General features: G+C 66.1%; 199 protein-coding genes, 3 tRNA genes, 1 other RNA gene and 2 pseudogenes (1 of these 205 only partly in view). 58 read left to right on the top strand and 147 right to left on the bottom strand.

Annotated elements, in window-relative coordinates; all coding sequences use genetic code 11:
- Positions 1–49 precede the first annotated feature (49 nt).
- The 4 genes from QFZ41_RS18180 to QFZ41_RS18165 form a co-directional block, all read right to left on the bottom strand.
- Positions 50–2356, bottom strand: a complete 2307-nt coding sequence (locus QFZ41_RS18180; RefSeq protein ID WP_429200016.1) for a DNA internalization-related competence protein ComEC/Rec2 — start codon at positions 2354–2356, stop codon at positions 50–52.
- 184 nt (positions 2357–2540) lie between these two features.
- The gene (locus tag QFZ41_RS18175; protein WP_429200015.1) at positions 2541–3200 is read right to left on the bottom strand and encodes a hypothetical protein; all 660 of its coding nucleotides are present in this window, start codon (positions 3198–3200) and stop codon (positions 2541–2543) included.
- A gap of 106 nt (positions 3201–3306) precedes the next feature.
- Entirely contained in the window at positions 3307–4254 is a 948-nt protein-coding gene (locus tag QFZ41_RS18170; RefSeq protein ID WP_429200014.1) for a histone H1-like repetitive region-containing protein, read from the bottom strand.
- Positions 4255–4360: 106 nt separating this feature from the next.
- Positions 4361–4963: a rhomboid family intramembrane serine protease gene (locus tag QFZ41_RS18165; RefSeq protein WP_429200013.1), complete on the bottom strand. Its 603-nt coding sequence runs from the start codon at positions 4961–4963 to the stop codon at positions 4361–4363.
- 140 nt (positions 4964–5103) lie between these two features.
- Here QFZ41_RS18165 and QFZ41_RS18160 point away from each other — a divergent pair, with 140 nt between their 5' ends.
- Together QFZ41_RS18160 and QFZ41_RS18155 are read left to right on the top strand one after the other, a co-directional pair.
- Positions 5104–5979 carry a PhzF family phenazine biosynthesis protein gene (locus tag QFZ41_RS18160; protein ID WP_429200012.1) on the top strand — a complete coding sequence of 292 codons (876 nt, stop codon included), beginning with the start codon at positions 5104–5106 and terminating at the stop codon, positions 5977–5979.
- A gap of 2 nt (positions 5980–5981) precedes the next feature.
- A complete protein-coding gene (locus QFZ41_RS18155) occupies positions 5982–6440 on the top strand; it encodes a YaiI/YqxD family protein (RefSeq protein WP_306847217.1) in 459 nt (152 codons plus the stop codon).
- A gap of 269 nt (positions 6441–6709) precedes the next feature.
- On the opposite strand, the gene QFZ41_RS18150 is transcribed toward QFZ41_RS18155, so the two are convergent.
- From QFZ41_RS18150 to QFZ41_RS18135, 4 genes are all read right to left on the bottom strand, one after another.
- Positions 6710–7540 carry a dimethylarginine dimethylaminohydrolase family protein gene (locus QFZ41_RS18150; RefSeq protein WP_429200011.1) on the bottom strand — a complete coding sequence of 277 codons (831 nt, stop codon included), beginning with the start codon at positions 7538–7540 and terminating at the stop codon, positions 6710–6712.
- 62 nt (positions 7541–7602) lie between these two features.
- Complete coding sequence (locus QFZ41_RS18145; RefSeq protein ID WP_429200010.1) at positions 7603–7884, bottom strand: hypothetical protein; 282 nt, start codon at positions 7882–7884, stop codon at positions 7603–7605.
- A 99-nt stretch (positions 7885–7983) separates the two neighbouring features.
- Positions 7984–8865: an NAD(P)-dependent oxidoreductase gene (locus QFZ41_RS18140; protein ID WP_429200009.1), complete on the bottom strand. Its 882-nt coding sequence runs from the start codon at positions 8863–8865 to the stop codon at positions 7984–7986.
- Between the two features lie 14 nt (positions 8866–8879).
- Complete coding sequence (locus QFZ41_RS18135; protein WP_429200008.1) at positions 8880–10058, bottom strand: NAD(P)/FAD-dependent oxidoreductase; 1179 nt, start codon at positions 10056–10058, stop codon at positions 8880–8882.
- An 81-nt stretch (positions 10059–10139) separates the two neighbouring features.
- Between QFZ41_RS18135 and QFZ41_RS18130 the strand changes: the two genes are divergently transcribed.
- The gene (locus QFZ41_RS18130) at positions 10140–10622 is read left to right on the top strand and encodes a YajQ family cyclic di-GMP-binding protein (protein WP_429200007.1); all 483 of its coding nucleotides are present in this window, start codon (positions 10140–10142) and stop codon (positions 10620–10622) included.
- A gap of 157 nt (positions 10623–10779) precedes the next feature.
- Here QFZ41_RS18130 and QFZ41_RS18125 read toward each other — a convergent pair whose 3' ends face one another.
- From QFZ41_RS18125 to QFZ41_RS18110, 4 genes are all read right to left on the bottom strand, one after another.
- Positions 10780–13785, bottom strand: a complete 3006-nt coding sequence (locus tag QFZ41_RS18125; protein WP_429200006.1) for a ligand-binding sensor domain-containing protein — start codon at positions 13783–13785, stop codon at positions 10780–10782.
- A 76-nt stretch (positions 13786–13861) separates the two neighbouring features.
- A complete protein-coding gene (locus tag QFZ41_RS18120) occupies positions 13862–15412 on the bottom strand; it encodes a putative bifunctional diguanylate cyclase/phosphodiesterase (protein ID WP_429200005.1) in 1551 nt (516 codons plus the stop codon).
- Positions 15413–15553: 141 nt separating this feature from the next.
- The gene (locus QFZ41_RS18115) at positions 15554–17608 is read right to left on the bottom strand and encodes a S9 family peptidase (RefSeq protein WP_429200004.1); all 2055 of its coding nucleotides are present in this window, start codon (positions 17606–17608) and stop codon (positions 15554–15556) included.
- Between the two features lie 167 nt (positions 17609–17775).
- The gene (locus QFZ41_RS18110) at positions 17776–18066 is read right to left on the bottom strand and encodes a GNAT family N-acetyltransferase (protein WP_429200003.1); all 291 of its coding nucleotides are present in this window, start codon (positions 18064–18066) and stop codon (positions 17776–17778) included.
- Positions 18067–18182: 116 nt separating this feature from the next.
- Here QFZ41_RS18110 and QFZ41_RS18105 point away from each other — a divergent pair, with 116 nt between their 5' ends.
- From QFZ41_RS18105 to QFZ41_RS18095, 3 genes are all read left to right on the top strand, one after another.
- On the top strand, positions 18183–19145 hold the full coding sequence (locus QFZ41_RS18105; protein WP_429200002.1) for a CorA family divalent cation transporter: 963 nt from the start codon (positions 18183–18185) through the stop codon (positions 19143–19145).
- A gap of 248 nt (positions 19146–19393) precedes the next feature.
- Positions 19394–20464 carry a GGDEF domain-containing protein gene (locus QFZ41_RS18100; protein WP_429200001.1) on the top strand — a complete coding sequence of 357 codons (1071 nt, stop codon included), beginning with the start codon at positions 19394–19396 and terminating at the stop codon, positions 20462–20464.
- 240 nt (positions 20465–20704) lie between these two features.
- Entirely contained in the window at positions 20705–21883 is a 1179-nt protein-coding gene (locus QFZ41_RS18095; protein ID WP_429197367.1) for an IS30 family transposase, read from the top strand.
- Positions 21884–22585: 702 nt separating this feature from the next.
- Here QFZ41_RS18095 and QFZ41_RS18090 read toward each other — a convergent pair.
- The 5 genes from QFZ41_RS18090 to QFZ41_RS18070 all read right to left on the bottom strand — a co-directional run bounded on the left by QFZ41_RS18090 (position 22586) and on the right by QFZ41_RS18070 (position 27203).
- Positions 22586–23209: an alpha-ketoglutarate-dependent dioxygenase AlkB family protein gene (locus QFZ41_RS18090; RefSeq protein ID WP_429200000.1), complete on the bottom strand. Its 624-nt coding sequence runs from the start codon at positions 23207–23209 to the stop codon at positions 22586–22588.
- A 7-nt stretch (positions 23210–23216) separates the two neighbouring features.
- Entirely contained in the window at positions 23217–23747 is a 531-nt protein-coding gene (sodC, locus tag QFZ41_RS18085; RefSeq protein WP_429199999.1) for a superoxide dismutase [Cu-Zn] SodC, read from the bottom strand.
- Between the two features lie 95 nt (positions 23748–23842).
- Positions 23843–24541 (bottom strand): pseudouridine synthase, encoded by a 699-nt coding sequence (locus tag QFZ41_RS18080; RefSeq protein WP_429199998.1) that lies wholly within the window; start codon positions 24539–24541, stop codon positions 23843–23845.
- The gene (locus tag QFZ41_RS18075; RefSeq protein WP_429199997.1) at positions 24538–25596 is read right to left on the bottom strand and encodes a class I SAM-dependent methyltransferase; all 1059 of its coding nucleotides are present in this window, start codon (positions 25594–25596) and stop codon (positions 24538–24540) included. The genes QFZ41_RS18080 and QFZ41_RS18075 overlap by 4 nt, the downstream gene beginning before the upstream one ends.
- Positions 25597–25649: 53 nt before the next feature.
- Positions 25650–27203: a protein adenylyltransferase SelO gene (locus tag QFZ41_RS18070; RefSeq protein WP_429199996.1), complete on the bottom strand. Its 1554-nt coding sequence runs from the start codon at positions 27201–27203 to the stop codon at positions 25650–25652.
- 111 nt (positions 27204–27314) lie between these two features.
- Here QFZ41_RS18070 and QFZ41_RS18065 point away from each other — a divergent pair, with 111 nt between their 5' ends.
- On the top strand, positions 27315–27947 hold the full coding sequence (locus tag QFZ41_RS18065) for a hypothetical protein (RefSeq protein WP_429199995.1): 633 nt from the start codon (positions 27315–27317) through the stop codon (positions 27945–27947).
- Here QFZ41_RS18065 and QFZ41_RS18060 read toward each other — a convergent pair.
- The 19 genes from QFZ41_RS18060 to QFZ41_RS17970 all read right to left on the bottom strand — a co-directional run bounded on the left by QFZ41_RS18060 (position 27932) and on the right by QFZ41_RS17970 (position 58571).
- Positions 27932–29608, bottom strand: coding sequence for a putative bifunctional diguanylate cyclase/phosphodiesterase (locus QFZ41_RS18060; RefSeq protein ID WP_429199994.1), 1677 nt, complete (start codon positions 29606–29608; stop codon positions 27932–27934). The two genes, QFZ41_RS18065 and QFZ41_RS18060, sit on opposite strands and share 16 nt — an antisense overlap.
- Positions 29609–29690: 82 nt before the next feature.
- Positions 29691–31964 (bottom strand): type II secretion system secretin GspD, encoded by a 2274-nt coding sequence (gspD, locus tag QFZ41_RS18055; protein ID WP_429199993.1) that lies wholly within the window; start codon positions 31962–31964, stop codon positions 29691–29693.
- 90 nt (positions 31965–32054) lie between these two features.
- Positions 32055–32924: a general secretion pathway protein GspK gene (locus QFZ41_RS18050; protein ID WP_429199992.1), complete on the bottom strand. Its 870-nt coding sequence runs from the start codon at positions 32922–32924 to the stop codon at positions 32055–32057.
- Positions 32921–33583, bottom strand: a complete 663-nt coding sequence (locus QFZ41_RS18045; RefSeq protein ID WP_429199991.1) for a prepilin-type N-terminal cleavage/methylation domain-containing protein — start codon at positions 33581–33583, stop codon at positions 32921–32923. The genes QFZ41_RS18050 and QFZ41_RS18045 overlap by 4 nt, the downstream gene beginning before the upstream one ends.
- Positions 33580–34014, bottom strand: coding sequence for a prepilin-type cleavage/methylation domain-containing protein (locus tag QFZ41_RS18040; RefSeq protein WP_429199990.1), 435 nt, complete (start codon positions 34012–34014; stop codon positions 33580–33582). The genes QFZ41_RS18045 and QFZ41_RS18040 overlap by 4 nt, the downstream gene beginning before the upstream one ends.
- A gap of 92 nt (positions 34015–34106) precedes the next feature.
- The gene (locus tag QFZ41_RS18035) at positions 34107–35114 is read right to left on the bottom strand and encodes a beta-propeller fold lactonase family protein (RefSeq protein ID WP_429199989.1); all 1008 of its coding nucleotides are present in this window, start codon (positions 35112–35114) and stop codon (positions 34107–34109) included.
- A 91-nt stretch (positions 35115–35205) separates the two neighbouring features.
- Positions 35206–36543 (bottom strand): substrate-binding domain-containing protein, encoded by a 1338-nt coding sequence (locus QFZ41_RS18030; protein WP_429199988.1) that lies wholly within the window; start codon positions 36541–36543, stop codon positions 35206–35208.
- A 210-nt stretch (positions 36544–36753) separates the two neighbouring features.
- Positions 36754–37710: a filamentous hemagglutinin family protein gene (locus QFZ41_RS18025; protein ID WP_429199987.1), complete on the bottom strand. Its 957-nt coding sequence runs from the start codon at positions 37708–37710 to the stop codon at positions 36754–36756.
- Positions 37595–48814, bottom strand: a complete 11220-nt coding sequence (locus QFZ41_RS18020) for a filamentous hemagglutinin N-terminal domain-containing protein (RefSeq protein ID WP_429199986.1) — start codon at positions 48812–48814, stop codon at positions 37595–37597. The genes QFZ41_RS18025 and QFZ41_RS18020 overlap by 116 nt, the downstream gene beginning before the upstream one ends.
- Positions 48811–49179: a hypothetical protein gene (locus QFZ41_RS18015; protein ID WP_429199985.1), complete on the bottom strand. Its 369-nt coding sequence runs from the start codon at positions 49177–49179 to the stop codon at positions 48811–48813. Before QFZ41_RS18015 ends, QFZ41_RS18020 begins: the two co-directional genes overlap by 4 nt.
- Before the next feature lie 129 nt (positions 49180–49308).
- Entirely contained in the window at positions 49309–49932 is a 624-nt protein-coding gene (locus QFZ41_RS18010; RefSeq protein ID WP_429199984.1) for a hypothetical protein, read from the bottom strand.
- Positions 49933–49941: 9 nt separating this feature from the next.
- Complete coding sequence (locus tag QFZ41_RS18005; protein ID WP_429199983.1) at positions 49942–51648, bottom strand: putative porin; 1707 nt, start codon at positions 51646–51648, stop codon at positions 49942–49944.
- Between the two features lie 29 nt (positions 51649–51677).
- Entirely contained in the window at positions 51678–52361 is a 684-nt protein-coding gene (locus QFZ41_RS18000) for a ferric siderophore transporter TonB (RefSeq protein ID WP_429199982.1), read from the bottom strand.
- A gap of 4 nt (positions 52362–52365) precedes the next feature.
- Complete coding sequence (locus tag QFZ41_RS17995; protein ID WP_371022915.1) at positions 52366–52773, bottom strand: ExbD/TolR family protein; 408 nt, start codon at positions 52771–52773, stop codon at positions 52366–52368.
- 10 nt (positions 52774–52783) lie between these two features.
- Positions 52784–54559 (bottom strand): DUF2341 domain-containing protein, encoded by a 1776-nt coding sequence (locus tag QFZ41_RS17990; RefSeq protein WP_429199981.1) that lies wholly within the window; start codon positions 54557–54559, stop codon positions 52784–52786.
- 37 nt (positions 54560–54596) lie between these two features.
- Entirely contained in the window at positions 54597–56207 is a 1611-nt protein-coding gene (locus QFZ41_RS17985; RefSeq protein WP_429199980.1) for a ShlB/FhaC/HecB family hemolysin secretion/activation protein, read from the bottom strand.
- Between the two features lie 140 nt (positions 56208–56347).
- Positions 56348–57316: a FecR family protein gene (locus QFZ41_RS17980; protein WP_429200291.1), complete on the bottom strand. Its 969-nt coding sequence runs from the start codon at positions 57314–57316 to the stop codon at positions 56348–56350.
- A gap of 5 nt (positions 57317–57321) precedes the next feature.
- Complete coding sequence (locus tag QFZ41_RS17975; protein ID WP_429199979.1) at positions 57322–57858, bottom strand: RNA polymerase sigma factor; 537 nt, start codon at positions 57856–57858, stop codon at positions 57322–57324.
- A gap of 2 nt (positions 57859–57860) precedes the next feature.
- A complete protein-coding gene (locus QFZ41_RS17970) occupies positions 57861–58571 on the bottom strand; it encodes an STN domain-containing protein (protein ID WP_429199978.1) in 711 nt (236 codons plus the stop codon).
- A gap of 66 nt (positions 58572–58637) precedes the next feature.
- On the opposite strand from QFZ41_RS17970, the gene QFZ41_RS17965 reads away from it, so the two are divergent.
- Positions 58638–59120: a hypothetical protein gene (locus QFZ41_RS17965; protein ID WP_429199977.1), complete on the top strand. Its 483-nt coding sequence runs from the start codon at positions 58638–58640 to the stop codon at positions 59118–59120.
- Between the two features lie 18 nt (positions 59121–59138).
- Here QFZ41_RS17965 and gspD (QFZ41_RS17960) read toward each other — a convergent pair whose 3' ends face one another.
- Positions 59139–61466 carry a type II secretion system secretin GspD gene (gene gspD, locus QFZ41_RS17960; protein ID WP_429199976.1) on the bottom strand — a complete coding sequence of 776 codons (2328 nt, stop codon included), beginning with the start codon at positions 61464–61466 and terminating at the stop codon, positions 59139–59141.
- Positions 61467–61660: 194 nt separating this feature from the next.
- Positions 61661–63073 (bottom strand): NADP-dependent phosphogluconate dehydrogenase, encoded by a 1413-nt coding sequence (gndA, locus tag QFZ41_RS17955; protein ID WP_429199975.1) that lies wholly within the window; start codon positions 63071–63073, stop codon positions 61661–61663.
- A 222-nt stretch (positions 63074–63295) separates the two neighbouring features.
- Between gndA and QFZ41_RS17950 the strand changes: the two genes are divergently transcribed.
- From QFZ41_RS17950 to ykgO, 4 genes are all read left to right on the top strand, one after another.
- The gene (locus QFZ41_RS17950; protein WP_429199974.1) at positions 63296–64015 is read left to right on the top strand and encodes a CoA transferase subunit A; all 720 of its coding nucleotides are present in this window, start codon (positions 63296–63298) and stop codon (positions 64013–64015) included.
- Between the two features lie 11 nt (positions 64016–64026).
- On the top strand, positions 64027–64662 hold the full coding sequence (locus QFZ41_RS17945; RefSeq protein ID WP_429199973.1) for a 3-oxoacid CoA-transferase subunit B: 636 nt from the start codon (positions 64027–64029) through the stop codon (positions 64660–64662).
- Between the two features lie 411 nt (positions 64663–65073).
- Entirely contained in the window at positions 65074–65988 is a 915-nt protein-coding gene (locus QFZ41_RS17940) for a LysR substrate-binding domain-containing protein (RefSeq protein ID WP_429199972.1), read from the top strand.
- An 88-nt stretch (positions 65989–66076) separates the two neighbouring features.
- Positions 66077–66202: a type B 50S ribosomal protein L36 gene (gene ykgO / locus QFZ41_RS17935; protein ID WP_029213509.1), complete on the top strand. Its 126-nt coding sequence runs from the start codon at positions 66077–66079 to the stop codon at positions 66200–66202.
- A gap of 323 nt (positions 66203–66525) precedes the next feature.
- Here ykgO and QFZ41_RS17930 read toward each other — a convergent pair whose 3' ends face one another.
- Positions 66526–68325: a GGDEF domain-containing protein gene (locus QFZ41_RS17930; RefSeq protein ID WP_429199971.1), complete on the bottom strand. Its 1800-nt coding sequence runs from the start codon at positions 68323–68325 to the stop codon at positions 66526–66528.
- Positions 68326–68335: 10 nt separating this feature from the next.
- On the opposite strand from QFZ41_RS17930, the gene QFZ41_RS17925 reads away from it, so the two are divergent.
- Positions 68336–68578 carry a hypothetical protein gene (locus QFZ41_RS17925; protein ID WP_429199970.1) on the top strand — a complete coding sequence of 81 codons (243 nt, stop codon included), beginning with the start codon at positions 68336–68338 and terminating at the stop codon, positions 68576–68578.
- Positions 68579–68819: 241 nt separating this feature from the next.
- Here the strand turns inward: QFZ41_RS17925 and QFZ41_RS17920 are convergent, their stop codons facing one another.
- From QFZ41_RS17920 to QFZ41_RS17905, 4 genes are all read right to left on the bottom strand, one after another.
- Positions 68820–69317, bottom strand: a complete 498-nt coding sequence (locus QFZ41_RS17920) for an Ohr family peroxiredoxin (RefSeq protein ID WP_429199969.1) — start codon at positions 69315–69317, stop codon at positions 68820–68822.
- A 12-nt stretch (positions 69318–69329) separates the two neighbouring features.
- Positions 69330–70106, bottom strand: coding sequence for an SDR family oxidoreductase (locus tag QFZ41_RS17915; RefSeq protein ID WP_429199968.1), 777 nt, complete (start codon positions 70104–70106; stop codon positions 69330–69332).
- A 79-nt stretch (positions 70107–70185) separates the two neighbouring features.
- Positions 70186–71187, bottom strand: coding sequence for a LysR family transcriptional regulator (locus tag QFZ41_RS17910; protein ID WP_429199967.1), 1002 nt, complete (start codon positions 71185–71187; stop codon positions 70186–70188).
- A 10-nt stretch (positions 71188–71197) separates the two neighbouring features.
- On the bottom strand, positions 71198–71464 hold the full coding sequence (locus QFZ41_RS17905) for a sigma factor-like helix-turn-helix DNA-binding protein (RefSeq protein ID WP_429199966.1): 267 nt from the start codon (positions 71462–71464) through the stop codon (positions 71198–71200).
- A gap of 145 nt (positions 71465–71609) precedes the next feature.
- Between QFZ41_RS17905 and QFZ41_RS17900 the strand changes: the two genes are divergently transcribed.
- From QFZ41_RS17900 to QFZ41_RS17890, 3 genes are all read left to right on the top strand, one after another.
- Positions 71610–72110: a carboxymuconolactone decarboxylase family protein gene (locus QFZ41_RS17900; RefSeq protein ID WP_429199965.1), complete on the top strand. Its 501-nt coding sequence runs from the start codon at positions 71610–71612 to the stop codon at positions 72108–72110.
- A 10-nt stretch (positions 72111–72120) separates the two neighbouring features.
- Positions 72121–72525: a cupin domain-containing protein gene (locus QFZ41_RS17895; protein WP_429199964.1), complete on the top strand. Its 405-nt coding sequence runs from the start codon at positions 72121–72123 to the stop codon at positions 72523–72525.
- Positions 72526–72594: 69 nt separating this feature from the next.
- The gene (locus tag QFZ41_RS17890) at positions 72595–73488 is read left to right on the top strand and encodes an RNA polymerase sigma-70 factor (RefSeq protein WP_429199963.1); all 894 of its coding nucleotides are present in this window, start codon (positions 72595–72597) and stop codon (positions 73486–73488) included.
- Between the two features lie 11 nt (positions 73489–73499).
- On the opposite strand, the gene QFZ41_RS17885 is transcribed toward QFZ41_RS17890, so the two are convergent.
- A complete protein-coding gene (locus QFZ41_RS17885) occupies positions 73500–74897 on the bottom strand; it encodes a class II fumarate hydratase (RefSeq protein ID WP_429199962.1) in 1398 nt (465 codons plus the stop codon).
- Positions 74898–75022: 125 nt separating this feature from the next.
- Between QFZ41_RS17885 and purB the strand changes: the two genes are divergently transcribed.
- The 9 genes from purB (at position 75023) to pilH (ending at position 86325) form a co-directional block, all read left to right on the top strand.
- Positions 75023–76390 carry an adenylosuccinate lyase gene (purB, locus tag QFZ41_RS17880; RefSeq protein WP_429199961.1) on the top strand — a complete coding sequence of 456 codons (1368 nt, stop codon included), beginning with the start codon at positions 75023–75025 and terminating at the stop codon, positions 76388–76390.
- 254 nt (positions 76391–76644) lie between these two features.
- Positions 76645–77847, top strand: coding sequence for a JmjC domain-containing protein (locus tag QFZ41_RS17875; protein ID WP_429199960.1), 1203 nt, complete (start codon positions 76645–76647; stop codon positions 77845–77847).
- Complete coding sequence (locus QFZ41_RS17870; protein ID WP_429199959.1) at positions 77844–78338, top strand: hypothetical protein; 495 nt, start codon at positions 77844–77846, stop codon at positions 78336–78338. Before QFZ41_RS17875 ends, QFZ41_RS17870 begins: the two co-directional genes overlap by 4 nt.
- Before the next feature lie 132 nt (positions 78339–78470).
- Positions 78471–81323, top strand: coding sequence for a 2-oxoglutarate dehydrogenase E1 component (locus QFZ41_RS17865; RefSeq protein ID WP_429199958.1), 2853 nt, complete (start codon positions 78471–78473; stop codon positions 81321–81323).
- A gap of 7 nt (positions 81324–81330) precedes the next feature.
- The gene (gene odhB / locus QFZ41_RS17860) at positions 81331–82539 is read left to right on the top strand and encodes a 2-oxoglutarate dehydrogenase complex dihydrolipoyllysine-residue succinyltransferase (RefSeq protein WP_429199957.1); all 1209 of its coding nucleotides are present in this window, start codon (positions 81331–81333) and stop codon (positions 82537–82539) included.
- A 108-nt stretch (positions 82540–82647) separates the two neighbouring features.
- Entirely contained in the window at positions 82648–84075 is a 1428-nt protein-coding gene (lpdA, locus tag QFZ41_RS17855; RefSeq protein ID WP_429199956.1) for a dihydrolipoyl dehydrogenase, read from the top strand.
- Between the two features lie 82 nt (positions 84076–84157).
- Positions 84158–84760: a TIGR00730 family Rossman fold protein gene (locus QFZ41_RS17850; RefSeq protein WP_429199955.1), complete on the top strand. Its 603-nt coding sequence runs from the start codon at positions 84158–84160 to the stop codon at positions 84758–84760.
- A 24-nt stretch (positions 84761–84784) separates the two neighbouring features.
- Positions 84785–85777, top strand: a complete 993-nt coding sequence (locus QFZ41_RS17845) for an acryloyl-CoA reductase (protein WP_429199954.1) — start codon at positions 84785–84787, stop codon at positions 85775–85777.
- A 182-nt stretch (positions 85778–85959) separates the two neighbouring features.
- Positions 85960–86325, top strand: a complete 366-nt coding sequence (pilH, locus tag QFZ41_RS17840) for a twitching motility response regulator PilH (protein WP_072321285.1) — start codon at positions 85960–85962, stop codon at positions 86323–86325.
- A 140-nt stretch (positions 86326–86465) separates the two neighbouring features.
- On the opposite strand, the gene QFZ41_RS17835 is transcribed toward pilH, so the two are convergent.
- Together QFZ41_RS17835 and QFZ41_RS17830 are read right to left on the bottom strand one after the other, a co-directional pair.
- Entirely contained in the window at positions 86466–87380 is a 915-nt protein-coding gene (locus tag QFZ41_RS17835; protein WP_429199953.1) for a DnaJ C-terminal domain-containing protein, read from the bottom strand.
- Positions 87381–87471: 91 nt separating this feature from the next.
- On the bottom strand, positions 87472–87924 hold the full coding sequence (locus QFZ41_RS17830) for an Hsp20/alpha crystallin family protein (RefSeq protein WP_429199952.1): 453 nt from the start codon (positions 87922–87924) through the stop codon (positions 87472–87474).
- A gap of 157 nt (positions 87925–88081) precedes the next feature.
- Here QFZ41_RS17830 and QFZ41_RS17825 point away from each other — a divergent pair, with 157 nt between their 5' ends.
- Entirely contained in the window at positions 88082–88564 is a 483-nt protein-coding gene (locus QFZ41_RS17825) for a peroxiredoxin (RefSeq protein WP_429199951.1), read from the top strand.
- Positions 88565–88609: 45 nt separating this feature from the next.
- Here the strand turns inward: QFZ41_RS17825 and gyrA are convergent, their stop codons facing one another.
- From gyrA to rimP, 15 genes and pseudogenes are all read right to left on the bottom strand, one after another.
- Positions 88610–91252 carry a DNA gyrase subunit A gene (gene gyrA, locus QFZ41_RS17820; RefSeq protein WP_429199950.1) on the bottom strand — a complete coding sequence of 881 codons (2643 nt, stop codon included), beginning with the start codon at positions 91250–91252 and terminating at the stop codon, positions 88610–88612.
- 139 nt (positions 91253–91391) lie between these two features.
- Positions 91392–91805 (bottom strand): GtrA family protein, encoded by a 414-nt coding sequence (locus QFZ41_RS17815; protein WP_429199949.1) that lies wholly within the window; start codon positions 91803–91805, stop codon positions 91392–91394.
- Positions 91802–92815, bottom strand: coding sequence for an S-methyl-5-thioribose-1-phosphate isomerase (mtnA, locus tag QFZ41_RS17810; protein ID WP_429199948.1), 1014 nt, complete (start codon positions 92813–92815; stop codon positions 91802–91804). The genes QFZ41_RS17815 and mtnA overlap by 4 nt, the downstream gene beginning before the upstream one ends.
- A 94-nt stretch (positions 92816–92909) precedes the next feature.
- Positions 92910–93431 carry a DUF2165 family protein gene (locus tag QFZ41_RS17805; protein ID WP_429199947.1) on the bottom strand — a complete coding sequence of 174 codons (522 nt, stop codon included), beginning with the start codon at positions 93429–93431 and terminating at the stop codon, positions 92910–92912.
- Positions 93413–94480, bottom strand: coding sequence for a class III poly(R)-hydroxyalkanoic acid synthase subunit PhaC (locus QFZ41_RS17800; RefSeq protein ID WP_429199946.1), 1068 nt, complete (start codon positions 94478–94480; stop codon positions 93413–93415). The genes QFZ41_RS17805 and QFZ41_RS17800 overlap by 19 nt, the downstream gene beginning before the upstream one ends.
- Positions 94477–95415 (bottom strand): poly(R)-hydroxyalkanoic acid synthase subunit PhaE, encoded by a 939-nt coding sequence (locus QFZ41_RS17795; RefSeq protein ID WP_429199945.1) that lies wholly within the window; start codon positions 95413–95415, stop codon positions 94477–94479. Before QFZ41_RS17795 ends, QFZ41_RS17800 begins: the two co-directional genes overlap by 4 nt.
- A gap of 17 nt (positions 95416–95432) precedes the next feature.
- A complete protein-coding gene (bglX, locus tag QFZ41_RS17790) occupies positions 95433–97802 on the bottom strand; it encodes a beta-glucosidase BglX (protein WP_429199944.1) in 2370 nt (789 codons plus the stop codon).
- Between the two features lie 421 nt (positions 97803–98223).
- Positions 98224–100329, bottom strand: a complete 2106-nt coding sequence (gene pnp / locus QFZ41_RS17785; RefSeq protein WP_429199943.1) for a polyribonucleotide nucleotidyltransferase — start codon at positions 100327–100329, stop codon at positions 98224–98226.
- Between the two features lie 30 nt (positions 100330–100359).
- Complete coding sequence (gene rpsO, locus QFZ41_RS17780) at positions 100360–100629, bottom strand: 30S ribosomal protein S15 (RefSeq protein ID WP_426287683.1); 270 nt, start codon at positions 100627–100629, stop codon at positions 100360–100362.
- A gap of 142 nt (positions 100630–100771) precedes the next feature.
- Positions 100772–101689: a tRNA pseudouridine(55) synthase TruB gene (gene truB / locus QFZ41_RS17775; protein WP_429199942.1), complete on the bottom strand. Its 918-nt coding sequence runs from the start codon at positions 101687–101689 to the stop codon at positions 100772–100774.
- Between the two features lie 299 nt (positions 101690–101988).
- The gene (rbfA, locus tag QFZ41_RS17770) at positions 101989–102369 is read right to left on the bottom strand and encodes a 30S ribosome-binding factor RbfA (RefSeq protein WP_429199941.1); all 381 of its coding nucleotides are present in this window, start codon (positions 102367–102369) and stop codon (positions 101989–101991) included.
- 77 nt (positions 102370–102446) lie between these two features.
- A pseudogene (gene infB, locus QFZ41_RS17765) lies at positions 102447–104246 on the bottom strand (translation initiation factor IF-2); the annotation flags it as partial.
- 816 nt (positions 104247–105062) lie between these two features.
- Positions 105063–105338 (bottom strand): annotated as a pseudogene (locus tag QFZ41_RS17760) (translation initiation factor IF-2 N-terminal domain-containing protein); the annotation flags it as partial.
- Positions 105339–105471: 133 nt separating this feature from the next.
- Positions 105472–106986: a transcription termination factor NusA gene (nusA, locus tag QFZ41_RS17755; protein ID WP_429199940.1), complete on the bottom strand. Its 1515-nt coding sequence runs from the start codon at positions 106984–106986 to the stop codon at positions 105472–105474.
- A 45-nt stretch (positions 106987–107031) separates the two neighbouring features.
- Complete coding sequence (gene rimP, locus QFZ41_RS17750) at positions 107032–107547, bottom strand: ribosome maturation factor RimP (protein ID WP_429200290.1); 516 nt, start codon at positions 107545–107547, stop codon at positions 107032–107034.
- Between the two features lie 329 nt (positions 107548–107876).
- Here rimP and QFZ41_RS17745 point away from each other — a divergent pair, with 329 nt between their 5' ends.
- Positions 107877–108518, top strand: coding sequence for a GIY-YIG nuclease family protein (locus QFZ41_RS17745; RefSeq protein ID WP_429199939.1), 642 nt, complete (start codon positions 107877–107879; stop codon positions 108516–108518).
- Here the strand turns inward: QFZ41_RS17745 and QFZ41_RS17740 are convergent.
- The 4 genes from QFZ41_RS17740 to QFZ41_RS17725 all read right to left on the bottom strand — a co-directional run bounded on the left by QFZ41_RS17740 (position 108515) and on the right by QFZ41_RS17725 (position 113120).
- A complete protein-coding gene (locus QFZ41_RS17740) occupies positions 108515–109039 on the bottom strand; it encodes a 2'-5' RNA ligase family protein (RefSeq protein ID WP_429199938.1) in 525 nt (174 codons plus the stop codon). The genes QFZ41_RS17745 and QFZ41_RS17740 overlap by 4 nt on opposite strands.
- Positions 109040–109048: 9 nt before the next feature.
- Positions 109049–110047: a GlxA family transcriptional regulator gene (locus QFZ41_RS17735; RefSeq protein ID WP_429199937.1), complete on the bottom strand. Its 999-nt coding sequence runs from the start codon at positions 110045–110047 to the stop codon at positions 109049–109051.
- Positions 110047–110610 (bottom strand): isochorismatase family protein, encoded by a 564-nt coding sequence (locus tag QFZ41_RS17730; RefSeq protein WP_429199936.1) that lies wholly within the window; start codon positions 110608–110610, stop codon positions 110047–110049. The genes QFZ41_RS17735 and QFZ41_RS17730 overlap by 1 nt, the downstream gene beginning before the upstream one ends.
- 293 nt (positions 110611–110903) lie before the next feature.
- Positions 110904–113120, bottom strand: a complete 2217-nt coding sequence (locus tag QFZ41_RS17725; protein ID WP_429199935.1) for a protease pro-enzyme activation domain-containing protein — start codon at positions 113118–113120, stop codon at positions 110904–110906.
- A 492-nt stretch (positions 113121–113612) separates the two neighbouring features.
- Between QFZ41_RS17725 and QFZ41_RS17720 the strand changes: the two genes are divergently transcribed.
- Together QFZ41_RS17720 and QFZ41_RS17715 are read left to right on the top strand one after the other, a co-directional pair.
- A complete protein-coding gene (locus tag QFZ41_RS17720) occupies positions 113613–115091 on the top strand; it encodes a serine hydrolase (RefSeq protein WP_429199934.1) in 1479 nt (492 codons plus the stop codon).
- Positions 115092–115177: 86 nt separating this feature from the next.
- Positions 115178–117025: a glycoside hydrolase family 35 protein gene (locus tag QFZ41_RS17715; protein WP_429199933.1), complete on the top strand. Its 1848-nt coding sequence runs from the start codon at positions 115178–115180 to the stop codon at positions 117023–117025.
- A 23-nt stretch (positions 117026–117048) separates the two neighbouring features.
- On the opposite strand, the gene QFZ41_RS17710 is transcribed toward QFZ41_RS17715, so the two are convergent.
- From QFZ41_RS17710 to QFZ41_RS17565, 30 genes are all read right to left on the bottom strand, one after another.
- Positions 117049–117510 carry a YccF domain-containing protein gene (locus tag QFZ41_RS17710; RefSeq protein WP_429199932.1) on the bottom strand — a complete coding sequence of 154 codons (462 nt, stop codon included), beginning with the start codon at positions 117508–117510 and terminating at the stop codon, positions 117049–117051.
- Positions 117511–117636: 126 nt separating this feature from the next.
- Positions 117637–117713 (bottom strand) — tRNA-Met (locus QFZ41_RS17705).
- A gap of 247 nt (positions 117714–117960) precedes the next feature.
- Positions 117961–119421 (bottom strand): NADH-quinone oxidoreductase subunit NuoN, encoded by a 1461-nt coding sequence (gene nuoN / locus QFZ41_RS17700; protein ID WP_429199931.1) that lies wholly within the window; start codon positions 119419–119421, stop codon positions 117961–117963.
- A gap of 13 nt (positions 119422–119434) precedes the next feature.
- Complete coding sequence (locus tag QFZ41_RS17695; protein ID WP_371022985.1) at positions 119435–120946, bottom strand: NADH-quinone oxidoreductase subunit M; 1512 nt, start codon at positions 120944–120946, stop codon at positions 119435–119437.
- Between the two features lie 14 nt (positions 120947–120960).
- On the bottom strand, positions 120961–123018 hold the full coding sequence (gene nuoL / locus QFZ41_RS17690; protein WP_429199930.1) for an NADH-quinone oxidoreductase subunit L: 2058 nt from the start codon (positions 123016–123018) through the stop codon (positions 120961–120963).
- A 4-nt stretch (positions 123019–123022) separates the two neighbouring features.
- Positions 123023–123328 carry an NADH-quinone oxidoreductase subunit NuoK gene (gene nuoK / locus QFZ41_RS17685; RefSeq protein WP_036112219.1) on the bottom strand — a complete coding sequence of 102 codons (306 nt, stop codon included), beginning with the start codon at positions 123326–123328 and terminating at the stop codon, positions 123023–123025.
- The gene (locus QFZ41_RS17680) at positions 123325–123978 is read right to left on the bottom strand and encodes an NADH-quinone oxidoreductase subunit J (protein WP_429199929.1); all 654 of its coding nucleotides are present in this window, start codon (positions 123976–123978) and stop codon (positions 123325–123327) included. The genes nuoK and QFZ41_RS17680 overlap by 4 nt, the downstream gene beginning before the upstream one ends.
- Before the next feature lie 20 nt (positions 123979–123998).
- Positions 123999–124490, bottom strand: a complete 492-nt coding sequence (gene nuoI, locus QFZ41_RS17675) for an NADH-quinone oxidoreductase subunit NuoI (RefSeq protein WP_306847390.1) — start codon at positions 124488–124490, stop codon at positions 123999–124001.
- Positions 124491–124495: 5 nt separating this feature from the next.
- Positions 124496–125518, bottom strand: coding sequence for an NADH-quinone oxidoreductase subunit NuoH (gene nuoH / locus QFZ41_RS17670; RefSeq protein WP_371022988.1), 1023 nt, complete (start codon positions 125516–125518; stop codon positions 124496–124498).
- A 3-nt stretch (positions 125519–125521) separates the two neighbouring features.
- The gene (gene nuoG / locus QFZ41_RS17665; protein ID WP_429199928.1) at positions 125522–127834 is read right to left on the bottom strand and encodes an NADH-quinone oxidoreductase subunit NuoG; all 2313 of its coding nucleotides are present in this window, start codon (positions 127832–127834) and stop codon (positions 125522–125524) included.
- Entirely contained in the window at positions 127831–129174 is a 1344-nt protein-coding gene (nuoF, locus tag QFZ41_RS17660) for an NADH-quinone oxidoreductase subunit NuoF (RefSeq protein ID WP_426287664.1), read from the bottom strand. The genes nuoG and nuoF overlap by 4 nt, the downstream gene beginning before the upstream one ends.
- Before the next feature lie 10 nt (positions 129175–129184).
- Positions 129185–129712: an NADH-quinone oxidoreductase subunit NuoE gene (gene nuoE / locus QFZ41_RS17655; RefSeq protein WP_371022991.1), complete on the bottom strand. Its 528-nt coding sequence runs from the start codon at positions 129710–129712 to the stop codon at positions 129185–129187.
- A 21-nt stretch (positions 129713–129733) separates the two neighbouring features.
- Positions 129734–130963, bottom strand: coding sequence for an NADH-quinone oxidoreductase subunit D (locus QFZ41_RS17650; RefSeq protein WP_371023071.1), 1230 nt, complete (start codon positions 130961–130963; stop codon positions 129734–129736).
- 27 nt (positions 130964–130990) lie between these two features.
- The gene (locus QFZ41_RS17645; protein WP_371022992.1) at positions 130991–131719 is read right to left on the bottom strand and encodes an NADH-quinone oxidoreductase subunit C; all 729 of its coding nucleotides are present in this window, start codon (positions 131717–131719) and stop codon (positions 130991–130993) included.
- A 13-nt stretch (positions 131720–131732) separates the two neighbouring features.
- Positions 131733–132287 (bottom strand): NuoB/complex I 20 kDa subunit family protein, encoded by a 555-nt coding sequence (locus QFZ41_RS17640; protein WP_072321341.1) that lies wholly within the window; start codon positions 132285–132287, stop codon positions 131733–131735.
- The gene (locus QFZ41_RS17635) at positions 132278–132634 is read right to left on the bottom strand and encodes an NADH-quinone oxidoreductase subunit A (RefSeq protein ID WP_306847396.1); all 357 of its coding nucleotides are present in this window, start codon (positions 132632–132634) and stop codon (positions 132278–132280) included. Before QFZ41_RS17635 ends, QFZ41_RS17640 begins: the two co-directional genes overlap by 10 nt.
- A 253-nt stretch (positions 132635–132887) precedes the next feature.
- Positions 132888–133247, bottom strand: coding sequence for a PilZ domain-containing protein (locus tag QFZ41_RS17630; RefSeq protein WP_306847397.1), 360 nt, complete (start codon positions 133245–133247; stop codon positions 132888–132890).
- Positions 133248–133281: 34 nt separating this feature from the next.
- A complete protein-coding gene (locus tag QFZ41_RS17625; protein WP_429199927.1) occupies positions 133282–134244 on the bottom strand; it encodes a PIG-L deacetylase family protein in 963 nt (320 codons plus the stop codon).
- Positions 134245–134307: 63 nt separating this feature from the next.
- Positions 134308–135243 (bottom strand): DNA polymerase III subunit delta', encoded by a 936-nt coding sequence (gene holB, locus QFZ41_RS17620; RefSeq protein ID WP_429199926.1) that lies wholly within the window; start codon positions 135241–135243, stop codon positions 134308–134310.
- Positions 135240–135890 carry a dTMP kinase gene (gene tmk / locus QFZ41_RS17615; protein ID WP_429199925.1) on the bottom strand — a complete coding sequence of 217 codons (651 nt, stop codon included), beginning with the start codon at positions 135888–135890 and terminating at the stop codon, positions 135240–135242. The genes holB and tmk overlap by 4 nt, the downstream gene beginning before the upstream one ends.
- Positions 135881–136909: an endolytic transglycosylase MltG gene (gene mltG / locus QFZ41_RS17610; RefSeq protein WP_429199924.1), complete on the bottom strand. Its 1029-nt coding sequence runs from the start codon at positions 136907–136909 to the stop codon at positions 135881–135883. Before mltG ends, tmk begins: the two co-directional genes overlap by 10 nt.
- Positions 136906–137742: an aminodeoxychorismate lyase gene (gene pabC, locus QFZ41_RS17605; protein WP_429199923.1), complete on the bottom strand. Its 837-nt coding sequence runs from the start codon at positions 137740–137742 to the stop codon at positions 136906–136908. Before pabC ends, mltG begins: the two co-directional genes overlap by 4 nt.
- Positions 137739–139085, bottom strand: coding sequence for an aminodeoxychorismate synthase component I (locus QFZ41_RS17600; protein WP_429199922.1), 1347 nt, complete (start codon positions 139083–139085; stop codon positions 137739–137741). The genes pabC and QFZ41_RS17600 overlap by 4 nt, the downstream gene beginning before the upstream one ends.
- Before the next feature lie 4 nt (positions 139086–139089).
- Entirely contained in the window at positions 139090–140379 is a 1290-nt protein-coding gene (fabF, locus tag QFZ41_RS17595) for a beta-ketoacyl-ACP synthase II (protein ID WP_429199921.1), read from the bottom strand.
- 149 nt (positions 140380–140528) lie between these two features.
- Entirely contained in the window at positions 140529–140768 is a 240-nt protein-coding gene (acpP, locus tag QFZ41_RS17590; protein WP_429199920.1) for an acyl carrier protein, read from the bottom strand.
- A 170-nt stretch (positions 140769–140938) separates the two neighbouring features.
- The gene (gene fabG / locus QFZ41_RS17585) at positions 140939–141682 is read right to left on the bottom strand and encodes a 3-oxoacyl-ACP reductase FabG (RefSeq protein WP_429199919.1); all 744 of its coding nucleotides are present in this window, start codon (positions 141680–141682) and stop codon (positions 140939–140941) included.
- Between the two features lie 30 nt (positions 141683–141712).
- Entirely contained in the window at positions 141713–142663 is a 951-nt protein-coding gene (gene fabD / locus QFZ41_RS17580) for an ACP S-malonyltransferase (protein ID WP_429199918.1), read from the bottom strand.
- 264 nt (positions 142664–142927) lie between these two features.
- Entirely contained in the window at positions 142928–143896 is a 969-nt protein-coding gene (locus QFZ41_RS17575) for a beta-ketoacyl-ACP synthase III (protein WP_429200288.1), read from the bottom strand.
- A 132-nt stretch (positions 143897–144028) separates the two neighbouring features.
- Positions 144029–144223 (bottom strand): 50S ribosomal protein L32, encoded by a 195-nt coding sequence (gene rpmF / locus QFZ41_RS17570; RefSeq protein ID WP_072321355.1) that lies wholly within the window; start codon positions 144221–144223, stop codon positions 144029–144031.
- Between the two features lie 18 nt (positions 144224–144241).
- Positions 144242–144679, bottom strand: a complete 438-nt coding sequence (locus tag QFZ41_RS17565) for a YceD family protein (RefSeq protein WP_429199917.1) — start codon at positions 144677–144679, stop codon at positions 144242–144244.
- A 235-nt stretch (positions 144680–144914) separates the two neighbouring features.
- On the opposite strand from QFZ41_RS17565, the gene QFZ41_RS17560 reads away from it, so the two are divergent.
- Positions 144915–145361 carry a hypothetical protein gene (locus tag QFZ41_RS17560; RefSeq protein WP_429199916.1) on the top strand — a complete coding sequence of 149 codons (447 nt, stop codon included), beginning with the start codon at positions 144915–144917 and terminating at the stop codon, positions 145359–145361.
- A gap of 2 nt (positions 145362–145363) precedes the next feature.
- Positions 145364–145948, top strand: coding sequence for a Maf family protein (locus QFZ41_RS17555; protein WP_429199915.1), 585 nt, complete (start codon positions 145364–145366; stop codon positions 145946–145948).
- A 12-nt stretch (positions 145949–145960) separates the two neighbouring features.
- Here QFZ41_RS17555 and QFZ41_RS17550 read toward each other — a convergent pair whose 3' ends face one another.
- Positions 145961–147580 (bottom strand): ArnT family glycosyltransferase, encoded by a 1620-nt coding sequence (locus tag QFZ41_RS17550; protein ID WP_429199914.1) that lies wholly within the window; start codon positions 147578–147580, stop codon positions 145961–145963.
- Positions 147581–147585: 5 nt separating this feature from the next.
- On the opposite strand from QFZ41_RS17550, the gene QFZ41_RS17545 reads away from it, so the two are divergent.
- The 4 genes from QFZ41_RS17545 to QFZ41_RS17530 are packed head-to-tail and all read left to right on the top strand — an operon-like array spanning position 147586 to position 152121.
- Entirely contained in the window at positions 147586–148527 is a 942-nt protein-coding gene (locus tag QFZ41_RS17545; protein WP_429199913.1) for an AAA family ATPase, read from the top strand.
- On the top strand, positions 148527–149483 hold the full coding sequence (locus tag QFZ41_RS17540) for a DUF58 domain-containing protein (protein ID WP_429199912.1): 957 nt from the start codon (positions 148527–148529) through the stop codon (positions 149481–149483). Before QFZ41_RS17545 ends, QFZ41_RS17540 begins: the two co-directional genes overlap by 1 nt.
- Positions 149480–151474, top strand: coding sequence for a transglutaminase TgpA family protein (locus QFZ41_RS17535; RefSeq protein WP_429199911.1), 1995 nt, complete (start codon positions 149480–149482; stop codon positions 151472–151474). The genes QFZ41_RS17540 and QFZ41_RS17535 overlap by 4 nt, the downstream gene beginning before the upstream one ends.
- A 44-nt stretch (positions 151475–151518) precedes the next feature.
- The gene (locus QFZ41_RS17530) at positions 151519–152121 is read left to right on the top strand and encodes a Slp family lipoprotein (RefSeq protein ID WP_429199910.1); all 603 of its coding nucleotides are present in this window, start codon (positions 151519–151521) and stop codon (positions 152119–152121) included.
- A 270-nt stretch (positions 152122–152391) separates the two neighbouring features.
- Here the strand turns inward: QFZ41_RS17530 and QFZ41_RS17525 are convergent, their stop codons facing one another.
- The 8 genes from QFZ41_RS17525 to QFZ41_RS17490 all read right to left on the bottom strand — a co-directional run bounded on the left by QFZ41_RS17525 (position 152392) and on the right by QFZ41_RS17490 (position 157453).
- Positions 152392–152736 (bottom strand): histidine triad nucleotide-binding protein, encoded by a 345-nt coding sequence (locus tag QFZ41_RS17525; RefSeq protein ID WP_429199909.1) that lies wholly within the window; start codon positions 152734–152736, stop codon positions 152392–152394.
- A gap of 19 nt (positions 152737–152755) precedes the next feature.
- Positions 152756–153358, bottom strand: a complete 603-nt coding sequence (recR, locus tag QFZ41_RS17520; RefSeq protein ID WP_306847416.1) for a recombination mediator RecR — start codon at positions 153356–153358, stop codon at positions 152756–152758.
- Between the two features lie 18 nt (positions 153359–153376).
- The gene (locus tag QFZ41_RS17515) at positions 153377–153700 is read right to left on the bottom strand and encodes a YbaB/EbfC family nucleoid-associated protein (RefSeq protein ID WP_306847417.1); all 324 of its coding nucleotides are present in this window, start codon (positions 153698–153700) and stop codon (positions 153377–153379) included.
- The gene (gene dnaX, locus QFZ41_RS17510; RefSeq protein ID WP_429199908.1) at positions 153697–155397 is read right to left on the bottom strand and encodes a DNA polymerase III subunit gamma/tau; all 1701 of its coding nucleotides are present in this window, start codon (positions 155395–155397) and stop codon (positions 153697–153699) included. The genes QFZ41_RS17515 and dnaX overlap by 4 nt, the downstream gene beginning before the upstream one ends.
- A 77-nt stretch (positions 155398–155474) precedes the next feature.
- Positions 155475–155571, bottom strand: an RNA gene (ffs, locus tag QFZ41_RS17505) — signal recognition particle sRNA small type.
- A 26-nt stretch (positions 155572–155597) separates the two neighbouring features.
- Positions 155598–155688: transfer RNA gene (locus tag QFZ41_RS17500), tRNA-Ser, on the bottom strand.
- Between the two features lie 281 nt (positions 155689–155969).
- Positions 155970–156728, bottom strand: coding sequence for an MBL fold metallo-hydrolase (locus QFZ41_RS17495; RefSeq protein ID WP_429199907.1), 759 nt, complete (start codon positions 156726–156728; stop codon positions 155970–155972).
- Positions 156725–157453, bottom strand: a complete 729-nt coding sequence (locus QFZ41_RS17490) for a 3-deoxy-D-manno-octulosonic acid kinase (protein ID WP_429199906.1) — start codon at positions 157451–157453, stop codon at positions 156725–156727. Before QFZ41_RS17490 ends, QFZ41_RS17495 begins: the two co-directional genes overlap by 4 nt.
- Positions 157454–157495: 42 nt before the next feature.
- Here QFZ41_RS17490 and QFZ41_RS17485 point away from each other — a divergent pair, with 42 nt between their 5' ends.
- Positions 157496–158575 carry a glycosyltransferase family 9 protein gene (locus tag QFZ41_RS17485; RefSeq protein WP_429199905.1) on the top strand — a complete coding sequence of 360 codons (1080 nt, stop codon included), beginning with the start codon at positions 157496–157498 and terminating at the stop codon, positions 158573–158575.
- A 15-nt stretch (positions 158576–158590) separates the two neighbouring features.
- On the opposite strand, the gene QFZ41_RS17480 is transcribed toward QFZ41_RS17485, so the two are convergent.
- From QFZ41_RS17480 to QFZ41_RS17455, 6 genes are all read right to left on the bottom strand, one after another.
- The gene (locus tag QFZ41_RS17480; protein ID WP_429199904.1) at positions 158591–158995 is read right to left on the bottom strand and encodes a DUF6165 family protein; all 405 of its coding nucleotides are present in this window, start codon (positions 158993–158995) and stop codon (positions 158591–158593) included.
- 45 nt (positions 158996–159040) lie between these two features.
- Positions 159041–160327, bottom strand: coding sequence for an Nramp family divalent metal transporter (locus QFZ41_RS17475; RefSeq protein WP_429199903.1), 1287 nt, complete (start codon positions 160325–160327; stop codon positions 159041–159043).
- 48 nt (positions 160328–160375) lie between these two features.
- Positions 160376–161287 (bottom strand): YihY/virulence factor BrkB family protein, encoded by a 912-nt coding sequence (locus QFZ41_RS17470; protein ID WP_429199902.1) that lies wholly within the window; start codon positions 161285–161287, stop codon positions 160376–160378.
- A gap of 15 nt (positions 161288–161302) precedes the next feature.
- Entirely contained in the window at positions 161303–161464 is a 162-nt protein-coding gene (locus tag QFZ41_RS17465) for a hypothetical protein (RefSeq protein WP_429199901.1), read from the bottom strand.
- 112 nt (positions 161465–161576) lie between these two features.
- Positions 161577–162062 carry a hypothetical protein gene (locus QFZ41_RS17460; protein ID WP_429199900.1) on the bottom strand — a complete coding sequence of 162 codons (486 nt, stop codon included), beginning with the start codon at positions 162060–162062 and terminating at the stop codon, positions 161577–161579.
- 92 nt (positions 162063–162154) lie between these two features.
- Complete coding sequence (locus QFZ41_RS17455) at positions 162155–162460, bottom strand: addiction module antidote protein (RefSeq protein ID WP_429199899.1); 306 nt, start codon at positions 162458–162460, stop codon at positions 162155–162157.
- A 197-nt stretch (positions 162461–162657) separates the two neighbouring features.
- On the opposite strand from QFZ41_RS17455, the gene QFZ41_RS17450 reads away from it, so the two are divergent.
- Positions 162658–164196, top strand: coding sequence for an FAD-dependent monooxygenase (locus QFZ41_RS17450; RefSeq protein WP_429199898.1), 1539 nt, complete (start codon positions 162658–162660; stop codon positions 164194–164196).
- Positions 164189–164809: a TetR/AcrR family transcriptional regulator gene (locus tag QFZ41_RS17445; RefSeq protein WP_429199897.1), complete on the top strand. Its 621-nt coding sequence runs from the start codon at positions 164189–164191 to the stop codon at positions 164807–164809. Before QFZ41_RS17450 ends, QFZ41_RS17445 begins: the two co-directional genes overlap by 8 nt.
- Positions 164810–164832: 23 nt before the next feature.
- Here the strand turns inward: QFZ41_RS17445 and QFZ41_RS17440 are convergent, their stop codons facing one another.
- Complete coding sequence (locus QFZ41_RS17440) at positions 164833–165294, bottom strand: MarR family winged helix-turn-helix transcriptional regulator (protein WP_429199896.1); 462 nt, start codon at positions 165292–165294, stop codon at positions 164833–164835.
- Between the two features lie 119 nt (positions 165295–165413).
- Between QFZ41_RS17440 and QFZ41_RS17435 the strand changes: the two genes are divergently transcribed.
- Positions 165414–165803: a nuclear transport factor 2 family protein gene (locus tag QFZ41_RS17435; RefSeq protein WP_429199895.1), complete on the top strand. Its 390-nt coding sequence runs from the start codon at positions 165414–165416 to the stop codon at positions 165801–165803.
- Positions 165804–165855: 52 nt separating this feature from the next.
- Here the strand turns inward: QFZ41_RS17435 and QFZ41_RS17430 are convergent, their stop codons facing one another.
- Both QFZ41_RS17430 and QFZ41_RS17425 read right to left on the bottom strand, forming a co-directional pair.
- A complete protein-coding gene (locus tag QFZ41_RS17430) occupies positions 165856–166284 on the bottom strand; it encodes a GFA family protein (RefSeq protein WP_429199894.1) in 429 nt (142 codons plus the stop codon).
- Positions 166285–166524: 240 nt separating this feature from the next.
- Positions 166525–166614 (bottom strand) — tRNA-Ser (locus tag QFZ41_RS17425).
- A gap of 144 nt (positions 166615–166758) precedes the next feature.
- On the opposite strand from QFZ41_RS17425, the gene QFZ41_RS17420 reads away from it, so the two are divergent.
- Entirely contained in the window at positions 166759–167463 is a 705-nt protein-coding gene (locus QFZ41_RS17420; protein WP_429199893.1) for a PP2C family protein-serine/threonine phosphatase, read from the top strand.
- A gap of 686 nt (positions 167464–168149) precedes the next feature.
- Here QFZ41_RS17420 and QFZ41_RS17415 read toward each other — a convergent pair.
- The 3 genes from QFZ41_RS17415 to gltX are packed head-to-tail and all read right to left on the bottom strand — an operon-like array spanning position 168150 to position 170370.
- Positions 168150–168623, bottom strand: a complete 474-nt coding sequence (locus tag QFZ41_RS17415; protein ID WP_429199892.1) for a transcriptional repressor — start codon at positions 168621–168623, stop codon at positions 168150–168152.
- A gap of 40 nt (positions 168624–168663) precedes the next feature.
- The gene (locus tag QFZ41_RS17410; RefSeq protein WP_371023030.1) at positions 168664–168939 is read right to left on the bottom strand and encodes a hypothetical protein; all 276 of its coding nucleotides are present in this window, start codon (positions 168937–168939) and stop codon (positions 168664–168666) included.
- Positions 168940–168966: 27 nt separating this feature from the next.
- Positions 168967–170370, bottom strand: a complete 1404-nt coding sequence (gene gltX, locus QFZ41_RS17405; RefSeq protein WP_429199891.1) for a glutamate--tRNA ligase — start codon at positions 170368–170370, stop codon at positions 168967–168969.
- Positions 170371–170520: 150 nt separating this feature from the next.
- On the opposite strand from gltX, the gene QFZ41_RS17400 reads away from it, so the two are divergent.
- Both QFZ41_RS17400 and QFZ41_RS17395 read left to right on the top strand, forming a co-directional pair.
- The gene (locus QFZ41_RS17400) at positions 170521–171681 is read left to right on the top strand and encodes a glycosyltransferase family 4 protein (RefSeq protein WP_429199890.1); all 1161 of its coding nucleotides are present in this window, start codon (positions 170521–170523) and stop codon (positions 171679–171681) included.
- Complete coding sequence (locus tag QFZ41_RS17395; RefSeq protein ID WP_429199889.1) at positions 171653–172195, top strand: phosphatase PAP2 family protein; 543 nt, start codon at positions 171653–171655, stop codon at positions 172193–172195. Before QFZ41_RS17400 ends, QFZ41_RS17395 begins: the two co-directional genes overlap by 29 nt.
- Before the next feature lie 11 nt (positions 172196–172206).
- Here QFZ41_RS17395 and accD read toward each other — a convergent pair whose 3' ends face one another.
- The 11 genes from accD to prmB all read right to left on the bottom strand — a co-directional run bounded on the left by accD (position 172207) and on the right by prmB (position 183914).
- A complete protein-coding gene (accD, locus tag QFZ41_RS17390) occupies positions 172207–173079 on the bottom strand; it encodes an acetyl-CoA carboxylase, carboxyltransferase subunit beta (protein WP_429199888.1) in 873 nt (290 codons plus the stop codon).
- Positions 173080–173116: 37 nt separating this feature from the next.
- Entirely contained in the window at positions 173117–173917 is an 801-nt protein-coding gene (gene trpA, locus QFZ41_RS17385) for a tryptophan synthase subunit alpha (RefSeq protein ID WP_429199887.1), read from the bottom strand.
- Positions 173917–175128 (bottom strand): tryptophan synthase subunit beta, encoded by a 1212-nt coding sequence (gene trpB, locus QFZ41_RS17380; RefSeq protein WP_429199886.1) that lies wholly within the window; start codon positions 175126–175128, stop codon positions 173917–173919. Before trpB ends, trpA begins: the two co-directional genes overlap by 1 nt.
- A gap of 29 nt (positions 175129–175157) precedes the next feature.
- The gene (locus tag QFZ41_RS17375) at positions 175158–175781 is read right to left on the bottom strand and encodes a phosphoribosylanthranilate isomerase (RefSeq protein ID WP_429199885.1); all 624 of its coding nucleotides are present in this window, start codon (positions 175779–175781) and stop codon (positions 175158–175160) included.
- Complete coding sequence (gene truA, locus QFZ41_RS17370) at positions 175778–176545, bottom strand: tRNA pseudouridine(38-40) synthase TruA (protein WP_429199884.1); 768 nt, start codon at positions 176543–176545, stop codon at positions 175778–175780. Before truA ends, QFZ41_RS17375 begins: the two co-directional genes overlap by 4 nt.
- 324 nt (positions 176546–176869) lie before the next feature.
- Positions 176870–179338, bottom strand: a complete 2469-nt coding sequence (locus tag QFZ41_RS17365) for a FimV/HubP family polar landmark protein (protein WP_429199883.1) — start codon at positions 179336–179338, stop codon at positions 176870–176872.
- Between the two features lie 180 nt (positions 179339–179518).
- On the bottom strand, positions 179519–179809 hold the full coding sequence (locus QFZ41_RS17360) for a hypothetical protein (RefSeq protein ID WP_429199882.1): 291 nt from the start codon (positions 179807–179809) through the stop codon (positions 179519–179521).
- The gene (locus QFZ41_RS17355; protein ID WP_429199881.1) at positions 179809–180837 is read right to left on the bottom strand and encodes an aspartate-semialdehyde dehydrogenase; all 1029 of its coding nucleotides are present in this window, start codon (positions 180835–180837) and stop codon (positions 179809–179811) included. The genes QFZ41_RS17360 and QFZ41_RS17355 overlap by 1 nt, the downstream gene beginning before the upstream one ends.
- A 33-nt stretch (positions 180838–180870) precedes the next feature.
- Positions 180871–181872, bottom strand: coding sequence for a 2-hydroxyacid dehydrogenase (locus QFZ41_RS17350; RefSeq protein WP_429199880.1), 1002 nt, complete (start codon positions 181870–181872; stop codon positions 180871–180873).
- Positions 181873–182976, bottom strand: coding sequence for a chorismate synthase (gene aroC, locus QFZ41_RS17345; RefSeq protein WP_429199879.1), 1104 nt, complete (start codon positions 182974–182976; stop codon positions 181873–181875). It lies immediately after the preceding gene.
- Between the two features lie 17 nt (positions 182977–182993).
- A complete protein-coding gene (prmB, locus tag QFZ41_RS17340; protein ID WP_429199878.1) occupies positions 182994–183914 on the bottom strand; it encodes a 50S ribosomal protein L3 N(5)-glutamine methyltransferase in 921 nt (306 codons plus the stop codon).
- Between the two features lie 158 nt (positions 183915–184072).
- On the opposite strand from prmB, the gene QFZ41_RS17335 reads away from it, so the two are divergent.
- Positions 184073–185557 (top strand): hypothetical protein, encoded by a 1485-nt coding sequence (locus QFZ41_RS17335; protein WP_429199877.1) that lies wholly within the window; start codon positions 184073–184075, stop codon positions 185555–185557.
- On the opposite strand, the gene QFZ41_RS17330 is transcribed toward QFZ41_RS17335, so the two are convergent.
- Complete coding sequence (locus QFZ41_RS17330) at positions 185554–187698, bottom strand: phosphocholine-specific phospholipase C (protein WP_429199876.1); 2145 nt, start codon at positions 187696–187698, stop codon at positions 185554–185556. The two genes, QFZ41_RS17335 and QFZ41_RS17330, sit on opposite strands and share 4 nt — an antisense overlap.
- 6 nt (positions 187699–187704) lie before the next feature.
- Entirely contained in the window at positions 187705–188496 is a 792-nt protein-coding gene (hisN, locus tag QFZ41_RS17325) for a histidinol-phosphatase (RefSeq protein ID WP_429199875.1), read from the bottom strand.
- Between the two features lie 195 nt (positions 188497–188691).
- Between hisN and QFZ41_RS17320 the strand changes: the two genes are divergently transcribed.
- The 6 genes from QFZ41_RS17320 to QFZ41_RS17295 all read left to right on the top strand — a co-directional run bounded on the left by QFZ41_RS17320 (position 188692) and on the right by QFZ41_RS17295 (position 198155).
- Positions 188692–189696, top strand: a complete 1005-nt coding sequence (locus tag QFZ41_RS17320; protein WP_429199874.1) for an ABC transporter substrate-binding protein — start codon at positions 188692–188694, stop codon at positions 189694–189696.
- Positions 189697–189720: 24 nt separating this feature from the next.
- A complete protein-coding gene (locus QFZ41_RS17315; RefSeq protein ID WP_429199873.1) occupies positions 189721–190722 on the top strand; it encodes an ABC transporter ATP-binding protein in 1002 nt (333 codons plus the stop codon).
- The gene (locus QFZ41_RS17310) at positions 190719–192350 is read left to right on the top strand and encodes an ABC transporter permease subunit (RefSeq protein WP_429199872.1); all 1632 of its coding nucleotides are present in this window, start codon (positions 190719–190721) and stop codon (positions 192348–192350) included. Before QFZ41_RS17315 ends, QFZ41_RS17310 begins: the two co-directional genes overlap by 4 nt.
- Positions 192340–193095 (top strand): DeoR/GlpR family DNA-binding transcription regulator, encoded by a 756-nt coding sequence (locus tag QFZ41_RS17305; protein WP_429199871.1) that lies wholly within the window; start codon positions 192340–192342, stop codon positions 193093–193095. Before QFZ41_RS17310 ends, QFZ41_RS17305 begins: the two co-directional genes overlap by 11 nt.
- 88 nt (positions 193096–193183) lie before the next feature.
- Positions 193184–196192, top strand: a complete 3009-nt coding sequence (locus QFZ41_RS17300; RefSeq protein ID WP_429199870.1) for a TonB-dependent receptor — start codon at positions 193184–193186, stop codon at positions 196190–196192.
- Positions 196193–196202: 10 nt separating this feature from the next.
- Positions 196203–198155, top strand: a complete 1953-nt coding sequence (locus QFZ41_RS17295; protein WP_429199869.1) for a CocE/NonD family hydrolase — start codon at positions 196203–196205, stop codon at positions 198153–198155.
- An 18-nt stretch (positions 198156–198173) separates the two neighbouring features.
- Here the strand turns inward: QFZ41_RS17295 and QFZ41_RS17290 are convergent, their stop codons facing one another.
- The 3 genes from QFZ41_RS17290 to QFZ41_RS17280 all read right to left on the bottom strand — a co-directional run bounded on the left by QFZ41_RS17290 (position 198174) and on the right by QFZ41_RS17280 (position 200681).
- Entirely contained in the window at positions 198174–199640 is a 1467-nt protein-coding gene (locus QFZ41_RS17290; RefSeq protein WP_429199868.1) for a catalase, read from the bottom strand.
- Positions 199641–199730: 90 nt separating this feature from the next.
- On the bottom strand, positions 199731–199940 hold the full coding sequence (locus QFZ41_RS17285; protein WP_429199867.1) for a tautomerase family protein: 210 nt from the start codon (positions 199938–199940) through the stop codon (positions 199731–199733).
- A gap of 6 nt (positions 199941–199946) precedes the next feature.
- A complete protein-coding gene (locus QFZ41_RS17280; RefSeq protein WP_429199866.1) occupies positions 199947–200681 on the bottom strand; it encodes an SDR family NAD(P)-dependent oxidoreductase in 735 nt (244 codons plus the stop codon).
- A gap of 124 nt (positions 200682–200805) precedes the next feature.
- Here QFZ41_RS17280 and QFZ41_RS17275 point away from each other — a divergent pair, with 124 nt between their 5' ends.
- The gene (locus tag QFZ41_RS17275) at positions 200806–201723 is read left to right on the top strand and encodes a LysR substrate-binding domain-containing protein (protein ID WP_429199865.1); all 918 of its coding nucleotides are present in this window, start codon (positions 200806–200808) and stop codon (positions 201721–201723) included.
- Between the two features lie 109 nt (positions 201724–201832).
- Here the strand turns inward: QFZ41_RS17275 and QFZ41_RS17270 are convergent, their stop codons facing one another.
- Entirely contained in the window at positions 201833–207262 is a 5430-nt protein-coding gene (locus QFZ41_RS17270) for an autotransporter outer membrane beta-barrel domain-containing protein (protein ID WP_429199864.1), read from the bottom strand.
- A gap of 153 nt (positions 207263–207415) precedes the next feature.
- Here QFZ41_RS17270 and asd point away from each other — a divergent pair, with 153 nt between their 5' ends.
- Both asd and QFZ41_RS17260 read left to right on the top strand, forming a co-directional pair.
- Positions 207416–208270 (top strand): archaetidylserine decarboxylase, encoded by an 855-nt coding sequence (asd, locus tag QFZ41_RS17265; RefSeq protein ID WP_429199863.1) that lies wholly within the window; start codon positions 207416–207418, stop codon positions 208268–208270.
- Positions 208271–208399: 129 nt separating this feature from the next.
- Positions 208400–208846: a hypothetical protein gene (locus QFZ41_RS17260; protein WP_429199862.1), complete on the top strand. Its 447-nt coding sequence runs from the start codon at positions 208400–208402 to the stop codon at positions 208844–208846.
- Between the two features lie 9 nt (positions 208847–208855).
- Here the strand turns inward: QFZ41_RS17260 and QFZ41_RS17255 are convergent, their stop codons facing one another.
- Positions 208856–210382 carry a transglycosylase SLT domain-containing protein gene (locus QFZ41_RS17255; protein WP_429199861.1) on the bottom strand — a complete coding sequence of 509 codons (1527 nt, stop codon included), beginning with the start codon at positions 210380–210382 and terminating at the stop codon, positions 208856–208858.
- Positions 210383–210517: 135 nt separating this feature from the next.
- Between QFZ41_RS17255 and QFZ41_RS17250 the strand changes: the two genes are divergently transcribed.
- From QFZ41_RS17250 to greB, 3 genes are read left to right on the top strand one after another with little or no spacing between them, the layout of a single operon-like run.
- Positions 210518–212026 (top strand): helicase HerA-like domain-containing protein, encoded by a 1509-nt coding sequence (locus tag QFZ41_RS17250; RefSeq protein ID WP_429199860.1) that lies wholly within the window; start codon positions 210518–210520, stop codon positions 212024–212026.
- A gap of 2 nt (positions 212027–212028) precedes the next feature.
- Positions 212029–213291, top strand: coding sequence for a hypothetical protein (locus QFZ41_RS17245; RefSeq protein WP_429199859.1), 1263 nt, complete (start codon positions 212029–212031; stop codon positions 213289–213291).
- Positions 213288–213788, top strand: coding sequence for a transcription elongation factor GreB (greB, locus tag QFZ41_RS17240; RefSeq protein WP_429199858.1), 501 nt, complete (start codon positions 213288–213290; stop codon positions 213786–213788). The genes QFZ41_RS17245 and greB overlap by 4 nt, the downstream gene beginning before the upstream one ends.
- On the opposite strand, the gene QFZ41_RS17235 is transcribed toward greB, so the two are convergent.
- Positions 213779–217327, bottom strand: coding sequence for an ATP-binding protein (locus QFZ41_RS17235; protein WP_429199857.1), 3549 nt, complete (start codon positions 217325–217327; stop codon positions 213779–213781). The two genes, greB and QFZ41_RS17235, sit on opposite strands and share 10 nt — an antisense overlap.
- Before the next feature lie 84 nt (positions 217328–217411).
- Here QFZ41_RS17235 and QFZ41_RS17230 point away from each other — a divergent pair, with 84 nt between their 5' ends.
- On the top strand, positions 217412–218047 hold the full coding sequence (locus tag QFZ41_RS17230; protein ID WP_429199856.1) for a response regulator: 636 nt from the start codon (positions 217412–217414) through the stop codon (positions 218045–218047).
- A gap of 145 nt (positions 218048–218192) precedes the next feature.
- Here the strand turns inward: QFZ41_RS17230 and QFZ41_RS17225 are convergent, their stop codons facing one another.
- Together QFZ41_RS17225 and rimO are read right to left on the bottom strand one after the other, a co-directional pair.
- Entirely contained in the window at positions 218193–218990 is a 798-nt protein-coding gene (locus QFZ41_RS17225; RefSeq protein ID WP_429199855.1) for a DUF3025 domain-containing protein, read from the bottom strand.
- Positions 218991–218996: 6 nt separating this feature from the next.
- Positions 218997–220313: a 30S ribosomal protein S12 methylthiotransferase RimO gene (rimO, locus tag QFZ41_RS17220; protein ID WP_429200287.1), complete on the bottom strand. Its 1317-nt coding sequence runs from the start codon at positions 220311–220313 to the stop codon at positions 218997–218999.
- A gap of 330 nt (positions 220314–220643) precedes the next feature.
- Between rimO and QFZ41_RS17215 the strand changes: the two genes are divergently transcribed.
- Positions 220644–221315: a dienelactone hydrolase family protein gene (locus QFZ41_RS17215; RefSeq protein WP_429199854.1), complete on the top strand. Its 672-nt coding sequence runs from the start codon at positions 220644–220646 to the stop codon at positions 221313–221315.
- Positions 221316–221326: 11 nt separating this feature from the next.
- Positions 221327–221728 (top strand): HIT domain-containing protein, encoded by a 402-nt coding sequence (locus QFZ41_RS17210; RefSeq protein WP_429200286.1) that lies wholly within the window; start codon positions 221327–221329, stop codon positions 221726–221728.
- A 7-nt stretch (positions 221729–221735) separates the two neighbouring features.
- Here the strand turns inward: QFZ41_RS17210 and recO are convergent, their stop codons facing one another.
- From recO to QFZ41_RS17160, 10 genes are all read right to left on the bottom strand, one after another.
- Positions 221736–222428 (bottom strand): DNA repair protein RecO, encoded by a 693-nt coding sequence (recO, locus tag QFZ41_RS17205; RefSeq protein ID WP_429199853.1) that lies wholly within the window; start codon positions 222426–222428, stop codon positions 221736–221738.
- Positions 222429–222449: 21 nt separating this feature from the next.
- Positions 222450–223382: a GTPase Era gene (gene era, locus QFZ41_RS17200; protein ID WP_429199852.1), complete on the bottom strand. Its 933-nt coding sequence runs from the start codon at positions 223380–223382 to the stop codon at positions 222450–222452.
- Complete coding sequence (gene rnc / locus QFZ41_RS17195) at positions 223379–224035, bottom strand: ribonuclease III (RefSeq protein WP_371025054.1); 657 nt, start codon at positions 224033–224035, stop codon at positions 223379–223381. The genes era and rnc overlap by 4 nt, the downstream gene beginning before the upstream one ends.
- 6 nt (positions 224036–224041) lie before the next feature.
- Positions 224042–224416 (bottom strand): DUF4845 domain-containing protein, encoded by a 375-nt coding sequence (locus tag QFZ41_RS17190; RefSeq protein WP_306846329.1) that lies wholly within the window; start codon positions 224414–224416, stop codon positions 224042–224044.
- Positions 224417–224555: 139 nt separating this feature from the next.
- The gene (gene lepB / locus QFZ41_RS17185) at positions 224556–225458 is read right to left on the bottom strand and encodes a signal peptidase I (protein ID WP_429199851.1); all 903 of its coding nucleotides are present in this window, start codon (positions 225456–225458) and stop codon (positions 224556–224558) included.
- 98 nt (positions 225459–225556) lie between these two features.
- The gene (gene lepA / locus QFZ41_RS17180; protein ID WP_429199850.1) at positions 225557–227347 is read right to left on the bottom strand and encodes a translation elongation factor 4; all 1791 of its coding nucleotides are present in this window, start codon (positions 227345–227347) and stop codon (positions 225557–225559) included.
- Between the two features lie 128 nt (positions 227348–227475).
- Positions 227476–228897: a DegQ family serine endoprotease gene (locus tag QFZ41_RS17175; RefSeq protein WP_429199849.1), complete on the bottom strand. Its 1422-nt coding sequence runs from the start codon at positions 228895–228897 to the stop codon at positions 227476–227478.
- 127 nt (positions 228898–229024) lie between these two features.
- Complete coding sequence (locus tag QFZ41_RS17170) at positions 229025–229675, bottom strand: sigma-E factor negative regulatory protein (protein WP_429199848.1); 651 nt, start codon at positions 229673–229675, stop codon at positions 229025–229027.
- The gene (gene rpoE, locus QFZ41_RS17165) at positions 229672–230268 is read right to left on the bottom strand and encodes an RNA polymerase sigma factor RpoE (RefSeq protein ID WP_306846319.1); all 597 of its coding nucleotides are present in this window, start codon (positions 230266–230268) and stop codon (positions 229672–229674) included. The genes QFZ41_RS17170 and rpoE overlap by 4 nt, the downstream gene beginning before the upstream one ends.
- A 90-nt stretch (positions 230269–230358) precedes the next feature.
- On the bottom strand, positions 230359–230686 hold the final stretch of the coding sequence (locus tag QFZ41_RS17160) for a putative bifunctional diguanylate cyclase/phosphodiesterase (protein ID WP_429199847.1). It continues 2192 nt past the right edge of the window; 328 of the gene's 2520 nt are visible here — the last part of the coding sequence; the start codon falls outside the window, past its right edge; the stop codon is at positions 230359–230361.

The following is a 230686-nucleotide window of genomic DNA, read 5'->3' as shown; positions in this document are numbered from 1 at the left end:
GGCCATCGCTTCGTGCAAGCCCACATGGGGGACGTGTCAGATCATCCGCTCAGTCGTGCCAGTAGCGATTCACGGGTCGTCGCCACTCCCTTTCCACGTGGGGAGGCGCATTCGCGGGAAAATCGATGCGAACCGCACCGCTGCGGTTCGTCACGTAGACATCGATGCCCATGGCGGCATGCCGGTCGACGATCGACGGGTGGGGATGCCCGAACCGGTTGCGCCAGCCCGCCGAAGCGATGGCGAACGTGGGCCGCACCGCGCGCAACCAGACGGTGTCGGATGAGTGGCGGCTTCCGTGATGGGCCATGGTGGTCACCGTCGGTAATGGCGACGCCAGCGATGCCGCCGTCATGAGGCGTTCGGCCTTGTTACCCAGGTCGCCGGTGAGAAGGAGACGTCCCGATTCGCCTTCCACGGCGAGCACGCATGAGCGGTCGTTTCCGCTCGTCTTGCGGGTCTTCTGCGCCGGTACCTCGATGAAGCGAAACGTCACGCCGTCCCACGACCATGCCGTACCGGGCAGGCAACGCATCGCTTCGAAGCGGAGCCGCCCGGGCTCCCCCGATAGGCGCGCCGCCTGCGGATAGCGTTCCACCACGGATGCGGCACCACCCGCATGGTCGCTATCGCCATGGCTTATCACGAGAGAGTCGACGGGGCCGATGCCGAGCGCGGTGACGGAAGGCAGGACGATGCCCGCTCCGGCGTCCTGGCCGCTGGCATACGCCGGCCCCGCGTCATAAACGAGCGTATGCGACCGCGTTCTTACCAACACCGAGAGCCCTTGCCCCACATCCAGCACCCATGCGCGAAACGCGCCATGTGCCGGCAGGTCACGTGGCGGCAGGGCCAGGGGCAGGAACAGCAATGCGCCGTAGCTTCGTAATGGCAGGCCGCGCGGCGCGAAAAACCATGCCGCGCCACAGGTCGCCAGGATCATCGGCAACGCTCCGCTTTCGGCGACGCTTACGCGCGCACCCGGCCAATCGGCCATCGTGGCGAGCAGACGCCATAGCCACGAAAGCAGCCACGCCGCCGGCACAAGGAGCACCCCGGAAAGCCCGGACCATGCGAGCACGACGCAACCGCAAAGAACCAGCGGAACGACGAGGAAACTGACCAGGGGGGCGGCGATGAGATTCGCCGCGAAACCGACCAGCGACGCGCTTCCGAACCACCATAGCGACATCGGCAGCAAGGCGATGCTCATGGCCGCCTGCGCCTGCAACAAGGCGCCGAGCCAGCCACGCCATCCCGTCGCACGAGGCGTCACGCACAGCATGAGAAAACCCACCCCACCGAAAGACAGCCAGAAACCCGGTGCAAGCACAGCGAGGGGGTCGACGACCAGGACGGCGAGCAACGCGAGGGCGAGGAGCGAGGCTCCGCCTGCACGCCGTCGCCCGAGTCCAGCCAGTACGACGATGGCGATCATCAGCAGGGTCCTGACTGTCGGCAGGCCAAGTCCGGCAAGGACGCCATACGCACCCGCGACGAAGAGGCCCGCGAACGCTTGAGCCAACTGCCGCGGCAGTGTCAGCGCGAGCCACGGCAAACAGGAATACAGCAGGCGCGCCAACAATACGCCACCGCCTGCCGCGACACCGACGTGGAACCCTGAAATCGCGATGAGGTGCGATACACCCGTCGCTCGCGCGATGTCCCAATCCGCGGCGTCGAGGCCACGCGTATCGCTGATGGCCAAGGCCTTGAGGATGCGGGCATCGTGGACACCGACACGTGCATCGAGGGCCTCGCCGATGCGGTCTCGCCAGCCATCGAGGCAGGCCGGGGAGGAAAGCCTCGCGTTGTCCGGCCCCGCACGGACATAACCCGTGGCGGCGATGCGCCGCTGCAATGCGCCTCGCTCCGTGTCGCCGCCACTCGGGTTGAGCGTGCCTCGCGGCCGGCGCAGGCGTACCGTCAGGCGCCAGCGTTCGCACGTCTTCGGCGGCGCCGCCGCGCGGTACCACGTGAGGCGGACGCGGCCTCGAGGTGCGCCGGTCTGCCCGCCGCGCGCGTCCGGCGCGAAGACGAACGAGGTGTCGGCGCCGATGCGGCGCGGCAAGCCGACCACGTGACCGGTGATGACGACATCCTCACCGTCGCGAGATGCCGGCCAGCGCGCGTCCATGGCGATGGCGCCATGGATAGCGGCCCAGGCGGCGAACATCGCCACTACGGCGGGAAGACGAATCCAGGTCTTGCTCGCACGCATGGCGATGGCGAGCGCGAGCACACTCATGACAGCGGATAGTTTCCACGGCGGGAGCCAAGCCAGCCCTTGCACGGCGGTGCAGCCGATGGCGGCGGCCACGGCGATCGTGACGATGGAAACGGGGAAGCGGAGCACGGCCGGTCGCCTGCGCGGGGTCGGCCTTCAGGCTAGGGGGTTATGGGTTCGTGCGGGTCGGGAATGCGTGTGGGTGTGGGATGGCGTGTGGGGCGAGGTTTTATCGCCGACAGGGTCGGCCCCCACCGAGCCTGCCAGCGGACTCACCGTATCGCTCTCGCCGAGCCCGCGAGACGATTCGCACTCAGTCGGTGTCGCTGCGGAAGCGGCTGCGGTCGCGGCCGGTGCCTGCCTGGCGGACCGGCGGAGCACTACGCGGACCAGACGACGAAGGTGGACGATGGTCACCACGGTTCCCGCCGCCTTGCCAGCCGCCGGGGCGGTTGCCCATCTGGCCATCACCGCGTGACGGACGGTTACCGGTCTGACCGTCACCTCTCGGGGGACGGTTGCCGCCTTGCCAACCACCACCGCGCGGACCACGGTCACCGTCGTTGTCGCGAGGATGATCGTTGCCACGCCAGCCGCCCGGCGGCCGGTTGTTGCCTTGCCAACCGCCCGGCGGACGGTGATCACCACCGGGGCGTCCGTTCCAGTCACCGCGCGGCGGTGGGCGGCCATGCCAGTCGCGGTCGCGCCGGTAGTAGCGACGGTCGTAGTCGCGGTCGTACCAGACCGTGCCCACCGTGACACCGGAATAGCAGCAACCCGGGCCATAGCCCCCGCCGTAATAGCCGTAGCCCGGGTCGTAGACGCCCGGCGATACCACGGTCGTCGTCTCTTCGCCGTAATACGCGTCGGCGCCCGAACCATTGCGGACATAGCCGTAGTCGGGATCGTAGTAACAACCCGCAAGAGGCAGGCAGGCCGCCAGCGCGAGGAGGAACGAATGCGCACGACGCATGGAGGTTCTCCGAAGGACGACCCGACACTGCGCTCGCGCGATTGAACGGCCGCTAAAAAGAAAAGGCCGCGCGAGGCGGCCCTTTCCTTTCATTCAGCTTTCACGCTCAGCCTTTGTTCTTCTGCTGATCGCCGCGTTCGTGGGAAGCGTTCGCGTGGCTCGCCTCGGGCGACGGCGCCTTCGGCGCGGGGTTCGGATCGTCGCCCGGCTGGATACTCGGCGCCCCCGCCGCGTGCTGCTCGCCCGTGGGCCAGCTCGGCGGCTGGCGGTCGCGTTCACGCTTGGCGTCGAGCAAGGCCTGGATGTGCGCCACCGCCTCTTCCTGGCTGATGTGCTGGACCGGCGCGTCGGTCGCTTCGGGTGCCTGCGCCGCGGGAGCGGGCTTCGAACGTGGCTTGGCTGCCGGTTTCGGCTTCGCCTTTACCGGCACGGCCGAGGACGTGGGCGCCTTGGTAGTGGCGGGGATGCCGCGCGGCGTCTTGCGACTGGCCGCTTTGGTTGCGGCGGACTTGGGCACGGACTTGCTCGCGGTGGTCTTCCGGGTGGCGGTCTTCGTCGCGCCGCTGCGCGCCGGTGACTTTCGTGCCGTTGTCTTCGCGCCAGCTTTCCTTGCCGTCTTGCCGGTCGCCGACTTGCGCGCAGGTGCCTTCACGGCGGCCTTCTTCACGGCGGTCTTGCGCGCGGGCGACTTCCGCGTGGCGGCCTTGCGGGCGGAGGTTTTCTTCGCAGCCTTCCTGGCGGCGACCTTGCGGGCCGGTGCCTTCTTCGCCGCCGACTTGCGTGCCGATGTCTTCTTCGCCGGCGCCTTCCTGGCGGAGGCCCGCTTCGCGGTGGCCTTCTTCGCTGCCGGGCGGGTCGACTTGCGGGCGGTCTTCTTCGCGGCGGCGCGGACGCCTGCCTTCTTGGCGGCGGTCTTACGGGTCGCCGTCTTCTTCGTAGCCGTCTTCTTGGCCGTGGACTTCTTCGCGGCGGACTTTCGGGTCGTAGCCATGCGTTCATTCCTCCTGCGGTAGTAGCCGACGCGAACCACCCCACCGGGGAAACCCGCGTGCATGCCGGACGACGTCGTTACGATCAGGTTTTCGTTCCGGTCGGTCGCATGATGTAACAGCCGTCGTCCGAAGTCACATGAATCTATCGGAAGAGTTCAGGTTCGCGCATCACAACCTCGGTTGCGTCAGCGATGCGATGAAGGTGAGCAGCACCGCCGGCTTCAATGCCACGGTGAAGATCACGCCGTACAAGGCTCCCCAGAGGTGCGCGCTGTGGTTCACGTTGTCGCCGCCACGCTTGTCCATGTAGATCGAATACGCGACGAACAACACGCCATACAGGATCGCCGGCATCGGCACGATGATGAGGTAGATCCGCGACCACGGGGCCAGCAGGATGAAGGCGAACAGGATCGCCGAGACGGCACCCGAGGCACCCAGGCTGCGATACGCCGCGTTCCGCCGGTTCGCCATGTACGAAGGCAGGATCGAGAAGACCAGCGCACCGATATAGAACGTGAGGAAGCCCAGCGGGCCCATCACGGCGGTGAAGAACTGTTCCATGATCCGTCCCGCGAAATACAGCGAGATCATGTTGAAGAACAGGTGGCCGCCGTCCGCGTGCACCAGGCCATAGGTGACGAGCCGGTAGTACTCGCGGCTGCGGCTGAGGGCCGGAGGCCAGAGGATCAGGTCGTCCAGCAGGCGCTGATTGCGGAAAGCGACGATCGAGACCACACAGGTCGCGAGGATGATGAGCAGCGTGATCATGCCTTGAAACAGCGTCCTTACGCGTCGAGCCAGCGCGCATCTTGGCGGTATCCCGTGCGGATGTCGAATGCCCCCGCACCTCCCGTTCGGGCTTTGGACGGCTATCATGAGGGTTCCCCCCTGTTTCCCCGGCCCACCGCATGCCTTCCATCCGTTACAAGCAACTCGACGTCTTCGCCGCCCGTCATGGCGGTGGCAACCCGCTCGGCGTCGTTGTCGACGCGGAAGACTGGTCGGACCGGCGCATGCAACGCTTCGCCCACTGGACGAACCTGGTCGAGACCACCTTCCTGATGCCGGCGCGCGCTGAGGGTGCCGGCTACCGCGCCCGGATCTTCACGCCGACCAAGGAGATACCGTTCGCGGGCCATCCCACCATCGGCAGCGCGCATGCCGCACTCGATGCGGGCCTGGTCGTGCCGGATGCCGCGGGCATCATCTGGCAGGAATGCGGCGCGGGGGTGCTGCCCATCCGCGTCGAAGGCCGCGGCGAGCAACGGGAACTGTTCGTGCAATCGCCGAAGGCACGCATCGTCGGCGACGCGTCGTGTGGCGGCGAGACCTTGTCGGCCGTGCTCTATGGCGTGAAGCCGGGCGCCCTGCCCCCGGCCTGCGTCGAAGGCGGCCGCCGCTGGTGGGTCGCCGAGTTCGCCGACGAGGCCGAACTTCGCGGCTGGCGTCCCGACCACGCCGCGATCCGGGCGCTGGCCTTGGCCACGGACACGCTGGGGCTCTGCGTCTTCGCACGCTCCGTGGAGGGGCTGGCCGTGCGCGCCTTCCCGGCGGGCGTGGGTATCGTCGAGGATCCGGCATCCGGTGCGGCGAACGGCCTGATCGCCGCCTACGTGGCCGCGCGTGACACGACCGGCTCCCTCGCCAGAGGCTATGTCGTCAGCCAGGGCCGCGAGGTGGGGCACGATGCGCGCATCATCATCCGCATCGACGGCGACGCCGTGTGGGTCGGCGGCCGCACCAACACCATCATCGACGGCCACGTGGACTGGCAGGATCTCTGACGATGCGGATCTGGGTCGACGCCGACGCTTGCCCGAACGTCATCAAGGACATCCTCTTCCGTGCCGCCGAACGCGAACAGGTCGAGGTGACACTGGTGGCGAACCAGTGGATCCGGACGCCGGCCTCGCGCTTCGTCCGCTCGATCCAGGTGCCGGGCGGGTTCGATGTCGCCGACGACGAGATCGTGCGCCGCGTCGAGCCGGGTGACCTCGTGGTCACCCAGGATATTCCGCTGGCATCCTTCGCCATCGAGAAAGGCGCGCTGGCGTTGCACCCGCGCGGGGAGATGTTCACGCGGGACACCATCGCCGCGCGCCTGTCGATGCGCAATTTCATGGAGGAACTGCGCGGCGCCGGCGTGGATACCGGCGGCCCCGCCGTGATGCACCAGCGCGACCGCCAGGCCTTCGCCAACGAACTGGATAAATGGCTGGCGCGCCGCCGCTCGGCGCTTCGCTAGAACACCAGGTGGTAGAACACCAGGTGGGAGCCGACCCTGTCGGCGAAGGGTGCTTGCCGCAACCTGGCCCGCTGCCGCGGGATCGCCGACAAGGTCGGCTCCCACCAGGTCTCTTCCTAAACTGATCTACTCGATGCCGTAACTGATCTACTCGATGCCGTGGTGGGAAGCCGCTTAAGCGGCGATGGGTGCTTGCCGCAACCTGGCCCGCTGCCGCGGGATCGCCGACAAGGTCGGCTCCCACCAGGCCGCCGCGAGCGGATGGGACATCAGGCGCTTGCCGCCTCGTCCAGCTTCAAGGTCAGGCATTTCGCAGCGCCGCCGGACTTCATGAACTCGTCGAGGGCTACCTCGATCACCATGAAGCCCGCGCCCTCCAGCCGGGAGCGCAAGTCGGCGCTCGCGCGGTTGAGGATCACCACCCGGCCCAGGTTCACCGCGTTGCATGCGAAATCGAGCGCGTCGTGCTCGTTCACCACGATGCGCTGGCCGGGCGGTATGTGTCGCTCGATCGAGGCCAGCGCCGCCGCGTCGAACGCGGCCGGGAAATACAGCGTGTAACCATCCGCCAGGGGGCAAAAGCAGGTATCGAGGTGATAGAAGCGCGGGTCGGCCAGCGTCAGCGGCAACACCTCGACGTCGAGCAGGCGTGCCAGCGCGGGTGCGGCGGCGGCGTCGGAACGGTGGCCATGGCCGAGCCAGAGGCGGCGGGCGACGCCGCGGTCGAACAAGGCGTCGCCCGCCCCCTCGAAATACACATCCGCCGGCAGGTCGACGATGTCGAAACCGTGGCGCTCGAACCATGCGCGGTCGTGCGGCTCCTCGCCCTGGCGTTCGGCATAACGGAAGCGGCTGGGGACGAAGGTGTTACCGAAGACCAGGCCAGCGTTCGCGGTGAAGGTCATGTCCGGCCATCCCTGCACCGGCGGTTGCTGGACCACGTCGGCATGCCGGGAGACGGTGTCGCGGAGGGCGTCCCACTGACGCTGGGAACGTTCCCGGGTGGTGTCGTGCACGTGGCCGGTCATCCATGGATTGATGACGTAGCTGACCTCGAAGAACGTGGGTGCGCACATCAGTATCCGCATCGTTTCTGCCATGGACGGTGCACGCCTGTATGGGGGAACGAGCCCCCATCATGGCAGAAACGGGCGCCCGCCCGTCAGTGCAGCTTCGAGCAGATACGGGTGACCGCGTCCGCGGAAAAATGTAGTTCCTTCAAGGCCTCTTCGAGCGATTCGAGCGAATTCGCCTCGCTTTCCACCTGCTCGCCGACGCTGCTCGGAGAGACGTGGACGAAGGTCTTGCCATCCTGGTAGGCGATTCCTTCGTCGTGGACGTTCTGCTTGGTAAGCACCTTGTAGGTTCCGTCGCCGGATTCTCTCACCGTGATCGAGCGGCCTTCGTGCTGGCCCTCGTACACCGTCTTCCAGGTTGCCGACATGACATCCATCCGTAAGCCGCACAACAGCGTGCGGGTCCGATTGTCGCGGACCCGCCGGGCTAGCGATTGTGAAGACGTGCGTAAAAGCGGTCTAACGCTTCAATCCTTCAGGTGCGCCCGCGCCGCCGCGATGCGCGCCATGCCCGCCCAGTCGAGATCACCGTCGCCGGCGCCCAGGGCTTCGAGCAACGCATCGTGCATGACGCTGGCGAAAGGCATCGGCACGCGCTCCGCTTCCGCGGCCGCGCGGGCCAGACCGATGTCCTTGAAACCCAGGCTCATCTTGAAGCCGGCGGGCGTGTATTTCTCCTCCGCGATCATGCCGCCGTAGATCTTGTAGATCGGCGCGGCGAACAAGGTGCTGGACATCACCTCGAGGAAATCCTTGGCGGATACGCCATGGGCGCGGGTGAGCGTGGTGGCTTCTGCCATGCTCTCGATCGCCGCGCCGATCAGGAAATTGCCGCCGATCTTCACGATGGTGGCACGCACCGGATCGTCGCCCATCGGCCAGACCTTCTGGCCCAGCAGGTCGAGCAGGGCCGCGACCTTCGCCATCGCCTCGGGCTTGCCCGAGGCCACGATATTCAATTCACCGGCCGCGGCGACCGCGGGCCGGCCGAACACGGGTGCGGCCACATAGCCGAGCCCATGCGCTTCATGCGCATCGACCAGTTCACGCGCAAGGGCCACGGAAAGGGTGGCGTGGTTCACGTGGACGGCACCCTTCGGCAGCGCGTCGAGCACGCCCCCATGCAGGATCACCTCGCGCACCGCGGCGTCGTTCGCCAGCATGCTGTGCAGTACCTCGACGCCCGCGGCGGCCTCGGCCGGCGTGGCGGCCACCTTCGCGCCCTGCTCCGCCAGCGGCGCGGCCGCTTCCGGCGAGCGGTTCCACACCGTCACCTCGTGCCCCGCCTTGACCAGGTTGCCGGCCATGCCCGCGCCCATGCTGCCCAGACCGATGAAACCGATACGCATGTTCTTGCTCCGTGTCAGACGGCCAGGCCGGCGGCGTGGCCGGAGGCCCAGGCCCATTGGAAGTTGTAGCCACCGAGGTGGCCGGTAACGTCGAGTACCTCGCCCACGAAATAGAGGCCGGCGTGGCGCCGGGACATCATCGTGCTGGAGGAAACCTCGTCCGTGTCGACGCCGCCGAGGGTCACCTCGGCGGTACGGTAGCCTTCGGTGCCGCTCGCCACGAGCGGCCAGTCGGCCAACTGTGCGCCTATCTCGTTCAATTCGGCGTCACGGAACTGGCGCATCGGCCTGTTGGGTAGCCATACCTCGCAAAGCCGCTCGGCCAGGCGGCGTGGCAGCAGGCCGGAGAGCACCGTCTTCAGTTCCGCGGCGGGGCGTTCGGCGCGCCCTTCGCGCAGGGCCTGCCCCGCGTCGAGGCCGGGCATGAGGTCGAGGCGCAGGTCCGTGCCGGGTTCCCAATACGACGATACCTGCAGGATGGCCGGACCGCTGATGCCCCGGTGCGTGAAGAGCATGGCATCGCGGAAGGCGGCGCCGTTCGCACGAGCCTCCACCGGCAAGGCCACGCCCGCCAATCCCTCGAAGCGCTCCTGGTGCTTGCCGCTCAGCGTGAGGGGTACCAGGCCGGCGCGCAGCGGCAGCACGGCATGGCCGAACTGCTTCGCCACGTCGTAGCCGAATCCCGTGGCGCCCAGGCTGGGAATTGACAGGCCGCCAGTGGCGATCACCAGCGATTCCGCACGAACGTGCCCCAACGGCGTCTCGCAGGCGAATCCGCCGGCGGTGGCGGCGCGAAGGCGGGACACGGCGCAGCCCGTCTCCACGCGGACGCCCACCGCGGCGCATTCGTCGAGCAGCATGCGCACGATCTGTTTGGACGATTCGTCACAGAACAGCTGGCCCGGCGATTTCTCATGCCACGCGATACGGTGCCGGTCCACCATCGCGATGAAGTCCCACGGGGTGTAGCGCGCCAGCGCCGACTTGCAGAAATGTGGGTTCGCCGAGAGGAAATTGGCGGGCGTGGTGGCGGTATTGGTGAAGTTGCAGCGGCCGCCGCCGGACATCAGGATCTTCTTGCCTGCCCGGTTGGCATGGTCGAGCACGAGCACGCGCCGCCCACGGGAGCCCGCGACGATGGCCGTCATCAGGCCCGCCGCACCCGCCCCGACGACGAGAACGTCGTATTCCATGCTTCGCATCCACCACGCAAACGCACATGGTAGCGCCCTCGCGTAAACTTGGTCATCGCTCCCCTCGACAAGGACCCACCCATGCCCTCCTTCGACATCGTCTCGGAAGTCGACACCCACGAGCTCACCAATGCCGTCGACCAGGCCAACCGCGAAGTCTCCACGCGCTTCGACCTGCGCGGCACATCCGCCAAGTTCGAGCTCGACGAGAACGTGATCACGCTGAAGGCCGACAACGAATTCCAGCTGGGCCAGCTCACCGATATCCTCCGCGCCCGCCTCTCGGCCCGGGGCATCGACGTGCGCGCGATGGATTCGGGGAAGGTCGAGACGAACCTGGCGGAGGCGCGGCAGAAGGTGACGATCAAGCAGGGCATCGAACAGCCCGTGGCGAAGAAGATCGTCGCGAAGATCAAGGAGGCGAAGCTGAAGGTGGAGGCCCAGATCAACGGCGAGAAGATCCGGGTTACCGGGAAGAAGCGTGACGATCTGCAGAACGCGATGGCGATGTTGCGGAAGGCGGATGTGGAAGTGCCGTTGCAGTTCGAGAATTTCAGGGACTGAGGGGTTGGGATTGAGGGGCCGGGCCGCGCTGCCGCGCGGATCGCCGCTGAAGCGGCTTCCCACCCGGACCTTGCCGAGAGGGTTGGCCCCTATCTGAGGCCTGGGTGGGAGCCGACCCTGTCGGCGATGCTCTGGTGGGAAGCCGCTTCAGCGGCGATTACAACCCCGCGATACAGCTACGGTTGCGCCCCTCGTTCTTCGCCTCGTACAGCGCCTCGTCCGCCCGCCCCAGCAGCGAATTCAGCGACTCCGGCGCGCGCCACATGGCCACGCCGGCGCTCACGGTGATGCGGATGCGGTAGTCGCCGTGGACGATGACCATCGCGCCGAGCGCATGGCGAACGCGCTCGGTGATATCCAGCGCATGCTCCGCCAGCGCGCCGGGCAGGCACAGGATGAACTCCTCTCCGCCGAAGCGGCCCGCGAGATCGTCCGCGCGGCACATCGACGAGATCACGCGCATCGTCTCGCGGATGACCGTGTCGCCCGCCAGGTGCCCATAGGTGTCGTTCACCGCCTTGAACTCGTCGATGTCGATGAGCACGAGGCTGAAGGGAATGCCGTCGTTGGCCGCTCCCTGGCGCACACGCTCCGCCTGTTCGAGGAAGCGGCGCCGGTTGAGCGAACCGGTGAGTTCGTCGGTGCCGGCGAGATGATCGAGCCGCTCGTTGGCCGCCTTCAGGTCGCGCGTGCGCGCATCCACCTGCGCCTGCAACAGCTGCGCGCGCCGGCGCAGATACAGCGTGCGCAGGTAGACCAGCCCGAAGAAGGCCAGCACGCCCAGCGCGATACCGGCCAGGAGGGTCCACGGGCTCTCGTACCAGCGTGGGGTCACCATCACGCGGATCGAGGTTTCGACCGTGCGCGCGTCGAGGCCGCGCATGGTGGCGCGCAGGCGGAGGGTGTACGTGCCGCTGGCGAGGTTGGTGTAGATCGCGCTGGGCGGAATGCCGCGCGGTACCTCGTTCCAAGCCCCGTCCGCCTCGTCCATGCGATACGCGTAATGGGTTTCCAGCGGCGCACGGAAATCGAGCAAGGCGAAGTCCACGCGCATGTTGCGACCGTCGCCATCGAGAACCACCCGGCCACCCTCGCCCGGCACCTTTTCCAGTGGCAAGGGCTTCTCGTTGACGGAGACCTGGGTGATGGCGAGGCGCGGCGGTGCCACGGAGGGTGCCACCCAGTACGGCCGCACGACCGTCAGGCCGCCCAGGCCGCCGAACATCAATTCGCCGCCAGGCGCTTCCGCGGCCGCGCGATGGATATAGCTGGGAATGCGCAAGCCATCGCGGATACCGAGATCGGCCACGCGATGGCTGGCGGAATCAATCATCGCCACGCCATTGGCCATGGAAGCCCAAACGCGGTCGTCGTGGTCGATCAGCAAGGCGTTGATCTTGGTGTTGGACAAGCCCTCGCGCGCACCGATCAGGCCGAAACGGAAAGGCCCGCGCGGCTTGAACGCATCCAGATAGGCGATACCGCCGAAGGTGCCCAGCCAGAGTCGGCCGTGCGAATCGAATGCCATCGAGCCGGTGTAATCCTGCGGCAGGCTCGCGGGATCGGCGGGGTCGTGGCGCAGGTTCACGAAGCCCTTCTCACCGTCGTAGGCGATGCTGATGCCGCTGATCGTCGCGAACCACCATGCGTCGGGCATGCGCACGATGAAGCGCACCTGGTCGCCGACGAGGCTCTTCGGATCGGCCTCGTCGTGACGCATCTGCGTGAGCGTGCCGTGCACCGTGTCGTAGCGGAAGAGACCGTCGTAGCCGCCGATCAGGATGTCGTCGCCGTCGCGCTGCATCGACAGGATCAGACGGCCATCGAGGTTCGGGATCATCGAACTCTTCAGTTCGAACGTGTCCGGGTCGATGCGCGAGATGCCTTGCGCGCCCGCCCAGATGGAACCGTCCGGCGCCACCACGAACGCCTGCACGTCGCGCTCGGCCTGCTCGCCGCCGAGTTGCAGGTGGTGCATCGTGCCCTTGCCGAGATCGAGCACGTCGATACGGCCCATGCCGAGGCCGAGCCACACGCGACCGCGCGGATCGACGAACACCGAATGCACGTTGGCATTGGACAGCGTGTGCGTCTCCAGTGGCGAGGGCAGTACCGAGAACACCTTGCGCCCGTTGGGATCGTAATGCGCCGCACCGAGCTCGGTGGCCACCCATATGTTGCCCGAGGTGTCCTGGAAGATGTCGCGCGTGATGTCACCCGGCAGCGACGAAGGCATCGCCGCGTCATGGCTGAGCGTGCGCAGCCGCCCGGTGTTGAAATCGTAGGTGACCACGCCCGCACCGTCGGTGGCGGCCCAGAGCACGCCCTGCGGCGTCTCGTGCAGGGCGCGCACGGTGCGGCGGCGGGCCAGCCCGCCCTTGCCGGAGAAGCCCGGCACGAGGTGGCCCTGCCCTTTCGCGTCGATGTAGATCGCACCCGACTGACCCGTGCCCACCCAAAGCCGGCCACGGCTGTCCTGCAACAAGGCCCAGACCTGATCGTGGAGGATCTCCTCCACCGCCGGATCGGCGGAGCGCACCCGCTCGAAGTGACCGCCCGGGTGGCGCACGAACAGGCCGTTGTCCGCGCCCGCCCAGAGGTTGCCGGCCTTGTCCTCGGCGACGACGAAGGTGCGTGGCAGCATGTCTTTGGCGTCACCCGCCGTCACCGATTCATGGGTGATCCTGCCGCTGGCGAGGTCCAGGCGATCGACACCGCCTTCCGTCGCGATCAGGAACTCGCCGCGCTCGCGCGCACGCGCGATGGCGAAGATCTTACCGCTCGACGTGCCGCCCGGTCCCACCGGATAGACGTGGAAGCGCATCGTCGACGGGTCGAAACGGACCAGCCCGCCGGCATTGGTGCCGATGAGCAGGCCACCGTCCTCGAGCGGTATGAGCGCGCGTACATACGAATCGGGCAGCACGGCGCCCGCATACGAATCCGGCTCCTGGCCGAACACCTGCATGCGATAGCCGTCGTAGCGGACGAGGCCGCCGAAGGTGCCGATCCAGATGAGGCCGCGGGTGTCCTGCACGATCGCCGTGGTGGTCGAGTGCGGCAAGCCGTCGGCGACACTCACCGTGTCGAACCAGACCGATTCGTAGACCGCCCACGGGTCCACGCCCACGCTGGGGGCGACCTGTGCGGACGCCGCCGTCACGACACAGCACAGCCACGCCGCGAGGACGATCAGACAGGCTCGAACGCGCGGAGGACGAGCGGGCCGCGTCGGGCGGTCAGCCTGCATAGGCCACGGTCGGATCGAGGTAACGGCCGAAGGCGGCGGCGGTCATCGGCCGGGCGAAAAAGTAGCCCTGCCCGATGTCGCAACCGAGGTCGCGCAACCAATGCGCCTGTGCCTCGGTTTCCACGCCTTCGGCGATCGTACGCATGTTCAGTTTCTTCGCGAGGCCGACGATGGCCTCGGTGATCTCGCGATCGGCCAGGTTCAACGTGCTTCCGCGCACGAAGGACTGGTCGATCTTGATCGTTCCCACCGGCAGTTCGCGCAGGTGGCTCAGGTTCCAGTAACCCGCGCCAAAGTCGTCGATGAGCAGGTCGAAGCCGTGCGAGCGCAGCTTCACCAGCTGGCGCATGGTCTCTTCCGGCTGACGCATCGCCGTGGACTCGGTGAGCTCGAAGCGGATCCGCGTGGGGTCGACGCCGTAGGAGCGCACCGCGCGGTGCAAGGTGTCGACGAACGCGGGCCGCGTGAGTTCCTGCATGGACAAGTTGATCGCCACGTAATCGACCTGGATGCCCGCGGCATCCCAGGTCTTCAGCTGTCCGAGCACTTCGCGCAACACGTATTCGCCCAGGGCATGGATGAGGCCCGAGCGCTCGGCGATGGGCACGAAGACGGTCGGTGGCACGTCGCCGCGCGACGGATGGTGCCATCGTGCGAGCGCTTCGACGCCCGCCAGCGTGCCGTCGCGCAGATTGCGCTTGGGCTGGTACTCGACCGCCAGTTCGCCCGCCTGCAAGGCCTCGCGCAACTCCACGGTAAGGGCGAGACGCTCGCGTGCCTGCTCGAGCATGCCCTCCTCGTAGAAACGAAAGTCGGCCTTGCCGGTTTCCTTCACGGCGTACATCGCGGCATCGGCGTTGCGGATCAGCGCCTCGGCTTCCTCGCCGTCCTGGGGGGACACGGCCACGCCGATGCTCGGGCTCACGGCCACGAGCTGGCCGGACACGTTGACCGGCTTCGACACCAGGTCGAGCACCTTGCGGCAGACCCGGATCAGGTTCTCCATGCCGCCGTACGCCTGCACCACCACCACGAACTCGTCGCCACCGAAACGGGAAACCGTGTCGCGTTCGCGCACGCTGCTGCGCAGGGAGGTGGCGACGGCGCGCAGGAACGTGTCGCCGGCTTCATGCCCCAGGGTGTCGTTGATGGCCTTGAAGCCGTCGAGGTCGATGAACATCACCGCCAGCGAGCCCGCCTGTGGTGCCGCCAGGGCCTGCTCGAGCTCGCGCATGAGGTAGGCGCGGTTGGGCAATCCCGTGAGGGTGTCGTGATACGCATGGAAAGCCAGTGCCCGGCTGGCCTGCTCGCGGGGATCCTTGAGTTTCGCGTGGAGGTGCCGCCGCTGGCCCACCAGCCAGGCGATGGCCACCGCGGCCAGGGCGCAGACCACCACGAGCGCCACCATCCATCCGAGGCCGGCGCCCACCGTGCCGAACGTGTCGCAGCGTGAGACCTCGCCGGGTCCGAAGACGGACCAGCGGGCACAGTTCGATACGGCAAGATGGATGCCGCCCTCGACGCTACGATGTGTCAGCACACCACGCTCCGGCCTTTATCCCCTGGATTAACGGCCACCACCGCCCCCGACTTTAACGTCATATGCATCGCATGATGCTGGGTCGGCGAAAAAACGCAAATCCGCCGAAAGGCACTCGCGGGAACCATCCGTTCCCCGTGTCTACTTGTCTCCCGCCGACAGGTACCGGTCGAACCAGGCCAGCGCGCGGGCCAGCACGTCACGGCGGCTGGCGTCGCGCGCGAAGCCGTGGCCTTCGCCCGGATAGACGACCAGGGAGGTCGGTACGCCCTGGGCGCGCAAGGCGTGCCAGAACTCGAACGACTGCGGTGCCGGGGTTTCCGCGTCCCGCTCTCCTACCACCACGAGGGTCGGCGTCTTCACCTGCTTGATGAAGTTGATCGCGGAGCTCTTCGCGTACACGCCGGGATCGTCGTAGACCGAGGCGCCGAAGAACGGCTTCATCCACTGGTCGATGAGGTTCTGACCGTAGTAGCTCTGCCAGTTGGAGATGCCGGCGCCAGCGACCGCCGCACGGAAGCGCTGGGTCTGGGTGACGCCGAACATCGTCATGAACCCGCCGTAGCTCCAGCCGGTGAGGCCCAGGCGCCGGTCGTCGACCGGGTGGGACTTCTCGATCGCGTCGACGCCGGCCAGCACGTCACGCAGGTCGCCGTAACCGAAATCCTTGCGGTTGGCCTGCACGAAGGCCTCGCCCTGGCCATAGCTGCCACGGGGGTTGGGCATGAACACGAAATAGCCGAGCGCCGAGAGCGGCGCGCCACCGTAACCCACGCCGGGCCAGCGCGGCGTCACCGCCGCGGCCGGGCCGCCGTGGACGGAGACGATCATGCCGTAGCGCTTCTTCGGGTCGTAGTTGGCCGGATACAGCAACCAGCCCTGCACGTCGTGGCCTTCGTTCTTCCAGGCGATCGACTCGGCCTTGCCCCAGGAGGGCTTCAGGCCGGCATTGAATGTCGTGACCGCCTTGGGCACCGAACGGCCGTCCAGATCGACGACCTGCACCTCGAAGGCTTTCTCGAACGAGCTGGCGGTGAAGGCCGCCTTGCCCGCGTCCGCGCTCAACGAGAGCGACATCGACAGGCGACCGTCGCCGATCGTCATCGGCAGTTCGAACAACGTGGTGGCCGTGGCGGAGCCACTGGCGGGTACGGCATAGCTCGATACCCGGCTGGCGCCGGCGGCGTGCTCGCCGACCAGCAGCCGGTCGGGCGCGGTCCAGGCCAGCCAGGCCGGCGTGGTCGTCACGCCCGGCGTGACGTCGACCGGTTCGGCGCCTCCCGCGGCGGGCACCATCCAGATATCGCCGCCGGTGGAACCCTGGTCGCTCATCAAGCCACCGATGAAGGCCACCCGCGAACCGTCCGGAGAGAATCGCGGTACGGCCACCTGTAAATCCTTCAGCGGGCCGGAAAGCGTCGCCGTATCCACCAGGGTGACCGCCTTCGCTCCCGGCGTGACCGGCTGCGCATAGAGCTTCGCCACCCACCAGTTGTTGTCACCCGGCGGCGGCGCCGCCACGTAGGCGATCCGGCCGCTATCGGCCGAAAACGCGAATTCGTAGACATGCAGGCCCGCCGGCGTCAGCGTGCGGATGGCACCGCCGGTGGCGTCGACGCTGGCCACCTGCTGCACCTCGATGCCCTCGACACCGACCTCGCCGAGCTGCGGCTTGGCGGCGGCCGTGGCGCTCGCGCGCCGCGTGGCGTTCGGCACGTAGAGGAAGGCCAGCGCCTTGCCGTCGGGACGCCATTCGAGGTCGTCGACGTAACCTTTCAGATGCGTGATCCGCTGCGGCGCCGCCTTCTTCGCGATATCGACGACATAGACATCGCTCTGCTTGCCCTCCTCCACGCCGGGCGCCTTGCCGGCACAATCGGAGAGGAACGCAAGATGCTGCGAATCCGGCGCCCATGTCGCGGAGAGCTCGCTGCAGCCCTTGCTCGCGGTGACGCGGTGGGCGTTACGGCCATCGGCGTCGGCCACTTCGAGCACCGGCTTGCCGTTCGTCTTCACCGTCCAGGCGAGGTGCTTCGCATCGGGTGACAAGGCGACGGATTCGATCGTGCGCACCTTGCCCAGCGCATCCAGGATCGCGGCGATGCGCGGGTCGTCCGCGGTTTTCGCGGGTGTGTCGGCAAAGGCGTGGCCTGCGCAGGCGAGCGCGACGGCGGCGACGATCCACTTCGTACGCATGGGTGACCCTGGATGATGGGGAGCGCAAAAGCTAACACGTCGCTGAACGAAGTCGCGAGACCTGTCGCCGCCCAGGCCGCTTCCCACCCGAGCCTGGATAACCGGCGGTCGGGTAGTTCACACCGGGCAGCAGGGTGGGAAGCCGCCTGGGCGGCGATCGGTTCCCCTCAGGCCAGCAAGTGCCCGTACTCGGGATTCCGCTCGAACCAGGTCGCCGCATACCCGCACGCCGGAACGATCTTCCACCCGCTCGCCTCCGCGACCTGCACCGCGAATTTCGTGAGCAAGGCGGCGATGCCGCGCCCTCCCACCGGGGATGGCACGCCGGTATGCGTGATGGTCATCACGTTGCCACTCAGCTGGTACTCCAGCTCGCACGTGTGGCCGTCAACGACGGCAAGGAACACCTGGTTGGCGCTGTCATGGACGATTTCCAGCGGTTTGGCGGTATCGCTCATCGGTATCTCTCCTGGGTCCGGCCGTGGGATCTTGCCGCCAAGCATGCGCGCCCGCGGCCACGCATGTCATCTCCGGCGTAGACTCCTCGCACCTGACGTCAAGGACACCCACGCACGTGCTGATCATCCACGAACATGGGAAATACACCGATCCCGTCCGCTGGACCGCGGGCATGGCAAAACCCGATGCGCCCATCTGGGTGGATCTGCTCGATCCAAACGAAGACGAACGGCGTTGCGCCAGCGAAATCACCGGGCTGCGCATCCCGCAACGCAACGACGTGGTCAGCCTCGCGTTGTCGAGCCGCATCCGCACCGACGACGGCGCGATGTACCTCTCCATCCCCTATTTCGCCGACTCGCCGGACAACCATCATCCCGGTCCGGTAGGCATCGTGGTCACCGGGCATGTCCTGATGACCCTTCGCTTCGAAGAGTCGCCCGCGTTCAAGCTGGCCAGCGAGAGCTGCCAGGAACACCGCTGGGAATCCAGCGCCGATGTGCTGGCGACGCTGATCGAGGCGATCGTCAACCTGGCGGCCAAGCGCATGGAAGACGTGTCGGCCGACCTGAAGAAACTCTCCGACCGGATCTTCACGCCGGTGCGGGTCGGTACGCCGGCCCTGCGCAACTGCATGCTGGAAGTGGGCCGCCTGGAAGGCGAACAGGCGCGCAACCGCTCATCGATGCTGGGCGTGCAGCGCATCGTGTCGTTCGTTCGCGCGAAGAAGCCGGAGTGGATGTCGGACGACGTCGAGGTCCGCCTGCGCGTCGTCGAACACGACCTGCGCACGCTCGATGAATTCGACGACCAGCTCACGAACAAGCTGCAGTTCCTGCTCGACGCCAGCCTCGGCTTCATCAGCACGGACCAGAACCACGTGATGAAGGTGCTGACCGTGACCTCGGTCGCCACCATTCCGCCGGTGATACTCGCCGGCGTGTGGGGCATGAACTTCAAGAAGATGCCCGAACTGGACTGGTCCTTCGGCTACCCCATGGCCCTGGCCGCCATCCTGATCAGCATCCTGTTGCCCGTCCTGTTCTTCAAATGGCGCGGCTGGCTCGAAGGTGACTGACACGCACACCGATTCACGTTTGTGAAGCCCCCGGATCGTTGACTGCGTCACGATTTCCGACATTCGTGCCGTTTTTGCCCTAAAGTCGGCGGCCTTCCGGCCGATAGCTACTTCCAGGGAGTCACTCGGCCGCAAGTCCGGTTCGACGCACACACGGAACCGCCACGGCGCGTTCCACTCGGGGGAGGAGTGTCGGTGCAAGTCCAGTATCCATGCCGCGACGACACGGTCGTGCGGAAGCCATGCGCATGAAGGCGCCGTGGCACAGCCCTGTTGGCATCCTGCCCGAATCGCGTCTGCTCGCTTCGGTGGCCGAATTCACCCATCACCGCGACATCGACGCGCTGGACCACAGCATGGTGCTGTCGCTGGCCGAGCTCATCGCCGTCAACAACGTCACCTTGTGCCGGCGCGGAGACAGCCCGCGGCATCCCGTCGATTCGATCGTCGTGTGTTCGCGGAAACCTGACGGTGGCTTCGTGATCGAAGCGCTGGACCCGACGCTCGACGGCGATCCCATCGACACCCTCGTCTGCGCCATGGCGACGCTGGAAGCGATCAGCGATATCACCGACGACGGTAGCAGCCGTCTGGTCATCCCCATCCAGCGCGAGCACACCGCCATCGGCGCGTTGATGCTGGAAGCCCCCGACTCCCTCGACGACGTACGCTCGATGGTGGAAGGCTTCGCGCGCATCTACTGCAACTACATCGCCCTGCTCAACGAAAGCGAGCGTGACAAGCTCACCGGCCTGTACAACCGTCGCAGCTTCGAACAACGCCTGCGGCGCCTGCTCACTCTCCAGCGCCACGCCTCGCGCGATGTCGCTCCCGACGCGGAAGAGAAGCGCCGCCCGGTCGGCGAGAATTCGCAGCTCTACCTGGCGATCCTCGACATCGACCATTTCAAGCGGATCAACGACACCTACGGCCATGTCTACGGCGACGAGGTGATCCTCATGCTGGCCCAGCACATGCGCGCGAGCTTTCGCCAGGGCGACGTGTTGTTCCGTTTCGGCGGCGAGGAATTCGTGATCCTCCTCGCGGCGCAGGACGAAGCGGAGGTCCACCTCGTGCTGGACCGCTTCCGCCGCTTCGTGGTCGACCATGCGTTCCCACAGGTGGGTCATGTCTCCGTGAGCATCGGCTATGCCCGCATCACCGAGCACGATTACCCGGAAATCGTGCTGGACCGCGCGGACAAGGCGCTGTACTTCGCCAAGCAGAACGGGCGCAACAGCGTGCATGGCTACGAGTCCCTCACCCGCCGCGGCGAACTGGCCGCCCCGGTGTCGTTGGGTAGCATCGATCTTTTTTGAGCGTTCGGTGGGCGGGCTCGGCTTCGCCCTCGCATCGGGGTGGTGAGGCAGAGCCGTCGGCCACCACCCTCGTCGCTCCGAGCTGCACCGTCGCTCGGGAAGGGATGCCGCTGCGCGGCCGTGTTCTATGGCTGACGCCCCGTCGCGCCCGTCGCCCCGGGCGGGGTTTTCGATTCGCCCTCCGGTGATCTCAACCGATCGATGCAACACCGTAGTCTGATCAAGACGGAGGTGGGCATCATGAGCAGAGCAGTCAGGCTTTGGCGTCATTTGTCGACGGCGGACCGTGAACGGATCTGGGCGGACTGGCGGGCCGGCGTGTCGCCCGCGGCCATCGGCCGGTCGCTGGATCGGCACCCTGAGACGATTCACTACGTGTTGAAGAAGCACGGCGGATTCGCCCCACCGCCTCGGAAGCGGGCGGCCCAGGCGCTTCAGTTGGCGGATCGCGAAGAGATTTCCCGCGGCTTGTGTCAGGGCCATTCCCTGCGCCGGATCGCCCAGAGCCTGGGGCGAGCCCCCTCCAGCATCAGCCGTGAGGTGAGACGTAACGGAGGCCGTGAGGCCTATCGCGCGGCGAATGCCGACCAGCGAGCCTGGGCGCAGGCCAAACGACCCAAGGCGTGCCTGCTGGCCCGCCACGGCGCCCTTCGTCGCGTGGTCGCCCACAAGCTGGCCCATCGCTGGGCACCCCAGCAGATCAGCGGATGGCTTGCCCGACGCTATCCAGACAACGACAGTATGCGGGTGTCCCACGAAACCATTTATCGAAGCCTGTTCATCCAGGCCCGCGGCGTGCTTAAAAAGCAGCTCCTGGCGCATCTGCGCACCCAGCGATCGGTCCGTTACCCGCAGGCGCAGGGGCGTCACGGCAAGGGCCGCAAGGGCGGCCCTAACCTGATTGCCCAGGCCCTGACGATCAGCCAGCGCCCCGCCGAAGCGAATGACCGGGCGGTACCCGGTCACTGGGAAGGCGACCTGCTAGCCGGCACGATCCACTCGCATATCGTCACGCTCGTGGAGCGGCGATCACGCTTCGTGATGCTGATCAAAATTCCCGCTCGCGACAGTGCGACCGTCGTGGATGCCGTGGCTAAACACATCCGCCGGCTGCCGGCCGAGCTGAAGCGCTCGCTGACCTGGGATCGCGGTCCGGAGATGTACCAGCACCAGCGTTTCAAACTGGCCACCGACCTGCAGATCTATTTCTGCGACCCGCATAGTCCCTGGCAACGCGGATCCAACGAAAACACCAACGGCTTGCTTCGCCAGTACTTCCCCAAGGGCCAGGATCTAAGCCATTACACCCAGGCCCAGCTCAACGCCGTGGCCAAGGAACTTAACCAGCGACCGCGGCAGACGCTGGACTTCCAGACCCCTGCCGAGGTACTCAATCAAACCGTTGCATCGACCGGTTGAGATCGCCCCGTGGCTCAGCGAAAACGGCCGGCCGTCCAGGCCGGCCCCCTGACGGGCCTTTTCGCCCGGCGCTCCTCGGTTCCACAAGTCGCGCCGAGGGTGGCGGCCGACGGCTCTTCCGGGCACGGAGGGGTTGTGTGGGCAAAAGCAACGCCCGCGACCTGGGAAAGCGGTTGCGTGTGACTCCCCTCACGCGGGTGGGAAGCGGGCTGGCCCGCGATTCGCCACCCTGTGTCGAGCGAATGAGGCGGTGCATCCAACCGAGCGAGCGGTAAAGCCTCGCCCGATCATCGCAAGGCTTCCTTCGCAGCAGAAAATCGAGGACTCGCGGGCCAGCCCGCTTCCCACCCGGGTGCGGCGACCGGTAAAGGCAGACGGCTCTTCCCACCCACCCACCGCAGTGTCGAGAGAGCTGCCGGGCGCCACCCTCGGCGCGACATGAGGAGCCGAGGACGGGCGGGCGGACAAGGCCCGGTAGGGGATCGGCCAGGACGGCCGATCGTTTTCGCTGAGCCACGGAGGGCGAATCGAAAACCCCCGCCCGCCCGTCCGAGCCCGAAGGGGCGCCAGCCATCAGGCATGGCCGCGCAGCGGCTTCCCTTCCCAAGGGACGGCACCGCCTGTCGCGCCGAGGGTGGCGCCCGGCAGCTCCCCCGCGACGCACCAGCCCCACGCGAGGGCGAAGCCGAACCGAATGACCCCCTAAGAAATCTTCTTCCTTACCCCATACCGCCTGCTACCCGCCTTACCCTCAGGCCGGACGCGGAAAGCCAGGCTGATCCGCGGCCCCACCTTGCCGCGCATCTTCGGAATGCCGTGGTCGTAGTGGAACTGCGTGGCATAGCTCATCGTGAGCAGGCTGCCCGGTTCCATGTCGATATCGAAGCTGCGCTTGGGCGCGTCGCGTTCGCGCAAGGTCATGCGCCGCGTGGCGCCGAGGGAAAGCAAGGCGATGGGCTCGTCCTCTTTCAGCTCGTCGATGTGATCGTTATGCGGGGCCACGCTGTCTCGGCCGTCGCGGTAGAGGTTCAGACCGACCGAGGTGAAGCGGACGCCCGTGAGCGCGATCACCTCGCGCGCCGCCTCACCGACGATGGGGGGCAAGGCCGGGTCGTCCAGCGCGTAATGCTGAAGCAGTCGCGGCACGTCCACGTCGCGGCCATACATCGGACGCCGCTGCGCCTCCCAGGGAATGTCCGCGAGCAGGCCGGCGAACCACGCGGCGGCGCGTTCGGCGTGAATCACGCCCGGCTCATACGCGAACCGCCCGTGCTCGTCATCGACGATCACGAGCGGTTCGGGGGCGAAGAGACCGCCTTGGGACATGGTTTCCTTACTTGACGACGCCGCAGGCGATGCGCGCGCCGCCGCCGCCGAGGGCCGCCGGCTGGTCGGAATAGTTGTCGCCACCGGCATGGATCATCAAGGCGTGGCCCTTCAGGGTCGCGATCTTGGTCAGGCGCGGCGCGGTCACGGCCGTGGTGTCGGTGCCGTCGGCGCCCACGGTGATCTTGGGCAGGTCACCTTCGTGGCCCATGGACGATTCCGGACCCTCGTGCTTGCCGGTGTGCTCCGGGTCGTAATGGCCGCCGGCCGCCAGCGCGGCGCCCTTCTTGCCGTCCTTCTCGCCCGGATCGCAGCTGGGTTTCTCGTGCAGGTGGAAGCCATGCTCACCCGGCGGCAGGCCCTTCAGGTCCGGCGTGAACACCAGGCCGCCAGCACTTTCGGTGACCGTGACCTTGCCGACCGACGCACCCGTGCCGTCGGCGGTGACCAGGGTCATGGGCACCACGACGCTCTTGTCGGCGGCCTGGGCGGCCACGCACACGCACAACCCGGCCACGGCGATGACGATTCGTTTCATCTTTGTCTTCCTTATGAAGGCGAGGGAACCCGGGGATACTGCACCCGATGTGCAGGGGGCGTCCATAACGAAACCACCGGGCACCGGGGCGCGGTTCAGCCGAAAATCCGCGCCGTGTCGTCCGCCGTCAGGAGGCGCCATTCACCGGAAGGCAGCCCATCCAACGTCAGTCCACCGAGCGCGGTGCGCTCCAGCGTCACCACGTGGTTGCCCACGGCGGCGAACATGCGGCGAACCTGGTGGTAGCGCCCTTCGGTCAGCGTGACGCGGACGTGGCGGGGGCCGAGTACCTCCAGCGGCGCGGGCTCCAGCGGTTCCGTCTCGCCTTCCAGCATGAGCGTCCCGGCGGCGAACGTCGCCGCCTCGTCGCCACGCAGTTCCTCGGCGAGGGTGGCCTCGTACACCTTCGCCACCGCCGCCTTGGGCGAGATGATCCGGTGCAACAGCTGCCCGTCATCGGTGAACAGCAGCAATCCCGAGGTGTCCCGGTCGAGACGGCCCACCGTCGACAGCACCGGATTGCGCAGCGCGAAACGCGGCGGCAGCAGGTCGTAGACCAGCCGGCCCACGTCCTTGCGCGAACACGTGTAGCCGACAGGCTTGTTGAGCATCAGCAGCATGCCTTGCGGCGGGTCGAGCGGCTCTCCCTCGAAGCGCACATCGGCATGCTCGACCTTGTCGTCCGCATACAGCACCTCGCCCGCGGCGTCGGTGACCAGCCCTTCGCGGAACATGGCCGCGACCTGCTTGCGGCTGCCATAGCCGAGGTTCGCCAGGAGGCGTACGAGTTTCATCGGCGGGGATCCTTTGCTTCGATGACCTTGAAGCCGTCGCGTTCGACGACGGTGCGCACGCTGGCGAAGCCGGCGTCGAGCGCCGCCTCATAGGCCAGGTGCCGGTTCGCCACCATCCAGAAGCGGCCTTGCGCGGCCAGCCCCTTCGCGGCGGCGGTGATGAAGGCGCGGCCCAACTGCGGATCGTCTGCCCGCCCCTGGTGAAACGGGGGGTTGGACACGATGGCGTCGTAGCCGGCGTCGATACCGTGGCTGACGTCGTGCCAGCGCACGCTCCCGGCGATGGCACGGCCGGATCGCTGGATGGCATCGGCGACGTTGCGGCGCGCCGGTTCCAGTGCCCGTGCCTCGGCCTCGTAGAGGTCGACCGCCGACACCGCCGCGCAGCGTTCGATCACCTCGCAGGCGAGATAGCCGAAGCCGGCGCCGAGATCGGCCACACGGCCGGAAAGATCGGAAGGCAGCACGCTGGCCAGCAAGGCCGAGGCGGTGTCGATGCGGTCCCACGCGAACAAGCCTCGCCGGCTCGTGAAACGCCCGCCCTCGATCGATTGCGGCGCGTCGAGTGCGAGCCAGTCGGCGTGCAGCGATGGTTCGGCGACGGCGCCGGGTCGAGTCCAGAACACGCGGCACTTGTGCTTGGACAACTCGCTCACGCTGCCAGCCAGAAGGGCCAGGTCCGCCTGGGCGGTCCTGGCGCCTTCGGCGTTCGGCACGCTGGCGACGACGATGCCACCAGGGCCGGCCAGCGACATCGCCTGCGCGAACAGCGCCCTCGATTCCTCGCGTTGCCGGGTCGGCAGCACCATCACCACGCCGAACTCGCCCTCGGGAATGTCCGGCGACACGTCGAAACCCGACCGCGCCAGGGCGTCGGCGGCCGGCTTGAACGACTGCTGCAGGACCCAGCCCGGGCGCCTGCGTTCTCGCAGGACGAAGCCATCGCGTGCGCGCAGCATCAGCAACCTGCCATCGGCCGGGAAAGCCAGCTCGCCCGTCGCGAAAGGCACGAACAAGGCATCGAGGGCGGCGTCGGAAGCGGAACCGGCTGACAACGCGATGGACCTCGGCGGCGTGAAGGAACCGGCGATTCTAGCCGAGCGGCCGCTCAGCTGCTGCAGGACAACATCGAACAACCCACCCGCTCGCGTGCCCAGTCCGGTCGGCGTCCGGCCAGATGCTCCCTGCCCGGCTGCTCGTCGTAGGGCTGGCGCAGGGTTTCCAGCAACTCATGGACACCGTCGTCGTCACCCCGTTCCGCGCGGTCGATCGCCTGCTGGGCGAGGTAATTGCGCAGCACGTAGCGCGGGTTGCTTGCGTGCATCAGGGCCAGCCGTTCCGACGCCGGCGACTCGTCGTCGCGCACCCGAGCTGCATAACGCTGCAACCAGGATTGCAATGCCTCTTCGACCGCGCCGCGCCGGGCCTCGTCGTAGAACGCCTCTCCCACGCTTCTTGTGCGAGGCGACGAGAGATCCAGTGACGCGAGATCGCGGAAGAAGATCGTCATGTCCATTTCCCCGGTCAGAAGCAACCCGCGCAGGTCCGCCACCAGGGCCTCGTCACCCTCGCGCGCATGGGCTAGGCCGAGCTTCGCGGCCGAGAAAGCGGCATCGGTGGCCTCGAACACTTCCACGTACCGGTCCAGCCCCGCCTGCAATGCTTCGACACCCGTGAACAACGGTGACAGGGCCTGCGCCAGCCGTTGCAGGTTCCAGTAACCCACCTGGGGTTGCTGGCCGAAGCGATAACGGCGATGCGCGCGGTCGGTGGTGTTCGGCGTCCAGTCCGGATCGAAGTTGTCGACCCAGCCATAAGGGCCGTAATCGATGGTGAGGCCGAGGATCGACATGTTGTCGGTGTTCATCACGCCATGCACGAAACCCACGCGCATCCAGTGGGCCATGAGCGACGCCGTGCGCTCACACACTTCCGTGAAAAACGCGGCGTAGCCTCGCTCGCCCGGCAGATCGGCGAAAGCGGGGAAATGCGTGGCGATGGTGAAGTCGACAAGGCGGCGCAACAGGGCCACGTCGCCACGCGACGACGGCAGTTCATATGAGCCGAAGCGGAGGAAGGAAGGGGCGACGCGGCAGACGATGGCACCCGGTTCGGGTGCCGGGTGACCGTCGTACATCACGTCGCGCACCACGCTTTCGCCTGTCGCCACGAGCGACAGCGCCCGCGTCGTCGGCACGCCCAGGTGGTGCATGGCTTCGCTGCACAGGAACTCGCGGATGGATGACCGCAGCACGGCGCGCCCGTCGGCGCCACGCGAATACGGCGTGCGGCCGGCGCCCTTCAGTTGCAGTTCCTGGCGACCGTGCCGCTCGGTCAGCACCTCGCCGAGGCCGATCGCCCGGCCGTCGCCAAGCTGCCCCGCCCAGTGGCCGAACTGATGGCCACCGTAGGCCATGGCATAGCCGGTCATGCCCTGCAGACGGGCGTTTCCCGCGAAGACGTCCGCGAAGCCGGGCCTGTCGGGCGACACGCCCAACATGTCCGCTACCTCCGGCGATACGGCGACCACCCGCGGCGCCGGCACGGGCGTGGGATCGACCCGGGAAAACGCGGCGCCGGCGACCTGCCGGGGCAGGTTCGAGGTATCGGAGTCGGCCGGCAACTCGCGGACGAAGGCGTTGTCGAAGCGGAGATCTGTCATCGGGGGAGCCGGATGGAGCGTTGGAGGAAATATTCGGGCGATCGGGGCGCATGCAACCCTACCCTCGAACTCGTGCACACTAGCGCCCCCGACCACCCCGCCCCGGACCCCATGCGCCCCTTCCGCTCCCTGGCTACCTTGCTTGCCGTGACCCTGGCCTGCCCCGCCAGCGGCGAGTCGGTGAACGTGCCACGAAGCGACAAGACGCTGGTCGAGATCATCAACGGGACCATGGGAACCCTGCCCAACGCCGTGGACTCGCTATCGGGCAAGCTTCCCGGAGGCCTGCACCCCACGGCCGACGCACCGCCACAGATCGTCCGCAGCATGCCCTTCGTCACGCGTGACGGGTACCGCGTCAGCGCCTTCGAAGCACGCGGCATCGACGAGGGCGGCGACGTCCCGATGGTGCGCTTCACCTCCATCCAGCTCGAACAGAAGCCGTGTTTCCAGCGCGCCGACGTGGACGATAAATTCCATGCTCAGGGCACCGACACCCATCTTCCGAGCGCGCCCTCGATGCTGCCCAACCGTTACCTGGTGATGCAGATGCCGTGGGGCCGCCTGTCGTTCGGCACGTCGCAAGAGAGCGGTGGTTGCGTGATCGCCATCGTCGGCGACGCCACGGGCGGCAATCCCGGCACGCGGATGCCCCTGCCCTTGCCGCAGCCCACCACGATGCCGGGCATGCCCGACCTTCGCCGCACCTGGCCCATGCCGGCAGGGGCCTATCCGGCGGAGTAATCCGGCAGGGGCGTCGGGTAACCACCGATGATCCCCGCGATGCCCTCCTCGGACACGCCGGCGGAGAACAGGAAACCCTGCAGTTCGTCGCACCCCGCATCGCGCAGGAAGGCTCGCTGCTGTTCCGTCTCCACGCCCTCGGCGACCACGCACAGGCCGAGCGCCGCGCCGAGGTTGGACACGGCGCGCACGATGGCGGCGGAATCGTCGGCCATCGGTGCCATCTGCACGAAAGAGCGGTCGATCTTCACCTTGTCGACATCCAGGTCCTTCAGCAAGGTAAGACTGGAATATCCCGTGCCGAAATCGTCGAGCGATATCCGCACGCCCTCGCTTCGCAGCCGTTTCAACTGGCGTACCGTGGCCACATCGGCGTTGACGATGGCCGTCTCGGTGATCTCCAGTTCCAGCCGGCGCGGCGCCAGTCCCGTTTCAGCGAGCAGGCGCAGGACCATATCGGCGAAGCGGTTGTCGCGCAGCTGCACGGCGCTCACGTTCACCGCCACGAAGATGTCGGCCATCGGGGCCACGCGGGCGCAAGCGGTTCGCAACACCCACTCGCCGAGAAAACCGATCAGGCCGGTTTCCTCGGCCACGGCGATGAACTGTACCGGGGGTACATCGCCCAGACGGGGGTGCCGCCAGCGAGCCAGCGCCTCCAGCCCGATCACCTTGCCGTCGCAGGCCCGGACCAGTGGCTGGTAGTGGCAGTCCAGCCCCGCCGCGTTGCGCAGGGTCTCCCTGAGCGCCAATTCGATCTCGCGGCGGTGCGCGAGCGCCACGTCCAGTTCGTCGGTGTAGACCACGTAGCGGTTACGGCCCTTCTTGGCTTCATAAAGGGCACTGTCGGCCTTGCGCGCCATCTCCCCCGCGGCCACTGCATCGGCGTCGATCGGAACGATGCCGATGGAGGTGCCGATCAGGGAGGCGTTCGCAGGGACGTCGAAAGGCAGGCTCGCGAGCGTGAGGATGCTGGACGCCAGGGTTTCGACGTCGAGGTGGCCACCGTCCTCGACCAGCACGGCGAATTCGTCGCCGCCGATGCGCGCCACGGTGTCGTTCAAGTCGAGCAGACCGCGCAGGCGGGAAGCGAACTGCACGAGCAACTCGTCACCGGCGAGATGGCCGTAGGTATCGTTGACCTTCTTGAACCCATCCAGGTCGAGGTACAAGAGCGCCGCCTTGCCGGCGCCGCTCGCGGCCCGCGCGATGGCGGCATCCAGCTTGTTGAACAGTGCCGTTCGATTGGCCAGGCCGGTCAGCGCGTCGTGGCACGCCAGCCAACGTATCTGCGCCTCGGACTCGCGCAGTTCGGTGATGTCGGTCACCGAGGCGAGCACATGGGGCGCCCCCTCCAGCTCGATGCAGGTCTTTCGCGTGAGCAGCGTGCGGACGCGGCCTTGCGGATCGGTCACCGATTCCTCGGTTTCGACGACTTCGTGGGTGCGCAGCACGGCCTCGTCGCCCGCCGCGAAGCGCGCCGCCTGCTCGGGCGGAAACAACTCCTCGTCGCTCTTGCCGACGATATCGTCCGCACGTACCCCCATGTATTCGCAGCCCATGCGGTTCACGAACACCCAACGGTGCATGGCGTCGCGCACGAACATCGCCGTGGGCATCATTTCCAGCACCTTGGACCAACCGGCCAACCCTCCGATCACCGGACTCTCCCCTCGCGTTCCACCTGGGCAATCTGCGACCCCCCATGTGAGCGCCGCGTGTGCGGGACGCGTTGCCGCCGTCCTAGGGGGCCCCATCCAGTGGCCGCAGCGACTCGAACTTCCGCCGATACTCGTCGGTGACCTGCTTGGCTTCCTCCCCGTTGCTGATCACCCTGGGCGTGATCAGCACGATCAGTTCGGTACGGTTGCGCCCCCGGTTCGTGGAACCGAACAAACGACCGAAGACGGGTATCCGGTTCAGCCCGGGAATGCCCGTATCCGTGGTGTTGTCGTCCTCCTTGATCAGTCCACCGAGGAGCACCGTCTGGCCACTCTGCACGGCCACCTGGGTGGCGACCTCGCGCTGCTGGATCGGAAAGTTGCCCGTGGTCGTGTCTTTCACGCCCGCCGCGCTGACCACCTGGCTCACGTTGAGGTACACCAGCCCGCCCGGATTCACGCGCGGACGCACGTTGAGGATCACACCGGTGTCCTTGTATTCGACCTGGCCGATCGTGTTGTCCGTGTTGGCATTGGTGTTGACGAAGGTCTGCGTGATCGGGATCTGGTCGCCAACCTGGATGTGCGCCTTCTGGTTGTTCAGCACCACCAACGACGGCGCCGAAAGGATCTTGGTGTTGCCGCTGGTCTCCATGGCGCGCAGCGCGACGGCGATGTTGTTGTTGACGAACGAGTAGAAGAAGCTGTCGGTCGTCGGATTGTAGACGTTGCCGCCGTTGCCCAGCGCCCACTGTTGCTTGTTGCCCGGCTGTCCCACGGAACCGTTGGTGCCGCCGACGAGGCCTTCCAGGTACCACTGCACGCCGAACTGGAAGCTGCCCGTCAGCGTCACTTCGAGGATGCGTGTCTCGATCTGCACCTGCAACGGGACGCTGTCCAGGCGCTTGATCGCCTGCTCGATCTCCGTCCACTGCGACGGCCGGCAACGCACCATCACCTGGTTGTTCGAATCCACCGAGGTGATGCGCACGCCTTCGTCGGTGGTCGTCGACGCATGGCGACTGCTGCCATTGTCGCTGGCATCGGTGGAGTCTCCGCTACCGAGACCGCCAAGGCCGCCCCCGGTGGCCGTGCCGGCGGTTCCACCGGTGGAGCCCGTCGGGGTCGATAACCCCGATGACGTACCCGATGAAGAAGCACCCGCATTGCCGAACGCACCCGTGGTGCTGCCGAGGCCCGAGCCGCCACGATTGCCGAGGTCGCTGTCGCCGCCGCCGAGTGTGCCGGAGCTCAGACCCGGGCCGACCTTGCCGCCGCGATCGCTCGACTTTCCTCCACCGGAGCCGCCGCCATAGATGTCGGACAGGTAGTCGGCCATATCGGCCGCCTGCACGTTGCGCACGTCATAGACATAGAGTTGCGGCTCGTTGCCGCCACCGCGATCGATGCGCTCGATCCAGGTTTTCACTTCGTCCAGGTACTGCGGTTGCGGGCTGATCACCACGAGGGAATTCGTCCGCTCGATGGGAATGAAGCGAAGCATGCCCGCCATGGGCGTGTTGCCCTTCTCGCCGAAGAGGCTGTCGAGCTGCGGTGTCAATTCCTTCACCTGGGCACGTTGCAAGGCGAACACACCCACCGACATGCCGCGCAACCAGTCCACGTCGAAGGTCTGCACCGTGCGCTGGTAGTTCTCCAGTTCGCTCGGCGTGCCGGCCATCACCAGCACGTTGCGCGTGGGGTCCGCCAGCAAGGTGGCATCGGGCCGTGCGAACGGCTTGATCAGTTTCTGCATCTCGGTGGCGGAGATGAAACGCAGGGGAAACAGACGCGCCTGCAGGCCGCCTGGCGGTGCGGTCGCGCCCATGCTCGGCACGAGGTTGCCCGCCACGGCATCCTTCGACGGCATGACCACGTAGCGGTCGCCGTTACGGACCAGCGCGTTGCCGGTCCACGACAGCAAGGTCTCGAGGATGGGAAGCGCCTGGTCGGTGGTGACCGGCTGCGAGGTGGAAAAAGAAATGTTGCCTTGCACACCTGGCACGATCGAATAGTTCTCGTGCAGGAGGTCGCCCACGATGGCCTTCACCACCGACTCCACGGGCTGGTTCTCGAAGTTGAAGGTCACCGTGCCCGCGCCCGCCGCCACCGGCTTCGGCTTGGGCAAGCCCACCGCCTTGACGAATTCCCCCGTGCCCGTGGTGATGTCAGGCTGCGTGACCGCAGGGATTTGCGGATTGGTCGTGCCTATCGTCAATGGCTTGGGTACCGGCTTTTCGGTCCCGGCCAGTGCCTCGCGTTGCAACGAACCGTCGTCGCGCGGCTGGGGCAGCGTCGAGCATCCTGCCAGCACGACCACCCATGCGGCGACGCCGATCGTAAGAAAGCGTGTCATGCAAGAACCATCATGGTTATCGAGGCCTGCGAGAGTGGCGGGTGCGTGTTGCCGTGCCGTGACGTGGCAGGAGTATGCCGCAGGAATCGGCTACAGGTTCTTTTCGGACGCACGTTCCGCCCAGCGTACGATGCGATACGGCCGCGGATTCCCGGGTTCACTGTGCAGGATGAGGGTGACATCCAGTGTCAGGGCCGGTCCTTCGGCCACTTGCGCCCGTGACGTGATACTGACGATCCCGCTGAAACCCTTCGCCGCGTTGCCCGATCCCGTCCCGGGAAGCATCGGCAACGCGGACCCGCCTGGCGGCAAGGCCCTCACCTGATCGACGTAAGATCTTGCCGCTTCCGGCCCGGCGCCGGTAACCGCGGCCACGACCACCGGGGCGGCGTGGGCGAGATTCGGTGAATCGGGGGTCCACAACGTCAGGAAGGGAACGATCCTCTCGACGGCGTCGGCGGTGATCCCAGGCACCCGGTAGAGTTCGTCAAGGCTGCTGAAACCGCCTTTCGCCAGCAACAACGACGCCTGCATATGCCCCCGCGTTCCCCAGCTGGTAATGGCCGCTTGAAACCGCGGTACCAGCGACGCATCCACGCCCGACGCCGACAGTAGCCGTCCGATGAGTTCAGGCGGCGCCGTGTTGAGATTGACCTTGCCGTCCTCGTCGCTGATGTCCACCTGCACATCGGTACGACCCAATCGAAAGCCATAAGCACGGCCGTCCGCGATCCAGCGCTGCGCGTCTTCCCGCGCATTCAGCATGAACACCGCTTGTTCGATGCCCGCCTCCGCCGCATAGAACGCTTCCAGGCGCAGGGACTGTCCACGTGCCTGCGTGCTCTCCACGCGAGCGCTCGTCGCCAGTGCGCCGAGGGTGATCGCCGCCAACGTGCAACCCCAAAGGACCACCAGCAAGGCCACGCCGCGTTGCTTCGCGTTCCAGTGAAGGAGTTTCATCGCTTCCCTTCCGCCGAGGTCAATCGCGCCATGGCTTCGCGCGCGTCGACCGCGGCGGGATCCATCCGCAAGGGAACGGCGATCGTGGGCCATTTCACCCCGCCGGCCAGGGTCAGTTCGAGGCCGATCATGGAAGGCAGGCGATCGCCATACGGCCATGTGTCCTGCCATGGCACCGGATTGCCTTCGTCATCGACGCCGCTATAGACGAAGCGCCCGGACGACACATGATCGACCAGGACCTCCGGTTGCGACGGGACGACCTGTGCGGCATCGCGCGATGCCATCGGTGCGAACTCGGCCTGTAGCTTCAGGTCTTTGTCGCGCCCGACCAGGGCCAGGCGCTGGAGCTGAAGACCGCTCTTCGCCAGGTAGCCAGGCCCCGGCGCGACGAAGGTGACCTCACCGGCCGTCCCACGAACCACGATGGGGTGCCTGTCGGCACGCAGCGCCCATGGATACGCCAGGGCGGTGGATAACGCCCGTCGCACGTACATCTGCGCGGCCCTGACCTGGTCGAGCCGTTCGGTCACGGCCATGCCGGCACGCGTGGATTGCGTCATCGTCTGCAGCGCCGCCGTCACGCCCAGCAGCAGCAATGCCAAGAGGGCGAGTGCCGCGAGTGTTTCCATGAGGCTGAAACCCGCCTGGCGCTTCACGAATCCCCCGAGGCATACACGGAAACCTTGGGCACGCGTGGCTTCTCGGACACGGTGCGCAGGGTCTCGAAGCGGGAAGACAGGGTTCTTCCACCCACATCCCACTCCACGGTCAGCTCGATCCTGTACAGATGCATCGGAACCAGCGTGGCGACGGTCGCCATATCCGAAGGCGTACTTATTTTCATCGTCCAGCGATAGGTATCGTCGAAACGGCCCGTATGCACACCTTCCGGCGGAAATTCAGCCACGAAGGTACGATCGAGCAGCCCGTTCGCCCAGAGCGATGCCTGCGTGTAATCCGCCGCGCGTGCGTTCAGGGCGACAGACGAGCCGGTCGCGCGCATGAGCGCGCCGAAGCACAAGGCCAGCAGGACCAACGCCGCCAGCGTTTCGAGCAGGCTGAAACCTCCGGTTCGCTTACCGCGCATGGGCCCCTCCTTAGTGCCGTCGAGCATGCGATCGGAAGGTTTCGGACCGATGACGGCCATCCCTTCCGGGATGGCCGTTTTCCCTTGCTAAATCACCACTGCGGCTGCGTAGCCACCGCGGCGGGAACGCTACCGACATTCACGGTGGCGATCACCTTGTTGGTATACGGATTGATGACGGAAACGGTATTCGATCCGGCATTGGCCACATAGACGCGACCGGTGCTGTCGCTGACCGCGATGGACTGCGGTGTATTTTCCACGGATACCGTCGCGATCACGTTCTTGTTGAGCGGATTGATGACGGAGACGGTGTTGTCGACCGAATTGGAGACATACACCGGCAGTCCGATAGGGCTCGTGGCGACGGCCTCGGCACCGTTTCCGGCCGTCAGCGTGGCGGTCACCTTATTGGTGAACGCATCGATCACGGAGACGTTGTTCGAACCGGCATTGGCCACATACACACGGGCGCCCAAGGGGCCGATACCCAAGCCGGACGGCGTATTGCCGACCGGCACCGTCGCGATCACCTCGTTGGTACGCGAATTGATCACCGACACGGTGTTGTCGCCGGTATTGCCCGTATATACGCGAGCGCCATTGGGGCTGACCGCGATGCTGAAAGGAGCGCTACCGACGGGAACCGTGGCGACGACGGCGTTGGTCGCCGTATCGATCACGGACACGGTGTTCTCGTTGGCGTTGGCGACGTAGACATCGGAACCGTCCGGGCTGACGGCCACGGCCACGGGCGTGTTCTGCACCGGCACCATGGCGGTCACGGCGTTCGTGGCCGCGTCGATCACCGACACGGTGTTGTCGAGGGCATTGGCCACATACACGCCGGAGCCATTGGGGCTAACGGCGATACCCAGCGGGTTGGCACCCACCGGCACCGTGGCGGTCACGGTATTGGTCACCGTGTCGATCACGGAAACGGTATTGTCGATTTCGTTCGCCACGTAGGCGTTCTTGTTATGCGCCGCCGCAGGCAAGGCCATTCCCGCCATCAGCAAGGGAATGGCGCAGCGAGCCGCGGGTGCGAGCCAGCGCTTCGTCGCCTGGCGGTTCTTGATCGTCGATCGTCCGGTCGTCATGGGATACCTCGGTAGTGAATTTATGGGCGCCATAAGGAAGGGGTCCGAAGACCCCTTCCCCGTTTCATCCTTGAAAAACCGCCAGTGCTGATCAGATGTTGACGCAGGAATCGACCTTGGCCTGGGTCAACGCGGTCGACGACAGGAACGAGTAGCCCGTGTTCGCGCCGATGGTGGTCACGCCGTCCGTGGTGTGGTCGGCATACGCCGAACCGATGAGGCCGCGCACGGCGCCGACATCGGCCGAGGTGTTGCCCTTGTTGTTGGCGATCAGGTACGACACGGCCATGATCGGGTAGCGCGAGGTGATGTTGGCGTAGCCGGCCGGGTCGACCAGGAGCATGCAACCGGTCTGGCCGAACGGGGTAAGCGCAGCCGTCACCGGGCGGCCGGTGGTGGCGTTCACGCCGCTGAGGACGCGATCCGAGCTGACCAGGACGGCCAGCGAAGCCGGGAAGTCGGCATATGGGTCCTTGCCGCCGACCGTGGCGTACTTGACGTGCGGCACGGTGGAAGCGGCCGCCTTGAGGTTGGCCGATTCGGCGTAGCCGATCGTGCCATCGGCACTCTCGACAGCAGCGACGACGGCCGGGTTGCCGCTGGCGCCCACCCAACCCGACGGGATGGTCGGCTTGTACTGGCTGATCGCCGTGGCGAACGACTGGTCGACGATGAAGTGCTGCGAAGCCGTGCCGGCGCAGGCGGCGGCCATGTGGTTGGCCAGCGAGAAGCTGGTGCCGCTGCCGTCGGAACGGAACGCGACCTTGATCGTCGTCGTGTCGCTCGCATTGCCCGTCAGCGCCGACCACTGCGTGATCGAACCGTTGAACACGCCGCAGACCTGCGCGGAAGTGAGGTTCAGCGGGGTCGACAGGCTGTCCTTGCGATAGATCACCGCGATCGAACCAGCCACCGCCGGGAACTGCACCGGCTCGCCATACTGCGTCTTCTTGCCACCCGTGACGTCGAACCAGTTGTATTCCGTGGCGGACATCGGAGCATCGCTGCCCGCGAAGTGCGGATTCACCAGGATGCTGGAAGGCGCGCCGAAACCGATGGTCGTTCCGTCGCACGCACCGATGGCCGTGAGGTGGTTCGTGCCGTCGGAGTTGTCGAAGATCTTCTTGCCGTTACCGCTACCGGTCTGGCAGTACGACACCTTGTTGCCAGTACGCACGGCCCAGGCACCGAACAGCGAGGTGCTGCTGACAGCGGCGGCGCCCGAGGTCGGGAACGCGGTATTGGCCGACTGCTTGACAGCGGGATTGAGGAAATTGAAGCCGACGTAACCACCGGCCGGCAATGTCGCGCCGCCGCCGAAGGTGTCCGTGCTCATCGCCGTGCCAGCGGCCGAAAGGCCGAGGACCAGCATGACGGCGCCCGTAACAAGCTTGGTGCGGGTGTTCCCCTTAGCATTACGCTTGAACATGGTATTACCCCTAGTCGATGAACCTCCATGTGGAGGCATATCGATTATTGGGTGGGGAGTTGTCCCTGTAATGACGTGGCGATGTCGCGATACATGCCAACACGATGACAGCGTTAACACCTGCTTCAACGTTTGGATAATGACAAGTGAGATGACAATGACAGCGATGAAGTCGCGTGGGTGACAACGGTCTCCCCACGCGCACGTTCGTTATCGCAAGCGGCTGCGTTCGCTGTCGGTGAGGCCATCTCCAGCACCTTTACGCACGACCTGTACGGGACTGTCGGGATCGTAGCCATTACCGCCGACAGGCGACATGCTGGCACCGCTATTCGCACCGATCACCTGCACGGAAATGATCGAGGGGAGGCGGTCGCGCGAGTCGGCCTGTTGCTGGCGCGCCACGTCCTCGGCGGCCTTCGTCGCCGCACTGGCCGCCGCACTGGCCGCGTTCAGCGCGCCGACGTTGACACTCTGCACGACGGGAAGGCCGACCGAATCGCCTTTCACCTGCACGTTATCGGCGTTGGCCACGTGTGCCGCGGCGATCACGAGATTGCCCGATACGCGGATACCGGCGTCACCGGCATCCACCGTGCCGCGCGGCGCCATGAGATAGACCGAACCTTCGGGCGCGTCCGGGACGGTCTGCAACGTCGCGATACCGGCACCGGCCACCTGACCGGAAGGATCCTGCAGGCACCATGCATCCACCGTGCAGAGGTAACGGACTGGAGGAATCTCGCTATTGGTCTTGGCGCCCTTGCCCGCGTTGATGTCGCCGTTCGAACTCCACATCACCACGTCGCCACCCTGCTCGGTGAAGATGCGGCTCTGCGCGAGAAGCGTGCTGCGATCGGTGAAGATCGAGATGTCGCCTTGCTGCAGGGTCAGGATGCCCTGCGTATTCGGGCCGGCCAGTACCTTGCCATTCGGATCCACCACGACCGGCGGCGCCGATGCGCTTCCGAGCAGAGCCTGCCCACCCGGGGCCACGATCGAGATGTCTCCACCGCGTTGTGTCTGGATCGTGCTTCCGCGGATGTCCAGGTCACCGGTGGATATCGTGTTCGACGCACCGTTCGTTCCACCTTCCGTGCCATTGGCCGTATAGCCCAACGAGGCCGGGAAAAGCGTGTTGAGCGCATCGTAGCCACGCGAATACATGCCGGCGAACGAGCTGCCCTCGTCGCCATAGTCCTTGCCGACCTGCGTAAGGATACGGAAGAGTGTCTGCTGGACGAAGATGGCCTTCGCCTCGTCCGGCAATTGCTGGAATCGCTGCCATGCCTGGTCGACGGTGTAGCCACCGGAGGTCCGAAGACCTGCGTCGTAGTTTTCCACGAAGGAAACCAGGGACTTGGAGCCGTCGTCCAGACCCAGGGGTTTCAAGGCCGACGGATCGATGTAGCGGGCGATGAAACCCGCTTGATCCATGCCGTTGGCCACGCCATATGAAGCAACGATCGATGATCCCGCGCCTGGGAGGTTGCCGTTGAAAACGCTTCCGGCGGTGTCGATGCCAGTCGTTATGGCGTTCGATGACGGCACCGGGATCTTCTTGTACTGATTCTGCACAAAGGTCGGCAAACCGTAATACTCGGTTTGCGATGCGAGCCGGCCAAGATCGCGTCCAGCTTCCACGTACAAGTAACCCGGTCCCGCCTGGACAAGCGCAGGCACGACCGGCCGCAGATGAATAGTTGGTGCCGGGTGCGGCCGTGAGCGGGCTATCGTAAATATCGCGGCCGGCCTCGATCGTCGAAATATCGGATTCCCTGAGTTGTTGGCCGAGATAGGCCAGATCGACGATGTCACGTCCCGCCTGGATACGCGATGTCTTCGAGGTTGAGAAGAGGACGCCGCCAAGACCGCCGCCGACGCCATTGACGATGTCGCCCTCCAATGCATACATCCGAACCGGCTGCGTGTCGTCGGCGTGCCAGGGTTGCGCGGCATGGATGTAGCTCTGGGTTTCCGGCGATCCCAACAACTCGACGCCAAGATATCCATTCGCCCGCGCCTGCGCTGCCGTCGATGTGCTTGCGTCCACCAGCGGCGCCAGGTTCAGCGGCGATGCCATGGACGACAGAGGGGCGTCGATGAGGCCCCAGGAGTAACGCCATCCGAGTCCCGTAGCGGGAAGGTCCACACGTATCGAATCTTTTGCGAGGAGACCGAGATTGCCATCCGTGGAAGGGAAAAGCTCACCGGATGCCTTGAGGTCGAGGCTACCATTCGCTGCAATCAGATTTACCGTCGCGGGCAGGATGTCGCCAGCCGTATCTGTTGTCGAGCTGTTGAGGCTACTTATGCCGGCCGCCATCAACTGCAAGGGTGCCGTGAGATCGCCATAGGTGAGGTCGCCGCCATAGGCACTGACGTCGATCCTGGACGAACCCGAATACGACTGGCCGTCCGCATGGTGCGCCGGCGCCAGTTCGTTCACCGCAGATGAGTCGAGCCAGGAGGGATTGAATATCCCACCCAGGCTGACCGAGCCGCCTGCTTGCACGTCCAATTGACTGTCCTGCAAGGCGATGAGCGTCGATACGGGCATCGTGCTGCGGCTGCCATCCGGAGCTGTGTAGTTCACTGAAAAGTCCGCACCAATGCGGCCGTCCGCCTGGATACTGCCCTGCCCCCTGGCGACGAAATAACTGCCGCTGAGGATGTCGCCGCCCGCGCGCACGGCAAGGTCGCCGCCACCGTAGGTCTGCAACGAGCGGCTGCCGTCACCGGCTGTTGCGATCGTCCAGGTGGTGGGCAAGGACACCGAGAGTTGGCGGATATCTCCACCCGCGGATACGTCGACGTCACCGCCCGCACTCATGACTCCCTGGCCGAAAGCACCGAAATTAATCGAAGATCGTGTCTCGGAGTTCGTCGTCTGCATCCACGGCCACCAATACTGCGCGGTGGACGCACCCACGGTTCCTGTTAGCGATCCGTCGACGTCGACCGTATCTTGTAAACCGACGATGTCACCGCCCGCGTGCAGACCGATACGACCCGCGTTGACTGGGTTGACCGCGCCGGAAAGCACGAGCTCGGGTGTCGCGGAATCGATGAGGTTGCCATGGAGTGAAGGCCGGAGAAGGGACGCCCCGGTATCAGTCTGAGTGCCGTCGGCAGCCTCGCCCGCCGTGTAAACGGCGGCTGGGGCCTTCGCATCGTCCCACCGCACATCGCCCGCCGCGACGATATCGATATCGCCTGTACCTGTGCGTACCAGCGTGGGTGCGGCGAGTACCCGGCCGGTGATCGGATCGTGGTACTCGGTGTGGCCGCCGAGATGCAGGTTCGCGACGGCACCCGCCATCGTTGCCAGCGGATCCGACGAACCGAAGTCGGCGCCCGCGACGAAGCGATACGAGCTGCTCGATCCACCGGTAAGACTCGCACTGAGCAAGGGCAGTGGGTTGGTGCCTACGGCATGAGGCGAAGGGCTGTTGTCTACCGGTGCGCTCGTATTGATCGGATCCAGCGTCGTCGGCGGCGCAACCAGTCCCTGGAAATTCTCGGGTACGCCAAGTGAACCGAGATAGTCCGAAGCGGCGATCGCTTGCGGCAGATACGCCTCATACGCTGCGAGATAGCCCACGTAGCTGTTCATGTTGCTCGGAGGCGCCGGTGGCGCAGGCGGATTTGCTACTGGCACGAGAATGCCGGCACCAAGACCTGTAAAAATAACGTCTGCGGGATGATAGGGATCGAAACCCGGTATATCGGAGGCCAGGTATTTCGCATAGTTCACGTACTGCCCGTAGTACTCGTCGATAGCAACGGGATCGCCTGAGGTAAGTTCTACGGGCGGGGTGGCCAGAGGGGTTCCATCGAATATGTTGGGTGTCGATTCAATGCCATTGCCCAGGCCGAGCACCAGGCTCCACGCCGCACTTGCCGCCGCCCAGTCCGCCTTGTCCGGTGTGGCGCCGACACCGCCACCCGCATTGCCGTCCTGGAAGAACCCATCGGTAACGCTGGCGTAAAGGTTCACGTCCCCCGCCGCACGCAGGCTCAGGACCGGCGCCTGCCCTTGATAACGATAGAGGAGATCGAGGTTGCCGTTGCTATCGCGCTTGCCCGCGCCCAGATTCCACGGCGTGAGCACGTCGATGGTTCCTGCACTTCCGTTGTCGTCACCAGCGCGCAATTCGATGCCTGGCCTGACATGCAATCCGGGCGCAGCGGAGAGACGCGGTTCGAAGGTAAAGCCAGGAGACTGGACGAACCCCATGAGGGTACCCGCGCCCTGCGCTTCGTCACCGCCGGCGTAGCCGTAGAAGGTGGCGTGATCCGTATCGATGGCGGCGGGCGTGAAGGTATAACGCGAGAGGAAATCCATGACCTGTGTGAAGTCGGACGGATCGGGACCCGCTACCGCGCCGCCATTACTATCCGTGAAGACGCCGTCCACCAGTACCGCCTTTCCGGTAGCCGGATCGAGGCGGAACCAGCCCGATGGGTCGACCAGGCCATCGAAGTGCTTCGTGGGATCGACTACCGCATCGTGCTCATCCCAGGTGGCATAGACCTCCAGCATCGTATCGCGGGTGTGGGCGAAACTTGCACCTGCTGCGATATCTACTGGCGTGTCGCCGTTGGACAGGAGAGGTGCTCGCAGATAGAGACGGCCGTTCGCCGTATCGCCACCTTGCTCGATACGCGCACCGGCACCGATTCGGATATGGCCGGCATTGGCCACGTCGACGTTTTGATAACCATATTGGCCATTCAGCGTTCCGTTGCCGGTACCGGATGTACCGATCTGAATATCGCCACCATGGCGCCCTTGCGCCGAGGCATGCGTGTCGAGGACACCGTCGATATCCACGCCACGTGCGCCGAAGAGATCGATGGATCCGCCAAACGTACCCGATGCATCGATGGTTCCACCGATACCGATGCTGCCCCCGTCGGCCGTAAGGTCGACGAGGTGGGCACGAAGTGTCTGTCCCGCAGCGAGCACGAGATCGCCCTCACGCGTGTGCACCGATACGCCGCCATCCACGCCGCCCGCGGCCATCGCCCCGGCCAACGAGCCCAGATCGAATGCACCGGCGGAATCGATGGACAACGTGGCACCCAGGTAACCGGACGCGGCGCCCCCCTGCAGGCTGCCCGAGAGATCGACCATCCCTGATTCCGCGCGAAGGTCGAGCCTGCCTCCGTTGCCACCCTTGATGCCGCCACGCAGGTCGATGTCCGCACCCGTATCCACCTGGATATCGCCCTGGTCCGAACGGATCGCGAGCGATCCTCCCGGCACGTTCACCGTCGTATCGTTGAAGGGTAACGACAAGCCGGAGAGGTCGACGACCGCTCCATCGTCCATGTGGATATCTCCAACCGTGGCGTGGAGGCTGAGCTTCCCGCCGCGTGCCGCCACACGCGTGCCCACGTCAATTGCCGCCGCTTCGATGTCCAGCCTGCCTGCGGCCGCATCGGCACCGCCGACGTCACCTTGTGAGGATCCCGTCAGCTGGAATGCCCCCTGGCCGATCCAGTGCGCGTCGACGCCGTTGTCCACCGACACCAATGGAGTGACGGCAGCGAAATCAGCCGCACCCAGGTTCAGGGTGCCCGTGCCCGAGGCGAACATGCCACGGCTGGCATGAACGTCGATATCGGCCAATCCACCAAGTGCGAGGTCGCCGTTACCCGTATGAAGATCGCCTGCGTCGATGCGCAGATGGCCACCGCCCGCCCCGACGGTTCCTGGAACCACGCCCGTATCGTTTTCCAGCACAATGCTGTCGGCACCGAGGACGGCCTGTCCACCGTCACTGACGATTTCCGGCGTACTCAGGGCCAAAGCATGCGAAACACTGAGAGCGACATCGCCGACGAGGTCGATGCCCGACCGGCCGCGCAGCACCGTCATCTCGGTACCGGCGAGCTGCGCGAGGATATGCGGGCCGATGAGGAGACGGCCTGCCTGGTCCTGTGTGGACGGATCACGACCCGAAAGCGCGATACGCCCCGCCGTCACGTCGATAGACGGCGCACCCAGGGACGCCTCATCCGCGATCGATGTGAGACCGGTCGAGTCCATGCTGATCGATTGTCCCGATATCAGGGACGCGCCATCGCCTATCGTCAGATTGCCATCCGGCGCACCCGCCGTGCCGTCGAGCCCGGTGACATTGCGCCGGACGATCGGGGCGGCATCCGTTCCGGACACGCGCACCAGGGCACCATCGCCGCTCGTCGCCGTGGAACCGCCCGCCGCCAGGTTGCCGATCAGGAGTGCCGGAGACGGCGCGCCAGTCGATGTATTGGCCCGAAGCGAACTTCCCGCATCGAGCGTCACATCGCCCGTCGCGGCGAGAATGACCTCCGAACCCTGCAATGCATGCGCAGAGTCGTTGGAAAGAAGCACGTCGCTCGCAATGACAGCCACCCGGTCGCCATCGGACTCGCGGCTGCGCTTGCCGCCGATCAGCAGGCTACCCGCCCCCAGCTGGGACAAGTCGTCGGCATCGACGTGCAGATAGCCGTCGCGGGCAACACCTGCGCCACCGACAACCTGGATGGCATCCCCCGCGATGTCCACCTGCGAACCACGGCCGCCCGTCGCGGGTGCCGCATCCAACGTGGCACCGAGGGTCAGCGACGATGTCGCCGCCAGTGTCAGACGACCCGCATCCGCGCCGAGCTGTGGCGCGACATCGCCCGCACGTGCGGCGGCGTCGGCGAAGAAGGTGTCGGCCGACGTCAGTGAGTATTCCGAGTACTGGCCCCAGACCTTCGCGGACTGCACCTCGAAACTGCTCGAACGTGCGTCACGCGCCCCGGTAAGCGTATCGTTGAAATAGCCCGACGCGACCACGGTGCCGTCGGGTGCCGTCGCCGCGCGCCCGATGACGGGATCGGTGACGCCCGTGTTCTGCACGACGCGGAACGCGCCGGGCAAGGTCGCATAGCGGGCAGGAAGCAAGGTGTAGACGCCGTCCGGCAGGCCGGGCACGCCGGAAAGATAGACGCCCTGCCCCACGGCAGGACCCGCGCCCGTTCCATTTTCGAGTGCGAGGTCGCGCGCCGACAAGGGCGCGTGATAACCGGGAACGATGGCATAGACGGCACGGCCGTCGCTATACAGCGGAACCTGGGTGCCCTGCGTGGACTGGCTGAAATCCGTCTGGTACTGCGAAAGCACGTCCCGCGAGCCACCGGTACCCGGCACCCATTCACTGGCCTGCACATGACCGCCGCCCGACAGGTCCACACGCGCTCCGCCGTCGACCGCCACATTGTCGCCAGCGATGGAGATGGACTTCTCCGGCGGCGCGGTGAGCAATCGGGCCGCGAGCGCGTTCGGAACGTCGTAATGCCAGTCCTTGCCATCGACCGTGCTGCCATAGGGTACGACGGCGCCGTCGAGCGATACGGAAGTCACGCTGCCCGGGGCGAGGCGGACCTGCCCGGTCACGCCGAGCGGGACCGACGCGTCGAGCCCGAGCGCGGCGAGCGTCGCCGCGGGATCGTCCGTGCCCAACGCCAGCGATCCGGACGGGACCCACAGCGTTCCCTGCTGTTCGATGGTGTCGGCTCCCACCGCAAGCACGCCGCCTGCGGAAAGCGGCGTCGTGCCGTCGCGCCGGGATGCCTGATGGAATGTAATGGTCGTCTTCGCGGACGAGTTGGTCGCATCGACGAGGAAATGGTAATCGGTGGCGGGATAGACACGCGTACCGGTGAAGTCGATGTCTCCCGTGCTGTAGAGCCAGCCGGGTTCGGTACCCGAGAGTGGATTGATGAAGCGAACGTCGCCACTGGAGTTGAACGACGCGTTCGCTATTCCGGAGAGTGAGATACGCCCGCCGATATCGATGAAGTCCGCATTGACGGTCAGCTGTCCATCGCCGGTGGCCGCGCTCGGCCTGTCGACGGTCTCCGCACCGAGAAGCGACACGTACGGCGCCGAGAGGATCACGTCGCCGCCGTCGCCGATGGCCGTGGCGGCGGAAGGTACAGCCCGGACATCCGCCCCGGCGCTCGTCAACGCGCTTGCCTGCACCTGGATGCTACGAGCTGTCTGAAGGGTGACATCGCCCGCGAAAACCACGCTCGCCGGCTTCACCGTCGCGTCGTGGTCGACGAACGAACGGCCGATCAGCACATCGTCGAGCCCAGCACCTTCGAGCCTGTCGATGGCGAAGCGCAGGTTGCCGCCATCCGGCGCGCCTGGATCCTTCACGGCCAATGGATCGGCGTCGACGGGAGCGAACCAGCCGCTTTGCTGGATGAACAGAGGCACGTTCTGCCCCGGCGCGAACTCCGCAGGGTAGCGCGCCGCGACGCTGAATCGGCCACCTCGGGCCGCGTCCGCACCGCCGTGTCCGTCGATCGAAGCGTCGAAGAAGAGACCTCGCGCCGCTTCAAGGTTGAACGATCCACCGTCGCTCCACATCGGCGTCGTCTGGTACACCGTCGACACCACGCCATTGCGCCGTCCATCGGAGGGCAGGTCGAAGTGGTCGCTGGTGCCCGAAAAATCAACGACCGCACCGCGCTCCGCGACAACGTAGGCATCGGACTGCATTTCGATGTCGCCGCCGCCAAGCACGATGCCGGTTCGCTGCGCCGCCGGTGTGGCCCCCTGTCCGGGCAAGGCTGGCGCGGTCGGGTCCAGCAACGATAGGCCGCTCGCGTCGATGACGCTATCGGCGCCTAGCCACACGCCGCGCCCTTCCGACAGCACGTGCGCACCGTTGCCCAGGTTGTGCAGCTGAATGTCGCCACCCCTGGCAGCCAGCGTACCGTCGACGACCACCTTGCCGACGCCGCTTAGTGCGATGGTATCGCCGGCACCGACGTCGACTCGTGCGCCCTCTCCGATGATGACGGAGCCGGTGTAGGCCGCGTACTTCCTGTCGCTACCGGCGGCCGGGGCCTGCCACAGCTGGTAGAGGCCGGCCTGAAGCGAAATGCCATCGCCGTCCTGCCGGTGCAGATAGTTGTCGTAAGCACCGACGTCACCGATGCCGACCGCCCCGTCGCCTCCTGATCGCAGCAGGGATGTCCGGCTACCAAGGGCGAGAAGCGCGGGTCGGTCGGCCACCATGAAGGTGGGTCGCACGTCCAAAGAAGTACCTGGCGCGACGACGACATCCGTGTCGGCAACGAGGTTGTAGCCCGAGAAACCCTGTCCACGGAAGAACGCCGGGTCGAGATACAGCGTCCAGGCGCCGTCATCGTCCTGCGGTGCTCCACCCACCTGGATTCGAGGCGCGTGCAAAGTGAGCGTCCCGCCGCCGGAGAATCCGCCGCCAACGAGGGTTCCGTCGAGCGAGATAGTGCCGCCCAACAGATCGGCGGGCGCCCCCGTGATGCCGTACTTGTTCATGCCGTCATCGGTATGCGTCGCCACCGTGACGTCACCGCCCCGTCCGGCAGGCAGGTCACCGTCCATGGCAAGGCGACCGTCGACACCGACATACCCACCGCCCGAGACGTCGATGACGCTGCCGCGTTCCATCGTGATGTCCGGAGTGACATCCGTGGATGGCTCTCCGCCCTTCCAGCCAGACAACGTCACCGAGCCGCCGTCGATGAACGCCCGGCCCTCGATTCCATCGGCAGGGCGACCCGTATCGTTCACCCAGAGTCCGCTCGTGTCCAGCCGCCCGCCACTTCCCACGGTGATGAAGGTGGGAAGGTTATCCGCCTTGATTCCCGCCTGCCCGCGCGACCCCAGGGTGATGCTGCCACCGTGGGTGACGATGGTTCCTTGTATATCGACGCTCGTACCGGCGATATCGATCTCACCACCATCGGCGAGATGCAAGGTGGAACCCTCCTTCAACAGCACCGCGCCCGGCGTACTCAGCTTCAGACGGCGGAAGCCGGCATTGTCGATCATCGCGGTCGAAAGCCGGAGCCAATAAGACGGGTTGTCCGGATCGGTGGGGTCACCGTTTCGTGCAGGAAGCGTACTGTTCTCGTCGAAGTCGGGAACGAGGGTCTGGATCGGCTGCCGCCGGTCTTCGATCAGGTAATTGACCGATACCGGTTGGACGATGTTCACGCTCTCGCTCATTGACGCGAGGTCGCGCGAGCGGATGTCGAGCGTACCCGCCAGCGGTTGGATGCCATTGGCGACCTGCTCACGGCCGGCGTAGGCGTGCGCGCTGATATCGCCATCGATGATGAACTGGTAAGCCTGGTTGTTATCCGCGCTCAGCCCAAAGGAAAGCGTGCCCGCGTCCCCTCCCTTGATGAAGCCGGGGTCCCAGCGCCTCATGTTCGCCAACAACGGGCTGGACACGAAGGACTCGGTCACGCCCCAACGGGCGTGCTCGCTGTCGTAGACACCGGCGAACCCCGCGTACTGCACGTCGGGATCGGCGGCGGCGATGTCGTAGATGAGCCCATTGGCAGCTTGCAGCCGTGGCGTCTGGACATACCCCGGCAGGTAGTTGATGAAGCCGCCTTCCAGCCGAAGCTGTGCCCCCGTGCGAATGACGGCATTGTTCTGGAAGCCGATGGTGCCCGCATTGATCATCAGCTGCTGGATGTCACGCGGTACGTTGCTGACGTAACCGGCCACGTTCAGCACCGGACTTCCCACCCAATCCAGTCCGTCCGGACGCGTGCCGCTGCGCGACGTGTCGACCGCCACGTTCTTCGCCGTGTAGAGGAAGCTGTTCCGAAGCAGCGGCGAGTTGGCGAGTTCGTTCAGGCCGATACGTGGAATGGTCACCAGCAGCGCGGACATCGGCAGGGTGACGTTGGCAAGTCCCGAGACGTCGATGGTCGCACCGTCGTCGATATAGGCGTCGCGCGAGAACGTCACGTGCCCTGCCGGCACTTCCATCAAGGCGCCACTCTGCATGACGGCATCGAGCCCGACATCCACCCGGCTGGTCACGAAGGCCGCGTCCGCCGATGGCGATGACGTCGTGGTTTCTCCGTCTTTCTCAGGAAGGACCGTGGTGACCGAACGACCACCAAAGACGATGGGTTTCGCGGCTCCGGTCACACGGTTGAAGGAAATACTTCCCGGATGGCTGAGACTGGTGGAACTCACCACCACACCCGTCTGCTCCATCGCATCGCCGATCCACTGGATGCTCCCACGCCGAGCCTGGACAAGACCTGTATTGATCACTTCCATATGGGGATCGAACAGCGGCGCGAAAGACGCGCCACTAGCTCCCACGGTAAGCGCCCCCGTCGAGTTCGACGTCGCGACAAGCGCCGGCGCCGCGGCGAGGATCACCTGCCCATCGTCCGCCGTTATCCGGCCCTCCTGCTGGATGCCCGTGGCGGCGAGGATAACGAAGCCGTCTTTCGTCGCACTGACAGACGCGCCCGCCTCGACCGCAATCCCACCACGGTGGTCTTCGTTGTGGCCGTCCACTGCCCCACTCACCAGGAAGCCCGCGATTCCTCCATCGAGACCGAGGATGTTCTCGTTATCCTGCGTAGCGCCAATGCCACTCTTCAAAAAGAACGCATTGCTTTTCTTGATATCGGTGCTGAACAAATCCAACGAACTGGCGATCAACGAATGCGTATCCACCTGCGCGCCGCCGCCGAAGATCATGCCGTTGCGGTTGAGCAGGTAAACCGTACCCTCCGCCTTGATCTGCCCGAGGATCTCGCTCGGCTTCCCCGACGGGTCGTTGACGCGGTTCAGCGCGATCCACTGATTGCTGCCATCCGTCCACGTACCCCCCGTCTGGTCGAAATGCACCATCGTATGGCGGCCGACGTTGAACGTTTCCCAGGTCATGATGGCCTTGGGGGCGTTCTGCTTGATCTGCACCGTGGTCTGGCCGCTCGCGACGGACTGCGTCGGCGCGTTGGCGTTCTGCCACAGCGAGGGGTCCGTGCCGGCGTGGCTGTCGACCTGCAGGCCACCCTTGCCCAGGCCGTCGGGGATGTTCGAGGCCAGCGCCTGGGCGGCGGCCTGGGCGCTCTTCTGCGCGCTCATCTGCGCGGCCACCGCCTGCGCGGCGGCGTCGAGGTTCGCGATCGACTGCTGCACGCGTTGCTGCAACATCACGTTGCCGGGGGTGAAGACATTGCTCCCGTTACCTGCCGCGCCACCGCCCTGCGAAGGCGCGGCCGGCTGTGTGGCACCCGGCTGCTTGGTGGCGAACCACCCGGGGCTGAACACGGGCGGTGTCGCCGCATGCGCGGCGCCACCGAACAAGGCCAAGGCGATGAACTGGCACATCGCCCGCCGGCGCAAGGCCGGGCGTGGCTTGATCGGGTTCGGGTGACGGGTGTCGCTGGGAGTCTTCGTACGAACGATCATGAGAAATCACCGGTCATCGTCGCCACTTCATCATTGAGTTCAGGCAGCGCGGCGAGCTCTTTCAGCTCTTCGTCGCTGAGTTCGCGCAGCACCGACCGGATCGCCAGGCGGCGTCCGTCGTGCAGCCACGCGTTAAGCACGCTGGCGATCGCGCGGATCGTCGGCAGCGCGGTGTCGTCCAGTTGCGGCTTGCGGTGACGCAGGCGGTCTTCCACCGCGTAACGCACCCGCGATCCCAGGAAGGCCGAGGATTCGCGCAGCAGCTTTTCCAGCGCCTCGCGAGAGCAGCGATCCATCAACACGTCCGCCGCCCTGCCCTGTCGGGCCGCATACAGCTGCCGCAGCATTTCAGCCAGCGCGTGCATGCAGCTCATGCCACAGGTCCGCGCATCCACTTCGGCACGGGCACGTGACGGCCGCGGCCGTGGTGCGCGGTACTCGGGCAACGACGAAAGCTCATGATCGGGATACATGGACTGCCTCGCGATGCGGTGTCATTGCGCCGCCGACACCTGGCCGGCACGGGGATCGAAACGCTGCTCGTAAAGCCGGTCACCGAACGACTGCGCCGCGGTCTCCAGCTTCGCCCGTGACTTCGCGGCGAACGGCTGGCGCGAACCGACGATGTCACCCAGGTCGATGTTCTCGTAGGCCGCGATCACTTCCTGGCCCACGCGGTACATCTGTACGTTGCGCGCGGTGCAGGCATCCACCTGACCCTTCGCCGCATCGAGTTCCTTGGCAAGCCGCGCGCGCTCGGCTTCCGCCGTGCGCAGCGCGACCGCGGACGAGTCCATGTCTGCCTTGCCACGTTGCAGGCTGGCCTCCGCAGCCTCGCGACGCTGACGCTCCGCAGCCAGCGCACGGCTGGCTTCCGGCGAAACAGCCGACGATGCCTTCGCCGTGCGCGCCGTCTCGGCTTCCTTCTTCGCGTCGTCGCGTTCCTTCTCCAGCGCGGCCTTCTCCGCGGCCCACTGCGACTGCTGTGCCTGGAGCTCCTGCAATTGCGTGCGCGTCTCGCGCAACTGGTCGCGCATGCGGCTTTCGAGGCTGGCGGTCTGTGCGACCGCCTGCGGAAGCACGGCGAGCAGCGCGATGGCGATGAGGGTGCGTTTCATGTCGCCTCCTTAGAACCGGGCATTCATTTCGAGCTGGAAGACGTCGATCGACAGCGGCGGGCCGAAGACTTCCTTCGCATTGAAGTAGCGCGCGCTCAGCCAGGCGTACGGTGAGATGCCGTAGCTGCCGCCGAGGATGAAGCCCTTGGCATTGGTGCCACCGAGGTGGAAATCCGTATCGGTCAGGCCGTCGAGCGTCGCGTCCGGTTGCAGGTACTTGTAAGCCAGGGCCACGTTCCAGTCGCCGGCCGCATGCGGATTCACATCGCCGAGCGTGGCCCGCACCATCCAGCCGACCGGGCCGCTTTTGTAGGTGTTCTCGCTGAAATCGCCCGCGCCGAAATTGTTGACCAGGCGGTTCAGGCCCACGTCGGAGCGGAAAGCGTCCGCGCGGTGATAGGCCATGTTGCGGATGTAGTCGGCCTCGAGACGCAGCGGCGTATCGGCCACCTTCATGTCCAGTTGAGTGTTCACGTCGGCCACGTGATAGTCGTAGACCAGGCCCACGAACTGCGGCTGCGCGTAGCTGCTGGGCGAGTTCGGGTCCGGCACGATGTCGCGGATCAGGAACAGGGAGTTGCCCTTCTGCATGAAGGCCGAGCGCGTGGCATCGGAGTCGCAGAAGTTCACGCCGAGGTAGATCGAACACGGCGACGACAACTCGCCGCGCATGTGGTCGAAGCGGTAGTAGGCCAGCGCCAGCTTCCACTGCGTATCCTCGTTGAATCGCCACGTGCCGCCCAGCTGCGCACCCGTCATCCACTTGTCGCGGCTCGCGTTCTTGATGCCCTGCTGCGAGGGGAAGTCGTCGGCCTGGTATTCGATCGGGAACATGCCGACGTTGGCGAACGCGCCGATCTCGTCGGTCACCGGGACGTTGAACTTGCCGACGATGCCGTCGAAGTTCAGGTCGTTGGAATAGACCAGGTCGGTGCTCATGAAGGGGTTGGGCATGCGCCCGCCGATCACCTGCGCCCAATCGGTCGGCTTCCATGCCAGCCAGGCCTGGTCGAGCCAGAGGTCCTTCTTGGCCAGGCCGCCACCAAGGGTCTGCGTGGTCGAAACCGGGTTGTTGTCGTTGCCCGTTCCAATGCGGATACCCGCGGTCACGTTATTACCCAGGTCCACGTTCACACCCAGCCGTGCGCGGATGCGCAGCGAGTTGGTGCGGTTCTCCAGGGTGTTGAGCAACGGCGGTGGGTTCGCGCCGTTGAGATCATATGGACCGGTACGGTTCAACTGCACGAAGTCCACGACCGGATAGGCGTTGCCCTTGTCGTAGTAGTGGAACTCATCGCGCACGCGCATGTCGCCTGACCAGCTGATCCGGTCGAGCCACTCCGGCAGCTTGCCCGGCTCCGCCCAATGCTCCGTCCTGGCCTGCGCGACCACTTCCTGGCGCAGTTCGTCCTTGATCTGGTTACGCACCACTTCTGGCACGTAGGTGACGCGCACCTGCCCCGGCGTGGCCGGTGCGGCATTGGCCGTACCCGCCAGCTTCTGTGCCTGGGCGGCGTCCGCGTTCGCCTGTGCGATGAGGCCGTCCGCGTCCGACTGCGTCAGCACGCCACGCTTCACCAGCAGGCGGACGAGGTTGATCGTGGCATTGTCCGAGGGCGCGCTTTGCGCATGCGCCGAGCCTGCGAAGATCGCCAGGCCGATGGCGGCGGCCAAGATGGCGCGCGCGGGGCGATGGCGGGCCTTTCCGATGATCATGCGAACTCTCCGGGTGGTATTGACGGTGCTCATGCGGGACGCTTCCCGCGGATGGCCACGCGCAAGGGGAAATGCAGGGACGAGGGTGGCGCCACGTCGATGCGCGGCATCGCGCGCAAGGCGTCGAGCAACGCCTCGTCCGTTTTCGAGTTGCCGCTGGTGCCGACCAGTTCGGCGCGGGTGAGGTGCCCAACGGCATCGAGCCAGATGTCGGCGCGCACGTCGAAGACGAGGCGGTTGACCCGCTCGTCACGCTGCACCGCCTGCTGGATCGCATAACCCAGGTACTGGTCGTAGCTGCCGGTGCCCGTACCGGTGCCACCACCGGAACCGACCATGCCGCCGCCGTCGCCCGCGCCAATGTTGAAGGCGTCGGCGCCGGCCTGGGCGTCACCATTGATCGTCACGTTCTTCGCGACGTCGTTGCTCGGCTTGGGCGCATCCACCGGCTTCTCCGGCTGGTCCTGCGGCTTGTCGTCGACGGGCTTCATCTCGTCTTCGACCTTCTTCGGTTCCGGCGGCTTTTCCTTCGGCGGCGGGGGCGGCGGGGGCAAGGGCGTGATCGTGGCGATGCGTGGCGCCTCGCGCCGCACGCCGACGCTGCTGGAAGCGAAATGCCAGACCAGCGCGCCGAGCAGCAGGATGGCCACCACGCCGACCGCGGGACCGATCCAGCGGCGGCGTTGGCGACGATTTGATGGGGACGAGGTCACGCGCTCATCCCTTCGGCGACTTGCCGGTGACCAGGCCGACCTGCGGCAGGTCCACGCGACGCAGCAGGTCGAGGATGTCCATCACCTTCTGGTATTGGACCGTGGCATCGCCCTTCACCACCACCGGGAAATCCGGCGTGATCGCCTTCAGCGAACGCAGGCGCTGTTCCAGTTCGTCGATCGTCACCGGGTAGGCGTCGAGGAAGATCTGGCCCGTGTCGGAAATGGTGATGGCCTTGGTCTGCGGCTTGGCCATGCTCACCGCCGCGCTGGCCTTGGGCAGGTTCACCTTGATGCCCTGCACCGACGCGGTGGTCATGATGATGAAGATCACCAGCAGCACGTACGCCAGGTCGAGCATCGGCGTGATGTTGATGTCGTCGTACGGCTTGTCGTCGTCTTGCGCGCGCATGATCCGATCCTCAGGCCGCGACGGCCGACGGTGGGTTGACGCGCTGCTGCTCGGCGAGACGCGTCACGAACTCGTCCACGAACACCTGCATGTTCGCGGTGACGTTCTTGTTGCGGATCAGCAGGTAGTTGTAGCCGAACAGTGCCGGGATCGCGACGAACAGGCCGGCCACCGTCGCGAGCAGCGCCGCGGCGATGCCCGGCGCAATGGCATTGACGTTGACGTCGCCCGCCGCGGCGATCGCCGCGAAGGTGATCATCACGCCGACCACGGTACCGAGCAGGCCGAGGAAGGGGCCGCCGGAGATCGCGATGGTGAGCAGCACCATCGACTTGGACAGGGCCTGGTTCTCGCGGACCAGCACCGAATCCATGGTGGCGCGGATCGCCTCGATGGATTCCGATGCGATGTGGTCCTGACCATCCTCGTCGCGACGGTTCCACACTTCGGCGGCGCCGACCTTGTAGAGACGATAGAGCGAGGCGTCCTGCAGCCGTGACGCGGTGGGATCGCGCGACAGCGCGAGGATGTTACGGCCCTGCTGACGGAATGCGTCGAGGAAGTCCTCGTTCGCGCGGGTCACCTTGTTGACGTACGCCGCACGCTGCCACATCACCACCCAGGAGATCGCCGCCATGACGAGCAGGATGCCGATCACCGCCCAGGCATCCGCGGTCACGGACTTGACGATGATGCCGAAGTAACCGAACCCCACGCCGGACTGCTTCTCGTCGGCGCCGTACGCCAGCAGCCTGGATTCCGCACCCTGGGTCTGCGCATCGACCGCGATGGCGACGGCGGGACGGGCGATCCGCGAGAGGCGCACTTCATCCATCAGGCCGGCGAACGGCACGAAGGACTCGGCCTGGCCGGCGATGTCGCCGCCGAGGGTGGCCTGGCTGGTCATCGCGGGGAGCTTCGTTTCCAGCTTCGCGTAAGGCTTGCCGTCCACGTACAGTTCGACGTCGCTGCCCGTGGCGGTGACGGCGACATGCGCCCATGTGGCGGCCTTGAGCGGTTCACCGGCGGTGCTGGTCGCGTCGTTCACCTGCACGAAGGGCACGCCGTTGTCGAGTCCGACCAGCAGCTTCTGCTCGCCCTGGCGGCGTGCGTAGATCAGCGTGCGGCCCGCGGCCTGCGTGTCGGGCTTGATCCAGGCGCTGAAGGTGAAGCTGCCGCCCTCGGCGACATTCATCGAGACGCTGCCGGGCAAGGTGACGATCTTCGAACCGTCGAAACGCGCGGACTTGCCGATGATGCCGTCGGCGGTGAGGATGTCGTTGCCCACGGCGTTGTTCGCGTAGGCGGTGGCATCCTGCGGCGGCGTACCCGCGGCTTCCTCGAAGTGGTAGACGGCGGCATAGTCCGCGTCGAACACCGCGCCGGCCTTCTCGGCGCCCTGTGCCTTGGGGTTGCCGTAGTACATCCACACCTGCTGCTGACTGTCCGCGCCGAGCTGCGGCACGTCCACCCAGACCAGGGCCACGCCCAGCACCGGGTCGAAGCTCTCGATCTGGTAGTTCAGCGGTGTCTTGTCGTCGGCCGCGACGAAGCGCACATCGGAGCCGGTCTCGGACACGCCGTCGAAGGTGAAGTTGCCCGAGTGCAGGCGCACCAGCAGCGGCGTGCGGCCCGCGGCGGTCGTCACATTGCCGCCCTTGGCGGTCGTATCGAGGGTGATCGCCTTGCGGAAGGCGAAGTCCTGGTTCCACCACGAGGCGTCGGCGTAAGCGGCCGGCACCCAGCCGAGGAGAAGCAAGCAGGTCAGGAACAAGAGTCGAGTCACGGTGATACCCCTGGATGTCTGTGGTCCGACCTGCCGGTCAGAGATCCGCTTTGAGTGAGAAATGGATGCGAGTGTCGTGCGCGCGGGTCGCCTGCCCGTCCTTGAACGGGTAGGCGATCTCGAACGCACCGGTGGCGATGTTGAATATCTGGAAGCGCGTGCCGAGGCCGGCGCTGGAAAGGTCGTAGCTGTTCACGCGCGTACTTCCGGCTGCCGGGTTGGCAGGGTCGACGAGGCTGGGCAGCGCGTTCATCAGCACGAGGTGCGCGGCATCGACGAAGGCGTGGAAACGCCAGTCGTTCACCCATGCACCGATGTGCGCGGCGATCGACGGCGTACGCAATTCGATGGAACCGGTGACGCCGTGGTCGGCGGTCTGCTCGGCTTCGAGGTAGCCGCGCACACTGCTCTGCCCACCGGCAGCGTATTGCTCGCTGGATATCAGCGACGAGTTCGACAGCTGCATGCCGAGACGGCCGGCGAGCGCGAAACCGTTGGCGAAATTCCGCGTGTGGCCGCCGTCGAACTTCATGTAGAAGAAGTTGGCCCGCGCCTTGTAGCGCTGGTTGTCGAACTCCGCCGCATTGCTGCCGCCGGCGCGGAATCCGAGGGTGCCGCCGATCGCGATGGTGCTGATCGATTTTTCACCGATCGACTGGCCCTGGTACGTGACGTTGAGCGGGATGTAGGTGATCGGCGCCTTCGAGGTCTGCCCTGCGAGGCTGATGTTCTGGTCGAAGTGCTTGCGGGTTAGGCCCATCGACAGCGATTGCGAGTACTCGCCGTGCGTCGGCAACGTGCGGATGAGGTTGAAGCCAAACGCGTTACCCTTGCCCAGCACCGTCGTGCCACCGACGGCATTGGCGTTGCTGTTGGACTTGTAGCCCGAGGCCAGCACGCTCCAGTCGCCGCCGAGCGGAATCAGATAGGAGCCGGCCCAGACCTCGGCCGCGTTCCTGTCCTGCGGCGCGACGATATAGGTGAGCGAGGCCGCGTGGCCGTCCTGGAACAGGTTGTCGTCGCGCACGCTGGCCACGGTGCGCAGTTCGGGCGTATTGACGCTGTGGTCGTTGTTCACTTCCAGGCTCGCGTGCCACGGCGAGCTGTCGGTGACCTTGAGGGTCACGTCCATCGTCTGTGGCAGCTTGCCGGGCGTGAGCACGGGGACCACCTGGCTGCCGCCGCGGCGGTTGACGTCGGTGAGCTGCTGCTGGGCCTGGGTGAAGTTCGGTACCTCGCCCTCGCGCAAGGCGGGCACCGCGTCACGGATGTCCTTGGGCGAACGGTAGGTCGCGCCTTCGACGCGTACGCGGCCGATCGCGTTCTCGGTCACCTGGAAGCGGATCACCCCACCCTTCACCTGCTGCGGCGGGAGGTCGACCACCACCGACTGGAAGCCATGCGCCTGATAGGCCTTCTGCAAGGCCTCGCGCGCGGCGCCCACGTCGTTCATCGACTTGCCCGGCCCGAGGAACGGATAGACCGCCGTCTCGATATCCAGTGGCTGCAGCGTCGTGTTGCCATCGACGACGTATTCGTTGACGTCGAACGACGTCGGCGCGTCCTGGGCGCCCGCGTCCATCGCCAGTCCCAGCGAGATGGCCAGCGCGAACGCATTGGCGCGCCAAGGGCTCGCGATACGCATCATGCGTTCACCCGTACTGCTCGTGTAGCCACGCGGACTTTCCCCTGATGTTCCCGTTTGCCCACAAGACGCGTGGGCAGCGGTGGCACTGAACCGCTGTCACGAAAAATTCATGGGCCGGCGATGCCGGCCCGGGAAAGCGCTCAGCTCAGCAACACCCAACCGCCGGGAAGGTGCGTCGCATGCGCGCCGTAGGCGTCCTGGATGAGCGTGGCCACGTCGGCCATCTGGTCGAGCGTGAAGCGTGCATGCACGCGCCGCTCGCCGAGCGCATGGTCGGTGATGACGATGCGCCCGGGACGATAGCGGTTGATGTCCGCGACGACATCGGCCAATGGCTGGTTGTCGTAGATCAGCACGCGCTGGCGCCAGGCCAGCGCGGTATCCGGGTTCACCGCCACGGCGGGAGCGATGCCGCGGTCGTCGAAGGCCACCTGCTGGGCCGGCTTCACTTCGGTCCTGGCCGCACCCAGCGTGAGCACCGCGTGCCCGTCGAGGCACGTCACCGCGGCTTCGCGATCGATGCAGCGTACGGCGAACGACGTGCCCGGTGCGGAGGTCAGGGTCGCGTCGGCCAGTTCGACGATGAAAGGCGACGTGCGCGAGGCGTCGACACGCACCACGGCCTCGCCGCTGCGCAGGCGCATGCCCGTGACGGCTTTGCCGCTGCCGCGTAGCCCGATGTCGGTCGCCGTGTTCATTTCCACCGTGACGCCCTGCACGATCTCGACGCTGCGCTGCTCGCCCACCGCCGTGCGCAGCCGTGAACCATCCGCGACACCGGGCATGAGGTCCGTACCATAGCGGCCGATCAGCACGGCGGCGACCGACGCGCTGACCGCGGTGGCGAGGAACATCCGGCGGCTCATGCGCACGCCATGGCGAGGCGTCGGTGGCTGGCCTCGATCCATACGCTCGGCCCGCTGCGCGATGGCGGGCCCCAGGTCTTCCCACATGCGCCGCGTGCGGGCGAAGGCGGCCGCATGCTGCTCGTTCGCGAGGCACCAGCGCCTGAACGCCTCGCCGTCTTCACGCGTGGCCGTTCCGGAGGTCAGGTGGACGAGCCAGGCCCGGGCCTGGCGCTCGCTTTCATGGATGCTGGTCGTTCCCATATCGCTCAAGACGGATCTCCGGCACCCGGACCGAACCGCTGAACGGATTTGCGTCCCACTTTTGTGGCACAGGTCTCAAGTGCCTTCTTCAATTCCTTGCCGACCATGCGCACCGAGATGCCATGACGGGCCGCGATATCCGCCTGCGGCTGCTCGTCGACCCGTGCCGCGATGAGGATCTCGCGCTGGCGGCGGGTGAGCATGTCCAGCGCCTCGCCGAGGGCGGCGAGATCCTGCCGCGAGGCGAGCACGGTAGGCGGGTCGAGTTGATCGTCCGCGCCATGCACCAGTTCGTCGATTTCCTCGCCTGTCAGCAGGCGGCTCGATGAACGATGGTGATCGGCCGCCATGTGCAGGGCCATGCGGAACAGGTAACCGGTGGGATGCGTCGCACGTTCCACGTTGGGATCGAGCCGCTCCACGCGCAGGTAGGTTTCCTGGAGCACGTCGTCGACCAGGTCGTCGGAGCGCAAGCGGCGGCGCAGCCGGCGGCGGAAGTCCTCGTAGTTGTCGAGGAACAGCCCGAGCAGCGAGGTCTCCATCGTCAACCCTCCTTTGCGCGGTGGGCCCGGCACGCGTCGTCGGCGTCGGCCGAAGGTGTCAGCAGGACCGTCACGGGGCTGGATCGATGAACATCCGCCGGCAGGCGCAATGAACGAAGGGTGGCGAGTACCCGGTCGTCACGTCGCGGATCGTCGGAGGCGGCCAACGCCGCGACGTCGGTTACGCCGCCGTCATTGCCTATCCACAATTGCATGGCCAACCGGAACCCGCCGGGCCGCGTGTCCTCGTTCGCGCACAAGGCCCCTTCCACCGCCACCTGCACGGCACGTGCGGAGCGCTCGTCGAGCATGTCGCGAGCAGGAGCGGTGTCGTGACGAAGCGCGAGGCCATCGTCCTCCGGAGCCTGGCTGGATGCGGTGACGGTGAAGGCGTTCATCGAGGAAAAGTGCGCCCCGAGTTCCGTGCCCACGAGCAGGATGCGCAACGCGTCGCGCGGCGCGGCCATGCCGTGGAGCCCCTGCGACCGCTTATCCGCGACAAGGCCATCGTCGAACAACACGGCGATACCCGTGGCCTCGCTGAAAGCGCGTAACGCGGTGGCGAGCGCTTGAGCGTCGATGTCGAAGCGCGTGGGCGCATGCGTTCCTTCCGACCCCTGTGGCTGTCCCGCGTTGGTGCGCACCTGCGACGCCGACCATGGCGACGCAAGCAGGGCCATGCACGCGACAAGCGCGAGGACGCTGCGTGCCACGGTCATTCCTCACGCATGAGCGGACGGGACGGGAACTCGTTACCGGGTGAAGGCTAGGCGCGCCAAATGACACAACGGCTCTATTTCGATGACAGGATTAATGACCGTGGCGTGACACCGCCCGATTCGCCTACCGGTGCAACCGGTTACGTGCTATCTGGTGTGGACGGCCAGACGGAGGGAATCATCATGCGTATTCGGCAAATGTTCGCCATGGGGCTGACCGTCGCGACGCCCTGCGCGATGGCGCAATCGGTCGTGGATCTGCCGGGTGTGCACGCCGCGGCGAACGCGAGCTGTGTGGAACCCGCCGATGCGGCGTCGGCGGGACTTTCCTATGCCTGCCTTAGCCGCTTGATGGGGGCAGACTCGGCGCCGGCCGGGACACCCGCCATCGAGGCGGCGGTGAGCCGGCGGCCCACCAACACGCTCGGCCTCTACAACGCCGCGGGCCTGCAACACCGCATGGGGCCGAATCTGGGGGTGTCGGTGCAACCGTATCGGCCGAAGCTCACCTACCCCACGCCACTGGTCGGCCCGGCGCGTTAGCCGGGCCGAGGGGTTGTCTCAGGGTTTGCCCAGCGGCAGGACCGTGGCGGGCTCGCCACTGCCCAGCTTCGCATCGGCGCGCACGGGACGCAGCGATTCGAACTTCCGCTGGTACTCGTCCGTCACCTGCTTGGCTTCCTCGCCGTTGCTGATGACACGAGGCGTGATCAGCACGATGAGTTCGGTGCGATCGCGGCCGCGGGTCGTCTGACCGAACAGGCGGCCAAAGATCGGAATGCGATTGAGGCCGGGGATGCCGGTGTCGGTCACGCCTTCCTGCTGCTTGATGAGTCCGCCGAGCAACACGGTCTGCCCGCTCTGCACGGCCACCTGCGTGGCGACCTCGCGTTGCTGGATCGGGAAGTTACCGGTGGTCGCGTCCTTCTGGCCAGGCGCGCTCACCACCTGGTTGATGTTCATGTAGACCAGGCCGCCCGGGTTCACGCGCGGACGCACGTTGAGGATCACGCCGGTGTCCTTGTATTCCACCTGGCCGATCGTATTGTCCGAGTTGGCGTTGGTGTTGACGAAGGTCTGCGTGATGGGAATCTGGTCGCCGACCTGGATATGCGCCTTCTGGTTGTTCAGGACCACCAGTGAGGGCGCCGACAAGGTCTTCGTGTTACCGCTCGTTTCCATCGCTCGCAACGCGACCGCGAGGTTGTTGTTGACGAACGAGTAGAAGAAGCTGTCGGTCGTCGGGTTGTAGACGTTGCCGCCGTTGCCCAGCGCCCATTGCTGTTTATTGCCGGGCTGGCCTACGGAACCGTTGGTGCCGCCGACCAGTCCTTCCAGGTACCACTGCACGCCGAACTGGAAATCGCCGGTCAAGGCCACTTCGAGGATGCGCGTTTCGATCTGCACCTGCAGCGGAACGGCATCCAGGCGCTTGATCGCCTGCTCGATCTCCGTCCACTGCGACGGGCGGCAGCGCACCATCAATTGATTGTTCGCATCCACCGAGGTGATACGCACGCCTTCGTCGGTCGTGACCGGCCCGTTGCGCTGACGGCGCGACGAGGTGTCGTCGTCACCGAACCCGCTGCCGGCGAAGCCGCTGCCCGATCCGAACGACGAGCCGCCGCTCATGCCGGACGATGACCCGTTGAGGCCGCTGTTGTTCGTCGTGTTGAGCAGCCCGGAATTCGACGACGAACTGTTGCCGAAACCACCCGTCGTGCTGCCGAGGCCCGAACCGCCACGATTGCCGAGGTCGCTGTCGCCGCCAAGGGTGCCGGAACTGAGCCCCGGTCCCACCTTGCCGCCACGATCGCTGGAACCGCCACCGCTGGACCCGCCGCCATAGATGTCCGAGAGGTAGTCGGCGAGATCGGCGGCCTGCACGTTGCGCACGTCGTACACATAGAGCTGTGGCTCGTTGCCTCCGCCCCGGTCGATGCGATCGATCCAGCTCCTCACCTCGTCGAGGTACACGGGCTGAGGGCTGATCACCACGAGGGAATTGGTACGCTCGATGGGAATGAAGCGAAGCATGCCCGCCATGGGCGTGTTGCCCTTCTCGCCGAACAGCTTGTCGAGCGTCGGCGTGAGGTCCTTCACTTCCGCGCGTTGCAGGCTGAAAACGCCCACCGACATGCCGCGCAGCCAGTCCACGTCGAAGGTCTGCACCGTGCGCTGGTAGTTCTCCAGTTCGCTCGGCGTGCCCGCCATCACCAGCACGTTGCGCGTGGGATCGGCCAGCAAGGTGGCGTCCGGGCGCGCGAACGGCTTGATCAGTTTCTGCATCTCGGTCGCGGAGATGAAACGCAGGGGAAACAGACGCGCCTGCAGGCCGCCTGGCGGTGCGGTCGCGCCCATGCTCGGCACGAGGTTGCCCGCCACGGCATCCTTCGCGGGCATGACCACGTAGCGGTCGCCGCTACGGACCAGGGCGTTACCCGTCCAGGACAACAGGGTCTCCAGGATCGGCAAGGCCTGGTCGCTCGACACCGGCTGCGAGGTGGAGAAGGAGACGTTGCCCTGCACGCCCGGCACGATCGAATAGTTCTCATGCAGCAGGTCGCCGAGGATGGCTTTCACCACCGACTCGACCGGCTGGTTCTCGAAGTTGAAGGTCACCGTGCCCGCACCCGCCGCCACGGGCTTCGGCTTGGGCAGTCCTACCGCCTTGACGAATTCACCGGTGCCCGTGGTGATGTCGGGCTGCGTGGCCGCCGGAACGGGAGGATTGGTGGTGCCCACCGTCAGGGGCTTGGGTACCGGTTTCTCCGTACCGGCCAACGCTTCGCGCTGGAGCGATCCATCGTCGCGCGGTTGCGGCAGCGTCGAGCATCCGGCAAGCGCTACCGCCAGCGCCGTGGCGCCGATCAGGGAACTTCTCAACATGAAACAACGTACTCCCTCGTTGGACACGGCACGATACACCGACGCCTGGTGTGCTGCCGATCCGGCAACTCTAAAGGGAGGGTTCCTACAGCGCCAGCACCCGGCGGCGGGCCTGCGTCACAGGTCCGCGCCATCGGCGTCTTCCGAGCGCGCCCGGCCCGGCGAACACCGGTCGGGCTGTACCGTTCAGTTCGTCATTCCACCCATTCGGCGTGGAAGCTGCCCTTCTCGTCCAGGCGCTCGAAGGTGTGCGCCCCGAAGTAATCGCGCTGCGCCTGAATCAGGTTGGCCGGCAAGGTCTCCGCCCGATAGCTGTCGTAGTAGGCGATGGCCGCGGAGAAGCCGGGAACCGGCACGCCCACGCGCACCGCCTCACCCACCACCTCGCGCAGTGCCGCCTGGTACTCCTGGGCTATGTCGCGGAAGTACGGATCGAGCAGGAGGTTCTTCACCCCGCCATCGTTCCGGTAGGCGTCGGTGATCTTTTGCAGGAAACGGGCGCGGATGATGCAGCCGGCACGAAAGATCTTCGCGATCGCGCCGTAGTCGAGGTTCCACTGGTTCTCGTCCGAGGCCGCGCGCAACTGGGCGAAGCCCTGGGCGTAGGAGATGATCTTGCTCATGTAGAGGGCGCGCCGCACCGACTCGATGAAGGCCTTGCGATCACCGTTGAATGCCTGGACTTTCGGGCCGGCCAGACGTTTGCTGGCCTCGACCCGCTCGTCCTTCATGGACGACAGGACGCGGGCGAACACCGACTCGGTGATCAGGGTGAGCGGGACACCGAGGTCGAGCGCGCTCTGGCTCGTCCACTTGCCGGTGCCTTTCTGTGCGGCGCGGTCGAGGATCATGTCCACCAGCATCTTTCCGCTCTTGTCGTCTTTCTTGCGGAAGATCTTCGAGGTGATCTCGATGAGAAAGCTGTCCAGCTCGCCCTCGTTCCAGTCTCGGTAGACCTCGGCCAGTTCCTCGTTCGAGAGGCCCACGACATGCTTCAGCACGGCATAGCTTTCCGCGATGAGCTGCATGTCGCCGTACTCGATGCCGTTGTGCACCATTTTCACGTAGTGACCCGCGCCACCCGGGCCGATGTAGACGACGCAAGGTTCGCCATCGGGTGCCTTGGCCGCGATCTCGGTGAGGATCGGGGCGACCAGGTCGTAGGCATCGCGCGGACCGCCGGGCATGATCGAGGGACCCTTCAAGGCGCCCTCTTCGCCACCGGAGACGCCGGTGCCGATGAAATGGAATCCGTCCTTGGCCAGTTCCTCGCCCCGGCGCACAGTGTCCTTGTAGTACGTGTTGCCGCCGTCGATCAGGATGTCGCCCTTGTCCAGCAAGGGGCGCAATTGCTCGATCACGGCGTCGGTGCCCTTGCCCGCCTGCACCATGAGCAGGATGCGGCGCGGTTTTTCCAACGACTCGACGAAATCCTCCAGGGTGAAGCTGGGCACCAGCTTCTTTCCCTGGCTCTGGGCCATGACCTCGTCGGTCTTTTCCTTGCTCCGGTTGAAGATGGACACCGCATGGCCGCGGCTCTCGATGTTCCAGGCGAGGTTGCGGCCCATCACGGCCATGCCGATGACTCCGATCTTCTGTTTGCTCACGTTGGTTTCTCCGGGCGCGCGGGGCTTCGAGGTACATGAGGATGAACGGCTTCCGATCAAAGCGCCGTACACGGCGCCAATGCTTGCAAGAATCGGCTGTGTGGATGAAGACTGGCCGGACGGCGCGGGATTGGACCAAAGGGCAACCACGGGCGGCCGTGGCGCTCGGCTATCATGGGCGGCGAACCGGCGGCGGGACCGTCCGGATGGAATCGATGACGCATGAACCAGGTGAAGTCGCACTCGCGCGACAAACGTGTCGCCTCCGCCCGTGAGGCACTGGCCGGTCTGGTCGCCGACGGACAGACCGTCGCGGTGGGCGGTTTCGGCCTCTGCGGTATTCCCGAACTCCTGATCGAGGCGCTGCGCGACTCCGGCGTCACCGGCCTCACCGCGGTCTCCAACAACGCCGGCATCGACGGCGTCGGCCTGGGCCTGCTGTTGCAGACCCGCCAGATCCGCAAGATGGTTTCGTCCTATGTCGGCGAGAACAAGGAATTCGAACGGCAGTTCCTGGCCGGTGAACTCGAGGTGGAGTTCACCCCTCAGGGCACGCTCGCCGAGAAGCTGCGGGCCGGTGGCGCGGGCATCCCCGCGTTCTTCACCCGCACCGGCTACGGCACCCAGGTGGCCGAAGGCAAGGAAGTGCGCGAATTCGACGGCAACATGTATGTGATGGAGCGTTCGATCGTCGCCGACGTGGCGCTGGTCAAGGCGTGGAAGGCGGACCCCTCGGGCAACCTCGTCTATCGCAAGACCGCGCGCAACTTCAACCCGATGGTCGCCACCGCCGGCAAGATCTGCATCGCCGAAGTCGAGATCATGGTCGAAGTGGGCGAACTCGATCCCGACCAGATCCACACGCCGGGCATCTACGTCGATCGCATCGTGCACAATCCCGCGCCGTCCAAGCGCATCGAGCAGCGCACCGTGCGCGCCTGAAGGAGAAGACCATGGCCTGGACCCGTGAACAGATGGCGCAGCGCGCCGCACAGGAACTCTCCGACGGCGACTACGTGAACCTCGGCATCGGCTTGCCCACGCTCGTGGCCAACCACCTGCCCGACGGTGTCGATGTCTGGCTGCAATCCGAAAATGGCCTGCTCGGCATCGGCCCCTTCCCCACCGAGGACGAAGTGGACGCCGACCTGATCAACGCCGGCAAGCAGACGGTGACGGCGCGCGCCGGCGCATCGTTCTTCTCCAGCGCGGATTCGTTCGCGATGATTCGCGGCGGCCACGTGGATATCTCCATCCTCGGGGCCATGCAGGTGACCTGCGAGGGCGACATCGCCAACTGGATGGTGCCCGGCAAGATGGTCAAGGGCATGGGCGGAGCCATGGATCTGGTCGCCGGGGTGAAACGCGTCGTGGTGGTGATGGAACACACCGCGAAAGACGGTTCGCCGAAGATCCTCACCGAATGCACCCTGCCGCTGACCGGCAAGGGCGTGGTCGACCGCATCATCACCGACCTGGCGGTGTTCGACGTGACCCCCGGTGGGCTGGAACTGATCGAGATGGCACCGGGCGTGGACGAGGCGGCGATCAAGGCCGGCACGGGGTGTGGGTTTACTTCGAAGCTCTGAGAGCATCGCCGACAGGGTCGGCTCCCACCGGGCAACGCCAGGCTGGCGGGATTGGCCCAACTGTGTGGGACTGGCCCAACCGTGTGGGGCTGCCCCAAGCTGGTGGGGCTGCCCGTACCGATGGGGACTGGCCCGATACCGGTGGGAGCCGACCCTGTCGGCGATAGGCGTCGCCTACTCCCGAACACCCTACAACCTTCCAAACGCCACAAAGAAAGTCGCCCCGCAGCAGACGCCTCAGCATGGGCCTCGGGGGGGAGGTAGGCCAAATGCCGGTAGTTAGCGTCGCTGCGAGGCGAGGGACCTACCGACCCAGGGGGAGGGGTTGGTGGTAGGCCGAGACGAATCATAGATTTCCTAGGAAATTCCGGCCAATATATCTTTCAGCGCTCACTTATTCGAAAAACGACTATGTTCGACCTGCGCCAACTGCGCTATTTCGTCGAGGTGGCTGAGACTCTCAGCTTCACCCAGGCCGCCCAACGCCTGCATATTTCCCAGCCGCCGCTTTCCCAGCAAATCCAATCGCTTGAAGCCGACCTGGGCGTCCGCCTGCTCGACCGGAACCGGCGACGCGTCGCGCTCACGGAGCCCGGCCGGATCTTCCTGGTCGAGGCCAAGGCGATCCTCTCCCGCGCCGAGAGCGCCAGGACGGTCGTGGCGGAAGCCGCGGCAGGCTTCACCGGGCAGCTTCGGTTGGCCTACGCGGTCTCGGTCTCCTTCCACCCCGCACTGCCCGAGACCTTGCTGCGATTTTCCCACGCGGCGGCGGGCGTCAGCCTGCACCTCGGCGAGATGCTCACCGGCGCCCAGTACGACGCTCTTCTCTCGGGGCAGATCGACGTGGGCCTGCTGCGGGCGCACCCCGAGGGCGTCGCGAACGCCCGGCAGTTGAACGTGGAGGTGATCGACCACGAGCCCTTGGTGATCGCCCTTCCCGCCCGTCACCGCCTGGCCAGGCACGCCACCTTGCGCATGGAGGATCTGGCGGGCGAGCGGTTCGTCGCCCCGCCACGCGCCCACGCCACCACCTTGACCGATCGGCTGACCCTGCTCGCCAACAAAGCCGGATTCCGTCCCAACGTCCGTCAGGAAGCACAGCAGATCCCGTCGTTGCTGCCACTGGTGGCCGCCGGGCTCGGTGTGGCGTTGGTTCCGGCGTCGCTCCGGGCGGTCCATCTGGACGGTGTCAGCTTCGTTCCCGTGGACGATCCGGAAGCCTTCCTGTTGCTCGCGGTGGCCTCGCGCGTAGACAATACGTCCCCCGTGCTGGAGAGTTTCCTGCGCACGGTCCGCGAGGCCCGGGCGAAGCTGGGGCTCGGCTGAAAGACGAATGCTTCCCGGCGCTTGCGTAACACCGGCCGGATCGTTACAATCCCGTTTTTCCTTGTCCGTAAAGTTTCAGGAGCTGGCCGTGAAGGTGCTTTCCTCTTTGAAGTCCGCGAAGTCGCGTCACCGTGACTGCAAAGTCGTTCGCCGTCGCGGCAAAGTGTTCGTGATCTGCAAGAGCAACCCCCGTTTCAAGGCTCGTCAGCGCTGATCCAGCTGCGACGGGTTTAGAAGAAAAGGCCGCGAAAGCGGCCTTTTTTTTTGGTCTGTCGCAGATGGAATGAGTGTCCAGGTGGATTGGAGGTTTCCTGGGTTGAGGGCTCCGTGGATTGAAAGAGCTCTATGGATTGAGGGCTCTGGTGGGAAGGCGCTTCAGCGGCGATGGGTGCTTGCCTCGACCTGGCCCGCTGCCGCGGGATCGCCGACAAGGTCGGCTCCCACCAGGTCTGATCCTGATCCCACAAGGTCGGCTCCCACCAGGTCTCTCCCACCAGATGTTTTCATCGAGCAGGTTTCTTCTACCGGGTGGGTTGCCTAGCCGCGTGCCTCGCTCAGGTACGGCGAATCGGGAATGTCGCCGGTGTCGCCCATGAACACGCAGTTGCGGCCGGCGCGCTTGGCCCGGTAAAGCGCGGCGTCGGCCACCACCAGCAGGCGATGCAACTCGAAACCGCACTGCATCGTGCCTCCGATGCCGAAGCTCGCCGTCACCACCAGATTCGGACGGATCTGGGTGGCCGACGTGGCCGCGATCGACAGCCTTAGTTGCTCCGCGCGTGCACGCGCCTGCGCGGGGCTGCAATCGGGCAACAGTACCGCGAACTCCTCGCCGCCCAGGCGGCCGAATACATCGCAGGCATGCAAGGCGCGGCGACAGACATCCACCGCGCGCTTCAGCACTTCGTCACCGACGGCGTGGCCGTAGGTGTCGTTGACGTTCTTGAAGTGATCGAGATCGAAAAGAATGAGGCACGCGCCGCGGTCCGAACGCGCGCCGTAAGCCAGCACGCGCTCCGCCTGCTCGACGAAATGCTCGCGGTTGCAGATGCCGGTGAGGCCGTCGCGGCGCGCAAGCTTCATGAAACGCAATTGCGAACGGCGCAACCAGAGCACCAGCCAGACGACGGCACCCAACCCGGCAAGCAGGACGAAGATGTACAGGCGGCCCGTCTCCACTTCCTTGCGGTCGAGCGCCCCGGTCAAGCGGAGAATCTCGTTCTGTCTGTTCAGCGCCTCGACCTCGGCCTTGCGCGCGAGCAACTGCTGGTCGACGATCTGGAAGGCCAGGCTGCGCGCGCCCACGTCATCCAGGTACGCCTTGTCGGCGGCCATGAACTTCTCGTGGTACGCCAGGGCCGCCGCCGCGTTACCCAGTTGCTGCTCCACCTGGTAGAGCACGTCGTAACCCACCCGGCGCGGGTCGGTGAATTCATCGCGGATCGAGCCGGCCACGGCGGACAGGCCGAAGCGCCGCGCGTTGGCCAGGTCACCCAGCTTGAGGTAGGCCTGCGCGAGGGTGGCATCGTATTCCGCCAATAACGCCGGATAATTCAGCGCGCGCGCCCGGTCGCGCGTTTCGATGAGGATCTTCACTGCCTCGGCGGGGCGCCCATGGGCGAGGTGGTATGCGGCGATATCCGAACGCATGCTGTCGGCGAACACTTCGTCGCCCGCCGCGTCGCAGGTTTCGATCGCGCGCAGGTACATCGGGTCCAGGGTCTCCAGCCGGTTGGCTTCACGGCGTGCGCGCAACAGGTGCTGTGCCCCTTTGCAGATCGTCTCGCCCGGTGGCGGGTTCTCCATCATCTCGCGGGCATATGCCTCGGCTTGTTCGAACTGTCCGGCGGAACTGAGCAGCTGCGATGCCTCGCCCAGACCCTGGAAACGTGCTTTCCGGTCACGAATGGAGGGCATCAGCTCCTGCAACTGGTTCAGCCGCATGAAGGCGTCCTGATAACGGTGGCCAATGCCGAGCAGGTTGATCAGGGTCGCGGTCGCGCGAAGCCGCAAGACGTTGTCGTTGGCGTTGTCCGCCACGTTCTCCAGGGCCTTCCTGCCGACGTCGTAATCGCCTGTCCAGGTGGCGCGCCAGCCTTGAAGGAAGCGCAGCTTCCACCGCTCGGCAGGCGCGAGTTTCGCTTCGAACCGGGCGAGGTCGTCGATCAGGTGACCGAACGCGGCGAAATCGGTGGCCTTGATCGCGTCGGCACGGGCGAGGATCGCCTCGGGTGACGAGGGGTTTCCGGCATTTTCCCCGGCCGCATGCACCTCCGCGCCGAACACCAGCAGGCAAGCCGCCAGGGTCAGGAGCGCGAGGCGCAGACGTCGTCTCACGGCGTCAGCGGTGCGTGCCCGTGGGCGGCATGGAGGCGACCGTACCGTCGGGCTCCCCGTCCCCATCCTCATCCTCGCCATCGACCGGATCCTCCTGTTCCTCGTGGTCGGGACCTATCGGCATCTGCGTGAAGACGTACACGCGCTGGCCAAGCAGCATCCGGACGGCATCGCCATCCTTCGCGTGGAACGCTTCACGAAGATCGTCATCGACGCCGGCATCCCGCGAAGCGGCATCGACGTGATCCGCTGAACCGTGCCGCAACGACGCGTCGCTCCCGACGCGCGCGAGAAACTCGATGACCTTCCCCATGTGCCCTTCCCCGACCCGGGAACGTCGTCCCCGGATCTCACGGCGATCCTCCCCTCGAGGTCACTCGCGGGTCGGATCATAGCCCCATGCGCCACGGCGGAGTAGTAGGCCACGCGGCTGGGCCAAAGGAAATGTGATGAAGGATCAGTTACCTGGCGTGACAGGCAATGATTTCACGCGATCAGTCCGCCAACTGCACCACGCATTCGATGCCTTGCCGCGCCATCTTCGCGTAGGGACACAGGCGCTCGGTATTGCGGACCAGGGCCTCGGCGACCTGCCGGGCCACACCCGGCAGCGCGATGCGTACATGGGCGACGAGCGTGAACAATCCGTCGGCCGGGTCGCGGCCGAAGGTCACGGCGGCGGTGACTGCCGCGTCGGCCGGAACGGCGATGCGTTCACGCGTCGCCAGCAGGCACAGCGCGCCGTGGAAGCAGGCGGCGAAACCCGCCGCGAAGAGTTGCTCCGGGTTGCTTCCCCCACCGGGACCGCCCATTTCAGGCGGCAGGCGCAGCGTCACGTCCAGATGGCCGTCGCTGGAACGGGCGGCACCGGAAGCGCGGCCGTGCATCGCCTCGCCCCCCGTCACCGTCACGGTGCCCGTGTACAAGGGAGCGAAATCGTCTCCCTCGTACCGGTCGAGGAACGACACCGGTGGTGGCGTCGGTTTCACCATGGTTCTGGCGATTCAGGCCGCGGAAGCGAAGCCGGCATACTGGGACGACTTCAGCCAGGCATGGAAATCGATCCGGCCCAGCGACGCGTCCGGTCCAGGCAACAAGCTGTCATCGGCCAGCACGGCACCGAAATACGGCGCGTTGGCGTCGCCGACGACGTGGTGCGGATCGTTGATGATCGTCAGGAACCGGCCGACCAGCTCCGACATGCGCACCTTGTCCGGACCCGCGATCTCGACGATGCCGTTGGCGGGCTCGCCGAGCGCGATCCTGGCTACCGCATCGGCCACGTCGTCCGAGGCGATGGGCTGGATGTAGCCGGTGGACAACGTGATGGTGTCGCCGCCGGCGGCCGACTTCGCGATGCCGGCCAGGAACTCGAAGAACTGCGTGGAATGGATGATGGTGTACGGCACGCCGGACTCGCGGACGATCGTCTCCTGCGCGACCTTGGCGCGCATATAGCCGCTGCCCGCGGCCGCGACGCGGTCGGTGCCGACGATGGACAAGGCCACGTGGTGGGCGATACCCGCACGCCGTTCCGCCGCGACGAGGTGGCGGCCCGAGGTCTGGAAGAAGTCGAGCACGGCCTTGTCTTCGAACGATGGGGAATTGGCGAGATCGATGACCGTGTCGACGCCCGTCATGGCGTCGTCCAGTCCTTCGCCCGTCAGCGTGTTCACGCCAGACGAAGGCGAGGCCGCGATGGCCTCGTGGCCCTTTGCGCGCAGGCGCTGCACGACTTTGCTTCCGATGAGGCCGGAGCCGCCGATAACGAGGAGTTTCATGATGGCGTACCTATCTTGCGTTTAGACGTGATGGGATCCTAGGCGCCAGCCATGGATGCCGGTAGGACCGCGGGCGGGATCACGGTGTTGCCGCCGACGCACCAATCGGCAGGCTGCTGCCGCATTCGAGGTCCAGCGCGCGTATGGCGGGCACCATGAAGTCGATGAACACGCGGATGCGCGAAGGCAGCTGCTGCCGGCTCTGGTAGCAGATGTAGTGGCCACGATCGTCGGGAGCGTACTGAGGAAGGCAGGCGACGAGACGCCCCGTCCGCAGGTGCGCGCACACCTGGTAACCGGCGAGCTGGGCGACGCCCCTGCCATCCAGCACCGCCTGCAGCACCAGGTCCGGGTCGTTGAAGGCGTCCATGGCCGGCGGCAGGGTCTTGTATGGCCTGCCGTCTACCTTGAATTCCCACTCGTCGACCCGGCCCGAGGCCAGCCGGAAATGGATGGCTCGATGCGCGGCAAGATCCTCGATCCTGTCGATGGCGCCATGGGCACGCAGGTAGTCCGGCGTGGCGCACACGAACATCTGCATGGGAACGACCTGTCGCGCGATGACCTGGCTGTCTTCCATGCGGCCGTTGCGAAACGAGACGTCCACGCGGTCGGCGGTAAAGTCGACGGGCCGGTCATCCAGCACCAATCCGATCGCGATCTCAGGGTACGTTTCGCGAAAGCGCTTCAACAGGGGTGCCACAACGTTGCGGCCGAAACCCACGGGTGCGCCGACACACAGCTTCCCGCGTGGCGGCCCATCGCGAAGTTCGCGCATGTCGTCGAGCGCCTGCGCGATGCGTTCCACCCCAGGGTGGCAGTTCTCGAAAAAGATCTCGCCTTCCCTCGTGAGCGCGGTGCTGCGCGTGGTCCGCGAGAACAGCCGCGCGCCCACTTGCTGTTCGAGCTTCTGCACGCTGCGGCTCACCGCGGAGCGGCCGATGCCGAGGCGGTCGGCGGCCCTGGCGAAGCTGCCCTCGGAGACCACGGCGATGAAGGCGATCACGCCGGCATAGCTGGCGGAGAACGAGGTGGCGAGGGTATCGACGGTCTCCACGGACGACGATGAACAGTGACTCATGGGCATATCCTCATTCCGCGGCGCGGCGCGGGCCGGCCGCTTGTATGTGTGCGCGAGCCAGCTCGACGAGGGCATGGCACGCCGCGGTATCCTTGCGCAGCAGCATGGCCACTTCGTCGATGCTCGCTTCGAAGATGTCGCTCATCAGGAAGGCCAGCCGGGCCTCTGCCGGCAACTCGTCGAGCACATCCAGGAATCCCGCCCACACGGCATCGACCGTGTGTCGTGTCGACAGCTGCTTGCGCAGCCATTCATAGGTGTGGGTTATCGGGTCCATGTCTCATAGACGTGGGCTTCCGGCGATTTGTGACGCGCCGATTGGTGCGCCCCGCACAACACGGTGATCCCGCGCGCGGACCTACCGGGTCCCTGTCGCGCGGACCTAGGCTACGGCGGGTCATCACTCCGAATGAGGAAGCATCATGACCCAGCGTCTCGATTACCAGCAGCAGTCGCCCGAGCTGACCAGGAAGCTCATGGAACTCAGCATGGCGGAGGCCAAGTGCGCGATCGAGGAATCGATCCGCCACCTGGTCCACATTCGCGCTTCGCAGCTCAACGGGTGTGCGTTCTGCGTCGACATGCACGTCAAGCAGGCCGTCATCCACGGCGAGCGTCCGCTGCGCCTGCACCACATCGCCATCTGGCGCGAGTCGAACCTGTTCTCGCCGCGGGAACGCGCCAGCCTGGCCTGGACCGAAGCGCTCACGCAGATCCCGGCGCAGGGCGTGCCGGACGACGTGTACGAGCGCGTTCGCGGCCAACTCTCCGAGAAGGAGATCTCCGACCTGACCTTCGTCGTCGCGGCCATCAATGCATGGAACCGCATCAACGTGGCCTTCCGCAGTGTTCCCGGCACGATGGACAAAGCCTGGGGCCTCGACAAGGCCGGTCTTTCCGAGCCCGTCGCCACCGCTGCCTGAGGAATTTCCCATGCGCATCTTCAAGACACTCGCCTTCCTGCTGGCGCTTTCTCCCGGTTTCGCGCTCGCCCAGGATGCCGGGGCACCCCATGCCACCGTCACCGATCTCATGACCAAGGCCCTGAAGGACTACCCCGGCAAGGAAATCACCCTGATCAATGTCGATTACCCGCCCGGCGCCGTCGATCCGGTGCATCGCCACGATGCGCACGCTATCGTCTACGTACTGGAAGGAAGCATCGTGATGGGCGTGCGCGGGCAGCCCGAGCAGACGCTCAAGGCCGGGCAGACGTTCTACGAGGGTCCGGACGACGTGCACACGATCGGCCGCAACGCCAGCAAGACCCAGCCAGCCAAATTCGTCGTGTTCCTGCTGAAGGACAAGAAGAATCCGGTGCTGACCCTGGTCCACTAAGCCGGAAAACCCGCCATGTGAGACGATTTTGCAAGGACCTGTCACAAGGTAGCTGGCAAGATCGTCTCCATGGATATGAACGACGCCACGGCCACCTTCTCCGCCTTGCGGCCCCGCCTGCACGGGATCGCTTACCGCATGCTGGGGTCGGTGGCCGAGTCCGAGGACGTGGTGCAGGACATCTGGCTCAGCTGGAACGCCAGCGAACACGCCTCTATCGAGAACGCGGAGGCATGGCTCGTGGCCGCCACGACGCGCCGCGCGATCGATCGGCTGCGGGCGGCGAAGGTCCGGCGCGAGGAATACATCGGCATCTGGCTGCCCGAGCCCGTCCTCACCGACCACGGGGCCTCGCCGGAAGACGTGCAGGAACTGGCGGGCGACGTGTCCGTCGCGTTCCTCCTGCTCCTGGAACGGCTATCCCCTGAAGCTCGCGCGGCGTTCCTGCTTCGCGAGGTATTCGATATCGATTACAGCGAGATCGCAGGCACCCTCGGCAAGAGCGAAGCCGCGTGCCGCCAGCTCGTGCATCGCGCGAAGGACCAGTTGCGCGACGAGCGCCCGCGCCATGCCGCACCGCGCGAGGCGCATCTGGCCCTCATGAGGCGCTTCGCCCAGGCACTGGCGGATGGCGACTTTCCCGCCATCCGTTCCCTGCTCGCCGTGGATGCCGAACTCAGCGGCGACGGTGGCGGCAAGGTCACCAGCTTCCCCAAGCCCATGCTCGGCGGGCAGCGCATCGCGCAGCTTTTCTACGCCTCGTACCTTCGTTATGGCGCCGCGGTGGAAGTACGGCTGACGCGCATCAATGGCGAATGGGCTTTCCTGCGTTACATCGAGGGCCAGCTGGAATCCGCGCAGACCTTCGTGACGAACGGCGAGAAGATCCTGAGCATCCATGTGCAGCGGAACCCGGACAAACTGCGGCGAATCGAGCAGGGCTTGCAGGGATTCGCCGCCTAGGCGGCCAGCGGTCAGCCGCCACCACCGCCACCGCCGTGGATGCCGCCCTTGGTCAAGGCCGTGGGATCGAGCAGCTTCGCCAGTTCGGCCTTGGACAAGCCCGTGGTCTCCAGCGCCACGTCCATGATGGGGCGCTTCTCCTTGTACGCCTGCTTCGCCGTCGCCGCGCCTTTCTCGTAGCCGATCACCGGGTTGAGCGCCGTGACGAGGATCGGGTTCTTGTCCAGCGCCTCGCGGATGTGTTCCTCGTTGACCTTGAAGCCCGCGATCGCCTTGTCCGCGAGCAGCGTGACGACGTTGGCGAGGATCTCGATCGACTGCAACAGGTTGTACGCGATCACGGGCAGCATCACGTTGAGCTGGAAATTGCCCGACTGCCCCGCCACCGCGATCGTCGCGTCGTTGCCGATCACCTGGGCGGCGACCATGGCGGCCGCCTCGGGGATCACCGGGTTGACCTTGCCCGGCATGATCGACGACCCCGGTTGCAGCGCAGGCAGTTCGATCTCGCCCAGGCCCGCCAGCGGACCGGAATTCATCCAGCGCAGGTCGTTGGCGATCTTCATCACACCGACCGCCAGCGCGCGTAGCTGGCCGGAGAGTTCCACCGGCGCATCCTGCGCGGCCATGCCCGCGAAATAGTTATCCGCCGACTCGAACTTCACTCCCGTCAGCTTCGACAGTTCGGCCGCGACCGTGGGGCCGAATTTCGGATCGGCATTGATGCCCGTACCCACCGCGCTGCCGCCTTGCGGCAACCGCCGGGTGCGCTTCAGCGTATCCGTAATGCGTTCGGCCGCATCGCCGATCTGCGCCGACCAGCCGGACAATTCCTGGCCGAAGGTGATCGGCATGGCATCCATCAGGTGGGTGCGCCCCGTCTTGACGACCTTCTTCAATTCACTGGCACGCGTGTCTATCGTCTTGCGCAGGTGCTTGAGGGCCGGCAGTAACTTCTCGCTCGTGGCCAGCGTCGCGCTCACCAGGATCGCCGTGGGAATCACGTCGTTGGAACTCTGCCCGGCGTTCACATGATCGTTCGGGTGCACCTTGCTGCCGGCGGCCTCGGCGAGATGGGCGATCACCTCGTTGGCGTTCATGTTGGAACTGGTGCCCGAGCCGGTCTGGAAGACGTCGATGGGGAAGTGTTCGTCGACCTCGCCGGCGGCGACCTTCTCGGCCGCCGCGCGGATGGCCTTGGCCGAGGCCTTGTCCAGGTGGCCAAGCTTGACGTTGGCCTCGGCCGCGGCCGACTTGATGAGGCCGAGCGCCCGGATGAACTCGCGCGGCATGGTCAGGCCGGACACGGGGAAGTTATCGACCGCGCGCTGGGTCTGCGCCCCGTAGAGCGCCTTGGCCGGTACCTTCAACTCGCCCATGCTGTCGCGTTCTGTGCGGAACTTGCTCATGCGGGAACTCCGGGTGGGGGAATTTACATACAGTACCCGCCCTCGCGGCCACGGTGGGAGCCGACCCTGCCGGCGATGGGGCGCTATAATCGCGGGCTGCACCCGCCACGCCTCCAGGAACGACCATGTCCCACGCCACGCTGACCGCCCTCTCGCCCCTGGACGGCCGCTACGCCGCGAAGGTGGGCTCGCTGCGCCCGATCTTCAGCGAGTTCGGCCTGATGCATCGGCGCGTGCACGTGGAAATCCACTGGCTGCTGGCCCTCGCCGCGCACCCGGGCATCGTCGAACTGCCTGCCTTCCCGTCCGAGGCGGTCACGCGCCTGCTCGCCATCGCCGACGATTTCTCGGCGGAAGACGGCGAGCGGATCAAGACGATCGAGGCCATCACGAACCACGACGTCAAGGCGGTCGAATACTTCATCAAGGAAAAGATCGGCAACGATCCCGCCCTCGCCCAAGCCAAAGAGTTCGTCCACTTCGCCTGCACCAGTGAAGACATCAACAACCTCGCCTATTCGCTGATGCTGCGCGACGCGCGCGAATCGGTGCTGCTCCCCGCGCTGGACCAGGTCATCGCGACGCTGCGCGCCCTCGCCCACGAGCACGCCGGCTTGTCGCTGCTCTCGCGCACGCATGGCCAGACCGCCTCGCCCAGCACCATGGGCAAGGAGATCGCCAATGTCGTCGCCCGCCTGGAGCGCCAGCGCCGCCAGCTGGTCGCCATCGAGATCCCCGGCAAGATCAACGGCGCGGTCGGCAACTACAACGCGCACGTCATCTCCTATCCCGGCGTGGACTGGCCCGCGCTGGCGGCGGGTTTCGTCGACGGCCTGGGCCTGGTCTTCAATCCGTACACCACGCAGATCGAACCGCACGACGGCATCGCCGAATTCGCCGACGTGCTGCGCCGGATCAACGTCATCCTCATCGACCTCGCCCGCGATGTCTGGGGCTACATTTCGCTGGGTTATTTCCGCCAGGCGCTGAAGGCGGGCGAAGTCGGGTCCTCGACCATGCCGCACAAGGTCAACCCGATCGACTTCGAGAATGCCGAGGGTAATTTCGGCCTCGCCAACGCCCTGCTCGGCCACTTCGCCGAGAAGCTGCCGATCAGCCGCTGGCAGCGCGACCTCACCGACTCCACCGTGCTGCGCGCCCTCGGCACCGCGTTCGGTCATTCGCTGGTCGCGCTGGAATCGCTGATGAAGGGACTGGGCAAGCTCAACGTCAACGCCGAACGCATCGCCGCCGACCTAGACGCCAGCTGGGAAGTGCTGGCCGAGGCCGTGCAGACGGTGATGCGCCGCTTCGGCCTGCCGGAACCTTATGAGCAACTCAAGGCGCTGACGCGTGGCCAGGGCATCACGAAGGACTCGATGCGCGCCTTCATCGACGGCCTCGACCTTCCGGCCGATGCTAAAAAAGCACTCGCCGAACTGACGCCCGCCTCGTACATCGGCCTGGCCGATAAGCTGGCCCGCGCCATCTGATCCGATAGGAGCCGACCTTGTCGGCGACCCCCTTGCCTTGGCGGGAGTCTGCTTCGGTGGAAGTCTGCTTCGGTGGGAGTCTGCTTCGGTGGGAAGCTGCTTCGGTGGGAAGCCGCTTCAGCGGCGATGGGTGCTTGTCACAACCTCGCCCGCTGCCGCGGGATCGCCGACAAGGTCGGCTCCCACCAGGGCATCGCTCCCATCAGGGCATCGCTCCCACCAAGGCATGGCTTCCAGCCACTACAATGCCGCGCATGGCCATCCAGAACCCCACACGCAAGCCCCTCCCGATCGAAGTGCGCGGTAGCGCCAGCCAGCCGCTCGGCATGAGCGCCACGCAGTTCCTGCGCGATTACTGGCAGAAACGTCCGCTGCTCATCCGCAATGCCTTCCCGGATTTCCAGGCACCGATCGAGCCCGACGATCTCGCCGGCCTCGCCTGCGAAGAAGGCGCGCTCGCCCGCCTGATCATCCACGACGAGAAGCGCGACCGCTGGACGGTGAAGAACGGGCCGTTCGAGGAAGCCGAGTTCGGCAAGACCCCGAAGCGCGACTGGACCCTGCTGGTGCAGGACGTCGACAAATGGGACGCCGACGTGGCCGCCTTGCTCGACCACTTCACCTTCCTGCCGAGCTGGCGCCTCGACGACATCATGATTTCCTATGCCGAGGACGGCGGCGGCGTCGGCGCCCACGTCGACCAGTACGACGTCTTCCTGCTGCAAGGCATCGGCGAGCGCCACTGGGCGATCAGCGACGATCCGGACGCACCGCTCGACTTCCGAAACGACGTGGAGCTCAAGCAGCTGCGGGTCTTCGAGCCGACCCACGAATGGCTGCTCGGCCCGGGCGACATGCTCTACCTGCCACCCGGCGTGCCTCACGACGGCGTAGCCATCGGCAACTGCATGACGATCTCGATCGGCATGCGCGCGCCCTCGCAGGCCGAACTGACCGGCGACCTCGCCGATTTCCTCGCCGAGCGGATGCCCGAGGAATTGCGCTATGCCGACCCCGACCTCGTCCCGGCGAAACGCGCCGGCGAAATCGACACGGCAGCCCTGAACCGCCTGCGTCAGGCCCTGCCCTTCGCCGCGGCGCTCGACCGTGATCTGCTGGCGGACTGGTTCGGCCGCTTCATCACCCGCTATCGCAACGCCCAGGTCGCCGCCGCGCCGCCGAAGGCCACCACGGAAGCCGCCTTCGACAAGGCGCTGGATGGCGGTGCCAGCCTCGTCCGCCATCCCTACGCCCGGATCGCCTGGGTCAAGGGGAAGAAGGAGGCCACCCTCTTCGTCAGCGGCAACGCCTACGAATGCCCGGCGGCGCTGGCAGAACGCCTGGCCGCCGAGCGCGAACTCGCCTTCGACCGCCGTCCTTCGGCAGTGGAAAAGCAGGTGCTGCTTACGCTCGTCAACGATGGGCAGTTCGGCGTGCGCAAGGGCCGGCGCCGGTGAGCGGCGGGGCGGACTCGATCCTGGCGGCGGAAGACCGTGCCGGTCTCGAAGCCGCCCACCTCCGCCTGCTTGCGGGCGCGCGTCACCGCGTCTCCATCTACCTGCCCGTGCTGGAACCCGGCGTGCTCGACAGCGACGCCGTGCATGCGGAGTTGCGCCGGATCGCCACCAGCGGCCGTCAGGCGCAGATCCGCATTCTCACCCACGACGCCGAACGCGGGCATCGTGACGGACACCGCCTGCTCGCCCTCGCCCAGCGCCTTCCCACGGCGATCGGTGTCCGCGTTCCTACCGAGGAGGCCCACTTGCGATACGGATCGGCCTTCACCGCCGATCACGCCGGTGGCTTTCTGTTCAGGCCCGTGGCCGGGCGCTTCGAGGCGAGGGGTGCCCTCGACGAACCGGGTGAGACCTCTCGCCTGACGGCTTATTTCGATGAAGTCTGGGAGCGGGCCGAGCCCGCATGGCAGATAAGACCACTCGGGATCTGACCTTCCGCGGAAACGTGCGGATGGGTTGGCGCAGCGCAGCAGCACGGGGCTATAATTAACGGATTCTTATGCCGCAGGCGCTCCCCACATGCCGCGCGGCAGCCCGTCCTTTTCGTGTGTGCCGGTGGTGACGTGAGCGCAAACCTGATCCGCGAGTTTTCCGAATCCTCCCAACTCGCCGGCGGCAACGCCGATTACGTAGAGCAAGTCTACGAAGCCTGGCTAGCCGATCCTGGCTCCGTCCCGGCCGAATGGGACGGGTATTTCAAATCCTTCAAGGGCCGTGAGGCCGGAGACGTCGCCCATTCCGGCGCCATCGCCCGCATCGAGGCGGCACAGAAGCAGCGCCGCACCGCGGCCGCCGCGCCCGCTGCCGGCTCCGCCGACAACGCCTACGCCCAGAAACAGGCCGGTGTCCTCCGCCTGCTCACGGCCTACCGCTCGCGCGGCCACATCGCCGCCCAGCTCGATCCACTCGGCCTGACCGTCCCGGATATCGACACGCCCGACCTCGGCCTCGCCTTCCACGGCCTGTCCGACGCCGACCTCGACACCGAATTCGACGCGGGCACCTTCGCCGGCGGCGGTCAGCGCATGAAGCTGCGCGACCTTCTCGGGAAGCTGAAGCACATCTACACCGGCACCATCGGTGCCGAGTTCATGTACATCTCCGACTACGACCAGCGCGCCTGGATCTACTCGCGGCTGGAAAAGGCCGCCGGCTCCGCCGGGCTGCAGAAGGCCGCCAAGGTCCGCATCCTCGAGGCACTCACCGCCGCCGAGGGCCTGGAGCGCTACCTGCACACCAAGTACGTCGGCCAGAAGCGCTTCTCGCTCGAGGGCGGCGACAGCCTCATCCCGATGGTCGACGACGTGGTCCGCGCCGCCGGCGACAACGGCGTGAAGGAACTGGTCATCGGCATGGCCCACCGTGGCCGGCTGAACGTGCTGGTGAACATCCTCGGCAAGGCTCCCTCGCAGCTCTTCAACGAGTTCGAAGGCAAGTTCGAGCACGACGACAGCCCGATCCACTCGGGCGACGTGAAGTACCACATGGGCTTCTCCGCCGACGTCAAGACGCCGAACGGCGGCGTGCACGTCGCGCTGGCCTTCAATCCGTCCCACCTGGAAATCGTCAACCCGGTGGTCGCCGGTTCCGTGCACGCGCGCCAGTCGCGCCGCCGCGACACCGCCCGCGACAAGTCGATCGCGGTGCTGATCCATGGCGACGCCGCCTTCGCGGGCCAGGGCGTCAACATGGAACTCATGCAGATGTCGCAGGCCCGTGGCTTCGCCATCGGCGGCACGCTGCACATCGTGGTCAACAACCAGGTCGGCTTCACCACGTCCAAGCGTGAGGACGCCCGTTCCACGCTGTATTGCACCGACCTGGCGAAGATGGTCAACGCGCCGGTGTTCCACGTGAACGGCGACGACCCGGAAGCCGTGATCCAGGTCACCCGCCTGGCCTACGAGTTCCGCAAGCAGTTCAAGAAGGACGTGGTCATCGACCTCGTCTGCTACCGCCGCCACGGCCATAACGAGGCCGACGAGCCGGCCGCGACGCAACCGCTGATGTACCAGGTCATCCGCAAGCGCCCCACCACGCGCGATCTGTACGCGCAGCAGCTGGTGAAGGAATCGGCCATCGGCGCCGACGACGGCCAGAAGATGCTCGACGATTACCGCGCGCGCCTCGAGAAGGGCGAGCCGCTGATCGCCATCGACCCCAACCCCACCCGCGACATCCCGGTCGACTGGACCCGCTTCCAGAAGAACAAGCTGTCGATGGAAGTGGACACGGGTGTGTCGCGCGACCAGCTGGGCAAGGTGCTCGATGTCATCCTCGACGTCCCTTCCGATGTCACGCTGCACCCCCGCGTCGCCAAGATCTACGAAGACCGGCGCAAGATGGCCGCAGGCGAACTCCCGGGCGACTGGGGCTTCGCGGAGAACCTCGCCTACGGCACGCTGATCACCGAGGGCAACGACCTCCGCGTGGTCGGCCAGGACGCCGGCCGCGGCACGTTCTTCCACCGCCATGCGGTGCTGCACGACCAGAAGAGCGACGACACCTACATGCCGCTGTCCCGGCTGCGTGCGGACGCCCGCGTCGAGGTCATCGATTCGCTGCTCTCCGAAGAAGCCGTGATGGCATTCGAGTACGGCGAAGCCACCACCTCGCCGGACCAGCTCACTATCTGGGAAGGCCAGTTCGGCGATTTCGCCAACGGCGCCCAGGTCGTGATCGACCAGTTCATCAGCTCGGGCGAGGCCAAGTGGGACCGCCTCTGCGGCCTCGCGCTGTTCCTCCCGCACGGCTACGAGGGCCAGGGCCCGGAGCATTCCTCCGCCCGCCTGGAGCGCTTCCTGCAGCTGTGCGCGCTGGACAACATGCAGGTCTGCGTGCCCACCACGCCGGCCCAGGCCTTCCACATGATCCGCCGCCAGCAGGTGCGCCCGGTGCGCAAGCCGCTGATCGTGATGACGCCGAAGTCGCTGCTGCGCCACAAACTGGCCGTGTCCTCGCTCGACGAACTGGCCAACGGCAAGTTCCAGCTGGTGATCGGCGAGCATCGCGACCTTCAGCCGAAGAAGGTCAAGCGCGTGGTGCTCTGCTCGGGCAAGGTCTACTACGACCTGCTCGAGGACGCGGAGAAGCGCCAGCTCACCGACGTCGCCATCGTGCGTGTCGAACAGCTCTATCCGTTCCCGCGCCCGGAAGTCTCGGCCGAACTGGAAAAGTACCCTTCCGCCAAGGAAGTGGTGTGGTGCCAGGAAGAACCGATGAACCAGGGCGCCTGGTTCCAGATCCGTCACCACCTGCAGGCCAGCGTGGGGCCGAAGCACAGCCTGTCCTACGCAGGACGCGCCCGTTCGCCGGCACCGGCCGCAGGTCACCTCAACACCCATGTCGCCGAACAGACGGCGCTCGTCGAACAGGCGCTGGTCGCGCCCGTCGGCACCGATCACGCAGCGGAGTAAGACAAGCATGTCCATCGAAGTCAAAGTCCCGGTCCTGCCCGAGTCGGTCTCCGACGCGCTCATCGCCACCTGGCACAAGAAAGCCGGTGATGCGGTCAAGCGCGACGAGAACCTGCTCGACCTCGAGACCGACAAGGTCGTCCTCGAAGTGCCGGCGCCGGTCGACGGCGTGCTGAAGGAAATCAAGTTCGAGGAAGGCTCCACGGTCACCAGCAGCCAGGTGATCGCCGTGATCGAGGAAGGCGCCGCCGCTGCCGCGCCCGCCCCGGCCGCCGCGCCCGCCGCCGCCGAAGCGCCGAAGGCCACCCAGGCCGACGCCCCGGCCGCGCCCAAGGGCGTCGACGAGCTCTCGCCAGCCGGCCGCCGCGTGGCCGTCGAGGAAAACATCGATCCGTCCAAGGTCGCCGGCACCGGCCGCGATGGCCGCGTGACGAAGGAAGACCTGGTCAATGCCGGCAAGGGCGGTTCCGCCCCGGCCGCGTCCGCCGCTCCGGCCGCCAAGCCGGCCCCCGGCAGCCGTCCGGAAGAGCGCGTGCCGATGACCCGCATCCGCGCCCGCATCGCCGAGCGCCTGATGCAGTCGAAGAACTCCATCGCGATGCTCACCTCGTTCAACGAAGTGAACCTCGCCGAGGTGGTGAAGCTGCGCAAGTCCCTGGGCGAGCAGTTCGAGAAGGCCAACGGCGTCAAGCTCGGCTTCATGAGCTTCTTCGTCAAGGCGGCCACCGAAGCGCTCAAGCGTTACCCGGTGGTCAACGCCTCGGTCGACGGCAACGACATCATCTATCACGGCTACCAGGACATCTCGATCGCCGTGTCCACCGACAAGGGCCTGGTCACGCCGGTGCTGCGCGACGTGCAGGACATGTCCTTCGCCGACGTCGAGAAGGGCATCATCGGTTACGCCAAGAAGGCGCGTGACGGCAAGCTCGGCCTGGACGACCTCCAGGGCGGCACCTTCACCATCACCAACGGCGGCACCTTCGGTTCGCTGCTCTCCACCCCGATCGTGAACCCGCCGCAGAGCGCCATCCTGGGCATGCACACGATCAAGGAGCGCCCGGTGGTCGAGAACGGCCAGGTGATCGCCGCGCCGATGATGTACATCGCGCTGTCGTACGATCACCGCATCATCGACGGCCGCGACGCCGTGCTGTTCCTCGTCGACATCAAGAACCAGCTCGAAAACCCGCAGCGGATGCTGCTCGGCCTGTGATGGCCGGTTGAGCCGAAACGTGAAGGCGGGAGTCGAAAGACTCCCGTTTTCATGTTCCGCCCCCATATTGGCGGTAGCAGATACCGCAGTGACATCCGGAGCTAAGCAATGAGCGACAAGTTCGACGTCATCGTCATCGGTGCCGGCCCCGCGGGCTATGTGGCCGCGATCCGCGCCGCGCAGCTGGGCCTGAAGACCGCCGTGGTCGACGCCTTCGTCGGCAAGGACGGCAAGGCCGCCCTCGGCGGCACCTGCCTCAACGTGGGCTGCATCCCGTCCAAGGCCCTGCTGGATTCCTCCAAGCAGTTCCACAACCTGACGCACAACTTCAAGGATCACGGCATCACCGCCGAGAACCCGAAGATCGACATCGGCACGTTCATCGGCCGCAAGGACAAGATCGTCAAGCAGTTCACCGGCGGCGTGACGATGCTGTTCAAGGCGAACAAGGTCACCTCGTTCTTTGGCAAGGGCAAGCTGCTCAAGGGCAACCAGGTCGAAGTCACGGGCAACGACGGCAGCGTCCAGACGATCTCGGCGACCAACGTCATCCTCGCCTCGGGCTCGGTACCCATCGAGCTGCCCTTCGCGAAGTTCGACGGCAAGCACATCATCGACAACACCGGCGCGCTCGACCTCACCGAAGTGCCCAAGCGCATGGGCGTGATCGGCGCCGGCGTGATCGGCCTCGAACTCGGCAGCGTGTGGAAGCGCCTCGGCGCCGACGTGACGGTGCTGGAAGCGCTGCCGAAGTTCCTCGCCGTGGCCGACCAGGACATCGCCAAGCTGGCGGCGCGCGAGTTCGCCAAGCAGGGCCTCGACATCAAGGTCAACGCCAAGGTCACCTCCGCCGAGGTCAAGGGCAACGAAGTCCATGTCGGCTACACCGACAAGGACGGCAACGCGCAGTCGCTGGTCGTCGACAAGCTGCTGGTGGCCGTGGGCCGTCGTGCCTACACCGCCGGCCTGCTGGCCGACGACACGGGCGTGAAGCTCGACGAGCGTGGCCGCATCGTCGTCGACGAACACAACCACACCGGCATCGATGGCGTCTGGGCGATCGGCGACGCCGTGCGCGGCCCGATGCTCGCGCACAAGGGCTCGGAGGAAGGCGTGATGGTCGCCGAGCTTATCGCCGGCAAGCCGGGCCACGTCAACCTCGACACGGTGCCCTGGGTCATCTACACCGAGCCGGAAATCGCCTGGGTCGGCAAGACCGAGGAGCAGCTGAAGGAAGAAGGCATCCCTTACCGCACGGGCTCCTTCCCATTCGCCGCCAACGGTCGCGCCGTGGCGATGAACGAAGGCATCGGTCAGGTGAAGATGATCGCCCACGCCGAAACCGATCGCATCCTCGGCGTGCACATGGTCGGCCCGGTCGTTTCCGAGTTGATCCACGAGTGCGTGGTGGCGATGGAGTTCAAGGGTTCGTCGGAAGACCTCGCCCGCATCGTTCATGCGCACCCGGCGTTGTCGGAAGTGGTGCACGAGGCGGCACTCTCGGTCGACAAGCGCGCCATCCACAAGGGCAACTGATCGTCCCTGTGTCACCGGAGCCCGCCCCTGCCGCAACGCATGGGCGGGCTTCGTCGTTTCGGGGAACATGGAGAACTTGAACATGCGTGAGATCACATCCCTCTGCGTCTACTGCGGTTCCAGCAGTGGCTCGCATCCGGAATACACCGAAGCCGCCCGGGCCTTCGGCACGCGGCTGGCGAAAGAAGGCATCACGTTGATTTATGGCGGCGGCAAGGTCGGGCTGATGGGCACCGCCGCCGATGCCACGCTCGCCGCCGGTGGACGTGTCATCGGCGTCATTCCGCGCCAGCTGGTCGAGAAGGAAGTCGCCCATACCGGGCTGTCGGAATTGCAGGTCGTCGAGACGATGCACCAGCGCAAGACGCGCATGTACGAGATCGCCGACGCCTTCGTGGCCCTGCCCGGCGGCTTCGGCACGATGGACGAGATGTTCGAGATGCTCACCTGGGCGCAGCTCGGCCTGCATAGTTATCCTTGTGCGTTCCTCGACGTGCGCGGCTTCTACCGTGGCCTGTCCGCGAGCATGGACCACATGGTCGCCGAGGGCTTCGTCAAGCAGAACCAGCGCGAGCAGGTGTGGTTCGGCGATGACATCGACCAGTTGTTCGACTGGATGAAGCACTACGAATCCACCTACACACCGAAGTGGATCACGGGTACGTCTGTGGATAGCATCGACTGATCGCTTCCGCCCAAGGACACACGCATGACGAATTTCCGCGCGTTCCGTATCCACCAGGACGATGCCGGCTATCGCGCCGGCATCGAAACCATGGACATCGACGCCCTCGCTCCGGGCGAGGTCCTGGTCAAGGCCGAGTGGTCGTCCGTGAATTACAAGGACGCGTTGGCCGGCACCGGCAAGGGCAAGATCTTGCGAACCTTCCCCTTGAACGGTGGCATCGACGTGGCCGGTACCGTGGTCGCGTCGACCAGCCCGGCCTTCAAGGAAGGCGACAAGGTGCTCGCCACCGGCAGCGGCCTCTCCGAGACCCGCGACGGCGGCTACGGCGAATACGTGCGCCTGCCGGCCGAATGGACGGTCGCCCTGCCCGCTTCGCTCACCACGCGCGAGGCGATGATCATCGGGACGGCCGGCTTCACCGCCGCGCTGGCCCTCCTGCGCATGACCGACAACCGCCAAACACCCGCGCTCGGCCCGATCGCCATCACCGGTGCCACGGGTGGCGTGGGCATGCTCGGCATCGACATCTTCAGCCGCGCCGGCTACGAGGTGCACGCCATCAGCGGCAAGGCCGACCGTTTCGATTTCCTGCGCATGCTCGGCGCCAGCGAATGCGTGGATCGCCACCAGTTGGCTTTCAGCGGCAAGCCGATGGATTCGGCGACATACGGCGGCATGCTCGACAATGTCGGCGGCAAGACCCTGGCCGGTTTCCTGCCGCTGATCGCCCCCTACGGCAACGCCGCCATCTGCGGCCTGGCCGGCAGCCCGGATCTGTCGACCACGGTGATGCCCTTCATCATCCGTGGCGTGAGCGTGCTGGGCGTGGCCTCGGCCGGCACCGCGCGCGGCGTTCGCGACGAGGTGTGGAAGCGCCTCTCCGGTGAGTGGAGGCCACGCCACCTCGACGCCATCTGCACGAAGGAAGTGGCACTGGAAGACGTCGCCAGCGTTTTCGGCACGATGCTCGAAGGCGGTTCCTTCGGCCGCACCGTCGTGCGTATCGGCTCGTAATCGCCTGCCAGGGCGGCTACCTGTGCTTCGCACCATTGATACCCGCGCGGCGGCCGGTAGAATGGCCCCTCGCCAAAGGCGCCACGCGTGACGTTTTCTCGTCACCGCGGGTCCGAGACGCCAGCCCGGATGGCCGGCGTCACCAAAGAGAACACATCGGGCATCGACCCGGGGGAAATTGAATGGCTCGTATCCTGATCGTCGACGATTCGCCGTCTCAGTTGCTTGGCATCAAGCGCATCGTCGAGAAACTGGGCCATGAGGCCATCACCGCCGAAGATGGCGCCCAGGGCGTCGAGGTGGCCAAGCGCGAAATTCCCGACCTGATCCTGATGGACGTGGTGATGCCGAACCTCAACGGGTTCCAGGCGACGCGCACGATCAGCAAGGAAGACACCACCAAGCACATCCCGATCATCCTGGTGACCACGAAGGACCAGGATACGGACAAGGTGTGGGGCCTGCGCCAGGGCGCCAAGGCTTATGTGGTGAAGCCGATCAAGGAAGAGGAACTGGTCGCGGCGCTGAAGGAACACCTGCCGGGCTGAGGGGCCTCAGGCACCGGGGCAAGGCCCATCGCCGACAGGGTCGGCTCCCACCAAAGCCGGCTCTGGTGGGAGCCGCCCTGACCTGGTGGGAGCCGACCCTGACCTGGTGGGAGCCGACCCTGTCGGCGATGCGGTAGCCCTCACCCCCGCCGCGGATCGAACCCGGCGAACGCATCCTTGAACTCAGCGTACGCCGCCTGCTCCTCATGGGTCTCGGGCACCGGCACGCGGATCTCCAGCACGACGATCTGGTCGCCCGGCTCCGAACCCGGCAGGCCACGCCCCTTCAGTCGCAGCTTCCGCCCCGATTGCGAGCCCGCCGGGATGCGCAGGTCCACGTGCCCACCGAGCGTCGGCACGGGCACCGTGGCCCCGAGCGCGGCCTCCCAAGGCGTGATCGGCAGCACATGGGTCACCGTGCGTCCGTCCAGCCGGAAGCGCGCGTCGTCCCGGATGGCGATCTCGAGCAACAGGTCGCCCGAAGGCCCACCGGACGAGCCGGGATGTCCCTGGCCGGCAAGCCGAATCGTCTGTCCGGACGTGATGCCGGCGGGAATCTTCACCTCGAGCACGCGTTCGCCACCCGAGGAATCGTTGAGCACCACGCGCGTCTTGCCGCCGTTGTAGGCGGTTTGCAGGTCGGTCTCGATCCTGGCCTGGATATCGCGTCCGCGGCGCGCCTGCGGCTGCTGACCGCGGGCACGGCCGCCACCACCGAACAGGCTTTCGAAGAAATCGCTGAAGTCGCCGCCACCGCGGCCGCCCATGTCGCCGAAGTCGAAGCCGTTGCCCTGCTGGCCCCAGCCCGGCGGCGGACGGAACTGCTCGCCCTGGCGGTATCCGCCGGCGCGGAACTGATCGTAGGCGCGGCGCTTCTCGGGGTCCTTCAGGGCCTCGTTGGCCTCGTTGACCGCCTTGAACTTCTCTTCGGCACCGGCGTCCTTGTTCTTGTCGGGATGGTACTTGCGGGCAAGCTTGCGGTACGCGGCCTTGATCTCCGCGTCGGTCGCGTCGGGCTTGACCCCCAATGTCTCGTAATAATCCTTGAACTCCACAGGCTCTCCCGGGCTTGTGTCGAAAACCAAAAACGAAGCACCCGCGGCGGACAGGGTCCGCCGCGGGCCAGACAGCTAAGCTTAGGCCGTTTTAGCCCGCAGCGTTAATGGCGATGCGACGCGGGGCGCTTTGCGCCTTCTTCGGAATCGCGATCTCAAGCACGCCATGGGCACCCGACGCGATGATCCCGTCGGCATCGGCGCTCTCGGGCAACGTGAAGCTGCGCTTGAAGGCACCGGCCGCACGTTCCACGCGGCTGAACTTGCCCTCGGCCTCACTGGCGAACGCCTTCCGCTCACCCTTGATGCTGAGCACGTTCTTGTCCATCTGGATCTCGATATCGGCGGGATCCACGCCTGGCACGTCGGCCAGGATCAGGAAGCGCCCGCCCTCTTCACGGATGTCCACGCGCGGCGCCCAGGCACTGGAAACGGTGCTCGCCGGCACGGCGATGTCGCCGCCAAAAAGGTGTTCGAACACATGGCGGACATCGCTGCCGAACACCGGCGCACGGCGAAACGATACCTGACGAAGCTGGTTCATCTGTTTGACTCCAAAGAAGTTTCGGCCCCGTGGCCGTCTGGTGATCAACATATGACCAGCGCGGGGCAATTCAAGAGCGAGGACACACCGGTTGCCGTTTCTTCAGCTCGACAAAGCTTGACGTACACTCGGCGCTTTCCACCGAAGAGGCACTCCCATGACCATCTCCGTCGGCGAACGACTTCCGGAAGCGACCCTCGCCATCTACAAAGATGGCATCGAGACCGTCAGCAGCACCGATGTTCTCGGTGTGGGCAAGGTGGTGCTTTTCGCCGTGCCGGGCGCCTTCACGCCCACCTGTTCGAACAAGCACCTGCCGGGTTTCGTGCAGCACATGGAGGACTTCCGCGAGCGCGGGGTCAAGGTCGCATGCATGTCGGTGAACGACGCCTACGTGATACACGCCTGGGCCGAGTCGCAGGGCGTGCCCGAGGATCTCCTGATGCTGGCGGATGGCAACGCCACCTTCGCCAAGGCATTGGGACTGGAGCTCGATGGCACGAAGAACGGCATGGGCATCCGTGCCAAGCGCTTCGCCCTCTACGCCGAGGATGGCGTGGTGAAGGCGATCCAGGTCGAGGCGCCGGGCGAGTTCCGCGTGTCGACGGCCGAGGCGATGCTGGAAGCCATCGACGCCTGATATCGCCAGGCAAAGAAAAACCCGCGTCGCCGCGGGTTTTCTTTTTTACTCGTTGCCAGGCCCGGCCGGATCGCCATCCCCTGTGGGACCGCTCTCGATCGGCGGCATGTCGGCGGCGGCTTCGCCCTCAGGCGTTTCGCCCTCGCCCTCGCCTTCGATCTCTTCCTCGGCCTCCAGGCGAACGACGCCGATCAGCGTCTCGTCCTTCGGCAGCTTGATCAAGGTGACGCCCTGCGTGTTACGGCTGAGCTGGGATACCTCGGAGACACGCGTGCGCACCAGGGTGCCCTGGTCGGAGATCAGCATCAGCTGCTGCGTTTCCGTGACCTGCTCGGCGGCGACGAGGTTACCGTTGCGCTCGGAGCACTGGATGGCGATGACGCCCTGCGTGCCGCGACCCTTCTTCGGGAACTCGGTCAACGCCGTGCGCTTGCCGTAGCCGCGCGCGGTGGCGGTGAGGATATCGCCCTCGCCCGCCGCCACGATCAGCGACACCACCTCGGCATCCTCGGCAAGACGCATGCCGCGCACGCCGGTGGCCGTACGGCCCATGGAGCGCACGGTGCTCTCGTCGAAGCGCACCGACTTGCCGTTCGAGGCGAACAACAACACGTCGCTCTCGCCGGCGGTCATCGCCACGTCGACCAGCGCATCGCCTTCTTCGAGGTTGATCGCGGCCTTGCCCTTCTGCAACTGGAAGGCGAATTCGGTCAGCGGCGTCTTCTTCACCGTGCCCTTGCGGGTGGCGAAGAACACGAAGCAGGTCGGATCGTAATCGCGCACCGGCAGCAGTGCCTGCACCTTCTCGCCCTCGCCCAGCGGCAACAGGTTCACGATCGGCTTGCCACGTGCGCCCGGGCCCGCCTCCGGCATCTGGTAAACCTTGAGCCAGTAGACGCGACCGGTGCTGGTGAAGGTGAGCAGCGTGTCATGGGTGTTCACCACCCACAGCTGCTGCACGACGTCTTCGTCCTTCAACGCCGAGGCCGAACGGCCCTTGCCACCGCGCTTCTGCGCACGGTAGAGGCTGGCCGGCTGACGCTTGACGTAGCCGGTGTGCGAGAGCGTGACCACCACGTCTTCCGGCGCGATGAGGTCGAGCACGTTGAGATCTTCCTGCGAATGCTGGATCTCGGTGCGGCGCGCATCGCCGTAATCGGTACGGATCTGCTCGAGTTCCTCACGGATGACTTCGAGCAGGCGATTCGGGTTCTCGAGGATCTCGATGAGGCCGCGGATCGTGTCGAGGATTTCGCGATATTCGTCGGAGAGCTTTTCCTGCTCCAGCCCCGTGAGGCGGTGCAGGCGCATCTGCAGGATCTCGGTCGCCTGCGATTCGGACAGCTGGTAACCGTCCTCGCGCAGGCCGTCGCGCGGGTCCATGTCTTCCGGACGCGACGAGGCGGCACCGGTGGCGGCGAGCAAGGCCTTCACCAGGCCCGGCTCCCAACGGCGGGCGACCATGCGCTCGCGCGCCTCGGCCGACGACGCGGACGTGCGGATCAGCTCGATCATCTCGTCGATGTTGGCGAGCGCGACCGTGAGGCCTTCGAGGATATGCGCGCGCTGGCGTGCCTTGCGCAATTCGAAGATGGTGCGGCGGGTGACCACCTCGCGGCGGTGGCGGATGAACGCCTCGAGGATGTCCTTGAGGTTCAGCAGCTTCGGCTGGCCATCGAGCAAGGCCACCATGTTGATGCCGAAGGTGACCTGCAACTGGGTCTGCTGGAACAGGTTGTTCAGCACCACGTCGGCCATCGCGTCGCGGCGGATCTCGATCACGACGCGCATGCCGTCCTTGTCGGATTCGTCGCGCAGTTCGCTGATGCCTTCGAGCTTCTTTTCCTTGACCAGCTCCGCGATCTTCTCGATCAGGCGGGCCTTGTTCACCTGGTACGGCAACTCATGGATGAGGATCGTCTCGCGGCCATTGGCCTCGGTCTCGATCTCGGTCCGTGCGCGGACGAGGATACGGCCGCGACCCGTGCGATAGGCCTCGACGATGCCCGACGAACCGTTGATGATGCCCGCGGTCGGGAAATCCGGACCCGGGATGTACGTCATCAGGTCGTCGACGCCGAGCGAGGAATCCTCGATCAGCGCCAGCGTGGCGTTGATGACCTCGGTCATGTTGTGCGGCGGGATGTTCGTCGCCATGCCCACGGCGATACCGGCGGAGCCGTTGACGAGCAGGTTCGGCACGCGGGTCGGCAGGACCAGCGGCTCGTGTTCGCTTTCGTCGTAGTTCGGGCCGAAGTCGACGGTTTCCTTGTCGATGTCCGCCATCAACTCGTGCGTGAGGCGCGCCATGCGCACCTCGGTGTATCGCATGGCCGCCGCGTTGTCGCCGTCGACCGAACCGAAGTTGCCCTGCCCGTCGACCAGCATGTAGCGCAGCGAGAAGGGCTGAGCCATGCGGACGATGGTGTCGTAGACCGACGCGTCGCCATGCGGATGGTATTTACCGATCACGTCACCGACCACGCGGGCCGACTTCTTGTACGGCTTGTTCCAGGCATTGCCCAGTTCGTTCATCGCGAACAGCACGCGGCGATGCACCGGCTTCAGGCCGTCGCGAACATCGGGTAGCGCACGCCCCACGATGACGCTCATCGCGTAGTCGAGATAGCTCTGGCGCATCTCGTCTTCGATGTTGACGCGGATGACTTCTTTGGCGAGTTCTGCCATCAATCGGCTTCCTGGATGTCCGTGAAAATACCCCCGCCGGCCCTATGTATCGCGCTCACGCGATGCCGTCGGCTCAACCCGGGAATCATATCACATCGGGCGTGGAAATGACAGCAAAAACCCGCGTAAATTCAAGGACTTATATCGACGTCTTGGCGGTGCGGAAAAGCACCGCGCGAGCCAGCAGGAAATTCGCGACGGCACCCGCCGCCGAGCCCACCGCCACGGCCACCGCGGGCCACGCGTGCAAGGCGGGAAACAGCTTGAAGGACAGCACGTAGAGACCGTTGTTGATCACCGCGCCGAGCGCCATCAGGCCCATCCAGTGCAGCCATTCGGCGCGGTGGCCACGGCCGGAATCGCGGTGGGCGAAGGTGTGCGTGCGGTTCCACCACCACGTCACGGTGGCGGCACTGAGGAAGGAGACGACGCGCGCGGTGTAGACGTTCCAGCCCGCCAGGCCGACAAGCGATTGCGCGATGCCGGCGTCGACGGCCAGCCCGAGGATGCCGCCGACCGCGAACAGCGCGACCTCGCGGCGCAGCCGTGTCACGGAAACAGGATCCGCATCTGTTCTTCGTCGGGCTGGAGGATCACGCCGCGCTCGGTGACGATCGCATCGATCAAGTCGGCCGGTGTCACGTCGAAGACGGGATTCCAGGCATCCGCGCCGTCGATCACCGTACGCGTACCCGAGACCGACAACAATTCCGTGGCGTCGCGCAATTCGATCTCGATATCGGCACCCGTCGCGGTCGCCATGTCCACCGTGGTGGACGGCGCGACGACCATGAACTTCACGCCGTGGTGGCGCGCCGCGATGGCGAGCTGGTAGGTACCGATCTTGTTCGCGGTGTCGCCGTTGGCGGCGATGCGATCGGCGCCGACGATCACCCACTTCACCTTGCCGTCCTTCATCAGATGCGAGGCCGCCGAGTCGGCGATGAGCTTCGCCGGTATGCCGTCGCGTACCAGTTCCCACATCGTGAGTCGCGCGCCCTGCTGCCAGGGACGCGTTTCGCCCGCGTACACCTGCTCGATATGACCCGAGGCCACGCCGGCGCGAATCACGCCGAGCGCCGTGCCATAGCCGGCCGTGGCGAGCGAACCGGTATTGCAATGCGTGAGAACGTGCGAGCCCCGCTCGATCAAGGCGGCGCCCAACTGCCCCATGTGCTGGTTGGCGGCGAGATCTTCCTCCTGGATCGCCTGCGCTTCGTGTTCCAGCGCGGCGGCATCGGCGCCTTCGAGGATGCGCAGGTTCATGCGATCCAGCGCCCACATCAGGTTCACCGCGGTCGGGCGCGCGGCACGCAGCCTGGACATGGCCGAGGGCAGGTCCACGCCAGCCTTCGCCGCGAGCACCACGCCCCAGGCCGCCGCGATGCCGATGGCCGGCGCACCGCGCACCGCGAGATCGCGGATGGCCTGCGTGACATCGTCGGAGGTGGTGCAGTCGAACCACGTCTCCTCGGTGGGGAGACGGCGCTGGTCGAGCAGGCGCAGGCGGTCGCCGTGCCACTGCACGGCACGGATGGAATCGTGGGAGGCGTGGGAGTTCATGCGGTGATTATCGCATGGGGTGTGGGTGTGGGAGAGCTATCGCCGCTGAAGCGGCTTCCCACCCGGCACCCATCCCCGCGGGTGGGAAGCCGCTTCAGCGGCGATGCTCGTCCAGGTCGCCATCGCGCTGGTTAACGAAGATCAACACCCCCAGCAACGCCATGTAAAACCGGAACGCCCCCTCCTGCCCGTTCCACACCCTCGACTGCCACATGGCGAACCACTCGCCACCGACGACCATGAAGCCGAAGAACCAGACGAGGAAGCCCAGCATGCATCCGGCGACGGCAAGGCGTTTCGCCGCGTCGAAGCGTGCGCCACTCGCGTGCCGGGCGCGCCAGAGCGCGAACGCGCCCAATGACAACAGCACACAAGTCGCGCCCTCGGCCGCGATGATCAGGCCGTAGCCGACATGCCACAGGACGGGGCTGGTGATAGCCCGCCCCATCAGCTCGTTGCCTGGAAACGTCGTATCCATCGACAACACATGCCGCACGAAAGCGAAATTCGAACCGTAATCGACCAGGTTGTCGTAGGTCACCACGAAGGCGAAGGCGGCGAGCGCCAGGGTGAGCAGGATCTTCGCCAGCCGCACCGTCATCGATCGGCAAGCCACGCGTGGATCGCCGGAGGCACCTGCTTCTGCGCGCGTCCGGAGACATAGATGCCGATATGCCCGCCCTGGAACGCCAGCGCGGTGTAGTCGTCGCTGCTCACCGCCTTTCCCAGCGGCGCGGATGCCGCGGGCGGAACCAGGTGATCCTGTTCCGCATAGATGTTCAGCACCGGCTGGGTGATGTTCTTGAGGTCGACACGGCGGCCGCCGATATGCGCCTCGCCCTTGATCAGCAGATTCTTCTGGAAGAAGTCACGAGCGAATTCGCGGAACGCCTCGCCCGCCTGGTCGGGCGAGTCGAAGATCCACTTCTCCATGCGCAGGAAGTTTTCCACTTCCTTGGGATTGTCGAGAATGTCGACGAGGCCGATGTATTTCTGCTGGTTCAGGCGCAGCGGTTTCAACGTGAGGTAGGCGAAGTTCATCACGTCGGCGGGAATGTTGCCGGTCGCGTCGACGAAGAGGTCGATGTCGACATTGCGCGCCCAGTGCGAAAGCATGTTGTCGGGCGTGTGGAAATCCACCGGTGTCACCATGGTGACGAGGTTGCGCACCTTCTCCGGATGCAGTGCCGCATAGCAGAGCGAGAACACGCCGCCCTGGCAGATGCCGAGCAGGTTCACCGCCTCCAAGCCGTGGCGCTCGCGCACCACGTCCACGCAACGATCGAGATAGCCGTCGATATAATCCTCGAGCGTGAGCCAGCGGTCCGCACCATCCGGATAGCCCCAGTCGACCAGATAGACGTCCTCGCCCTGTTCCAGCAGGTTGCGCACCATCGACCGGTCTTCCTGCAGGTCGATCATCCATGGCGTGTTGACCAGCGCGTAGCAGATCAGCAGGGGCACCTTGGCCGTGGGCGCTTTCTCGCCCTTGAAGTGCCAGAGGGTCAGCTTGTCCTCGGTGTAGACCGCCTCGCGGGGCGTGGTGCCGAGCTCGATCGGCCCCACGCGCTTCAGTGTCTCCATCCCGGCCTCGAGCTTGCGCCGGAACGCCTCGATCTCGGCTTGCGCCCGTTCCGGGTCGAACGGAAACGGCGGCACGTTCATCGTGCGCGGCCCTTGGCCGTCGCACCGCGCTTGCCCGCCGTCGGGGCGGGCTTCGTCTTCGCCACGGCCTTCATGCCGCCGGCGCGATTCGCGGCCGCGGCCACCTTCTTCGCCGTCGCCGCGGGTTTCTTCTTGACGCGGTCCGGTCCGGCCGTCTTTACGGCCGCCCTGGCGCCACGAAGTTCGGCCACTTCAGCCTTCAGCGCGGCGACCTCGGCGGCCAGGCCCTGCAAATGGCGCAGCTCGCGGCGAGCCGCCTGCAGGCGCTCGCCCAGGCTGTCCACTTCCTTGCGCGTGGGCATGCCCGCCTGCACGGCCATCCGCTCGACCTGCCGCTGCTGGAGCACACGCAGGCGCATCTGGGCATTCACGAGCGCGGCGTAGACCTCGCGGAACTCTTCGGACAACGCCGCCTCGGCATAGCTTTCCTCGGCAAGGTTCACCCAACGGTCGTAGACCGAACGCATCGAATCGGCGTCCGTCGGCGGCGACTGGTCGCGCAGCGCCGCGTTCGCCCGCTCGTGCACGCCTTGCAGCAGCGCCTGGTATCGCTGGTAGTGCCCTGCATACTCGATCCACGCACGAAGCAGCGCCTGCTGCTCTTCCTGCTGCTCGCGGGTCAGGCCAAAGGCCGGCATCGACAACGAGTCGTTGGCGGCCCGGGCCCACTCGTCGAAGCCGTCGGGCACGCCCGGCCCGTGTCCGAATGGCGGCAGGCCGGCAGAGAACCCCGCTCCCGGCGCGTCGCCACCCGCGATGGATCGCATCCAATCACCGAAGCCACCGAGACCGGCGAAAAGCCGCCCCATGACATCGGTGACCGGCGAGGCTTCCGCTGGAGCGGCCTTCGGATCCAGCTGCTTCGCCCACGCCTCGACGCCCTGGCGGACAAAGGCCTGGTACTGTTCGATGAAATCGGTCGGTTTGTCTGCCATGGGCATATGGTACGCCGTCAGGGCGCGATCTCGAACGTCGCCTGCTGGTCGGCCCGGGAACTGCCGCCGACCCAGACGGTGTACCGCGTCGGTTCGACCACCTCCTCGCTTTTCGCGTTCCAGAACGACAGCTCCGGAAAGCCGAGCTGGAACGTCACGCGCTTCGATTCACCCGGCTGCAAGGTGACGCGCTGGAATCCCTGCAGGCCGCGGACCGGCTGCTCGACGCTGGCGCCCAGGTTGCGCACATAGAGTTGCACCACCTCCGTGCCTGCGCGCTGCCCGGTGTTCTTCACCGTGGCGGTCACGCTGACCAGGTTCTTCGCGGACTTGCTACCGACCTCGGCCAGCGGCACATGCGTACGCGACACCTGCACGTCCGAATAGCCGAACGTCGTATAGGACAAGCCGTGGCCGAAGGGATACAAGGCATCGTTAGGCACATCGATGTAGCGCGAAATGAACGCCGTGTCGCGTCCCGGTGGCTTCGACAGATCCGCATCGCCGGGTGGTCGGCCGGTCGGGAACTGATTGTAGTAGAGCGGCTCTTGGCCGACCGCATGTGGAAAGCTCATGGTCAGCTTGCCACTGGGGGCGACGTCGCCGAACAGCACGTTCGCCACCGCGTTCCCAGCTTCGGTGCCAGGGAACCACATGGCCATGACCGCCGGCACGTTCCGGTCCGCCCAGTCGAGCACCAGCGGGCGCCCCGAGAACACCAGCAGCACCACGGGCTTTCCCGTCGCCACGATCCGCTGGAGCAAGGCCTGCTGGTTGCCCGGGAGATCCAGGTGCGCGCGCGAACCGGCTTCGCCGCTCATGCGCGACGATTCGCCCAGGGCCATCACCACGACGTCGGCCCTGGCGGCCAAATGCAGTGCCTCGGCGAAGCCCGCTTCGGAATCCGTCTCGATGTCCGTGCCCTTCGCGTATAGCAATTCGCCGCCTTGTTTCTGCATGCGCGCGGCCAGGCCACTGCGCAACGTGACCACGTCGGGGAAATGCTGGGCGCCGCCCCATGCTCCCTGCATCTCGCTAGCCGCGTCGGCCAACGGCCCGATGAGCGCCAGCGTCTTCACGCGACGGTCGAGCGGCAGGACCGGCGGCGAGCCCTGCCCGCCATTCTTCAGCAACACGAAAGACTCTTCGGCGGCGCGCCGTACAAGGGGACGATGCGCGTCGACGGCCTTGACCACCTCGGTACCGCGGGCATATGGATGCTCGAACAATCCCAGCGCGAACTTCACGCGCAGCACCCGCCGTACGGCTTCATCCACGGTCGCCATCGACAGCGTGCCTTCCTCCAGCAGCTTCGGAATCTGGGTGTCGTAGAAGTGGCTCATCATGTCCACCTCCACGCCGGCCTGCAGCGCCTTCCGCGTCGCCGTGGCGGCGTCCAGCGCGATGCCATGATGGGTCAACTCCATCACGGCGGTGAAGTCGCTCACCACGAAACCGTCGAAGCCCCATTCCTTGCGCAGGATGTCCGTCATGAGATACGGACTGGCGGTGGCCGGCACGCCATTGAGTGCATTGAAGGCGCTCATCATCGTCGCCGCACCGGCTTCGACAGCCGCCCGGTACGGCGGCAGGTATACTTGGCGCAAACGGACGTCCGACATGTCCGTCGTGTTGTACTCGCGCCCCGCCTCCGCCGCGCCGTACGCCGCGAAATGCTTGACCGACGCCGCCACGCTTTCAGGGTCGGCGAGGTTCGTTCCCTGGTATCCATGAATGTAGGCGCGCGCCATGGCCGCGCCGAGGTAGGCATCTTCTCCCGCGCCCTCGGTCGAACGACCCCACCGCGCATCGCGCGAGATGTCGACCATCGGCGAGTAGAACCATTTCACGCCACCCGTCGTCGCCTCCACCGCGGCCATGTGCGAAAGCTCCTGCACCAGGGCCGGGTCCCACGTCGCGGACAGGCCGAGGGGCACCGGGTAGATGGTGCGGTATCCATGGATGATGTCGGCGCCGAACAAGAGGGGAATACCCAGGCGACTGGCAAGCGCCGCTTCCTGGAAAGGCCGCGTCTTGTCGACGCCGACGACGTTGAGCATCGAACCCAACTCACCCTTCCGCGCCAACGCCATCGCATCCACGTGTGTAAGCGTCTCGGGATTGACGGCAACCGCGTCGCCGTCAGTCGGCGTGGAGGCTCCACTGGCACCGTACTGCACGAGCTGACCGATCTTCTCGGCCAGCGTCATCCGCGCCAGCAGCGCATCCACCTTCCGCTCGATCTCCGGCGAAGCGAGCTGCGCGTTCGACGCTGGAACGACAGCGGCACCACCAACCGATGTGGCGCCCACGGCGCCGGCCAGGGCGATGGATGCGCCGAGCGCGAACATGCGCGTGGACAGGCGAGGACGAAATCGGAAGCTCATGCGTTCTCCGGGGAGGCGTCGCCAAGTGGCGGCGACGGGGACGACTCAGGAATGTAAACGTTTGCGGCAGCCCAGGTAAACCTTGCTTACTCGGCTTCGCCATCGTGCTGATTTGCCGTCGAGGCAGGGGAGGCGTCGGGTGCCGTTTTCTTGCGCTATGCCCTTCGCACTTCGCCCTTGCATTGCTCTCCACTCAAGTCGCCGTGCGGTCGGAGGGGAGCCGTGGGCTGTCGTTCTCGGAGCGATTCCGCAGGGAGGCGAAGGCCGGACGAGGACTTAGCGACGAGAATGGCAGCCCACGGCTCCCCCTTCCTCGACGCAAAGAACCAACCCGATGGCGAAGCCGAGCCACCCGATACCACACAAAAAAACCCGGCATCTCGCGATGCCGGGTTTCTTGTTCAACGCTGAAAGCCAGGGATCAGCCGGTGACGTTTTCGTCTTCGGTGACGGCCTTCATCGACAGGCGGATGCGGCCCTGCTTGTCGACTTCCAGGACCTTGACCTTGACCAGGTCGCCTTCCTTGAGCTTGTCGGAAACCTTCTCGACGCGCTCGCTGGAGATCTGCGACACGTGGACCAGACCATCCTTGCCCGGCATGATCGTGACGAACGCGCCGAAGTCCATCAGCTTGGCGACCTTGCCTTCGTAGATGCGGCCCGGCTCGACGTCGGACACGATCTGCTCGATGCGCTTGCGCGCGGCTTCGGCGGCTTCGCGGTTGACCGACGCGATCACGACATTGCCATCGTCGGTGATGTCGATGGTGGTGCCGGTCTCTTCCGTGATCGAACGGATGGTGGCGCCACCCTTGCCGATCACTTCGCGGATCTTGTCCGGGTGGATCTTGATCGTCAGCAGGCGCGGCGCGAACTCGCTCATTTCCGAACGGGCCGTGCTCATCACCTTGGCCATCTCGCCGAGGATGTGCACGCGACCGCGCTTGGCCTGGGCCAGCGCCGTGCGCATGATCTCTTCGGTGATGCCTTCGATCTTGATGTCCATCTGCAGCGCGGACACGCCATCGGCGGTACCGACCACCTTGAAGTCCATGTCGCCGAGGTGGTCTTCGTCACCCAGGATGTCGGAGAGCACGACGAAGTCGTCGCCTTCCTTCACCAGGCCCATCGCGATACCGGCGACCGGCGACTTCAGCGGGACGCCCGCGTCCATCATGGCCAGCGAGGAACCGCAGACCGAAGCCATCGACGAGGAACCGTTCGACTCGGTGATTTCCGAGACGACGCGAACCACGTACGGGAACTCCTCGATCGTCGGCTTGACGGCCTGCACGCCGCGCTTGGCGAGGCGGCCGTGGCCGATCTCGCGACGCTTCGGGCTACCGACGCGGCCGGTTTCACCCACCGAGAACGGAGGGAAGTTGTAGTGGAACAGGAACGTGTCCTTCCACTCGCCTTCCGGCGCGTCGATGATCTGCGAGTCGCGGGTGGTGCCGAGCGTGGCGACGACCAGGGCCTGCGTCTCGCCGCGGGTGAACAGCGCCGAGCCATGCGTGCGCGGCAGGACGCCGACGCGCACCGAGATCGGGCGGATGTCGTCGAGCTGGCGGCCGTCGATGCGGACCTTGGTGGACAGCACGCCGTCGCGCAGGGTGCGGTACTCGACCTCGCCGAAGGCGGCGCCGATGTCGCCATCGGTCCAGCCATTGGCTTCGGACTGGGCGGCGAGCGCGGCCTTCACTTCGGTCTTCAGCGCACTGATGACGTCGCGGCGAGCCAGCTTGTCGCGGATCTGGAAGGCTTCGGCGAAACGGTTGCCGACAACGGCCTTGACCGCGTCGTACAGCGCCGTCTTGGCGGCCGGGGCTTCCCACTTGAACGACTTCACGCCGGCTTCGGCGACGAAGGCGTTGATCGTGTCGATGGCGGCCTGCATCTGCTGGTGGCCGAAGACCACCGCGCCGAGCATGACGTCTTCGCTGAGCAGCTTGGCTTCCGATTCCACCATCAGCACGGCCTTGGCCGTACCGGCGACGACGAGGTCGAGGTCGGAGGTCTTCAGCTGGGCAGCGGTCGGGTTCAGGATGTACTGACCGTTGGCGTAACCGACGCGGGCGGCGCCGATCGGACCCTTGAAGGGCACGCCGGCGAGCGTCATGGCGGCCGAAGCGCCGATCAGCGCCGGGATGTCACCGTCGACTTCCGGGTTCAGCGACACGACCTGTGCGATGACCTGGATCTCGTTGCGGAACTCTTCCGGGAACAGCGGACGGAGCGGGCGATCGATGAGGCGCGAGGTCAGCGTCTCCTTCTCGGTCGGACGGCCTTCACGCTTGAAGAAGCCACCCGGGATGCGACCCGCGGAGTAGAACTTCTCCATGTAGTCGACCGTGAGGGGGAAGAAGTCCTGGCCCTCGCGTGCCTTGGGGGCCGCGACGACCGTCACCAGGACGACCGTGCCGCCCATGCTGACCATGACCGCACCGGAGGCCTGCCGGGCGATTTCGCCCGTCTCCAGTGTGACTTCGTGACTACCGTACTGGAATGACTTGGTTACTTTCGCCACTTCGATCTCTCCTCGTCCTGTTCCGGTGGTTTAGCGGCGCAGGCCGAGGCGTTCGATCAGGGTCTGGTAGCGGGCGAGGTCATTCGCCTTGAGGTACTGCAGGAGCTTCTTGCGACGGTTGACCATGCTGATCAGGCCGCGACGCGAGTGGTGGTCCTGCTTGTGCGCCTGGAAGTGATCCTGCAGCGCGGTGATGTTCGCGGACAGCAGCGCGACCTGGACTTCGGTCGAGCCGGTGTCGTTTTCCTTGCGACCGTAGTCCTTGATGATCTGGCTGGTCTGTTCGACGGTGAGCGACATGTGTATCGATTCCTTAAAAGCGGGTGCGAGACTTGCGCAACCTCAACGGCTACCGATGAAGTTGCGCAAGCCTCGCTTTTGATGAAAGCCGTTAAACGAGCACGTAATTGTAACGTCCTGCGCGTAGTGGCAACAAGCCCGGTCAGACGGGCGGCAGGTTGAAGCCCCTGAGGACGCGCAGGATACCGTCTTCGCCGGCCTCGCCCAAGGCCATCAGGCGCCCGTCGGCGCCCCAGACCCCGCAGCGGCCAAGGGTGACTCCCTGCCCCAGTGGCACCGGCTGGCCGAAACCCAGCACCCGGGTCTGTTCCGGGTCGAGATCCACCCGGGGGATATGGGACAGGCCCGCGTCCACGGGCAGGAGGCAGGCCTCGAGTTGATCCGGACCTGTTTCGGCGGCCTCGTGCAACTGGTCGAGCGTGACCATGGCGGGCGCCATGAACGGTTCGACCCAGAGCCGGCGCAACCCGGTCAGGTGGGCGCCACAACCCAGGTTCGCGCCAAAATCGACCGCCAGACTGCGCACGTACGTGCCCGAGCCACATTCGACGAACAGGCGCAGGGTGTCGCCTTCGCAATCGAGCACGTCCAGGCGATGGACATCGACTTCGCGGGCGGGAACGTCCACGGCCTCGCCACGGCGGGCGCGGACATACAGCGGCACGCCATCCTGCTTGATCGCCGAATAAGCGGGTGGGACCTGGACGATGTGTCCGCGCAGGGGCGCCAGGGCGGCCTCGATGGCCGCGTCGTCCAGTGACGGAACCGGGCGCGTCTCGACCATGTCGCCTTCCAGGTCGGCGGTCGTGGTGGTGACACCCAGCCGCACCTCGGCCTCATAGGCCTTGCGCGAGCCCAGCAACCAGCCGGCGATCTTGGTGGCCTCGCCGAAACAGAGCGGCAGCAATCCCGTCGCCAGCGGATCGAGGCTGCCCGTATGCCCACCCTTGGCCGCGCCCACGAGCCGGCGCGCCGTCTGCAAGGCCTGGTTGGAACTCAGGCCCAGCGGCTTGTCGAGCAGGAGGATACCGTGGAGGTCTCGGAAGATTCGGCGGTTCATGGGTATCGGAAACAGGGGCGGTGCGGCAGGGTTGCGACGATTCGGTGGCTGGCGGGCCATCGCCGACAGGGTCGGCTCCCACCAAAGCCGGCCAACCCTAAGACTGGGAGGACTCGGGTGGGAGCCGGCCAACCCCAAGACTGGGAGGACTCGGGTGGGAGCCGACCTTGTCGGCGATGCTCTTGTGGGAGCCGGCTATGCCGGCGATCCCGCGGCAGCGGGCAACCTTGTCGCGAGCACCCTATCGCCGCTGAAGCGGCTCCCACATGAGCCCATGGGCTCAGATATTGTCCGACGACTCAGGTCTCGTCCGGCGACCCGGGTTCGGCCGGGGGAACCGGGTTCTCGCGCAGCAGGCGTTCGATCCGCTCGCCGGTGTCCACGGATTCGTCGTACTTGAATTTCAGTTCGGGCACGCGGCGAAGACGCATGGAACGCGACAGCGCGCGGCGGAATTCCGGGGCGAGCTCCTTCAGCGCCTTGACCGCGACGACCGACTGCTCGGGCATCAGCGCGGTGACCCACACCGTGGCCCAGTCGAGGTCTCTGGTCACTTCCACGTCGGACACGCTGACCGACGGCAACGCGTGATCGCGTACCGCGGCATGCACCAGGAGACCGATCTCGCGCCGGAGTTCGGCGGAAACGCGGTCGGTGCGCTTGAAATCACGGGACGGCATATCCGCCTCCAGTTTTTAGGGGTGCAATAACGAATAAAGCCTCCCCGGCGCATGCCGGGGAGGCGCATTGCCCGCGGTTACAGCGTGCGGGCGACTTCGATGCGTTCGAAGCACTCGATCTGGTCGCCGACCTTCACGTCGTTGTACTGCTTCACGGCGATACCGCATTCCATGCCGTTGCGAACCTCGTCCACCAGCTCCTTGAAGCGGCGGAGCGATTCCAGCTCGCCCTGGAACACGACGACGTTGTCGCGCAGCACGCGGATCGGCTTGGACCGCTTGACGAAGCCCTCGGTGACCATGCAACCCGCCACCGCGCCGAACTTCGACGAACGGAACACGTCGCGGACCTGCGCGATACCGATGATTTCCTCGCGGATTTCCACGCCGAGAAGGCCCGATGCCGCCTGCTTCACCTGGTCGATGACGTCGTAGATGATCGAGAAGTAACGGACATCGAGGCCGTTGGTGTCGATCACCTTGCGCGCCGACGCGTCGGCACGGACGTTGAAGCCGATGATCAGCGCCTTGGAGGCCGCCGCCAGCGTGGCTTCCGACTCGGTGATGCCGCCCACGCCGGACGAGATCACGTTCACCTTCACCAGGTCGTTGCCGATCTGGGTGAGCGAATCGCGCAGTGCTTCCACCGAACCCTGCACATCGGCCTTGACCAGGATGTTGAGGGTCTGCTGGCCTTCGCCCTGGCCCATCTGGGCCATGATGTCTTCGAGACGGTTCGACTTCGAAACGAGGCGGTTTTCGCGACGCTTCTGCTGACGCTCGGCGGCGACCTGACGGGCGAGACGCTCGTCCTCGACCGCGACGAAGTCGTCGCCCGACTCCGGCACGCCGGACAAGCCCAGCACCTGCACGGGAATCGACGGGCCGGCTTCATTCACCTGCTTGCCGGTCTCGTCCACGAGCGCACGCATGCGGCCGTATTCGATACCGCAGACGACGAAATCGCCCTTCTTCAGCGTGCCCTGCTGGACCAGCACCGTCGCCACCGGGCCGCGGCCACGGTCGAGGCTGGATTCGATCACGACACCCGAGGCACGGCCATCGGCCACCGCCTTGAGTTCCATGATCTCCGCCTGGATCGAGATCGCGTCGAGCAGCGCCTCGACACCGTCGCCGGTCTTCGCCGAAAGCGGCACGAACGGCGTGTCGCCGCCCCACTCTTCCGGGATGACTTCGAGGTTCGCGAGGCCCTGCTTCACGTTGTCCGGATTGGCGTCGGACTTATCCATCTTGTTGACCGCGACGATCAGCGGCACCTTGGCAGCGCGCGCGTGACGCACGGCTTCCTGCGTCTGCGGCATGACGCCGTCGTCCGCGGCGACCACGAGCACCACGATATCCGTGGACTGCGCACCGCGTGCGCGCATCGACGTGAACGCGGCATGGCCCGGGGTGTCGAGGAAGGTGATCACGCCGCGGCTGGTTTCGACGTGGTACGCGCCGATGTGCTGCGTGATGCCACCGGCTTCGCCCGAGGCGACCTTGGTGCGGCGGATGTAATCCAGCAGCGAGGTCTTGCCATGGTCGACGTGACCCATGATGGTGACCACCGGCGGACGCGTGACCTTCTCGCCCTCGAGCTCGACGCTCTGGGTGTGCGAGGCCAGCGCGGCTTCCGCGTCGTTGTCGGTCGCGCGGACCGGGTTGTGGCCCAGTTCCTCGACGACGAGCGCCGCGGTGTCGTGGTCGATCGTCTGGTTGATGGTCGCCATGACGCCCATCTTGAACAGCGCCTTGACGACCTCGGCGCCCTTCACGGCCATCTTCTGCGCCAGTTCGGCGACGAGATTGTTATCGCCGATCACCACATCGCGAACCACGGCGACGGTCGGCCGCGTGAAGCCGTGCGGGCCGCCCGACGAAGCGCCGCCACGCGGCGCCTCGGCACGGCCCTTGGCCTTGCCGCCACGGCGGTTGCCGCTGGAACGGCGCGCGCGATCGGCGTCGGAGAGGTGCAGTTCGCCGGCGGCGAAACGCTTGCCACCCGCCTCGCGATCACGGCCACCGCCGCCACCGCCGCCGCCGCCCTGCTTCGGACGCGCGTTGCCGCGCGAATCGTTGGCGGCCGCGACCGCGCCCGGTGCCGGGCGGGAAGCGGGCGTGGAAGCCGCGGGACGCGCGGCGGCCGGAGCCGGTGCAGGAGCTGGCGCGGGTGCGGGCGCCGGCGGCGGAACCGGAGCGGGTGCCGGCTTGGCGATCACGCGCTCACGCTTACGCGGCTCGTGGATGCGCGGCAGGATCATGCCGAGCGAGCGCGTATCGAGCTTGCCCGTCTGGTGGGTCACGCCATCGTCGTTGCCGGACGTGGCGGCTGCCGGTGCGGGCGTGGATGCCTCGATCGTCGCCGGAGCGTCCGCCGGGGCCTGTGCCTGCTCGGCGCGTACACGTTCCGCCGCGGCCTGCTCGGCCTCGGCCTGGCGACGCGCTTCCGCGGCGGCCTCTTCCTGTCGACGCGCTTCGGCCTCGGCGTCGCGACGGGCCGCTTCGGCCTGTTCACGGCGCTCGGCTTCCTCGCGGCGTGCCGATTCCTCGTGCTCGCGCTGGGCATGGGACTCGGCCAGCTTGCGCGCGGCTTCCTCGCGTTCCGGCTCGTGCGCGGCATCTTCCGCGATCGCGCTGCGCTTGACGTACGTGCGCTTGGTGCGGACCTCGACGTTGACCGTCTTGGCGGCGCCAGCGCCCCGGCCCGTGCCGGAGTTCACTTTCAGCTCGCCAACGGTGCGGCGCTTGAGCGTGATCTGGCGCGGCGCCGACTCGTCCGCTTCGGGAGCGGCGTCGTTCTTGCCATGCGTGCGACGCAGGAAGCCGAGCAGCTTGAACTTTTCAGTGCTGCTGATGACTTGCTCCGCATCGGAGAATTTCATTCCGGCCTCGCCAAGCTGCCCAAGCAGCTTGTCGACCGGCAAACCCAGTTGCTGGGCGAGTTGTTTGATAGTGACGTCCGACATCGTTATTTATTCTCCGCCGTTCCCGCGCGTAACCCTACGTGCCGACGATGACCCGTACGGCTGCCTCCATCCATGGCGGGAGACCTCATGGCCTCCCTCGAGGCGCCCGTCCAGGACGCTTCCGGTCTCGCGCTCAGCCACCTTTCTCCAGGCGGGCGATCATCGGGGCGCGCGCAGCCATGATCAGCTGCGATGCGCGCTCCTCGGTCATGCCTTCGATATCGATGAGCTCGTCGACGGCGAGGTCGCCCAGGTCGTCGAGCGTCTTCACACCACGATCCGCCAGCGCGAAGGCGGTCGCATCGTCCATGCCGTCCAGCCCGAGCAGTTCCTCGGACGGAGCGTTTTCCTCCACGCCTTCCTCGGCGGCGAGCGCCTCGGTCAGCAGGGCGTCGCGGGCACGGGCGCGAAGTTCCTCGACGATGTCCTCGTCGAAGCCTTCGACCGCCAGTAGCTCGGCGCTCGGCACGTACGCGATTTCTTCCACGGACGAGAAGCCTTCCTGCACCAGGATGCTGGCGATCTCTTCGTCCACTTCCAGCTTGTCCTGGAACAGCGCCAGGGCGGCGGCCTGCTCGGCCTCGCTCTTCGCGGTGACCTGGTCCTGCGTCATCACGTTGAGCTGCCAGCCGGTGAGCTTGCTGGCGAGGCGCACGTTCTGGCCACCGCGACCGATCGCCTGGGACAGCTTGTCCTCGGCGACGGCGATGTCCATCGAGTGCTTCTCTTCATCCATGATGATCGACTGCACTTCGGCCGGCGCCATCGCGTTGATGACGTACTGCGCCTGGTTCTCGTGCCACAGGATGATGTCGACGCGCTCGCCATTGAGTTCGTTCGACACGGCCTGCACACGCGAACCGCGCATGCCGATGCACGCACCGATGGGATCGGTGCGGCTGTCGTGCGCCACGACGGCGATCTTGGCGCGGTCGCCCGGATCGCGGGCGCAGCCCTTGATTTCCACCAGGCCCTGGCCGACTTCCGGCACTTCGAGCTTGAACAGTTCGATCATGAATTCCGGCGCGCTGCGCGAAACGAACAGCTGCGGACCGCGGATTTCCGACTTCACTTCATAGAGGTAACCACGCACGCGGTCGCCCACGCGGGCCGACTCACGGGGAATGGTCTTGTCACGCGGGATGAACGCCTCGGCGTTGCTGCCCAGGTCGAGGTAGACGTTGCCACGCTCGACGCGCTTGACGATGCCCGTGACCAGTTCGCCCACGCGATCGGCGAAGGCGTCAACCACCTGCTGGCGCTCGGCCTCGCGGACGCGCTGCACGATCACCTGCTTGGCAGCCTGGGCCGCGATGCGGCCGAACTCGGCGTTCTCGATCTGGTGCTCGATCCAGCCACCGACCTCGGCCACTTCGTCCTCACCCGCTTCGTCCTGCGCGTCCATCAGGCGGATCTGGAAGGACGGATCCTCCATCTCGCCATCGTCCGCGATGATCTCCCAGCGACGGAAGGTCTCGTAATCGCCCGTGTTGCGATCGATCTCGACGCGGATGTCGGGATCCTCATCGGGGTAGCGCTTCTTGGCAGCCGAGGCCAGCGCCGCTTCCATGGCTTCGAAAATGACTTCGCGCGGTACGCCCTTTTCGTTGGCGACCGCGTCAACTACCAGCAAAAGTTCTTTGCTCATTGCCGCTACTCCCGTAAGGATGCCCCGCGGCACCCCGTCGTTTCGTTATTTGGGTTTCTTTCCGCCCGGCGTGGGCTTCGGCTGCGGCGCATAGCCGAGGGCCACCCAGTCGGGAACCACGCGGGCGCTTTCGACGTCCGCATGCTCGAATTCGAATCTACCGGCCTCGCCCTCGACCACGATGTGCTCGCCGTTCACTTCAACGACGCTGCCCTTGAGCCGGCGGCGCCCCTCGATGGGAGCCTTCAGCAGCACCTTGACCTCCTGGCCGGCCACGCGGGCGAACTGCCCGGCCGTGAACAGGGGGCGGTCGATGCCAGGGGAGGAGACCTCCAGTACATAGTTGCCGGGGATCGGATCTTCAACGTCCAGGAAGGCCGAGAACTCGCGGCTCGCGGCCTCGCAGTCCTCCACCGTGACCTCGCGCTCGCCACCGGGCACGTCGAGATAGACGCGCAGGGTGCTCTGCCCGCCGGACGGGATGAATTCGATGCCGAGGACCTCGAGACCGAGATCGGCCACGATGTCCGAGAATCGCTGTGAAAGTGCGTTGGTATCCACGTTACCTGCGGTTTTTGCGGTTTTTCCGGTCGCCAGAAACAAAAAAAGGGCGCGAACGGCCCATTCCTTTCGTCGCCGATGTATCCCGACACTTTCCTCCAGCGCCCTCCGCGATGCCCTGACGGCGCTCACAGTGTGTCGCAGGGAGCCTCCGTGCGCCCAACAAAAAAGCCTCACGAGGAGGCTTTCTTGTAAAAAGAAAGTTCCTTGAAGCGCCGCTCGACGAAAGGTCGAAACCGCCGTCAACGCCACTTAAGATTCACGAATTCTATCGCATTTTTGTCCGTTCATGCAAGTTGGCCTACCCCTCTTCCGGGGATACTTTCACGATGACGGATGAACCGCCCTACCCCCGATTCGCCTCCCGAGGCCGCGCCTACGTCTATGTAGTCCCGTGCCGGGACGAGGACCTGCTCAAGCTCGGCTTCTCGCGCGATCCCTTCACCCGGTTCAGCACCCTGCACCGGCGCTTCTTCGAGTTCTTCGATCTCGACCGGGGCCTGCTGGTGGATGCCGAGCGTGTCGCGGCGGCGCGGCGGATCGAGCGCCGCCTGATCGGCGCCTTCACGGAATATCACGCGATAGCCCCGCTGGTGGTGCCGGCCACGGCGGGCGGACATACGGAGTGGTATCGCGGGGGCCACCCTGAAGTGGCCGGCCTGCTACGGAGCATCGCGACGGAGGAAGGCCTGGTGCTGCAGGACGGCCTGAGGCCCTGGCTCCGCGCCCATCTCATGACCCGCGCGGACCTGCTCCACGACTGGTCGCTGCGCATCGTCGAGACGCTCGACTGGGCCCGTCACAATGTCCCGGACGACAGGGACGCGGTACGCCTCCGCCAAGCCTTGCTGGACACATGGGCCATGTTCGAAGCAGCGGAGATCGAGGTCCGGTCGCTGGTCCCCGCCGCCGTCGTCCACTGGTACGACCATGGCGAGCATCGCCGCCTTTTCGGCGAAGACCGCGTCTAGCAGGATGTCCCCAGCGGAACGGACACCAGGCTCCGCCATGCACCGGAGGCACGCTGCATGACGTGGACGTGGCGGCAGGTGCAGGGAATCGGTCCGCTCGCATGCAAGCGGTCTTCCAGTGTCGTCACGATGATGGCGCGGTCGCCGCGAACGTTCCTGGCCACCGACAGGTGCGGTACGTAATCGGGGAACGCCCGGCCATCGCGCGGCCGTTCGGGAAACGCCGCCTCCAGCGCGGCGGCAAGGGCCACGATGGCGTTACCGGGCGACGGTTTCAACCAGACGGTCGAGGGAAACGCCTGCACCGAGTCCAACTGGAACGAGGGTGGAGCATGGGCTCGTGCGACACCGCGTAACCGTTCGAGCGCCACGTCATCGACGTTGTCACTGTCGACGAAGGGATAAACGAGCGTGATATGCGCTCCCAACCCTCGTTGCGCCGCAGGGTCGAGCCGCGCGCGCAGATCGCCGACGAGGGGTTCGGCTTCCGGAACCATCAAGGCAAGCAGGGTTCGGCTCATGGATGCATTTTATACCTCGCCCCCGCGCATCCGGCTCGGCGGCAGATCGTTCATGCGCGCCCATGCGCGACGCAACTGGCGCGACGAGCCGAACCCGGCCCGCTCCGCCACGGTCTCGACATCCAGACGCGAACCGGTCAGCAACTCGCGAGCCAGGGCGACGCGCATGCGGTTCACGTAGTCGGTGACGCTCATGCCCGTGTGCTCGTTGAACAGGCGCGACAGGTTCCGCGGGCTCGATGCCGCGACCGACGCCAGCGACCCCACCGACCAATCGCGGGCCGGATCGGCCGCTACCGCGTCTTGCGCACGATGGACCGCGGCATGCACGTGATTGCGTCCCTCCAGCCACGGAGAGAGTTGAGGATCGCCGCCAGCCCTGCGCAGGTAGACCACGAGGAAGCGCGCGATGGCGAGCGCCACGGGTGGCCCCACCAGGGTTGCCACGAGGTGCAACATGAGGTCGACGCCCGCGGTGATTCCCGCGCTGGTCAGCCGTTCGCCGTCCTCCACATACAGCCGGTTTTCCCGCACACGGGCCGCTGGCGCCGCACGCATCAACTGCGCGGTGCAACCGTGGTGCGTCGTACATTCGTAGCCGTCGAGCAGCCCCGCGCGAGCTACGAGCAAGGCGCCGGAACAGATCGAAATCACGCGCATGCCAGGCCGCACGACCTTGCGCAGCCACGCGACGATCGCGGACTCACTCGCAGCATCCGCTGCCGCCGCCGTCCGGCCAGCGCCCAGCGGCACATCCGCCGCTCCGGGTACCACGACGATGGCCCCTTCCGGGATGCGAGCAGGCAACGGCGAGATGCCAGCGACATCCAGGCCGACTGAACTGCCGACCTTCCGCGCCGGACCCACAAAGACGGCGTCGAAGCGGACGACCGCTTGCTCCACGTTCGCCCTGCGCAACACTTCGATCGGCCCCGCGACATCGAGCAACAGCACTCGCGGCGGGACCACCACATAAACAGGGATCGGCCGTGGCGAAACCTTCGGCATCAGGACGCCACGCGCGGGGGTCCCGCCAGCGCCTGTTCCACCGTGGCGATCCGCGCGAACCGGTCTGCGAGCACCAGTTCCGTGCGCGCGCGGATCTCCGCCGCGCTCCATTCGCGTCCATCGACATCGACCATCGGAAAGGTGAGCGTCGCTTCGCCGACGTAGTCGACCTCGTAACCGAGGTCGGAGGCATGGCGCGTGGTGGTCTCGCAACACTGTTCGGTGCGCACGCCGGAGACGATGAGGCGGCGAACGCCGTGCATCGTCAGCCAGACATCGAGGCCCGAACCCACCAGGGCGCTGTGGCGCCGCTTGCGGAACGTGGCATCGGCATCGACACGAAGCGGCGCCAGCGTGGTCACGAAACCCGACGCTTCGGAAAACACCCCGCTCTCTTCCACATGGAAAATCTGCACGACGGGAATCCTGCTTCGCTTCGCCCCATCGACCAGGGCCTGTTGCCTCTCAATATAAGCAGCGACGTCCTCATCGCGCCAGTAGCTGCGCTGTCGAAAGGATTCCTGGGCATCAATGACGATCAAGGCGGTATCGGCAAGGGACATGGCGGTTTTCCTTTGGGAAGAGAAGGCTAGTTTCCGCTTCACCGAGCCAACCCGACAGGCCACGCGCGGACACGCACCGGACAATTCACGCCATGCTACGTAACCGGGTGGGAAGCGGGCTGGCCCGCGATTCGCCTCGCCCGATCACCGCAAGGCCTCCTTCGCCAGCAGAAAGATCGAGGAACCGCGGGCCAGCCCGCTTCCCACCCAGGTGCGGCAAAGAAAACTCTCCACAAAAAAAGCGCCCGCTCTTTCGAGCGGGCGCCTGCTTCACAGCGTCGACTACACGTCGATCAGTTCGTCCACGTCGCCTTCAAGGTCACGCCCGAGAACGCGGTGTAGCCGTTGAGCATCACGTAGTAGGTACCGGCTTGCGTCGAGGCGAACGAGCAGCTTTCCGTGTTGCCCGTGATGTACGGGCGGCAGTTGTAGCTCGACGTCGTGGGTGCCGATCCGAACTTCACGTACAGGTCGGCGTCGCCCGTGCCGCCCGAGATCGCGATCTTCAGGTTGGTCGCGCCCGAGGGAATCGCCACGGTGTAGTTGAGCTTGCCGTTCTGCGCCGCCGCCAGGCCCGTCACCGCCACGCCGTTCTGCAACACGTTGGTGGGCGGCGGAGTCGTGCCGCCCCCGCTCACCCAATTGGCCTGGGCATAGGTGTTCAGCTTGCCGATGTCGAAGCTGCCGAAGCCGGTCGCCTGGTCGAACCCCGTGGCCGCGGTGTAGCCGTGGCTCTGGTAACCGTTATTGCCCGAGGTCACGTCGTGCAGCAACGTCGTCTGCGTCGGGAACGTCTGGTAGAACTTCGACGCGGGGAAGCCGATGACGTTATTCGCGGCCGATTCGATGCGCGCGAATGCGCCGACGAACAACGGAGAGGCAAGGCTGGTGCCGCCGACCTGCTCCGTCGTCCCGTTCACGACGATCAACGCACCGGACGACGAGGCGGCGTCGAACGACACGTCCGGGCCCACGCGCTTGGTCGAGCTGGTGACCGACGACTGCCACGAGGGCGCCGTCTCGAACAGGCTGGTGCCGCCGCCGGTGGCCCACAGGCGCTGGTTGTTGTCGCCCTGGCTCGGCGCGATGGCCGACAGGCCCTCGTTCCACACCGTTTCCCCCGTCCACGTCGTGCCGCTTGTGGAGAGTTGCGTGCCGCCCACCTGGATCACGTAGGGCGAGCTGGCCGGTTCGCTCACCGAGTAGTGGGACAGGTTGATTTGCACCGTACCCGCGGAGTTGGCCACGTAACCGGGCGAGCCGGACAGCGGATCGGACGACCACTGGTACACGCCGGCATCGCCGGCCGCGACCGAGAAGGTCTGCCCCTGGGCCACGGCCTGCTGGAAGATGGCGTCGTCGGCGGCCTGCGTACCGGATTGTTCCGCGGCCGTTTCGTCTTCGCCGAGCGAGACGTTGATCAGCTTCGCGATGTTGTCGGTCACTGCACGGTTGAAGGTCGCCGTGATGCCCGCGTTGGTGATGCCGCTGGAGCTCGAATCGCCATTTGCCGAGGTATAGAAGATCAGCTGCTTGACGCCACCGGCGATGCCGACGATGTCCTGGCTGTCGAGCGACCATTCACCGTTGGAATCCGGATCATTGGCGAACGTACCGGTCCCGACCTTGGTGATGGTGGAGTTCACCGTGGCCAGGCCCGCGCTCGACGTGAAGCTGTTGAGATCGGCGACGGTCTGGGTGATCGAGCCCCAGGTGATGATGCCGACGGCGGTGTTGCTCGCCGTCGGCACACTGGAGCCGCCATAAATGGCGGCGAAGTCCTGCGGGTGGTGCGAGCTGACGGCCGCGGTGGCTAGCGTGCTAGACGCCGGCCCCGGCACGGTGACGTTCTCGGGTTTGTACACATGGTGCAGCGTGTGCTTCACCGACACGTTCTGCAGGCCCAGCACCGCATCGACGGAATCGCCGAGCGCAGCGGGAACCAGGGCAGGCGTGTCGTTGGCGAAGAACTCGCGTCCGTTCGCGTTGAACCGCTTGATCGACGTGTGGAAACCATTGGACGCCGTGCCCGCGGTGCCGTCGGCGGAGACCAGCAGGTTGTTCGGAGCGACGTCGATGTTGGTGAAGCCGGCCTGCTTCAGGTGCGCGACGACCGCGTCGACCTGGGCCTGTGTCGGCGCGAAACGCGCCTTGAACTGTTCCGGCGTGAGGAATCTGCCATACAGCGGGTTGCCCGGCGTGGTGACGCCGGCCAGGAAAGTCTGCAACTGATCGGGATTGCGTAGCTTGAGGCTGACCGTGACGTGCAACGGCTGGTCGGCCGCCATCGCCGTCACCGCCGTGCCGTCGATATGCGGAGACCCGGTCATGTTGAGTGAGTAACCGGTCGTCGCCGTCGATGACGCCGCCGCCGGGAGCATCGCCGCCCTCGTATGCGTGGATACCCACGCGTCCTCCGCATGCGCGGAAAGGGAGGACATCGCCAGTGCGATGGCCATCGTCAGTACCGTCTTGCGCGTGATCCCTGAAGCAAATGCATCGATCTTCATGATTGATCCTTCCATTAGCCCGTAGATTGCTTCCGCCGGGGCGGAAGCCCTGACACTGCTGGCGTTATGGCTGAAGCGGCACCTTCCCCGCCGGTCCGACGGACCCCTGCTGCGTAGATCGCAGGAAATCGCGAATTCCCCCACCGTCCCGCCTGTTGCACCCCCTGCCCGGTCGAGGAAGGGGTGAGCGAGCTTTCGCCAGGCTTTCCGGGTCGGCGGACGGGGGCGCCGGAAAGGTCTGTCCGTGACGTGCCCCGCAGAATCCGGGACGAAATGAGACAACGGTGCGCCGCAAACGTCGGCGCCCGCGCGACACGGTGGCCGAGGGCCTCGCAATAACTTGCGGAAAAGGCACCCCTTAACTCACGGGGGTGGCATACCGTATGGCGGGAATCATGAGAATGGCGGACGGGACCCGCATGACCAATGGGCATTGCGCCGATGCCTCCATCCACCGCAAATGAGCCTACCGACCTCCGCAAGGGAAGCTCCATGCCGCGCCTGACGCTGCTCGCCTCGCTGTCCCTGTTCATCGCCTGCGGAGCCGCGGTCGCGCGGTCCACGCCACCCATCGATCCAGCGGCCATGGATCATGCCTATGAACGGCTGAGCAAGGCCTTCGTCGACGCCGGGAAGACCGACGCCCTTTCCATCGCCGTCGTCGATCATGGCAAGGTGCGCTACTACAACGCCGGCACCCTCGTGCCGGGGAAATCCACCGCGCCCAGTGAACGGACGGTCTACGAGATCGGCTCGATCAGCAAGGTCTTCACTTCGCTGCTGCTCGCACAGGCCGTGATCCAGCGCCGGGCGACAGCGGACGACGACCTGCGCCGCTACCTCCCCGGCCCCTACCCCAACCTGGTTTATCAGGGCACGCCGATCCGCCTTGTCGATCTCGCGGATACCACCTCCGCCCTTCCCGACAATCTTCCCGACATGGGCAAGCTCGCTGCCGGCGTACCTCCCGATCGCGTACCGTTCGTCGCCACGAAGGCCCTGGCCGCATACGACCGGGCCCGCATGTTCACGGACCTCGCGACGGTGCGGCTCTCCGCACGGCCCGGCACGGCGCCCCGGCACTCCAACCTCGCCTCCATCCTCCTGGCCGTGGCGGTGGAGAAAGCCCTCGGCGCCCCTTACGACGTATTGCTCGAGCGCCATATCGAGAAACCCTTCGGCATGGGCCGGGGCCTGGGTCACACGCGCGAAGAGAGCCTCGCCGTCGGCTACGACGCGCAGCACCGGCCCTTGCCGCCACTCGACGCGCCCTACGTGGCCAGCGCTGGCGGCTTGCGCTACAGCACACAGGACATGGCGCGATTCGTCCTGGCGCAATTGAACGATACCGACCCTGCCATCGCCCTCAGCCAGCGGGTGGCCTGGGGCGATCCCGAAGGCGATGCCGTCGCATTCAACTGGAAGGTGGACACGACCATCGACGGCAAACGCCGCCTGCGTGCTTCCGGTGGCACCTTCGGCTTTTCGAGCTACATGGAGATCTATCCGGACATGGCGTATGGCGTGATCCTTCTGGCGAATCGCCCGGGTAGCACGCAAAGCGAACTGGAAGCGTTGGCGGAACAGGCGCGCCTCGACATGCTCGGTAAACCAGCGGCCCAGACAGCCCTGGAAACCGCCCTCGCGGCGTCCGAGTTCCACGATTTCGCCAGTACCGTCGCCTCGGTCCGGCAGAAGCACCCGGAGCTGCACCTCGGCGAAGGCAAGGTCAACGATTGGGCTTACGCGCTGCTCAAGGCGAAGAAGACCGCGCAGGCGATCGAGGTGTTCGAGTACAACACCGGCCGCTGGCCAAAGAGCTGGAATGCGTGGGACAGCCTCGCCGAAGGCTACGAGACGGCGGGTGACTCCTCGAAGGCGATCGAGAACTACCGGCGCTCACTCGCGCTCAATCCTGCGAACGCGCATGCGTTGGAGCGGCTGAAGGCACTGCAGCCCGCCAGGCCCTGAAGGGCTCCGGGAATGTGACCCGGTCCCTTGCCGCGGGAACGACCTGCTGTGTAACGTCGGGCGATTCCCAACGATGGAGGACCTCCGTGAAGCGTCTGAGCCTGATCCTCTCGACCTGCCTCGTCGCTTCGGCGGCCTTGTCTTCCTCCGCCCTGGCCGCCACGCCACCGCATTTCGCCATCGAAGGCGACCACTTCCTGCTCGACGGCAAACCCTACGTCATCCGCTCCGGTGAGATGCACTACCCGCGCATTCCGCACACGGAATGGCGCGACCGCCTGCGCAAGGCACGGGCCATGGGTCTCAACACCATCACCACCTATGCGTTCTGGAACGCCAGCGAGCCGGAACCGGGCAAGTTCGATTTCAGCGGCGACAACGACATCGCGACCTTCGTCCGCACCGCGCAGGAAGAAGGGCTCAACGTGATCGTGCGCCCCGGTCCGTTCGTTTGCGCGGAATGGGAGTTCGGTGGTTTTCCCGCATGGCTGCTGCGCACGCCGGGCCTGCGGGTGCGCTCCCTCGACCCGCGCTTCCTGCAAGCGAGCGCCGCGTGGTTCAAGCGCCTCGGACAGGAGCTGACTCCGCTGATGAGCACGCGCGGCGGGCCCATCCTCATGATGCAGGTGGAGAACGAATACGGTTACGTCGGTAACGATCGCGACTACATGGAAGCGATCCGCCGGCAGATGACCGATGCCGGCTTCGACCTGCCCTTGTTCATGTCGAATGGTCCGGGGCCCACCTGGATGTCGCGCGGTACGTTGCCCGGCATGCTGTCGGTCATCAATTTCACCGGCGACGCGGCGAAAACGGAACGTGCGTTCCATCGTTCGGAGCCCATCATGCAGGGCATGCCCAGGATGGCTGGCGAGTACTGGAGTGGCTGGTATGACCGCTGGAGCGAGCCGCACAACACGCGCACGGCCGGCGAAGTGGCGGGGGCCGTCGGCTGGATGCTCGATCGCGGTATCTCGTTCAACCTCTACATGGTCGACGGCGGCACGAACTTCGGCTGGATGAACGGCGCGAATAACGAGGACGGCAAGTACCTGCCTGTCACCACCAGCTACGACTACGATTCACCCATCGACGAAGCCGGCCGCATCACGCCGAAATACCAGGCGCTGCGCAAGGTCATCGCCGGCCACTTGCCCAAGGGCGAGTCGTTGCCGAAGGTGCCTGCGTCGTCGCCGACGGTCGCCATCGCCCGCTTCGAGTTGAAGGAATCGTTGGCCTTGCTGGACGCCCTGCCCGTGCTCTCGAAGCCGCAGACGAGCCTGACGCCGCATGGCATGGAAACCTATGGACAGGACTACGGCCTGATTCTCTATCGCAAGAAGCTCGACGCGGAAGCGAAGGGCAAGCTCGACGTCAGCGACGTGCACGACTACGCCACCGTCCTCGTCGATGGCCGTCCCACCGGCACGCTGGACCGACGCAAGCAGGAACACGAACTGCCCGTGGACCTGAAGAGCGGCGACACGCTCGATCTGCTCGTCGAGAACATGGGCCGGATCAACATCGGCACCGGCATGGAAGAAGATTACAAGGGCATCACCTTGTCCGTGCAGGTCGCCGGAAACGACCTCACGAACTGGAGCGTGTATCCCCTGCCCCTCGACGATCTTTCCGACCTCACCTTCAAGGCAGGCTCACCGTCACAAGGACCGGCGTTCTGGCACGGCAGCTTCGACGTGAGCAAGGTCGCCGGCACGTTCCTCGACATGCGCGGCTGGAACAAGGGCAACGTCTGGGTGAACGGACATCACCTCGGACGTTTCTGGAACATCGGGCCGCAGCAGACGCTCTACGTGCCGCCGTCGTGGCTGCATGAAGGACACAACGATATCGTCGTCCTCGAAATGCAGCCCGGCGGCACGCACGCGGTCGCAGGACTCAAGGACCCCATCTTCGGGCCGGCGGCGAAGTAACCGGCGTCAGGCGGGGTGGCCTTTCAGGCCATCCCGCGAGCCTTCAACACCGCCGCTTCGGCGCCCATCCGGCGCGAGGCTTCCGCCACTTCCTTGCTGACGATGACCTTGCCGATCGGCGCCAGCGCGATGCCGGCCAGCTTGAGATGCTGGATGCCGAAAGGAATGCCGATGATCGTCACGAAGCAGGCGATCGCCGAGCACACGTGGCCGATCGCCAGCCAGATGCCGGCGAAAACGAACCAGACGATATTGCCGATCGTGCCGAGGCCGCTGGTGCCGATATCGCCGCGTCCCGAGAGATCACGGCGGCTGATGGCTTCCCGGCCGAACGGCAGGAAGGCGAACTGGCCGATCACGAAGCAGGCGCGACCCCACGGGATACCGACGATGGTCAGGAAGCACAGAAGTCCCGCCAACCACCAGCCCAGGCCCATGAGGAACCCGCCCATCACGAACCACAACACGTTTCCAATCGCTCTCATGCCTTGCTCCTTTTGGTGACCTGGTGTGAAACGTAATCGCGAAAAGCCGGTGGGATAAGTGTCGGAATACCTAGACGAACAAGCAAAAGAAAAAGGCGCGAACCGGAGTTCGCGCCTTTAGAAAACTGGTAGCGGGGGTAGGATTCGAACCTACGACCTTCGGGTTATGAGCCCGACGAGCTGCCAGACTGCTCCACCCCGCATCAGAGTCAGCAAGTATATGGATGTGGCCGGATTCTTGCAAGCCCTTTTCTTACGTTCGTGTGAAAAAAGGTTCTGTGGGAGCCGACCTTGTCGGCGATCCCGCGGCAGCGCGCCAGCTTGGCGCAAGCACCCAATCGCCGACAAGGTCGGCTCCCACCAGAGCATCCTGCCTCCACAGCATCCTGCCTCCAAAAAAAAAGGGCGCCGGATCACCGGCGCCCTTCGATCGTTCCTTGCCCCGCGGGATCAGCCTGCGAAAGCTCGCTGGCACCATGCCAGCAGCGGTGCCCAGGTGAAGCCGAGGACCAGCAGCGCGAGCGCGTTGATCGACAGCACCCAGCGAGCCGGTGCGTCGGCGGTGGCGCGGACGTCGGTGCCTTCGGCCGGCTGGTCGAAGTACATGACCTTCACCACGCGCAGGTAGTAGTACAGGCCGATGATCGCGAAGACCGCGCCGACCAGGGCGAGCCAGAGCATGCCCGCGTCGACGGCCGCCTTCAGCACCAGAAGCTTGCCGAAGAAACCGAACAAGGGCGGCACGCCGGCCAGCGAGAACATCACCAGCAGCATCAGGAAGGCGAACCATGGCGAGCGCTGGTTAAGGCCGCGCAGGTCGTCGATCTCTTCGCACTCGAAGCCCGAGCGCGACAGCACGAGGATCATGCCGAAGGCCGCGGCGCTGGTCAGGGCGTAGCTCACCGCATAGAACATCGAGGCCGAGTAGCCTTCAGGACCGGCGTTCACCAGGCCGAGCAGCAGGTAGCCCATGTGCGAGATGGTCGAGTAAGCCAGCAGGCGCTTGAGGTTGGTCTGCACGATGGCGACGAGGTTACCGATCGCCAGCGAAAGCACCGCCAGCACGGCGAGCATCAGCTGCCACTGCGAGGCCAGGCCGGTGGCGCCACCGGCGGCATCGCCCATGCCGGTGGACAGCAGGCGGTAGGCCATGCCGAATGCGGCCAGCTTCTGCGCCGAACCGATGAACACGGTCACGGCCGTCGGCGAGCCCTGGTAGACGTCCGGGATCCACATGTGGAACGGAGCGGCACCCAGCTTGAAGCCGATGCCGACGATCATGAAGACCAGGCCGAACAGCAGCAGGGTCTTCCACTCCGTGCCGACGATGGCCGCATGGATCGTGTGCAGGTCGAGGCTGTGCGTGGCGCCGTAGACCATCGACATGCCGTATAGCAGCATGCCCGAGGCCAGCGCGCCGAGGACGAAGTACTTGATCGCCGCTTCCGAGGAAAGCGCCGAATCGCGGTTCAACGCCACCAGCGCGTACGACGAGAGCGTCAGCAGTTCGAGGCCGAGATAGACCGTGACGAGGCTGCCGGCGGACACCAGGAACATGATGCCCACGGTGGCGAAGATCGTCAGCGTGTAGAACTCGCCGAACGGGATAGCCCTTTCCTTCAGATAGGGGCGCGCATAGACGAAGATCACCGCGGTGATCAGCAGCGAGAACAGCTTGAGGACCTCGGCCACGCCGTCGCGGACGAACATGCCGCTGAAGGCCGTGACTGGCGCCGCGGGCTGGCCACTGACGACGAGGTAGGCCCCGATCAGCATGACCAGGATGGAGAGCCAATGGACCGCGCCCTTCTGGCCCGGCTTGAGGTACGCGTCCAGAAGGAGCAGCACGCAAGCCGCGACCACGAGGTAGACCTCGGGAAGCAGGATCAGGATGTCGTTGATACTCGGCATGGATAGTTCCCGCTCAGACTTTGGTGATGGCCAGTTGCTCGACGATACGAGCGACCGAGGCATCCATCAGGTGGACCAGCGGCTCCGGCCAGATGCCGAGGATCAGCACACCGGCGGCGAACGCGCTCAGCATGAAGATCTCGCGACCGTTGACGTCCGTCAGTTCCGCGACGTGCTTGTTCGTGACATCGCCCCAGAGCACGCGCTTGACCATCCACAGCGTGTAGGCGGCGCCGATGATCAGGGTGAACGCGGCGAACAACGCGATCCAGGGGTTGGCGCTGAACGAAGCCAGGATGACCATGAACTCGCCGACGAAACCACTCGTGCCCGGCAGGCCGCTATTGGCCATGGCGAAGAGCACGTAGAACGGAGCGAAGATCGGCATCACGTTGATGACGCCGCCGTAGTCCTTGATCTGGCGCGTATGCATGCGGTCGTAGAGCACGCCGATGCAGCTGAACATCGCGCCGGAGATGAAGCCGTGCGAGATCATCTGCACCATCGCACCTTGCATGCCAAGGCGCGCGGCCTCGGGATTGTTCGTCTCGCGAACCAGGAGGAAAGCGATGAAGATGCCGAGCGTGACGAAGCCCATGTGCGCGATGGACGAGTACGCCACCAGCTTCTTCATGTCCTGCTGGACCAGCGCCACGTAGCCGATATAGCAGACCGCGATGAGGCTGAGCACGATGACCAGCCAGGCGAAGTGATGCGAGGCGTCAGGCGTGATCGGCAGGCTGAAACGAAGGAAGCCGTAGCCGCCGATCTTCAGCATCACCGCCGCCAGCACCACCGAACCGCCGGTGGGCGCTTCCACGTGGGCATCCGGCAGCCACGTATGCACCGGCACCATCGGCACCTTGATCGCAAAACCCAGCAGGAAGGCGAAGAACAGCCAGCTCTGCTCGGTCATCGTCAGGTGGACGTTGGCCATGTCGGCGATGGCGAAGCTGCCGCCGGTCTTGTGATACAGGTAGATCAGGCCGATCAACATGAAGATCGAGCCGAAGAACGTGTAGATGAAGAACTTCAGCGTGGCGTAGACGCGGCGCGGACCGCCCCAGATACCGATGAGGACGAACATCGGGATCAGCATCGCCTCGAAGAACACGTAGAACAGCAACGCGTCGGTGGCGCAGAACACGCCGATCATCATGCCTTCGAGGATCAGCATCGCCGCCATGTACTGGTGCGGCTTGTTCTGGATGATCTCCCACGCACCCACGATCACGAGAATCTGGACGAAGGTGGTGAGGATGATCAGGGCGACGGAGATACCGTCGACCGCCAACGAGTAGTTGATGCCCAGCGACGGGATCCAGCTCATCGATTCGCCGAGCTGGAGGGTACCCGTGGAGGCGTCGTAGGCAGGCAGGAGGGCCAGGCTGGCGGCGAAGGTGGCGACCGCGACCAGCAGCGAGATCCAGCGGGCGAGGCCTGGGCGACCGGAGCCGGCCAGCAGCACCGGGATGGCGCCGACGACCGGGAGCCAGATCAACAGGCTGAGCAAGTGATTCGACATAGAGCTCGTTTCCCTTATTGCCCGATCAGCCAGTACCCGCCGAGGAGCAGGATAAGACCGAGGATCATGGCGAACGCGTAGTGGAAGAGGAATCCGGATTGCAGGCGGCGGGTGCCGCTGGCGATGCGCTGCACGAGGCCGGCCGAGCCGTTCACGATGGCACCGTCGATGATGGCGGCATCGCCCACCTTCGACAGGCCTTCACCCAGCTTCACGCCACCCTTCGCGAACACCGCGAAGTAGAGTTCATCGATCCAGTACTTGTGGTTGAGCAACTCGTACACCGGCTTCAGCGCGCTCTTCGCCTTGTCGGCGACGGACGGGTTGAACAGGTAGACGTAGGTGGCGACGGCGAAGCCCGCGAAGGCCAGCCAGAACGGCGCGGCGGTGAAGCCGTGGATCGCCATGTTCAACGCGCCATGGAATTCATGCGCTAGTTCGCCGAGGACATTGTTCGCCTCGTTCACATGGATGGCCTTGCCGAACCAGTCGCCGAACAGCATCGGGCCGACGGTGAAGAAGCCGATCAGGATCGAGGGGATGGCCAGCAGCACCAGCGGCACGGTGACGACCCAGGGCGACTCGTGCGGGGCGTGTTCCAGGACGCCCGGCTCGTGATGCGGGTCTTCCTTGTGCGTATCGCCATGCGCGTCGTCATGCGACGCGTGCGCATCGTGATGGGCATGGCCATGCGCGACCGTGAAGCGTTCCTTGCCGTGGAAGGTCATGTAGAGCAGGCGGAAGCTGTACAGCGACGTGACGAACACGCCGGCCAGCACGCAGAAGTACGCGTAACCCGCGCCCCAGCGATGCGACTCGCCGACGGCCTCGATAATGGCGTCCTTCGAATAGAAGCCCGAGAAGAACGGCGTGCCGGCAAGGGCCAGCGAGCCGATCCACATCGTGATCCAGGTCACCGGCATGTACTTGCGCAGGCCACCCATGTAGCGCATGTCCTGCTCGTGGTGCATGCCGATGATGACCGAGCCCGCACCGAGGAACAGCAGCGCCTTGAAGAAGGCGTGGGTCATCAGGTGGAACACGGCGCCGCTATACGCGGACACGCCGAGGGCGACGGTCATGTAGCCCAGCTGCGAGAGCGTCGAATACGCGATCACGCGCTTGATATCGTTCTGCACGATGCCGATCAGGCCGGTGAACAAGGCCGTCGTCGAACCGATCACGAGGATGAACGACAAGGCGGCATCGGTCAGTTCGAACAGCGGCGACATGCGGGCGACCATGAAGATACCCGCGGTCACCATCGTGGCCGCGTGGATCAGCGCCGAGATCGGCGTGGGGCCTTCCATCGAATCCGGCAGCCACACGTGCAACGGCACCTGGGCCGACTTGCCCATCGCGCCGATGAACAACAGGATGCCGATCACCGTGGCGGCATCCCACGCATGGTTCTGCGTGATCTGCAGGGTCTTGCCGACCAGTTCCGGAGCGTGGTCGAAGGCCGTCTGGTAGTCCAGCGTGCCCATGAAGTACAGGATCGCCGAGATGCCGAGCAGGAAACCGAAGTCGCCCACGCGGTTGACCAGGAAGGCCTTGAGGTTGGCGAAGATCGCCGTCGGGCGCTTGTACCAGAAGCCGATCAGCAGGTACGAAACCAGGCCCACCGCTTCCCAGCCGAAGAACAGCTGCATGAAGTTGTTGCTCATGACGAGCATCAACATCGAGAAGGTGAACAGGGAGATGTAGCTGAAGAAGCGCTGGTAGCCCGGGTCGTCCGCCATGTAACCGATGGTGTACAGGTGCACCAGCAGCGACACGAAGGTCACGACCACCATCATCATGGCGGTGAGGCGGTCGACCATGAAGCCCACGGAGGCGTGGTACTGGCCGATCTGGAACCAGGTGTAGATGTCCTGGTTGAAGTTCTGCGCGCCGCCCCAGACCAGCTGGTAGAGCACGTAGAACGACAGGCCGCAGGCGATCGCGACGCCGAGCAGCGTGGCGGTATGCGCCCCTGCCCGGCCGATCACCTTGCCGAACAGGCCGGCCAGGATCGAACCCACCAGCGGCGCGAGGGCGATCGTCAGCAGGATTGAAAGCGAGAGACTCATCGGATCAACCCTTCATGCTGTCGATTTCGGCGACATTGATCGTGCTGCGGTTACGGAACAGCAGGACCAGGATCGCCAGGCCGATGGCGGATTCCGCCGCGGCCACGGTGAGGATGAAGAACACGAACACCTGGCCGCCCACGTCGCCGAAGAAGCGCGAGAAGGCCACGAAGTTGGTGTTCACCGCCAGGAGCATCAACTCGATCGCCATGAGCAGCACGATTACGTTCTTGCGGTTGATGAACAGGCCGGCGACGGCGATACAGAAGAGGATCGCGCCGAGGACGATGTAATGGGAAAGCGTGATCACGGAGCGTTCTCCTGCGGCGGCACGACGACCGGGGCCGGGCTGACGGAAGCCATCTGTTCGCTGGCCACCTTGACCACGCGGACGCGATCGACGGCGTTGACGGCCACCTGCTGCGCGGCGGTCTGATGACGCACACCGGCGCGCTGGCGCAGGGTCAGGGCCACGGCGGCCACGATACCCACGGTGAGGATCAGCGCGGCGATCTCGAACGGCAGCAGGAACTCCGTGTAGAGCGCCTGGCCCAACCACGCCACGTTGGAATCGCCGGCCGGGTTGGGACCCAGCGTATGGGTGTGCATGGCCTTGACGCCGATCATCGCCAGCATTTCGGCCAGCATGACCAGGGCCACGACGATGCCCACCGGCAGGTAGCGGATGAAGCCCTCGCGGACCTGCTCCTGCTTGATGTCGAGCATCATGACGACGAAGAGGAACAGCACCATCACCGCGCCGACGTAGACCACGACGAGGGCGATGGCGAGGAACTCCGCTTCGGCCAGCAGCCAGACGCAGGCCATGCTGAAGAAGGTCAGCACCAGCGAGAGCACGGCGTGCACCGAGTTCTTCACCGAGATGACCATCAACGCGCCGATGACGGACACGGCACCGAAGAAGTAGAAACAGATGAGTTGGAGCAAATCGTTATTCATCGCATAGGTCTCTTCGGCGCTCAGCGGTAAGCCGCGTCCTGAGCGCGGGCGGCAGCGATGTCCTGCTCGAAACGGTCACCGATGGCCAGCAGCTGGCCCTTGGTCACCACGTTCTCGCCACGATGCTCGAAGTGATACTCGTGCACGTGCGTCTCGACGATCGAATCCACCGGGCAGCTCTCTTCGCAGAAACCACAGAAGATGCACTTGAACAGGTCGATGTCGTAGCGCGTGGTGCGGCGCTGGCCGTCTTCCGCGCGCGGAGCCGAATCGATCGTGATCGCCAGCGCCGGGCACACCGCCTCGCACAGCTTGCACGCGATGCAGCGCTCTTCACCGTTGGCGTAACGGCGCAAGGCGTGCAGGCCACGGAAGCGGTTCGACTTGGGGATGTGCTCCATCGGGTAGCGCATCGTGTACTTCGGCTTGAACATGTAGCGCATGGTCAGCGCCATGCCCTGGAACAGCTCGATGAGCAGCAGGCTCTTGAAATAGTGGGTAACGCGGGTCATGGCTTTCAGGCTCCCGTGCCGATGTGGACCCAGCCGAAATACTTCATGCAGCCGGCGACAAGGACCCAGACGATGGTGATGGGGATGAAGACCTTCCAGCCGAGGCGCATGATCTGGTCATAGCGGTAGCGCGGGAAGCTCGCGCGGAACCACAGGAACAGGAAGGCGAAGATGAAGGCCTTGATGAACAGCCAGTGGAAGCCACCGTGGCCGACCACGCCCCACGACTCGGGGAACGGCGACAGCCAGCCGCCCATGAACAGGATCGAGGTGAGGAAGCTCACCAGGATCATGTTGGCGTATTCGGCCAGGAAGAAGATGGCGAACGCGGAACCGGAATACTCGACGTGGAAGCCCGCGACGATTTCCGATTCGCCTTCCGCGACGTCGAACGGCGCACGGTTGGTTTCGGCCACGCCCGAGACGAAGTAGATGACGAAGACCGGAAGCAACGGCAGCCAGTACCAGTCGAAGAAATTACCCGACTGCCCGTTGACGATCGCCGTCAGGTTCAGGCTGCCGGTCAGCACCAGCACGCAGACGATGGACATGCCCATCGCCAGTTCGTACGAGATGACCTGCGCCGCCGCGCGCATGGCGCCGAGCATCGCGTAGCGCGAGTTCGACGACCAGCCGGCGAGGATGATGCCGTACACGCCCATCGAGGTCATCGCGAGCAGGTACAGCACGCCGGCGTTGACGTTGGCGAGCACGGTCTCCGGACCGAACGGCACCACCGCCCAGGCGGCAAGCGCGGGCACGAGGGCCAGCATCGGTGCCAGGTAGTAGAGGAACTTGTTCGCGTTGGTCGGGAGGATCACTTCCTTGATGAGGAGCTTGACCACGTCCGCGAAGGCCTGCAGCAGGCCGAGGGGGCCGACCTTGTTCGGCCCCATGCGCACGTGCATCCAACCGATGACCTTGCGTTCCCAGTAGACGAACATCGCCACCGCGATAATCAGCGGCAGGACGATCGCCACGATGAACAGCACGGGCATCAACAGGTGGTCCCAGAGTTGCTGACCCATGGTTTATGCCTTGCTCAAAGTGATGGCCGCGCCGTACGGAGGCAGCATGGCGGTTTCGGAATGCGCGGCTTCGATCCAGGCGGCGCCCGCGGGCACCGCGGCATCGATCGCCACCGGCAGCACGGTATCGCCGATGCGGGCGTTGCCACCCTCGGCAAGGCCCAGCTTGCCGGCGTCGTCCGCGTTGATGCGGATGGCGGCCGGGCGGTTCAGCGGATGTGCGTTCAGGGCACCCGCACGGCGCAGCACCGCGTCCACGCGGTAGATCGGCGTCGTGGCCAGGCGCGAGAAGGTCACGCCCGAGGCGCGCGGCGCGAGCTGGTGACGGGCCTCGGAGGCACGCTCCGTGAGACCGTCGCGAAGGCCGGCCAGGTCGTCGAACTCGAAGCCCGGCAGACCGAGCAGGCCGCCGAGGGCACGCAAGACCTTCCAACCCGGACGGGCGTCGCCCGGCGCCTTGGCACCGGCGAGCATGGTCTGGGTGTTGCCTTCCACGTTGACCAGGCTCGCGTCGATCTCCGGCGTGAGGCCGATCGGCAGGATGACGTCCGCCGAATCCTTGAGCGCATCGCTGGCGTAGGCGGCGAAGGCCACCACGGTCTGCGCCGAATGCATCGCCTGCAGGGCGAGCGCACCATCGGCGAAATCGTGCGGCGGCTCGACGTTGTAGAGCACGTAGCCCTTGCGCGGCTGGGCCAACATGGCGCGTGCGTCGAGACCACCGGCGGTCGGCAGCACGCCGACCGAGGACAGGCCGATCGCGTTGGCGGCGAGCGGGATCTCGTTGAACGCGGCACCCGCGGCCTGCGCGATGAAACGGGCGACCGCGCGCAGCCAGGAAGCTTCCGGATGCGTGGCGGCGGCATGACCCAGGATCACCACGGCTTCGTTCGACAGCGCCTTGAAGGCGTCGCGATGCGCGTCGGTGGTCTCCACGCCGTTCAGTGCCGGCGCGATCGCCTCCGGCACGCTGGCGCCACCCTCGCTGGCCGCCTTGGCCAGGATCAGCAGTTCGTTCACCAGAGCATGCGGCGCGGCGACGGACTCGCCAGCCAGCGGATAGTTGAAGTTGAAGTGGGCCGGGTTGACCGCGTACACCTTCGCGCCCTTCTTCACCGCCTGACGGATGCGGTGATTGAGCAGCGGCACTTCGTGGCGCAGGTCTGAACCGACCAGCAGCGCGGCCTTCACCTTCTCGAACGAGGCGATGGACGAGGCGAACGGCTTGGCGAAGGCGTTGTCGGCGAAGTCGAGCTGGCGCAGGCGGTGGTCGACGTGGGCGCTGCCCAGGCCGCGGGCGAGGCGGACCAGCAGTTCGCCTTCCTCGTTCGAGGTGGCACCGTGCACCAGCACGCCGAGATCGGAACCGGCAACGCTCTTCAGCGATTCGCGGGCGACGGACAGCGCGTCGTCCCACGTCGTCGCCGACCACTGGCCGTTGCGCTTGACCATCGGCGACTTCACGCGGTCCGCGGCGTACAGGCCCTGATGGCTGTAACGGTCACGGTCGGAGAGCCAGCACTCGTTGATCGTCTCGTTGTCGCGCGGCACGTTGCGCAGCACTTCGCCGCGGCGCGTGTGCATCCACAGGTTCGAGCCCAGCGCATCGTGGTAACCGATGGACGGGCGCGCGATCAGTTCCCAGGCGCGCGCCTGGAACTGGAACGGCTTGTTGGTCAGCGCGCCGACTGGGCAGACGTCGATGATATTGCCCGACAGCTCGCTCTCGATCGTCTTGCCGATATAGGTGCCGATCTCCAGGTTCTCGCCGCGGCTCATGCCGCCGAGTTCGTACGTGCCGGCGATCTCGCTGGTGAAGCGGACGCAGCGCGTGCACTGGATGCAGCGGGTCATCTCGGTGGCGATCAGCGGGCCAAGGTTCTCGTCGGCCACGGTGCGCTTGCGCTCGTTGAAGCGCGACACCGAGCGGCCATAACCGAGGGAGACGTCCTGCAGTTCGCACTCGCCGCCCTGGTCGCAGATCGGGCAGTCGAGCGGATGGTTGATGAGCAGGAACTCCATCACGTTGCGCTGCGACTTGAGCGCCTTGTCCGAACGCGTGAAGACCTTCATGCCCTCGCCCACCGGCGTGGCGCAGGCCGGCGCCGGCTTCGGCATCTTCTCGATCTCCACCAGGCACATGCGGCAGTTGGCGGCGATCGCGAGCTTGCGGTGATAGCAGAAGCGCGGGATGGGGATACCGACGGCATCGGCCGCCTGGATGATCATCGACCCCTTGGCTACCTGCACCGGAACGCCATCGATCTCGATGTTGACGAGGTCCGGCGCGGCATTGGCTACGGGCTGCGCACTCATGCAGCGACTCCAGTGGTGACCGTGTCAGCCGGACCGTCGACGATCGAACGGCCATGCTCCACGTAGTATTCGAATTCGTGCCAGAAGTGGTACAGGAAACCCTGCACCGGCCACGCGGCGGCTTCGCCGAAGGCGCAGATGGTGTGCCCTTCGATCTGGCCGGCGACGGCCTTCAGGCGATGCAGGTCGTCCTGCGTGCCCTTGCCTTCGACGATGCGCGACAGCACGCGGTACATCCAGCCGGTACCTTCACGGCACGGCGTGCACTGGCCACACGACTCGGCCTTGTAGAAGCGCGCGATACGGTGGCAGGCGCGGACCATGCAGGTGGTCTCGTCCATCACGATCACGGCGCCCGAACCCAGGCCCGACCCCGCCTTCTGCAGCGAGTCGTAGTCCATGGTGCATTCCATGATCTTCTCGGCCGGCAGCACCTTCATCGAGGAACCGCCGGGGATGCACGCCTTGAGCTTCTTGCCGCCGCGGATACCGCCGGCCATCTGCAGCAGTTCGGAGAACGGCGTGCCGAGCCTGATCTCGAAGTTGCCGGGGTTGGCCACGTGGCCGGACACCGAGAAGATCTTCGGACCGCCGTTGTTCGGCTTGCCGATGTTGAGGAACCACTCCGCGCCATTGCGCAGGATCGCCGGCACCGAGGCGTAGGTCTCGGTGTTGTTGATCGTGGTCGGACGGCCATACAGGCCGAAACCGGCCGGGAACGGCGGCTTGAAGCGCGGCTGGCCCTTCTTGCCTTCCAGCGATTCCATCAGCGCGGTCTCTTCGCCGCAGATGTAGGCGCCGGCGCCGAGGGCGTTGTAGATGTCCACGTCGATGCCCGAGCCGGCGATGTCCTTGCCGAGCAGGCCCGCCGCGTAGGCTTCCTTCAACGCCTCTTCGATGTGTTCGAACGGCTCGTGATGGAACTCGCCACGCAGGTAGTTGTAGGCGACGGTGGAACCGGTGCAGTAGCAGGCGATCGCCAGGCCTTCGATGACGGCATGCGGGTTGAAGCGCAGGATGTCACGGTCCTTGCAGGTGCCCGGCTCGGATTCATCGGAGTTGCACAGGATGTACTTCTGGCCCGGCGCCGTGCGCGGCATGAACGACCATTTCAGGCCCGTCGGGAAGCCGGCGCCGCCGCGACCGCGCAGCGCGCTCTTCTTGATCTCTTCGATCAGCGCGGCCGGATCGGGCTTCTCGGCCAGGATCTTGCGCCACGCCTTGTAACCGTCGACCTTCTCGTAACTATCGAGGGCCCAGGGCTTTTCGAAATGCAGGGTCGTGTAGACGACCTGGTGTTCCTGCGGTGCGGGTCCGACCGGACCAGTGCTGCTAGCCATTGCCCTTACCTCACTTCAGACCGTCGAGAATGGCGTCGACCGATTCGGCCGTCAGCTTCTCGTGGTAGTGACCGTTGACGACCATCATCGGGGCGCCGGCGCATGCGGCCAGGCATTCCTCTTCCTGCTTGAGATAGATACGGCCGTCGGCCGTGCTCTCGCCGGTCTTGATGCCGAGTTTCTTCTCGCAATGACGAACGAGGCCTTCGGCACCGTTCAACCAGCAGGAGATGTTGGTGCAGATGGCGACGTTGTTGCGGCCGACGGGCGAGGTCTCGAACATCGAGTAGAAGCTCGCCACTTCGTAGGCCCAGATCGCCGGCAGGTCGAGGTACTTCGCGACCGCGGTGATCAGTTCGTCCGTGAGGTAACCCTGGTTCTGCTCCTGAGCGCCCATGAGCGACTGGATCAGCGCCGAACGCTTGCGGTCCGGCGGGAACTTCGACACCCAATGATCGATATGGGCACGGGTGTGATCGTTGAGCACGACGAGAGGATCGACGTCCTTCACCTGCTCGAAATGACCGGTGGCTTTCATGATTCAGTTCACTCCGTCGACTTAGCGGTCGACTTCGCCGAAGACGAGATCGTAGGTGCCGATCATCGCGACGACGTCGGCGAGCATGTGGCCCCTAACGATCGCGTCCATGGAAGACAGGTGCGCGAAGCCCGGCGCGCGCAGGTGCACGCGGAAGGGCTTGTTCGCACCGTCGGACACGAGGTAGCAGCCGAATTCACCCTTGGGTGCCTCGACCGCGGCATAGGTCTCGCCCGCCGGCACGCCATAGCCCTCGGTGAAGAGCTTGAAGTGATGGATGAGCGCTTCCATGTCGCTTTTCATTTCTTCGCGACTGGGCGGTGCGACCTTGTAGTTCTGCGTCATCACCGGGCCCGGGTTGGCCTTCAGCCACGCCACGCACTGCTTGATGATGTTGTTCGACTGGCGCATTTCCTCGACGCGGACCAGGTAACGGTCGTAGCAATCGCCGTTGACGCCCACCGGGATGTCGAAATCCATGTCGGCGTAGGCCGCGTACGGCTGCTTCTTGCGCAGGTCCCAGGCGATGCCCGAGCCACGCAACATCGCACCGGTCATGCCCCAGGCCTGGGCCTTCTCGGGCGGAATGACGCCGATGCCGACCGTGCGCTGTTTCCAGATGCGGTTGTTGGTCAGCAGCGACTCGTATTCGTCGACGCGGGCCGGGAAGTCGTTGGTGAATTCCGTGAGGTAATCGAGCATCGAGCCTTCGCGCCAGGCGTTCAGGCGCTTGAGGTCGCTGCCCTTGTGCCACGGCGACTCGCGGTACTTCGACATCTGCTCGGGCAGATCGCGGTAGACACCGCCGGGACGGTAGTACGTGGCGTGCATGCGCGCGCCCGACACCGCCTCGTAGACGTCCATCAATTCCTCGCGCTCACGGAACGCGTAGAGGAACACGGCCATGGCGCCGAGATCGAGCGCGTTGGAACCGACCCACATCAGGTGGTTCAGGATGCGCGTGATCTCGTCGAACATCGTGCGGATGTACTGCGCGCGGACCGGCGCCTCGATACCGAGCAGGTTCTCGATGGCGCGCACGTAGGCGTGCTCGTTGCACATCATCGACACGTAGTCGAGACGGTCCATGTAGCCGATCGACTGGTTGAACGGCTTGGATTCGGCCAGCTTCTCGGTGCCACGGTGCAGCAGGCCGATATGCGGATCGGCGCGGACGATGGTCTCGCCGTCCATCTCCAGCACGAGGCGCAGCACGCCATGCGCAGCGGGATGCTGCGGGCCGAAGTTCATCGTGTAATTGCGGATTTCTTCCACGGCTTAGTTCTCCCGCCAGTGATCGGCGGATTCCGCCCTGGCCTGATCGAGGTCGGCGTCGTTGCGGATCGTGCGCGGCACCAGCACGCGCGGCTCGATCGAGACCGGTTCGTAGACGACACGCTTCTGCTCGGGGTCGTAGCGGACCTCGACATTGCCGATCAGCGGGAAATCCTTGCGGAACGGATGGCCCACGAAGCCGTAGTCGGTGAGGATGCGGCGAAGATCGGGATGCCCGTCGAAGATGATGCCGAACAGGTCGAACGTCTCGCGCTCGAACCAGTCCGCGCCCGGCCACACCGGCGTGATCGAAGGCACGACGGGGAAGGCGTCGTCTTCGCAGAACGCGCGCAGGCGGATGCGCTGGTTGAGTTCGATCGACAGCAGGTGGATGACGGCGGCGTAGCGGCGCGGCAGCTCGACGGCACGAGGACGCTCGGCCCAGGTGAAGCGGCCGGCCGACTGTCCTTCCACGCCACGCGAGAAGCTCTCGCCCTGCGCGGTGTCGGTGTCCCATTCGGTCTGGCCGTAGCTGAGGTAATCGACGCCACAGACGTCGATGACGGTGGTGAAACGGAATCCGGCCTCGTCGCGCAGCGCCGTGGCGACGGAGATGAGGTCGCGCGGGGCCACCTCGGCGGTGACCTCGTTGCGCTCGACCTTCACCGCCAGCATGTCGCCGAAGCGCGCGGCGAGCCGTTCGACCAGCGAGGTCTCGTTAGTAACGCTCATGTGCGATGCCTTGTTAACGCGCGATCGTGTGGGTGCGGCGGATCTTCTTCTGCAATTGCAGGATGCCGTGGATCAGCGCTTCGGCCGTCGGCGGGCAACCCGGCACGTAGATATCGACCGGAACGATGCGATCGCAGCCGCGCACGACCGAGTAGGAATAGTGGTAGTAACCGCCGCCATTGGCGCAGGAGCCCATGGAGATGACCCACTTCGGGTCGGGCATCTGGTCGTAGACCTTGCGCAGCGCCGGGGCCATCTTGTTGACCAGCGTGCCGGCGACGATCATCACGTCGGACTGGCGCGGGCTGGGGCGGAAGATGACGCCGTAACGGTCGAGGTCGAGGCGCGCGGCACCCGCGTGCATCATCTCGACGGCGCAGCACGCCAGGCCGAAGGTCATCGGCCACATCGAACCGGTGCGGGCCCAGTTCATCAGCGCGTCGATGCTGGTGACGCCGAAACCACGGTTCACGACCGGCGCGTCGCCGTTCGGACGGAGGATGTCGTCGACGAGGTTCAGCGGTTCCGGGTTGTGCATCACCCGGTCGATGCTGGTCATCACTCCCATTCGAGCGCTCCCTTCTTCCAGACGTAAGCGAAACCGACCACGAGCAGCGCGAGGAACAGCGCCATCTCGATCAGCGCGATGGCGCCGATCTTGTCGAACACCACCGCCCACGGAAACAGGAAGGCGATTTCGAGGTCGAAGATGATGAAGAGGATCGCGATGAGGTAATAGCGCACGTCGAACTTCATGCGCGCATCCTCGAAGGCTTCGAAGCCGCACTCGTAGGGCGACAGCTTCTCCGATTCCGGACGGCGCGGCCCGGCGAGCATGCCGACCACCAGAAGAACGCTGCCAAGGCCGATGGCGACGGCGATGAACAACAGGACGGGCCAATATTGGGCAAGCACGATGCTGCGTACCTCCGCGCCTCGCTGGGCGCATCAGTGACCGTCGACGGGGACGAGCGGTCCGGCTAGTGTCGCCGGAGCTTTTTTCGAATCGATCCAAACGGACCGACCCGTGCCGGCGCGGCGGGCGCGCCAACGACTCCGGATATCCACAATCTCACGTTGGGGAACCGATCTATTGTACCAGTGCGTGCAGGTATTACGACAAGCCTTAATGAGGGAAAAACTGCATCGCGATGGTGCAATCGGGGAGTCACATCGTCTGGGTGGGACGCTCTGAGGCGAGGGTTCCGGCCAGCAGTCCCTCGATGCGTTGCCGCGCGGCCTCGCTCTCGGGCGACTCGTTGAACTGGATGCCCACGCCAGCCGTGCGATTGCCCTGCGCACCGACCGGGGTGATCCAGACCACCCTGCCGGCGACCGACAGCCGCTCGTTTTCGTCGATGAGGGTGACCAGCAGGGCCACTTCGTCGCCCAGGCTGTAGCGCTGGGCGGTGGGTGCGAACAACCCGCCCGTCTTCAGGTAGGGCATATACGAGATGTACAGGGAGTTCACATCCTTGATCTTCAGGGAAAGAATGCCCTGTCGCGGCGATGAGCTGGTGGCGGTCATGGCGTGGAATCCCCTTGGTTGAGCGGCATCCTAGCTAGGCGGCGGGCCGCGCCACAAGCCCGAACGGCTCCGGATCGGGGCCCGTCCAGCCGTAGCGGTCGTAGATCCAGGGAGTGGAAAGGTCGGCGGTGAGCTTCAGGAAGGCCGGCCCGGGGGCGTCGCGCAACGGCAACGCCCAGCCATCGCCTGCCCGCTCGAGCGGAGCCTTGCGCCAGGTCCATGTCACCACGCCCTGCCCGTCCGCCAGCACCAGGCGCAAGCGGGTACGCGCCAGGGGGCCGGGACGCCACGGCAAGCGCAGCAAGCCGCTGCCGGGCGCCGGCGGTGGCCGGTCGAACCGCTCCGGACGCGAGGCCACGGCGAGCATTCGTTTGCGGCTCAAGGCCATCTGGGTGGCGTGTTCCAGCACGGCCTCGACCTTGGTCGCCTGCCGCTCCGGGTCCATATCCGGCACCAGCAGGTCTTCGGGCGCGGACCGCTCCGTGCCATGCACCATGTAGGTGAGCACATCGGCCCGTGACCCGGCCGCCGCAAGGGCAAGGCGTGCGAGCACGTGAGCCGAACCATGGTCGGGATGGGTGTCGCCCAGATCGGGAATGACGATGAGGCTGGGCCGCGTCCGCTCCATCACCCGGCGAATGGCGCCGACGGCCTTGGCATGACGCAACCGCAGCTCCTCGGTCACCCGCATGTCGTGCCAGCCCAGCGCGTGCAGGTGGTCGGGACCGACACCGAGCCGGGCCAGTGCCGCGGCTACCTCGCCCCGGCGCCGGGCACCCCAGCGGGCGCGGCCGCTGGCATCGATGACCAGGCGCCGTTCGATCCACCGCTGCGGCCACGGGTTGTCGTCGCCGTCGGTCAGCAACAGCACGTCGGCGCGCCCCCCCGCGGCCAGCGTGCGTTGGATCAGCATGCCGGCGGCCAGGGATTCGTCGTCGGGATGCGGAGCGACCACCAGGAGGCGGGTGCTGCCGTCGATGACCGGATGGCGCGACACGTGGCTCTCCTTACGATTCGGAAACGTCGGTCCGATTAGGACCGAACGCGCGATAAGAGCGCGTCAACGCCACGCCGCGAGCAATTCGATGAGGATGAGGTCCACCCGTAACGGGCCGCGCAGGGCGTCGCGCGCGCGGTTGGCCTTGCCATACCAGCCGTCGAGTGCCTCGTCGTCGAGCTGGCTGTCCAGCGGAACGGGCTTGCCCGAGGTGCGGGCGCGAAGCTCGTCGGTCACCGCCTGCGCGGCGAACCAGAGGTAGCGTGAGGGATCGGCCGCCTGCCAGCGTTTGACGACTTCCATCGCATCGCCCCGTCCCGCGGCGAGCGCCTTGAGGTCGTGGCGGACCTCGCCGCGCTGCTTCAAGGCGCCATCGGTGGCCCAGGCGCGGGCCATGCCGGGATTGCCACCTGCCGCTTCGAGGGCGGCGGGGGCATCCTGCACACCCTCGGCGCGCAGCCAGTCGAGGGCGACCTCGCGCGACGGGACCAGGAAATCGATGCGCTGGCAGCGACTGCGGATGGTCGCGGGCAAGCGGGCGGGCTGGTCCGCCACGAGGACCAGCAAGGTCGACGGTGTCGGTTCTTCCAGTGTCTTCAGCAGCGCGTTGGCCGCGGCGGTGTTCATCGCGTCGGCGGGATCGATCGTGACCACCTGCCAACCGCCGAACTGGCTCGCCATCGAAAGCCGCTGCGAAAGATCGCGAACCTGGTCGACCACGATCTCGCTGCGGGTGACCCCGTCCTTGCGCAGGCCGAACGACAGCGCGACCTGGTCGGGATGGGTGCCCGCCGCGAGCAACTGGCAGCTACGGCAGGTGCCGCAGGCCACGCCGGCGGAAGGACGCTGGCAGAGCAATCCACCGACGAAGGCGGCGAGGAAGTCGCGCTTGCCGAGGCCGGCGGGACCGGCGAGCAGGAGCGCATGCGGCATGGCGTCACGTTCGCGCCGCGCTTGCAGGCGCGTCCAGGCGTCCGCATGCCACGGACGGATCGTCACGAGGCCACCGTGGTGAAGAGGCCGGCCATGCTGGCGATGGCCTGGGCGAGCACCTCGTCCGGTGCCGCGCTGGCATCGATCACGCGAAAGCGCGCCGGATCGGCCGACGCCCGCTCGCGATACGTCCCGCGCACGCGCTCGAAGAAGGCGTCGCCTTCCACCTCGATGCGGTCGGCTTCGCCACGGCCGGCTGCGCGCGCGCGGCCCGTGCTCACCGGCAGGTCGAGCAACAGGGTCACGTCGGGCCGGAACCCGAGGGCCGCCCAACGTTCCAGTTCGGCGATGCGTTCCACCGGCTGGCCGCGGCCACCGCCCTGGTACGCGTAGCTGGCGTCGGTGAAGCGATCGCAGAGTACCCAGCGGCCCGCGGACAACGAGGGTTCGATCACCTGGCGCACCAACTGGGCGCGCGACGCGAACATCAGCAGCAGTTCGGATTCGGCGCAGAGTTCGTTGTTGGCGGCGTCGAGCACGACGCCACGCACCGCCTCGCCGACGGCCGTGCCACCGGGCTCGCGGGTGACCACGAGATCGACGCCCTGCCCGCGCAGGTGCGTTTCGAGGCCGCGCAGCAAGGTGCTCTTGCCGGCGCCTTCGCCACCTTCGAGTGTGATCAGACGGCCGCGCTTGGGAAGGGTCACTGGCATCGCTTCAATTGATAGCAGGCAACGGCCCGGTTGTGTTCTTCGAGTGTGGACGAGAAGACGTGGCTGCCATCGCCGCGAGCGACGAAGTACAGCTCCTTGCCCTCGGCGGGATGCAGCGCCGCCTGGATCGCCGCGCGCCCGGGCAGGGCGATCGGCGTGGGCGGCAGGCCCATCCGCGTGTACGTATTGTAAGGGGTGTCGGCGGTGAGGTCGCTCTTGTGGATGTTCCCCGCATACGCCGGACCCATGCCGTAGATCACCGTCGGATCGGTTTGCAGCATGATCCGCTGTTGCAGGCGGCGGACGAACACTCCGGCGATGCGCGGACGCTCGTCCGCCCTGCCCGTTTCCTTCTCGACGATCGAGGCGAGGATGAGTGCTTCGTAGGGCGTCGCCAGCGGCAGGCCGGGCGCCCGGGCGGGCCACGCGGCGTCCAGCGTCTTCGTCATCGCCGCGTAGGCGCGCTTGAGGATGCTGGAATCGGTATCGCCCTTGACGTAGGCATAGGTTTCCGGAAGGAAGCGCCCTTCCGGGTTGTCACCCTCGGCACCGAGCTGCTTCATGAGGCTCGCGTCGTCGAGGCTCGCGGTATCGTGCCGGAGCGTATCGACCGAGGCGAGCGCGCGGCGCAGGTCGGCGAAGGTCCAGCCATCGACGATGGTGAAGTTGCGCTGCATCACCTTGCCGCTGGCCATGTCGCCGATGAGTTCGCGCGGGGTCATGCCCGGGCGCAAGGCGTATTCGCCCGCGTGCAACCGGCCGGACGCGTGCATCTGCATGACGAGCAAGCGCCAGTACAACGGCGACGCGCCGCTGGCCTTGCGGTTGCGCAAGTCGCGCACGATGTCCTTGAACGACGCACCGCGCGCGACATCGATGCTCTGTCCGGTCTTGGATACGGCCAGCGGCGTGCGGGCGAAGCGGGCCCAGTCGAACCACAGCCAGGAACCGGCGGCGATGGCGACGAGCAGCGCCACCAGCAGGATGACTCGCCACAGGGCGATGCCACGCACTTTCATCGATGGGAATCCTTCGAACCTGCGGGCAATGGCAGCCCGATATCGCGCCAGTGTGCCTGCAAGGCACGGATGACGGGACCGGGCTGCCACGAACGCGACGCCAGGACCCGAACCGGGAGAATGCCGCGAACCGCGGAGGTGAGGAAGACCTCGTCGGCTTCGGCGAGTCGAGCCAGGTTCATCCTCGCCAGCGCCACGTCGCGCACGGCCAGTATCTCGGCGCGCGCCACGCCGGCCACGCCGCAGGCGTCCAGCGGAGGCGTGACGAGACGGCCGTCGAAGACCGCGAACAGGTTGGCGGCCGTGGCACAGACGACCTGGTCGTCCATGTCGAGCATCAGGCCTTCGCCCAGCGCCGGATCGTCCCATTCCGCTCGCGCCATGACCTGCTCGAGCCGATTGAGATGTTTCAGGCCGGCCAGCAGGGGCTGGCTCGCCAGGCGCGTATCGCACAGGCGAACGGCGATACCGTCGTCGTACGGCGCCGCCTGCAAGGCAAGCGGCGACACCGTCACCACCACGGTGGGACGCGGTGAAGCGGGTGGCGCGTAACCGCGCTCGCCTTCGCCACGCGAGTACGTCACGCGCGCCACGCCATCGGCGATACCGCCGGAGAGGCGTCTTACCTCGGCAAGGACCGCGATCATGTCCGGCAGAGGAAGATGCAAGCGTTCGCAACCGTGCCGCAGGCGCGCCTCGTGGCGCGGCCACAGCGGCACCCGGCCACCGGCGATCCGCAACGTCTCGAACAGGCCATCGCCATAGGCGAAGCCGCGATCGGCGACGGAAACCCTGTCGGCGTCGACGAAATCGACGGAAGTGCGCACGCTCATGCCGCGCCGAACACGCGCAACAGGCCGCGCGCCTTGGCTCGTGTCTCGTCGAGTTCCTTCTCGGGCACGGAATCGGCGACGATGCCGGCACCCGCGCGCAGCGACACGTGTTTCCCCTCGACAGCCAGTGTGCGGATGAGGATGTTCAGGTCCATGTCGCCGTTGTCGTCGAGATAACCAAGCGCGCCCGTGTAAGCGCCGCGAGGCTCCCGCTCGATCGCGCCGATGATCTCCATGCAGCGCACCTTCGGGCAACCCGTGATCGTGCCGCCCGGAAAGGTCGCCGCGATCACCTGCCCCGGCGTGACACCCGCGCGGGCACGGCCGCGGACATTCGACACGATGTGATGCACGTGCGCGTAGCTTTCCACCACCATGAGTTCGTCGACCTTCACGCTGCCTGGCACGCAGACGCGGCCGAGGTCGTTCCGTTCGAGGTCGATCAGCATCACGTGCTCGGCCCGCTCCTTGGGATGCGTGGTGAGCTCGCGGATGCGCGCCGCGTCGTCGTCACCTGCCACGCGCGGCCGCGTGCCGGCGATGGGTCGCGTCTGCAGGACACCGTCGCGCGACTCCACCAGCCGCTCCGGCGAGGAACTGACGATGGCCCAGCCAGGCCGCTGCAAGAGGCCGGCGAACGGTGCCGGATTCGCGCGGCGCAGTGCCTGCATCAGGCTCGCGGCGGACGGCGTCTCGTCGAACGTTGCCGTCCAACGGCGCGACAGGTTCACCTGGAACACGTCTCCCGCGCGCAGGTGCTCGTGCACGCGATGCACGCCATCGATGAAGCGCGACGGTTCGTCCTCTTCCACGTCACGCGGCGCCTCGAGGGGACGATCCGGAAGCGTCGTTTCAAGGTCGGTGGCGAGGATGTCGAGCCACTGCCCGGCGCCTTCGTCGGCGATCAGGACCGTGCGTTGCTCGACATGGTCGACGATGACGGCCGCGGGAACACGCAGCGCGAACGCAACGGGAGCGACGCCTCGCGGCGGCGGCAAACGCAGGCTCGGCTCGATCTGCCCGACGAGTTCGTAACCCAGGTAAATCACCCACCCGCCGTGGAACGGCAGGCCGTCGTCGACGCGTGGCTTGCGCTGGCCGGCGCAGGCAGCGTCCAGCGCATCGAGAAAGTCGCCCGGAACGATGGCACCCCGCGCATCGCGGGTGAGTCCATCGGCGGATAAGGTCAGCGAAGCGTCACCCGCCACGAACAGGATGTCGTAGCGCGACTGCGGGGTACCCGTGACCGCGCTGGCCAGCAACGCGACATAGCGCTCAGGATGTGACGCGGCCGGCGCGAGGAGATCGCGCCGGCCGGCCAGGGTTCGCGTGACGAAAGCCAACGCGTCAGACGCGACGAAAAACGAGCGTACCGTTGGTGCCGCCAAAGCCGAACGAATTCGACATGACCACCTCGATGTTCGCCTTCTCCGCCTTGTTCGGCACGAGGTCCATGCCCAGGGCGGCGACTTCCGGATCGACGTCCACCAGGTTCATCGTCGGCGGGATGATGCCCTCGCGCAGCGCCTGGATGGAGAAGATCGCCTCCACGCCGCCCGCGGCACCCAGCAGGTGGCCCGTGACCGACTTGGTCGAGCTGACCGCGAACTGGCCCTTCTTCGTCGCGTGTTCACCGAACACGTTGCGGATGGCCTTGGCTTCGCCCAGGTCGCCCACCGGCGTGGACGTGCCATGCGCGTTCACGTACTGCACCTCGGAGGGCTGGATGCCCGCGTCGTGCAGGGCGTTGCGCATCGCCAGTTCGGCACCGTCGCCGCTCGGGGCGGTGATGTGGAACGCGTCGCCGCTCATGCCGAAACCGACCAGCTCGGCGAGGATGTTCGCACCGCGCGCCTTGGCGAACTCGTATTCCTCGAGCATGAGCATGCCCGCGCCGTTGGACAGCAGGAAACCGTCACGGCCGACATCCCACGGACGGCTGGCGTGCGCCGGGTCGTCGTTGCGCGTGGACATGGCCTTGGCCGAGCAGAAACCAGCCATCGCCGTCGGCGTGGTCGCGAATTCCGCACCGCCCGCGAGCATCGCATCGGCATCGCCGTACTGGATCAGGCGCATCGCCATGCCGATGTTGTGAGCGGCCGTGGTGCATGCCGACACCAAGGCGATGTTCGGGCCCTTCATGCCGTGGTAGATCGACAGGTTGCCGGCCACCATATTGATGATCGAACTCGGCACGTAGAACGGCGAGACCTTGCGCGGTCCCTTCTCGGCGAGTTCGAGCGCCGTGCCTTCGATCGTGTGCAGGCCACCGATGCCCGCACCGGCGGCGACGCCGACCCGGCCGGCGTTCTCGTCGGTCACGACGAGGCCCGACTGACGGAACGCATGCGTGCCGGCGACGATGCCGTAGTGGATGAACGGATCCATCCGCTTGAAGTCCTTCGCGATGGAGCGCCGTTCGTCATCTGGCGTATCGGTGCCGGCGAAGTACGCGTCGACGGCATCGAAACCACGAACCTCACCCGCGATGCGGGTGGTATAGGCGCTGGCGTCGAATTCGGTCACAGGGCCGATGCCGCTGTTGCCGTCGACGACATTCTTCCAGGCGGTGGCGACATCGTTGCCGACCGGCGAGACGATGCCCATGCCGGTCACTACCACACGTCGTTTACTCATGCGTTCTCATCCTTCACTTATTCCGCGCAAACCATACGCGGGCGCAGGTTGCGTTAGACGCAAACGAAAACTGCGCCATGAGGCGCAGCTTCCGTGTCGCTCGGAGATCGACGGGAGGCGGCGCCTCCGATCGACAGCCAATCGCTCGATCAGGCCTTGACGTGGGCCGTGACGTAATCGATCGCCTGCTGGACCGTGGTGATCTTTTCAGCTTCTTCGTCGGGGATCTCGCACTCGAACTCTTCTTCGAGAGCCATCACGAGCTCAACGGTGTCGAGCGAATCGGCGCCCAGATCGTCCACGAACGAAGCGTTGTTGGTGACTTCCTCTTCCTTTACGCCCAGCTGTTCAACGACGATCTTCTTGACGCGCTCTTCGATGGTGCTCATGTTGCCTTTACCTCCCGAGGGAAAAATCCGGCGGCATTGTAGTGGCTAAGGTGATAACCCGCCAACACACCGCCGTCACGTGGGTGACGCCCGGTTTTTCTTAGCCGGGCGCGAAATGACGATTGTCTCTCAAAAACGGGCCGGTGGCGACTGCCACCGGCCGGACCCGATCAGGGCATGTACATGCCGCCGTTGACGTGCAGCGTCTCGCCAGTGATGTATCTGGCCGCCGGCGAGGCCAGGAAGGCCACTGCCTCGGCGATGTCCACCGCTTCGCCCAGATGGCCCAGGGCGATACCCGACAGCAGCGAGGCACGCTGCTCTTCCGGCAGGGCCCGGGTCATGTCCGTGTCGATGAAGCCGGGCGCCACCACGTTCACGGTGATGCCGCGGGACCCGATCTCACGGGCCAGCGATTTCGAGAAGGCGATGATCCCGGCCTTGGCGGCCGCGTAGTTGGCCTGCCCCGGATTGCCGGTGACGCCGACCACCGAGGCGATGCTGATGATGCGGCCCTTGCGCGCCTTCATCATCCCGCGCATCACGGCCTTGGACGTACGGAACACGGAAGTGAGGTTGGTCTCGATGATGGCGCTCCAGTCCTCCTCCTTCATGCGCATGAGGAGCTGGTCGCGAGTGATCCCGGCATTGTTCACCAGGATCGAGACCGCGCCGGTTTCCTTGGCGATGCCGTCGATCAGCGACTCGATCGCCGCCGCGTCGGTCACGTCGAGCACGCGGCCGTGGCCACCATGCGCGGCGAGGCGCTCACCGATGGCCGCGGCGCCGGTTTCGCTGGTCGCGGTGCCGAACACCGTGGCGCCGAGCGAGGCGAGGCGGTCGGCGATGGCGGCGCCGATACCGCGGCTGGCACCGGTGACGAGGGCGATTTCACCCTTCAGGGATGAGCTCATGGGGATGTCCTGTAGTGCTTGGAATGGAAGTCAGGCGGAGACCGCGGCCAGTGCCGCGTCGAGATCGGCGGGGGTGCCGATCGCCTTGCCGTCGATCGATTTATCGATGCGCTTGATGAGGCCGGAAAGCACCTTACCCGGGCCGCACTCCATCGTCTGGACGATTCCTGCGGTGGCCAGCGCCTGCACGCACTCCGTCCAGCGCACCGGAAGATAGAGCTGGCGCATCAATGCGCCGCGAATGTCCTCCAGCGACGTGTGCACCCTGGCGTCGGCGTTCTGCACCACCGGGATCGAAGGCAGGTTCCACTCCAGCGCGCTCATCGCCTCGCCCAGCTTGTCGGCGGCGTCGCGCATGAGCATGCAATGCGAGGGCACGGAGACGGCGAGCTTCACCGTCTTCTTCACGCCGAGTTCGGCAAGGCGCGCAAGCGCGCGGTCCACGGCTTCCGCATGGCCTGCGATCACCAGCTGGCCGGGGGAGTTGTAGTTCGCGGGGGCGACGACCTGGCCCTCCGCGACCTCGTCGCAGACCTGGGCGATTTGTGCGTCATCGCCACCGAGGATGGCCGCCATCGCGCCCACCCCCGCCGGCACGGCGGCTTGCATCAGGCGCCCGCGCTGGGCGACCAGGCCGGCGGCGTCCTTCAGCGACAGCGCACCAGCCGCGACCAGGGCGCTGTATTCGCCGAGGCTATGACCGGACAGGTAGGCCGGCGTGGGGCCGCCCAGCTTCCGCCAGACGCGCCAGACGGCGACGCTGGCAGCCAGCAAGGCCGGCTGCGTATTTTCGGTGCTGTTGAGGGTGTCTTCCGGGCCATTCTGGCTGATGTCCCACAGATCGACGCCAGCGCCGGCCGAGGCTTCATCGAAGGCGGCACGGACTTCCCCATGGGCCGCGGCCAGGTCGGCGAGCATGCCGACGGACTGCGAACCCTGTCCGGGGAAAACGAAGGCGAGCGAGGCGCTGGATGAGGTCATGCGAAGCGATTCCGGTACTTCAAACCGCGCATGGTGCCAGCAACCCATGGGCGAATGCACCATTCGCAGGCGTGTGGAGCATGTCGCCCGTGGAGGGGAAGCAGCCTTGCGAGGGTGGGAAGCCGCTTAAGCGGCGATCCCCGCGGCAGCGAGCCAGGCTGAGGCAAGCACCCAATCGCCGACAAGGTCGGCTCCCACCAGAGCCGCCATCCCGACAGGCCCCGAAACCCCGTTGGGAGCCGACCCTGTCGGCGATGCCGGTGGCTAGTAGCGCAGCAGGGCCGAGGCCCAGGTGAAGCCGCCGCCGAAGGCTTCCAGCAGCAGGTTCTGGCCGCGCTGGACCTTGCCCGAACGCACGGCGTAGTCGAGCGCCAGCGGCACCGAGCCCGACGAGGTGTTGGCGTGCTTGTCGACCGTGACGATGACGCGGTCCATCGACATGTTCAGACGCTTCGCCGTCGCCTCGATGATGCGCAGGTTCGCCTGGTGCGGGATCAACCAGTCGATTTCCTCTTCCTTCATGCCGGCGTCCTCGAGGGTCTCGCCGACCAGGGAGTCGAGCGTCTTCACCGCGACCTTGAAGACCTCGCGCCCGAGCATGTTGATGCGGACGCCGTGGTTGGGGCCGTCGGTGAAACCGGCGGACACGCCCACCGGATTGAACAGCAGGTGCTTGAAGCCGCCATCGGCGCGCATGCGGGTGGTGAAGATGCCCGGCTCATCGGAGGCTTCGAGCACCACGGCGCCGGCACCGTCGCCGAACAGCACGCAGGTCTCGCGCTCGGTCCAGTCGACCATGCGGGTCAGCGTTTCGGCGCCGATCACCAGCGCCTTCTTCGACTGGCCGCTACGCATGAAGGCGTTGGCGACGCCCAGCGCATAGACGAAGCCAGAACACGCGGCATTGACGTCGAACGCCGCGCAACCATTGGCGCCCAAGCGGTGCTGCACGAGGCAGGCGGTGGACGGGAACACGATGTCCGGCGTGGTGGTGCCGAGCACGATGAGATCGATCTCGGACGCCTTGACGCCGGCCGCCTCGAGCGCGCGCTGCGCGGCGAGGAAAGCGAGGTCGCCCGTGGTTTCACCGTCCGCCGCGATATGGCGCTCGGTGATGCCTGTGCGCGTGCGGATCCACTCGTCGCTCGTGTCGACGATCTTTTCGAGGTCGGCGTTGGTCAGCACTTTTTCGGGAAGCGCGCTGCCGGTACCGATGATGCGGGCGTATTTCAGAACCGTATCCCCATGTGAGGGAGGATTCGCCCGGGGCGGTGTCTGTCCCGGGGCCGGAAAGCTGGATGCCACAAACGCAAAACGGCGCGTTACCGCGCCGCCTGCGTTGTGATCTTCCCCAAGGTAGGGAGATCAGTCCTCGACTTCAACCGCACCGCGGGTGTCGATGACCTTCTTGCCACGGTAGAAGCCGTCCTTCGTCACGTGGTGACGCAGGTGGACTTCGCCGCTCGTCGGATCGGTCGACAGCTGCACGGTCTTCAGCGCATCGTGCGAACGACGCATGCCGCGGGTGGACGGGGTCTTGCGGCTTTTGGCAACGGCCATGACAAATCTCCAGCGAAATTACTTTATGAGTCCGCGGAGTGCCGCGAACGGGTTTTCAGATGTTTCCTGCGAGGGTGTTTCGTCCTCGCCGGGTCCAGTTACATCGTCGGGCAACTCATGGTCCGGATTGACCGGAACCAGGGGCAGCGCCAACAGCAGTTCATCTTCGATCGTCGCGATCAGGTCGAGCTTGCCGTCCTGCTCGACCAGCAACGCTTCGTAGCCCGGGGGCAGCGAAGCCTCTTCACTTTCCTCGACGATCAGTCCGAGACGGGTATCGACCTCGACCGGCAGCTGGAAAGGCTCCAGGGAACGCTGGCAGATCAGCGTCAGCTGGGCTTTCGCAAGCACGGCCACATAGGCGGTACCGAATTCGTCGCGACCGAAATCCAGCGTGTAGGCCACATCCCCATCGGGGGACGCGACCACCTCTCCGAGACGCTTGAACGCGGACACGGGGAGCTGACCCTGAAACGAACGCCGCGCACGAACCTCGCGCCAAGCGTCCACGGACGATGGCAAAGTCACGGACATAATCGCGAAATGGTAGGCATCAACACCCCTGAAGTCAACCGGTTAGACCTCCGGTATCCAGGAACGGCGCGCTTTTGCGCAGCGTCGGGACTTTCGGGCAGACTCGCATCCTTCCGGCCAGTTTGCCGCAGCACGCCCACCAGGGGGAAGAGCTCGCGTGTTTTCCTTTGCTTATTATGCACTTGCCGGAGTGATCGCGCTTGCCGTGGTGTTGTGCGCGTGGACGGTGCGGCATCAACGCTCGCGACGCCGGCACGGGGCCTTGCAAGACCTCATGGACAATGCCGACCGGCTCGAGTCGGATCTCAAGGATTGCCGCGACCGCTTGCAGCGTGCCCATGCCGTCATGTCGGTCAGTCCCGACCTGCCCGCCACGGGCGAGGTCGAAGCCCAGCAAGCGGTCGACTCCGGCCTGCGCGCGCTGCTCCAGCAACGCCTGTGGATCCGCGACCGGGCGCCCGGCGCCAGCCAGCGCGAACTGGACGAGGCGGTGGATGCCCTGGTCCGGGCCCGGCATCAACTGGAACCCCGGTTGCGTGCCCTGGACGATGCCCAGACCGCGCTCGATACCGCCGTACGCGAACATATCCACAAGGAGTTCTGATCGTGTCGCCGCAAGCCACCGTCGTCCTCGCCTCCACCTCGCCCTACCGTGCCAGCCTGATGCGGCGACTGCTCGAGCACTTCGAGCAGGCCTCGCCCGGCACCGATGAAGCGCCCCTTCCGGGCGAGCGACCCGCCGCGCGGGCGGCACGGCTCGCGGAAGCCAAGGCGCTCGCCGTGGCGGCGACGCGGCCGGGCGCCGTCGTCATCGGTTCGGACCAGGTCGCGGACCTCGACGGCACCGTGCTGGACAAGCCAGGCACGGTGCATACGGCCCATAAACAGCTGGCGGCGAGTTCGGGGCGCGAGGTCGTCTTCCACACGGCCGTGTGCGTGATCGACCTGCACGGGGACGCGATGACGCATGTCGACGAGACCCGCGTGCGTTTTCGCGAACTGACCGCCGAGGACATCGCCCGTTACGTCGAGCGCGAGCGGCCCCTCGATTGCGCCGGCAGCTTCAAGTGCGAGGGCCTGGGCATCGCCTTGTTCGAACGGATCGAGAATGAAGACCCGACGGCGCTGGTCGGCTTGCCGCTGATCGCCACGGCGCGCTTGCTGCGCGCCGCCGGGGTCGTTCTTCCCTGAGGTGCGCGAACGCTACGGGACGAGCGATGCCCGGTACGCCGATGTCCACACCACGCAATCGTCGGGGCCGGCCGATGGGCCGCGCGCCGCACGCGCCGTGGCCGCGTACAACGCGAAGCGCCGCCGCCCGTCGAAACGATCCACCCGTTCCAGCGGCGTAGTGACATCCACGCGGGAACAGACCGAACCCAGCCAGTCCCTTTTCTCCCGTTCCCGCAGCGCCGTCTCGTCGACCACCAGTAGCAGCGGCTGCCCCGCATGCGTCGCCAGCGCCGTCTCGTCGAGGCGCCAGGTGGCCAGTTGCGGCGCACGGCCATGCTTGGCGTTCAAGGGATTGTCCAATGCGTACACCTCGCGCGCGCCACCGAGGGCGAAGCGCAGTTCCGCCGCGAGCATGAAGTTGTCGGCGACCACGATCGCACCGGGACGGGTGGCAAGCTGCGCGCGGACCGCCTCCGCACTTTCGCGCCAACCGGTGAAATTCGAAGGAAACGCCTTCACGCCGGCGAGACGCGTCGCGCCGTCCGCCGACGCCGCGAACCCGAGATAACCGAGTCCCGCCACGAGGCCGGCGCCGGCGAGGACGAACCCGGCAAACGCCGCCTTCCGCCAGGCCGTGGAAGCGTCGCCCAGCAGCCGCGGCAGTACCGCGCAGATCAGCACGTATCCCGGCAGTGGCCAGTGCACGCGGAACCGAAGGTCGTCCGCGAACAGGCCGAGCACGAAATACGCCACGACGAAGGTGCCGGCGATGATCGCCACCGCGTCGAACGGCGCTTCGTTCCGCCGCCGCCACGATCGCCACAACGCCCACAACATCACCACCCATGCCAGCGGCGTGCACGTGACCGCCTGTTCGAGCGGCTGCACCAGCGCGTCGGCGTGGAAGCGCCACGGATTCCGTTCGACCACCTGGAAGGCGATCCCGGCGCCCTGCGACTCCAGGTTGTAGAAGACGAGCGGCAGCAGGCCGAGGGAGGCGATCGCCGACGCCACCCAAAGTCCCGGCCGCGACCACTGCGGCCGGCCACGTGGCATCGCCACCAGGAAGACGAGACCGGCGAGCATCGCCATCGCGGCGCGGTAATGCGTGAGCCATGCGATCGCCAGGCCAAGGCCGAGCCAGGCCCAGTCGCGCAGCCGGTCGGTGTCCAGCGCCACGAGCAGGCCTCGCGTCGCCAGCACGATGGCGAAGGTCAGCGGCACGTCCGGCAACGCCAGCACGCCAAGGCTTCCCGCCAGCGGTAGCAGGAGCGCGAACGTGGCCGCCTGCCATCGTTCCACCTCGCCGCCGTAACGTCTTGCGATCGCGGCAACCTGCCACGGCACACAGGCCCCGATGAGCAGGAACGGCAAACGCATGGCGAAAAGGCCGTGGCCCAGCACGCTTTCGGAGAGCGCGATCAGCCATGCGGTGAGCGGCGGGAGGTCGCTGTAGCCCCAGGCCGGCGCCAGGCTCTCCTGCCAATAGAACGCTTCGTCACCGAAGGGTGACAGCGTGCACGCTATGACCGCCTTGGCGATGAAGGACACGGCGAACAGGACGAGGAACACGCCTCGCCAGGATCGCTCCCGCACCGCTACACTCGAACGCTCACTCATCGACATGGCCAGGACGGGGGGCAGACGCATCGATCATGTCCGCGACGAATCCACTCCACGATGAAATGCTCCGGCATCGCCTCGACGCCGCCCTGGCACAAGTCAATGGCGTACTGCTCGGCAAGCCGCGCCAGGTGAAGCTGGCCTTCACCTGCCTGATCGCGGGCGGCCACCTGTTGCTGGAAGACGTGCCGGGCGTGGGCAAGACCACGCTCGCGCATGCGCTGGCAGCAACCTTCGATCTCGACTTCCAGCGCATCCAGTTCACCAGTGACCTCCTGCCATCGGACATTATCGGGGTCAGCGTGTACGAGCGCGAGACCGGCGAATTCCGGTTCCATCCCGGCTCGATCTTCACCAGCCTGCTGCTCGCGGACGAGATCAACCGCGCGACACCCAAGTCGCAGAGCGCTCTGCTCGAAGCGATGGCCGAGGGCCAGGTCACGGTCGACGGCGTCACCCGCGAACTGCCGCGCCCGTTCTTCGTCGTGGCCACGCAGAACCCACTCGACCTCGCCGGCACCTTCCCCCTGCCCGACTCGCAACTCGACCGCTTCATGCTGCGGCTCAGCCTCGATTATCCCGATCCTGCCGCCGAGCGCGCGCTGCTCACCGGCGAGGATCGTCGCGACATGATGGCCTCTCTCACGCCGCGCCTGGACATCACCGCGATCGGCCAGCTCCACGCCGCCGCGCAGGCGGTGAAGGTGAGCCCGGCGTTGCTCGACTATTTGCAAGCCCTGCTGGCCGCCAGCCGGAAACACAACGAAGTGCGTGTCGGGCTGTCACCCCGGGCGGGCCTGGCGTTGCTGGCCGCCTCCCGCTCGTGGGCCTTGCTGAGCGGCCGCGATTACGTCATTCCGGAGGACCTGCAGACGGTCTTCGTGCCGGCCGCCGCGCATCGGCTCGTTCCCGGACGCGGCAGCCATCGCGAGTCCATCGCACGTTCCATCCTCGCCGAGACCGCGGTGCCCTGATGCCCCCAAGCGCTCAGCGACTGGTCGCCTGGGCGGAACGCCGCCTGCCTTCGCTGACCCGGTTGCGCCAACGCGAATCCCTGCCGATCCAACTGCACAGGCGGCGCATCTACATCGTGCCGACCGGCTTCGGCGTGGGCTTCTCCATACTGCTCGCCGTGATGCTGGTGGGTTCGCTCAACTACGCCAACAACGCGGCGCTGATGCTGACCTGCCTGCTGGGGGCGGCCACCGCCGGCAGCATGCTCGTGGCGTTCCGCGTACTCAACGGCCTGACCATCGGCGGCCTTCGCGCGGGAACCGCCCGTGCCGGCGAGCCTGTCCGGGTGTCGCTCGACATCGGCGCGAGCCAGCGCGAACGCATGGCCGTGCGGCTCGATGTCGAAGGCAAGGAGCATGTTTTCGTCGTGCCTTCCGGTGCCGCCACGACCGTTGAATTCGACCTGCCCACCGAATTTCGCGGCTGGCTGGCGCTGCCCCGCATGCGCGTGCACAGCCGCTGGCCGCTGGGCATGTTCCGTGTATGGAGCTGGCTCCATCCGGACCGCGCGGTGCTCGTCTACCCCCGGCCCGAAGCACTCGGCCCCAAGCCCTTCGAGCCGCGCGGGGATGCCGACCGCGGGCGCCCGCGGCCGGGCGACGAACTGGCTGCCTTGCGTGAATACCGTCCGGGGGATCCGCGGCGGCAGATCGCCTGGAAGCTGAGCGCGCGTCACCACGGCTTGCTGGTGAAGGATCTGGAGCAACCCGCGCCGCAGGAAGACTGGCGGCTGGATTGGGACGGCATGCATGGTCTCGATGACGAGTCGCGTATCGCCCGGCTCGCCCGCTGGATCGACGAGGCGAGGGAGACCGGCCGGCGTTGGAGCCTGAAACTGCCGGACGGCTATTTCGACATCGCCCAGGGTGATGAGCACTACCACCGTTGCATGACCGCGCTGGCGCTGCGTCCATGACCGGCGTCCGTCCTTCGCTGCGCCGCCGGCCCATCGGCGAGCCCGTGCTCCACGCGCGATCGTTCGACCTGCTCTGCCTCACCATGGGCTTCGTGCTGCTGGTCCATGCCGCGCACCTGCCATGGTGGCTGACCACCGCCCTCGGCGTCATTCTGATCGCGCGTTGGCAGCAGCGTCGCCGTGGCGGCCGCAACGCGCCCTTCTGGATAAAGCTGCCCTTGATCGGCCTGCTCCTGGCCGCGGTCATCCTGCAGAACGGCACCTTGTTCGGGCGCGAACCAGGCAGCGCCTTCGCGGTCGGCCTGCTGGTATTGAAACTGTTGGAGAGCGAGCAGCGCCGCGATGCGCGCGTCGGTATCGCTTTCGCGTGCTTCGCCCTGATGAGCGCCCTGCTCTTCGACCAGGGCCTGGTCGCCAGCCTGTTCGTCAGCCTCGGCCTGGTGCCCGCCCTGGCCACGCTACGCTCGCTCGAGGAAGTAGAGCCGCAAGCGACGCCGTGGTCGCGCGAATTCACGCCGGTCCTGCTGGTGTTGCTCGCGGCCGTGCCGTTGTCGCTGTTCGCGTTCCTTTTCGTGCCCCGGCTCAGCACGCCGCTATGGGGCACGCCGCAGAACAGCCAGGCGGTCACCGGCTTGTCGAACCGGCTGGCGCCCGGCGGCATGCTCGACCTGATGACGGACGACACGCCGGCGTTGCGCGTCAGCTTCGACGGGCCGCCACCGCCGAATACCGCCCGCTATTTCCGTGCATACACGATGCAACTGTTCGATGGCGACGGATGGAGCCCCGGCTCGCGCAGCACCCGGCGCCCACCATCCGAAGCGGAATACGGCAAGCGCATCGCCTACCAGGCGTCGCTGGAACCGACGCACGACCGCGTCGTGCCCATGCTCGATCTGGCGACGATGGCGCCGCCCGATACCGTCCTGCGCGCGGACCACACGGTGCTGGCCAACCGGCGCATCGACGAGGTGCTGTCCTTCTCCGCGCTCGCCGCCACGAGCTACCGTTTCGAACCCTCGCTCGACGACGGCGTCCGGCGCGACAACCTGCAACTGCCGATGGGCAGCGGTCCGAAGGCACGCGCACTGGCAGCATCCTGGGCCCAACGCTACGGCGCCGATCATGCCGCCATCGCACGCGCCGCCCTGGCGATGTTCCATGCCGACTTCTCGTACACCCTCGCGCCCGCCCCGCTAGGCCGGGACCGGATCGACGATTTCCTGTTCCAGACCCGCGAAGGCTACTGCGAGCACTACGCCTCCACGTTCACCTTCCTGATGCGGGCGGCAGGCATTCCCGCGCGCGTGGTCACCGGTTACCAGGGCGGCTACTGGAACACCACCGGCAGCTACCTGCTGGTGCGACGGTCGGATGCGCACGCGTGGTCGGAAGTCTGGCTGGAAGGCCGCGGCTGGGTGCGCTTCGATCCCACCGCCTCGGTTCGGCCCGAGCGTGTGCAACTGGGTGCGGCCGCCGCCGCGGCGGGACATGGCGGCGAAGACGGATGGTTCGACATGCCGTGGCTGCGAAACCTGCGCGACCGCTGGGACGTCGTCAACCAATGGTGGAACCGCGGCGTTATCGGTTTCGACGCGTTACGCCAGCAAGGACTGCTGCAGCCGTTCGGCATCGCCCATGCCGAGGTCACCGATCTTGCACTGGTCTTTGCGGTCGGCTGTGCCTTGCTGGTGGCGGCCGCGCTGGGCTGGGCGTTGTTCCAGCGTCGTGAAGGCGATGCACTGGATGCGTGCATGCGGCGGCTACAGCGAAAGCTTGCGAAGGCAGGTGTTTCGCGACGAGCCGGCGAAGGACCGAAGCATTTCTTCGCGCGCGCGGCGCGCGCGTTGCCCGCGCAGAGAAATGCACTGGAAAGGTTGAGCGAGCTTTACTTGCGGTTGCGCTACGGGTATGACGAACCGCCGCCTGAATCGGTGAGCGAATTCGGTCGTGCGGTGAAGGAATTAAAGGCGCGCCGCGTGGTCAAATAACAGGCATGGTATCGGCCGTGCCCGGTGCCTCCAGGAGATGTGACATGTCCATGTACAAACCGCTGGTCATCGCCGCCGCGACGCTGGCCCTTGGCGCATGCGCCACGGTGCCGCAGCCGTTGCAGGGCCAGTTCAACGACGTATCCACGGCCGGCGCCCAGCAAGGCGGCGCGCCGGGCGCCAAAGTGCGCTGGGGCGGCGAGATCATCAAGACCGAGCCGGGCCCGCAGCAGACCTGCTTCTTCGTCCTGTCCGAGCCGCTGGACAGCGAAGCCCGCCCGACCGCCAGCAAGACCGACAGCCAGGGCCGCTTCGTGGCCTGCCGCGACGGCTTCTACGATCCGGAGGTGTTCACCCGCGGTCGCGAGATCACGGTCACCGGTACCCTGCACGGCGCCGTCACGCAGAAAGTCGGCGATTTCGACTATGCCTATCCCCGCGTCGAGGCCGATGTCGTCTACCTCTGGCCCAAGCGCGTTCCGGTGACCCGCTATCCGCCAGGCTTCTACGATCCATTCTGGGGTCCCGGCTGGGGTCCGGGTTGGGGCCCATACGGCTATGGTCCCTGGGGCGACCCGTTCTGGTACCGCCCGCGCACGATCATCGTGCCGCGCCCGGTCCCGCATCCGCCACCGCGTTCGCGCTGACGGTGGAAACGAAAAAGCCGGCGAAAGCCGGCTTTTTTTACGGCTCGGCTTTGCCCTCGCGTTAGGGGTGGTGGGGCAAGCTCCCTCACCCGGGTGGGAAGCGGGCTGGCCCCGCGATTCCTCGATCTTCGTGCTGGCGAAGGAAGCTTTGCAGTGATCGGGCGAGGCTTACATCGCTCGCTCGAATCAGTGCACAGCCTCATTCGCTCGTCTGAGGGTGGCGAATCGCGGGCCAGCCCGCTTCCTACCCGGGTGCGGCAAGGGCAATTCTCAGCCCGGCGGCCAGGTCATCTGCCGGCCCGCGAGCAGGTGCACGTGGATGTGGAACACGGTTTGCCCACCGTGCACGTTGGTATTGATCACGGTGCGGTAGCCGTTTTCCGCCAGGCCCTGCGCACGCGCATACGAAGCCGTCGCCAGCAGCAGCTTGCCGAGCAGTTCGGCATCGGCCGGCGTGGCATCGTCGAGCGTGGCGATCGCACGCTTGGGAATGAACAACACGTGCACGGGCGCCTGCGGATTGAGGTCGCGGAACGCGAGCACGTCGTCGTCCTCGTAGACGATATCGGCGGGGATTTCACGGCGGACGATCTTGGCGAAGATGGTGTCGGTCATTCGTCGTTTTCCTTGAGGATCAGCCGAGCGATTGGCGGCTGCCGAACGCGTGGGCCAGGGTGCCACGGTCGACGAATTCGAGTTCTCCGCCCAATGGCACGCCGTGCGCGAGGCGCGTGGCACGAATACCCGCCGCCTTCGCCAACTGGCCGATGTAGTGCGCGGTGGCCTCGCCTTCGACGGTGGGATTCGTGGCGATGATCATCTCGTCGACTTCGCCTTCGCCGAGCCGTTCGGCCAACAGGGGCAGACCCAGTTCATCCGGACCCAGGCCATCCAGCGGCGACAACCGGCCGAGCAGCACGAAGTAATGGCCGCGATAGCCGGTGGCCTGCTCGATGGCGGCGAGGTCGGACGGCGATTCCACCACGCAAAGCACCTGCTTGTCGCGGCTCGCGCTGGCGCAGAGCGAGCACACCGGCGTCTCGCTGAAGTTGCGGCAGCGCGTGCAGTTGCCCACGTCGCGCATCGCCGATTCCAGCGCCGAGGCCAGGCGCAGGCCACCTTGCCGCTCGCGTTCGAGCAGGTGGAAAGCCATGCGTTGCGCGCTCTTCGCGCCGACACCCGGCAGGCAACGCAGGGCGTCGATCAACTCGCCAAGCAGGCGGGAACCGTTACTCATGATCTCGGTGGCGGTCCGTCAGAACGGCATCTTGAAGCCGGGCGGCAGGTTGAGCCCGGCGGTGACGCCACCGAGCCGGTTGCGGCTGAGTTCGGCGATCTTGTTCACGGCATCGTTGACGGCGGCGGCGACGAGATCCTCGGCCATTTCCGGATCGTCGGCGAAGGCCTGGCGGTCGATGTGCACGGAACGCACTTCGTGGCCGCCGGTCATCGTCACCGTGACCAGGCCGCCACCGGCGCTGCCGGTGATTTCCGTCTTGGCGAGTTCGTCCTGCGCGCGCTTCATTTCATCCTGCATGCGCTGCGCTTGCTGCATCAGTTGACCGATTTGACCTTTCACGTTCCTGGCTCCACGGGTTTGATCGATTGCGGGATGACGCGCGCGTCGAATTCGCGCTTGAGCGTCTGTACGAGCGGGTCGGCTTCCATCGAGGCCTCCGCGTTGGCCTGCGCCTCGCTGAGCGCTTGTGCCCGGCGCTCCGCCGGCGTGCCTAGGTTGCCGTGGTCGGCGACGAAGCGGAAGCGAACACGGCGGCCCAGTGCCTGCGAAACCTTTTCTTCCATCTGGCTGGTGAGCGGTTCCACGGCGAGATGCATGTGCGAGGGCATCAGTGCCAGCACCATGCTTTCGCCCTCCACGCCACGCAACGAGCAGTTCTGCGCCAGCTGGCCGATCGGCCCACGCAGGTTGGCGCGTTCGACGACCTCGTGCCAGTCAGGAAGACCGTTGGCGTCGACGGTCACCGGGCGCGGCGGTGCGGGTGGCGTGGCAGCGGGAACCGGAGCGGGTGCCGGAGCCGCGGCGGGCACGGCTTGTGGACGAGACGCGGGTGCGGGTGCGGCCGGTGGACGAGACGCCGCAGCGGACGCGGCCGGACGCGGCGGCGCAGCCGGCGTTTGAGCGGCGGGCGACGGCGCGGCGGGTGCACGCGGCGACGGCACGGCACCCTGCCCGGCTTCGGCCGGACGGAACGCGTACATCCGCAGCAGCACCATCTCGAAGCCGATGCGGGCATCGGGCGCCATCGGCAGTTCACGACGGCCGTTGGTGGCGATCTGGTAATAGAGCTGGACATCTTCCGGCGCCATGCGCTCGGCGAGCGAGGCCAGCCCCGTGTCGCTTTCCTCGCCGCGATAGCCCGGCACCAGCTGGAGCAGCTGCACCCGATGCAGCACGGTGGCCAGGTCGTCGAGCACACCGCCGAAATCCGGCGAGAACGACGCAATACGGTCGGATTCCGCCATCAACGCGGTACCGTCGCCGGCGGCGAGCGCCTCGAGCACGCCCAGCACCTGGCCGCGCTCGACGCTGCCGAGCATGGCGCGCACGTCGGCCGCGCGGAGCGAACCGCCACCGTAGGCGATCGCCTGGTCGAGCAGCGAAAGACCGTCGCGAAGCGAACCATCCGCGCCATGCGCGAGTTCGCCGATGGCTTCGTCTTCGTATTCGATGCCTTCCGCGCCCAGGATGTGCCGCATCTGCCCGGAGATCTGCTCCGGCAGCAGGCGCTTGAGGTTGAACTTGAGGCAGCGCGACAACACCGTCACCGGCAGCTTCTGCGGATCGGTGGTGGCGAGCAGGAACTTCACGTGCGGCGGCGGCTCTTCCAGCGTCTTCAGCAAGGCGTTGAAGGCCGGCTTGGAAAGCATGTGCACCTCGTCGACCAGGTACACCTTGAAGCGTCCACGCGAGGGCGCGTACTGCGCGTTCTCGATCACTTCGCGCACGTCGTCCACGCCGGTGTTGCTGGCCGCGTCGATCTCGAGCAGGTCGACGAAGCGGCCGGCATCCACCGCCGTGCAGACGGAGCATTCGCCACAGGGATCGGCCGATTCACCGCGCTCGCAGTTGAGCGACTTGGCGAAGATGCGCGCGATCGTGGTCTTGCCCACGCCGCGGGTGCCGGTGAAGAGGTAGGCATGGTGCATGCGCCCGGAGTCGAGCGCGTTGGTCAGCGCGCGAACCACGTGCTCCTGACCCACGAGTTCGGCGAACTTGCGCGGGCGCCACTTGCGTGCGAGGACCTGATAGGACATGCGTAGTACCTTGGGACGACAGTGGATTGTGCCAAGGACCGGAGGGTCGCGAAAGCTTGCCCCCGAAAAGGCGATGACCCTGCCAGCCACACCCCGGCACCCGAATCGTCCGCTACCGTTGCTTCCTTCCGGACCTGGCGGAGTTTACGGACTATCGTCGCGGGGGGACCGACAGGGCCACCATAAGAGATAGGTGAAACTGGCGGAGAGGGCGGGATTCGAACCCGCGATACGCTATTAACGTATACACACTTTCCAGGCGTGCTCCTTAAACCACTCGGACACCTCTCCGCACTTGTACAACCTCTTCCCCGGCTTCCTGTCCGGCAAAGAAGCGGAAGGATAACGTCAGCGCTCCGGCGGGGCAAGCGGCGAGGAGGCCCGGATCGCGGCCCAGGCCGCTTCCCACCCGAAGGTGGGTGTGTCTGGTCGCGCGCCAGCGCGCTTCCCACCCGCAGTAGGTGACATGTATGCGAGCCGGTTGCCTACCTTCGGGTGGGAAGCGGCCTGGGCCGCGATCCGCTCCAAGGTGGGAAGCGCGCTGGCGCGCGATCGGCCGGACCGAAACCTCGCTAACCCGCCGTAGCCCGCGGCGGCTCCGGCTCAGGCAACGCAAGCGATTCACCCGGCCGGGCGATCCGGTATCCGTGTGAGACCAGCGTCTCGCCGTCCTCGGCGCTGCCGTAGTGGTACAAGGCCATGCGCACGCGGACCTCGGCGGGATATTCCCGCTCCAGGTCGTCCATGCCGGTGTGCGAAGGATTGCCGGTCACGCCGCAATCGTGGGCGATCAACTCGCCGTTCGCCGCATGGAGCGCCATCGCCTCGGGCACCGGGCGCGTGTCGCCGGTGAAGACGAAGCTGCCGCGCAACGCCAGGCCGTACGACGTACCCTGCACGTGGTGGCGCGTGGGGAACACGTCGAACCACAGCCCTTCGTGCCAGAACCCACGCGTGCAGGGCACGAGGTGGAAGGCTTCCCAGTAGTTCACGCCGCCCTCGGCCAGCGCGCCGGGATAGTCGGCCACCCTGCCCTGCAACCACGGCAACAGCGCGGCATGCAGGAACACCTTGGTGCGCCCGCGCAGCGCCTCGTCGAACCACAGTCGGAAAAACAACCGCTCCATGCCCGCCACATGGTCCATGTGCACGTGCGTGACATACAGGGCCGACGGCGGCGCGCCGTAGGTTTCCACATAGCGGTCGAGCGTGTCAGGGCCGCAATCGACCAGCAGCACGGGCTGGCGATCGCGTTCGAGCACTACCGCCGATGAACCGAGTTCGACGGCATGCGCCGCACCGGTGCCGAGGAAACGCAGGTCCCAGGTCATGCGTGCAGGCTCCGTTCGTATTGCTCGATCAGGGCCGGCCACCATTCGGCGTCGAAAGTGTCGCCGGCCGCGTCACGCGCGCCCACCTTCACCAGCGAGCGCTTCAGCCGGGCGAGGTTCGACCGTTGCCAACCCGCGGAAGGCTCGCGCAGGCGGCCACGGTCGAAGTCGATCAGATAGAGACCGTCGCCATTGACGAGGATGTTGTGCGCGTTGAGGTCGGCGTGCCACGCCCCCTCGCGATGGAAACGGGCGATCAGTTCACCGACCCGGCTGGCCAGCCCGGTGTTGAAGGCCCCGTCGGCGAGGCGTTCCGCCAGCGTGGCGGCATCGGGAATGCGCAAGGTGATGAGATCGGCCGAATAGCGCAGGCCGTGACGGACATAGCGCGAGGCCAGGGCCGGAGGCACGGGAAGGCCACGCCGTGCGAGCTCGACCAGGAGGCGGAATTCGCGCGCGCTGCGTGTACGCTGGGCGCCGGTGAACAGGTAGCGGTCGCCCAGGAGCTTCGCCACCATGCCACCCCGGCGATAATGCCGGAGCACGGCTTCGCCGGCGGGCGTATCGATGATCGCCACGCCACCACGGCCCCCGGCCTGCGCGCGCAACGCACCGCGTTCGCGCCAGCGAAGGGGCGAGAACCAGTCGGCGTCGACTTGAGGTACACGGGCCGCGTCGAACAGAATCGTCCCGCCCGCGCCCTCCTCCACTCGTTGCTCTGTCATTTGCCGGCCGCCTTCCGCGGCCACTCATCCGGTAACCCGATCGTGTCCAGTCTACCAAGCCGTCCCCTCCCGCCGGGAGATTCCAGCCTCTGCATCCTGCGCACCTCGGCCATCGGCGACGTGACCCATGTCGTCCCCCTGGTGCGCACCCTCCAGGCCCAGGCGCCGGCCACCCGCCTCACCTGGATCGTCGGCAAGCTGGAACGGCGTCTGGTCGGCGACCTCCCAGGCGTCGAGTTCGTCACGTTCGACAAGGGCAAGGGACGCGAAGGCATGCGCGAGGTCAGGCAGGCACTGGCCGACCGCCGCTTCGACGCCTTGCTTCACATGCAGGTGGCCCTGCGCTCCAACCTGCTCAGCCTCGCCGTGAAAGCCGATCGCCGGATCGGCTATGACCGCGCCCGCTCGAAGGACCTGCACGGGTTGTTCGTCAACGAGCGGATCGAAGCGCGCACGGGGGAACACGTGCTGGACGCGATGGCCAGCTTCATCGAGCCGCTGGGCCTGAAGCAGACCGAGGTGCGCTGGGACATGCCCGTGCCGGACGATGCCCATGCATGGGCCGCGGAACAGCTGCCGGGCGATGCGCCGACCCTGCTCGTGAGCCCGATGTCGAGCCATACGGTGCGCAACTGGCGCGTGGACCGCTATGCCGCGCTGATCGACCACGCCATGGCGCGCGGCATGCGCGTGGCATTGGTCGGCGGCCCATCCGAGGCCGAGCGCGGCCTCGCGGATGCGATCCTGGGGGCGGTCCGAGAGGCGCCGCTGGACCTGACCGGCAAGGACACCCTGAAGCGCTTCATGGCCCTGCTATCGCGCAGCGCCATGATCCTCACGCCCGATTCCGGGCCGATGCACATGGCCAACGCGGCCGGCGTGAAGGTCCTCGGCCTGCATGCGGCCAGCAACCCACACCGCTCGGGGCCGTATTCCGACCGCCGCTGGTGCGTGGACAAGTACGACGCCGCCTCGCGCAAATTCCTCGGCAAGCCGGCTTCGGAAATCCCGTGGGGCACGAAGATCGAGAAAGCCGGCGTCATGGACCTGGTCCAGGTCGACGAAATGGTCGACCGCTTCGAGGCCTGTGCCGCGCATCTGCGCCTGCCGCTTGTCGGCTAGTCCCGCCCGGGCGGGTCAGGCCTGGGGCGCGCGGTAGTCCTGGTAGGACTTCTCTTCGACCAGGGTGGAACCGAGCTTCAGGTTGATCTCGCGCTTGATCGCCGCGCGTTCGTCGTTCTCGATATATACGGAACGGGCGAGCCTGATGAACTCGTCATCGAAGGCCTGGGCGCGTTCCTTCATGCGGATGTCGTCCTCGATCTTCCACAGGCGCTGGTTGACCGCCAGCAGGCGGCCCGTCTCGTCGGCGATGTCGGTCCCGGACGCCTTGTCGTTCTTCCAGGTGGCCTCGAGCAGTTCGAGCTCGTTGCGCACGTTGGCCAGCTTCGCTTCGTCCTTGATCTCCTGCAGCTTGATCTGGAGGATCGTCATCTTGTCGATCAGTTCGCCGTAGGACACGGGGGTCTGGATGAGGCTCATGGCATGCTCCGGTCGGTCAGGCGCGCGAGGTTACCAGCTTTGCGGTCAAAGTGAGACGACGCCGAACGTGTCGAGCAGCAGCACGATGTTGAGACTGAGCACGATGAGCGAGGCCACGATCGCGGCGATGGAGACCGCCGGCCGGTTCGTGAACACGCCCATGATGTGGCGGCGGCTGGTGAACCAGACCAGGGCGATCATCGGGAACGGCAAGGCGATGCTCAAGGCCACCTGGCTCAGGACCAGCGCACGGGTGGCATCCACGCCGGCGATCACCACGGCGAAGCTCGGCAACATCGTGACCGCCCGGCGCAACCAGAGCGGAATGCGGAAGTTGACGAAGCCCTGCATGATCATCTGCCCCGCCATCGTGCCCACCACCGAACTGGAGAAGCCCGAGGCGATCAGCGAGATGAGGAAGATCGTCGCCGCCGCGCCACCGAGCAGCGGCACCAGGGTCTGGTATGCCGTCTCGATCTTGGCGACATCCGGATGGCTTCCGTGGAAGGCACCCGCCGCCATCACCACCATCGCCAGGTTGATCAGGCCGGCGACGGACAACGCCAGGATCACTTCCAGGTTCGACAGGCCGATGATGCGGCGCCGTTCATCCGTGGTCTTCGGGCGCGCGCGCCGCTCGGTCAGGCCGGAATGCAGGAACAGCGCATGCGGCATCACGGTGGCGCCGATGATGCCCACGGCGATCGCCACCGCCGCGCCGTCCGGAAGGCTCGGCACGAAGATCTGCTGGCCAAGCGAGCGCCAGCCGATCGGTGCGATGAACAACTCCGCGAGATAAGCCAGGCCGACGACGCCAACCAGCGCGCCGATGGTCAATTCCAGTCGACGGTAGCCCTTGCCTTCCAGGAGCAACAGCGCGTACGTGACGATCCCGGTGATGCCCATGCCCACCAGCAACGGCAGGTCGAACAGCAGCGCGAGGCCGATCGCGCCACCGAGGAATTCAGCGAGGTCGGTCGCCATGGCGGCAAGCTCGCTCACCACCCACATGACGTAGACCAGGGGCTTCGGCAGGTGCTCGCGGCACAGTTCCGCCAGGCTGTGCCCGGTGACGATGCCGAGGCGCGCCGAAAGGCTCTGGAACAGCATGGCCACGAGGTTGGCCAGCAGCACCACCCAAAGCAGCGCGTAGCCATAGCGGGCGCCGGCCTGGATGTTCGTGGCGAAGTTGCCGGGGTCGATATAGGCGACCGACACGACGACGGCGGGACCGGCGAAAGGCAAAAGCGCGGAGAGCCCACGCCGGTGCCCATCGAGCACCTCGCGCATGGCCGGTTCTTCGGGCCGCTCTGGCGTGGCCTTCTGAAGCATGCTCAGTGCTCCGCGGGGGCGGCGGTTTCGCCGCTTGCGATCACCATACTACAGCCGCGCCGCCGGCTTTTTCGCCGGCGACGAAGGTACTTCGGCCGGTGCCGCTTCGATCTCCACCGCGTGCTCGCTCGGGCGGATCGGCTTGCCGCGCGCGTCGGCCACTCCACGGGTGAGTTCGGCGCCCATCAGCACGATGATCGACGAGTAATAGGTCCAGGTGAGCAACACGATGAAGGCGCCGGCGGGCCCATAGGCGCCGCCGACGTTCGCGTACTGGATGTAGAGCCCGATGGCGTACTTGCCGGCGAGGAACAGCACCGTGGTGAGCACGGCGCCGATCAAGGCCTCGCTCCAGTCGATCACCGCGTCGGGAAGCACCTTGTACATCGCGCCGAATGCCGCGATGAAGACCAGCACGGACACCGCATATTCGATGACCTTCCAGGTCGTGCCGTCGCCGCGGATCAGCGCCTGGATCAAGGCGCTGACGATGAACGAGACGATCATCATGAAGGCCATGCCACCCAGCAGCGCGAAGGCTCGCGCCCGCGCACGAAGCCAGGCCCCCACCGCCTCGCCCGGCTTCGCCTTCACGCGCCACACGCGGTCGAGCGTGGCCTGCAACTGGGCGAACACCGCCGAGGCACCGAACAGCGTCACGCCGATACCGACGATTCCCGCGAGATCGCCCAGCCGTGGATGCGATTTCGCGCTGGCGATGACGTTATTGAGGGCCTCGGCGGCACGTGTCCCCACGACGCTCGCGAGGGCGTCGGACAACTCACCCTGCCATGCGGGATTGAGAATCGAGACGATCCAGACCAACAGGAGCAGTAAAGGCGCGAACGACAGCGCCGCGTAGAACGACAGGGCCGCCGCACGAGTCATCAGTTCGTCGTCGCTGAAACCATCGACGGCGGACATGATCGCGCGCTTCACTCCGCCCAGGGCCTTACCCATGCACACGCTCTCCGGTCAGCGGATGCCTTCGTCGCGCTTGCTCAGTTCATCCATCTTCTTCTCGCCCTCCGCGGCCTTCTTGTCGCGCTTCTTCTGGGCGGGCTTGTCGAGCTTCATGACGTAGTTGTCGTTTCGGTCGGCCGATTGCGGCCGGTGTTTGCGGGAATCGTCGTTCACGGAGTACTCCTGGCGGTGGCGCCGGCCATGTGGGCGGTTTCCGGGTAGCGTCGCGGGAGTGGGTTTGGTGAAGCGTGGTTTTTATGTCGTTGCCGCAATCACATTCCGTGTCCTATGACTTCGATGGACCGGTGTCCTCGGCCCCTCGCCGCGATGCCTCAATGGCACGCTCGACGTCGACGGCATCGCCCTCGACGGGCGACGGCCAAACGCTGTCGTTCTCCCGCGTCACCTCGTCGGTACCGACCGCCACATCTTCAGCACCGGCGGTCTCCATCAACTCCCGTAACACAGTCTCGTTCCATTCGCCGCCTGTGAAGACGGTAACAACGGACTTGCCGAGCGCTTCGGGCGCATCCGGTGTAACCGAACGGTCTGAACCGAGGCCGCGCCCGCCTGAATCCCGTTGCCTGTTCCGTCCAAGGTGGCTGACTTCGGAAAGGACGTTGGACGGCGCGTTCGAACTGGCGGGTGAGTCACCGATGCTCTCATCGGTGGCGACGACGATGCGATCGCGAGGTACGCCGCGGTCGAGCATCTTGTCGACGATGGACGCGGCGGAGAATTGGTTGGGAAAGGTGCCGGTGACGTGATGCATGGTGAGGCCTGTTCGGAAAGGGCATATCGATACACCCGAGCCGGTAAATGCGATGTCACTGAGCTGTTTACAGCGCTGCCGTGACGCAGGCTTTACGCGGCGGCGCGTCGGCGTTTGGCGGGCTTTACGGATAGGCGAAACCCGAGGGCGCAGAAGACCTTGTTCATCGTTTCGAACTTCGGCTGCGCCCCGGGACGAAGTGCTTTATAGAGGCTTTCGCGGCCCAGGCCGGAATCCTTAGCTACCTGGGCCATACCACGGGCCTTCGCTATATATCCCACTGCGCGCAGCATTTCGTCCATGTCGCCATCCTCCAGAACCTGATGGACGTATTCGGCGATTGCCGCGTCACTGTCGAGGATAGTGGACATATCGAACGGTTGAAGCCTGATATTCATTTGGTAGTCCTCCGATGGCGCCGAGACTGCAGGAGTTCCGCCGCCACCTTCTTTGCCTTGTCCTCGCCAAGAACCATTGTATCCACGTGGATACAAAACACAATGTGGATTCAATGGATCCTTCCGATTGCCCTTGACGGCAACTCCCTTCCTGCCAAAATGACCCATAAGTCATTAACGATGGCGGAGGGTGCATCATGCTTGACGTACTCGTAGTCGGCGCAGGCCCCACCGGCCTCGTCCACGCACTCTGGCTGCACGCCCAGGGCGTCAGGGTCCGCATCATCGATCGGACCGGGGAACCGGGAACGACGTCCCGCGCAATGGCCGTGCAATCAAGGACGCTGGAGCTCTACCGCCAACTAGGACTCGCCGACGAGGTGGTGTCGGCTGGCTTCCGCACCCCGGCCATGAACATGTGGGCGCGGGGCAAGCATCGGGTCAGGATTCCCTTGCAGGAAATCGGCACCGGTATCTCGCCGCACCCATACATCCTCGTGTATCCCCAGGACTTCCACGAGAAGACGCTCGTGGCCAAGCTCCAATCCTTCGGTATCGAGGTGGAGCGCAACACGGAACTGTTATCCCTTGAAGACAAGGGTGAGCACGTCGAAGTCCGCCTCCGCCGTGCCGACGGCACGGAAGAAATCACCTCTGCCCGGTATCTGGCGGCCTGTGACGGGGCTAGCTCAACCGTTCGCAAGCAACTCGGCATCGGATTCGAGGGCGGCACCTACCAGCATGTGTTTTATGTGGCGGACGTGGATCTCTCCGGACTCGACAACACGGGTGAGGCACATGTCGCCTTGAATGGCGAGGATTTCGTTGTCGTGTTGTTTTACGACAGCAACGGCAAGGCCCGGCTCATCGGCACGGTTCGTGACGAACGGGCGGATCATCCGGAAAACCTGACCTTCGATGACGTCGGCCACGAGGCCATGGCGAGCGTCGGCATCCATGTGGACAAGGTCAATTGGTTTTCCCACTACCGGGTGCATCACCGTGTCGCCGACCGCTTCCGCCAGGGCCGCGTGTTCTTGATGGGGGACGCGGGACATGTCCACAGCCCGGTCGGCGGGCAAGGCATGAACACGGGCATCCTCGATGCCATCAACCTCGCCTGGAAGCTGGCGGCTGTCATTCACGGGCAGGCGCCCGATGCCTTGCTCGATACCTATGCCACCGAGCGTCAGACGTTCGCCCACGAGCTCGTGAAGACCACCGACCGGGCCTTCAGCTTGATCACCGCCGACGGCGAATTCGCCAACCTGATGCGGAGCTACGGCGTGCCATTGATCGCCGGTGCGGCGTTCAAGATCGGCAGTACGCGAGAGATGCTCTTCAGGATGGTGTCGCAGACCGGCTTGGCATACAAAGACAGCGCCTTGAGCGAGGGCCGAGCCGGTGACGTCGAAGGGGGCGAGCGGCTTCCCTGGGTGAACGTCGACGGGCAAGACAATTTCGAGCCCCTGCCCGTCATGGGTTGGCAGGTGCATGTCTACGGTACGGCAACCCCTGAAGTGAGAGCCTGGTGCGTGCAGAACGGCGTGACGCTACGGCAGTTCGCATGGGCCGACGAGCATGGCAAAGCGGGCCTGAAGCAAAACGCCGTCTATCTGCTTCGCCCCGATACATGGGTAGCGCTGGCCGATCCCGACGGTTCGGCCGATACGCTGGACGCCTACTTCACATCGCGCTCTTACGTGGTCAGCAAGGAAGGCGGCATCCGTGAATGAAAGAGAACCGAAGTGGACCCGGCGCAAGGACGCCCGTCCTCAGGAAATCATCGAGGCCGCCATCGATGAATTCGTCGCCAAGGGCTATGCCCATACCAAACTGACCGACGTGGCGAGGCGGGCCGGCGTGGTCAAGGGAACGATCTACCGGTATTTCGAAACCAAGGCGGACCTTTTCCGTGCCGTGGCGCGGCATCTTGCCTCCGAAAACCTCATGGCCATCCAGAACACACCTGGTGCTGCCGATGTCGACGCCCTGACCCTTCTCCCCCTGCTGTTGGGGCACGTGGCCGGGAAGATGAGTGACGCCAGATTGCCGGGCATCGTGCGGATGGTCTTGCTCGAGGGTCGGATGTTTCCGGACCTTGCCAGCGTATGGCACGACGAGGTCATCGCCCGGGTGGCTGGCGTTCTGACAGGAGCCATCGAACGTGGTCAGAAAGCGGGAAGCATTCGCGCAGGCGATCCGGCCTTGATGCTGTTTTCCGTGATGGGGCCGATGCTGATGGGGGTTCTTTTTCGGGAGACGTTTCCGGACAGCCCGTTTGCACCGGATCTGCGTGCGCTTGGTGTACAGCATGCGGATGTGCTTGCAGCTGGTCTGCGTGTGTGACTGCAGGGTGGTTCGATTGAAACCTATGAGTTGTCTGGTGACGTCGCCGCGCTGGCGATCTGATCGAGGTTCGCGATCAGCCGGGTAAGCAAGTTCACAAGTTGACTTGCTTCGTCTTCCGTGAAGCCATTCAACGCATCACGATTCCCTTTGAAGAGGATTTCGATGGCGTCAGGCATGCGGTTCTGCGCGGCTTTCGTGAGGATGATGCAGCTGCTTCGGCCGTCGTCCGGATGGGGCGTTCGACGAATCCATCCATCACGCTCCATGCGAGCGAGCATTTGCGCCATCGGTGGTTGTTCGACCTTGGCGAAACGGGCCAACTCCCGTTGCGTGCTTGCCTTTCCATCACGCAAGGCGATCAGCACCGGCAATTGGCCGACGCCGAACCCCAGGGGCTTGAGACGTGCTTCGCTCAGGCGGGCGAATCCTCGTGCCGCCAGGCTGATGAGGTGCCCTGGCGTTGAAAGCACGTCATTTTTCATTCCACTCACCTTCTGCCCAGGTTGACGATCATCTATATATGTACGTATATATATCGAGGGACGAGTTGGCAAGTACAGCTCATCCGTTCACTGACGGTCGCCCACCTTGAGGACTTTGCATGCCGGAAAACCACGCGAAACTTATCGAGCGTCTGTATGACCGCTTCAACGCGAGGGACATCGACGGCGTGCTCGTAGCGCTTGCCGATGATGTTGCCTGGGCCAACGGCATGGACGGTGGCCATGTTCACGGGCATGAGGCCTTAAGAGACTATTGGACGCGACAATGGTCGGTCGTCAGCCCACACGTTGAGCCGGTGGCGTTTCATGAAACAGACGATGGTGTCGTCTCGGTCGAGGTGGTCCAGACCGTGTTCGATCTCGATGGGCAGCCGCTGGAGGGGCAGAACCATGGGTTGAAGGACAAGACGGTGATGCATTTGTTTCGGGTGGAGGGTGGGAAGGTTGTGCGCTTTGATATCGGGGACACTCCGGCCGGCCAGGATTGAGCTTATTTGCACGGCAGTACATACGCCGAATTGGATCTCATCCGTTGAGGAGTCAGTCGACCGGGATGTAGCGGAGATGGCCGATGGGGGTGCCGGTGCTTCGGCCGCTGTCGGCGGGATGGTTCACGCCATCGAGAACAGGGACATCGTCGAAGTCGAATGGACTGATGCCTTCGAGGCAGGCCACGTTGACACCGTATTGTGCGTTGTTGGAACGGCGCTGATGGAAGGTATAAATGCCGCACTTCGAACAAAAGTAGTGTTTCGCGGTACCGGAGTTGAACTGGTAGACGCTGAGTGCATCTTCGCCTTGCTCGATGACGATGCCATCGAGTTCGGCCGACACTGCAACGGCACCACGCATACGGCAGTACGAACAGTTGCAGCGTCGCGCGGTTCGGAGCCCGTCGGTGAGTTTGACCGAAAAGCGGACGGTGCCGCAGTGACAGGCGGCTTTGGATTCTGTGATATCAGCGAACATGCCATGACCTTCGCACTGAATGGTTGCCGGGAGGATAGTTCCCTGCGTGGCGCCACGGGTAGTGCGGAAGTCCGGTGGGGGCCGACCCTGTCGGCGATAGGTGCTTGCCTCGACCTGGCCCGCTGCCGCGGGATCGCCGACAAGGTCGGCTCCCACCAGAGCATTCCTTGGTGCCCTGATCGCTGGACTTCCGTGAAGAACCAACAAAAAAGCCCGCTTTAGGCGGGCTTTTCTGCGAACTGGCGGAGAGGGTGGGATTCGAACCCACGGTACGCTTACACGTACGCCTGATTTCGAGTCAGGTACATTCGACCACTCTGCCACCTCTCCGTGAACGGTCGACGGCAGGGGTTGAGCCCTGCCGGGCCCGCAATGATAGTGGGTCTGTTCTGCCGTGACAACAGGCTTTTGATGGGGCATCCTGCCCGGGCAACGGGCGTATTGGCGCCCTTCCCTTCGCTCTTCAAGGTCTCCATGATCGAGTTCGGACACGGCACGCATACGGGGCTCCGCCGTACGCGCAACGAGGACACCTATTACGCCGACGCGGGCCTGGGCTTGTTCCTGGTCGTGGACGGCATGGGCGGGCATCAGCATGGCGAGGTGGCTTCGGCGACCGCCCGCGATGGCGTCGTGGCCCAGGTCGCCGCCGGGCAATCGCTGGTCGACGCGATCCAGCGGGTGAACGAGGCGCTTATCGCCCGTTCGAGCGGCATGGCCGATTCCCGCCCCATGGGCACGACCATCGCCGCCGTGCGTATCGTCGGCCGGTCCTACGAGGCCGCCTGGGTGGGCGACAGCCGAATCTACCGCTGGGACGGGGCCTTAGCACGTCTTTCTCACGATCATTCGATCGTGGAAGCGCTGGTCGAGGCGGGCGAACTGACCGAAGCTCAGGCCCGGACGCATCCCCAGCGCAGCGTGCTAACCCAGGCGCTCGGCATTACCTCGCCCGAGCAACTGCACATCGGTCTGGCGCGTGGGGAGCTTTCAACGGGAGCGCGGCTATTGCTGTGTACCGATGGCCTGACCGATGAAGTCGAGGACAAGCGCATCGGCGAGATCGTTTCACGGACCGACATCGCCGCGCAGGAATGCGTAGATCACCTGATCCTGGAAGCGCTGGGTGGCAGTGCGCGCGACAACATCACGGCAATTCTATTGCGGGCTACAGGTTAAGGGGCGGACGGTGCCAGAGCTGGCTCCGCAGGAATGCTCCACACGCCCGACGACGGTCGTGAAGCGAGTCCGCTGCCCCTGAAAGGCTCAATTTCCCTTAGCTGCCCCTTGGAACCTATCCCTATAGACGGACGTGACGTCGGCGATCGTTGGGACGAGTACGTCGCAACCTGCATCCTTACACGCGGCAAGCAGCAACCTGCCCGTTGAATATGCCCACTCGAAGTCACTGCCGTTGTATGGCGTCACGAGAATGCGAAGCGTGCAGCCACCGTCACTACGAAGGCTCACTTTCATCTCGTCCCATGTTTGAGCTCGCCATGTGACGTTTGCGCTGTATCCGAGCGCCTGCACCCTATCGGCGTAGCCGCGTCTGCATCCTTCCGGCTCAACAATGGTCATCACGAACTCTGGATGCCGAATATCTCGGAGTCTCCAGACATTATTGTTCACTTCATCACGCCCCTCCCTTTGGGTAAGCGTGATTTCGACCGCCGCACCTTCCTGTATGCACCAGGCCTTTTGCTGGATAACACACTTGCGTGGAGGTTCGGGGGGAGCCTGTAAAGGCGTGGGTGATGGATTCGAGACGAGCAGCGCGAGTGCAATGGGTGAAACCATGAATACCGACGCCTTGGACCTAATCGAATATAAGTCGCAGTGACACTACCAGCGCGAGCGCGATCTCACCGGCAGTTCTTGCAGATCCCATGCACTTCCAGCGTCTGCGCCTGCGCGCGGAAGCCAAAAGCCTTCGCCTGCGCTTCGATCAGTTCGGCGACACGCTCATCGCACACTTCCTGCGCGCACTGGCATTTGTCGCAGATCAGGAATGGCACCTGATGCGCTTCGGCCGGATGGTGGCAGGAGACGTAGGCGTTGATCGATTCCAGCTTGTGGATGAAGCCGTTCTCGAGCAGGAAGTCGAGGGCACGGTACACCGTGGGCGGTGCCGCGTTGCCGTGTTTCTCGCGCAGGCGGTCGAGCAGGTCGTAGGCCTTCACGGGCTTGCCGGCGCCGGCGACCAGTTCGAGCACCTCGCGACGCAGCGGTGTCAGCCGCAGGCCACGTTCCGTGGAGGCATGCTCCACGGCCGCGACGAAGCTGCGAGCGTCGTCGTGGTGGTCGTGCGCATGTCGGTGGGCGGCGTGGTTCGTCACAGGCATATCCTCATGGCCGTCATCGTAACATGAGGGCAGGTCAGCGTTTTTTCGACCCCGGCAGTGGCGGCGGCGTGCGCCGCGGCAGGAACGGCACCACCCAGCCGAACGGCCCCAGGATCAGCGCGGCGACCACGCCCGCCATGGTGCGGCCACGCCACCAGCCCAGCAGGCCGCCGACCACCACGAAAACGACCTGCCAGAGGATCAACTGGCCCCAGGGAACCAGGGCCATGAGGTTCATGAATATCTGCAGGAAGGCGCCCGGATCGTCCGGGTCGACTCCTTGCATGGCGCGGGCGAGCAGTTCGTTCACCGCTCACCCCCGCTCGTTTGCCGGGATTCAGGCCGCGGCACGCGCCAGCGCATCGTCGATACGCGAGAGCGCACCCTCGCGACCGGCGAGATAGATGGTGTACTCGATCGACGGCGATACCTGGGTGCCCGTCATCGCCACGCGCAGCGGCGCGGCGACCTTGCCCATGCCCAGTTCCAGCGAGGCGGCGATGCGTTCGACCGCGCCGTGCACGGCTTCCGGCGACCATTCCGGCAACGCCGACAGTTCCTTCTTCGCGGCGTCGAGGGCGGCCGGCGCGGTGTCGGTGCGCAGGTGCTTCTCCACGGCCTTGTCGTCCCATTCGACGATCGGGCCGTACCAGATCTTCGCGCGCTCGGCCATTTCCTTGAACGTCTGCACGCGGTCGCGCAGCGCTACGACCACGTCGGCGGGATTCGGGCCTTGCGTGGCATCGACGCCGATCTTCGCCAGGTGCCACGCGAGCTCAGGCCCGAGCGATGCCGGATCGTCGTTCTTCAGATAATGCTGGTTGAGCCAGGAAAGCTTGGTCACGTCGAAACGCGACGCGGCCTTGTTGACGTCGGCGATGTCGAACAGCGCCGTCATCTCCTCCACCGAGAAGATCTCCTGGTCGCCGTGCGACCAGCCCAGCCGCACGAGGTAGTTGAGCAGCGCGTGCGGCAGGAAACCATCGTCGCGGTATTGCATCACGCTGACCGCGCCATGGCGCTTGGACAGCTTCTGGCCGTCCGGTCCGAGGATCATCGGCAGGTGCGCGAACTCCGGCACGGGCGCGCCCAGCGCCTTGTAGATGTTGATCTGCCGCGGCGTGTTGTTGACATGGTCGTCGCCACGGATCACTTCGGTGATGCCCATGTCGATGTCGTCGACGACCACCGCGAAGTTATAGGTGGGAAAACCGTCCGAACGGAAGATCACCAGGTCGTCCAGTTCCTCGTTCGACCACTCGATGCGGCCCTTCACCTTGTCGTCGAAAACGACGCTGCCCGAAGCCGGGTTCTTGAAACGGATGACGCGGTTGGGATCGTCGCGCAACGGCTCGTTGCGATCGCGGTAGTAGCCGTTGTAACGCGGCTTGACGCCGGCGGCCATCGCCGCGTTGCGCATCTCCTCGATCTCTTCCTTCGACTCGTAGGCGTAGTACGCCTTGCCCTCGCGCAGCAGCTGGTCGGCCACCTCGCGGTAACGGTCCATGCGCAGGGTCTGGTAGTACGGACCCTCGTCATGGGTCAGGCCGAGCCAGGACATGCCGTCGAGGATCGCCTGCACGGCTTCCTGCGTGGAGCGCTCGCGATCGGTGTCCTCGATGCGCAGCACGAATTCGCCGCCGCGACGACGGGCTTCCAGCCAGCAGTACAACGCGGTGCGCGCGCCGCCGATATGCAGGTAGCCGGTGGGACTGGGAGCGAAACGGGTACGGACGGTCATCGTGGGGGTCATCGGGCGGACAAGCGAGCGATTTTAACCGATACGGCCCGTTTCCACGCCGGTCGCTGTCATCTGCCGGTCATGCCGCCATAACCCGCGCGACACGGCGGAGGGCCAGCATGAGCCAACCAGGCCAGCAGGGGCACCGCCATGCGCGTCGGCATCGTCACCGAGACCTATGCACCGGATGTCAACGGTGTCGCCCTGACCGTCCAGTCGCTCGCCCGCGGTCTCGTCCGCCGCGGCCACTCCGTCGACCTCGTCCGACCGATCCACCCGGCGACCCCACCGCTGGCCGATGCGGGAATGGACGTGCTGGCCGTGGAAGGCGCCGCCGTGCCCCGCTACGCGGGCCTGCGGTTTGGCCTGCCCGCCCGTTTTCGCATCGAGCGCCGCTGGCGCTCCGACCGGCCGGATGCCATCTATGTGGCCACGGAAGGCCCCCTGGGCTGGAGCGCGGTGAGCGCCGCCCGCCGCCTCGGTATCCCTGTCGCCACCGGCTTCCATACCCGCTTCGACTTCTACGTGGGCCACTACGGCTTCGGCGCGCTGACGCCACTGGTACGCCATTACCTGGCCCGCTTCCACCGCCGCGCGCAGACCACCCTGGTGCCGACCGGCCAGCTCGCCGGCGAACTGAACGACCTCGGCGTGCACGACGTGCGCGTGCTGCGGCGCGCCGTCGACACGCAGCGCTTCCATCCCGAGCGCCGCGACGAAAGCCTGCGTGCCTCGTGGGGCGCATCGCCCGACGCCCCGGTGCTGCTCAGCGTGGGCCGCATCGCGCCCGAGAAAAACCTGCATGTGGTGATCGACGCCTATCGCGCCCTCGTCCGCCGGGTGCCCGGGGCTCGTTGCGTGGTCGTCGGCGACGGCCCGGGTCGCGCCGCGCTCGAAGCCGCCCATCCCGACATCGTCTTCGCCGGCACGCGCCGTGGCGACGACCTGGCCGCCTTCTACGCCAGCGCCGATCTCTTCGTCTTCCCGAGCCTGACCGAGACGTTCGGCAACGTGGTACTCGAAGCGATGGCCTCGGGTGTCCCTGTGGTCGCCTACGCGGAAGCCGCCGCGCGCGAGTTCATCCGCAATGGCCAGAACGGCATTCGCGTCGCGCCGGGCAACGAAGGTGGGCTGGTAGAACGCGCCGCCGCGCTGGGCGCCGATGCGACGGTGCGCGCCGCCATGGGTGCCGCCGCACGCCATTCGGTGGCCGGCCTTTCGCCGGAATCGGTCGTGACGGAATTCGAGTCGACCATGCAATCCCTCGCCGAGGAGCACGTCCATGAACGCAGCACCGCCGTCGCCGCGTAGGGCGAACCTGGACCGCCGCATGTGCGTCGCCGCCAATCGCTGGGGTGCGCGCCGGGCGATCGGCATCTTCTTCGGCGCCATCAGCCGCCTGGGCGATGGCGTGTTCTGGTATGCGCTGATGAGCGTCATCGTCCTCGTGGGCGGCTGGCACGGCGTGGCCGTGGCGGTGCAGATGGCGATCACCGGCCTCACGGCGCTGATGCTCTATCGCGTACTGAAGCGCTGGACGCGACGTCCGCGCCCCTTCCGCACCTGCCCGGGCGTGATCGCTCACGTGCCGCCGCTGGACGAGTTCAGTTTCCCCTCGGGGCACACGCTGCAAGCGGTGGCGTTCACCGTCGTGGCGGTGGCGCATTACCCGGTGCTGGCGCCGTTCCTGATCGGTTTCGCGGCCCTGGTCGGCGCATCGCGCGTCGTGCTCGGCCTGCACTATCCCAGCGACGTGCTCGCAGCCACCGCCATCGGCGGTGGACTGGGCACGTTGTCGCTGTGGGCGGAACGCGTGCTGGTCTGATCTTCGCAGGATCAGGCGGCGGCGCGCGGCGCCTTCTGCAGGATGCCGAGGATCGAGCCGAGCTTGTCGCGCATCTCGCGACGGTCGACGATCACATCCACCGCGCCGTGGTCGACGAGGAATTCCGAACGCTGGAAGCCTTCTGGCAAGGTCTCGCGCACGGTCTGCTCGATGACGCGCGGACCGGCGAAGCCGATCAGCGCCTTCGGCTCGGCCACGTTGAGGTCGCCCAGCATACCCAGGCTCGCCGACACGCCACCGGTGGTGGGATGCGTGAGCACCGAGATATACGGAACACCCGCGTCGCGCATGCGAGCGAGGGCGGCCGAGGTCTTCGCCATCTGCATCAGCGAGAACAGGCCTTCCTGCATGCGCGCACCACCCGTGGCGGAGAAGCACACGAGGCCGCTCTTCTCGGCGAGGGCCTTCTCGGCGGCGCGCGCGAACTTCTCGCCCACCACCGAACCCATCGAGCCGCCCATGAAGGAGAACTCGAACGCCACCGCGACGAGCGGACGCTCCAGCAGGCGGCCGGACATCGCGATCAGCGCGTCCTTCTCGCCGGTGTTCTTCTGCGCGGCGGCGACGCGGTCCTTGTACTTCTTCTGGTCCTTGAACTTCAGCGCGTCGACCGCTTCCATCTTCGGCCACAGTTCGGTGGTGCTGCCTTCGTCGAACAAGGCGGCAAGACGCGCACGCGCGGAGATCGCGTGGTGGTGGCCGCACTTCGGGCAGACCATCAGCGACTTCTCGAGCTCCGGCTTGTAGAGCACGGTGCCGCAACCGGCGCACTTCTCCCACACACCCTCGGGCACCTTGCCCTTGCCGCCGGCCGCGCTGGGTGCGCGGGTCTTCGGCGTCATGATTTTCTGCAGCCAGTTCATCGTGTTTCTCCGAGTATCTGTACTACCGCACCGACCGTCAGCGCGCGTCGAGCGCGGCGCGGATCGGCGCGAGGAAGTCCCGTGCCCTGCCGGCGGCATCGTCGGCCGAGGTCGCACCGGCGAGGCGGTCGACCAGGGCGCTGCCGATGACCACGGCGTCGGCGAATTCGCCGATCGCCTTCGCGCTCGCGGCGTCGCGGACACCGAAGCCCACGGCCACCGGAGCCTTCGCCCGTGCGCGGATACCGGCGACGCGTTCGGCGATCTCACCGGTGCTCAGCTGGGCCGCGCCGGTGATGCCGGCGAACGACACATAGTACAGGAAGCCCGAAGCGGCCTCGCAAAGGCGCGCCAGACGGGCCTCGGCCGTGGTCGGCGAGGCGAGCAGGATCTGGTCGAGGCCGGCCTTGCGCAGGGGCTCGAGGACATGCGATTCCTCCAGCGGGCAATCGACCATCAGGACACCATCCACGCCCGCTTCGACGGCATCTTCGGCGAACGCCGCGTATCCATACATTTCCACGGGATTGAGGTAACCCATCAGGACGATCGGGGTCTCGTTATCGGTCTCGCGGAAGGCTGCGACCCAGGCCAGCACATTGCCGAGGCCGACGCCCTTGGCCAGGGCGCGCTCGCTGGCGTGCTGGATCACCGGGCCGTCCGCCATCGGGTCAGAGAACGGCACGCCCAGCTCGATGACGTCGGCACCCGCGGCGACCAGGCCGTGCATCAACGGCACCACGGCGTCGGGCGACGGGTCGCCGGCGGTGATGAACGGAACGAGGCCGGTGCGGCCCGCGGACTTCAGCGCCGCGAAACGGCGTTCGATGCGGCTCATCAGAGTTCGATTCCTTCGCGCGCGGCAATGGTGTGCACGTCCTTGTCGCCGCGGCCGGAAAGGTTGGCGAGGACCAGGCCGTCCTTCGGCAGCTCGCGGGCCAGCTTGATCGCCTGGGCGATCGCATGGCTCGATTCCAGCGCGGCGAGGATGCCCTCGGTGCGTGCCAGCAGGTGGAAGGCTTCCAGCGCTTCGTCGTCGGTCACGCCGACGTATTCCGCACGGCCGGCGTCCTTGAGGAAGGCATGCTCGGGACCCACGCCCGGGTAATCCAGTCCGGCGGAGACCGAATGCGTCTCGATGATCTGGCCGTTCGCGTCGGACAACACATACGTGCGATTGCCGTGCAGCACGCCCGGCTTGCCCGCCGCGAGCGAGGCGGCATGGCGGCCCGTCCCGATGCCCTCGCCCGCCGCCTCGGCGCCGACGATGCGCACCTGGCGGTCGTTGAGGAAGGCGTGGAACAGGCCGATGGCGTTCGAACCACCACCCACGCAGGCGGTGATCACGTCCGGCAGGCGGCCGAACTGTTCGAGCGTCTGCTCGCGCGCTTCGCGGCCGACGATGGCGTTGAAATCGCGCACCATCTGCGGATACGGATGCGGGCCGGCGACGGTGCCGATGATGTAGAAGGTGTCGGCGACGTTGGTGACCCAGTCGCGCATCGCTTCATTCAGGGCGTCTTTCAGGGTCTTCGAGCCGGAGGTCACCGGGACTACCTCAGCGCCGAGCAGGCGCATGCGGTAGACGTTGATCTTCTGCCGCTCGATGTCGACGGCACCCATGTACACGACGCACTTCAGGCCCATGCGCGCGGCGACTGTGGCGCTGGCCACGCCATGCTGGCCGGCGCCGGTCTCGGCGATGATGCGCGTCTTCCCCATGTGCCGCGCGACCAGCGCCTGGCCCACGGTGTTGTTGATCTTGTGCGCGCCGGTGTGGTTCAGGTCCTCGCGCTTGAGCACGATACGCGCGCCCCCGACATGCTTCGACAGGCGCTCGGCGTGGTACACCGGGCTAGGGCGGCCCACGTAATACTTGAGGTCGCGGTCGAGTTCGGCGATGAAGGCCGGATCCTTGCGCAGTTTCTCGTACGCCGCGGTGAGTTCCGCGAGCGGCTCCATGAGGGTCTCGGCCACGTAGATGCCGCCGTACTCGCCGAAGCGCCCATGCGCATCGGGATAGGCGTGGAAATCCGCGATATCGGTCATTGCCTTCTCGTTACCTGCTGGAGGCCGTGTCACGCGGTGGGGACGGCGCGCACGGCGGAAATGAAGCGTTCCATCTTAGCCCGATCCTTGATCCCGGGCGACGATTCGATGCCGCTGGACACGTCCACCGCCCAGGGCCGGGCGATGCGGATCGCCTCGCCGACATTCCCGGCCGTGAGTCCACCGGCGAGCAGCAGCGGTTGCGCAAGATCCTTCGGCATCAGCGACCAGTCGAACCGCTGGCCGCTGCCGCCCTGCTCGCCCAGGCCATGGCCGTCCAGGAGCAGGCCGGTGGCGCCCGGGTAATCACGCAGGCGCGCCAAAGCCGGGGCACCTTCGCCCATCGCGATGGCTTTCAGGTAGCGCACGCCGTAGGCGGCGCACTCGGCATCCGTTTCCGCACCGTGGAACTGCAGCATGTCCGGACGCAGCACCCGCAGCACTTCCTCCACATAGGCCCGATCGTCATCCATCACCAGCGCCACCGTCGTCACGAAGGGCGGTACGGCATCGCGCAGGCGCGCGGCGGACGCGGGGTCGACGAAACGCTTGCTCTTGCGCGTCATGATGAAGCCGACGGCGTCGGCGCCCAGTCGCGCGGCGAGTTGCACATCGTCGATGCGGGTCAGGCCGCAGCATTTGATCCGGGTCATAGCGTCACTTCCTGTGGCAGGCCCCAATGGGCTTCGTAGAGCGGGCCGATGAAGGTCAGGCCTTCAGCGGGCGCCGTGGCACCGGCGACTTCGCGATCGCGACCGGCGAGCAGCTCGGCCATCCAGCCGACGGGCTGCTCGCCACGGCCGATGGGCAGCAAGGAGCCGACGATGTTGCGCACCATGTGATGAAGGAAGGCGTTGGCCTCGATCTCGACCACCACGTGGATGTCTTCGCGGAATACGCGGATGGAGCGCACGTTGCGCCGCGCGTGCGCGGCCTGGCAGGAGATGGCGCGGAACGCGGAGAAGTCGTGTTCACCCACGATCGCCTGGGCGGCCTCGTGCATCGCTTCCGCATCGAGCGCCCTGCGCTCCCAAGCCACGAAGCGGGCGTCCAGCGCGGGACGGACGAAGCGCGGCAGGATGCGGTAACGATACCGGCGGCCACGCGCCGAGAAGCGCGCGTGGAAATCCTCGGCCACCGGCTGCGCCCAGGTCACCGCCACGCTGTGCGGCAGGTTCGAGCAGGCGCCCAGGACCCAGCCCCGCATGTCGCGCACCACCTCGGTGTCGAAGTGGACCACCTGGCAGCGGCCGTGCACGCCGGCGTCAGTGCGTCCGGCGGCGGTCACTTCGACGGGCTCGTGGGCGACCCGGCTCAGCGCTTCCTCCAGCGACCCCTGCACGGTCTTCGCATGGCTGAGCCGTTGCCAGCCGCGGAAGTCGGTGCCGTCGTATTCGACGCCTAAGGCGATGCGCATGGAGTTGTTCGAGGGGCGGTGGAAACGGGAAAGGTTACCACTGCGGAGGTGGCAGGAGCCTGGTGGGGACCTGGTGGGAGCCGACCTTGTCGGCGATCCCGCGGCAGCGGGCCAGTTCGAGGCAAGCACCATCGCCGACAGGGTCGGCTCCCACCTGGGTCGAGGCAAGCACCCCATCGCCGGCAGGGTCGGGTCCCACCAGAGCTTTCGCCGGAGCGGTTCTTACATCAGAGCGGTGTTCCCAGCGGAGCCACCAAAGAAAAACCCCGGCCGTGGCCGGGGTTCTGTCTGGCTCGGAAACCGGTCTTCTGACGAAACCGGTCGTCAGACGATGTCGTTGAGGATGCGGCGGGCCGTGTCCTTCTGCATCTGCGAGCCTTCGGCGAGCACTTCGTCGAGCATCAGGCGGGCGCCTTCGGCATCACCCATGTCGAGGTAGGCGCGGGCCAGGTCGAGCTTGGTGTCGACCGGGTCGTCGCTGAAACTCTCCGGGCCATGGTCTTCGAGCGGTTCTTCGTCCGGGAAGGTCGGCTCGTCGAAGCGAGGCACATGGCCGGTCGTCGCGGCCGGTTCGGCATGGCCGCGAGACGCGAGGTCATGCTCGTCTTCGAAAGACCAGGTGGAGGGTTCCTCGTCCTTGGCTACCGTTTCGCCAACGATGGCCGGGGCGTCGTTCTCATGCGGTTCGGTATACGGCGATTCCGGTGCGTCGACATCGAACACATCCGGCGCGTTCGGACGGCGATCGGCCTCGGCACGCTGCACCGGCGTCAGGTCGAAGTTGAAGTGGTATTCGCTGTGCTTCTGCGGCGACGGCTTCTGCTGGACTTCTTCCTCGTCCGGACCGGTGACGTAGTTGCCCAGGTCGAACTCCTCCAGCGCGGCGGCTTCGTCCTCGTTGTGCGGACGCGAGGCCGTATAGGTGTCCTCGTACGGTTCATCGATCTCGTCCACGGGCACGCCGCCGAACAGCGGATGGCTCGGTGCGAGATCCTCGCCCATCATCATCACTTCGCGCCATTCCGGCTGGTCCGGATCGGCGACGTGGGCGAACATCGCTTCAGCGGCGGCTTCGAAATGCTCGACGTCGCGACGACCGTAGTAAAGGCTCACCAGCTCCAGATGCAGGCCGATGTCGTCCGGATGCTCGGCCAGCGCGTCGAGAATTTCGCGCTGATCCTGGTCCATGACTTCGCTGGGCTCACCGAAGCCACCGAAGGTCGGTTCCTGGCCGAAGCGATCGGCCAGCGACGTGGTGCCGGCGGTGGCCGTGGCTTTCGGCTTCTTGCGGCCAAAGACGGCCGCGACCAACAGCAGCAGGATGACGACGGCACCGCCACCCCACGCCCACGGCTGCATGTACCACGGGTCTTCTTCGACCGGAACCGGAGCGACCGGCGTCCGTTTCGTCTCCGGCTTGGCGGCCGGCGGCGTCGCCGCCGAAGGCTCCTTCAGCGGCGAAATCGCCACGGTCGAGGCGGGAGCCGGTGCGGAAGCCGCGGGGGCTGCCGAAGCGACGGGAGCCGCCGCTGGCGCGCTGGTAGCGGCGACCGGAGCGGCCGGTGCCGGTGCCGGCGACGTCGCTGCGGCGGCCGGGGCCGGCGAGCTCGCCACGGCGGGCTGGCCTGAACTCTTCTGGGCCTCGGCCAGCTTGCGCTGGAGCTCGGCGATTTCGGAATCCTTGAGGCTCAGCAGGCGCTGGTTCTTCGCGTTGATGTCCTCGAGGTCGCCGATGCGCGACTTGAGTTCCTCGCCCTGCTGCTTGAGCGACGCGACGCTTTCCTGCGAGGTGGCCAGTTCCTGCTTGAGGCCGGCGACCTGGGCATCGCCCGTGCCACCCTTGCTGCCCGCACGCGTGGAAGCGGCGTCGCCACCTTCCTTGGAGGGAACGAGAGCCAGGCGGTCGTTCACCGGCGCGGACGGCTTGGTTTCGCCCTGGCTCGCGGGGGTCGAGGCGGCATCCGCCACCACGGACGGCGCGCGCGTGGTGCCGGCGCGCCAGCTTTCGTTCTGGCGGCGCACTTCGGCCAGTGCCGAGGAAGCGGATAGCGCCTGCACGTCATCGGAGGAAGGAATACGCAGGACCGCGCCAGTCTTCAGCGCGTTCATGTTGTCGCGATAGAAGGCATCCGGATTGGCCTTCTGCAAGGCCACCAGCATCTGGTTCATATCGGCGCCACCCGCATGCTGGCGGGCGATGGTCGACAGGGTCTGTCCGCGCTGCACCGGACCGTAGGTATCGCCGGGCGCCGCCGTGGCGGGCGCGGATTTCGCCGGAGCGGTCTTCGCGGGAGCCTCCGCACGCGAGGGCCTGGCTTCGGCATGCGAGGGAACGCGCGCGGGAACGTCGGAAGTGCGCGAGGGTTGCGCCGCGGGCGTGGCGGCGGCTGCATTCACCGGTGTGCCCGGCGGATCGAGCAGCATGGTCACCTCGCGGACGACCTTGTTGCCGCCCGTGGACACCTCGACCAGGAAGTCCAGATAGGTGTCGCGCACCGGCTCGGCGCTGCTGACGCGGACTACCGGTTGCCCGGAGGCGTTCTTGCCCACGGTGAAATTCAGGGCGACGGGCAAGCCGCCGCGATTCAGGCCCGCTCGCGTAAAGGCTTCTTCCGAGGCCAGCGCGACGTGGACATTATCGAGATTGCCAGACACACCGGTCAGCGGAATTTCCGCCGCCAGCGGCTGGTCCATCGTGGAGCGGACCTGGACTGGACCCAGGTTCTGCGCCAGGGCCTGACTGCCCCATGTGGCGAGCGCCAGCATGATCGAAAGCTTCAACGTACGGTTCATCACTCGCTTCCCCCGAACTAAACCCATGCCGGCGGCGCGCCTCTATAGGGCGATCGGCCACGAAGGCGCCACTGTAGTGCACCCCAGCAACAACTAACAATAGCGGCTACGGGGAGTTACGCGACAACGTTAAGTCGTTCGCGAGCCCCGTACACGCCCCCCTTACATGTCCCGGCCCGGTCAGTGGCCTTGTTTCGCCTCCAGTTGGCGCTGGAGTTCGGCGATCTTGCGATCACGCTCTTCCAGCGCCCGGCGGGCGGCCTGCGTACTCGACTCCAGCGTATCGACCTTCGCCTTGAGCTGCTTCACCTCGGCGTCCTGGGACTTCGCCTGGCCCTGCAAGGCCTGCAGCTTCGCGCGGGCGGCCGCGGTACCCGCCGTTGCCGGGGCCGCCGCAGACGGCGGTTGTTGCGCCGTCGCCAGCGGCGAAACCAGCAGGAGAAGGCAGCCGGCAGCCACGCGCGCGTTCATTACAGGTAGTCCTCGATCAGGATCTCGGCGATCTGCACGGCGTTGAGGGCCGCACCCTTGCGAATGTTGTCGGCCACCACCCAGAGGTCGAGGCCACGCTCGTGCGAGATGTCCTCGCGGATGCGGCCGACGAACACCGGGTCCTTGCCCGCCGCGTCGCCCACCGGCGTGGGATAACCGCCCGCCTTGCGCTCGTCCAGCACGACCACGCCCGGGGCCTGCTCGAGCAGTTCGCGCGCGCGCTCGGCCGTGATCTTGTCGCGGGTTTCGATATGCACGGCCTCGGCGTGGCCGTAGAACACCGGCACGCGCACCGCGGTCGGATTCACCTGGATGGATGGGTCCTCGAGGATCTTCCGGGTCTCCCAGACCATCTTCATTTCTTCCTTGGTGTAGCCATTGGCCTGGAAGTCGTCGATGTGCGGGATCACGTTGAACGCGATCTGCTTCGGGAACTTGGCCGTCTCCACCTGCTGGAAGTTGAGCATCTGCGCGGTCTGCTTGCCCAGCTCGTCCATGCCGCTGCGCCCCGCGCCCGACACCGACTGATAGGTGGCGACGTTGATGCGCTCGATGCCCACCTCGCGGTGGATGGGCGCCAGCGCCACCAGCATCTGCATCGTGGAGCAGTTCGGGTTGGCGATGATGCCGCGCACCGTGTAGTCAGCGATGGCGTGCGGGTTCACCTCGGACACCACCAGGGGGATGTCGTCCTGGTAGCGGAATTCGGAGGTGTTATCGATCACCACGGCGCCGGCCGCCGCCGCGCGCGGCGCGTGTTCGCGGCTCACGGAACCACCGGCCGAGAAGAAGGCGATGTCCACGCCGGCGAAGTCGTATTTGGCCAGGTCCTGGACGACGTAGGATTTTCCATTGAAGTCGACGGTACCGCCCGCCGAGCGCTCGCTCGCCAGGGGCACCAGTTCGCTCACGGGGAAGTCCCGCTCGGCGAGGATCGACAGGAGGGTTTCGCCGACCGCGCCGGTCGCTCCCACCATGGCTACCTTGTAACTCGTCTTCTTGCTCATGCTTCGCTTTCGTCAGGCGTGGAAAAACAGGTTTCAGCTGGCGTCGGCCAGCACACCCGGATTGAGGATCGTGGGCGGCCGGCCGGCGTCAGGACCATGCCCGAACGCCGCCAGCACATTGTCCACAGCCAGCGCCGCCATATCGCGACGTGTGTCGCGGCTTGCGCTGGCGATGTGCGGGCTGAGCACGATATTTTGCAGCTTCATGAGCTCGGGATGGACCGCCGGCTCGCCCTCGAACACGTCGAGGGCCGCCGCGGCGATCGTGCCATCGGCCAGCGCGCGGGCCAGCGCGGCATCGTCGACGATGCCGCCGCGCGCGACATTGACCAGGGTGGCCGTCGGTTTCATGGCCTTGAGTTCGGCATCGCCGATGGCGTGGCGACTCTGCGGCGTGTACGGCAGCACCAGGATCAGGTGATCGGATGCGGCCAGCAGGCTGGCCTTGTCCACATAGGTCGCCGCGAATTCGCGCTCGATCTCCGGCGCCAGGCGGGAACGGTTGTGATAGATCACCTTCGCCCGGAAACCGGACGCACGCCGTGCGATGGCCTGGCCGATTCGGCCCATGCCGAGGATACCGATGGTCTTGCCGTGCACGTCGGCGCCGAGCCAACCTTCGAAGCGCGAACCATGCCACTGGCCGTCGCGCAACCAGCGCTCGGCTTCGCCGATGCGGCGGGCCGCCGCGAGCATCAGCGCCCAGGCGTAGTCGGCCACGGTCTCGTTGAGCACGTCCGGCGTGTTCGATGCGCCGATCCCGGCCTCGGTCAGCGCGTCAACATCGAGGTTGTTGTAACCCACGCCGAGGTTGGCCACGAAGCGCAGGCGCGGCGCGGATGCTATCGCCGCCGCGTCGATGCGCTCGGCCAGGCCGACGATGGCGGCATCGGCGCCAGCCAGATGCCCGGCCAGTTCGGCCGATGAAAAGGAACGCTCCTCCGTTTCCGCGCGCACCTCGAACCAGGGACGCAGGCGGTCGACGATGTCCGGGAAGAACGGACGGGAAATCCAGACGATCGGCTTGCTCATCATCTATTCCTGCAACGTGCCTGGAATGCGCGGCGGCACCTCGCCCACGTCGCCACACTGGGCGCGATGACGCAGGGCCTGGTCCATCAGCACGAGGGCGAGCATCGCCTCGGCGATGGGAACGGCGCGGATACCGACGCAGGGATCGTGGCGGCCCTTGGTCACGACCTCGGCCGGCTGCCCCGCCCGGTCGACGCTGCGGCCGGGCACGAGGATGCTCGAGGTGGGCTTGAACGCCATGGAGACGACCACCGGTTGCCCGGAGGCGATACCGCCGAGGATGCCGCCCGCATGGTTGGAGAGGAAGCCATCGGCCGTGAGTTCATCGCGGTGCTGCGTGCCGCGCTGGGCGACGGCGGCAAAGCCATCGCCGATCTCGACGCCCTTCACCGCGTTGATCGACATCATGGCGGCGGCGAGTTCGCCATCGAGCTTGCCGTAGATCGGCTCGCCCCACCCTGCGGGCACGCCCTCGGCCACCACGGTGACCTTGGCGCCGACCGAATCACCCGACTTGCGCAAGGCGTCCATGTACGACTCCAGTTCCGTCACCTGCGCGGCGTCGGGCCAGAAGAACGGATTGCCTTCGATCGCGCCCGCGTCGAAACCGCGCGGTACGAGTTCACCGATCTGGGCCACGTGGCCGCGCACGGTCACGCCGTGGCGCTGTGCCAGCCACTTCTTGGCGATGACGCCGGCGGCCACGCGCATCGTGGTTTCCCGTGCCGAGGAACGGCCGCCGCCGCGAGGATCGCGGATACCGTACTTCTGCCAGTACGTGTAATCCGCATGGCCCGGACGGAACGTGTCGAGGATGTTGCCGTAATCCTTGGAGCGGGCGTCCGTGTTGCGGATCAGCAAGGCGATCGGCGTACCCGTGGTCACGCCTTCATAGACGCCCGAGAGGATCTCGATATCGTCCGCCTCGCGGCGCTGCGAGGTATGCCGCGAGCGCCCGGTGGCGCGACGCTCGAGGTCGGAGCGGAACTCCGCCGCGTCGAGCGGCAGGCCGGGTGGGCAACCATCCACCACGCACCCGATCGCCGGGCCGTGGCTTTCGCCGAAGGTGGTGACGGAGAGGAGCTTGCCGAACGTATTGGAGGACACGGTACTTCCGGTGAGGTTTAGTTTCTTGCGGCACGCGCCGCGGCGATGTCCGCGGCATGTTCGACCAGGTCGCGCCGCTCGAGCGCGAAGATGCCCATCTGCCCGACCTTGAACTCCAGCCAGACGAACGGCAGTCGCGGCAGCAGGTTGACCAGCGCATGCTCGCTGTCGCCCACCTCGACGATCAGCAGACCATCCTCGCTGAGGTGGTCGGCCGCCTCGTCGAGGATGCGCAAGGTGATGTCCAGTCCATCATCGCCGGATGTCAGGCCGAGGACCGGTTCATGGCTGTATTCGGCCGGCATCGCCGCGTATTCGTCATTGGTGACGTACGGCGGGTTCGACACGATCAGGTCGTAGACCTCGCCCTTCACGCCGTCGAAGAGATCGGACTTGATCGCCCGCACGCGGTCTTCCACGTGCTGGAACACGATGTTCTCGTTGGCCAGCGAGAGGGCGTCGTCGCTGACGTCGACGAGATCAACCTGCCAGTCGGGGTTGTACTCGGCCATGGCGATGCCGATGCAACCGGAGCCCGTGCAGAGATCCAGCGCGCGTTCCACGTGGCGGTCGTCCAGCCACGGGGTGAACCGGCTCTCGATCAGCTCGGCGATGGGCGAACGCGGCACCAGGGCGCGGCGGTCGCTCTTGAACTTCATCCCGGCGAACCAGGTCTCGCCCACCAGGTAGGCCACCGGCACGCGCTCGGACACGCGGCGCTCGATCAGCTCCAGCACCTTCGCCTTCTCGTCGGCGACCAGGTTGCCCGCGCCGTAGGCAGGCGGGATATCCGGCGGCAGGTGCAGCGCGGCCAGGACCAGGTGGGTCGCCTCGTCGATCGGATTGTCGTGGCTGTGCCCGAAGGTCAGGCCGGCGGCCGAGAAACGGCTGGCGCCGTAGCGGATGAAATCGATGATCGAGGAGAGTTCGCTGGTCACGGGCGGCGGCGTTCGATGGGGCTGACAGGGGAGTATAGCCGTCCGGGTCCGGGGCCACACGATCGCCATCGGCCTTTCTGCCGATGGGCACCGGCTTCCGGCGGGCGTACATTCCAACGGTCCCGCGGGCACGCGACGCCCGTCAAACGGAGTCTGGCATGACCGGTTTCCTGCGCATCCTCGCCCTATCGCTGTTCATCGCGTTCGCTGCCCAGGCCCAGGAGATGCACGACCACGGTGTTCCCGAGAAGCTCGGCGCCGTGTCGTTTCCGATCTCCTGCGCCCCTTCGGTACAGAAGCCATTCGACCGCGGCGTCGCCCTCCTCCACTCCTTCGCCTATGCCGCCGCCCGCGAGGCCTTCGAAGGCGTCGTGGCGAAAGATCCGGCATGCGCCATGGGCCATTGGGGCGTTGCGATGGTTTTCTTCCACCCGGTTTGGTCGCCTGCCCTGCCGCCGGAGACCTTCGCCCGCGGGCAGGCGGAGGCCCAGGCGGCGGCTCGCCTGGCGGCGACCTCGTCGCCGCGCGAACGGGCGTACATCCAGGCGCTGGGACAGCTCTATCGAACCGGCGACGTCAAGCCCGCGCAGGGCACCCTCGCCTACGAGCAGGCGATGGCCGGCGTCGCGCGCGACAACCCGAAGGACGTCGAGGCACAGGTGTTCTATGCCGTGGCCCTGCTGTCCAACGCATCGATGTCCGACAAGACACACGCGAAGCAGAAGCAAGCCATCGCGATCCTCGACCCTCTGTTCCGCGCGCATCCGGACCACCCCGGCATCGCCCATTACCTGATCCATGCCTGCGACAGCGCCGAACTCGCGCAACGCGGGCTGCCGGCCGCGAGGCAGTACGCCGGCATCGCGCCTTCGGCGCCGCACGCCCTGCACATGCCCTCGCACATCTTCACCCGGCTGGGACTATGGGACGATTCGATCCAATCGAACCTCGCTTCGAAAAAGGCAGCGCGCGAGCACGGCGACACCATGGGCCAGTTGCACGCCATGGACTATCTCGTCTACGCGTACATGCAGACCGGTCGTGACGAGGACGCCCGGACAGTCATCGGCGAGATGAAGAGCATGCGCGGCCTCGACATGAACGATTTCGGGGTCGCCTATCCCGCGACCGCCATGCCGATTCGCGAGATTGTCGAGCAAGGCAGATGGAACGAGGCCGCCACGATCGAGCCACCCGACGGCGCACCCGCCTCGGTGGTGGCCATCGCGGTGTGGGCGAAGGGGCTGGGCCTCGCACGTAGCGGCCATCCTGACGAAGCTCGCGCCCAGGCGGCCCGTCTCGACCAGATCGAGGCCGAACTCAAAACCTCCGGCGACGATTACTGGTCCACGCAGACCGGCGTCCTCGCCTCGGAAGTAAAGGCCTGGATCGCGCAAGCCAGCGGGGACGCCTCGGGCGCCGTCGCCCTGATGACCGATGCCGCCGAACGGGAAGACCGGGTCGAGAAGCGGCCTGTGACACCGGGGCCGATCGTCCCCGCGCGCGAACAACTCGGCGAACTGCTGCTCGCGCAGAAGCAACCGGGACCGGCGCAGGCGGCGTTCAAGAACGCGCTTGCGCAGGCACCGGGTCGCGCCGGCGCGCTACGTGGCGAGAAGGCAGCAGCCGAAGCGGCGCGTTAGCCGGAAGCGAATTCGGGTTTGGCGCGAGCAGGATCGCTTGTCGCCGGTTTACCGTCTTCGTGGTGCCCGGCGAAACGCCTCAGGTAGCGTGGCGCGCTGGCCGTGGTGACGGCGACGTCGTACCAGCCTGCGCTGCCCGTCAGATCCAGCGGCACGGTCTGCGACTGTCCAGCGCCGAGTTCAAGATCGCGGGGTGCCGTGTTGCCATAAGCATCCGTGAAGCGGGCGGTCACGCTCGCCGTCCCCCGATTGTTCAGTCGCACCTCGACGCCACGGGTGCCTGATTTGCCCGCGATGACCACTTCCAGCCCATCGTCGGCAAACCCGCGTAGATGCGCGAAGTAACCATTCGGACCGTGGATGCGTCGGTCGTAGCCATCGCCGGCTTTCGCCAGCGCCCAGCGGTCTTCGATCCGCTTGCCCGCACTCACCGCATAGCGCCGTGGCGGGGCTTCGCGTTGGAGTCCGTCGTAGACAAGGAAGGCCGCACCCAGGCGGCCGTTGTTGGCCAAGGCGATGCGACTGCTGTCCGCATCCAGGCGATGTTCAACCGTCCAGGCGTAACCGAGTGCCCGCGATGGGCGCGTGTCCGGCTCCTGCACGGGCATGACCTGCTCGCGCGGGACCGCGATCGCGGCCTTGCCATTCGAACCGGCCGGCACGCCGAGCGTCGGCATGCGCTGGTCGGCGTTGCCGGCGAAGTCGAAGGCGCTGGTCAGGTCGCCGCAGACCGAACGGCGCCATGTGCTGATATTCGGCTCCTCGACACCGAAGCGCTTTTCGAGGAAACGCAGCACCGAGGTGTGATCGAAGGTTTCCGAGCAGACCCAGCCACCACGGGTCCACGGCGAGACCACGATCATCGGCACGCGATTGCCGAGGCCGACCGGCTGTTCGCCGCGTGGGTCGCTGCCCGGCACGAGCGGCGAGGAAATCCTCGGGTGGGCGTCGAGGTCCATGATCTCGTCGCCCAGGCCGGCGAGCAGGTCGTCGGATACCATGCCCTGCCCGTCCTCGCCGCTTTCCAGCGGCGGGGCTGGCGGCACGACATGATCGAAGAAACCGTCGTTCTCGTCGTAGTTGAGGAACAGGACCGTGCGGCTCCATACCTTCGGATTCGCGGTCAGCGCCTCGATGACGCGACGGATGTAGAAGGCACCATCGGCGGGCGACGACGTGGGGTGTTCGCTGTACTTGTACGGCGCGACGATCCACGTCACCTGCGGCAGCCGGTCGTGTAACACATCGTCACGCAGTTCGCGAAGGCTGTGGTTCGACACACCGTCGCGCACGAGCGAACCGTTCGGATCGGCGCCCTCCTTCACCTGGTACTTCGCGAAGAACTCCAGTGAGTTGTCCGTGTAGTTGTCGGTTGGCGAACCCGGGTCGCCGGTACCGCCCTGGTACACGCGCCAAGTGACGCCCGCCTTCTCCAGCCGTTCCGGATACGTGGTCCACGTATAGCCATCCGCGTCGGGGCGTTCCTCGGTGCCTGGTCCGTTGTCCTTCGTACCCAGCCGTCCGGAAGGATCGGCCGTGCCGCTCCAGAGATAAATCCGGTTGATCGCGGTGTCGGCGAGCGCGGAGGCGTGGTACGCGTCGCACACGGTGAAGGCATCGGCGAGCGCGTAATGGAACGCCGCGTCCTCGCGGCGCAGGTACGCCATCGTCAGCACGTCCTGTTTTTGTTCGATCCAGCGGTCGTTACGGCCGAGGTTCCAGGCGCCGTGACCGCTGCTCCAGCCGTGATCGGTGCCCTCGTGATGATCGCCGCAGGCGCGCGTATCGAGATGGAACGGATAGACCCAGCCCACGTCCTCGCCGATGCCGCGCCCCTTCCAGACTTTGCTCCGCGCCGCCGTCACAGGCTGCCGCCACACGGGATCGCCGTTGCCCAGTTCCAGCACGCGCGGATCGGCGAAGCCACGGACGCCACGCAAGCTACCGAAGTAGTGGTCGAACGAGCGGTTTTCCTGCATGAGGATCACCACGTGGCCCACATCGGCGATCGTGCCGGTACGCCTGTCGGGGCCCGTAGCCAGGGCCTTGGCGATCGCCGCCGGGAAGCCCTGTGCGACCAGCGAGGCGGCGGCGGTGGCGCCCGCGGCATGGAGGAAACGGCGGCGGTCGCGGGAAAACATGCGGTATCAGTCCCTGGCGAGCGATTCGATGAGGGCCGCATGCAAGGCAGGCGTGGCGGCGGCGACGACGCGGCCGCCACTGTCGAGGCCGAGTGCGCGGCCTTCCCAATCCGTCATGACGCCACCAGCGGCTTCGACCACCGGTGCGATCGCGAGGTAGTCGTATGGCATGAGGTTGGCCTCGACCACGGCATCGATGTGCCCGGCCGCCAGCATGCCATAGCCGTAGCAGTCGCCACCGAAGCGGCGAGCGTATGCCGCGCGACTGGTACGGTCGAAACGCGACCACTCGTCGGGACTAAACATGTCAGGCGTGGTCGTGTAGAGCGTGGCGGCAGCGAGGGCCTCGCATGCTCGGGTACGGCAGGGAAGCCCGTTCATCGTCGTTCCCACCCCCGCATGGCCGATCCAACGTTCGTCCAGCACGGGCATGTCCAGCACGCCGAGCACCGGCTTGCCGTGGCGGAGCAAGGCCAGCAAGGTGCCCCAGAGCGGCCAGCCTGAAATGAAACTGCGCGTGCCGTCGATGGGATCGATCGACCACACGTATTCCGCGTCCATGCGTGTCGCGCCGTATTCCTCGCCGAGCAAACCGTGCGATGGCCACGCCAGCTCGATGCGTTCGCGCAACATCGATTCCACGCCCCGGTCCACGGCTGTCACGGGACTCATGTCACCCTTGAGCGTCACGTCCACCGGACGGCGGAATCGCGGCAGGGACAACGCACGCGCGTTATCGGCGATACCCGCGGCGAATGCCTCGAACTCCTTCCGCTCAGCGGCGGACAACGATTCCATCAACGACACTCCTGGCTGGAAAAACGCGCGCCGCTAGCGGCCGCACGTTTCGGGATGATGACAAGAACGAAAATTCTCTGGTGGACGCAGAACCCACAGGTTTGCAAATATACCCAAAATGCCACACGGTTGGTGCATCATGGACCTTCCGCGGGGGCAGCTTCGACGAACCGCGTCACAGGGTGAAAGCCGGCCATGCGTCCATACCGCCACATCGGAAGCGTCATCGCGCTGCTCATGACCGCCTGTGGCATGGCCCGTGCCGGTACGGTCACCGTGTACTCCGCGCTGGAAAGCGACGAGATCGCCACCTACCTCGGGGCGGCGAAGAAGGCCCTGCCCGGCCTCGAGATCCGGGTCCTGCGCCTGTCCAGCGGCGACCTCGCCGCGCGCCTGCTCGCCGAATCCGCCGAACCACGCAATGACGCGATCTGGGGCATGGCGGTCACCGACATGCTGGAACCGCGCATCGCCGCGCTGCTCGCGCCGGTGCATGGGCCCAACATCGACCGCATGCCCGCTGCCTTTCGCGCCACCGACGGAACGTGGTTCGCGCCCACCGGCTACCTCGCGGCCCTGTGCGTCAATCGCGAGGCACTGGCCGAGCGTCACCTGCCGATGCCTCGCAGTTGGCGCGACCTCGCCTCGCCGGCATACAAGGGCCAGGTGGCGATGCCCGATCCTTCCTCGTCGGGCACCGGGTACATGCTGGTGTCCTCGTTATCGGATGCCGGCCGCGACGCCGAGGGCATGGATCTCCTGCGCGATATCTCGCGCAACGTCGGCCAGGTGACCCTGTCCGGCTCGGCGCCGTGCAAGCTCGCGCGCATCGGCGAATTTCCCATCGGCATCTCGTTCGCCTTCTCGGCCATGCAATCCATCCGGCAGGGCTACCCGATAACGATGGTGATCCCCGAGGGACGCAAGGGTTATGAACTGGAAGCGTCGGCGCTTATGAAGGGGTCGCCGCACACCGAAGACGCGAAGCGTTTCCTCGACTGGACCGCGTCGCCCGAAGCGGCGGCGCTGTACCGGGGCTACAAGGAAATCGTCGCGGCGCCCGGCAGCACCCCTAGCGCGGAACAACAGCGGCAGGGCTTGCCCGCCGACCTGGTCGCGACGCTGCCCGCGCGCGACTTCGCCACGGCGGCGCGCGAACGCGCCTCGCTCATCGCCAGATACAAGCGGTTGACGCGCTAGCGCGCGGGCCGGGGGAGTTGGGGAATGCACTTGCGGATCGACGACATTTCGAAGGCATGGAGTGGGCAGACCGTGCTCGACGGCGTTTCTTTCGACGCCGGCGAGAGCGAATTCGTCTGCCTGCTCGGGCCCAGTGGCTGTGGCAAGACCACGCTGCTACGCATCGTCGCGGGATTGACCGCGGCGGACGCCGGCCGCGTCATCCTGGGCGGTCGCGATATCAGCAACGTGCCGGCGCGCGAACGGCGCATGGGCCTGGTCTTCCAGGCCTACTCGTTGTTCCCGGACATGACCGCGGCGGCCAACGTCGGTTACCCCATGCGTCTGCGCCGCGACGCACCGGCGAAGATCGCCGCGCGCTCCAGCGAGCTCCTCGAACGCGTCGGGCTGGGCGGTCTCGGCGCACGATTCCCCGACGAACTCTCCGGCGGCCAGCAACAGCGCGTGGCGCTGGCCCGCGCCCTCGCCACCGAACCGGCGATGCTCCTGCTCGACGAGCCGCTCTCCGCCCTCGACCCCGCCATACGCGGGCAGTTGCGCAGCGAGATCCGCCTGCTCCAGCGCGCGCTCGGCATCCCTACCATCATGGTGACGCACGACCAGGAAGAAGCGCTGGCGATGGCGGACACGATCGTCTGCATGAATCGCGGCAGGATCGAACAGACCGGCAGTCCGCGCGACCTGTACGAGCGGCCGCGTTCCCGCTTCGTCGCCGAGTTCATCGGCCGCGCCAACCTGCTGCCGACGGCGTTCGTGCGCGAGGCGATGCCCGGGTTCCTGGAACGGCGGCCACCCGGTGACGCGGGCACGTACGAGCTTTGCTTGCGTCCCGAGGACATCGTGATCGAGAGCGATCCGCGCGGCGAAGCCGTGATCGAGGACACCGTTTTCCTCGGCAATCTCGCGCGCATCACCCTCGCGTGGCGCGGGCGGAAGCTGCTGGTGGAACAGCCCGGGCGCAGCGCGCTGGGTCGTGGAGAGCCTGTTTCCGTGGATGCGCTGCGCGGCGCCTGGGTGTGCGCGTGAACGGTGGACGCGCCATGGGCATCGTCCTGCTGGCGGTTCCGCTGCTGTGCCTGCTCGTGTTCTTCCTGCATCCGCTGGCGACGGTGCTCGTGCGCAGCGTCACCGATGCGAACGGTGCATGGACCCTCGCGAATTATGGCCGCCTGTTCGACGATCCCGGGCTTCCGCGAGCGGCGCTGCGCAGCCTGGCCATCGGCCTTGCCACCACGCTATGCACGGTCTCGCTGGGCCTGTGCCTGGCGATGGCCTTGCATCGTTCCCGCTTGCCCGGCAAGGCCCTGATCCGCGGCGCCCTGCTCCTGCCGATGCTCGCGCCCTCGCTCGTGCTCGCGCTCGGCCTCGTGTGCCTGCTCGGACGTAACGGGCTCGTGCATCGCGTCACCGGCCTGCCCACCGACATCTACGGATTCTGGGGCCTGCTCATCGCGAACACGCTCTATGGGTTGCCGCAGGTGGTGATCATCGTTTCCGCCGCTCTCGGCCGCACCCCGGCGCGCCACTATGACGCCGCCGAATCGATGGGTGCCACGCCATGGCGGCAGTTCCTCGACGTGACCATTCCCCGCCTCCGCTTCGCATTGCTCGCGGCGGCCTTCCTGGTCTTTACCGAGACGCTGACCGACTTCGGCAGCGCCGTGGTCGTCGGCGGCAGCTATCGCGTGCTCGCGGTGGAGATCTACGGGGAAGTGGTCGGACAACTGGACTTCGCGATGGGCGCGACGCTAGGCGTGGTGCTGCTGGCACCCGCCCTGCTTTCGGTGTGGCTGGCGCGGATGGCCAGGCGCCGCCAGGACACGGGCGACGCGAGTCCGGGGCGCACTTTGGTTCCCGCGAGGCACCCATGGCGCGACGTCGCGCTGGGCGGCATCTCGCTGCTGGCCCTGTTGCCGCTCGTCGGCGTCGTCGCGACGGTCGCCTATGTCAGCGTGGTGAAGCTGTGGCCCTACGACCGCACGCTCACGCTCGCCAATTACACGGGCGGCATGCCCGACGGCTACGGCCCCGTGGCCACGTCGATCACCATGTCGCTGCTCGCCGCATGCGCCGGCGTGCTGCTGGTGTTCGCCCTGTCCGCGGGCCTGCGCCGCGTGCCGCCGTTCATCGCGAAGCCCGTGCAGTTCGTCGCCTCCCTGCCCGCCGCGGTGCCGGGCCTCGTGTTGGGGCTGGGCTACGTGCTGGCCTTCAACCACGGACCACTTTCCGGCTGGCTCTATGGCAGCGTGGCGATCGTCGCCGCGTGCAGCCTTTTCCATTACCACGCGCAGGCCTTCCTCACCATGCAGACCGGCATGCGCCAGGTGCCGGAAGCGCTGGATGATGCGGTGGCGGTATCCGGCGGCACGACCTTCCATGTCCTGCGCGACGCCGTATGGCCGTTCGCCGCGCCGGCGGCGGTATCCACCTTCTTCTACCTGTTCATGCGCTCAATGGTGACGCTGTCGGGCGTGATCTTCCTGGTCACGCCCGAACTCGGGCTCGCCTCCGTCACGGTGATGCGCCTGGACGAGAACGGTTTCCTCGCGCAGGCTGCCGCTTACGCGATGTGCGTCGTGCTTGCCAGCGCACTCGCACTCGGCGCCATGCGCCTCCTCCTCCACGTACTCAAGGACCGACGCCATGTGGCATGAAGAACGGCATTCCCGCATCCGTGACCTGCTGCGCACCAGCGGACAGGTGTCCGTCGAGCGGATCGTCACCGAACTGGGCGTGTCGCGCGAGACTATCCGCCGCGACCTCGTCGAACTGGCCGAACGCGGCGAGATCCGACGCGTGCACGGCGGCGCGGTGCTCACCGGCGACGAACCGCCGATCGACGTGCGCCACGCCACGCGGGTGCGCGAGAAACGCGCCATCGCCAAGAAGGTGGCCAGCCTCGTCGAAAGCGGCCAGACCATCTTCATGGACGCGGGCAGCACGATGAACCTTGTGGCCGAGGCGCTCGCCACGCGCAGCGGGCTCACCATCGTCACCAATGCGGTGGATGTGGCCGCGCGCTTCGCCGCGCGGGCCGGCAACGACGTGCACCTGCTCGGCGGCCGCTTTAATGCGCAGACCGGTTGCACCCAGGGTGCCGCCACCGTCGCCGAGATCGCACGGTATCAACCGCACCTCACCATCCTCTCGCCCGTCGGTATCGACGCCAAGGCCGGTGCGAGCAGCTTCGAGATGGAGGAAGCCGAGATCGCACGAGCCATGTGCGCCAACGCGCGCCGCATCGTCATCGCCGCCGACCATTCAAAGATGGGTGTGCGCAGCCGCGTCGCCTGGTGTCCCGCGGACCGCATCGACGTGCTCGTCACCGACCGTCGCTCGGAGAAGTCCCGCGCGATCGCCGCCATTCGTAAGGCCGTGGGCGACATCGCCTACGCCTGAAACAACACCGCGCCAGGAAGGCCACATCCCGTTCGCCACTTAGATCGATAGAAACCCAACCGTCACCATGTCCTTCCCGGAGCAAACCATGAGTCCCCGCCCCAATCTTCGACGCACCCTGTTGTGCGCCGCCGTCGCGGCGTCGCTGACCGGCCTCGCCCACGGCCAGGCAACGACAGGCCGCATTACCGGCGCCGCGCCCATCGCCGCCGGTGAGACCGTCCTCATCGAAGGCAGCAACGGCATCACCCGTGAGGTCACGGTCGATGCCCGCGGCCGTTATACCGCCGAAGCGCTGCCCCTGGCCACGTACAAGGTCTCGCTGAAGTCGAACGGCAACGTCGTCGACTCGCGCGACAACATCACCCTGCGCGTGGGCGCCGCCACCGACGTCTCGTTCGAAGCGGCCTCGGGCACGGCCCAGCAGCTAGAAGGCGTGACCGTCTCGGCCACCAACCTGCCGAAGATCGACGTCGCCACCGTCGCTTCCAGCACGGTGATCACGGCCGCCGACATGGCACGCCTGCCGTTGCAGCGCTCCGCCGAAGCCGTGGCCCTGCTCGCGCCCGGCGCCTCGCCTGGCTACACCGGCTTCAAGAACGCCTTCGGCGGCAGCCTGGTCAGCTTCGCCGGTTCGGCGGTCTCGGAGAACGCCTACTACATCAACGGCATGAACACGACCGACCCGCTCAGTGGCTTCGGCGGCGTCACCCTGCCCTATGGCGCGGTGGACCAGCAGGAAGTGCTCAGCGGCGGTTACTCCGCGATGTACGGCCGTTCGGACGGCGGCGTCATCAGCCAGGTCGGCAAGCGTGGCACCAACGAATGGCATTTCGGTGCCCAGGTGCTCTGGGAACCGGATTTCGCCCGCGCGAGTGCGCGCAACATCACCTATGGCCACGACAACCCGGCGCCTCCGGGCACGATCAACCAGCGCAACGACGACAACCACGAGTGGAGCACCACGGTCAGTGCCTATGCCGGTGGTCCCTTGATCAAGGACAAGCTGTACGCGTTCGCCGCCGTGGAGATGGAGCGCAGCAAGGGCAACAGCATCGGTGACGTGAACCACGCGTACGACACGAAGTACACGTACAAGGATCCGAAGTGGTACGGCAAGCTCGACTGGAACATCAATGACAGCAACATCCTCGAGCTGACCGGCGTCAACCAGACCCACCGTTCCAACGGCAACAAGTACACCTACGACTACCCGACGGATACCGTCGGCGATTTCGCCAGCACCGACTCGACGTACAAGACCAAGGCCATGGTCTATGTCGCCAAGTTCACCAGCTACATCACTGACGACCTGACCCTCACCGCGCTGTACGGCAAGTCCAAGCTCACCTACTACAACGAGCCGCCGGCGACGGGTGTCACCGGGCCGTTCATCGGCAACGTGAGCCAGCAGAACCCCGCGCTCAACGGCGGCACGCCGATCACCAACGGGCAGACGCTGGACACGATCGACAACCCCGACCACGAGTCGACCAACCGCAACCTTCGCGTCGACCTCAACTACAAGATCGGCAACCACTCGATCACCGCCGGCATCGACAACCAGGATTCCCACGACATCGACGACGGCACGACGATCGGTGGGGACGGTTACGAGCTGTGGTACGCCAAGGGCGACCAGAACCTCAACATCAGCGACAGCCCCTTCGTCGACAAACCGGGCAATTATCCCGGCGGCGAAACCGGCTATTACGGCTATTACCGTCACTACAACACGCTCGCCTCCGTGCGCGTGAAGCAGCGTGCCCAGTACATCATGGACGACTGGCAGGTCACCGACCGCCTGCTGCTTTCGCTGGGCCTGCGCAACGACCAGTTCACCAACTACAACCCCGCCGGCCAGCCCTACCTCAAACTGACCAAGCCGCAGTGGGCGCCGCGCCTGGGCTTCAGCTGGGACGTGAACGGCGACTCCAGCATGAAGATCTACGGCAACGCCGGCCGCTACTTCCTGGCGATGCCGGCATCCGTCGCGTTGCGCACGTCCGCCGGTTCGCTCGCCACCAACCAGTACTTCACCTATACGGGCATCGACGCCGGTGGCATGCCAACCGGCGTGACCTTCATCCAGTCGGCCACCGGCGGCGCCGTGTCTCCCAATGGCGAGTACGGCCAGCCGCCCGATCCCAGGACCGTCAGCGCCAAGAACATCAAGTCGGAGTACCAGGACGAGTTCATCCTCGGCATGGACAAGCAAATCGACGCCAACTGGGTAGCTGGCGCGAAGGCCACGGTGCGCAAGCTACGCAACGCGCTGGACGATGTCTGCGACAACGGCGCCATCACCCGCGCGGCTATCGCCCAGGGCGCTGACATCGACGCGGTCACCGTCGGCAGCTGCTACCTGTCCAACCCCGGACGGGCGAATGTCTACCAGCTGGCCAACAACAACGGCGGCTATACCAACGTGACGGTGACGAACGCGGACTTCGGCTTCAGCCACCTCAAGCGCAATTACTACGGGCTGGACCTGTACCTCTCGCATCCATTCGACGGCACCTGGTCGGGCAAGATCGACTACCTGTATTCGCGCAGCTACGGCAACACCGAAGGCCAGGTGCGTTCGGACGTCGGCCAGGGCTCCGTCGCGGCCTCGCGCGACTGGGATTACGCCACGCTGATGAACTACGCCAACGGTTACCTGGCCAACGACCGCAAGCACCAGCTGAAGCTCTACGGCTCCTACCAGATCGCTCCCGAATGGCTGGTTTCCGCGAACCTGCTCATCCAGTCCGGTTTGCCGAAGTCGTGCCTGGGCCGCTACGGCGAGGCCGAAAGCGATCCTTCCGGCTACGGCAGCTATTACCACTTCTGCTTCGGCGAACCCTCGGCCTACGGCGCAAAGGGACGCGAGCCGTGGGAAGAGCTGGTCGACGTCAACCTCGAGTACCGTCCGTTGTGGGCCGACCGCAAGCTGGCCTTCACCGCCTCGGTGTTCAACGTGCTCAACCAGCAGCGGTCGCAGCGGACGAACCCGGTCTCGGGAAGCAAGAACTCGGTGAACGACGGCTATCAGCAGGTCATCAGCTACACGCAGCCGCGTTACGCCCGCTTCGGTGTCACCTACGACTTCTAACGGGAAGCCCATGCATCCACTACTGCGACTGGGTATCGTCGCGCTTGCCGCCGGAGTCCTCGCGACTCCGGCGGTCGGCGGCGAAAAGACCTATAAAGAACTGCCGACGGAGACGCCGGCCCATTTCACGCCGACGAACCCCGGCTTCGACTACGTGCGCCGAACGGTCGAAATCCCGATGCGCGACGGCGTCAAGCTGCATACCGTGATCCTCATGCCCAAGGGCACGAAACACGCTGGCATCCTGCTCACGCGCACGCCCTATGGCGCCGACGGCATGGGACATCGCAGCGACAGTCCGCACCTGGGACCGGCCCTGCGCGGCTACGACAATCCAGCCGACATCATCGTGCAGGACGGCTATATCCGCGTGATCCAGGATATCCGCGGCAAGAACGGTTCCGAAGGCGACTTCGTAATGAACCGGCCGCCGATCGGGCGCGGCAATCCCACCCCCGTCGACGAATCCTCCGACATCTACGACACCATCGACTGGCTGGTGAAGCACGTGCCGGAGTCGAACGGCAAGGTCGGCATCATCGGCATCTCCTACGACGGCTTCGAGGCGATGGTCGCCACGATCCGTCCGCATCCCGCGCTCAAGGTGGCCGTGCCGATCAACCCGATGATCGACGGCTGGATGGGTGACGACTGGTTCCACCGTGGCGCGTTCCGCCAGCAGATGATTCCGTACATCTACGGCATGGTGAACTCGCGCGGCAGCGACATTGGGTGGACCACGGGCTACCGCGACGATTACGACCTGTACCTTCAGGGCGGTTCGGCCGGTGACATCGGTCGCGCCTATGGCATGGAAGCGCTCGGCTTCTGGCAGAAGATCCTTGCCCACCCCGCATACGACAGCTTCTGGTCGGACCAGGCGATCGACAAGGTCGCGGCGAAGGAGCCAATGACCGTACCGACCATGCTGGTGCATAGCTTGTGGGACCAGGAAGACAACTACGGCGACATGGCCGTGTATCGCGCGCTCGCCCCACGGGATCCCGGGCACACGAAGTTGTGGCTCGTGCTGGGTCCGTGGCGTCATGCCAAGACCTGGGAAAAGGGCGATACCATCGGCGCGATCGACCTGGGCAGCGATACGGGTACCACGTTCCGCCAGAAGATCCTCCGACCCTTCCTCGCTCAATACCTGAAGGACGATGCGCCGAAGGCGGACATCGCTCCGGTCAACGCCTTCGTCACCGGTGAGAACACCTGGCGCCAGCTCGATACCTGGCCGTCGGCCTGCCGCACCGGCTGCGTGCCGGCGATGCAGCGTTGGTTCGTCGAGGCCGACGGCGGCCTCGCCACGACGGCACCCGCGAAGGGCGAAGACGAGTACGTTTCCGATCCCGCAAAGCCGGTGCCCTACCGCGTGCGGCCGATCCAGTCGTGGTCGCACGGCGTGGCCGATCGCGAGGATTCCTGGCCGGAATGGCTCGTGGACGACCAGCGCCAGTTCGCCACCCGTACCGATGTGCTCACCTATGTATCGCCCGTGCTCGACAAGCCGATGGGCGTGTCCGGCGAACCGCTGGTGCACCTGCTCGCTTCCACCAGCGGCACGGACAGCGACTGGGTCGTGAAGCTGATCGACGTCTATCCCGACGAGGTCGAGGAGAAGCCGTCGATGGGGGGCTACCAGCTACCGGTCGCCATGGAGATCTTCCGTGGGCGCTATCGCGAAGGCTACGACAAGCCCGTGGCGCTGACACCGGACAAGCCGCTGGAATACCGCTTCCCGCTGCCGACGGTGAACCACGTGTTCCAGCCCGGGCACCGCGTGATGGTGCAGGTCCAGTCGAGCTGGTTCCCGTTGTACGACCGCAACCCGCAGACCTTCGTGCCGAACATCTTCAACGCGAAACCCGGCGATTATCGCAAGGCCACGCAGAAGATCGTTCGCGACGGCGAGAACGGCACCTACCTGGAGTTGCCGATCGTCCCCGCCAGCCCATAGCGGCCGTCGCGGCGCCGGTCAACCCAGCGCCGCGATCGCCCCGGCCACGCCCTTGCCATAGTCGGGATGGCAGGCGGTGCAATTGGCGATGTGACGTTGCACGACCGGTGCCGACGCGCCCTTGATCGCACGCGCGGTGTTGTCGAAAAGGACTTGCCGCTGCGCCGCGCTCATCCGCTCGAACAGCTTCCGCGGCTGCGAGAAATAATCAGTGTCCTCGCGATGGTTCCAGCGCGCGGCGGCGGTCTCGGCGATATGCAGCGGCGGCTCCGAGAAATCGGGCTGGGCCTGCAAGGCACCGTGGCTGTTCGGCTCGTAGTGGGTCGATCCGCCACCGTTCCCATCCACGCGCATCGCACCGTCACGGTGGTAGGCATGCACGGGGCATCGCGCGGCGTTGACGGGGATCTGCGCGTAGTTCACGCCCAGGCGGTAGCGCTGCGTGTCGCCATAGGAGAACAGGCGGCCCTGGAGCATCTTGTCCGGCGAAAAGCCGATGCCCGGCACGATCACCGCGGGGGCGAAAGCAGCCTGCTCGATGTCCTGGAAGAAGTTCTCGGGATTGCGGTTGAGTTCCATCACACCGACCTCGATCAGAGGATAGTCGCCGTGCGGCCAGACCTTGGTGAGGTCGAACGGGTTGTATGGCGTCGTCGCTGCCTCGGCTTCGGGCATGATTTGCACGTACATCGTCCAGCGAGGGAACTCGCCCCGCTCGATCGCCTCGTACAGGTCGCGCTGGTTGCTTTCGCGGTCGTTGCCGACGACATCCTTCGCCTCGGCATCCGTGAGGTTCTGGATACCCTGCTGGGTCTTGAAGGTGAACTTCACCCAGAAACGCTCGTTGTTCGCGTTGATGAAGCTATAGGTATGGCTGCCGAAGCCGTGCATGTGGCGGAACGACTTCGGGATGCCCCGCTCGCTCATCACGATGGTGACCTGGTGCAGGGCCTCGGGCAGCAGGGTCCAGTAGTCCCAGTTGTTGTCGGCGCTGCGCAGCCCCGTCCGCGAGTCGCGCTTGATGGCGTGGTTGAGGTCGGGGAACTTCAGCGGGTCACGGATGAAGAAGACGGGCGTGTTGTTGCCCACGAGGTCCCAGTTGCCTTCCTCGGTGTAGAACTTCAACGCGAAGCCGCGGATGTCGCGTTCGGCATCGGCCGCCCCGCGCTCACCGGCCACCGTCGAGAAACGCGCCACCATCTCCGTGGTCTTCCCCACCTGGGAGAAAATCTTCGCCCGGGTGTACTTCGTGATGTCGCCGGTCACGGTGAAGGTACCGAAGGCACCGGCACCCTTGGCGTGCATGCGGCGCTCGGGAATCACCTCGCGATCGAAGTGCGCCAGCTTCTCGAGGAACCAGACATCCTGCAGCAGAGCCGGCCCGCGCGGGCCGGCGGTCATGGTGTTGTTGTCGTCGACGACGGGCGCGCCGAACGCGGTGGTGAGTTTGCTCATGGGTTCCGTCCTTGCCAAAGCCCGAAGCATTCACCGCCGTGACGCCGGCTGGCTTGGAAGGAATCTCCCCGCCGCGCCGGTCCGGCGGCCCGGACGTCACCGCCCGGGCCGCCGCTCCCGTTACGTGCCGGGATTCGGACCGCGCAATCGCGATGTCGGGACACCGCGATATCCCCAGTCCTCCATTGCGACCTCGTCGATCACCACGTGGGTCAGCTCCGGCGACTTGCCCAGCACGCGTTCGAGCGTTTCAGTGATCTCCGCGATCACTTTGGCCTTTTGCGCGGGGGTGTTGCCTTCCCGCGTGATGCGAACGTTGACGTAGGGCATGATGGCTTACCAGCGGCCGGCGCTCGAACCGCCATCGACCGGCAGCACGACGCCATTGGTGAACTTGCTGGTCACGAGGTAGACCACCGCCTCGGCGATGTCCTCGGGGCGGCCCAGCCGGCCCATCGGGTTCAAGCCGCTCAGGAAGCCATGGGTCTCCGGTGCGTGCATCGGGGTCTCGATGATGCCGGGGGCGACCGCGCTCACCTTGACGTTATGCGGCGACAGTTCGATCGCCAGGCCACGCGTGACATCGTTGAGGCCGCCCTTGATCAGCACGGGCAACGCCGAAGGCACGTTACGGTCCGGCTGCAAGCCCAGGCTCGCCGTGATGTTGACGATGTGTCCGCTCTTGCGTGCGGACATGTGGCGCGCCGCGACCTGGGACGGGTAGATGAAACCGCGCAGGTTGGTGTCGATCAGCGTGTCGATCTCGTCGGTCGTGTATTCGGCGAAGGGCTTGGCGATGAAGATGCCGGCGTTGTTGACCAGCACGTCGACCTGGCCGAAGGCCTCGATGGCGTGGTCGAACAGGCGCTCGGCGGTCTCACGCAGGGCGATGTCGCCGGCGACGGAGAGGAATCGGTCGGGATGGCCGAGCGACGCGGCAGCCTCGTCCAGGCGGGCCTGGCTGCGGCCGTTGCCGACCACGTTGTAGCCGAGGTCGAGGAAGGCCTTGGCGATAGCGAAACCGAGGCCGCTGGAGGCGCCGGTGACGATGACGGTTTGACGGGTGCTCATGGTGCTTGCTCCAAAGATGGTCAGGGTTCCGGAACAGGCGTTCCGGGCTGATCCACAATCTATTGCCACGCCTGGTGCGCATAAATAAGATCGGAAGCAATTGAATCATTACATGGTGTAATCGATGCACAGGCAATTCGACGACCTGATGCTCGGCAGCGTCGAGCTGTTCTGCCTGGCCGGCGAGCTGGGTGGATTCACCGCCGCGGCCACGGCGGCGGGCGTGACGCCGGCCGCCGTCAGCCGTTCGGTCGCCCGGCTGGAGGCACGCCTCGGCGTTCGCCTGTTCGTCCGCAGCACCCGGCAGATACGGCTCACCGACGCGGGCCGCATCTACATGGAACAGTGCCGGCAAGCGCTTTCCCAGTTCGCCGACGCGGAGCGCCTCGCCAGTGGGCAGCAGGCGCAGCTGTCCGGACGGCTGCGCATCAGCGTGCCGACCACGTATGCGCACTATCGCCTGCTGCCGATGCTGCCCGACTTCCACCGCGAGCATCCGGACGTGCGCTTCGACCTGCACATCAGCAATCGCAACATCGGTTTTTCAGACGAGGCCTTCGATCTCGCCATCCGCGTGCGGCCGCAGGCGGACTCCACGCTGATCCTGCGTCACCTCGAAGATGCGCCACTGGTGCTGGTCGCCACGCCCGCTTATCTGGAAACGCATCGCGTGCCACGCTCGCTGGCCGACCTGGCCGCCCATGAGTGCATCCAGTTCGACCTGCCGAGCAGCGGCCGGCGTATCCCCTGGTTGTTCCGGGAAGAGGGTGAAGACGTGGAGTTCGAGGCGGAAAGCGCGTTCACGGTATCGGAGGACGTGCTCGGTGGCGTGACCCTGGCCCGCGCGGGCGCGGGCCTCTTCCAGACCTACCGTTTCATCGTGGAGAAGGATCTCGCCGAGGGCTCCCTGGTCGAGGTGTTGCCCGAGCTGGCGGGGCGTTCCCGCCCTTACAACCTGCTCTATCCGCACAGCCGGTTCGTACCGCCGCGCGTGCGCGCGTTCATCGATTTCCTGACGGACCGGATAGCAATGAAACGGTGAGGCCTATCGCGGACAGGGTCCGCTCCCACCAAGCAAGCGCTGCGCTGTTAGCGAGCTGGTGCCTACTCGGTGGGAGCGGACCCTGTCCGCGATACGGCGTGCGAAAACGTCAGAAGTCCCAACGAACGCCAAGGTTCGCCGACCAGCCTCGCGCCCCCGCATCGCCCAGGTTCTTCTGCCAGTCGGCTTCGCCGTATAGCGATATGCGGTTCGCCCATGCGAACGTCCCGCCCAGTCCGATCTCCATCATCCGTCCGAACGAACCGCCGGTGAACTGTTGCGAGATATCGTAACCCTGCGCCCCCACGGTCACGTCGGAACGACCGCCCCAGCCACGTATGTAGTTGAGCCGCGCATAGGGCGTCGCCTTGCGGCCGGCATCGGTGGTCCAGGTGCGATCCAGGCGCAACCCGACCCGGCCAATGGTCTGTTCGAAGGCGTTGTAACGCGTCGTCACATCGTCGAGGTCCACCTGGTCGCGCAAGCCGATGTGCTGCCGGGTCAACTGCAATTGCGGCTCGAGCTCCCAGCCACTGTCGAATTTCCACGGGTAGCCGGTCTCGATCGATCCGGTCCACCCGGAACCACGCACGCGCGCGACATCCTTGGCACGCGCGGTGTCCACATCGCCCTGGTGGCGATCGCCCGAAGCGACCACGTCGACATAGAAGCCGTTGAGCTGCTGCCAGGTGACGAACATGGCGATCGAGTTGGAATTGAACTTGGCATGGCTGTAACCATCGGCCGCCTTGGGATCGAGCCGCGTCGTACCGTGCGTATACGCGATGCCGGCCCGCAGTGACGACCGGTCGGCGTCGAGGGCGAAGATGTTCATGCCGACCTGCACCGCGCGCGTATCGACATCGAAATCGTAGCCGTACTCATGGAAGGAGCGATCGGTGGAGTAGCTGTAATCGCCGCCCATGAAACGCACGAACGGCTCGCCACCCAGGCCTTCGCCGAGATCGTCCATGTCGCGGATTTCGCCGAGGCGGCGATGCAGGTTGTCGACCGTGCGATAGCCGTAGATCGCCAGCGCCGACGGCGAGACGATATAAGCGGGAACCTGCGGCACCACGGCGGGCCGCGCATCCGCCTCGGCCAGCGGACCGGTGGGCACGGGTGGAGCGATATAGGCCACGCCCGCCGCCGGCGTCGGTGCCGGCGATTCGGTGGTCGGTGGAGGACAGGGCCCATCGCATACCAGCACGTTCGCGAGTCGATAATCCCAGAAGGCATCGCCGCCGGTCGGGCCACCGACCACGCGTTGGCCGGCATCGCTGGCGCCTGGCTGGAACGCGTAAAGGCCGTATTGCCACGGCCCGAACGCGAGATAACCACCCTTGAGTCGGAACGCGCCGCCGGTCGACGCGCCCGCCACCTGCACGATCGAAATGCCCTCGCCCGATCCCACATAGCCGCTGTGGTCGAGATCGGTCAGCGCACCGCTGCTCAGGGCGGCGGGCGTCACGTCGATGATCGTTTCGCCCGACGCATCGCCTTGTACCAGGAGGCGATCGGTCGCTTGCGCGCCCAGCGGCCCGCCTTCATCGAGGCGGGTGACGAGCCGCGAGCCACCTTCCGCACCCACGTAGTCGCCATCGATGGTCAGGCTGTTGCCCGGTGAACCTGCGCCGTTGGTGAGATCGATGGTGCCCGCGTTCGATACGTTTGCCGAACCGGGCGATCCGCCCGCGATCACGGGATGCACGTTGTCGCCCGCGAACAGGGTCGAGGTCGGATCGATCGTCACATCGCTGTTCGCCAGGCGCAGGTTGTCGGTGAGGGTGAAAGCGGCGCCGTCGGCGAAGGCTATGGTGTTCCAGCCCGTACCGAGGTTCACGCCCTTGCCCAGCGCGTCGGCGGCGAAGGAACCGCCGCGGGCCTCGGTGCCGTCGAAGGACAGCGTGTTGCCACCACCACCGCCCGCGAGCAGGTGATACGTGGTCGACGTATCGACCGCGCCCACGGTTGCCTGGTTACCGGGTCCGTTCCCCATGGTCAGGCCACCGTCGAGCGTGCCCGCGCTCCAGGCGAAGGTATCGGTGCCACCGGCCAACGCGATGTCGCCGCGTATCGCGCCGGCCGCCACGGTCACCACATCGTTGCCAGCGCTGCCGCGTATCGCTTGCGCCGAGGGCGTCACCGCCGAGATCGTGCCGGTGTTGGCGAACGCCGTGCCATCGCCATTGGCGAGGTCGACGACGGGCGCGACGGTGCTGGCCGAGGTGAGACGGCCACGGTTCGTCACCGACGAGGCGGTTCCCGCGACCAGGGCCGAGCCACCCGCCGCATCGCGCATATCCACGGTGGCCGCACTGGTGACCTCGCCCGTGGTGAAGGCCTGGATACCGGTCGCGCCCGCGCCATTGCCATGGATGACGAAGCCCGGTCCGATATCCAGGTTCCCGCTGGTCACCGAGCCGTCGGCATGGCGGAAGGCATATCCCGTGCCTGATCCATCGATTTCCACGGTGGCCGATGAAGCGGGATCGATCGCGGTGGCGGTGCGTAATCCGGCGCCGTTGCCGACGCGCAGCGTGGCCCCCGCCAGCGTGATGGCTCCGATTTCGGCGGCGTTCTCGATCGCGTTGCCCGACCCCAGCGTAGTGATCGTCGTGCCGTTGGCCACGAGCGACGAGGCGCCGGCATCGAGAAGAACACCATGCGCACTGCCGCGGGTGACGATGGCGGAATCCCCGGCGCCCAACACCAGCCCCGCACCGTCGATCAGTTGCACACCGGCGATGCCGTCGTCCACCGTGATCGAACCGGCGGGATTGAGCCGTTGTGTACCGGCGCCTTCCACGCGCACACCGGTGCCGCTGCCGACGTGGATCGTGCCGTTGTTGGCGAACGTGCCACCCGTGCGCAGGATCGCGCCCGTGGCGGCGGGGCCGCCGAGGTCGACGGCGGCGGTATTGGTCGCCGCCGCACCGGTCTCCACGATAAAGCCCGTCGCGTTGGCGCCCGTGAAATGCATCGCGCCGGCGTTCGAAAGCGACGCGCCATTGCGCGCGATGTAACCGATGACACCGGCTTGCGCGGAATTCAGCGCCGCGAAGCTGGCCAACGACGTGCTCGGGACCACCGAACCGCTATTGGCTCCGGTGAGATCGTGCTTCTGTCCGTCCGCGATGCCTGCGATCGCGCCGGGACCCGTCAACGACATCGTGGTGGCCGCGTCGATGGTCCCGGCCGCACCGCCTTCCGCGATCACACCCTGCGCGCCACTTCCGGAAACGGTGATATTGGCGTTACGCGTATTGAGCACGGAACCACCGCCACTGCCGAGCACGCCAGTGGCTTGCGCACCGGAGACGCTCATCGTCAGGCCCGTGCCGTCGAAATCCGCGCCACTGTCCAGCCGGAACAGGGTCGACTGCGGCGTCGAGACGTCGAGCGTGGAGCCGCCGTTGACGTTGATATGCGCGTTGTCGCCGAACGCGAAGAAACCAATCTGCTTGCTGCCACTGTCGAAGGCGGGCGCCGCGCCCGCGGCGACATCCACCGTGGCCCGGCCGCGCGCATGGATGCCGATCGCGCCATCCCCCAACAGGTTCACCGCACCCTGCACGTTCGCCCGCGCGGTCGCCAGGCCTTGCCCTTCCGCCCATACGCCGATGTTGCGGGTGCCACTGGACGGATCGGCGCCACCGGCGACGTTGATGGTCCCGGTGGAGGTGACCAGCGACGCGACGCCGGCCGTCGACAACGCCTTGACGCCGGTGCCATTCACACCATTGAGGTTGATCGTGCCACTGTTGGAAATCGCGCCGCCCGCTCCCGCGTTCTGCGCCAGAATGCCCACGTTCTCGCGCGGCACCGCCGCCGCACGTCCATTGATGTCGATGGTGCCTGCATTGTTCACGACGGCATTCGGCGCCGTGACGAGGATGCCGGCCGCGTTCTGGGTCAACGTCCCGATGGTGATGCCGCCCAGGTTCGTCACGGTGGCGGCCGTCGGCACGTTGATGCCCGTGGTGATCGTGCCCTGGTTCACGCCGACGTCGGCGGCGGGCACCGATGGATCGGTCTGCGGGCCGCGACCGATATAGATGGTCCCGCCCGCGGCGTTGGTGAATCGGGCGGTGGCGTCGTTGAGGTAGATGCCGTCCATCGATCCATTCGAGCGCGAGCCGGTCACGCCCACGTTGACGATGCCGCTGTTGGTTCCCGTGGCTCCGGCGCCGAGCCGGATGCCGGTCGACTTGCCCGCGCCATTGGTCGAGCCGGTGGCGAGATTGAGGATGCCGGCGTTGTCGAAGCTGCTGCCCGCCTGCACATCGACCACGTTGGAACCGAACGGGCTGTTGACGATCGTGCCGGCCACGCTGCGAAAGAAGTTGCCATTGATCACGCCATTGTTCGTGCCCGTGCTGGCCCCGGTGAGGATCACCGCCGAACCATCGCCCGAGGTATGCGTGGTCGCCAGCGTGCCGTTCACGGTGACGGTGGCCCCGGCCTCGCCGCGTACCGCGCCGTTGTTGGCATTGACCACTTCCAGCGTGGCACCCGACGCGATCGTGCCGTGGGCATCGGGCCCGACCAGGTGCATCACGATGCGGTTGCCGATGGGCTGGGCGACCTCGTCCGGCGGGCTGTCCGCCGTGATGCCATAGACGATCTGTTCCGTGGTCGAGGTATAGCCCCTGGCGAACAAGCCCGCATAGAGCGTCGGGTCGAGGTTACCGGCTTGCATCTGCGCGATCAGGAAATCGTTGTACTCGCGCAATTGGGCATCGTTGGTGACGGTGTGCGTGGTGGTCGCTCCGTCGGTGGTGGTGACGTTGAACGTGCCACCATAGTGGGAGACGAAGCTCACGCCATAGGTCTGCGGCAGCGTCGGGTTGGCCACCTCACCGGTGAAGGCGATCCGGTTGTTCGAGGTCCAGTCGAGGTTGCTCGCGACGCCGCCGGTCCCGTCGGCATAGAAGAGCGAGGTCTGCTTCGCCGCCATGGTCCAGCCATTGGTCGCCGCGTCGGTCGCCGCGCCGGCGGTGCCGATGTTCACCGCGAGCGATCCGCCTGCCGAGGTGACCGTGCCCACCCGTGCGTCGATGTACTGCTGGTCGTTCACGTTGACCACGTCGGGCACCGTGGTGTCGAGCCCGATCGCGCCCAAGGGCGACAGGTTGGCGGTGTTATAGGCGGAAACGACACGGCGCCCACCGGTGATGGGGTCCGGCACGCTGACACCGAAGTTCTGCGAACCGGGGTTGAGACGTGGCGCGCCGATCCATTGCGTTCCGGATATCAGCCGGCCCAGGCTGTCCAGGGCTCCGAGCGTCGTGTTGCGTGTTCCGGTGTCGCCGGCCTGGAATTGCTGGTTACCTGAGATGGTGACCGTGCCGCCCGCCGCGACGACGGTCTGACCTACCTTCGTGTCGTTGTTGACGGGGTCGTAGGCCGCCAGCGGTACGGTTTGTGCCTCGATGGAGGCGGAAGGAGCGCCGAGGCTCGCCGCGACGGCCAGGAAAAGCACACGATGTCGCCAGCCGTCCTTTCCAGGACGGTCGTTCGCACTGCGCGTTCTCATATTGTCTTACCCCAACGGCGCCGCGTCGTACGGCGTGCCCCCCTTGCGCGGATTTATCGACGTGCCAGATGAAGGAAACGTGCAGGGAGGCCATCCGTTGCCGAATCGGCGCACAAGGTGGTGGAGCCGGCGGTCTCCCCTATACTCCCGCGCATGAAGCCCAACGTCCTGCTGCAATACATCCTCCCGCACCGCTTCCTCTCGCGGATCGTCTATCAGGCGACCCGGTGGGAGTGGGCTCCATGGAAGAATTTTCTCATCCGGGAGATCGTGCAGCGCTATGCCGTCGACATGAGCCAGGCCGCCCAGCCGGACCCGTTCGCGTACCAGCATTTCAATGCGTTCTTCACCCGCAAGCTGAAAGCCGGGGCACGCGAGGCCGACCCGAACCCGCTCGCGATCGTTTCGCCGGCCGATGGGCGGATCAGCCAGTCAGGACGTATCCGTGACGGCCGTATCTTCCAGGCCAAGGGCCAGGAATACAGCGCGGCGGAGCTGCTCGGCGACGAAGCCGCGGCGGTCCCGTTCCGCAACGGCAGCTTCGTCACCATCTATTTGTCGCCGCGCGACTACCACCGCGTGCACATGCCGCTCGAGGGCGAACTGACCGGCACCACCCATGTTCCGGGCCGTATCTTCAGCGTGGCCCCGTTCGCGGTCGAGGCGATCCCGCGGCTGTTCGCGCGCAACGAGCGCCTCGTCTGCCATTTCCAGGGCGAACACGGCCCCTTCGTCTCGGTGATGGTCGGCGCGATCCTGGTCTCCAGCGTGGCCACCGTATGGGACGGCATGGCCATTCCGCCGTACGCCTCGGAGATCATCCGCAACGACTGCCGCGGCCGCAATGTGAAGTTGGAGCGTTTCGCGGAAATGGCCCGCTTCAACATGGGCTCGACGGTCATCCTCCTGTTGCCGGAGGGTTACACCCTGGACGAACTCAAGCCGCAACAACAGGTTATCGTCGGCCAGCGCATCGGCACCTGGACCGGTGCCAGCGCGGCGCAATGACGGACCGCGTCACAATGTGACGAAAACGTCTTACATTTGACGCATCGGCGGCGTATTCTCGGCGGACCGCTGCCCGACCGGGGAAGGGCACGGGACCGCAAGAAGCATCCGTACTAGGGGAAGTAGTCCATGCGTCTGGTCACCCATCTCATCGCTGTCAATCGCGAAATCCGCCTTCGCCGGCAACTCGCCGATATCGAACGTGTCGTCCTGGCCTTGCCGGTACGAGCCCACGCGGACCTGCAGCAACTGGTCCGGCGCGAGATGGAACAAGCCGCCGCGTGCGACTTCCCGCATCTCTATGGCACCCCGCCCGATGAACGCTACAGCACCTATGGTCATGGCCCGGATATCGGCCTGGCCAAGGCCCGCTCGGAAAACCCGTTGATCGCCACGCGTGGCGTCGCGCTGTGGATCGCCGCGGTGTACCACGAGACGCTCGATTCGCGCCGTCCGAACATGGAGGACCTGCACCGGCAGATCCTGCGCCTGATGCGCCAGATCAAGGAATTGTCGGCATCCGAGCGGCGCGGCACGGGCACGGCCTGGGCGAACGAGCCGCACGCCGTCGCGTAAGCACTCGCGTCAGCGGCACACGGGCACGCGAATCGCCTGCCCCACCTTCAACTGGTGCCCCTTCAAGCCATTCATCCGCGCGATGTCTTCGACGTCCGCGCAGCTGCTCTTGCGCGCGATGCTGACCAGGGTGTCGCCGCGGCGCACGGTGTAGCTTTTCGACGCGGTGGACGACGGCTTCGACGACGACGTGGACGGTCCATTGGCCAGCGCGGCCGACGTGGCGGCCGGCGGGGGTGGCGCGATGATCTTCACGGCGTTGTGCAGGTCGCTGGCGAGGATCGGCCAGGGGCCGTCGGTGCACGTCGAGGCATACGCCTTCTCCAACTGCTTGGGCACTTCCAGGCGCGCACCCACCGGCTGGCTCACTTGCGGGTCGAGTCGGGGATTGAGGTTGCGCAGCGTGCGGAACCAGCCTTCCGGCATGCCCTGGGCGGAACCGAGGCAGACGGTCAGTTCGCTGATCGAGGCGGGGCGTTTCAGCACGATCTGGCCGGGCTCGCCGTCGATCTTGGGCCAGGTCAGGTGATAGCTGTCCGGATGCAGGAACAACCATGCCGCGGCGAGCACCATCGGCACGTAGTCGCGCGTTTCCGCCGACATCTGCCCGTAGATCTGGGGGTCGTAGAAGCTGGCTCCGGGACTCGTCGCCGCGATCCGGCGCATGCGTCCTTCGCCGCCGTTATACGCGGCCAGGGTGAGTTCGAGGTTGTTGTTGAACGCGCGAAGCTGCTCGTCGATGTATTCCGCGTTGGCCTGGGCGGCCATCGTCGGATCGAAGCGCTGGTCGAAGCCGTCGCTGTTGGACAGGCCGAAGCGCAACCCGGTGGCATACATGAACTGCAACGGGCCGGAGGCGCCCGAGCGCGACACGGCGTGCACCTTGCCGCCGGATTCCTTCGCCATGATGCCGAACAGCAAGGCCTCGGGCAGGTCGGCCTTCTTGTAGGCCGGCCACATCTTGTAGCGCATCATCTGGTAGTTGACGTAGGCGTCCATCAGGTTCGGGCGCAATTGCGTCAGCCACATTTCCAGCGCGGCTTTCACCGGCCCGTTCATGACCATGAGGTCGGAAAACTGCTGGCCCTTGAGCATGGTGACGGCGCGTTGCGCCTGCGGCAGCGCTCCGACGGCGACGGAACTGGCCGTGTCGCCGGGCTGCTCGCCCACTTCCGCGCCCTGCTCCGTGTCGTCGGCGTCCTCGCCCTCGATGAAGCTGCCGTCCTTCAGCCGCAGCAGGCGGTCGAAGACGGCGGCGAAGCGCTGCTGGTCGCAGCCCGGCGTGAGGGCGCAGCGTGCCGAGGCGTCCTTCAGCTGGTCGAGGGACTGCTTGCGCGTCTGCGCTGCCTGCGGGGTGTCGCCGCGCCGGGCCTGGTCGATCGAGGCTTCGTAGCCCTTGCTCGCCTGGTTCATCCGGTCGTACAAGGCATTCACCTCCGGCGTGGCCTTGCCGGAGCGGGGGGCACCGCTCGACGCGCAACCGGCGAGAATGGCCAGGGGCAGGATCAGGAGCGAACGCGGGACACGGACAGACATGCACTTACTCGGGGGTCGGACAATGCCGGCCACGTTACTGCCGGGGCCTCCGGGACTCAAGCGGCAGGCGCAACTTTTCTCCGTAACGGCGCATCGTTGCGTACACTTGTTCAGGACATTCTTAAGGATGAAGCCATGCCCACGATCCTGATCGGCCGGAACGACGAAACGGCCGTCGAACTCGACTCCCGCTACGGCAATCGCCACGGCATGATCGCCGGCGCCACGGGCACCGGTAAGTCGGTAAGCCTGATGCTGCTGGCCGAGGGCTTCTCGAAGCTGGGCGTGCCGTGCTTCCTCGCCGACGCCAAGGGCGACCTGGCCGGCCTCTCGCAGGCGGCGGGCGCGCCCTCCGAGAAACTGGCCGCCCGGCTGGCGAAGCTCGGCCTCACCGACTGGAAGCCGCAGGCGAACCCCGTCGTGTTCTGGGACATCTACGGCAAGTCCGGCCATCCCGTGCGCGCCACGGTGTCGGAGATGGGTCCCACCCTGCTCTCGCGCATCCTCGAACTCAACGACACGCAGGAAGGCGTGATGGAAGTGGTCTTCCGCGTCGCCGACGATGAAGGCCTGTTGTTGCTCGATCTCGCCGACCTCCGCGCCATGCTCGGCTTCGCCTCGGAACACGCCAAGGACATTTCCGCGCGCTACGGCCTGATCAGCGCGCAGAGCGTGGCCGCGATCCAGCGTGCGCTGCTGAAGCTGGAGCAGGACGGCGCCGATTCGTTCTTCGGCGAACCGGCACTGGAACTGGCCGACCTGATGCGCCAGGACATGAGCGGGCGCGGCGTCATCAGCGTGCTCGCCGCCGACACGCTCATCCTCAAGCCACGGCTGTACTCCACGTTCCTGCTGTGGCTGCTCTCGGAGCTGTTCGAGCAATTGCCCGAGGTGGGGGACCTCGACGTGCCCAGGATGGTGTTCTTCTTCGACGAGGCCCACCTGCTCTTCGACGACGCGCCGGCTGCCTTGCGGCAGCGCGTGGAACAAGTGGTCCGGCTGATCCGTTCCAAGGGCGTGGGCGTTTACTTCTGCTCGCAGAACCCGGACGACGTGCCCGGCGAGATCCTCGGCCAGTTGGGCAACCGCGTGCAGCACGCGTTGCGCGCCTTCACGCCGCGCGACCAGAAGGCGGTGAAAGCCGCGGCCGAAACGTTCGCGCGCAACCCGAAACTCGACGTGGTGGAAACGATCGGCACGCTGGGCACCGGCGAGGCCCTGGCCTCCACGCTTGGCGACGGTGGCGTGCCCTCGCCCGTGCAGAAGGTGCTGGTGGCGACGCCCGTGTGCCGGATCGGGGCCATCACGCCCGAAGAGCGATCCGCCGTGCGCTCGCGCTCACCCGTGGGTGGCAAGTACGACACCCTGGTGAATCGCGAGTCCGCACAGGAACGCCTCGCGGCCCGTGCCAGCGAAAAGAGCGCGGACGACGCGCCACCGGTGAAAACGGCCGGCCAGGCGGGCGGCAAGGACGACGGCGACAGCGGCTGGGGCGGTGCCGTGCGCGACGCCGTCTTCGGCACCAAGCGCCGTCAGGGCATGATCGAGACCATGGCGAAATCCATGGTGCGGACGGCTGGCTCGCGTGCGGGACAGCAGATCGTGCGCGGCATCCTCGGCAGCATCTTCGGCGGGAAGCGCTGAGCGTGCCACGCCACGAACTGGCGGACGCCAGTACGCCGTTCGGCGAGCGCATCCGCATCGGATGGCGTTATCCGATGCGCGGGGCGGCACCGTTCACGATCGGCGCCATCACGCTGTTCGAGTCGATCGCCTTCCTGCCGGTGACGGGGCTGAAGCTGCTGGTGATCGGCCTCGGCTGGATGGCGCTCTATACGTATGCCTTCGAATGCCTTAGGCATACCGCGGACGGCTACGCCGATCCGCCGGAGATGGCGATCAACACGACGGACAGGACCAGCATCGCGCTGATCCTGATCCAGTTGACGGGCACCGCGATCGCGGTTCTCGCGCCGCTCGTCTTCGGCGTGCCGGGTTTGCTGGTCTCCCTGCTATTCGCCTTCGTCCTGCCCGTGATCACGATGTCATTGGCCTTCGACGGCGTGGGCGCGGCATTGAATCCCGTCATCTGGGTGCAGGCGGTGGCCCGCCTCGGCGGCAGTTACCTCATGCTGTTCGCGATGATGCTGGCCAGCAGCCTGCTCCAGGCCGCCGCGCAGTACGCGATGAAGGACCACGGTCCCACGTTCTTCGGCACGCTCGGTTATTACCTCATCGCCAACTACCTCACGATCTACAATTTCCACCTGATGGGCGCACTGATCCACCATAAGCATGAGGTGCTCGGTTACCAGCCGGAGTCGATGGCGATCGCCGCCGCGGCGGAACCCGACGACGATGGCACCTTGCTCTCGCATGTGAACCTCATCGCGCGGGACGACGTGCCCGGGGCGACGGATATCCTCACCGAGCGCTTGCGCGAAGGCCTGGCTCCGCCCGCCCTGCACCTGCGCTATCGCGAACTGCTGCGTGCACAACAGCGCCTGCCGGAACTTCTCGTGCACGGACAGATCTGGATCGCCGCGCTGGTGGTCGGCGGCGAAACGCGGCGGGCACTCGGCGTGGTGCAGGATTGCCTCGATGTCGACCCATCCTTTCTTCCCGACGACACCGTCACCTGCGGCCCGCTCGCCGACACCGCGGCGCACGGTGGCATGTCACGGCTGGCCCTGCATCTCGCCGAAGGCTACCTGCGCTGCTGGCCGCGCGACATGGGCGCGCCGCACTACGGCCTGCTGGCCACGCGCATGCACGATCGCCTCGGTCAGCCCGCGGAGGCCGCGGCCCTGGCGCGCCGGCTGCTGGCCGACTATCCGGAACATCCCCTCGCGCGCGACATCGAGGCCTTCCTCGCCACGCTCGCCTCGACACGGAATGTTTCGCCATGAGCCGGTGGCGTCCACCGTCGCCGTCGTCGACGGCGATCATCACCCGTGAAGGTTTCGAACGCCTCAAGTCCGAACTCGACCACCTTTGGCATACGGTCCGTCCGGAAGTGGTCAAGGCGCTTGCCGCCGCGGCGGCCGAAGGCGACCGGTCGGAGAATGCCGAGTACACCTACCGCAAGAAGCAGCTCGGCGAGATCGACCGCCGTGCGCGCTATCTCAGCAAGCGCATCCCGGTGCTGAAGGTGGTGGAAACCGCCCCTTCGCAACGTGATGCCGTGTTCTTCGGCGCCGTGATCGAGTTGGAGAACGTCGACACCGGTGACACCGTGCGCTACCGCATCGTGGGGCCGGACGAGACGGACGCGCGGCTCGGCTGGATCAGCATCGACTCGCCCCTCGCACGCGCGGTGCTGAAGAAGCGCGTGGATGACGAGTTCGACGCCGAGCTACCGGGCGGCCGCACCCGTTTCGCCGTGATCGCCGTCGACTACGACTGATCCGTGTTCACCGCCAGTTGCTCCAGTCCGTCGGTGAATTGCGCGACGTGGGAAGCGAAGGCATCGACGGCGACGATGTCGACGTCGGCACCTTCACGAAGGGCGAGTTCCAGTCGCTCGCCTTCTTCGGCCACGGCCGAATAACCGAACACGTTCACGCCACCGAGCACGTGGTGGATCCATCCCGCCACTTCGTCGCGGGCAGCCCGGTCGAGCACTTCGGGCAGCCGTGACAGCGCTTCGCGCGTCGTGTCCACGCCGGCGCGTATCACGCGCGAGATGTTCTCGTCCGAACCGAACGCCTTGCGCATGCGCTCCATGTCGATCATGGGCGCGGCCGGTGCCGTCTTCGCGAGCCATCGTTCGACCGTCGCATGAAACGCTTCCAGACGGATGGGCTTGCGCAGCAGATCGTCCATGCCGGCTGCGAGACAGATCTCCCGCTGATCGGCACGCGCATCGGCCGTCATCGCGACGATGGGCAGGTGGCGTCCCGTGCCCGCTTCCCGCCGGCGTACTTCGCGCGCCACCGCATAGCCATCCATGTGCGGCATGTGGCAATCGACCAGCAGGAGGTCGTACTCGGTGCCGTCGAGTGCGACGAGCGCAGCGGCGCCATCGTCCACGATGTCACAGCGATAACCACGCAAGGCCAGTTGCACGCGCACCAGCTCCTGGTTCACCGGATGGTCCTCGGCCAGCAGGATGCGCGCCTTGCCCGGCTCACCCCGTGGCGGGAGTGACGACGGGGACACGGCTTCGTCCCGCACGCGCGGGGCATCCGCCACGGCGACTTCCAGCGTCACGCTCACCACCGTGCCACGGCCGGGTTCGCTCTCCAGGGCGATGTGCCCGCCCATGCGTTCGATCAGGCGACGGGAGATACTCAGGCCAAGGCCGGTCCCGCCGAAACGCCGAGTCGTCGACGACTCGGCCTGGCTGAACGGCGCGAAGACGTGGCGCAACTTGGCTGCGTGAATACCGATGCCCGTGTCGGCGACGACGATGCGCAAGCGCTGGCGCGAACCGTGCCGTTCGTCGACGTGCACTTCCACGGCGACGTCGCCACTGGCGGTGAACTTGATCGCATTGCCGAGCAGGTTCAGCAGGACCTGTCGCAGACGTCCGTCGTCGACGACGACCGCGGGCGCCAGGGCGGGATCGAAGTGCACGCGCAGTGACAGACCCTTCGCCTCGGCCTGCGCCGAAAGGATGGCCACGGCGCCTTCGACGATCTCGCGCAGATCCGAGGGCTGGGGATCGAGGGTGAGGTGACCCGCCTCGATCTTCGAAAAATCGAGGACGTCGTCGAGGATGTGCAGCAGCGCCTCCGCCGAGTGCTCGATCGTGGAAACCATCTTGCGCTGGCCTTCGTCCAGGCGCGTGCGCTCGAGGACGTCGAGCAGGCCGATCACGCCGTTCATCGGCGTGCGTATCTCGTGGCTGATCGTGGCGAGAAAGTCACTCTTGGCCTGTGTGGCCGCCTCGGCTTCGTCACGCGCATGGGCCAGCCCGCGCGCCGCCAGTTCCTGCGCCGTCACATCCACCCAGTAACCATTCCAGCGCACGCTGCCATCCGCCGCCGCGAGCGGCACGGCATCCGAACTGAGGTAGCGGATGCGCTCGCCGACCTGCGCACGCACGGTCACGTGCAGGGGCGTGAGTTCGCGCGCGGACCGTTCGAACGCCTCGCGAAGTTTTTCGCGATCCTCATCCGCCACGGGCGTCAGCATGGTCGCGTCGCCAGTGAGCAATTCACCGGGCTCCATGCCCAGGATGCGCTGCGGATCGCCGCCGACGTAACTCATCGCATAGGCACCCTCGGTGCCGCGCACGGCCTCGTACACCACGGCGGGAACGTGCGCCGTGACCTCGGCGAGCCGTCGCTCGGTCCGCTCGCGCCGGCGGGTCTCCCGTCGCAGGTTCAGGTATGCGTAGCTGATGGCGATAAGTGAGATCAGCAGTACCGCCACGAACGGCAGCACGCGCCCCGCGACTTCGCGCCAGGTGGGGCCGACGACATAGTGGGAGGCGAACCAGGTGTTACGGATCTCCTGCTGGCGGTGAGTGGGCAGGTTGACGAGCACGCGGTTGACCAGGGGCAACAAGGGCGCCAGGTCATGACGCACGCCCACCGCGATGGCTTCGGTGTCTCCGGTGGGCGCCGCGACCTTGAGCTGGCCGAGGAAGGTCTCGCGGATGTGGTAGTCGACCGACGCGAGGTTGCCGACGAAGGCGTCGCCCTCGCCCGCCGCCAGCCGGCGCATCCCTTCGGCCTCGGTATCGACGGGAATGGCCTGAACGTTGGGAATGCGCGCCAGCAGGCGGCGGATCGGTTCACGGGTGACGTTGCCGAAGACGCGCTTTCCGGCGAGGTCGTCGCGGCCGGCCATCGTCGGCGCGCCTTCGCGCGTCACGATCATGATCGGAAAGTCGAGGTAGGGAACACTGGGCTCCAGGTAGGGAGACGTGGCGCTTTGCGGATTGATCGCGGCGACGAGATCCACCTCGCCTCGCTTCACCCTCTCCACGGTGCCCATCCAGTTTTCGCTGGGCACCTGGGTGAGGCGGAGACCCAGTTCGGCGGCGATCTCGCGGACGTAGTCGAGTGCCAGTCCCTCGGCCTCGCCCTGCCCCGACAACAGGCTGAAAGGTGCGTAGCTGGGGTCCACGCCGAGGCGCAGCGGCGGCAGCGCCTTCAACCAGGCCTTTTCCTTTTCACTGAGCGGGATGTCGCTCTGCCGCGGTCGGGGCGCGATGTCCCGGCCAACCCAGCGTGCGCGCAGGCGCCCGTGGTCGGCCGCGGTGAGTTTGCCCACGGCACGGTCGATGGCGTGCCCCAGCGGCGCCCGGTCGGCCGGCACGGCGAACGCCAGCGCGCTGATGGGCAGGGCCAGTGGAGCGCCCACGCGAAGGTCGCGGTCGAATCCCAGGCGGGCGACGAACTCACGTGCGGAATAGGGGTTGTCGAGGTACGCCGTGACATCGCCGGAACGTACGCGGGCCAACGCATCGGCCGTGGAGGTCGTCTCCACCAGGGTCGTTTCCGGCAGTTCCCGGCGCAGTGCCGCCATGTCGAAGTAGCCCGCGTGTACGGCCAGGCGCTTGCCGCGCAGGTCACCCGGCCGGTGGACGATCGGCGCGTCGGCGCGCTCCACCAGCGCAGGCAGGGATTCGAAGTAGGTGGCGCCGACGCGGATGCCCGGCATGCCTTGTTCCAGCGGCGTGACCGAGGTGGCGACGTCGATCTCGCCGCGGGCCAGCCCGGCGAGCAGGTCGGGCCACGTGGGGTATACCCGTGTCTGCAGGGTCACGCCCAGGTCGCGCGCGATCTCACGCAGGTAATCCGGGCCCAGGCCCTCCAGTTCGCCATCGCGCAGCTCCTCGAAGGGCGGGTAGCCCTCGCGGTAGGCGCCGACGGTGAGCACCGGATGGTGACGCAGCCAATCCGCGTCCTCGCGCGTCAGCGAGCGGTCCGGCAAGGCCCATGCGGGGCCGGCCAGGCCGATCAGGATGAGGAGGATCAGGCGTCGGATCACATCGCAGGCTTCGTCAGGGGAACCATCATGGGCATAATCGGTTCGAAGTTAGCTGTGTGTAACGCAACTAGGAGAACACAAGGCATGCCACTGAAGGTCATTCTGGCAGACGATCACCCCCTGGTTCTCGTCGGCGGCGCCCTTGCGCTGCGGAACGCGCACATAGACGTGGTCGGTGAGGCAAAGGCTGCGGACGAGTTGTTGGCCATGCTCGTCGAGCGTCCCTGCGACGTCGTTATTACGGATTTTCTCATGCCGAGCGATCGGCAAGACGATGGTTTCGCCCTGATCGAGACGATCGTAAAGGAGTATCCGCAGCTTGCGCTGGTGGTGTTGACGATGATCAATCGTCCTGCCGCGCTGCAATCGATGCTCAATCGCGGCGTCCGCGGCATCGTCGACAAACGTGCGCCGATGGACGAGCTGGCCACCGCCGCGCGCGCGGTGGCGGATGGCGAGACCTATCTGAGCGAGACGCTGCTCGACATCCTCAACGAAGCGGACGACGCCTCCGAGGCGATGCCCGGCGCACCGCTGTCACCGCGCGAGACGGAGGTGATCCGCATGTTCGTCAACGGCATGTCGCTGCAGCAGATCGCCGATCGCGAAGGCAAATCCGTGAAGACGATCAGCAGGCAGAAACGCGATGCCATGCGCAAGCTGGGCGTGGATCACGACAGCCTGCTGGGCGAATACGCGCGAGACCACGGCCTGGTGTGAAAGGTTGCGACAGCACACGGCAGCACACTGGTGGGAGCCGACCTTGTCGGCGATCCCGCGGCAGCGGGCCAGTCCGAGGCAAGCACCCATCGCCGACAAGGTCGGCTCCCACCAAAGCCGGTTCCCACACACACGAGAAGCTTCGCTATCGCGAACTGAGCGGTGACGGATAGACGCGGCCGGGGCGCAGCGGCTGGAAGCACGGCGCGCGCGTGTAGAACGCCTCATCCTCCGTCTCGGGATGCCATCCCGGAACGCCCGATACGGGAAGCGGACGGAGCTCCTGCGGATCGCGAAGAACGACACCGGCGGCGATCGCTTCCGCGCATCGAGCGGCGGCGTCTCCCTCGCCCATCATCACCAGCGCTTTACCCACCAGCAGTTTGCCCGGCGTCAGCGCATGCTCGAGCAAGGCATGGCCGAAAACCTCGACGCGCGCCTGGCCGCTCAGCCATGCCTCTCGATGCGTCCAGAACAAGCCGTGCCAGTCATGGGCATCCCACGCATCGAGCATCGCCCGGTCTCGTAGCGTCACGATCAAGCCGGCTTCGTCGAAATGCGTCAGCGCGCACTGCGGACGGGAGCGCTGGCGCGGCCCCATCACCTCGATTTCCGCCATCTGGCGCGCATTCAGCGCGCGCTTGAGCGCGCCATACCGCAGCCATACGAACGCGTTGAAGAGGTCGTGCCAGTTGTCCTGCCGCGTGGCGATGACGCCGAGACGCGCGATGCGTTCCTCATAGTGCAGCCCATCGGCCAGCAGGCCGGGGGCCTGCGCCGCGAAGCGATAATCCGAGGGCGTGGGCCACAGCGAGTTCAGCGCCTCGACCTGCGGCCACGCGTCGTCCTCGATGAAACGGACGAACGGCGACCAATGCGACAGCGGCGGCGACGCCAGCACGCGCCGGTCGAGCGCATCCCGCGTCGGCGCCACATGCCGCATGAGGGATCAGGCCAGGCGACCGTAGAGGTCGTGCGCGTCGGCCTCTTCCACGACCACGTCGACGAACTGGCCTGGCTTGAGCAACTGGCCATCGTCGATACGCACCGCGCCGTCGATCTCGGGCGCATCCGCGCTGGACCGGCCCCAGGCGCCGTCGGCATCGATCTCGTCGATCAACACCTTGATCGTCTTGCCGACCTTGCGTTGCAGCTTCGCGGCGGAAATCTCCGCTTGCACGGCCATGAACTGTTCGAGGCGGTCTTCCTTCAGTTCCTCGTCGATCTGCCCGGGCAGCTCGTTGGCCTTCGCACCATCCACCGGCGAGTAGGCGAACGCGCCCACGCGATCGAGTTCCGCCTCGCGGAGGAAGTCGAGCAGTTCCTGGAATTCCTCGTTCGTCTCGCCGGGAAAACCGACGATGAAGGTGCTGCGGATCGTGAGGTCCGGCACCTCGCGGCGCCAGTTCTGGATACGCTCCAGCGTCTTGTCGACGTTGCCCGGGCGCTTCATCAGCTTGAGGATGCGCGGGCTGGCATGTTGGAACGGGATGTCGAGGTACGGAAGGATCTTGCCTTCCGCCATCAGCGGCATGACTTCGTCGACGTGCGGGTACGGGTAGACGTAGTGCAGGCGCGTCCACGCGCCCAGTTCGGAAAGACCCTGGCAAAGCTCGGTCATGCGCGTGCGATAGGCCTTGCCGCGCCACTCGCGCTCGGCATAACGGACGTCCACGCCATAGGCGCTGGTGTCCTGCGAGATCACCAGCAATTCCTTTACGCCGCCCTTCACGAGTTTCTCGGCTTCGAGCAGCACCTGGTCGACCGGACGGCTGACGAGGTCGCCGCGCATCGAGGGAATGATGCAGAAGCTGCAACGATGATTGCAGCCCTCGGAAATCTTGAGGTACGCGTAGTGCTTGGGCGTGAGCTTGACGCCCGTGTCGGGCACGAGGTCGAGGAACTTGTTGCGCGCGGGCGGCAGTGCTTTGTGCACGGCGCTCATCACGCTGGCGTAGTCCTGCGGACCGGTGATCGCGAGCACGTCAGGGTAGCTCTCACGGATCAGCGCTTCGCGCTTGCCCAGGCAGCCGGTGACGATCACCTTGCCGTTCTCGTGCAGCGCCTCGCCGATGGCGTCGAGCGACTCCTGCACGGCGGAATCGATGAATCCGCACGTGTTGACCACCACGGCATCCGCTTCGCCATAGCTGGGGACGATCTCGTAGCCCTCGACCTTGAGTTGGGTGAGGATGCGTTCGGAGTCGACGAGCGCCTTCGGACAGCCTAGGCTGACGAAACCGACTTTGGGAGCGGCCTGGGACATTGCCGTGGGTACCGGAGAGAGGGAACCGCGCATTATAAACTCTTCGCGCATTCCCGTGGTTCGCCTGGTGCGGGGAGCTGCCGGGCGCCATCCTGGTGGGAGCCGACCTTGTCGGCGATGGGTGCTTGCCTTGGTCTGGCCCGCTGCCGCGGGATCGCCGACAAGGTCGGCTCCCACAAGGCTCAGCTCCCCAAGGCCGGCTCCCACAAAGGTCGGCTCCCCAAAGGTCGGCTCCCCAAAGGTCGGCTCCCGCCAGGGGTGGCTCCCACCCGGCACGGCCTCCCGGTTAATCTTCGTGTTCCCTACCCCACCCTGACGGAGATCCGCCCCATGGGCCGCACCCTGATCCTCGACACCTCCCGCCCGCACGAAAGCATGGACGCCTACCTGGCCGAACCCTCGGGCACGCCCAAGGGCGGCATCGTGGTGATCCAGGAGATCTTCGGCGTGAACGCCCATATCCGCAGCGTGGCCGACCGCTTCGCCGCGGAAGGCTACGTGGCCATCGCACCCGCCCTGTTCGATCCCGTGGAGAAAGGCGTGGAGCTGGGGTACGACCAGGAAGGCATGCAGAAGGGCAGCAAGCTGATCGCCGAGCTGGGCCTGCTCCGTCCGTTGCAGGACACCGCGATCGCTGCCAGTCTCATCGCCGACCAGTACAAGGTGAAGGTGGGAACGGTCGGCTACTGCTGGGGCGGCACGGTGGCCGCGCTGGCCGCGCTGCGCCTCGGCCTGCCCTCGTCCAGCTACTACGGATCGAGGAACGTGCCGTTCCTGTCCGAGCCGGCAAAGGCCAACGTAATCTTCCACTTCGGTGAGCGCGACCATTCGATCCCGCCGGAGATGGTCGAAAAGCACCGCGAACTGAAGCCGGAAATGGACACCTGGGTCTATCCGGCCGACCACGGGTTCAACTGCGACGTGCGCGCCAGCTACGACGAACCCAGCGCCAGGCTCGCCTGGGAGCGGACCCTGGCCTTCTTCGCCCGCGAGCTGAAGTGAACGGAGGTTTCATGCTCGACGCGCGCCTCGCGGGCGACACCCTGCCCGTGGGCGACCTGCCGCTGTGCAAGGTCCTGCTGATGCGCGACCGCCGCTACGCGTGGCTCGTGCTGGTGCCTCGCCGAAGCGGCATGGTGGAGGTGGCCGACCTCGATCCTGATGAGCGCGAGGCGCTGTGGCGAGAGGTGGACTCCGCTAGCGCCGCCCTGCGCACGGTGGAGCCGTGCGACAAGCTCAACATCGGTGCGCTGGGCAACATCGTGCGCCAGCTCCACGTGCACGTCGTGGCGCGGGTCGAGGGCGATGCGGCGTGGCCGGGTCCCGTCTGGGGACACGGCGCTGCCGAACCATACGGCGCTGGAGAGGCGGAGCAGAAAGTGGCATCGCTCAGGACGGCCCTGGGGCTGTCCTGAGCCGGGCCTACCTCAGCACGCGCCACGCCCGCAGTTCGCCACCGCCCAGGTGGAAGCCGATCACCTGGCGCATCATGCGCCGCAGCGACGCGAGTCCCGCGGCGTCCGGCGACTGGTCGGTGGCCAGGGCCAGCAGGTCGACGCCGCGCACGGCCCGCGGATCGCCCGCACGCCCCGGCATGGCGCCGGATTCGGGATCGTAGAAATACGTCGCCGCGGGGTCGAGCGGCTCGCCCTGCACCGCGTCCACGTCCAGTTGCAGCGCATAGCCCAGCGAGTCGAGCATGTCCCGTTCGAATCGTCGCAGGGTCCAGGCCAGGGGTTCGCCGGCGGCCATGCGCCGCAGCGTGCGTTCGTAGAAGGCGAACAGTTCCGCGTTCGGGTCCTGTCGCCCGGTGAGCCGGACCACCAGTTCATTGAGGTACAACCCGGCCAGGCCCGCGTCGCCCGTCAGCCGCATGACCGCACCGGACGGTTCGGCGGCCCGCAGCGTGGCCAGTTCACCTTTCAGGAGCAGGTCGAGCTGGAGGCGCTGGAACGGTTCGAGCTGGGCGCGTTGCAGCCGAGCCCGCTCGTTTCGCACGCCCCGTGCGACGACGCCGATGCGGCCGTAGTCAGGGGTCAGGCATTCGACCAGCAACGAGGTTTCCCGGTAAGGCCGGGCGTGCAGGACGAAGGCGGGTTGTTGCTCGACGCGCATGGCGACCGCCGGCCGGACCGCTTATTCGTAACCGAAACGCTTGAGCAGGTTCTCGTCGTCGGCCCAGCCTTCGCGCACCTTGACCCACAACTTGAGGAAGACCTTGCGTTCGAACAGGTTTTCCATCTGCTTGCGCGCCGATGTGCCGATGGCTTTCAGCTGCGCGCCGCCCTCACCGATGACGATGGCCTTCTGGCCGTCGCGCTCGACCCAGATCACCGCATGCACCTCGGCGATGCCGTCGGGGCGGTCGTGGAAGGCTTCGATCTCCACCGTGGTCGCGTACGGGAGTTCCTGGTCCAGGCGCAGCATCAGCTGCTCGCGGACCATTTCGGCGGCGAGGAAGCGTTCGCTGCGATCGGTGATCTCGTCTTCGCCGTAGATCGCCGCCTGCTCGGGCAGACGCTTGAGAATGCCCTTCTCCAGGCCGGAGAGGCCCTTGGACTTCAACGCGCTGACGTAATACACGTCGTCGAACGGATGCTTCTGCATCAGGTCGGCGACGAAGGGCAGCATGACGGTCTTGTCCTTCTGAAGGTCGACCTTGTTGATCGCCAGCAGCTTAGGCATGTCCTTCTGCTCGGAGAGCGCCGCGTACATGGTGGCGTCCTCGTCGGTCCAGCGGCCGGCCTCGATCACCTGCACGGCAAGGTCCACCTCGGTGATCGCCGCGCGGGCCGCACGGTTGAGGCTGCGGTTCATCGCCCGCTTGCCACCGCGATGCAGGCCGGGGGTATCCACGTAGAGGATCTGCCCTTCCGGTTTGCTGGCGATGCCCAGGATGCGATGGCGCGTGGTTTGCGGCCGGTGGCTGACGATGCTCAGGCGGACGCCGATCAGGGCGTTCAGCAGCGTCGACTTGCCGACGTTGGGGCGGCCGACGAGGGCCACGTAGCCGCAGCGGAAGTCGTCGTCGACGACGGAGTCGCGTTCAGTGATGTCGATGTCATTCATATCTTGGTTTCCAGCAGGCGGCGAAGCACCGCTTCGGCGGCGTCCTGCTCGGCGGCGCGACGGCTGCCGCCGCGCCCTTCGACGCGGATCGGCTCAGGTTCGTCGATGGAACAGCTGACATCGAAGATCTTGGCATGGTCTTCGCCGTAGCTGTCGGTGAGTTCGTAAACGGGCAAGGGCAGTCCCCTGCCCTGCAACCACTCCTGCAGGCGCGTCTTCGCGTCCTTGCTGGAACGCTTGATTTCCGCCACACGGGGCATGAACAAGCGGCGTACGACCTGGCGGCAGGCGTCGTATCCATCGTCGAGGTAGACCGCCGCCACCAGGGCTTCGAAGGCGTCGGCCAGGATGGAATCGCGGCGGTAGCCACCGCTCTTGAGCTCACCGGGCCCGAGCTTGAGGATATCCCCCAATTCGAGCTCGCGGGCGATCACCGCCAGCGCCTGGCCATTCACCAGTTGCGCGCGTAACCGCGAGAGTTCGCCTTCGCTCGCGTTGGGGTGGGCCTCGAAGAGCAATTCGGCCACCGTGACACCCAAGAGGGCGTCACCGAGGAATTCCAGGCGCTCGTTGTTCGGCCGGCCGGCGCTTCGATGGGTGAGCGCCAGGGCCGCGAGGTCGGGGTTACGGAAGGAATGAGGAAACTGCACGATCGCTCGTTACATGGACGGATTCCTCAACTGCACGGCGTTGTCGAAGTGCAGGAGGAAGTCGATGTTGTAGATGAAATGGATTTGCTTCTCGTAGTTCACGTTCAGCGTGGCGCCGTTGCCGCTGCGGTCCAGGGTGATGTCCTTGGGCTGGATCGTCGCGTCGTCGACGTACTGGAAGCCCATCTTGAAGATGAGGTCACGGCGGATGCTGTCGAGATCCTGCGTGTTGCCACTCGTCGCCAGCTGGCTCATCGCCTTCTTCACGCCGAAGAACTCGATGTAGGCCGGCACCAGCTTCATGGCCATGAAGGCGAAGAAGCCCAGCACGAGCAGCACGATGACGAAGCCGATGAGAGTAATACCCGATTGCCTGGATTTCATGATCGTGTCCCGCCGCCGCGGCGGCTCCCCTGTTCAAGACGATGAATGCGCGCGGGGCGCGATATGCGCCCCGCAGCGGAGATTACCTTGTCCGGCGCCATCCGCAACGCCCGCCGGCGTGACGGAGGCCTCCGTTCGGTCAATGGATGACCTTGCCCATCTTGGAGAAATCGAGCCAGCCGTTGCCCGGGCCGCGCCAGGCGAGCCAGACGAAGAACGCCTTGCCGACCAGGTTCTGCTCGGGCATGCAGCCCCACCAGCGGCTGTCGGTGCTGTTCATGCGGTTGTCGCCCATGACGATATAGCAGCCCTTGGGCACCTCGGACGGGACGGACGCGTTGGGGATGTCCTGGGGCATGTTGAAGGCCGGGGTCAGCGCGATCGTATGGTTGATGCTGCCCAGGTGCTCCGTGTACAGCTTCGACCCGTAGGTCATCAGCAGGCGGTCCTCGGGGCGGTTCATGCTGCCCTTGAACGGGCCGATCTCGTCGGCTCCCACACGCTCGCCATTGATATACAGCTCGCTGCCGCGGGTTTCGATACGGTCGCCCGGGAGGCCGATCACCCGCTTGATCCAGTTCTCGCTGGGAACGGGGGCGTGCGGGTCCTGGCAGGAGATGTCGCCACTGCGGATGGCCTTGCCGTTTTCGTCCTTGCACACGTAGCCGGGGAAGCGGAACACCACGACGTCACCGCGGCGGGGCTCGCCGTTCTCGACCAGCTTGTTGTTGAAGGCCGGCATGCGCAGGCCATAGGCGAACTTGTTTACCAGGATGAAATCGCCGACATCGAGCGTGGGCATCATCGAGCCGGAGGGAATCCGGAAGGGCTCGGCCACGAACGAACGCAGGATGAGCACCACCAGGATCACCGGGAACAGGGAACGCGCCCAGTCGACCGGCCAGGGTTCGGGCTGCTCCGTACCGGCGGCGTCCGCCCGGGCGCGGCGCGCCTTCACCAGGAACAGGCGATCGAACAGCCAGATCACTCCGAAGAGGACCGTGAGGCCGAGTAGGATCGCCGAAAAATCGAATGCCGCCATGCCAACTCCATCAGTCGTGTCGAGGGGCCGTGAGGCCCATTCCGGCGCATCCGGCGCCGGGGTTCCATAGGTGAAACGTCATGCCGCGACGGCGGCGCTTACTTGTCCACCTTGAGCACGGCCAGGAACGCTTCCTGTGGGATTTCCACGCTGCCGACCTGCTTCATGCGTTTCTTGCCTTCCTTTTGCTTCTCAAGCAGCTTCTTCTTGCGCGACACGTCGCCGCCGTAGCACTTGGCGAGAACGTTCTTGCGCAGCGCCTTCACCGTGGAGCGGGCGATGACGGCCGCACCGATCGCCGCCTGGATGGCCACGTCGAACTGCTGGCGCGGAATCAGATCCTTCATCCGTTCCACAAGTTCCCGCCCGCGGCGGTCGGCATGCGAACGATGCACGATCAGGCTGAGCGCGTCCACGCGGTCGCCATTGATCAGGATGTCCACGCGCACGAACGGGCCCGCGTCGAAGCGGTCAAGGTGATAGTCCATGGACGCGTAGCCGCGCGAGACGGATTTCAGCCGGTCGAAGAAGTCGAGGACGACCTCGGCCAGCGGCAGTTCGTAGGTGACCTGGACCTGGGTGGCCAGGTACTGGATGCTCCGCTGCACGCCGCGCTTCTCTTCGCACAGCTTGATCACGTTGCCGACGTAGTCGCCCGGCGTGAGGATGGTCGCGACGATGATCGGTTCGCGGATCTCGGTGATCTGCTGCGGTGGCGGAAGCTTCGCCGGGTTGTCCATGGCGAGCACGCTGCCATCGGTCTTCAGCACTTCGTAGACCACGGTGGGCGCCGTGGTGATGAGATCGAGGTCGTACTCGCGTTCCAGGCGCTCCTGCACGATTTCCATGTGCAGCATGCCGAGGAAGCCGCAACGGAAACCGAAGCCCATCGCCTCGGAGCTTTCCGGCTCGAAGAACATGGCGGCGTCGTTGAGGCGCAGTTTGTCCAGCGCCTCGCGCAGCGCGGGGTAATCGTCGGCCGACACCGGGAAGAGACCGGCGAAGACGCGCGGTTTCATGGTCTGGAAGCCCGGCAGCGGGGCCGCCGCCGGCTTGCCCGCGTGGGTGAGCGTATCGCCCACGGGAGCGCCATGGACGTCCTTGATCGAAGCGTTGATCCAGCCGACCTCGCCGGCCGCGAGCCGTTCGAGCTTCTTTCGCTTCGGCGTGAACACGCCGACGTCGTCGACCAGGTGCGTGCGCCCCGTGGACATGACCAGGATCTTGTCGCCGGGGCGGATTTCGCCCTGCATGACGCGGACCAGCGACACCACGCCGAGGTAGTTGTCGAACCAGGAGTCGATGATCAACGCCTGTAACTTGTCCGTGTCGCCCGGCTTCGGCGCGGGAATGCGCTGAATGATGGCTTCCAGTACCTCGACCACGTTCTGGCCGGTCTTCGCGCTGACCGGGATCGCGTCGCTGGCGTCGAGGCCGATGACGGCCTCGATCTCGGCCTTGGCCTTGTCGATGTCCGCCGTGGGCAGGTCGATCTTGTTGAGGACCGGGATCACCTCCAGGCCCTGCTCGATCGCCGTGTAGCAGTTGGCCACGGATTGAGCCTCGACGCCTTGCGCGGCGTCGACGACGAGCAGCGCGCCTTCGCACGCGGACAACGAGCGGCTGACCTCGTACGAGAAGTCGACGTGCCCGGGGGTGTCGATGAAGTTCAGCTGGTAGGTCTTGCCGTCGCGCGCCGTATACGGCAGCGATACCGACTGGGCCTTGATGGTGATGCCGCGCTCGCGTTCGATCGGATTGTTGTCGAGCACCTGCGCTTCCATTTCGCGCTCGGACAATCCGCCGCACAACTGGATGATGCGGTCGGCCAGGGTCGACTTGCCGTGGTCGATGTGGGCAATGATGGAGAAGTTGCGGATGAGTTCCATGGAGCGCCGTGGTCACGTTCACCATCGCTCGCGGCGCGAACGACGCGCACCGGCCCTTTTGGCCGCTGCGAATCCAGCATTATCGCATGGAAGGCCGACCGCCGCCGAACGGCGGCCGGCCGGGACCCTCAGCGTTCGCTGGGGACGGTGACCCCGACGAAGCGGGTGGAATCGTCGCGGCGGACCAGCAGCATGGCCGTGTCGCCCGGCTTGATGCCCTTCACGGCGTCACGGAAGGCGGCGGCGCTGCCGACACGCTTCTGGTTGACCATGAGGATCACGTCGCCCGATTGAAGGCCGGCACTCGCCGCGGCGCGCCCGGTGATCCGGCTGACCACGACGCCCTCGCCCGCTTTCAGGCCGAGTTCCGCGCGGGCCGAAACATCGATGTCCTGCACCGACATGCCCAGGGCGGCGGCCGAACCGCCGGCCGACCCTTCGTCGCCACCGGCCGCGGCGGCCAGGGCGCTCTTGTCGCGCGGCAACTCGCCAACCTTGACATCGAGCACCTGCTTCTTGTGGTCGCGCAGGATCTCCACCTTCGCCGTGGAGCCCGGCTTGGTGATGCCGACCAGGGGCGGCAGGTCCGGCGACTGGGTGATCGGCGTGCCGTTGAACGAGAGGATCACGTCGCCCTGCTTGATGCCCGCCTTGTCGGCACCGCTACCCGGCGTGACCTGGGCCACCAGGGCACCGTTGGCGTCGGGGAGGTCGAGGTTCTTCACGAACTGGTCGACGGGCTGCACGGTGACGCCGAGCATGCCCCGCGAGACATAACCCTTCTCCTTGATCTGCTGCACGACGTTCATCGCCACGTCGATGGGGATCGAGAACGAAAGCCCCTGGTAGCCACCCGATGTGGAGTAGATCTGCGAGTTCACACCGATGACCTGGCCTTGCAGGTTGAACAACGGGCCACCCGAATTGCCGCGGTTGATCGGCACGTCGGTCTGGATGAAGGAAGTGTAGGGCTGGTCGCCGCTGCCGAGGTTGCGACCGACGGCGCTTACGATGCCATGCGTCACGGTGGCATCGAGACCGAACGGCGAGCCGATGGCGAGGGCCCACTGGCCACGCTTCACGGTGCGCGAGTCGCCGATGGCGACCGTGGGAAGCGAGCTGCCGTCCACCTTCAACAACGCGATGTCGTACTGCGGGTCCTTGCCCACGACCTTCGCGGTGAAGGTACGGCGATCCTGCAGGCGGACCTTCACCTCGTCGGCGTCGTCGACGACATGATCATTGGTGAGGATGTAGCCGTCCGCGGAGATAATGAAGCCCGAGCCCAGCGAGGTCTGCTCACGCGGCGGCATCGGCATGCCTGGCATGCCGAAGAAGCGCCGCAGCAGTTCTTCCTGGTCGTCGGGTGCCGCGTCGGGCCCGCTGCGGGCCTTGCGGGCCGCGCCCGTCGTCTTCGCCTCCACGTGAACCACGGCGGGCGCGTACTTCTCGACGATGCCGGTGAAATCCGGCAACGATTGCGCCTGCGTGCCTGCCGTCACCAAGAGCAGTGCGCCACCGAGTAGCGCGCGTGCTTGCCAGAGAGCCATCGATTTCCTCCTTTTTACCTAACCACGGCTGCCCGTGCGAGGAATGACCCCGCACGTTTCGTTACTGGAACCTGGAGAATAAGCGCGCCTGGGGACGTCAGGCGCGCGTGGAACACGCGACCGCGGCTCAACGAGCCTGCGGTACGACGACCGGCTGCACATACCGGGTACCGTCGGGACGGATCATCAGCATGTAGCCATTGCCTTCCGGGGTCGCGGCGGCCCGGGCGCGATGTATCTGGTAAGGCGTGGAACGCGGCAGGTAGGCCGCGGCTCCGCCGTCTTCCGAACTGTCGAAAGCGGCCTTCTGCGTGAACTGGGAGGCCATGCTGCCGCCACTGAGCCACTGCGGCGCGACGGGTGCCGCTGCGGGTGGGGGCGTGGCATCGGCCACCGGCGAATCGCCCACCAGAGGAGCGCGCTGGGCGATATCCGGCGTGCCGGAGCGGTTGTTGCCCGCCGGCTGGGAGATCATCAGGGCGGCGACCGCCACGCTGGCGGCGATGGCGCCACCCGCGGACCAGTGCAGCCAGCGACGGCGAGGCGCCGTCATCGCGACGGGCTCGGCCTCGATGGCGGCCATGACCCGGCTGGCGAAGTCGCTGGAGACCAGCGGCGCACCCTGCTTGCGCAGGCCGTCACGTGCCACGTGGAAGCGCGCCCACGTATCGGCGAGGACCGGATCGGCCTCGAGACGACGTAGCAGGAAGCGGATTTCCTCCCGTGACAGCTCTCCGTCCATACCGGCGGAGAGAATTTCCCGATTGGCTTCGCTCATGGGTTGTGGTCCTCGCGGTCGGACAACAGCGGCCGCAGTTTCTGGTCGATGGCTTCACGAGCCCTGAAAATACGCGAACGGACGGTTCCGATGGGACAGTCCATGATGACGGCAATCTCCTCGTAGCTCTTGCCATCCACCTCGCGCAGGGTAATCGCGGCCCGAAGTTCTTCGGGCAAGGCTTGGACAGTGGAAAACACCGTTTGTTCCACCTGTTCGCGCATCATTTCACGCTCGGGCGTGGCGCTCTCGTGCATACGGGTGGCCCCGGGCACGTAGACGGCGTCCTCGATGTCGATATCGCCGGTGGGGGGACGGCGGCCCATGGCCACCAGGTGGTTCTTGGCCGTGTTCACGGCGATCTTGTAGAGCCAGGTATAAAACGCGCTTTCGCCCCGGAACGACTTCAACGCGCGCCACGCGCGCACGAAGGCCTCCTGGGCGATGTCCTCGCACTCGGTCCGGTCGTGCACGTAGCGCGAGATCAGCGCGATGACCTTGTGCTGGTACTTGCGGACCAGCAGGTCGAAGGCGCGGCGATCCCCTTGCTGCACCCGTTCGACAAGTGCTTGATCCAATTCGTTTTCGCCCATCCGGGCCGTCTCCTCAACTCTATCGGGGCCAGTCGCGGGCGCAGCTGAGACATGCGGACGCCGTGCAAGTTCATTCTGACCGACAGGGTATCAGGCCGGGACCGCCTGTCCTTCGTGCACGAGGCGCTCGCGTTCTGCCAGCAGCTTCTCGAAACTGGGGACGGGTAGCGGCCGGCAGAAGAGGTAGCCCTGCAATTCGTCGCAGCCGTTCGCGCGAAGGAATTGCAGGTGTTGTTCGATCTCCACGCCCTCGGCCACCACGCCGCGCTTGAGCCGGTGGGCCATGTCGATGGTGGCGCGGACGATGGCTTCATCGTCGGGGTCCACGCCGATGTTGCGGACGAAGCTCTGGTCGATCTTGATCCGGTCGGCGGGCAGCCGGCGCAGGTAGTCCAGCGACGCGGCGCCGGTGCCGAAG

Origin of the sequence: Luteibacter sp. W1I16, from assembly GCF_050434905.1 — a bacterium.
Classification (GTDB): domain Bacteria; phylum Pseudomonadota; class Gammaproteobacteria; order Xanthomonadales; family Rhodanobacteraceae; genus Luteibacter.
Note: the sequence above shows the minus strand (reverse complement) of the source record. Positions and strands in the feature narration are given on the sequence as shown.

What these genes read in the sequence shown, in the direction of transcription:
- QFZ41_RS18175 (WP_429200015.1), bottom strand. Translation starts at nt 3,200, where the DNA reads ATGCGTCGTGCGCATTCGTTCCTCCTCGCGCTGGCGGCCTGCCTGCCT.
- QFZ41_RS18170 (WP_429200014.1), bottom strand. Translation starts at nt 4,254, where the DNA reads ATGCACGCGGGTTTCCCCGGTGGGGTGGTTCGCGTCGGCTACTACCGC.
- QFZ41_RS18165 (WP_429200013.1), bottom strand. Translation starts at nt 4,963, where the DNA reads ATGATCACGCTGCTCATCATCCTCGCGACCTGTGTGGTCTCGATCGTC.
- QFZ41_RS18160 (WP_429200012.1), top strand. Translation starts at nt 5,104, where the DNA reads ATGCCTTCCATCCGTTACAAGCAACTCGACGTCTTCGCCGCCCGTCAT.
- QFZ41_RS18155 (WP_306847217.1), top strand. Translation starts at nt 5,982, where the DNA reads ATGCGGATCTGGGTCGACGCCGACGCTTGCCCGAACGTCATCAAGGAC.
- QFZ41_RS18150 (WP_429200011.1), bottom strand. Translation starts at nt 7,540, where the DNA reads ATGGCAGAAACGATGCGGATACTGATGTGCGCACCCACGTTCTTCGAG.
- QFZ41_RS18145 (WP_429200010.1), bottom strand. Translation starts at nt 7,884, where the DNA reads ATGTCGGCAACCTGGAAGACGGTGTACGAGGGCCAGCACGAAGGCCGC.
- QFZ41_RS18140 (WP_429200009.1), bottom strand. Translation starts at nt 8,865, where the DNA reads ATGCGTATCGGTTTCATCGGTCTGGGCAGCATGGGCGCGGGCATGGCC.
- QFZ41_RS18135 (WP_429200008.1), bottom strand. Translation starts at nt 10,058, where the DNA reads ATGGAATACGACGTTCTCGTCGTCGGGGCGGGTGCGGCGGGCCTGATG.
- QFZ41_RS18130 (WP_429200007.1), top strand. Translation starts at nt 10,140, where the DNA reads ATGCCCTCCTTCGACATCGTCTCGGAAGTCGACACCCACGAGCTCACC.
- QFZ41_RS18115 (WP_429200004.1), bottom strand. Translation starts at nt 17,608, where the DNA reads ATGCGTACGAAGTGGATCGTCGCCGCCGTCGCGCTCGCCTGCGCAGGC.
- QFZ41_RS18110 (WP_429200003.1), bottom strand. Translation starts at nt 18,066, where the DNA reads ATGAGCGATACCGCCAAACCGCTGGAAATCGTCCATGACAGCGCCAAC.
- QFZ41_RS18100 (WP_429200001.1), top strand. Translation starts at nt 19,394, where the DNA reads ATGAAGGCGCCGTGGCACAGCCCTGTTGGCATCCTGCCCGAATCGCGT.
- QFZ41_RS18095 (WP_429197367.1), top strand. Translation starts at nt 20,705, where the DNA reads ATGAGCAGAGCAGTCAGGCTTTGGCGTCATTTGTCGACGGCGGACCGT.
- QFZ41_RS18090 (WP_429200000.1), bottom strand. Translation starts at nt 23,209, where the DNA reads ATGTCCCAAGGCGGTCTCTTCGCCCCCGAACCGCTCGTGATCGTCGAT.
- sodC (WP_429199999.1), bottom strand. Translation starts at nt 23,747, where the DNA reads ATGAAACGAATCGTCATCGCCGTGGCCGGGTTGTGCGTGTGCGTGGCC.
- QFZ41_RS18080 (WP_429199998.1), bottom strand. Translation starts at nt 24,541, where the DNA reads ATGAAACTCGTACGCCTCCTGGCGAACCTCGGCTATGGCAGCCGCAAG.
- QFZ41_RS18070 (WP_429199996.1), bottom strand. Translation starts at nt 27,203, where the DNA reads ATGACAGATCTCCGCTTCGACAACGCCTTCGTCCGCGAGTTGCCGGCC.
- QFZ41_RS18065 (WP_429199995.1), top strand. Translation starts at nt 27,315, where the DNA reads ATGCGCCCCTTCCGCTCCCTGGCTACCTTGCTTGCCGTGACCCTGGCC.
- gspD (WP_429199993.1), bottom strand. Translation starts at nt 31,964, where the DNA reads ATGACACGCTTTCTTACGATCGGCGTCGCCGCATGGGTGGTCGTGCTG.
- QFZ41_RS18050 (WP_429199992.1), bottom strand. Translation starts at nt 32,924, where the DNA reads ATGAAACTCCTTCACTGGAACGCGAAGCAACGCGGCGTGGCCTTGCTG.
- QFZ41_RS18040 (WP_429199990.1), bottom strand. Translation starts at nt 34,014, where the DNA reads ATGCGCGGTAAGCGAACCGGAGGTTTCAGCCTGCTCGAAACGCTGGCG.
- QFZ41_RS18035 (WP_429199989.1), bottom strand. Translation starts at nt 35,114, where the DNA reads ATGACGACCGGACGATCGACGATCAAGAACCGCCAGGCGACGAAGCGC.
- QFZ41_RS18030 (WP_429199988.1), bottom strand. Translation starts at nt 36,543, where the DNA reads ATGTTCAAGCGTAATGCTAAGGGGAACACCCGCACCAAGCTTGTTACG.
- QFZ41_RS18025 (WP_429199987.1), bottom strand. Translation starts at nt 37,710, where the DNA reads ATGTATTCGCGTGGCTACGATGCGCTCAACACGCTTTTCCCGGCCTCG.
- QFZ41_RS18020 (WP_429199986.1), bottom strand. Translation starts at nt 48,814, where the DNA reads ATGATCGTTCGTACGAAGACTCCCAGCGACACCCGTCACCCGAACCCG.
- QFZ41_RS18015 (WP_429199985.1), bottom strand. Translation starts at nt 49,179, where the DNA reads ATGCACGCGCTGGCTGAAATGCTGCGGCAGCTGTATGCGGCCCGACAG.
- QFZ41_RS18010 (WP_429199984.1), bottom strand. Translation starts at nt 49,932, where the DNA reads ATGAAACGCACCCTCATCGCCATCGCGCTGCTCGCCGTGCTTCCGCAG.
- QFZ41_RS18005 (WP_429199983.1), bottom strand. Translation starts at nt 51,648, where the DNA reads ATGATCATCGGAAAGGCCCGCCATCGCCCCGCGCGCGCCATCTTGGCC.
- QFZ41_RS17995 (WP_371022915.1), bottom strand. Translation starts at nt 52,773, where the DNA reads ATGCGCGCGCAAGACGACGACAAGCCGTACGACGACATCAACATCACG.
- QFZ41_RS17985 (WP_429199980.1), bottom strand. Translation starts at nt 56,207, where the DNA reads ATGATGCGTATCGCGAGCCCTTGGCGCGCCAATGCGTTCGCGCTGGCC.
- QFZ41_RS17980 (WP_429200291.1), bottom strand. Translation starts at nt 57,316, where the DNA reads ATGGGAACGACCAGCATCCATGAAAGCGAGCGCCAGGCCCGGGCCTGG.
- QFZ41_RS17975 (WP_429199979.1), bottom strand. Translation starts at nt 57,858, where the DNA reads ATGGAGACCTCGCTGCTCGGGCTGTTCCTCGACAACTACGAGGACTTC.
- QFZ41_RS17965 (WP_429199977.1), top strand. Translation starts at nt 58,638, where the DNA reads ATGACACAACGGCTCTATTTCGATGACAGGATTAATGACCGTGGCGTG.
- gspD (WP_429199976.1), bottom strand. Translation starts at nt 61,466, where the DNA reads ATGTTGAGAAGTTCCCTGATCGGCGCCACGGCGCTGGCGGTAGCGCTT.
- QFZ41_RS17950 (WP_429199974.1), top strand. Translation starts at nt 63,296, where the DNA reads ATGAACCAGGTGAAGTCGCACTCGCGCGACAAACGTGTCGCCTCCGCC.
- QFZ41_RS17945 (WP_429199973.1), top strand. Translation starts at nt 64,027, where the DNA reads ATGGCCTGGACCCGTGAACAGATGGCGCAGCGCGCCGCACAGGAACTC.
- QFZ41_RS17940 (WP_429199972.1), top strand. Translation starts at nt 65,074, where the DNA reads ATGTTCGACCTGCGCCAACTGCGCTATTTCGTCGAGGTGGCTGAGACT.
- QFZ41_RS17920 (WP_429199969.1), bottom strand. Translation starts at nt 69,317, where the DNA reads ATGGTGAAACCGACGCCACCACCGGTGTCGTTCCTCGACCGGTACGAG.
- QFZ41_RS17915 (WP_429199968.1), bottom strand. Translation starts at nt 70,106, where the DNA reads ATGAAACTCCTCGTTATCGGCGGCTCCGGCCTCATCGGAAGCAAAGTC.
- QFZ41_RS17910 (WP_429199967.1), bottom strand. Translation starts at nt 71,187, where the DNA reads ATGAGTCACTGTTCATCGTCGTCCGTGGAGACCGTCGATACCCTCGCC.
- QFZ41_RS17905 (WP_429199966.1), bottom strand. Translation starts at nt 71,464, where the DNA reads ATGGACCCGATAACCCACACCTATGAATGGCTGCGCAAGCAGCTGTCG.
- QFZ41_RS17900 (WP_429199965.1), top strand. Translation starts at nt 71,610, where the DNA reads ATGACCCAGCGTCTCGATTACCAGCAGCAGTCGCCCGAGCTGACCAGG.
- QFZ41_RS17895 (WP_429199964.1), top strand. Translation starts at nt 72,121, where the DNA reads ATGCGCATCTTCAAGACACTCGCCTTCCTGCTGGCGCTTTCTCCCGGT.
- QFZ41_RS17890 (WP_429199963.1), top strand. Translation starts at nt 72,595, where the DNA reads ATGGATATGAACGACGCCACGGCCACCTTCTCCGCCTTGCGGCCCCGC.
- QFZ41_RS17885 (WP_429199962.1), bottom strand. Translation starts at nt 74,897, where the DNA reads ATGAGCAAGTTCCGCACAGAACGCGACAGCATGGGCGAGTTGAAGGTA.
- purB (WP_429199961.1), top strand. Translation starts at nt 75,023, where the DNA reads ATGTCCCACGCCACGCTGACCGCCCTCTCGCCCCTGGACGGCCGCTAC.
- QFZ41_RS17875 (WP_429199960.1), top strand. Translation starts at nt 76,645, where the DNA reads ATGGCCATCCAGAACCCCACACGCAAGCCCCTCCCGATCGAAGTGCGC.
- odhB (WP_429199957.1), top strand. Translation starts at nt 81,331, where the DNA reads ATGTCCATCGAAGTCAAAGTCCCGGTCCTGCCCGAGTCGGTCTCCGAC.
- lpdA (WP_429199956.1), top strand. Translation starts at nt 82,648, where the DNA reads ATGAGCGACAAGTTCGACGTCATCGTCATCGGTGCCGGCCCCGCGGGC.
- QFZ41_RS17850 (WP_429199955.1), top strand. Translation starts at nt 84,158, where the DNA reads ATGCGTGAGATCACATCCCTCTGCGTCTACTGCGGTTCCAGCAGTGGC.
- QFZ41_RS17845 (WP_429199954.1), top strand. Translation starts at nt 84,785, where the DNA reads ATGACGAATTTCCGCGCGTTCCGTATCCACCAGGACGATGCCGGCTAT.
- pilH (WP_072321285.1), top strand. Translation starts at nt 85,960, where the DNA reads ATGGCTCGTATCCTGATCGTCGACGATTCGCCGTCTCAGTTGCTTGGC.
- QFZ41_RS17830 (WP_429199952.1), bottom strand. Translation starts at nt 87,924, where the DNA reads ATGAACCAGCTTCGTCAGGTATCGTTTCGCCGTGCGCCGGTGTTCGGC.
- QFZ41_RS17825 (WP_429199951.1), top strand. Translation starts at nt 88,082, where the DNA reads ATGACCATCTCCGTCGGCGAACGACTTCCGGAAGCGACCCTCGCCATC.
- gyrA (WP_429199950.1), bottom strand. Translation starts at nt 91,252, where the DNA reads ATGGCAGAACTCGCCAAAGAAGTCATCCGCGTCAACATCGAAGACGAG.
- mtnA (WP_429199948.1), bottom strand. Translation starts at nt 92,815, where the DNA reads ATGAACTCCCACGCCTCCCACGATTCCATCCGTGCCGTGCAGTGGCAC.
- QFZ41_RS17800 (WP_429199946.1), bottom strand. Translation starts at nt 94,480, where the DNA reads ATGAACGTGCCGCCGTTTCCGTTCGACCCGGAACGGGCGCAAGCCGAG.
- QFZ41_RS17795 (WP_429199945.1), bottom strand. Translation starts at nt 95,415, where the DNA reads ATGGCAGACAAACCGACCGATTTCATCGAACAGTACCAGGCCTTTGTC.
- bglX (WP_429199944.1), bottom strand. Translation starts at nt 97,802, where the DNA reads ATGAGCTTCCGATTTCGTCCTCGCCTGTCCACGCGCATGTTCGCGCTC.
- rpsO (WP_426287683.1), bottom strand. Translation starts at nt 100,629, where the DNA reads ATGTCGCTCACCGTCGAACAGACCAGCCAGATCATCAAGGACTACGGT.
- truB (WP_429199942.1), bottom strand. Translation starts at nt 101,689, where the DNA reads ATGAACCGCCGAATCTTCCGAGACCTCCACGGTATCCTCCTGCTCGAC.
- rbfA (WP_429199941.1), bottom strand. Translation starts at nt 102,369, where the DNA reads ATGCCGTCCCGTGATTTCAAGCGCACCGACCGCGTTTCCGCCGAACTC.
- nusA (WP_429199940.1), bottom strand. Translation starts at nt 106,986, where the DNA reads ATGAGCAAAGAACTTTTGCTGGTAGTTGACGCGGTCGCCAACGAAAAG.
- QFZ41_RS17745 (WP_429199939.1), top strand. Translation starts at nt 107,877, where the DNA reads ATGACGGATGAACCGCCCTACCCCCGATTCGCCTCCCGAGGCCGCGCC.
- QFZ41_RS17740 (WP_429199938.1), bottom strand. Translation starts at nt 109,039, where the DNA reads ATGAGCCGAACCCTGCTTGCCTTGATGGTTCCGGAAGCCGAACCCCTC.
- QFZ41_RS17735 (WP_429199937.1), bottom strand. Translation starts at nt 110,047, where the DNA reads ATGCCGAAGGTTTCGCCACGGCCGATCCCTGTTTATGTGGTGGTCCCG.
- QFZ41_RS17730 (WP_429199936.1), bottom strand. Translation starts at nt 110,610, where the DNA reads ATGTCCCTTGCCGATACCGCCTTGATCGTCATTGATGCCCAGGAATCC.
- QFZ41_RS17725 (WP_429199935.1), bottom strand. Translation starts at nt 113,120, where the DNA reads ATGAAGATCGATGCATTTGCTTCAGGGATCACGCGCAAGACGGTACTG.
- QFZ41_RS17720 (WP_429199934.1), top strand. Translation starts at nt 113,613, where the DNA reads ATGCCGCGCCTGACGCTGCTCGCCTCGCTGTCCCTGTTCATCGCCTGC.
- QFZ41_RS17710 (WP_429199932.1), bottom strand. Translation starts at nt 117,510, where the DNA reads ATGAGAGCGATTGGAAACGTGTTGTGGTTCGTGATGGGCGGGTTCCTC.
- nuoN (WP_429199931.1), bottom strand. Translation starts at nt 119,421, where the DNA reads ATGCCGAGTATCAACGACATCCTGATCCTGCTTCCCGAGGTCTACCTC.
- QFZ41_RS17695 (WP_371022985.1), bottom strand. Translation starts at nt 120,946, where the DNA reads ATGTCGAATCACTTGCTCAGCCTGTTGATCTGGCTCCCGGTCGTCGGC.
- nuoL (WP_429199930.1), bottom strand. Translation starts at nt 123,018, where the DNA reads ATGAGTCTCTCGCTTTCAATCCTGCTGACGATCGCCCTCGCGCCGCTG.
- QFZ41_RS17680 (WP_429199929.1), bottom strand. Translation starts at nt 123,978, where the DNA reads ATGAATAACGATTTGCTCCAACTCATCTGTTTCTACTTCTTCGGTGCC.
- nuoI (WP_306847390.1), bottom strand. Translation starts at nt 124,490, where the DNA reads ATGACCCGCGTTACCCACTATTTCAAGAGCCTGCTGCTCATCGAGCTG.
- nuoH (WP_371022988.1), bottom strand. Translation starts at nt 125,518, where the DNA reads ATGGGTCAGCAACTCTGGGACCACCTGTTGATGCCCGTGCTGTTCATC.
- nuoG (WP_429199928.1), bottom strand. Translation starts at nt 127,834, where the DNA reads ATGAGTGCGCAGCCCGTAGCCAATGCCGCGCCGGACCTCGTCAACATC.
- nuoF (WP_426287664.1), bottom strand. Translation starts at nt 129,174, where the DNA reads ATGGCTAGCAGCACTGGTCCGGTCGGACCCGCACCGCAGGAACACCAG.
- nuoE (WP_371022991.1), bottom strand. Translation starts at nt 129,712, where the DNA reads ATGAAAGCCACCGGTCATTTCGAGCAGGTGAAGGACGTCGATCCTCTC.
- QFZ41_RS17650 (WP_371023071.1), bottom strand. Translation starts at nt 130,963, where the DNA reads ATGAACTTCGGCCCGCAGCATCCCGCTGCGCATGGCGTGCTGCGCCTC.
- QFZ41_RS17645 (WP_371022992.1), bottom strand. Translation starts at nt 131,719, where the DNA reads ATGAGCGTTACTAACGAGACCTCGCTGGTCGAACGGCTCGCCGCGCGC.
- QFZ41_RS17640 (WP_072321341.1), bottom strand. Translation starts at nt 132,287, where the DNA reads ATGGGAGTGATGACCAGCATCGACCGGGTGATGCACAACCCGGAACCG.
- QFZ41_RS17630 (WP_306847397.1), bottom strand. Translation starts at nt 133,247, where the DNA reads ATGACCGCCACCAGCTCATCGCCGCGACAGGGCATTCTTTCCCTGAAG.
- tmk (WP_429199925.1), bottom strand. Translation starts at nt 135,890, where the DNA reads ATGCCAGTGACCCTTCCCAAGCGCGGCCGTCTGATCACACTCGAAGGT.
- mltG (WP_429199924.1), bottom strand. Translation starts at nt 136,909, where the DNA reads ATGAAAGTGCGTGGCATCGCCCTGTGGCGAGTCATCCTGCTGGTGGCG.
- pabC (WP_429199923.1), bottom strand. Translation starts at nt 137,742, where the DNA reads ATGAGCGTGCGCACTTCCGTCGATTTCGTCGACGCCGACAGGGTTTCC.
- fabF (WP_429199921.1), bottom strand. Translation starts at nt 140,379, where the DNA reads ATGAGTAAACGACGTGTGGTAGTGACCGGCATGGGCATCGTCTCGCCG.
- acpP (WP_429199920.1), bottom strand. Translation starts at nt 140,768, where the DNA reads ATGAGCACCATCGAAGAGCGCGTCAAGAAGATCGTCGTTGAACAGCTG.
- fabG (WP_429199919.1), bottom strand. Translation starts at nt 141,682, where the DNA reads ATGAGCTCATCCCTGAAGGGTGAAATCGCCCTCGTCACCGGTGCCAGC.
- fabD (WP_429199918.1), bottom strand. Translation starts at nt 142,663, where the DNA reads ATGACCTCATCCAGCGCCTCGCTCGCCTTCGTTTTCCCCGGACAGGGT.
- rpmF (WP_072321355.1), bottom strand. Translation starts at nt 144,223, where the DNA reads ATGGCCGTTGCCAAAAGCCGCAAGACCCCGTCCACCCGCGGCATGCGT.
- QFZ41_RS17550 (WP_429199914.1), bottom strand. Translation starts at nt 147,580, where the DNA reads ATGCGTCTGCCCCCCGTCCTGGCCATGTCGATGAGTGAGCGTTCGAGT.
- QFZ41_RS17545 (WP_429199913.1), top strand. Translation starts at nt 147,586, where the DNA reads ATGTCCGCGACGAATCCACTCCACGATGAAATGCTCCGGCATCGCCTC.
- QFZ41_RS17540 (WP_429199912.1), top strand. Translation starts at nt 148,527, where the DNA reads ATGCCCCCAAGCGCTCAGCGACTGGTCGCCTGGGCGGAACGCCGCCTG.
- QFZ41_RS17535 (WP_429199911.1), top strand. Translation starts at nt 149,480, where the DNA reads ATGACCGGCGTCCGTCCTTCGCTGCGCCGCCGGCCCATCGGCGAGCCC.
- QFZ41_RS17530 (WP_429199910.1), top strand. Translation starts at nt 151,519, where the DNA reads ATGTCCATGTACAAACCGCTGGTCATCGCCGCCGCGACGCTGGCCCTT.
- QFZ41_RS17525 (WP_429199909.1), bottom strand. Translation starts at nt 152,736, where the DNA reads ATGACCGACACCATCTTCGCCAAGATCGTCCGCCGTGAAATCCCCGCC.
- recR (WP_306847416.1), bottom strand. Translation starts at nt 153,358, where the DNA reads ATGAGTAACGGTTCCCGCCTGCTTGGCGAGTTGATCGACGCCCTGCGT.
- dnaX (WP_429199908.1), bottom strand. Translation starts at nt 155,397, where the DNA reads ATGTCCTATCAGGTCCTCGCACGCAAGTGGCGCCCGCGCAAGTTCGCC.
- QFZ41_RS17495 (WP_429199907.1), bottom strand. Translation starts at nt 156,728, where the DNA reads ATGACCTGGGACCTGCGTTTCCTCGGCACCGGTGCGGCGCATGCCGTC.
- QFZ41_RS17490 (WP_429199906.1), bottom strand. Translation starts at nt 157,453, where the DNA reads ATGACAGAGCAACGAGTGGAGGAGGGCGCGGGCGGGACGATTCTGTTC.
- QFZ41_RS17480 (WP_429199904.1), bottom strand. Translation starts at nt 158,995, where the DNA reads ATGAGCCTCATCCAGACCCCCGTGTCCTACGGCGAACTGATCGACAAG.
- QFZ41_RS17475 (WP_429199903.1), bottom strand. Translation starts at nt 160,327, where the DNA reads ATGCTTCAGAAGGCCACGCCAGAGCGGCCCGAAGAACCGGCCATGCGC.
- QFZ41_RS17470 (WP_429199902.1), bottom strand. Translation starts at nt 161,287, where the DNA reads ATGGGTAAGGCCCTGGGCGGAGTGAAGCGCGCGATCATGTCCGCCGTC.
- QFZ41_RS17460 (WP_429199900.1), bottom strand. Translation starts at nt 162,062, where the DNA reads ATGCATCACGTCACCGGCACCTTTCCCAACCAATTCTCCGCCGCGTCC.
- QFZ41_RS17455 (WP_429199899.1), bottom strand. Translation starts at nt 162,460, where the DNA reads ATGAATATCAGGCTTCAACCGTTCGATATGTCCACTATCCTCGACAGT.
- QFZ41_RS17450 (WP_429199898.1), top strand. Translation starts at nt 162,658, where the DNA reads ATGCTTGACGTACTCGTAGTCGGCGCAGGCCCCACCGGCCTCGTCCAC.
- QFZ41_RS17440 (WP_429199896.1), bottom strand. Translation starts at nt 165,294, where the DNA reads ATGAAAAATGACGTGCTTTCAACGCCAGGGCACCTCATCAGCCTGGCG.
- QFZ41_RS17435 (WP_429199895.1), top strand. Translation starts at nt 165,414, where the DNA reads ATGCCGGAAAACCACGCGAAACTTATCGAGCGTCTGTATGACCGCTTC.
- QFZ41_RS17430 (WP_429199894.1), bottom strand. Translation starts at nt 166,284, where the DNA reads ATGTTCGCTGATATCACAGAATCCAAAGCCGCCTGTCACTGCGGCACC.
- QFZ41_RS17420 (WP_429199893.1), top strand. Translation starts at nt 166,759, where the DNA reads ATGATCGAGTTCGGACACGGCACGCATACGGGGCTCCGCCGTACGCGC.
- gltX (WP_429199891.1), bottom strand. Translation starts at nt 170,370, where the DNA reads ATGACCGTCCGTACCCGTTTCGCTCCCAGTCCCACCGGCTACCTGCAT.
- QFZ41_RS17400 (WP_429199890.1), top strand. Translation starts at nt 170,521, where the DNA reads ATGCGCGTCGGCATCGTCACCGAGACCTATGCACCGGATGTCAACGGT.
- QFZ41_RS17395 (WP_429199889.1), top strand. Translation starts at nt 171,653, where the DNA reads ATGAACGCAGCACCGCCGTCGCCGCGTAGGGCGAACCTGGACCGCCGC.
- accD (WP_429199888.1), bottom strand. Translation starts at nt 173,079, where the DNA reads ATGAACTGGCTGCAGAAAATCATGACGCCGAAGACCCGCGCACCCAGC.
- trpA (WP_429199887.1), bottom strand. Translation starts at nt 173,917, where the DNA reads ATGAGCCGCATCGAACGCCGTTTCGCGGCGCTGAAGTCCGCGGGCCGC.
- trpB (WP_429199886.1), bottom strand. Translation starts at nt 175,128, where the DNA reads ATGACCGATATCGCGGATTTCCACGCCTATCCCGATGCGCATGGGCGC.
- QFZ41_RS17375 (WP_429199885.1), bottom strand. Translation starts at nt 175,781, where the DNA reads ATGACCCGGATCAAATGCTGCGGCCTGACCCGCATCGACGATGTGCAA.
- truA (WP_429199884.1), bottom strand. Translation starts at nt 176,545, where the DNA reads ATGCGCATCGCCTTAGGCGTCGAATACGACGGCACCGACTTCCGCGGC.
- QFZ41_RS17365 (WP_429199883.1), bottom strand. Translation starts at nt 179,338, where the DNA reads ATGAACCGTACGTTGAAGCTTTCGATCATGCTGGCGCTCGCCACATGG.
- QFZ41_RS17360 (WP_429199882.1), bottom strand. Translation starts at nt 179,809, where the DNA reads ATGAACGCGCGCGTGGCTGCCGGCTGCCTTCTCCTGCTGGTTTCGCCG.
- QFZ41_RS17355 (WP_429199881.1), bottom strand. Translation starts at nt 180,837, where the DNA reads ATGAGCAAGAAGACGAGTTACAAGGTAGCCATGGTGGGAGCGACCGGC.
- QFZ41_RS17350 (WP_429199880.1), bottom strand. Translation starts at nt 181,872, where the DNA reads ATGATGAGCAAGCCGATCGTCTGGATTTCCCGTCCGTTCTTCCCGGAC.
- QFZ41_RS17335 (WP_429199877.1), top strand. Translation starts at nt 184,073, where the DNA reads ATGACCGGTTTCCTGCGCATCCTCGCCCTATCGCTGTTCATCGCGTTC.
- QFZ41_RS17330 (WP_429199876.1), bottom strand. Translation starts at nt 187,698, where the DNA reads ATGTTTTCCCGCGACCGCCGCCGTTTCCTCCATGCCGCGGGCGCCACC.
- hisN (WP_429199875.1), bottom strand. Translation starts at nt 188,496, where the DNA reads ATGGAATCGTTGTCCGCCGCTGAGCGGAAGGAGTTCGAGGCATTCGCC.
- QFZ41_RS17320 (WP_429199874.1), top strand. Translation starts at nt 188,692, where the DNA reads ATGCGTCCATACCGCCACATCGGAAGCGTCATCGCGCTGCTCATGACC.
- QFZ41_RS17315 (WP_429199873.1), top strand. Translation starts at nt 189,721, where the DNA reads ATGCACTTGCGGATCGACGACATTTCGAAGGCATGGAGTGGGCAGACC.
- QFZ41_RS17305 (WP_429199871.1), top strand. Translation starts at nt 192,340, where the DNA reads ATGTGGCATGAAGAACGGCATTCCCGCATCCGTGACCTGCTGCGCACC.
- QFZ41_RS17300 (WP_429199870.1), top strand. Translation starts at nt 193,184, where the DNA reads ATGAGTCCCCGCCCCAATCTTCGACGCACCCTGTTGTGCGCCGCCGTC.
- QFZ41_RS17295 (WP_429199869.1), top strand. Translation starts at nt 196,203, where the DNA reads ATGCATCCACTACTGCGACTGGGTATCGTCGCGCTTGCCGCCGGAGTC.
- QFZ41_RS17290 (WP_429199868.1), bottom strand. Translation starts at nt 199,640, where the DNA reads ATGCTTCGGGCTTTGGCAAGGACGGAACCCATGAGCAAACTCACCACC.
- QFZ41_RS17285 (WP_429199867.1), bottom strand. Translation starts at nt 199,940, where the DNA reads ATGCCCTACGTCAACGTTCGCATCACGCGGGAAGGCAACACCCCCGCG.
- QFZ41_RS17280 (WP_429199866.1), bottom strand. Translation starts at nt 200,681, where the DNA reads ATGAGCACCCGTCAAACCGTCATCGTCACCGGCGCCTCCAGCGGCCTC.
- QFZ41_RS17275 (WP_429199865.1), top strand. Translation starts at nt 200,806, where the DNA reads ATGCACAGGCAATTCGACGACCTGATGCTCGGCAGCGTCGAGCTGTTC.
- QFZ41_RS17270 (WP_429199864.1), bottom strand. Translation starts at nt 207,262, where the DNA reads ATGAGAACGCGCAGTGCGAACGACCGTCCTGGAAAGGACGGCTGGCGA.
- asd (WP_429199863.1), top strand. Translation starts at nt 207,416, where the DNA reads ATGAAGCCCAACGTCCTGCTGCAATACATCCTCCCGCACCGCTTCCTC.
- QFZ41_RS17260 (WP_429199862.1), top strand. Translation starts at nt 208,400, where the DNA reads ATGCGTCTGGTCACCCATCTCATCGCTGTCAATCGCGAAATCCGCCTT.
- QFZ41_RS17255 (WP_429199861.1), bottom strand. Translation starts at nt 210,382, where the DNA reads ATGTCTGTCCGTGTCCCGCGTTCGCTCCTGATCCTGCCCCTGGCCATT.
- QFZ41_RS17250 (WP_429199860.1), top strand. Translation starts at nt 210,518, where the DNA reads ATGCCCACGATCCTGATCGGCCGGAACGACGAAACGGCCGTCGAACTC.
- greB (WP_429199858.1), top strand. Translation starts at nt 213,288, where the DNA reads ATGAGCCGGTGGCGTCCACCGTCGCCGTCGTCGACGGCGATCATCACC.
- QFZ41_RS17230 (WP_429199856.1), top strand. Translation starts at nt 217,412, where the DNA reads ATGCCACTGAAGGTCATTCTGGCAGACGATCACCCCCTGGTTCTCGTC.
- QFZ41_RS17225 (WP_429199855.1), bottom strand. Translation starts at nt 218,990, where the DNA reads ATGCGGCATGTGGCGCCGACGCGGGATGCGCTCGACCGGCGCGTGCTG.
- rimO (WP_429200287.1), bottom strand. Translation starts at nt 220,313, where the DNA reads ATGTCCCAGGCCGCTCCCAAAGTCGGTTTCGTCAGCCTAGGCTGTCCG.
- QFZ41_RS17215 (WP_429199854.1), top strand. Translation starts at nt 220,644, where the DNA reads ATGGGCCGCACCCTGATCCTCGACACCTCCCGCCCGCACGAAAGCATG.
- QFZ41_RS17210 (WP_429200286.1), top strand. Translation starts at nt 221,327, where the DNA reads ATGCTCGACGCGCGCCTCGCGGGCGACACCCTGCCCGTGGGCGACCTG.
- recO (WP_429199853.1), bottom strand. Translation starts at nt 222,428, where the DNA reads ATGCGCGTCGAGCAACAACCCGCCTTCGTCCTGCACGCCCGGCCTTAC.
- era (WP_429199852.1), bottom strand. Translation starts at nt 223,382, where the DNA reads ATGAATGACATCGACATCACTGAACGCGACTCCGTCGTCGACGACGAC.
- QFZ41_RS17190 (WP_306846329.1), bottom strand. Translation starts at nt 224,416, where the DNA reads ATGAAATCCAGGCAATCGGGTATTACTCTCATCGGCTTCGTCATCGTG.
- lepB (WP_429199851.1), bottom strand. Translation starts at nt 225,458, where the DNA reads ATGGCGGCATTCGATTTTTCGGCGATCCTACTCGGCCTCACGGTCCTC.
- lepA (WP_429199850.1), bottom strand. Translation starts at nt 227,347, where the DNA reads ATGGAACTCATCCGCAACTTCTCCATCATTGCCCACATCGACCACGGC.
- QFZ41_RS17175 (WP_429199849.1), bottom strand. Translation starts at nt 228,897, where the DNA reads ATGGCTCTCTGGCAAGCACGCGCGCTACTCGGTGGCGCACTGCTCTTG.
- QFZ41_RS17170 (WP_429199848.1), bottom strand. Translation starts at nt 229,675, where the DNA reads ATGAGCGAAGCCAATCGGGAAATTCTCTCCGCCGGTATGGACGGAGAG.
- rpoE (WP_306846319.1), bottom strand. Translation starts at nt 230,268, where the DNA reads ATGGGCGAAAACGAATTGGATCAAGCACTTGTCGAACGGGTGCAGCAA.